Raw genomic sequence first — 230,686 nt, forward strand, 5'->3', positions numbered from 1 at the left:
TATGGCATAAATGATTTTATTTTGCCCTTAGGATATAAAGGGGATATGATTATTCGCTATTTTATGGAATATCAATGGAGAAATTCAGATGTCACTTTAAATTTAAAATCAAATCATATAAAGATTGAAAATAACGATGAAATTGAAGGCTGGAATATTACTTTTGTAGACACTGGAATGGAAAGTAAAACTGCTTTAAGATTACATAAAGTAAAGAAATATCTGGAAGGAGAAGATAATTTTTGTCTCACATACGGAGATGGAGTTGCCAATGTGAATATAAAAAATCTTGTGGACTATCATCTCAAACACAATAAAATTGTTTCAATTACAGGATTGCATCCAAGATCAAAATATGGTCTAATGTTAAAAGATGAAGATAACATCATCACTAAATTTGAGGAAAAACCTATTTTAAAGGAATCTGTTAATGGAGGTTTTATGGTCATAAATAAACGAATTTTCAATTACATTACGGATGAAAATTTAATGTTAGTTGAATCAGTTCTACCAAAACTTGCAAAAGAAAGTGAGATTAAGGTATATAATTTTGATGGATTTTGGCATTGTATGGATACTTATCGAGACTATGAAGATTTGAATCGTATGTGGAATGATAAACCTCTTTGGAAAATATGGTAAGTTTTTTTTTCCGAATCATAAATTTTAATATAAAATATTTTTTTAACAAACCAGAATTCATTTTTCTAATTGAATTAGGTATTGTAGAAATTGAAAACTAAACCTAAATAAATAACCCAGAAAAAATATATTGAGTTATTAACTTCATTGCTAGAAATAAACTAAAAACTACTTTAATTAGGAGATTTATTGAAATGGATCCGATTGAGGAATTTAAAAAAGAACGTGCTAAAGATATGGAATTGATGTCGAAAGACAAAGAATTGAGTCAAAAATCGATAGAGTGGATGATTCATGCGGAAAAATACAAATATACATATAATTATTCATGGTTAGGTCGCCCAATAATAAAATATCCAAATGATATCGTACTGCAACAGGAAATAATCTGGGAATTCAAACCAGATTTGATTATTGAAACAGGAATTGCACATGGAGGTAGTATAATTCTTTCTGCTTCGATGTTAGAATTACTTAGGGGTGATGGGCTAGTTGTAGGTGTGGATATAGATATTCGAAAACATAATCGAGATGAGATAGAAAAACATCCATTATTCAAACGTATTAAATTGATTGAAGGTTCTTCTACTTCAGACCATGTAATGGATCAAATTCGTAAAATTGCTCAAAATAAAAAAAGAATTATGGTCTTTCTTGATTCTCTTCACACTCATGATCATGTCTTAGATGAGATGAAATGTTATTCTCCATTTGTCAGTGTTGGATCGTACCTTGTTGTATCGGACACGTTCATTGAGTTTTTCCCTGAGGGTCATTATTCAAATCGTCCATGGGATCGTGGGGATAATCCATATACTGCAGTTCAAGAATTTTTATCTGAGAATGATGGCTTTGAAATTGATACAAAAAAAGAGAGTAAATTACTGATAACAGAAGGTATTAGTGGTTGGTTAAAAAGAATTAAGTAAAAATTTTATTTTTTTTTATTCGGGAGAATTATGTGCCCGGAATATTTTCCTTCAGCCATAAAATGTGCTATAATTAAGAACGAGATAAAAAAAGTGAAATAATTATTTTTTAAGAAAGAATTCTTTTATAGAATCTATTATATAATTTTGTTCTTCTTCAGAAAAAGTTAAGGAAATCGGTAATGTTAATATTTTCTTGGATATTTTTTCCGTCACTGGCAAATATCCTTCAGAATATTTATATTTCAACTTATAATAACTCTTTAAATGTATTGGGGCGAAATAAATTTTAGTAAAAATGTTTCGTTTCATCAAATAATCTTGAAGTTCTTCTCTTACAAAAGGATCTTTTACTAAAATACTATAAAGTTGGTATACATTCCTAGATCCAAAATATTCTGGTAATATTTCTATTTCCGAAATATCTTTTAGGTTTTTATCATAGTAGTTGCCAATTTTACGCCTTTTTTTGATTAAAAATTCAATTTTTTCGAGTTGAGATATTCCTAAAGCAGCACATATGGTTGGCATTCGATAATTATAACCTACTTGAACATAATCTTCCATATGAATATCGGAGAAATAGTCAATATTCTTTTGTTCTACCCGACCATGTGATCTTATTAATATTAATTTCTCATATAAATCTTGATCATTGGTTATAATTGCTCCTCCTTCTCCAGTAGGTAAAATTTTGTTCTGACAAAAACTTAATATTGCAGAATCTCCAATTGTGCCGGCATAAAAGTTGTCAATTTTTGCTCCAAAGCTTTCTGCATTATCTTCTATCAACAATAAATTGTTCTTTACTGCAATGTCTTTCAATTTATGAATATTTTTGCATACTTTGCCACCGTAGTGTACTGGAATGATTGCCTTAGTTTTTGAAGTAATTTTTCGTTCAACATCAACGGGATCTAAACCCAGGGTTTCATCTTCAATATCAGCAAAAATTGGAGTGGCTCCAGCCAAAATTACCGCATTTGCAGTTGCAATAAAAGTGAAGGATGGTACAATCACTTCTCCACTTGTTATTCCATATGCGAGTAGTAATGAATGGAGTGCAGCTGTGCCATTACAAAATGCAAGAGCATACTTACAATTAAAGAACTCACTTATTTTCTTTTCGAATTCTTTAATTTCTGGACCAACAGCCCAATATGAGCCCCGCTTTATAATATTGGAAACATTTTCAACATCCGATTTATCCCAATATATATCAAATAATGGAAATTTTGTCCTCATTTTCTCTCACTTTAACAAATCTAAATCATTTAACAAAGCACTTATTTCTCCTTTTGTTAATGGAGTTTGATTTTCAGTACTATAAATAAAATCTTCATTCACCTTTACTTTTTGATAATCTGTATTTCTGGGCAATCTTTCATGAACATCAAATCCTAATGAAGGATAGATGATATATAGATCATCAGTATCATAACAACTAACATACTCTATTGGAGATATTAATTCTTCATCATATTTTTCTCCAATTCTAGGACCGGCAATTTTGATCTGTATTGAATCTGGATTTTTTCCGATTTTAGGTGCATACTCTTCAATTATTACTTCAATAAGGTCTCTAATGAAGATAGTATTCATTTTTAAAACAAAAATTTCACTACCTTGTGATTTTGTCATAGCTCTTAAAACTAAATTAACCGCTTGATCAATCGACATGAAAAATCTTTTCATTTTTTCTCCAGTCAAAGTCACTTCATTCCCGGATTTAATATTGTTTTTAATTAATGGTATTATTGATCCTCTTGATCCTAAAACATTACCAAATCTAACACAGGAAATTTTTAATTTATGAGTGCCTTTTGAGCAGCTTTTCGAAATACATATTCGTTCACCTAACATTTTTGTTGCTCCCATCGCGGTTGTAGGAGAAACTGCTTTATCAGTAGAAATGTGAATTAAATTTTTTATTTTCATTTCAACTGCAGCTTCAATGATGTTTTCCAGCCCCAGTACATTAACTGTGATTGCTTCCATTGGATTATATTCACTTATTGGAACATGTTTTATTGCAGCGGCATTGAAAACATAATCCATTTCATCCATTGCTTTTTTTACTCTTTTATAGTCCCTGATATCTCCGAGCAAGAACCTTAATTTTTTTGTGTGACTTTCTAATTTTACCTTCATTTCCCATAATTCATTTTCTGAATTAGAAAGTATACGAATAACTTTAGGATTATATTTTAGCAGTTGGATCACTATTTCAGAACCAATTGTGCCTGTTCCACCCGTGACCAAAATGGATTTATCTTGAAAAAAATTTAGAAGGTCTTTGTATTCCATAATGTATAATATTCGTAGATTGTTTAAAAAATTGATAAATACAAGAATCAAAGAGATATTTTTGTTTGAAGATAAGTCAATTCTCTAATTAAATTTTTAAAGAAATATAAATATCGTTTAATCGTGCAAATATTAAACACAAAATCATCTTGGAATGAGGTATTAAAAAAAAAATTTCCAAAATTTAATGATATTTATTTTTGCTATGAGTATTTCCAAATATACTCTGAAAATTATAATGGTGTACCGGAGGCTATTTATTGGGCAGATTCTAACGTTGAAATTTTTTGGACTCACATTGTTAGAGGGATTGATCATCTTAATTTAAATAAGAATTATGAGTTCTTTGATCTTACCACTCCATACGGATATGGTGGGCCATTATTCAATATTTTGAATGATAAAGGGGTAAAAGAATCGATTTTAATTTTTTTTAAGGAGTACTCAATTTATTGTAAAAAGAACAATTACATAAGTGAATTCATACGTTTTCATCCTTTGCTTAAAAACCATAAACTATTAACTGATATAAGTGAGATTCAGCTTCAATATCTAAATGATGTCGTTGCTATTGATTTAACCAAAGATAAACCTGATATTTTTAGTAATTTTAAAAAGAATAAAAGATATCAGATTAGAAAATCCGAGAAAATGGAATGTAAAGTCATAATTGACGAAAATCCGCAATTATCAGACATTAAAAGTTTTATAGACTTATACTATCAGACTATGGACAAGAACACTGCTTCAAATAAGTATTATTTCTCTGAAAAATTCATTCTAAATCACTTTGAAATGCTTCATGGTAGAATAATTGTAGCTAAAGCAATATTGGCTTCAGAAATTGTTGGCATGAGTTTGTTTATATTTGGTAATGAATATATTCACTATCACTTATCTGGTAGTAAAAAGATCAAAGGCTTATACCCCTCAGACATGATTCTCTGGTATATTGTAAAATGGGCAAAAACACAGAATAATAAATGTTTCAATTGGTTTCATTTGGGAGGTGGCAGAGGTACTAATGATAGTTTATTTAAGTTCAAATCCGGATTTTCCCAACACACATTTCCATTCTATCTTGGTAAAATAATCTTCTGCCCAAAGGAATATGAGAAGTTAAGCAAAAAAAATCCGAATTGTGAAGAAAATGAAACATTTTTTCCACCATACAGAAAAGGATTTGATGAAAATATTATATAATTCAAATATTTTTAAAAATCTCATCCAACTTGCTTAATTTTTCAATATAATCTTTTGGAATATACCTATGATCTATTGGAATCGTAAGAACTCTTTCACTCAACTTTGTTTCTTCTTTACATACATCTTGAATACTAAACGGTAAAATCCAATGAATTGGAGTAAATATTTTTAATTTAATAAATTCCTTCTTGTATTTCTCTCGAATTGTGTTTGATGGGAATTTGAGGAGAAAAAAAGAAGGTAAGGTTAATGGTTTTTTAAAAAAAGTATATTCTTTTTTTGTTTTTTTTAAGAAAAATTGTGCATTTGCTTCTCTTCTATTCTTTGTAATCTTGTAACTGATCTTTTTTAATATATCTAAAGAAATTTCTGGGATCTTCTCAAGGTTATACTTCTCTTTTTTTTTTTCCTTTTCTTCTTCGTATTCGTTATATAATTTTAAAAAATGTTTTTTTAGATTTACTCTTTCTTTTTCTGAATTCGATTGAAAGTAGTATTTCTTTAGAAACATCGCTTCAAGCATTGTTTCATAGTTTGTTGGATTCCTCAATTTTTTTTTTTTTGGATTTTCCTGGAATGAGTAAACGACACCACCATCAGGTATTGGAAATATTTTTCTTAAACTCGCAAACAAATAGATATTTTCATGAACGAGATTGAATCTTGTTGTGTTTAGTATTGAATGTGAGATATCAATTATTACAATACAACCGTTATTAAGTAATTGCTGTATTTCATCTTGAGAAATTTGTTCAATTCCGAAATAATCGATAATCAAAACAATCGAGTTCTTTATATTAAAATTTATTTTTGGGGATAAATCGTCTGATTGTTCATAATGTGCATAATCGAGATCCAATTCTGAAAAAGGTTGGATTATTGATTCACAAAGGTACTTGGGGATCAAAATTTGATTTTTTCTTGCTTCAACTTCATTTTGAATTAAGATCCATTTCAATGCCTGGCGTCCATCTCTAATGAATTCGAAGTTCGGATAATTTTTATCTATTTTCTGAATCAAGTAATTGTAACAAGAATTTTCTTCTTTTATGTCAATCAATTCAGGCATTTCAAAAAATCCACCGATTTCATCATGAATCATGGAAATCCTCCGGTTTCAGCGCTTGGTCTTTTAAAATATCCTTGTTGAATTTTCTACCAATAAATTCGTTCAATCTTGAGGGTACTATGAAACCATTTGCTCGTTTCATACTTACCATATTTTCCTCTAAAATACTTCCTTTTTCAATGAAATTTTTCGCAACTACGCTTTTTCTCACAATTTTAGCATTTTCAAGTTCTATATTTGTTGGTTTTTTCTCCCAACTGCCCATAATTTTTTCTATTTTTCGAATTTCTTCAACCAATTCTTTCAATTCAGTTGGTGATAGGGAACATTTATGATCTGGGCCTTTAGCGCTCTTATCATAAGTGAAATGTTTTTCAATCACGCTTGCTCCCATTGCAACTGCTGTAATTGAAGCTAATATCCCTATTGTGTGATCTGAATATCCAATATCTATTCCAAAATTCTTTCTTAATGTTAACATAGAATTCATATTTACATCATCTAAATCAGTAGGATATTCCGAAGTACAATGCAATAAAATGATTTTGTTATTTCCCATACCAACAATTTCTTCATAAGCTCTTCTAATTTCTATTAAAGTGGCCATTCCAGTTGAAAGTATGATTGGTTTGTTCATGCTTGCTATTTTCTTTAGAAAAGGTATATTTGTAACCTCACCCGATCCTATTTTAAATAATTGAACTCCTAAATTATTTAGAAACTCAGCACTTTTTTCTTCATCTGGGGTTGAGAGAAATATCAGACCTTTTTTTTCAGCATAATTTTTTAAAATTTCAAACTCATTATACGATAATTCTAATTTTTTTAACATTTCAAACTGTGATTCTTCTACACCTGTATTTTTAGTTTGATATTTCGCTTGAATTACATTTTCTGTGAGTAATTCTTCAGTTTTCCAAGTTTGAAATTTCACCGCATCCACATTTGCATTCTTTGCAATATCAATCAATAACTTTGCCTTATCTAATTCCCCATTATGATTTACACCTGCTTCTGCTATTATAAAACAAGGTTCTCCATCACCAATTCTCCGGTCTTGTATTTTAATTTTATTTTTCACCAATTATCAAATCCAATTTAATATGTGTTAATTTTTTGTAAGATATTTTTGCTAAAATCAAAGTTTGTTAATATTTCTAATACTTTTTCACTTGTTTTTCCATTTCCATATGGATTTATACATTTATTCAGCTTTAGTTGGAAGTCCTTATCGTATAACGCTTTATTGGTGCCTTCTAATATTTGTTTTTCAGAATAATCAACATCAATAACATTAATTCCTCGTTCACGATTTTGTTGTCTTGTACCGATATTAACTACTGGAAGTTTGAAAGATGGAGCTTCTGTAATTCCGCTACTGGAATTACCAATTAACACACTTGCATATTTAAGCAAGTTCAGATAATCTTCATGTGATAAATTCTTATAAACTTGAATAAAATCAAGATTAGAGCACAATTTGATTTGTTTTATAATTTCTCTGCCTCCAGAATCAGAATTTGGATAAATAATTATTGTTTGTTCTCTGAGTTTCTTTATCACATTCAGAGTTTTTATAATTTGATTCCTTGCATCCTTGGATTCAATTGTATTTGCATGTTGAATGACAACTATTAGGGGTTTGTTAAGATTTATATTGAATTTTTGGGAAAATTCCTCCTTCGTCATATATTTCAAGTTCAATATTTTATCTAAAGAAGGTTCCCCTACAATGAATACCCTTTTTGGATTTTCTCCCATCTTAATGATTCTATTTGCGCTCTCTTTTGTCGCAGGAAAATGAATATGTGCAAATTTAGTTATTGCATGTCTCACAGATTCATCTATTCCTCCAGTACGATCTCCTCCCGAAAAATGAATGATTGGAATATTCATATATGCTGCGCTTATGCTCATTGCTAATGCTTCAGTACGATCCCCTAGAACAATGACTGCATCAGGAAAAGTTTCTTTCAACACAGTTGCCGCACCAATAATTCCTTTTCCTACACTTTTCGCCATTGAAATATTATCATCTGACCGAGTATCCATCTCAAATTGATGCTGTACTTCAAATCCATCTTTAATTATATTATTAATTGAATTTCCAAATTCTTGTGATAAATGCATACCAGTAACTATTAATTCCAATTCAAATTTTTCACTATTTTTGATTGCTTGCATAATTGGTTTTAAAATTCCATAATCTGCTCGAGTACCTGTTAAAAATGCAATTCTTTTCTTTTTCATTGATAAAACCATTTTGTATTTAATTATTCATGCGATTTTATTAATTTTTAGAAGCTCTTTTCTTAAGATCGCTAGATATAGGTTATGTATAATAATATAAATATATTATTTCAACATAGTGATTATGTATGGAAATTTTCATTGAAATTGCGAATGAAGAAGATTATGAAGGTTTTTATAATTTAAAGATCGATAAAAATAATGTTTTTTGGTCTGGTTTTAAAAAACCACCAAAAAAAAAAAAATTAAATGAATGGTTTTTAAAACAACTATCCAGACAAGATCGCATAATTTTTTTAGTCCGTTTAAACGATAATCCGAAAAAACCTGTTGGATATTTATATTTAGATTTTTTAGAAGATGATATCGATAGCATTTCAGTAAGTTATGGAGTTCATAGCGATTTTATGGGAAAAGGGATTGGAACAAAAATTATTGCTCATGCTTTCGAATATGTACGTGCCAACTATACAACTACGAAGCTATTAGTGGGATGGGTTTCTACTAAAAACATTGCTTCTATGAAAGTTTTCAAAAAAAATAATTTTATTGAAACAAATGAAACTAAAAAAGTACTATTAGTTGATTTTAATGAAGAAATTACCATGATTAAATATATTAAAAACATCAACCATTAATTTCTTCTTTTATTTTTGTACTTATTATGAATTCTGCAAGTAATAAATCCCATTCTTCATCAATATCTACACTTCTATGGGGTGGCATAATAGAAATCTTTGTATTTTCATTGAATTGTGGATTATCACTGAAAAGAATTTCATGTTTGAAAACATTAAATCCATCGTTCATTTCATAAACTTGAGGTGAATCTCTACGATCATTTATTTTCTTTTCAATTTTTTTCACATATTGGATTTTTCCATCCAAAAATTCAACCATGTTGAAATAGGGACTCTTACTTGCGACATTTACACTGAAGACATTAGATGCATCTTCGTCAATTAAGATTTTTATAGAATTTTCCATATCTTCTAAATTCTTTAATGGTGTAGCAACACCTAGATCTATAATAACATCAAATTTTTGGTCCAAATTCTCTTCAACCCATTTTGTTGCATGTTGAATTACATCAATTCGTGAAATTTTGCCTGAAGCTAAAAAATCTGGTCGTTTAAAATGGATATCAAATCCGTGTTTTTTTACAACTTCCATAATCTCTTGGGAATCAGTAGAAATGATATATTCATCAATTAAAGAACTCTCTCTAACCAAATTCAATGAATGGATGATTAATGGTTTATCTCCTAAAATTCTAATATTTTTTCCCTTCACTCCTTGAGATCCTCCTCTAGCACAAATTGTTGCTAAAATCTTCTTATTCTTATACATTCAATTCAACTTCCAAGTAATGATTTATAATTATTTATATCAGCATTTAATGTTATGCATTAAAGTATTGTAGAAATATGATTACTGGTAATAAGATGTTGATTTTCCTTTTAATGGGCGAAAAAAGTTGACTTTTTTATGAAAAGTTAAAATCAAACGAGAAAACTCTAAATTTAAATTACGGCGTTCGCATTTTCAACCTTGAAGATATTTTAGATGTTTCATTCGTTCCTTCCTACAGTAATTCAAAAATTTGAGTACCTTCTTCTAAACTTGTAATATTTTTTTGCTCTTTTATTTCAATAAACTCCTTAATTTCTTCAATATAACATTCATTGAAATTAAATAAATCTGGTTTTTCAATTAATTTGTCTTCAATCCGGAGAATTTTGTTCACAAAATCAACTTCTATCAATTTCTGATTTTCACCTATAATTTCCATTCCTCTTTCGGATTTTCGATAATAATCTAGTTCAACATCGACAATAAACTTGTCATAATGATATATACCTTTAAAAAAATCGCAAGTATCGATATTTAAACTACTGAGTTTTTCTCTCCAAGTGAATAATTTCTTTTTTGGATTACCAAATATCCACAACATATAATTTAATTCATGAGAAAGATCTAAATCAACCCCACCTCCTAAAACTTTCTTAGCGCTGTAGGATTCTTCATAATTTCGATCTGGGCGCCATTCTGGGAGGTATTGCCCTGCAAAAATTTTTACAGATCGAATTTTGTGCTTAAAATATTTAATATACTTCTGAATTTCTGTAAACACACCTAAAAATCTCATATCATATCCAATGGTAATGTTTAGGCCGAATTTTTCTTTAATTTCTAAGATTTTTTTTGAATTTTCTCTAGAACCGTCTACGGGCTTTTCTATTAAGAAATTTTTGCAATCAGTCTTTTCTAAAACATGTTTTAAAGAAATCAAGTGATGGGATGTCGGAGTTGCGATAATAGAATGTGATATGTGGCCATTATTATTTAAGTTATCAACAAAATGGATATCCTTTGATTTATCTGGATATTTTGTTAGTATTATTGGTTTGATTCCAAGAGAAATCAAATTTTTTGCGTGTCTTTTTCCAATCGAACCATATCCTAAAATTAGAATTTTATACTCCATGCTTAGATAGAATTTTTCAAAATTTTAAAAGTATGACAATCTATTTAAAGTGATAATAATGGAAAATAATTTTCTTGAAAACAAAGTAGTAGTGATTGCAGGAGCATTAGGAAGAATAGGGAAAGCATTTGTTGAATTGGTCATTGAAAGTAGTGGTGTTCCAATACTTGCTGATATTGATATTGATAACAGTAAATCTTACTTAAAAAGTCTTGAAGACAGATTTAATAAGCAATTTGATTTTATATCTTTAGATATAACCTCTAAAAAGTCATTAAATTCAATGATCCAAAAAATAAATTCGAATTATGGGCGAATTGATGCATTTGTGAACACAACATATCCTCAAGTTAGTGGTTCAACCGTAGTATTTGAAGATGTTTCATATGAAAATTTTTGTAAGAATTTAAATCTGCATCTGGGAGGATATTTTTTAGCTTCACAACAGTTTGCTATTTTTTTTAAGAAGCAATCTTATGGTAACATTATAAATATCTCTTCTATCCAGGGTGTTGTGGCACCAAAATTTGATACTTATGATGGAATATTAATAAATGGGAATGTTATGGGTTGTGAACCTGAATATCCTGCAATTAAAGCAGGGATTATTATGTTGACTAAATACATGGCAAAATACTTCAAGAATTCAAATATTAGATTCAATTCAATAAGTCCAGGAGGGATACTTGAGTCTCAACCAGAAAAATTTCTAAAAAAATATAATTCTTATTGCTCATCAAAAGGAATGCTTGATTCAGAAGATTTGAAAGGTGCTCTTTTATTTTTATTATCAGATATGTCCAAATATGTAAATGGACAAAACATTGTAGTTGATGATGGTTGGACCCTTTGATAGATATGTTATTTTTTTTTAATATTTCTTAATTTTAATTATACAATTTAACCAAGATTTACCAAATTTGATGGAATATCAATTTACTGAACAAAAAATGAAAAAAAGTAAAAAATTTTTCTCTCTTTTTTTATTTATCCTCTAATTTTTTTTAAAATAGCGATATCTTCAGATTGTTCCTGGATCGTTTTCAATTTTATCCAATCTTTATTCAAGAAGGCACTTGTTTGTAAAAACAGTCCTGGTTTAAATTTCCTATCTAACTCATCATCAATTTCAACCTTTTCAACTTTCACACTTCCTATTTTCTGAATTTTCAATTCTTCTAATGGTTTGAAAATCAATCGATTCTCTCTTGTTAATAATTCAATCCACCATCTACCTGGACTTTCCCAATTTGCATGATAAGAGAATAAAGCTCCTCTTGAAGATACGCCTGCTCCCGTAAAAATTGATCCTTTTTTGAACCATGAGAGATTTCCTGTTTTAAAGCATTTTATGTCCTCCGGATTTCCTCCTAAGAAGAAAGCCATGTCAATGACATGTGTAGAATTGTGTAATAGCCAATTTTCCTTAATGCCGGTTGCTTTTTTTATGTCTTTAATTACGTGACTCCATTCAGTGAATTCAAATAGAAAAGATTTCACACCGCCATCTTTCTTGATAATTTCTTCCGCTTTAATTGTAGATGCAAAGAAACGTCGATTGTAAGCTAAAAGTACATTTGAATTATTTTTAATGGCTAATTCATTTAAGCTCAATATATCTTCATCATCTACACCACCAGGTTTCTCAAGAAGTATATTTTTAATTTTCTTATTAATTAAAATTCTAGTTACTTTTCCCAATTCAGAACCCGTTACTGCCACAATTGCATTTTCTGGAATTGAAATGCAATTGTCGATCCATTTTTTTATTCCCCCTGCTATTGCAACTATTCCGGTCTCTTTTTTGAATTTAGTAACTCCTTCTTCACTCCTCCCAACAACGACAAAAGGAACCTCCAAATTATTCAACACTTTGGAATATTCGATTGCCATATATCCTGATCCTATGAGTAATATTGTATTATTTTTTTTTTGCATTTTTTATCACTGTTTAACTAAATGGTAGGATTTCATATTTTGAATCTGAAAAGTTATTTATATAATCCAGAACTGGTTTAAAAATAGATAAATGAAGCTTTTTTGAGTCTGAATATGATGTTAATTCACACGAATTTGTCTTAATTAAATCTTCAATTAAAATATTTGTTAATTCACTTTGATATGGGAATTTTATTTCCTTTTTTATCCATTTTTCAGATATCTGTGGATTGTATGTGAGAATTTCCAGTTCAGATTCTTTTAATATTATTCTCTTTTCATCTGTATAAATTTCATTGATTAATGGCAGATTTCCTGAAGGTAAACAATGCAAAAATCCCGATGTACCATTTTTGAATTTAATATTTAATTTTCCATTCATCTCATAAAACCCTTGACGTTTACTTTTGGATAGTTTTGGAATTAATTCGCTTGTATCAACAACAAATTCGGTAGAATCAGTTAAAAAAGCAATTATGTCAATGAAATGTATCGCGTTTGACATCAAATTAAATTTACTCCCTGAAATTGAAAATGAAAATTTATTTCCTCCAATAATATCTTTGATTTCTTTATACACAAAAAACATTCTTCGTGGACAATTTACCCAAGCTTCAGATTTATTGGTCTTTAACAAATTTTCAACATAATTATAATCCTCAAGTTTCTGAAACAGCACTTTTTCTAAAACAAATTTCTCCACGTGATTTTTAGCCAGTAGATTTTCAATAACCATTTTACGTACATCGGAATTTGTTGCAATAATCGCTACTTCAAAATCAATATCACTAAAATCTATCTTATTATGATAAGAAATTGTATGTTTCGCTTCACATTCTTCAACGGAATTATATCTTTGTTCAGCAATCTTCAGTGAGTTTTGATTTGGATCGACGACATGGATTTTCAGAGGAAAATTAATTTTCTTTAAAGCTTGTAGGTGTCTACTTCCTAAATTTCCTGTCCCAATAACACATATATTTTTTTTCATAATGTTTTTACTTCCTCGCTAATTTTCTTTTTTTTTTTAAAAATTCTTCTAATTATATTTATTAATGTAGATAATTTTGCTTTGAGGTTTAACTTCAATGCGGCAATATTTTTCTTCAAATTGTTACTTTCTCTGTCTTTTTTTTTTGTTCCTATAATTTGGGTAATTAAAAATTTCAATTCTACCGCCATTTTAAGATAAACCCTCCGTTTATAGTGTCTAATATTATCAAGAATATCTTCCTGCTTAACAATTTTTCTAACATCTAATAGATAACAATTCTTATGAGATTTAATGAATTCATCTAAACAATTATTCATTTCTATGTGTCTATTTAGGCTATTAGTTTCAACTTTATTTGACGAAGGTGGATGAACTTCAGAACCATTAATGAATATTATTGGTTTTCCACCAATTTTGTCTACAATATATTCAAGATTTTTCTTAAATTCAGATACAGAAATTAGCCCTATGTATTCAAAATTTTCTTTAAAGAAATTGTGAAAATTCTTATCCATTCCAGAAATTTTTGCGTTCCGAAATCTCGATTCAAATTCATCCGGATCTTCACTTATAATATTCGTATAGCCTCCGTAAGCGATTTTAATCTCATTTTTCTTTGATTGATACATCTCTTGTGTGTAATCCATCAACACGCTATAAACTAATATATCGTATGAATTAAGATCAAATATATTTGTTTCAAAATTCATTTGATCCAAAAATGGGATATTTGATATCATTGCATTTTTTTGATTTTTAGACAATATCTGGGAATTGATAATAAATGAAGTGTGTTCTCTATGAATTGGATGGTTATTTTCTAAAACAGAATTGAATTCCCTTAGAATCTTCAAATTTCGCTGATACAAATAATGATCCATTTGCTCTAAATCGCATCCTCCTTTTATTAATATCGAGAGTTGCTTTTTACTTAACTCCGTCTTATTATGGAGATTTTTTTTTTTTTTAATTTCTTGCTTAATCCAATAAACATTTTTGCTCTTACTTAATGGAGTTGCTACTTCTTCGATAATCTCAATCTTTGGATAATTTAAAGATTTGTAAATATAGTTTTCAACTCCTAAATTTAAAATTCTACAAGAGAAGATGAAATGTTCCAGATAATTCTCTTCTTTTTTCAAAGAAACAAACCCTGCAATTCCATAGTCTCCGTATTTGTCTGTAACTTTGATTATAAAATTTATATAGCTATTATCTTTTAATAAAACGGATAGTTTTTCCAAAGTTATTCTATTCTTTGTATAATTCAATTGATTCGTTCTATTTATTAATTCATGAATTCGGTTAATATTGTCCAAACAATCATATTGAATCATTATTTTGATTTTAGATTGTTTCAAAAATTCCTCATTGTCGGAATAATTCATTTGAGCTTTATTTTTTTTTTCTAGAATTTTATACTGTTTCAATCTTGTTAGTTCAGAATCGTTTTTTCCGATAAATGCAGGATGAGATTTTATTTTTTGAATAAACTCTGGTCCGACAACATTGACATTTGGATTGTAAAATGCTACTTCTTCCCTATTGAGGTGATTATCATCAATAAACAATACATTTGTCTGTCTAAGTTGTGTATTATTAATTATGTTTTTAATCATTTGACCTTTAGGCTCCCAGCTAATATGCGGGAAGATAAAATATTTCCAAATTCCTATATTTTCTAATTCTTTCTTGGCATTATTAAAATCATTCTTTGAAGCAATTGCATTCATAATTCCTTTTTTGGAAAGATTTTTAATCAGATCTATCCTCTTATCAGTTATTCTAATCGAACCTTCTGAAAGAGTTCCTTTCCAAAGTGTATCATCCAGATCCCAAATAATCAATTTAATATTTTCCACTTCGATTAACTCTCATTGAATTACAATATGATGAAAAAATTTTCATTTCTTAAAAAATGATAGTTCTCTTTATTTGGCATTTGATATTACGTATTTCATGAATTTTTTGGGGTTAATAGTTTCCATAACAAATAAATAATCATTTTTATTTACTAATTTCATAAAAATCAAGACGAGAAAATAACCAATAACTGTGAAAATTGTCAAAATTATTAAAAGTACAATGTTTTCTCCGATTAAATTGTTTATAATTATGGATATTGCTAAAAATGAAAGGTTAATAAATATGAGCTGTGTGGAAATTTTTGAAATGTTTCCAAAATTAAAATCTTTGTTTACATAATAACGACCTACAGGAATTGATACGATATATCCTAGATTGGGACCTATTGATAAACCTATTAGCCCTAAAGTGGGAATTAAAAATAACCAACTAATTATTGTGAAGAATAACCCTACTAAGCCAAAAACCAATACCAATTTATTCCTTCCGGATGCTATTAATATTGTGCCATAAGGATTCCATAATCCCCACGAAAATAAGGTAAAAATGGAAAACAAAAGGAATTTTGTTCCATGAATGTAATAAAATTCCCCAAAGAAAACTTTGATAAATAGTGGTGCAAGGATAAACGCTCCTATCAGCATTAATCCCCAAAATATCATCATATATCTTTCAAATAGTTGTACTTTGAATTTCAACTGTTCATGATTATTTTTAGCTATCAAAGAAGAAAAAGAAGGGAGAAACAGTGAAGATAAAGACTGTTGAATCAAAAACAAAATTCTTAGGATATTCTGAATGACATAATATACTCCCAAAATGGATTCATCGTAATGTTGCAGGAAAATAAAAGGTCCTAAATTTTGAATGCTTATTGATATCAAACTTGGTATTAGTAAAGGAATTGAGATTTTTAAATAATCTTTTAACAAAGATTTAGAGGGTTTTGTTAATTTAATGTCTTTAAGGTAGTATATATAAAATAACAAAGATATAAAATTGGCAATTATAATGCTTAAGCAATATAAGAAGAAACTTTCTGCAATAAAAATAGCATAAGCTTTAAACGTTCCCAAAATAAGGCTATTAATGAAAGTAGGGATTTGCATTTTTACTATTTTTAATTGAGCTTGAAGAGTTGTTGAAAAGACAAAATTTAATGATTGTAAAAAGGAAGAAATGAAATATATTTCTAATATCTGAATTTGTATAGGATTATTTGATATAATTTCATTTTCAATTTGGTAATCTAAAACGAAGTAGATTCCTATTGAAGTAACGATGATTAGTACAAGTTTTAGTATCAAGTAAGTTGAAAAATATATGTTCGTTTCTAATTTCTGCTCTGATGTCTTCTTAAGATGTGCAGTTTGAAAACTTAAATCAGAAAAAAAATTGAAAAATGCAAAAATGGACACTGCAATCGATAAAAAGGCAAATGATTCTGGGGAAAATTTCTTTACTGCAAAAAAAAAAATTCCTACACTTATTATTTGACTGAAATATTTAGAAATTAAGATTAAAATCGAATCTTTTGCAGCCATATTGAATTTATATAGAGTTTTTTAATTTTTGAATTTTTTCATAGGTTCATCGATCGAATTGGAATTCTAACTACTTTTTCTATTTATCTTAAATTGACTTAATGAATTTAATTATGTATCCTTTGGATATAATCGCTTAGCAAATCAAAAATTCTTAGGAAATACCCATAGAATTTATGTTTAAACAAAACTATTATATTTTAAGTAATCTATATAAATTTAATATTGAACTAAATTCATATAAAAATTGGGAAATTGAATGCATTTAACAGTGGATAACGCAGAAAAAATTGGGTTTATATTTTTTAATGAAATTCAATTGCTCAAATTTCGATTTGCAGAAAAATTCAATAATTTTTTTTTATTTAATGATAATTTCGATGAGGTAGAATTTCAATTTCTCAAATCAATAAAAAAGACGATTTTTCAGTTCAAATCGAAGAATATATTGAAAAATTTGAAGAAATCAACTGTTAAATGTGATAATTTTTATGATCACCTAAATTCGAAATCAATCAGAGAAGTAAATTTCAAGTCAATTGAAATATATAATTATATTCTTAAAAATTCTTTAAATCTAAACAATTCAACTTTTAACGATGTTAATCTCATCAAAGTATATAGGATGAGTATTCTCCTGGACTTGATCGATATTTTTTCTCAATTGCGAGGATTAACAAATTTTCTTGAAAAAAAAAACCTAAAATATATTTTAATTGCAAGTTCGACCCGCCAAATAAGTCATATAATTTCAAAAAACATTTCAAAAGAATTTTCAAATTTAAAATGTATAGGAGTAGCAAAAAAAAAGGAGAAACAATTAGTAAATCCGAAGTTGAGGAATTTCTTGTGGAGTATATATTTCATAAAGGAAAAAATTGACTATCTAAAAAAATCTTGGATTAAAACAACAAAAAACTCCTACAACTTGAGTACAAGAAATATCAAGATTAATTTTGATCATCGAAGGTTATTAATTTTGATTGTCTCAGAAAATCAGTTTCAACGTGTAATTATTGTCTTAAACGAGTTAATTAAAGAAAAGGATTTAGATATATATGCATTACTCATGCCTACTGTTGCTACCTTTAAAAATATTGCTTATTTGAATAGTATTAAGATATTTACTTTTGATATATCTAATGATTTATCATTATATAGGAAATCTCGAGAATTATATGATTTTAATTCTTGGATATCAAATTATTTTAAAAAAGAAATCTACAATTTTGACAGAAAATCACCACCAAAATATCCAAATGAGAGGAATTTAATCCATTCCATTTTACTTAAGAATTTCACAAAATTCCCAATTTTAATAAAAATCCAGCAAATAATGCAACAATGTTTTAGAAAAATACAGCCAAGTCTTTCAATTTATTTGAATGAATATATTCCTGAATCGAAGATATTCGAACAATTGAGTAAAAAATATGGTTCAAAGCTTATTTTTATCCCCCATTGTGCCGCAGGAGGATATTTATATGAACCATTAACCATGGATTATGCTTTTTTATCTGGAGCTATGGAAAATATGTATTATAGCTCCCTTCCTGGTAGTACAAAAAGCAAAACCCAAGTTATTATTACTGGAAGTCCTCATTATGACAAATTATTTCAATTGAAAGAAGAAAAGATCAAAAATAAATCCAAAATCATTTTTTCTTTAAAAAAAAAATTAAAATTGACTAAGGAGACAAAAATTATATTATTGGTCACCAACCCAATTAATAAAACTTTGCTGGAGATTATGATAAAATCAGTCGTTCTTTCAGCTAATCAATATGAAGACGTTCACCTAATAATAAAACTTCATCCTAGAGAATTTTCATCAGATTTTCATACGAAAATAGTAAATACCTATGGAAATCCAGATAAAACAACTATTTTGAAACATGGTAACATTGAATTATATGATTTGTTTCTAATTTGTGATATCGTAGTGGGAAGATTGACAAATGCATTAATAGAAGCCGTTCTCTTTGATAAAAATGTAATTGACTTAGATTATGATAATTATGGAGATCTTTATAATTTACATAAATATGATTCTGAAATTAGAATCACAGATCCAAAAAACCTTAATGAATTTGTAAAGAAATTGCTTAATAATGAAGAGATTGTTGCCCAATTAAAGAAAGGAAGAAAGGTTTATGAAAATCTTCTATCCGATGGAAAAAAATTCCAATCCGCAAAAATAATGAAGGAAAAAATCATTGAGATATTAAAATCTGAAAATTAAACTAATCCGATTTAACAAGCCCTTTAGATATAACGAGACCAACACATCTATTATTATTATTATTATTATTGTAAACTACGAGAAATCTTTGGTATTGTATTTAGAAATTTGTATTCTTCTACCATTTTTTTCCTACAAGACCGATACATCTTTCGATTAAACCCGATATAAATTCCGTTATATATTGCTCGGATTTGAGTAAGAATAATTTTGTACTCTGAATTTTTCATTGCTACTCTCAATTGAATTAATGTTTTTTTTATTAATTGTCTGGGTAAAAAAATAAGAATTTTTAATAATGAATAATGTTTGAAATGAAGAATGATCATATTTCGAGTATACAGATACAACTGAAAGAGATTTACTCGTTCATTTTCTTTATTGTTGACAGAATTAATTCTTACTTTATGTAAAACTGTTGTTTTTGGAAAATATTTAATGATATAACCGTTTTGTTTTGCAGTTAGATTCCAATCTGTTTCTTCCCAGTACATGAAAAAAATCTCATCCAAAAACCCGATTTTATTAGTTATTTCTGTTCTAAAAAATAAAGCAGCTCCAACAGAGTAATCTGTATCAATAGTTTTATCAAATTGGCCTGAATCCTTCCTATTTTCTCCAATGTGGTAACTTAGATAGAAATTACTTGGGTTTATTTTTGCTCCAGCATACCAAATAATATTTGGATTGGAAAATATTTTCATCTTGGGGGATAACATTGCTACATTCTTGTGTGCCTCCATATATTCATAAATTTTGCTTAAACAATCGGGATCATCAATTTCAGTATCACAGTTAAGCAAAAATGTGTATTTTGTTTTAACTCTTCTGATTGCGTAATTATTTCCTCCTGCAAAACCTAAATTGAACTTAGGTTTAAAAATACTTATCTCGAAGATATCTTTGAATTTAATTTTCAAGCTTTCTAATTCTAAAATATCAAAATTATTGGGAGAATTATCTACAATGACAATATTAAAATTTAAAAATGATTGAGAAGTGAGAGATTTTAAACAAGCATCAATTAATTTTGAAGTTTTATAATTTACAAAAATTATTGTTATTGAAAATTTCTCAGTGGCCATTAATTCTTTGAATTATTTATTACTTAAAAGAAATTAATATCACATTATTCTATCTCTACATTTTTTTTAACTAATTTAAAGAAAATTAAATTAATTAAAACACTATTAATAAATGTAGTATTAAAATTGAATAAAATAGAAGAAATGATTACTAAAAATGTCTAATACAATCAAAATCGCAATGTGTGGATGTGGGCATATTGCTCCCCGATGGTTGGAAGTTTTTTCAAAAAACTCTGATATAGAATTAATTGCTATCGCTGATCCAAATCCTGATGAATTTAAGAAGTTAAATGATTTTGATCTTCAGAATGTTAAAAAATATTCCAATTTAGATGCTGTTTTTGCAAATCATAAAATCGATGCGGTTTTCATATTAACTCCACCACAATATCACTCTCGCTATATTATTGAAGCTATCGAACACGGAATTCATGTTTTAACTGAAAAACCTTTATGTGTCGATCTCAATCAATTTTTACATATTAAGAAGGCTGCTGAACTGGCGAGAGAAAAGAAAATTATCACGGCTGTTAACCAACAATATCGTTGGAACCCAAGAATTTTATCTATTCATGATTCAATAACTCAGAATCGGATTGGTGATATTTTTTTGGTCAACTCAATTTTTAATCAAAATAATTATCATTTTAAACGTTGGTGGCGTAAACAACATTCTTACATTAGTATTTTTAATTGGTATATTCATATTATTGATTCAATGAGATATTATTTATCTCAAAAGCCAATATCAGTTTCAGCGCGGTTTATTCGACCACCACATTCAAAAATACTTGGATATTCATCATTACTTATGGATGTAAATTTTGAAAGTGGGACTGTTTGGCATCTTACTGCAAATCAAGAGTCGATAGCTGGCCCCACTACTTCCGGTCATTCTCGATTTACCATGTATGGGTCTGAAGGTACTTTAGTTAATACGAAGAACGATCCTCCATACATTTATACGAAAGATGGGGAAAAAATGGAGTTGGGGGAAAATATTGCTGATATTGACAATGAATCCACCTACCCTCCTGGATGGGCAGATACGGTTGAAAAATTTGTTCATTCTATTCGAACTGGGCAAGAACATCCAACTTCTATTTTTGATAATCTTTGGACAATGAGTATATTATTGGCTGCCATTAAATCCCATGAAAACAATAGAGAAGTCAAAATATCTGAAATTTTCGGAGAAAAAAAATAATTATATTGAAAAACCCGCCCCCAACACTTAGCAAAAAAAAAAACAGAAATAATGGTGATTTAAAATAACTTTGGAAACTGGTTTAAAAATTAGTGTGTTGATCCCTAGTTGGAACGGAGGAAAAGGCATTATGAATACTATTGCCAAGTTTAAGAAGCAGGATTATCAAAATTTTAATCTTATACTAATACTTGGGGGAGAAGATACATATATCAAAAAAGCAAAAAAAATACAGTGGGATAAACTTACTATTATCCCCCAAAAAGTCCCGAACAAATTGAGATCTTATAATGATGCATTACAAGACTCATCTAAAATCGGGGATGTTATTGTTTTTTCAGATATCGATTCTGAGATACCAATCGATTTTTTGTCAAAATTTGCACTTAACTATTCAAATCCAAAGAAAAATATTGTAACTGGGAGATGTCTGCCTTTGCAGAAAACTCAAAATCTCGTTGAAGTGGGTTACACCAAGATGTGGAATAAAGAACATTCTCAAAAAGGTGAAATCGTTAATTTTATTTATGGGGCTTGTTATTCAATGAGAAAAGATTTCTTTTATGGGAAATTCCATAAATTTGATGAAACTGTCCAAATCGGAACTGATCCTGCAATAGTAGAACAAATCAATGCGCTGAATGAGCCAATTTACTTTGATAAATCCATCTTGATTTACACGGATATCTTTAGCGAGAATCCTAAAAAGTTTTTGTTACAAAAATCTCGGTGGTATAGAATTTTGTACCTAAAATCTTTACAACGTAATGATAAATCAAAATTTTTGATGGGTTTAAATTTTATATTTAGCTGGAGCATGATTTTGATCATCCCACTGTTATTAATTATTAATTGTCTTTTTGTCCAAAATATCTATTTTTTTATATCTCTTATATCATTTTGGACAATAATTATGGTAAAATCTTGGGTGTCAAGTTTTCTAAGGATGTATTGCGAGAAATCTGACCTGAAATTTCTATTCAAGTCATTTATCTTCATGTTAATTAAAAATTTAATTGTAATTATTGCATCAATAGAGTTAATTTCAAAAAAGCACAGATATCAATGGAGAATTTGAAAACTAAAATTTGAATTCTAAATTTATGTTTTTTCCTGAGATGTCAAATTGATTACGACATTTTTTTGCATTTCATTCTCTTTTTCTTTGCTCTCTTTGGATTAAATCGCACGCCTTAATCCCGAATTAGACTCTTTTTGTGTGAATTTTCCAATATTTTGGATCCAAATTCTGGTTCGGAGTATATTGTTGCACAGAATTGCTCTTGGTGAATTTTAACAAAAATAATGAAGTTTTCGAATTTATTTCCTTCTAAAACACAAATTAAATAAATTTGAAACAAATTTTACTTCCATCTTCAATTTTGAAAAAATCACGGAGATATTGTTCCGAGATAAATTCTAGAATATGGGATTTATGGGAAGTTCTTTGGATCTTTAAAAGTGCCCCGCTTACTTGATTGTGAACATTATTTCTCGGCCACATCTGGACTTTCACACATTTAACTTCACCGTATGTTCTCGATTCACCCACGAATCCGTCGATGATTATAGTGGGATAATTATTAATATAATTTTGAAGTAAATTATCCATTGTGGGGCTAAGCTTTAGATTCAATGTTCCAAAATATGGAAAAAAACCAATTTTTTTATAAAATTGTTCTAAGTATTGAGGGTGTTTAATATAGTGGGCACCTTCCCCCATTCCAGATAACAATGTTCCACAATATGTGGTTTCATTTGAAGCTTTGAGACTGATTATTTTTAATTGCTCATAGATATTATTCAGTTGAGCATATCCTTCAGTTGTGAGTTCTAATTCACCACCACGACCTTCAAAATTGCGAATTATTAATTTTTTTTCTTCTAATTCTAAAATTCTTCTAGAAATTGTTTGTTGACTAATTGGAAGAATTTTGCATAAATCTGGAGTTGAAATCGTCCCATTATTCTGCATTTTGTGGTAGGAAATCCATAAAAGAAAAAACCATTCTTTCTCTCCTACGAAACGTTCGTCTGGTACATAATTACTTGAATTTTCATTTCTATCCGACATCAATACTATCAATATATTTTCATTCCACATAAAATAACTCATTTTTGAGTAAGAATCTATCACATTTTTTTTGTCAATATTCATCATTAATTTGAAAAGAAATGGCATTTTTGTTTAATCAAAGCTAAATATTGGAATGATCATGGCTCGATTAAACTACTTTCGCTTTGCTAAGAATTTTGCTCTCAACAATTTCAGTTTTAATCAAGTCTATAAACCTTTAAATGCACAAATCGAATTAACCTTGCGATGTAATGCCCGATGTGTCTTTTGTTCAATTTGGCAAAGAGATTTTCAAAAAGAAATCCAACAAGAAATGTCGACATCTGAAGTAAAACACATTATTGATGAATTAGAAAAACTCGGGGTTCAAGTTGTAAATTTTACCGGTGGAGAGCCAACTTTACGAAACGATCTCCCTGAATTAATTTCATATGTTAAATCAAAAGGGATGATGCCCACCATTGCCACAAATGGTTTTACATTATATGAGTTGGTGAAATCTGGAAAAATTAACGATATTGAGTGGGTAATGGTATCACTCGATTGGCCAGATGCCGAAAATCATGATAAATACCGCGGAATCAAAATTTTTGATAAAACAGTTAAAGGAATTCGGGCTTTGGTCTTAGAAGGAAAAGCGGCCCAGATTTCTACAGTGATTACCAAAGAAAATTTGAACAAAATGGAAGAGATGTGTAAATTCGCTCATGACTTAGGGGCTATGATTGAGATGCTTCCCTGTGAAAATATCATCCGAGAACAAGATACTGCTCATATTGTGGATGAAATCGAAGGTTTTATACCAAACATCCCCACTTATGCAAATGAAATTCGTCGCTTGAATAAAATATATCCCAATTTAATTACCGATTCAGTCACCGCAAATATCATTGAAGCAGGAGGTTTTGGAAATCAAAAACTATTACACTGTGTCACTGCTCGATCATTCTTAGTTATAAATTATCGTGGTGAGTGGATTGTTCCCTGCAAAATTCATCCCATTTTAAAAGTTGATGTGAAAAAACATTCTCTTTATGAGGCCTATTATTCATATGAAGCCAAAAAAATCATGGATCTCAAAGATGCTTTTCCTTTTTGTAAAGGGTGTCGTTTGGGGTGTGCCATAGCAACCTCAATCCCAACACGCTGGCCAACTTTGTATGAAAAATATATTAAAGCATTTTTCAATGGCAATCTTTTTTAAAAATAGTGTAATCTAAAAAAAGCATAAATTATTCGTCTAAGCGTTTCTTCCAATCTTTTTTGGGTGGTTCCTCGAAATATGAACTTGATGAAGTATACTCTTGTTGGGGTGGATGATTTTGAGGATTTTCTGAAGCATACATAATTTTTGTATCTAGAGCATTAATATGGTCCACAATCACTTCTTGCTTTGCATGTTTTTCAGGATTGAGTTTTCTGGCAATCATTTTTCCTCCTACTAAAACTACAGAGAAGCATAAAGAGACGAAAATGTACAAGGAAAAGAGTTTCCTTCCCATAACAAAGTTGAAAGGTAAATACTCATCATAATCTCCGAAAAATAAGTTTAACAAACCCCATAATCCGAACCAGATCACTGATCTAATAAGCATCGGGATCAATTGTGTTTTATACATTCCTTTCATTAATTCCATCATTTCTTGATTCATTCGCATCATAGCTTCTTGATCTCCGCGAGCTTCCTTCATGCGAGCTTGTAGTTCTTGAGTTCGTCTCTGTGTTTCCATCTGTTGTTCTCGTGATACTGAAAATCGCTTTGAGAACCATTGGGAGAAAAGTGACATGGCTATACATATTCCAGCGATCGTCCAAATAACATTAGGTGGGGCTATTGTGGGGTCAGTTTGTAAAAACATATGTTCTCACATAGTGTAATGAGAAAAAAGATATGAATTTTTAGAATTTCGTGACAACAAATTAATGGTTTTTAGGTTTATTCAAAGATAATATGGAAGAGAGTTTTGATGACCCTCCACCGAAGGATAAATTTCCCGAAATCATAAAACAAGCAATTCTTTACTTTTCTTTTGCGATTGCAATGATTATTCTAAATATATTAGTTCAGAATTTATTTGAGCAAATCATATTCCCCTTTGTGGACCTTAAACTAGGTGATAGAGATTTCTTTAAAAACATCATCCTCTCAACAAACCCCTATAATATTCCAGAATTAATTGGGTCAATTTTCGCTGTTGGAATAACCTATGTGATCAAGTTTGTTTTAGACAAATTATTTGTGTTTAAAAAAACAGACACGACCCTAAAACAGACTAGCAAAGAATTTTCCGTCTATTTACTGCTTGCAGTATTAACAACTCTCGAAAACCTCGGAATCCAATTTATTTTAGGAATTGTTACTATTTGGGCTCTGAATCTGCGAATTGGCATTGCGCTTACGTGTGGCTATATCACAAAATTCTTTCTTGATAAGAGATTTGTGTTTAATGACCAATCATAGGTAGTTATCAGAAATAAAGGATTTATTTGCTTTTTGATTTAAATTTTTAGTGATCCAACTTGAATAATTTCTGTTTTTCCAATTATTTCTCGCTTCTTTCTTCTGAAGGTTAATTGAAATAAAAAATCGATTAAAAACATTAATCAGAGATATTAGGGAGAAGAAAATGTAATGAAATAACTCCTAAGGTTATAATTCATCTCAAGATACACAAAGAAAAATTGTCGGAATTTATGGCAAATTAATTAAGTAAAAGTAGTGCTCTAAAAATAGGCTCACTTGGCTTAATTGTCCCTAATAAATGAAAGTAATATAAAAGAACCTTCATTTCTTAATATATTAAAAATAAGAATATGTGGAATTGTGGAGAGTCATCGATCCAATAACATCATTTTTTTTTGGTTAAATAAGGAAAATATGTCTAAAACTGAGAAAAAATTATAACCTTATAGACTGAATGAAATGAAAAAAAAGAATTTTTTGAAATAACAATGAATTATTTGATTGCCTCAACATATATCGATATTTTTGGATGAGTTTTGTCAAATAATCTCGTTTCTCTTAAAATAGGTGAAAAACTTTGACCCCAAGCAGATAGATAAATTTTTGAAAAACCGGCTTTTTTTAACATTCTGAAAGATTTTTCTTTATTCCACCAATTAATATGAAAACCTGGATATTTTCCTTGGATTTCTTTAGAGCACATTGATGTAATATAATTTAAAGCTTCTTCATAGGATTTTTCCTCAAAAATTTTATTAAATTCTTCATCGGAAATTCTTCTTGGTGATTCAATATCTGCTATTTCAGATAATTGTGAAGCGAATTCAAACAGGAAAATTTGTTCGATTGACGCTTCACTCATCGGTTTGTTCAATCTTACTCTTTCCATTGTTTCCTTTGTACTATAATCACTGATACAATAATAATAATCTCTATCATTATTTTTAACTGCACGATATCCAAGATCTGTATTTGGAGTTGTAAATCTAAATATTCCTCCTTCTTTCAATATTCGATATGATTCATTAAATAAGTTTTGGGCAGCTTCATCTGAAATATGTTCAACAACGTGACTTGAATAGATTACTTCAGCTGAATCATCCTGGATTGGTAATTTTTCTAGAGAAAAAAGGTCATATTCTAAGAATGAATTAGTTTGTTGAGCTTTTGAATACCAATCGCTATGTTTATCGATATTCGTCCAATATGGATGTGAAAACTCTCCTGCTCCTACATTATAAAATCTTTTTTCTTTTAGTGCTTCTTCTTTATATAACCTTTTATAGATTGGCAGATATGAATTATCAACCTTATTTATTCTTTCAATTTTTAATCCAAGTTTGTTAAAGGTTTTCCAAATTAATTTCTTTATACTCATAATTATTTCACAGTTGTAATTAAAATTATTAAAAAAATTAGGATTTTACAACTCGTCCATGTTCCATTTCAACAAGACGGGTACCGTATTTAACTAATCCTTTATCATGGGTCACAATACACATGGTTGTGCCCATTTCTTTGTTCAACGATTTTAATAATTCCATAATTTGTTGAGCTGCTGCAGCATCTAAATTTCCCGTAGGTTCATCAGCAAATAACACACGCGGTTTATGAATTATTGCTCTTGCGATTGCGGTTCGTTGTTTTTCTCCACCGGATAATTCTTTAGGGAGATTATCTTTCCGATCAAGAAGATCCACTTTGCGGAGTGCGTTAATTGCTCGATCTTCAATTTCTTTCGATCGTAAAACTCCGGGCCATAGCACTGCTTCAATATTTTCAATCGCTGTTAAATTTTCAATAAGATTAAAATCTTGGAAAACAAATCCAATTTTACGTCGCCGAATATTGCTTAGGCGTTCTTCAGAAGCCCTATCAATTTTTTCTCCATCTAGGACTATTGATCCATCATCAGGAAGATCTAAACCGCTCATTACATTGAGCATGGTGGTTTTTCCACATCCGGTAGGACCCATAATGATTACAAATTCTCCGGCATTGATTTCAATATTTACATCGGCTAATGCGCGAATAATATTTCCGCGAAGGCGGAATTCTTTCTGAACATTTTCTAATTTTATCATTACTTCTGGCATTTGTGATTCCTCCTTATTTTAATACCCTTAAGGCAACTATTGGCCTTAATTTCAAGATTTTCGAGTACATTACCAATATTCCTAAAACTTGAGAGATTAAGAACATTGCAAAGGATATTACAATTGGTAATAATCGTAAAATTGGTTCTGTTGGATTTCCGGTTGTTAAATTGATAAATGCTGTAAATCCCGTTATATGGATCAATAACTCCGCCACAATAATGAAAGACATTGTGGTAACCCATACTAATTCTCCTACAATCAAAGTTCTAATATTTCCATTTGTATATCCTATACATTTCAACGTAGCAATTTCGCGTTTTCGATAATTTATAACTATCCACGCATACAAGATTGCTAAAACGACAGTTGACCCGATAGAAATTGCTAATAAAAGGACATTTCCCTCCACTTCAGAGGGGAGGGTGAAACTTTGCAAATTCCATGCGTTCCAAAGCATAAGGACGGTATACATTAACGTAAAGATGATGAACCGCATTCTGCTTCGCATTGCCATTTTTATTGATTTTCCAACTAAACGTAGTCCCATTTTTTTTCGACCTATAATTTTCGTATAATCCTAATATTCCCTTCATCCTATATAATTTTGTCCCTCGGTATTCACGATATCAAAATGAAGGATAGATCTCATCTTTTTTGGTAGAAAAATTCTAAAATATTTGGGTTCAAAGCCCATCACAAATCAAAGATGTTTGATTTTCCGTTCTTAGCTTAGAGAAACGAAGATTTATAATATTCGTGGGTCAATCTATATTTATGGATTATGAAGAATTTATTTTTGAATTGCTAGATGCTGAACCCGCAGTACTTGGGGGTGCAGTGATCGACACAACTGGAAATTTGCTTTATCAAACGGAAAATTGGGATCTTCAACAAGAAATTGATGAAATTAATTCCATAATCGCAGAGGCTCAAAAACCAGATGGGAAAAATCCAGGGAAAATTAAAATTATGGAAGTGGGGTATATGATAATTGAATTTACTCCTGAAAGGATTATTGCCACCAATGTTGCCCAAAAAGGACATATTATTGTTGCTATCGGAGACAATGGTTCTATTGTTGCCTATATTGATCCTAGCAAAGGTCCGCGTGATGCGTTGTTCAATGTTCAATCCTTTTCTCGGAAATTGTAATTATTTTCCCATTTTTTATAGTTTTTCAGCTCATTTTTCCATATTTCAAATAGGGAGAAAAGGTTTCATCAAACTAAAAATAATTATCAAAATTACCAAAATTGGGACAACAATGAGCAAGATTTTCATAGATTGTTTCCATCCGAACGAATTGACCGAAGAGAAGCTATTTTCGATAAATTTTTGCTGCTTGTCCATGACTTTATCCCATCTTTTTTGCATATTATCGAGATTCTGATACATTTTATCTCGATTTTGGATTTTTCGATCCTGTATATTTTTTTCCATATTTTGAAAAGTTGACTCTATTTGCTGGTTTTGAGCTTGGAAAAATGCACGGATTTTTTCTCTCTCTTCTTTCTGCCTTTTTTTCCATGCTTCTCTTCGATTTTTCCTCAAATTTCGCCTTTCTTCATTTTTAGCCTTCATCTGATCCATAGATTGTATCCAAGACTCTTCTAAGGCTTTAAAATCCAAATTGCTTTTTGAAATAAATGTTTCCCATTTTTTTTGGATATCCGTTTGAAATTCAGCAGATTTTTCTCCTGTAACTTGTGTTTGTTCATTTAATTCCAACAGTTCTTCTGAACTTCGATTCTCTCTTGTGTCTTTTTCCTTAATTGGTAATTTAAATAATGTATTGAAATCCTTTTGGAATTTTACCAGACTGTTCTTAAAATCATCGCCAAATTTTTCGAGCGTCCTCTTCTTTGGTGGTTCTTTATCCATGTTGCTTTTCTCTCTTTTTAGCAATTATTCTAAAAAATATTTTTTATCTACGTCCCTTGATTTAATAAATCGGTGACATTAATTCCAACATAGTTTAAGATAAACCCTATTCCCACAATTACAATAAGGATCATGAGAATCCATGCCATAAATGTAAAATATCCTTTCCACCAGAGACGATTTTGAAATTTTAAAAACCTTCGTGTTCGTTTTTGCTGCCGTTTTGCAAATTTATCCCAAGATTCTTGACGCATTTCCCGAGATTGAATTTTGTATTCCAGTTTTTGACGTTTTTTTTCAAGTTGCTTCTCTTGTTTTTGTTGAATATTTTGTTCACGAAGATTTTTTCTCAAATCGCGTGCTTGTTGATTTTCTTCCTTTCGTTTTTCTCGTTGGTTAATTCTATTTTCTTTTTGATCTTGAAGTTTTTGCTGCCGATCCAAGTTCTTTTGTTTGATTTTAGCTTGTTCTTCCTTGAATTGGTTTTCCAGTTGCCGAATTTTGTCTTCAAATAATGTTTGTTGCGATTTGAAAAAATTTTCCACTTTTTCATTAATTTTTTGTTTGTTTTCTAACCGCTTTTTTTTTCGGATTTCCTGGCGGGTTTTAGTTTCAGTTTGTTTTTCTTTAATCTTCGCTATATTTGCTTCATGAGCGGTTTTCCAGTCATTTTGCCATTTTCCAAACATTTTTTTTGTGGAATCCACCGCATTTGTCCATTCTTGTTGTATTTTGGGAAGATTTTGTTCGTTTTCTCTTTCAGATATTTCTTCAAGCTGATTAAGTTGCTGATTTAATTTAGAAACATCCTTTGTTATAGTTTGGTTTAATTTGTCGATAGAAGTATCTTCTTTCTCTTCGCTCATATAAAATCCTTCAAATTTATAATTTGGTTATTTTTCCTTGAGGAATATTGGATTTTCAACATTATAACTTTTTGGTGAAGCTAAAATAACCAGAGTAGTTAGTTAAAAAAGATGGGAATAAAAATTAAATGATTAGTTAAAATCTATTAAAGCAAGTTGGATTTTATGGAAACAATCATCGATTTGGTCAATTGGGATGGAACAGAATGCGACACGGATTCCGTTTATCTTTTCTTTTGGGTTTACAATTGGAAAAGTTCCGACTTTGTACTTGACTAGCAAGTGATCTGCAAACTTATCGGCAGGGATTCCTTCAATATTTAGGAATACAAAAAAGCCTCCTCCGGCAGGATCCATGGTCATTTTTGTATGATTATATTTTTCAAAGGATGCTACTGTGCCCTTGTATCGTTCATCTAAAATGTCTATGACTTTCTTTCGGCTTGAAACAATCCCTTCAAAACCATCTTTCATCATATCAACGAGTATTTCTTGACAAAAATGATTTGAATTACTAATTGTAGATCTAACCATTCCCTGAACTTTGTTTATCCATTCCGTATTGAATTGATCGAAATCACCTTCTTCCTTTATCCATGAAGGATGGATTCCCAAAGTTATACCAGCAATTCTTCCTCCATACATTAACATTTCTTTGGAAGTGCCATCTAATTTCAGTGGAATCAGCAATTCATGCTGATTTAGTAACTCATAGAAAATTGAATTCCCTGCCACCTTTTCACTGAATGTATAGCCTTCGTAAGCATCATCACACAAAACAACAATGGTCTTCTGATGGGTTTGGCAAAACTGTGTTAAGGCTTTAACAATTGCCTGAATTTCATCTGGAGTTGGACAGTATCCGGTGGGGTTATTTGGAAAATTAAGGATGAGAACCATTCGATTTTGTATTTTAGATACATTATTTAGTGTATTCATCATGCCTTCTAAATTGAATTGGGCATTCTTGAAAAATTGGAAGGATTCAATTTTAAGTTCATTTTGCATCGTTAAAACGGAATTATAATTCCCCCATCGCTTATTTGGACATATAATACTTTCACCAGGTTCGAGAAACATGCGGCTGGTTATATAAATTGCATTTGTAATGCCATTGCACACAACTGGAGTCGTTATATTGGATGATGCATCAATTGGACCTGAAGGCATATTAGCTTCTTGCTTTCCTTTAAAAATTATCCATTTTTTCCATAATTCTCGAAAAGGTGGAATTCCTGCAATTGGTGCATACGAAGTGAGTCTTTCGGGGTCAATGTTAATAAAATTCTTTAATTCTGGAAGATAATAGGGAAGTGCCTTCTTTCTTCCATTTGGAATAATATCTAATTCTGGTCCTACTGCAGTCCCAATCGTTGCATTGATTTCAGCTTCGTTTTTTGCCCTTCCCGTCCAATAGAATATTCCATTGGGCTGGAAAATCCGTTTTCCCACAGAAGATAGACTCTCAAAAATGGGGGTTTTTTTTAGCATCTCAAATTCCATAATAAAAACCTAAGAAAAATATACTCGCAATGTAGAAAAACCTTTCATTTTCCGAAATTTCCACAACATGTTGTAATTCACATTTCTCCATTCAGTAATAAAACCAAATTTTAACTGGAAAAATTTTTACTCAAGCTGATTTTAGAACATTTTTTCCCTTTGATAATTCTTTTTCTAGAATGAAATTCTTTATTTTTTTGAAAAGTCTTAACAAAACTTTTAAAAACTTCTTAGATGAGTATTTTTACTATCCTTCAATGAAGTGAGAAAAAATATGTCAGAACGAAATAATGAATACTTCCAACAGTTTGTTGGTATGAAAATTGGTCCAGATAAATATCGGATCAAAGGGAAAAAACTCTCTGCTTATGCGGAAGCAATCGGTGATTTGAATCCCAAATATTATGTCGAACCACCAAAAGAAGAAGGTGTGAAAGCCGATTATTCAAAAATCGTAGCTCATCCTGCATTTGCTGCAACCTACACCGTTCCTGGTGTTTTAATGAGTTTACCTGAAGTTGTGGATAAAAACGGGGAAAAATTAATCAAAAATATTGGAAAATTGTTGCACACCGCTCAAATTTATGATTATGATGGGTGTGATCCTTTGACAGCAGCGGATAAGAAAGTGGTTTCTACTGGAGAAATTCGAAAATTGGAAATCAAAGGAGATAAGCTGTGGGTAGAAATGTTGTTTACTACCACCAATCAGGAAAAAACTAAAACTTTCTGCAAAACGACCCTTAAAGGGTTGATGAGAAAGGGGGGATATTAAATGTTTGAAGTCGGACAAATAATTACAAAGGTTGAAGAGCCTATTACACGAGAACAACTCATAAAATATGCTAAAGCCTCAGGCGATTCTAATCCTGTACATACTAATGAAGATTTTGCCATCAAGGTTGGATTAAATGGTGTGATTGCTCATGGTATGTTGAGTTTTGGAATGGTGAACAAATATGTGAGTGATTTAGCTCTGGAGAATAATGGGGAAATCATGACCGTAGGATGTGAAATGCGAGGAATGGTTCGACCAGGTGATTGGTTAATTGCAATCATTGAAGTTGAATCCATTGAAAATAATGTTGTTTCCTTTAAAATCACTCAAAATTCAAAAATGCCCCTAAAATTGGAAAAAGATGGCCAAGTGATTAAAGTATATGAAGGTGAAGAACGCGGTTGGGTAAGTGAAAAGGAAAAAGCGGGAATAAAAACTGAAGAAACATCTGAAGGTACATTAACTTACCGAGAATGGCTTGCAAATAAGGCATGGGCAAAAATTCGGTTATCTTAAATGGAAAATTTCTCCTTTTTTTGTATTTTTTTTGGATTTGGATAATTAGTAGAATAATGGTGCAGATCGATCACAAGATATTCCAAAAACTTTTACCCAGATCCGCAATTCATTAACTCAACCAAGTTTTTTTGAAACTTGAAATAAAAAGAAACGTGAATAAAATGGTAAAACGTGTTGCAATTAATGGTTTTGGCCGAATTGGCCGATTATTCTTCCGCTTAGCGTGGAATAATCCAAATGTTGAAATTGTTGCCATCAATGATTTGACTGCTCCCGAAACGACAGCTCATTTATTGAAATATGATTCAGTTCATGGCAAGTTTAAAGGTACGGTTGAAGCAAAAGAAAACGCAATTATTGTTGATGGTAAAGAAGTTCCTGTTTATGCTATTCGAGATCCTAAAGAAATTCCATGGGAAAAACATAATGTTGAAATTGTTTATGAATCAACTGGATTCTTCCGAAAGCGTGAAGGCTATTCAAAACATTTAACTCATGAAGGTGTGAAGGTTGTATTGGTTAGTGCTCCTGCTGATAAAGATATCGATTGCACTATTGTATATGGCGTTAATAATGATGCTTATAAAAAAGGAGAACATGATGCTGTTAGCGCAGCTTCATGTACAACCAACTGTTTAGCTCCAGTAGTAAGCGTATTGCATAAAAAATGGGGTGTAAAACGTGGTGCAATGACTACAATTCATGCATACACAAATGATCAACGAACCCTTGATTTTCCACACAAAGATTTACGTCGAGCTCGCACCGCGGCTCAAAACATTATTCCTACAACCACTGGTGCTGCTAAAGCTATTGGATTAGTTATTCCTGAATTAGCTGGTAAATTAGATGGGATCTCAGTAAGAGTTCCTGTTCCTGATGGTTCTTTAGTTGATTTAACTGTTGAATTAGAGAAGCCAGCCACAATAGAAGAAATAAATGCTGCCATGAAAGCTGCTTCAGAAGGTGAATTAAAAGGCACCTTGGGATATACTGAAGATCCTATTGTATCTAGCGATATTATCGGCTTAGAAAATGGTTCTTTATTCGATGCTGGAATGACCTCCGTAATTGATGGTAATTTCGTTAAAGTCCTTTCATGGTATGATAACGAAGCATCCTTTACTCATCAAAGTATTCGATTATTAGAAATGCTATAACCTTAGGATCCTATTATCCTATGGATTTTTTTTTATTTATTCCATCGAAAATGAAAATTTAATTTTTAGAGATGTTTTAAAAATGACAGATATTCAATTTAAAAATATTACTGATTTTGATATCAAGGGAAAAAAGATTCTCGTTCGCGTTGATATCAATTCCAGCATTGATCTTGAAAAAAATGAAATTCGAAGTGATCCTCGGATTCAAGCAATCTTACCAACCTTAGAATCCTTAAAAGAAGCTGCGGTTGTGTTAATTGCTCATCAAAGTCGCCTTGGGAAACCCGATTGCATTGATTTGAAATTGCATGCTGATAAACTGAATGGTTATCTTGGAGGGAGGGTTAAATTCGTTGCGGATTTATTTGGGGATACCGCAATTTCTGCAATTAAAGAACTTCAGCCCGGAGAAGTTTTGCTCTTAAACAATGTCCGCAAATGGGAAATAGAAACTCAAGTCAAGAGTATCGAAGAAGCTGAAAAAACCGAATTAATCACAAAATTATCACCTTTATTTGATTATTTTGTAAATGACGCGTTTGGAGCCGCTCATCGGGCTCATGTTTCCTTGATTGGTTGGCCTACTATTTGTGCTGGTCCTACCGTGAAACGCGAATTAGAAATGGTCCAAAAACTCTTTACTCCTAAAAAACCTTCCATCTGGTTAGTTGGAGGTGCAAAGGCTATGGATAAGTTTCAAGCCTTGAAATTCAATTTAGAAGCGGGAAATATTGATATGGCTTTAGTTTGCGGGTTGACTGCCATTTTAATGCTTGAAGCAAAAGGAATGGACATGGGTGAAAAGAACCGCAAGTTCATCGCCGAAGATTTAGAACAAAATCGCAACGAAATTGCTGCGGTTTGTGAAAAATTCAAAGATAAAATCTTTCTTCCTGAAGATATGGCATACGAAGAGAATGGAAAGCGTCTAGAATGCCCTACTTTAGAGGTTTCCAAATTAGATGTCTCTACTGGAGATATTGGGGCAAAAACAATTGCAAATTTTAAAACACTTATTCAGTCTGCCAAAACCATTGTTGCTAATGGACCACCTGGGATCTTTGAAAAAGAAGTTTTCAAGCAATCTTCCTTTGAAATTGTTGATGCTATGGCCGCTGCTGCAAAAAATGATGCCTTTGTGTGTATCGGTGGTGGAGATATGGGTGCTGTGGCTGAAATGGCGGGTTTGGGTGAAAAAATAACCATTTCGACTGGTGGAGGGGCTTTACTTAAAATTCTTAGCGGTAAGGATTTGCCTTTATTGCAAGTTTTGCGAAATAAAATGCCTAAATAAGTTTACAACTTGGTTCATATGAATTCATAACTTTCTAGGTTTTTTTTATTTTTATTTTCCTTTCTCATCAAAGTCTTTCCGTTCGTATACATGCTCCGATAATTTAATTAGCTTGAAATATTTATTAATCTCAATGGGTAATAATTCCGATTTTCCTATAACCATATTCGTTTTCGGCAATAAACTATCCCAAAAACGTTTGAACAATATTCGCTGTTGGTCTTTGGTAAAATAAATGACCACATTTCGGCAGGTTACCAGATGAAACTTGACTGGAAATTTTCCTTTAAAGAGGTCTAGCTGCTTGAAGGTGACTTTTTCTTTAATTATTGGGCTAATGTGATATCCATCTTCTTCTTTCGTAAAATATTCCCGTATAATTCGAGGATCTGCATTCTTTAAAGTTTTTTCCGAATAGATGCCTTCTTGAGCTGTGAGTAATATCCGATCATTAATATCACTGGCTATAATTTGAAACGGTAAAGCTTTTATCCGATTTAAAGACCAAGTCATCGGACGACCGGATTTATAGGTATATTTCTTATATGCTTCTACGAACATTATTGCCAATGAATAGGGCTCTTGGCCGCTTGAACATCCCGCTGACCAAATTCGGTAAGGATTTTGACGTGTAGGTTGCTGTCCTGTCGCCCCTCCTAAAATTTTAAGAAATAACTCATCGCGCAAATAATCCCACAATGATTTATCACGGAAAAACTCTGTAACATGAATCGTAAGAGTGTTCAAAAAATCCAAGTAACCTTCATGACTCTTCTGGATGTGATTATAAATTTCAAATAAATTGGTCGTATTGAGTTTCTTGCTAATCATGGATATCCGGCGGAGAAAATAAGGTAATCTATATTGAAACACATCCAAGCCGTATTTATCTCGTAGCAAGGCTTTTATTTTGGGGAGATACTCCGGATGTTGAAGTGATTCCATTATTTTTTCATTTACGGTCTTCGGTTTTTGAGTAGAAGATTGGGTTTCGTGTGCCATTATCCATGCTTTGGAAATTTTTCTGTCTATAGATACCTTAAGTTTCCCCATTTTTCTCATAAAATTTCTAAAAACTTTTTACTGACAAAATCAATTCGTTTTTTTTCTATAAAGAAAAAATCTTTTTTTTTTGGAAAAATAGGAATATACAAGATATAAATAAAATCTCGTAAAAGATTTGACTATAGATGAGCGATTCAGACTTGAAGAAATTTTTAAATCATCATATTTCTTCCTATTGTCATGGAAATCCGAGAAATATTTCCCCAAAATTGGTTTTCATCCCTATAGATGAAAATTATGACATTAGTCAATTAATTGGTAATATTTTGACTGCAGATCAAGCTAAAGAATGGCTCGTCTTTAATACAACTGGATCTTTTCATCATCAAAACGAAAAATTATTTCCCATATTACAATTGATTAGGGAAATTCTCTTTATTGATGACAATCTCCTTACTATCAATGCTAAACTGTCTGATCATGAGCGTTTGCCTCAAATTGGGAAATATTTGATTCCCGAGTTTCTTCAAAGCATTCCAAATATTGAGCAATTATATAAGTTGATTGCGGAAGTGTCCACTGAAGAAGAAAAAGAGTGGATTTTATCTAATCGCAATGGAACTCAATTGGTGGATGGGCTGAATAATATTCCACTTCGGATTCAAAACTCTTCTAAACTGTATGCAACTATCTTGCATGTCTTTAATCGTGTCATTAAAGAACTTTTTGAAGTCAAAGGAATGATCTTTATTTATAATCACCTTCATAAGAGTGATCTAAACTCTTTAAATTGGTTAGAATATTCTGCCTGTGGTACTTTGACCGAATCGGTTCCATTATTCATCATTGCATGTTATCCAGAAGATTTACATCCTGATTTTTTAGATTCTTGGCCTAAATCTGCAAAATATGTTCAATTTATTCGATCCGAACCTGTTCATTTTATAGATCTTTCTTCTTCAAAAGAGATCTCAAAGGAGAGTATTTCTGATATTGAGGGTAAAGAAGTGAAAAAATACTCCGATGCTGAACTTATAGTGAGAGGTGTCCGTAAAATTTATGAACACTTAATAAAAAATGGGATTATTCCGCAATAATTGCCCTATTTGGGTTGCGGACTTCCTTTGATTTTGCCTTTAATTTTCTCAAATGCTTCTTTAGATTTCTGGCTTTTTTATATTCTCGGGCTTTTTGTTTGCGGTCTTTTAAAAATTCTTTGTACTTCTTTCGATCTCGTGGATCGCAAAGTGCCATCGCATCAATTTGTTCTTGAGTATATGTGGGAACTTTTTCCAGTAATTCTGGATTTTCCGAATACGTTTTAAACGCCTTTAACGCCTTGATATAGTACATTCCTTCCGAAATTCGTTCATCTAAAGTAATGCCGATATCGGTGACTGTTCGTGGCACAATTTCTCCTTTTTCATTCACCACGGGGATTGTACGGATTTTATTTACCACAATAAACCAACTTGCATTTCCCCATTCGAACATATGATGATTTAATTGCCCTTCTAAACCAATACTGCCCAAATTCGCAAAAACAATGCTTGAATATAAAGGATCGGGCTCGATCATGGATTTTGGCATGATACCAAAGAATTCCAATGTTTTAAATAATTTGATAGCGATCATTAAGACAAATCTAGGCAAATGTCCGAAGAAATCTGCTTCAGCTTCTGTTTCATTTCCCTCCGAAGAGCGAGCGCCTCCGATCTCTTCATGAACCAGTTTTCTAACTGATTCAATGGTGGAGTAGGGTGAAAAAGTTACTTTTGCAAAAGTTTCTTTTGCGTGTGTACTCAACTGTTTTTTCACCACAAAGGAGAACTGAATGCGGTTTCGTTGCCAGTATTTTCTTCCACTGATAAACCGGTTTATTTCAGGATATTCGGCAACCGCTCTTGAGGCGGCGCAGAGAATTATATCAAATAGGGAAAGTTTCTGATTTTTTGACAGATTTTTGTTATATTCTTTGATGTAAGGTAAGGTTTTTGTTAGATCAAATTGTGTAGAAAAGTTCACTTTCCCATCTTCCCTTGCTTTCATGACATGTGGTTCAATGACTCGGAAACTTGGAAGATCATATGGTATGGTGGCATCATATCGTCCCATTTTTGCACATCCGTTAATTTATGAATAAATAATTAAAATAATATTTAGATCAAATAACTATTTATATAAATTAAATTTGTTCAATAATAAACTTTTGAATAAATCCTTTGATCTGTATTATCACAGAATTTAGATCGATTCGATATTTTGACTACTTTTGATATATTCTTTCGGGAACTCAAAATTTCCTCATTCTAAGATTATTGCGTGCTAAAGTAAACAGTTATTGCTATTGGCCACATGATTTAGGATCAATTCATGGGAAAAGCACTTGAAATCTTTTATAATATAGGATAGGTAGTAAAAAATAAAAAAGATTAACCCATAGATCGTTTAAACGTTGATAACTTCCTTTACTTCAGGAATCTTTTCTTTTAACAATTGTTCAATTCCATTCTTCAAAGTCATTTGTGAATATGGACATCCACGACAGTGTCCTTGCAATTCCACTTTTATGGTGCCATCGTCCATTATTTCAACTAAACCAACATCTCCACCGTCTGCTTGGAGGGAAGGTCTTATTTGATCCAAAACAACTTGGACATTATCTTTCCAGTTTCCCATTTAATTTCAGCTCGATTAGTATAAACAAGTAACTAATGACATCATCAATTTTGAATTCTTTTCTTATATTGAATAATATCAATTCCATTCTTTCTTTGAAAAAAAAAGAGCTATTCAATAAAAACGGAAGAAATTTGGATCAAAAAAACGATTTTTTCTTAAGTAAAAAAGTAGTTCTTGAATTGGTAACTTAATATTCATCTTGTTTGTATTCAGTAATTAATTTCTGGATATTATTTTTGGCGGCTTCAAATTCACTCGGTTGCATTCCCTCTTGATAATACCATGTTGTGAATGCATCATGATCATACATCAATTCGAATTGTGTGAGTAAGAATTGAAATAGATTGGCTACTCCGGAGTGATTCATCAAGGTTATTCCACTTCGGGCAAGTTTTTCGTCCGTCAGTGTTGTACTATCCGCTTTTATCGCGGTTGGAAAGATCTCACTAAATTTTACCCGATCTCCAAATCCTTTAATGCTATTTTGTAAAATTGAATGGGGGTTCTCGCCTCTTAAGGCTATAACAAAAGCCGTAAATACTCCTTTTTCCACTGTAATCGGTGCCAGGATGTGATCCTGATCAATTAAATCCTGCATTAATTCTTTCGTTTCAATTTTTTGATGGGCTGAAGTCAAGGATGTTTCTAATGGCGACATTGAAGTCATCAAAAAATGATTGCGGGGGAAGGGAACTAAATTTGTACTCATTTCCATCATAGAACGGTTTAAGGGTGAATTGAATCGCAGTGTTGCTGTAATTTCCACTAATGCTTTTGCCAAAACTTGATCAAATATTGATTCCGAGAGTTCATTTTCCTTCCCTTGAGTTGCAACTATTCGATAAATGGAGTCATTATCTATAATCATGCTAATATCGGCACATGAAGTCAGTTTATCTAAGGATAGAATTGCATTATAGGGTAAAATTGTGCTGCAATCCATATTTTGGCTTGGAACAATCGAGTAAGACATCATGACTAGTTTTGGATGTTTTTTTTTAATTGCTTCCATAATGAGGGGGGCTAATCCCGCCCCTGTTCCATCACCAATAGAATGAACAACAATAAAACCTTGTAAATGTTCTGTCTGATCAACTTCTTTTTGGATTTTATCCATTATTTCTTCCATAAAACGAGTTCCATAACTATAATAACCTTTAGCAAAAAGGTTCGCATCTCCAGCTAACCCCATAACACATCGCTTGGGATCAAAGAAATCTTTCATATCTTTCTTTGTTACCTTACGAATTGCATTAGGACCTAAATCTACCAGTATTGTGCGAGGAATCCATTTACCAATTGAAGCTTTTTCGAAGAAATTATCAATTACACCGCGTATTTTTCCTTTTTCTTGTCCTTTATAATCGATATTGTGTTCATCACAGAGATATTTCCAAAAATTGGGGGCTATTTGTATTCCTAATTCGCCCACATGGATTGTTATCACTTCTCGTGCCATTTTTTTTACATTCCACTTTTCATGCTTTCTTATGTAATCTGTCGCTTGAGATCCTATAAAACCTACTTTTCTATTTTTTCTAACTTTTTTTTTGAGAAATTTTCCTTCAACTTCATTCTTTATGTAAGCAATTCGGTAGGAGAAAACAAAATTTCTTCTGATTCAAAAGGAGTTACATTTTATTTGGAGGATCTTTTTTTATTAGTATCAACAATTGTTGGGATATTTATGTATACATTAGCTATATCAAAATCTGCCTTGGCACACATTTTAACGGAAGGAAAAGAAAATTATCAAAATAATTTTGCTCTGGTCCTTGCTGATACTTCTTGTTGTTCTGGAATGATTTCCATTGAAATTGGAAGCGAAGAAGTCATTAGCAAAGATATCAATATGCAACTTCTCTTTCCAAAAGAGACCACAGGTAATTCTTTTCACGTCTATGCCGAAAATCAAGCCATTCGAGAAGATGCGTTTCCGGAGAATATTTTGATTGATTTAAATCCATCCGCAGATAGAAAGGTTCTTGAAATCAAAAATGGTCATTTTGAGACACCTTATGAAGATTCCTAAATTTTTCCCGCTTATTTTATTTTTACTATGTAGGGTTGACAAATATTTTAATAGTAGCATTTCCTATGTAGAATTAACAACTTAATACTTGTGATACTCGTGGAAAACAATATTTTATCATCCCATACTAAAAATTTCGATTCTTCAGTTCCAGAATTGTCCCGAAAATCATTTGTTCGACAGAAAAAAGAACGTTTTTCAAGTTTTTCTCACCTTTTCGGGGCTGTCGCTATAATACTTGGACTTCCATTATTGCTCGTCCTATCCTATCCGTCTGTTGAAAAGATTGTTCTTTCACTCATTTACACTCTTTCAACCGCCTTTCTCTTTTTCTGTTCTAGTTTTTACCATGCTTTCAAAAAAACCGAAAATGAAGTCTCCATTTGGAGAAAATTTGATCATATTGCGATCTTTGTCATGATAGCTGGCACTTATACTCCAATCTGCTATCTATATTTAGATGGGATTTGGCGATGGGGAATACTTGCAGCTCAATGGTTTCTGGTGATATGTGGGTTAATTTTCAAATTATTTGTTATGAATGCTCCTCGTTATATCACAACGGGAATTTATTTATTGCAAGGTTGGATGGCCGTTTTACCCATTTATCAATTAAGCATGAAAATGTCAGTTATTTCATTAATATTAATGGCCTTTGGAGGGATTCTTTATTCGATTGGAGCCATAATTTATAATCGAAAAAAACCAAACCCTATTCCGGATGTTTTTGGCTTTCATGAAATCTTTCATGTCCTTATCTTGATGGGTGCTTTTTCGCATTATTTGGTTATTGTTTTATCTTTAGTCAAATAGGATTTTTTACGACTTAAAATATGAAATTGACCATTTTTTTCGAATTAGTTTCTTCTTTATTATTGAAATTGCTAATAATTTTCAATTCCCCATCGTATAAAACTTTTGATTCTTGACCAACCAGAGAGTCTCACTATGAAAAATGACATGACCATAGCTAATAACTTGTCTTTCTGGGTTGAATCCATTGTAAGCGGTAATCCTATCTACTTGTTTGGCTCTATTAAACACCCAAGATTCTCTTTCACTATACTTAATATCATGTCGATGTGTCTCGGTGGTTTGAAATCGGTTGTTCACTCTGAATTGCACGAAACCATGAATAGACTTCAATAATGTTGTCTTCGCCAACATTACCATGTCTTTTGACTGCTGAGAGTGTGAAATTCTGGTCAAGATGAAAAGTGAATCGACTTGATAACTGTTACCAAGTCACGTTCTTGTAAGCAGAAATTGAGAAAATTTCACTGTAGACTGTTTTTGTAGGCATTAGGTCAATTTTAATTCTCTTGTGAGGTCGTTAGAAACAAATCTAAAAGATTATATGGCATAATATTTTTACAAAAATCAATAAGATGAAGTCTCGCCAGAAAATCCTTCAAAATATTATTTTAATTGCGGTTTTAGTCTTTTTTCAATTCTCTCCGTGTATAGTTGATTTTGCTTCGGCCAATGAAGATTCAATTAAATCGAAAGGGGAGATTGTCTATAACGGTATTTCCGACAATTGGGCAACTTCTGATATTAGAATTAACTTGAATGTCACATTAATTCAATGGACTAACGAATCAGGATGTTTTTATAAGATTGATGTAAAAGCGTCCTTAGAACGCTACGATGAAGTTTCGAGACCAATAGAATGGTTTAGTCTAAGTTTTTCATGGGATTACAACAATCGAATTGTCTGTTATTTCATGGAATACAATATAACTGCAAAGCTGGGAGAGACTGAGAATTTCTTGATAGATTACAATTTCGAAACACCAATTGAAATTAGTAGTTTCCAATGGAATATTGATTTTGGCTCGTTCAGTTTATCTGATTACTATCATAAGGACATCCAAGCCAATACTCAATATTCATTAATATCTTTTGAAAATCTGAATCATTTTGCTTATGATATAGAATTAAGAACTAATGAATCTGTACATTTAATTCAAAATCATGTGTACTGGCCAAATACCTCCTCAAATGTGATATTTGGAGAATGGACTGTAAAAATCATATCAAATTCAACACCCCGTGATTCTTTATTAGAAGGAACAAACCTCCAACTTTGGAATTCAATATATAAAATTTATTCTGAAACTGGCAGTGCAGGTCATACTTCTCCACACAGTATAGGGGATTTAACTAACTGTTCTGATAGCGGAATCTGGATTTTTCCATTCAATGTTAATAATGATGAGATGGAATTGAATAAAGATATTTGGAAAAATGGAGACTTAAAGTTTTTTCTCGACTTTGTATTAGACATTAATAACCAGACATCGAGAATTTTTAGATATGATTTTCAAGAAACACCTCAAAAGGGTTTTCAAGAGGACAATCCAATATTATTTGGAGCATTGATTGGAATTGTTGGTGGTTTTGGAATTGGTGTTATAACTGTCTCTTTGTTTAAAAAGATAAAGAATAGAACAAAACGGTAACAAATATATCGAGTTAATTAGTTGTTGTGCCACTAACAATGGAAACAAAATCATCTTTTTTTTCTCTGTTTAATTTTTCAATTCTTTTAACAAAATCTTTTGAGAAAATTCGATATTCCATCGCTATTTTCAAAAAATACCTGGAATTTATATTATTATAATTTAAATATATTTGAAATTTTTAGAACTATTAATCCAGAGAGAGTAAAATGTTTAATACAGTATCCATCTCAAAAATTGTGGTAACTTAATTACAGTTCAAGATTGTTTTCTCTTTCCTTTTTCAACAAATTTCTCTTCCAGACATTTGGGACAAATGGCATGGCTGTATCTTCCTTGGAATTTGTCTAGTTCATTGATCGATAAGACAATCCAGTGATGGTTGAAATGAATTCGATTGCACCATCCACATCGGGTGAGGTAGGCACGATATGCTATTCCAGGTATTATTTCGTCCTGGATATTTGATGCGAATATTTTGTCAGTAACTACTTCCATGTTTTATTATAAATTTGGCATATTTAAAATACGAAAGTACTCCATGAAATTCAAAAGGGGCTAGATATAACCAAAATCTCTTATTAAATAATCAATTAATTTCAAAAAATCCTTGAACAAAAGAAGATTTAAAGTAAAAAGTAGGGTGGTGGGCCCACCCGGAATTGAACCGGGGATCTCTGCCACGTCAAGGCAGCGTTATAACCACTAAACAATGAGCCCATAACAATAATGGTTAAGTTAAGTTGGAAGTGATTCATTAAAAATTTTTTGAAACAGAAATCTCAATGGATTTTAAAGGTCAAATTCATACCCTTATCGAAAAAAAAAACTAAACTTGTTAATTAACTTCTCTCACTTGTATTTCGATTACAAATGTAGGTGAATTAATCATTCAAATCAAAAAATATCGCACAATTTCATAAAAAAACAATGAAGGCTATACAAACACGTTCAAATCTCGAAATTGAATCCGTGTAAATCTTTTTTTTATTTAAAAGTGCTTTAGGTGTTGAAAAAGAATTTACTGTTTTTCTAACCCATTTTATTTCATCTTTGAGCCAAATAGACCTTCGGACATGGTACCCCGTTAGTACCAGTTGGAGTACCTTATCCAATAATGATTAACCTTCGTATAATAAAAAGTCTTAGAAACTTTCTATGTCCAAAATAGAAGGATTTCTTTAAATAATGTATTTAAATAAATAAGCTCCAATCAATGCTTCTTATGAAGCCGAACGACTTAAAAACCCCGACATCATAGTAAGGATTAAAGTCATAAATTTAATTTATGAGAAAAAAAGTTGGTTGTATGGAACAAAATAATTCATTTATTGTCAAAAAATTACCTGATTTGCCTCATCTCGATGGATTGTACAATGTAAAGATTGATACTGCAAATTACATTGTAGACAAAGAAAACTTATTAAAATTGAGAACTGAAATAGACAAGATTTTAACAAATTTATAGATTTTATTTATTTGGCTTGAATATTTAGGGTTTGGTTTATATTCCCTTTTTTATTTAACTTACAATTTGAAAATATCTTTACATAACAAATACCTTATATACATTTTTGAGAATCGCGTTTATAAGATAATATTTGGAATTAGTAATTGGGATGCGAGAAGCAATAAAAAAAAGAGTAATGGTTTTTTTTGAAAATATTAGAAATCAGGTTTCAAAAAAAGAAAGGTGGGCATTGGCTGGTTCATCCATATTTTTGAGTGTTCTTGTTCTTACACGGTACAATGTAGAACATACTGAAGCTTATATAATTGTTTTACCTCTGTTTTTAATTTTTGGTGGATTATGTATTCTTGGATTAAATACAAAAAATAAAAATCTTAGCAATGAAGTTCAATCAGAGAATCTATATTGGAAAAGTGGAAGAGTCTTGTGGTATGGCGGATTTATCTATTTAGGAATATTAATTCTCCGATTATTCTTGACTGTAAACAACTTTTCATATCTATTCACTTTGAAAGCAAATGAATTCCTTCTATTTATCATAGTTTGTATTTCCGGTTTAGTAGAAGAATTTTTTTTCAGAAAAGGGATTCTCAAATTGGCCCTTCCCATAGAAAATCATCGGAAAACGATTAATGGGCTGATTTTCTTCCAATCTTTAATGTGGACTGCCTTTCATTTTCAATATTATGATCGACCTTTGAGTTTATTGGTTGTTTTTATTATGGGGTTATATTATGGCTTTCTTTATTCATACTCTCAAGATTTTTGGAAGCCTGCATTATTACATGCCTTAACGAATATCATTGGATTAATTTACAATTTTTCCATTTATCTCCAGTAATAAAACGCGGAAACGAATATATTTAAGGTAGATGTCATTACAATTTTCTAACCCATGGATCAAGGTCAAGTTAATATATCTTCCCGTGAATTCTTTAATATTTTGATTGTGGAAGACAATCCCGATGATGCTGAACTTCTTATACGGTTTTTAAAGAAACATGGGTTTCACTTTAATCACTTAGTTGTTGATACATTTCAAAAGTTTCAAAATGAATTGCACCATCAGACTTGGGATCTGATATTATCAGATTATAATCTTCCGACATTTTCAGGTATTGATGCGCTTACGTTTTTACAAAGTACTGCAATTGATATTCCTTTCATCTTGATTTCTGGAAATATTGGAGAAGATGCTGCAGTTGAGGCAATGGTGGCTGGTGCCCAAGACTATATTATGAAAGATAATCTAATTCGACTAATTCCTGCAATAAAACGGGAATTAAAAGAGGCATCCATCCGTAGAAATTTGAAGAATGCTGAGAATGAGATCGTTCATAAAAATGCCATTATTCGGCAGGGTGAAGAAAATTATCGCCTTATTTTTGAAAACTCTCCTGTTGGCATTTGTTATTATGATACCCAAGGTTTAATTCTTGCTTGTAATAGTATGCTGTCAATTATTGTGCAAAAATCCCGAAAAGAAATGCTTGCAATGAATCTAATGGATGCTCCCCTAAATCTAAGCATAAAAGATAAAATACTCACGTCATTAGAAGGGAATTTAGAACAATTTGAGGGACATATTGGGGAAAATAAAAAGAAAAATACACCATTTGTACGAATAGATTTTGTTCCTATGTTTGAGGAAGATTCAACTAAAATTGTTGGAGGTGTTTCAATCTGGCAGAATATTTCGACTCAGCATCAATATGAAATAAAATTGAAGTCTTCTTTGAAAGAGAAAGATGTTTTGCTACGGGAAATTCATCATCGTGTAAAAAATAACTTGCAAATTATATCTAGCTTTATCGTTCTTCAACAGAAATATATTAAAGATGATAAAATGCGACTAATCTATCGTGATTTTCAAAGTCGTATCAATTCTATGGCTCTAATTCATGAACATTTATATAAAATGGATAACTTGGATAGAATTTCCTTTGAGCAATATGTGAAAAAGTTATTAAAGGACTTGCTTCAAACCTATGGAAATAAAACAGTTAAAATCACATCCTCAGTTAAAATTACTGATCTGAACTTGGAATTAAATACCGCTTTCAATTGTGCATTGCTTATTAATGAGATAATCACTAATGCACTCTCCCATGCTTTTACAGATAAACAAACAGGACGGATTTCAATTGAAATGAAAAAGCTCAAGGAGTCTCAAATGTTATTACAGATCAAAGACAATGGGATTGGCATTCCCAAGGATATAAATATAGAGAACCCAATTTCTATGGGCTTGACGTTAATCAATGCTTTTGTAAAACAAATGAATGGGACGATAAAGGTCAAAAATGATCATGGAACTACCATAAAAATTGTCTTTCAAATAAAAAAATCATTTTGAGTGAATTTTTTTCACAATAAGCGCTGCCATTGTCGCAGCACCAAATCCATTGTTGATATTTACGACCGAAATTCCCGGAGAACATGATTGCAGCATGGTTGTAAGTGCACCCTTTCCTTTTTCGCCTAGTCCATACCCTGTCGAGGTCGGGACTCCAATTACTGGGATGTCTACTAAGGATGAAACGACGCCGGGCAAAGTACCTTCCATCCCCGCAAAAACTATCAAAACATCAGTGTGGGCTTTAATCATTTTTTTTAGGGGGGGAAAAATACGATGCATTCCAGCAATTCCCACGTCGTAGGATGGTAATGTTTGATACCCCATGGCTTTTAAAACAACATTTGCTTCTTCTGCAACAGGGATGTCTGATGTTCCCGCAGTAATCAACCCAATTAACCCAGGATTCTCTGGTTTTTTATACTCTTGTTTCGCAATAAAAATTACTTTTCCTTGATAGTTAGGTTGATATTGAATATTGGAATGGGATTTATATTGAGCATCCAAAACCGAGAATTGTTCTTTAGTAACACGGGTTAAAATAGCATAGCCACTTTTCTCCATCATGTGAGCTGTGATCTTTTGCAACATTTCCACAGATTTACTCTCAGCGAAAATAACCTCTGGGATACCAGTACGACTTTTTCGGAATAAGTCAAGTTGGGCCAACTCATCAATTTCGTTCAAATAATTGAGTTTTAAAATTTCCTCAGCTTGATCAACGGTGATTTTATTAGCTTCCAGATCCTTTAAGATATCCCTTAATTCTTTCATAAATTATACCCTAGGGTAAATAGTAATCGGTAATATAATAATCTTAAGAACCTCATGTAAAATCAGTCCTTAGGAGATGTTTTTTTCTGTTGATTAATGCGGGTTTGGATAGATGAATATAATTTTCCTGTTAACTTCAAAGTTTCCAAAGTATTACTTAATATTTTGAGTTGGTTCAATTTTTTCTTGGATTTTATCGGATCTATATCTACTTCTAAGGTTTCAATTAATTCAACTAAAGTTTTGATAGAATGATCATAGTGTGGGAGTAAAATTGGTGGTTTTGGAACATAATTTGGAACTTTTTCTATCGTCTGGATGATGATCTCTTTTCGAGGGTATTTTTCATAACCATATCCTTCCACCCCCAAAAGACGAGTTGCTGCTAGTGTTGTCCCTGTTCCTAAAAATGGATCCAAAATTCGGGTTGCTCCAGGCACACATTTAATACATCGATATGGGAGACCAAGAGGGAATGGGGCATCATGTCCTTTTTTTACCGATGCACCAGTGGTTTTTTCATAACAAATATGCCAAACATTACCTGCATCTCGCATATCTACTTCTCCATAACGTCCTACATTGGACTTATCTGCGTACGGTATCCCAATAGCCTTTGGATTAAGTTTGTAAGCTCTAGCATTTTTTGCGAACATATACACATGCTCCCAAATATTGTTGAATCGACGATTTCCTCCAGAAGGGGTATAATGTCCCTTTCCATAGATCGATTTAATCCATATAATATCTTGAACTCGATGCCAACCGGCATTGACTGCAGATTGTGCCACTTTTTCGGAAATTCCTTGATCTTGAGCTGAATCTCCAATATTAAGAAAAAAAAGTGCTTTTTCCTTTGAAACTCGAAAACATTCTTTCCATACGGCCGTTAGAAAGGATAAATAATCTTCTTCTGGCATATTATCATCATAAAACTGGTTATCATCAGCTGAATAGTTTTTCCCGCGGTTATAGGGGGGAGATGTGATTATCAGATCAATAAAATCATCTGGAATTTCATCCATCTGCTCTGAAGATTTAAAAAAAATTTTTTGGTTATCAATTTCAATTTCTTCCCGTTCAACTGATTGACCGTTATTATTTCTTGTTGGCATCTTCTAGGGTATATTAAATTCCACATGAAATGAATTTATTGGTTTCAGTTTCGAACTAAATTTTCGGGAAAAATGGATATTTATGGTAACATTCTAAAAAAAAATCCAAAAAAAAAGTGAAAGGTGAATTTTAAAAGTGTAACTGGAGGAAATGAACTTGCACATGAGCTATTTTGAAGAGAAAAATATTAGAAATATCGTTAATAAATTTCATGAAGGATTAATCTTCGTGGACCGGGAAGGAAAAGTTCAATTTATTAATCACATTGGGGAGAAAATCACGGGGTGGACGGAAAATTTAGCAAAGGGTAAGGCGATTGTTGATGTATTCCGAATTTTTAATGAAAAAACAAATATCCAATATGTTAATTTGACCAATGATATTTTAAATACAGATATTCCTTACGAAATTACCAATCCAATAATTCTTCGCTCACGAAATCACCAAGAAAAAGATTTAATATGTCGTTTTTCCCTCTTACAAGATAAAAATTCTACCATTACAGGTTATCTAATTTATTTCACTGATATTACTGAAAAGAAAAAATTTGAACGGGAGTTCCAAAATGCGTTACGATTGAATTCTTTAGGAAAATTATCCAGTGGGATTGCTCATGATTTTAACAATGTGCTTACAACCATTTTAGGAAATATTAGTTTAGCTAAATTGGATGTGTCGGAAGAAGAAGAAATTTTCTCACTTCTAACAGAAGCGGAATTGGGGATTGAAAAAGCACGAATTATGACTCAACAGCTTCTTTCATTCTCCAATGATGGTGTTTCTGCTAAAGAAACTATTGATATTGCTCATATTTTACAAGAATTTGTTTCGTTCACCTTATCTGGTAGTAATGTCACTTGTGAATACCTCATTGCTGATGATTTATGGAACATTGAAGTGGATAAAACACAAATCAATCAAGTAATTCATAATGTCGTCATTAATGCGGTTCAAGCAATGCCTATTGGTGGAACGATTAATATTGAAGCCCATAATGTGCAAATTCCTTCCGAGAATTCATTTAATGTTCCTGAAGGAAATTTTATCCGAATTGTTATTCAAGATCATGGAATCGGAATTGATCCTGTTGATCTTCCCCATCTCTTTGATCCATTTTATCAATCAAATTTAACCGGTAAAGGTATGGGGTTGACTGTAGTGCACGACATTATTGTTCAACATGGTGGATTTATTTCTATTGATTCGGAATTAGATGTGGGGACGACAGTTATTTTTTATCTTCCAGCAGTTGAATCTAAAGTTGCTGCTCCTCTAAAAGAACATGCTACTTCGTCACCACACTCTGGAAAAGTGTTAATTATGGATGATGAAGATGTAATCCGAAGAGTTTTAGGGAAAATGCTCAAACAACTAGGTTACCTTCCAACTGCTGTGGCCAATGGGGATGATGCCATCCAAATTTATCAAGAAAATATGGCTAAAGGAACTCCCTTTTCCGCAGTGATTCTCGATCTTACTATACGAGGTGGGATGGGGGGTGAAGAAACTGTGAAACGGTTACTTCAGATCGATCCAAAATTGAAAGCCATTGCATCAAGTGGATATTCAACGGATAAAATAATGACAAATTTCTCCGATTTCGGTTTCTCGGGGACCTTAATCAAACCCTACAAAGTAAAGGAACTTGAAGATACTCTTGCGGATCTATTTGACGCTTTTTCTACATAATAATTTCTAATTTTTAATTTTCTTCTTTTTTCTTCAAAAAAGAAAGAAGAGTTGTTTGATTTGAATCCAATTTTTCTTTGAGGTTCGAAAATCGAAGCCCAATGAGTCGAACATTTTTTGGATGGGTTCGAAATTCCTCCAATAACTCACGAATGATTTGAAATGCCTTTGTTTCATTTCGAGTATAAGATTGAAATGATTTCGCACGAGTATATGTGTCAAATCCTTGAAATCTTATCTTGATCGATATGGTTCGATAATAAATTTCTTTTTCCTTAATGATATCATGGAGTTTATGATTTAAGCTTGAAATTTTCTCAATAATTATGTCATAATTTTGAACATCTGAGGAAAAAGTACGTTCTTTTGAAATTGATTTTCTTTCGCTATAATGATCTTCATCATGCACTTTTCGACCATCCTTTCCATGCGCTGCCTTCCAAGCCCATTCACCTCTCCGTTGTCCAAATATCGCAATCATTTTGTGAATTGGTGTTTGATGAATATCTCCAATGGTGGTAAAACCTCGTTTTTCATAATAAGTCAAAGATTTTTTTCCAATACCTGGAATTCGAGTAATTTTTAATGGACCTAGGATCTCTTTGTAATTTTGGGGGGTTATTACTGTAATTCCATTGGGTTTATTTACATCTGAGCCAATTTTTGCAAGAGTTTTTGAAAAAGATACTCCAATTGAACAAGTAACTCCGGTTTCTCGTTGGACTTTATCCTTAATCTCTTGGGCTAATTGTTTCGCTTCCTGAAAAGAATTACATCGGTCGGTCATGTCAAGATAAGCTTCATCAATGGATACTTGTTCGATTTGATTATATTTGCGAAAAACTGCCATCACTTTGTTGGAGATCTCCTTAATTCTTCCAAATACTGGACGGGTGTAAATACCTGACGGACATCGTTCCCATGCTTGAGAGATGGGCATACCTGAATGAATTCCGAAGGCACGAGCTTCATATGAACATGTTGAAACTACCCCTCTCCCTTTTCCATGGCGTGGGTTCGCTCCAACGATTAAGGGGACTCCAATATATTCTGGATGATCGAGTAAAACTACACTCGCAAAAAAAGAGTCTAGATCAGCTAAAAAAATAAATTTTTGTGGTTCATCAATCATCCTATTTAATTAAAACCAAGAGCATATTTAAAAAATCAGAGCAAGGAAGCATTATAAATTTTTATCTAAGAAATACCATCGGTTTTTGTCTATAATATAGAGTTTCATTTTTGAATTTTATCAACCTTTCAAACTCACCAAACTTATTAAGTAAAAAACTTCAACGAAGAATTAGTGATGAAAAAATGAAATTTTGGATTATGCATGATACCAATTTTGGTAATGGCAAGCTCCTGGCGGAGACCATGAGTGCAGTTTGTTCGGAAAACCACGAAGTAAGAATTGGGGATATTAAAAAAGTATCTGTTGAAGAAATTATAAATGATATGCCCGATGTTCTAATTCTTGGAGCGGCTATACGAATGTTCCAAGGGGGTCCACTTTCAAAGAAATGGTTAAAAAAATTGGACAATGAACTTGAAAAGTCCAATAAATCTATAAGATATGGTGCGGGGTTCATAACTCATGGCCTTCCTTCTAACAAAATTCAAGGGTGGGTCAAACGATATATGAATAAACTTAAAAAGGCTCAGAATGTTCGGGAGATTTATTTCCCTTGTTTTACGGGTCAAGTTGAAGGGCAAGAAGGTCCATTTAAAGATGGGGTATTAGAACAAGCAAAAAAGTTTGTAGAAGAATTTCAAAACTGGATGCAAGAGTCTTAAAAATGCCGGTATTTTTTTTCCTAAATTTTATTCTTCTGTTGTGGGACTTTCTAACAATTTAAATGTCTTTAGATCGCAATCAATTTCAGCTTCAATACCTAAAGGAAGGATAAATTGTGGATCCGTGTGGCCAAAATCCATGTTAGTTATGATTGGGATTTCCGGATGATTAAATTCTTCTGCAATAATTCTTTTTAACATTTTATCGAGCTCTACTTTTTTCTCTGGTGAATAATCTCGAGCTCTCCCAAAGAGAATCCCTGAAATATGGTCAAAAATTCCTTGCATTCCATAATTTCGAATTATATAACCTATTTGTGAGATTGTTGGGACATCTTCTGATGTTTCAAAGAAAAGAATCTTGTTACTCCATGAGTTTTGTGGCCAAAACAAGGTCCCTTTTAGAAATTCAAGCACCTCGATACATCCTCCAAAGAGATTACCTTTGAATTTTCCCTTTCCTTGAACCCAGTGCCATTGATCTACATTTTCTTTCAAAGGGTTTGTTTTTCCAACATTATCCTCTTTTGCCCAATCAAGATATCCTTCGCACCATTGCGAGAACGGAAGGTAATTGTACGTCATTGGATTAGTAAATAAGATTGTCTTAATGTGATTTATAAATTCTTTTGGCAACGATTCTAGCTGGGAGAAACCAGCCATAATTGAAGGCCCATTAAAGGTAACTAAACCCCATTGATTTATCAGAGTTAGAAATGTGGAAGAATCGGAATAACCCATAATAATTTTGGGATTATTAATTATTTTCTCTTTATTCAAATATGGTAAAATACGTACAGAATCTTCTCCGCCAATTGAGATGAAAATGGCCTTAATTTCAGAATTTTCAAAGGCTTTGTTTATATCTTCTGCTCTCAATTTTGGATTCTGATATAATTTATCTGCATTCATACAAGCAGTTGGATATTCAATAGGAATCAACTTGAAATATTTTTCAATATTTTGTAATCCTTTTTTATAGACATGAGGAAAAATACTTGGACCTCCCCAAGATGGGGAAATAATTGCAATTTTATCGTTAGGTTTTAAACGCTTCGGTTTTTTCATGAATATCACTATGTAGGATGCATCAATATATTTCATTGAGCTGGAGAAGTATTTGAGTTTTTAGTTATTTTCAGAAAAAAGAAAATAGTATGTAGTGATACACACTTTTTTTTATAAAAAAAAGGATGTCCTGAAAAAACGTTTAGTTCAATATATATGAATGAATTTAGTTAAAAATTTAAATAAATCGCAAAAATAAGTCAATTCAAAGCAAATTACTCTTTTTACGATTTTTTATCTTAGGACGCCTTTCTACTGGAGGATTGCTGAATAAAACAAAATATTTAATACACACTAAATTTACATACCTTTAAATACTATACACACCTTAATTATATCAGATACTCATAAATTACATTAAAAAATATTACGTGAAAATTATGATAAAAACACATTCAAAATCTGGAAAAATCGAAAATGCTTGGAGCATTGCCTCAAACCGAACCCAATATTATTAATTTTTTTAAACCTACATTAAAAAGAAGAGAAAATAAAACATGCTAAAATATCGCACTCACAAAAAAAAACATCAAAACCATAACAACGTTCTCTATCTCCGACAATATTATTAACCAATTCATAGAACTTTAGTCAGAAAGAAGAATCTTTTTTATATCATAAAAATTACATACAAAATATATACCGTTCACCTACGCAATACTCAAAAACAATTTCAATTCAAAAAACTTACAAACATTTACTGGATGAAAAAAATGGCTCAATATGAACAAGAAGAAATAATTGCAGAATTAGATCGAACTATTGATTTAATTGATCAAGAATTAGACCAAATGGATGAAGAAATCGGTTCGATTCGTGGTTATGCACCTGATGCTGCTGAAAGCGCCGCGGATCGGGTTGAAGCTGCCCGAGAAAAACTCGAAGACGCCAAAGAAAAATTGAACAATACTCGAAATTTGCTAACAGAATTTTTAGAATCTGCCACATTCGCCGCAAATTTATACGATGAAAAAGAGCAAAACCCAGATCCTCAAACAATTTCTGAATATGAAAAATCTTATAGTAAAGCTGAACGTTTGAAAGGAAAACTTTTGAATTGGATAAATAAAAGCACAATTTCTATTGAAAAAGCGCGAATTAATACCGAAAAAGCCCGATCAAAAGTTAAAATTGCGCGCATTAAAGCCAAAGTACGATCTGATAAAGAACAAAATAAGAAAGTTCGCATCAATTTTACGCTTCCTGAAACAATGAAGAATGATTGGAGAAATTTAGCTGATGAACTCTCCATATCTGTAAGTCAAATGGTAAGAAATGCCATGGATGTCTATGAAAGATCTGTAAAGGGCTTAGAAGATTCTGGTGCTTTAGAATCATTACGTAATTTAGAAAAAATGGGTGATAATATCGATGCCGCAGGAGAAAAATTAGATAATTTTCTGGAAAAGAAAATAAATCGTAAATTCGATCCTTATACTGGCAAACCTGTAAATATTGCTGTTTCAGACCCACTTCCAAACAATTCTGAAGAAAAAGATAGGAAGAAAAAGCGAATCAAAGGTTTAATCATGATGCAGAAATGTTTGCCTGTTGAAAAATTAGCACAAACTCTGTCCATCCCTGAAAATGAAGCAGAAAATATAATTTACGAATTAGCTGCCGAAGGAATAGAATGCACCTTTGATGATGGGATCTGTAATTTTGACGCTAGCCAAACTGATAATATTATCAATATTCTTGATGCAGTAATTGACAAAATGTAATACGCATTTTTATTATTCAGGGATTCTGGCTAGATATCCTTTGGGATAATGAATTTTTTTATCTGATTTTAATTCTGGTTCATTTCCTTGTCCAGATATATTAGAAATTTTTTTTTGAATGTGTTTGTTTTCGGATGAATTTTCTTCGCTCATTAGATTATTTAAAAATGCGACCGTATTTATATGCCAGAAAAACCCAACATGAGAAATGAGAAAAAAACATTTCAACATCATAACAAAATTTGGAGAAGACTTTATTCATTCGATAAATTGGGAACTTCAACAATTTCTTCCAAAGAATCTTCAATTTTACTTATTGTTTTCTTTAAATCGTGACCAAACTCTACTTTTCCCAAGTTAATAGAGGTAAGAATTCGATCTGATCCTCCAATATCCACCAAGTTAATATAACCTTTTTCATAAATGCATAAACATTTGGTCAAGCCAAACTCCTTATTAAATTTCTTTGTAATCATTTGACATATTGAAATTAGCGATGCACTCATATAAGAAAGATTTTCAAGTTGAGATTGAAGATTTTCTTTCATAGGTCGAAGTTTTAGTGTTTGTTTCTTTCTCTTCTCAGGATCTTCTTCAGACATTATTGCTTGGATTTGTAAAGCTTCTTCAAGACTTCGACTTCGTGAAATTAATTTTCCAAATTCTTTTCCTCGGGATGAAACATATTTTTCGGGATAATTTTTTAAAGAAATAAAATTGATTTCAGTTTTTAACACACATTTCTCTGATTCAATCGTGAAATAGTAAAGCATCTCTAAATCAGCGCAAGAAATAACAATGCTTTCCGTGGGATTCACTGGAAATAAAATATGTCGTAATTCTCCTAATTCTTTAATTACAGTAAATTGTTCTGCAAATATCCTTGGGCCTTCAATAGCCAGATTCAAAAAAGCGTCTGTCTGACTTGCATAATTCATTTCCTGACCTGCTTTAAATCCAAAAAGTCCACTTTTACCTGTAGGTAATTTTAAGAGCTTGAAATAATCACTCAGCCATTTATTTTCCTCAGATTTAAAATTTGAGAGATATTTTTCAAGTAATTTATAAATTTTTGATAATTCTGCTAAATTAACAAAGAATTTTCGCTCTCTAATTTCAAAAATTCGTGGTTCGCATAAATTAAAATGATTAAATAAGGGTTCTGGCCTTTTTAAGTTGTTTTTTTTCAAGAATTTTTTAACTAGGGTTAAATTTAGATTGATTGGAGTGTCTTGCTGATATAGAGTCTCTTGAATAATATCCGATTTTTTTTTATGAGGACGAGCTTTTTGATTTAATACTTCAACTAGCTGATTCCTTCCTTGTTTTGAGAGATAATCTATGTTTTGAGAAGAATTATCTCCAAAAATTTCCATCCACTCTTGATTATGATCGTTATCGAAAATGGGGACATGCAAATATCGAAAATATGTTGAAAAATCGAGTTTTGCCGATAGAAAGCGAATTAAATTAATTATTGCCTTTCTTCCTGGCTCTGAACGATAGTCAAAAATTCCAAAACTTTGGGGTACATGAAGAGCATTGCTATCCAATAAGTCTTGAATCAATTGTTGATATTCAATACCTTTTGGAGTTAATTTAAGTGAATCCCAATGAGAGTCGAAAGTTAAAAATCTCCAGCGTTTTAGTTCAGAAAGTGCACTAACTAAATCTCCATTCTTCGTTTTGGGTTTTAAATCGGGAAAAATTAACCGGTAATACCTAGGGCTGGAGTAAACAACAAATTCATTAACAGTTAGTGGCATAAATCGTCACTTAAGAGCAATTAAGGATTAAAATTAAGGCTTCTTTTTTTGAAATGGATTTGGTATAATCGGGAAAAATAATGTGAAAAAAAAATATTAGATCAATCGATAAATCCGATATATTCTAAGATTCCATTCAATGCTGTTTTAGAATCTGGATCTTCAGGATTATTTTTCAATTTTTTCTTCAAGAAGACGATTTGTCCTGCTTTTTGTTCAATTTCAATAATTAACGTTTTCCAATTTTCAAAATCATTAATTATGTTAGCAACAACTTCATCTTCCTCAAAACTAATTCTTTTAGATTTATTTTCCTCGTGTCGTCTCTGTTTTGAACCCTTCTGGTTTCTTCTTGGCCTTTGACTGGAAATGTGGCGGTTGAGTCGATGATTTGCATTGTTTATCAACCGTTTTATGAAAGTTTGATTGTTCAAGATTTTGCGTATATTTTCTTCCAAAATTTGTTCATATTCATCAATCGCTGCCGGATTCAGATCTTTTCCCATGAAAATTTCCCGTAAGATGTTGTAAGTACGATCTAGGTCGTTATTTAACGGAGTAACTTCCTTTTTAAACCGATCTCGTTCAGCAATTAAATTTGCTTCTCCTGCTACTTCAGTAGATTGAAAAATTTGCATTTCTGAATCATATACTCCTTTTAATGCTCCTTTCTCAAGCAAAGTTGATAAAATTTTCTCAAAGAGAAGGATATCATCCTCTGATGGAGTAATTTCTTCGATGAAAGACTGCATATCTATATAAGTTTTAGATTCTAGCATTCGATTTTGGATCCCTTTCTCTGTTAAAAAGATTTTATCTTCCTTAATCCAGACACCATCGATATTTTTGTCTTCAATTAACTTTTTAATACTACTTAAAATTATTTTATCTGCACATCTTAGGCGAGATGCGATTTTTTCAATGGATAATTGAGATTTTATCTTTGAATCTCTAAGGATAATGTTTAATATGTTATTTTCTTCTTCTTGAATTTTTTTTGGTGAGAAAATGATTTTATTATTCACAATTAAATACGGTTTTTCAAAATCATTCACAAAAGCAATAAATTCCTTATAATCCATCTGAAGATCTCGAATTACTGGTTTAATCTCAAATTCTTCTTTATTTTGTAATACTTCTTTTAATTTATGTAGTTTTTCATCTACTTTGCGAGCAATCTCTTCTTTTTCAATTTGCAATTCTTCTGCTAAACTTTCAATCAATATATTTCGTTTTTCAGCAATGGGTTCCATCTGAATTTTATTGATTCTCTTCTTAATTGCTTTAGCATAGAAGAATTGGGATTGATCTTTATTCCAGAATCCATTTTTATGTTCGAATTGTTCTTTCGTAAATCTTAGAAGAATTACTTCTGGAATTTTCATTTCTTTCGATCGTTCAATAAGATTAAACTCTCCAATTTGTTCGCAAGTGTGGAGAACTTGTTGGATTCGAGTTTTCCCCAAATTTGTTAGCCAAATATGATCACTTTGATAAGGTGTGAAGAAATTTTTTCGACAGTAATCTTCTAAAAGGTAAAAACTCTCTTGACCATACTTTTTCCGATAGATTTTTAGATCTACTACATTATCTTTGGAAGCAATGCTCTCAATTTCTTTAGTTATTGCATTAAATGTGAAGTATTGGTCTTTATTTGAATTAAAAACCCCTTTAAAGGATGTTTGAGTTGCCAAACTTTCAATTATTTTATGAAAAACATTTTTATCTAAATAAGATTCAAATTGAGAATAATTTAATACTCCCCGTCTTCGTAAATGCTGTGAAAGATCATTTTTCAAGTAATTCCAGCTATAAAAATATTTTTTGCTTAGCACTCCTTCGATAATATGTTTTGCCAATAGATCTCTTAAGAGAACTGCTACAATACTGCTATGGGAGATTCCGACATGCTTAAATGTTGCAATTATTTCTTCGATTTTTAATTTTTCTTGAGCTAAAAAGGATTGAAGTTCTTGTTTTTCAAATTCTAGCATTTTTTTATGATTTTTTTCAGTGTACAGAAAATAGTAAATTTTATTTTCATCAATATTCCCCGTTAAATAATCTTCAACCTTTTCCACATTCAACCTTTCTGCATCCGCGAGTTCATTTAAATCTGTCAATCGAATGAGAGGAATACGTTCTTTTATTATTTTCTCGATCTCTTTTTTATTAAATTTCTTTTTCGAACGGTTTTTCAGTTTTGGAATTTCTAATTCGAGTAATTTTAGGATGGTATCACTTCGTTCAGGGGATTTAGAATCGTGATAAGCTTGAATCAACGTAGATACGTAAGAACATAAGATTGATAAAGACATTTTTGGCTGTAAACGCAAGAGAATTTTCTCAATTGCATTGATCACTTCTATGTGGGTTTCCGTGGAAAGCACTTTTAAGAATAAATCCAATTCCAATAACAATTGGTTATCCATGGTTTCTGGAAATTGTTCTAAGAAAAAACTAATATTTTGCCTGATTTCTCCTTCTGGATCTTCCAATAAGTGCAGAAATGATGCAATTTCCCCAAGATCAATATCCAAATTGTCAGTAATTCTATGTAAAAAATATGATCCCACAATGATTATTGAGTTTAAACGTTCTTTTATAGAAGTATGCTGTAGAAAAGGGAAGATTGCCTTAATGGAAGATGGGTTGAAATCCTCTGGCCTTTCTTCTGCAAGTATGCTCAAAATAAAAAGAAGTATATTTGCTTCTGAAGTATTAATTTCTAATAGAGCGATGATATCTAAAAGATATTTTGGAAATTTCTTAAAATTGCCTCGTTCATAATCTTTATTTATATTTTTCACTAATTTTGTGAGTTTTTTGTCCGTTGTGCTAGGAATCTCGATTAACATTGCATTTCACTGATAGAACGTTTCTTCTTTCTATCAACTAAAGTGTCAAACCAAAAAAAACTGTTGGTATCATTCCCTTGGCGACCTTCAAGAAAATAAATTCGGAAAAATTTTTGCTAAGTGAGTTGGAATTTCAGTAATATCTGAAAAAATAAAGCTAGGTCTCAATTTTTGGATCTCTTCTGGGTCACCATGGCCTTTTGAACAAGCAATTGAAGTGACTTTAGCTTTTTGAGCCGCGATAATGTCAGAGATATTATCTCCCACAAAAGCGACTTTTTTTAAATCAAGTGAATCCCATTTGAATTGATTTTTTAATCGATCCAGTAATCCTAGTATTGGTTTGGGGCTGGGTTTAGTGCCTAACTCTTTTCGATCCTTACGTGTGACCATATTTGTAAAATAGCGCTCCGCATTTTTTTTGTGTAACCATTTCATTATCCGTTTTTTCCCTGAATTGGTCACAATTCCCAAGATGATCCCTTTTTCAATTAATTGGTTGAATGTACTGGCGTAGTTGGGATAGAAATCGCTGTGAATCCATTCGAGCTTTCTGGATAATCTTCCAGTTTGAATGAAAAATAACAAGCGTTTTAACCGTTTAGGAAGAAGCTCTGTGAAATATGAATGTAACGCTTTTATTAAATCTCGATTTTTAGGTTGTGTGGCCTTTTCGAATAGTCGGATTATGTCCATTGGAGTATAGTGTTTCAATATTTCTTTATTCCATTGATATTTATCATCTTTCATAGAAATTTCCATTGCCATTAAAGAACCAGTTGAATTTAGAATTACACCATCGAAATCAAAAAGTATTATTGGTGGATGAGCAGTTTTAGATGACACAATATCACTATATCATATAAGGAAGCACCACTAAAAAGGGAATGGATAGAAAAGAAAAAAAATACAATTATGGGTGTATTGTTTGATTATTGCTTCTTTTTAGGAGGAGCAATACAACAGCCACAGCAAATGACAATTAATCCGGGAATTAGTAAAATCAGCGAAATTTTGTTTATCAAGCTTACTAACGGTCGATTAGGGTTTTCATAGATTTTTATTCGGATGGATGCTGAAGATACATTATTGAACGATAAAACCGTGAAATTATAGACCGGGTCAACATCTGCTGTTCGATCTTGTTCCATTTCGTTCAAATGCATTGTTGAAGAAGTACCGTTGAAATTACTTATAGCTAAATTTCGTGAAAAAGAAAGTTGTGTACACTCACTATATACAGTAATTCTACCATCCCTAACATCTGAATTTGGGCCTACTGCCTCTAAATAAATTCTAATGTCATAATTATTTCCTGCCGTCATATATCCATCCATATCATCAAAGACAAGTGTTGAATTTACTTGAAATGGATAAAATGATTGTTCGGATTCGTATACATTTGATTTCTCATAGATACTATTAGAGAGAACTAATCCTGCGATAGAAGGGATGCACATGATCAATCCAATTATCAATACACATGTACCTATAGTTCTCCGTAACCCCGTTATAGGGTTCCCAAATCCACTAAATTTCTTTATGAAACTCATAGTAATTATTTTTTCTCTAAAACTTATTAATTTATCGTTAATCGTCTTTTTTCTATTAAAAAATCAAATGAAATGTGGTTTTGACTAAAATAGTGTTAATCATCCATATTTGGGAAAAGTTGGTTCAAAATGGATGGAATTTCATTTACATCCTTCAAAAGAAAATCTGGTTTCATGATTGATAATTCTTCAGGATACGCATGGCCGCTTTTCACAGCAATAGATTTTACTCGTGCTCTTTTGGCCGCTAAAATATCCGTAATATTATCACCTACAAAAGCTACGCGATTTAAATCTATTCTTCCCCACTTATAATGGCGTTTCATTTTAACTAATAATCCAAATAGTGGTTTCGGACTTGGTTTTGATCCTAATACTTTTCGATCATCCCGTGATGTATAAAATTGAATTAAATGCGATAGATTGGCAAGTTCTAACCACTTTTTTATCCGATATCCGTAAGAATTTGTAGCTGCTCCTAAAATGATTCCTTTTTTGGCCAATTTGTTCAGGGTTTCTCCAATTCCTGGAAAAAAATGACTATATTCCCATTCAATTTTATTCACAGTTCGATTATATTTAGCTAGAAAAAGAATGCGACTTATTCGACTTGGAATTAACTCAACTAAATTCTGCATCATTGCTTTTATTGTTGCATAATTTCGGGCTCGTGCTCCCGATTCTACTAAGCGTAAAACTTCCAATCCCGTGGTGGTACTCGCCACAAGATGATTCCAACGATTTGTACTATCTGTCAAAGCTTGCATTGCGACCAATAAATGTGCCCGGGAATTTAACAAGACTCCATCTAGATCAAACATAATAATTGGGGGATGTTTCTTCGCCATAGCAAAATTTTCTCCATGTTATCAAGGAGTCGAATCTTAAAAAATTCAACCAAAAAGTAATAGATATCTAAACAGAAAAAACGTTTATGTGGAGTAGATGCCAGTGAAAAATATTTTTGATTCCTTAATATTAATTAATGGGTTTTTTGATCTTGGGAATCAGTTCGTTTTCAAATTTATCCACAATTTTATCGGTATGAAATTCAAGGTCATCTTGCCAATAAGGATCCTTCAATTGTTTTTCTTCAATCCAGACGTTTCGATCACGTAATAATGAAGGCGGTTCTTCTGTGGAATCATCCCACTTCTCTAATAAATCCTTAACCCATGATTTTGGTAAAGGTTCTGAAATTGTTTGTCCAAGCATTTGAGCTAAAAACATTGTCCACGTGCGTGCAACAACGCCGATGTTGTAGCCTCCTCCTCCGACTGCAAATAATTTATCATTGCAATATTTGGGGGTGTTTTCTTGGACAATTTTGAAAATTTTTTCCTGTCCTTCAGTTGATAATCCCATATTTGTGATTGGATCAGCAAAGTGAGTGTCTACTCCCGATTGAAGTAAAAGTAAGTCTGGTCTATATGCATCCATAACTTGAGGCACAATTTTCTCAAATGCTTGTAAGTATACAGAATCAATAGTTCCAGGAAGCATTGGAAAGTTTAAAGAATATCCCTTTCCCGATTCCTTTCCAGTTTCTTCGACATGTCCTGTTCCAGGAAATATTGTTCTACCATCTTGATGGAAAGATAAAGTTAGCACGTTTGGATCATCATAAAAAATCCATTGAACGCCGTCACCATGATGTGCATCAATATCTAGATACATTATACGAATGTTGGGGTATTTATTTTGCAAATATTTAATTGATATTGCAATATCATTGAATATACAAAATCCTGAAGCCATTCCAGGCATGGAATGATGCAAACCTCCAACAATATTAAAGGCTCTTGTTTTTTCATTTTGCATAATATAATCTACCGCTGTTATGGATGCTCCGCTTACAGCTAATGCTGCATCATACATACCAGGAAAAATTGGATTATCCCCAGGCCCCAAACCATATTCAGGTAATGCCATATAGGAAGGTTTTTTTAACATATTCAATTCCTTCAATTTTTCTACATAATCTTTTTGATGAACTCGCAAAATATCTTCTTCTTTTGCAGGTTTGGGAGTTAAAATCTGAATTTGCGGATGTGAAAGTAGATTGTAGGCTTTCATTAAAGAATAAGTTAACTCTATTCTAAGAGGGGTGAGTGGATGTCCTTCACCAAAATTGTATTGGTTGAAATTTTCACTATAAACAAAACCCGTTTCCATAGGTGTAGGTTATTCTTACAAGATAAAATAGTTTCGTTTTGTAAAGAAAAGTCAATAAAATCGTGCAAAAAATTAGCTCCGTATCGATGGTTTCTCGATAATAATTTATATTAAAATCCAAATATCTTTTATTGAAAGAATTTTTTAATCATCATCTTTAAGATACCCACCTAACGACTTCGCATCTTGTCCTTGCTTTTTGATAGTGATTGAAGATCCAATTCCTAAAACTTGTCGCTCAATTTGTTGGATTTCAGTAACAGAAATCACTCCACGTCGGATCATTCCTTGTCGTAAATAACTAATCAAAAGATCGATTTCACTAACTATTTGAGGTGGAAATAGATTTTGGCGGATTAAGTTATAGGTTTGGACACTGTGAGCTTTTATATTGAGAAGATATTGGAGGGCATTTGGGGCGAGTAAAACTTGCATAACTTGATCAATTTTATCCGCTAATGTGGGGATTTTATGTTCGGATTGTTGCTCTGCTTGTTGCTTTTGCTTCAAAATGGCTTGCATTCTTTGCATTCGCAAACGTTTTAATTCATGATCTTCGTCGTTACTCATAAAAACCTAATTAAGTAACTCTAGCAAAATTCATAAATTTTGCCTCATTTACAAAACTCAAAGTATTAATTAGAACAGTGTTTCTTTTTTTTGTATTTTTGAGGTTATAACATGAAATTATCTCCCAATCTCACACCCCTTAACATAGTGTATCCGACAACAAAACAGATACCCAAAAATTTATTAAATACACCAATTGCAGAGCAATTTGTGCCCGAATCAAAATTAATCCCATTTCGAGAACAATTCACAAACGAATCCCACCCCCATACTATCAAGCATATGCACTACCAGTTTGGAAGCATCAATAAACGTAGAGCAGTTAAATTTTATTATAAAAAAAAACCGTATAGGCTTGTATACTCCAGTGCTAAAGATGCTTTTGCAGAAAAGTTAATGAATGCTACCCCTCCTCGTACTAAATTCCCCCCTACGACTGTATCATCCCCTATTGCAAGATCTTTAAGAGAATTTGCACTAAAATGGATTGTGGAAGAATTTTTTTCAAAAATTGGATATATGTCTTTCGATGAACCGATCCTTGATGGAGTTAATCCTGATTGTTTTATCATTCCTTCCAATCAAGCTAATAAAGTATTAGATTTAAATCACAATCCAGTTGTTGATGAGAGAGGACTTACTGATGTAGAATTAAAAGATGCGATCTTTGTAGAGATTAAAGCTTATCATCAATCAAGTTTAATTGGAGAAAAAGAAGTTCTCCAATCTTTCAATTATGCCGTGAAAGGTAGAAAAGCAATGCTAATTACTACTGGGACGTATGGTAAATATGATTCCTTTAACATTCTTAATAATTCTAAGAACATACAGAATCATCAACTTGGTGAAGATTACGATCCTGAAGTGTATGAAGATTTTGTTCAAGCAGTGAAAAATAAGTCCCGAAAGTTAATTAAAAAGATTGATATGGGCCAAGGTCAAGATTCATTTGATACTCGTGGGATATATATCTCTGCAGGGAGTAAATTAAAGAAAACTTACAAATACACCAGCTGTTGGCCTAACAAGATTACGTATGTGAAACTTGAAACACCAGAAGCTATCAAAGCTTTTCTCTCTTCTGATGATAAATTGGGGCTCGTAGAACCAGATGCATTCTGGGAATTATTGAACTCTCAGAAGCAGACCAAATTGGCCGACTTATTTAAACGCATTCAACAATCATATTTGGAAGAAATCATAATTAATCCCACTTTACTTTATCCTAAATAGTCTCTTTTTTTTATACATTCGCGAAGATAGGAAGTAATAATATGGATCTTTCAGAATTTCCAGAATCGAATTTGCCCGGAGATGATTTTTCCGATGTGGATTATCAATACATGCGAGCTGCTGCAGAGCAAAGCGTTTTATTTTCTAAAACAGAGTGGAATGTTATTTTATCGCAACATGCTGAATTTCTAAAGACTGGAGGTGGTGGGGGTAAATGGGAAACAATGAATCTTAATGGAGTAATTTTAGGTTTATATGCGGGCCCATCAGTATCTACCGGTGCTCAAGCTCTATTAAATAATCGGAACTTAACTGGCGTCAATTTATCCAATATTGTTCTTGCTTACGCCAATATGGTCGGGGTGCTTGCCCAAAACCAGAATTTTTCTCATTCCAATTTGAATCATATTTTATTCACCGATAGTTTTCTTGAAGGATCGGATTTTTCAAGAACCAATTTAATGGGGACTGATTTTTCACGCTCTCAATTGAAGGGATGTTCTTTCCGAAATGCCAATCTTAAATATTGTGACTTTGAAAATTGCGATTTAACGGATGTGGATTTTACTGGAGCTAAGTTGGCTCATTCACGATTTCCAGGTGCAATCTTAAAAAATATTCTTAGATAGAAACAAAATAACCAATTTTTCTTAGATTTATTATGATTTTTAGGATACAATCGAATAAAATGAATTGAGATAACAGTATTTTGTCTTTTTGATCCCATATTTGACTAAAAACCTTTATACCAATTTTTCTTATCTGTAATTATAAATAGGAATTAGGGATATTATTGACAACTGATAATCAAGATATAACCAAAATTGTAATTGGAATCGATTTAGGCTCCATAACGGCTAAAATTATTTTTATGGATCAGAATAAGAAGTTAATAGAACATCATTATTTGCGGCATAAAGGTCGCCCTGGAGAAACTTTAGTAAGTGTTTTAGAAGATATGTTTTCACGATATCCGAAAGAAAAAGTATATTCTGTAGGAATAACGGGATCTGGAGGAAAACGGATTGCTCCCTTTATAAATGCAACTTTCATTAATGAAGTTATTTCTGAAACCTTTGCAGTTAGTCAGCTTGTCAAAGATGCACATTCGATTATCAATATTGGGGGACAAGATTCGAAATTAATTGATTTACATACTCGAAATAACGGCAAGGATTTTATTATCGAAAATTTTGCTATGAATACTCTATGCGCAGCTGGAACAGGTGCATTTTTAGATCAACAAGCAACTCGATTAGGGGTCAATATTGAAGGTGAATTTGGGGAATTGGCATTAAAATCGAAAAATCCTCCTCGAATCGCAGGAAGATGCTCCGTTTTTGCAAAAAGTGATATGATTCATTTGCAACAAAAAGGTACTCCTCTCCATGATATCGTATCTGGCTTGTGTTACGCGATGGCGCGCAATTTTAAAGCTACAATCGGTAAAAATTCAGAAATTCAAAAAAATGTTGCTTTTATCGGAGGAGTCGCAAATAATAAAGGTATGGTAAAAGCCTTCCAAGATGTTTTAGAACTGAAGGAAGGAGAATTAATTATTCCGGAGCATAATTCTTTAATTGGAGCCATTGGAGCCGCTTACAATGTGTTTAATTCTCCATCTCAATTACCAGACCTTGAAACAATAAAACATGATCTTCAGAAAATCGTAGATGTGGAAGAAGGCTTAGCTCCATTGCATATTCAAGAACATCATCTTCACCCTGTTAAAAAAACAACCTATTTTTCCCCAGGAGATCAGAAAACAGATGTCTATCTTGGTGTTGATGTTGGATCTATAAGCACCAAAGTTATTTTGATTGACACAGAAAATAATCTACTCGCTGAACGATATTTACGAACTGGTAGCCAACCAATTGATGCCGTAAAAAGAGGTCTTAAAGAAATTGGTGAAGAAATGGCTGAACACGTAAATGTTCTTGGGGCTTGTACGACTGGATCTGCCCGGTACCTGATTGGTGATTTTATTGGAGCTGATCTAGTGAAGGATGAAATAACGGCTCATGCTCGAGGTGCCAAACAAATTAATCCAAATGTGGATACAATATTCGAAATTGGTGGGCAAGATTCAAAATATATCAGCATTGAAAATGGGGCCATTGTGGATTTTGAAATGAATAAAGTGTGTGCCGCTGGGACAGGATCCTTTTTGGAAGAACAATCTGAACGATTAGCTATTGATATAAAAAATGATTTCAGTAAATATGCTCTTAAAGCCCAAGAGCCAAGTCTTTGTGGGGAACGGTGTACCGTTTTTATGGAATCTGATATTATTCATCATCAACAAAAAGGAGTTCCGAAAGAAGATATTGTCGCTGGGCTGGCTTATTCAATTGTTTATAATTATATTAATAAAGTTGTGGAAGGTAGAAAGATCGGGGAGACCATTTTTTTACAAGGTGGCGTAGCATTCAATAAAGGAGTGATTGCTGGATTTGAAACCGTACTGGGAAAACCTGTCATCGTACCTCCTAATCATGAACATATGGGTTCCATTGGTGCAGCATTATTGGTAAAAGATATTCAGAATGGGCAGCCATCTAAATTCAAAGGATGGAATAGTGCTGAGCAAGAGTATAAAATTATGACGTTTGATTGTAAGCATTGTGCCAATAATTGTACAATAAATAAAGTGACAATTGGAAAAGATTCCGTATTTTATTATGGAAGTCGGTGTGATCGATATGACAAGAAAAGTACCGATGAAATTGTGATTGAGGTTCCCGACTACTATGAAATTCGTGATATCCTTCTAAGAACATCTTACTCAAAACATATCTCCGCTGGAAAAGGGCGAGGAAGGATCGGTATTCCATTATCAATGACTATATACGAAGATTATCCTGTATGGAATGCCCTTTTTACTGAATTGGGATATGAAGTTATATTATCCGAACCTACTAATAAAAGTCATATTGAAAGGGGGTTGGAGTCGGTGGTAGAAGAAACTTGCTTCCCAATTAAAGTTCTTCATGGACATGTCCTCGAATTGGTGGATAAGAAAGTTGATTACATATTTCTTCCTTTTATGATGGATATGTGGAGTGATAATCCCCGTTTATCGGAAAGTCTCTTATGTTCATATGTTCAATCTTCACCAGATTTACTAAAATGTGCTTTTAATTGGGGTGATCTTGGCATTCGAGTTCTCTCTCCTGCAATTAAACCTTCAGTTGGTGATAAATTTGTCGTGAATGAACTATATAAAGTACTTGGTCCAGAATTACTCGTATCCAAATCTGATATTGCGCATGCCTTGCAAGTTGGAAAGCAAGCATTGAATCAATTTAGAGAAAATATGGTAAAAGAAGGGGAAAAAGCACTTTCTGAGTTAGGTGAAGATGAATTTGCTATTGCGATAATTAGTCGTCCCTATAATGGACCTGATAGAGGTATTAACTTAGATATTCCGAGAAAATTTAACAACTTAGGTGTTAAAGTTATTCCCATGGATTTCTTACCTCTTGCGACTGTCGATGTTCAAGAAGAATTACCCACAATGTTTTGGTGGTTTGGTCATCGAGTTTTAGGAGCTGCCAAAATCATAAGGGATCATCCGAAACTATATCCCGTTTATATCAATAACTTTGCTTGTGGACCAGATTCTTTTGCCTTACAATATTTCTTATATATGATTGGAAACAAACCAAATCTTATCTTAGAAATTGATGAACATAGTGCTGATGCAGGTGTTATGACTCGAGCCGAAGCCTTCTTAGATAGTATCAAGTACTTAAGAACTCAATCAACCGATTATAAAACAAGAGATCTTATTATGGGCAAATCTGCCGATGTTGTTGGTAAAAACATATTAAAATCAGGGAAAAAGTTATATTTTCCACCAGTAAATCGTGATCATGTTTTTACTTTGGCAGCAGCGTTTAATGCTCATGGATTAAATACTGAAGTACTTCCCGATACGGATGATGAAAGCTTAATTTGGGCACGAAAATACACCAATAATAAGGAATGTTATCCCTACATAATTATTACCGGTGACATCGTGAAAATGACTCAACAACCAGGTTTTGATCCCGATAATTCTGCTTTCTTAATGCCTGCAGGAAATGGAGTTTGTCGTCTCAATCATTATGATTCCATGCAGAGAATTGTGTTCAAAAAACTCGGTATCGAGCAAGTTGAATTATACGCGCCAATTGCAGAAAAAGCAATCACTGACATGGGCAAAGTAAATTTACGATTACCAATCGACTGTTGGAATGCAGTCACTGCTGCTGATTGTTTATTCAAAGCTTATCATCAAACTCGCCCTTATGAAGTTAAGGTTGGACAAACTGATGAAGTTTATGCTAAATTGAAAGAACTTCTTAATTCTACCGTTCTCAATAAAGGCAATGTCATTAATACCATGAAAATTGCGCGGAAAGCCTTTGATGAAATTAAAGTGGACAAATCTATTGCAAAACCCAAAATTGGAATTATCGGAGAATTTTATGTCCGGTGGCACCCCTATAGTAATAGTAATATTCTACAATTGATTGAAAAATTAGGGGGTGAAGTAGTATGCCCTTCGGTAGCAGAAAATATGCTTCACTTTAATCATACGATTCGGGATGATACAAAGCGTAAGAAGAAATATGTTGAATATCTCACTCAGAATCTTTCGGGACGTTGGCAGGTTTTTCAAGAACATCGAATTTATAAACCATTTGCCGATTTTCTAGAAATATATCCTGAACCATCAGTTCAAGAACTAGAAGATTTAGCACAACCCTATGCAAGTGAAATCAATGAGAATGAAATTGTTATTTCACTCGGAAAAGCCCGTTGGTTATTAGAAACTGGGAAAGTTCATGGTATTGTAAATCTCATTCCATTTACTTGTCTATTAGGTACTCCAATTGCTGCGATGTTAAAACGTTTAAAAGAAGATTTTCCTAATGCTGCCATTACTACCTTCAAATTTGATGGAGCTGCAGATGTTAATATCCTCACTCGTTTAGAAGCTTATATGCACCAAGCGCACCAATACGTGCGCACTGAAGATCAACCTCCTCAGAAATTTGATCCGAAAGGTAATCAAATGGATGTTGAATGCAATTAATAATTTAATCTGTCCTTCTTTTTTACTTTATCTTTTATTATTTCATAGATCAAAGAAGCTTTATAAAACCTATTAATTTTTTTACCTTGTAATCTGTTATAATCATTTGTCAAAGAAATCCGATTGGATAGATGACTATGAAAAAAAAAACGAACTATTGATGTGAAGTTGAAAATAAAAATTAAAAAGGAAATTACTTGCCTTCACTACGTGCCACAATTAATTTGGTCAATTCTGTGAATGATTCATCTACATTGGTTCCGTCTTTTGCACTAGTTTCAATGTAAATAGAATCTTCATCTTCTGCATATTCCCGGCATTCATCACGATCAATAACTTCACCAACTTCGGCAATTAGATCCACTTTGTTACCAATTAATACAAACGGAATATCTCCTGCAAATTGTCGTACTTCAGCACGCCAATTCTTAACGCTATCCCATGTTGCGGAACGTGATAAATCGAATACTAATAATACTCCCGAAGCACCTTTATAGAAGGTTGTTCGAATGAATGAGAACCTTTCTTGCCCTCCAATATCCCAAATGCTTAAAGTGGCTATTTGACCAGGAGCATATTCTACTTCTTTGGTCAAAATATCTACACCTACCGTTAGTTTGTAGTCTCTATCGAACTTAGATTTGATAAATCGATGGATCAATGATGTTTTTCCTACTGCTGCAGGTCCACAGAGCAATATCTTTAACTTATAGCTTGACATTTCAATTTTCCCTTATGTTTAGTATGTATATTTTTTTTTTACTATATTAATTATATTGTATGTTTTTCTTAAATAGATTTTTCCTTATGGTATTAGAATGTGCTTTTCTACCTAAAAAGTTAAGGGGTTGTATATAAATAAACTCATAATTTTGTGATAGGAATTTGCTGTTGAACATTATCAAAATTATTCAAATCAAAAAAGAGGCTATATCTTAATTTCCGTAGGATCAATTTTAAATTGTTTCAACTGATTTTGAACCCCTTTCAGAATTAATGCAAATTTCTTGCGACTCTCCGGGCGAATAGGTGCTTGGATATTCTCCGCATAATCTGCTATAAAGGTGGCTGCCAGCTTATCTGCTGTTTCATTTAATATCTGTTCAAATTGATCGTTATATTTGTAGAGTATATTTCGAATTGAATAATCGAACATAATAAGAATACTTGCATCAAAAGCTTCTCCCCGTGCTTCAGGAGCTTGAACTTGAAAGAGAAAAATAACACTCATATATTTATCCGAAATAAAAGGATGAAAGTTCAACGTTCTTGCACTTGCTCCATCTATCTCATTGAGTAATAAGAGTAATGAAGATGTGGAATATTTGAAAACTATATCTTCATCAATATTTTCCCACCAACCTATTGGTTCTGGTCCTGCTTGACGGGAAAGAGAAAAGATTGTGAATTTGGATAATGTTTGTAAATCTAATTCCAATGCAGGAAATTCTTGATCAAGTCTGAGTGCATAGCGTTCACAAAAGACATCAAACATCGTTTGAACAACATTTTGGTGTGCTCGAGATAATAGAATCACTAATACATTTTCTGTAACTCGAAAGAAAATAACTGGTGATTTTAATAAGAGATCTCCGACTTTCAAATCCTTCATTAGCAATTTTTCTAAAACAGGGAAGATTTTGTCAACAGAATCTTTATCAATTGAAGTCTTTAGGATCGAACCATCTTTGAGAATAATCGCATATTTTGAAAAAGCATCTTCAATAAATTCGGAACATTCTTGAATTAACAAAATTTTTTCCTCTACTTACCTAATTACCAAATCCTACTTTTAATATTTTTTTGTTCCATGGGCAAAGCAGAAACGATTTTAACTACAAAAATGCTATTATATAGTAACTATGCCCGTTGATGAAGTATTATTAAATTTGGCTTTCGAACTGACTGAGGAAGGAGAAGGTTATGCACACCAAGGTAACTATTCCGAAGCTATTTTAAAATTGCAACAAGCTTTAGATTTATTTCAAAAAGCCAATCTTCCGGATACAGAGAAGAGCAAAGTTATGAATATGATGGATATACGCCAGAAGGAATACGAGCGGTTAGAACGCGAAACTCGAGAATCTGGGATAGAATCGCCTCCACAAACAACATCTATTGATAATTTAGTTGAAGAAGGGTTACAATTACTTAATGAAGCAGAATTTTTGTTAAATCAGGAAAATTATTCGGCAGCGATTGAAATATTTCATAAATCTGTTGAAAAACTAACTCGGGCGGGCTGGAGTTCTGAACAATTAAAAAGTATCCATGTTATCATAAACAATATCTCCAAGTTATTGGATCAAGAGAGTTCATCTCCTTCGTTATCAATGAATCAAGAATCTCCTGCTGAATCTTCGAATTTTTCTCCCACCTTCTTAAAAACTCAACAGTCCGATTTTATTGACAAAAAAATTAAAGTGACTCCCCAAAATAGTGGAGAAGAACAATATGTGCCCAGTTTTCTTAAACTTCAAAATGTTCAGAAAGATATCAGAACTCATCAATCCTCAGAAAGAGAGATCAATAAAAAGATAGAAGATGAATATTCTCCAAGTTTTCTTAAAACAAACCAACCCAATTATTCCTTACCATCAAAACCTATTGTAGATGCAGATGAAGATCAAAATTATATTCCGTCTTATTCTTTATCAAATCAAACGGATGTAATAGATGAACCCGGAAAAAAGACTGCTTTAGGGGCTTCGGTAATTGATGCTTCTCAACATAATGATGAAGATTATATCCCCAGTTTTGCGAAAAATATTGAAAAGGGGCAAGATTTTGATTCTACTGAAATAGCTCACCTTCTTAAACAAGCCTCTGGAGAAGTTTTAAATTCCATTCCACCTTCTGAACATAAATCTTCTGTTTCGGTATCTGTCGAAGATCAAGATAATATGGCTTCTGAACTTCCTGAAAATGAAATTTTATCTGGAGGGGAAATTCCTTCTTTCAAAATTATTGATCTTAGAAATCAAGTAGAAATGCGTTCTCAATCTCTTTTGGACCAATTTGAAGAAATTCTTGCAGATCATGAAAAAAAATTAGATGAAATTTTCATTTCAATAAATCAAATTCGCAAGTTGGAAGAACAAAATAAATTCAATCTGGCTATTGCCCAGTTAAATATCTGCATTGATAAGTTAAAGAAAATTCCTGGTTGGACAGATCAGGCTACCACATTAATTGCATGGCTTCTAATTCTTCGTGAAAAAAATCGCTTAATTACTCAATCTAACAAAGTTCAAGATCTGGATTTAACTCGAATTAATGCTGAATTCACAAGAATTATGCAGGGAAGTTTGAAAAGTTCTTCTCAAGTGACTATTTCATTTGATTCGCTTTTAAATCAAGAACTATCTGGAGAACAGTTGTTTCAAACGAAGCTAAATCAACAAAAATTATTCCAAGATGCAATTTTTGAGTTATTTGACCAAGGGCATTTGCATATTCTTGGGGAGAAATACAAAAAAGCCATCCAAATTTGGAATGATGCTTTAATAAAAATTAACTCTTTACAATGGAAAGAGTTCGCTAATCAAAATCGAAAATTTCTTTCACATTTGGCTCGTTTAAGTGATCTTTACGATCTCTCCTTATTAAGTGATTCACAGAAGGAAAAAACATCATCCTTCTCACGTGAAAACTATGAGGCAGAAAATAAAAAAAAAACACAAGCGCGACTCTTGCGACTTAATTTGCTCGAAAAACAATCTAATGAATATGATAAAGTTCAATCCGAGGCTTTTTCGCAAATTGATCAAGCTGAAATATGCTTGCAACGAAATGAATTTGAAGATGCAATACACTTGTATGAAGATGCAATTCATAAACTTGTTGAAATTGGATGGGAATCTCAAATTTCTGCTCTTAATACTCGTCTTAGCGTTATCCGGTCAAAAAAAGAACAATTCTTGACAAATTTGCAATCAAAATATTACGAAGAACTTAAACGAAAAGAATCAGAACGGCAAGTTCAAGATGAAATTCAACAAGCAATCACAAGAAAACAGGAAAAAATGCATACCGAAAAGATTCAAAGAGAAAATTTCAAAACAGAAAATCAAATTCTTTTGGAAATTCAAACATCAATCAGATCCAAAATCGAAGAAGTTGGAAATTATTTAGATGTGCATCAATTTCAAGAAGCCTCTGAAACTTTGGATTCTGTATTAACCCTCATCAATACTCACGGTCTTAATGATCAACGCGCCACTATTGAACAGTTGAAAAAAACAATTGTTCAAAAAGAACAAAATTATCGCTTAGAAATACAAAGTCAAAAATTACATGAAAAACAAATGCTTCAAGAAAAACTCGAATTTGAGCGTTATTTAGAAGCCCAATCTAAAGAAATTGCGCTGCAACGAGATCAAAAACAAAAAAAACTCGCCGATTTTCATCAAAAAAAAATGGATCAAAGAAAATTAGAACAACAAGCATTTCAATTGATGGACGATGCTGAAAAGTTTCTGAACATTAATGAATTTACCCAAGCAATTGATTACTATAAGCAAGCAAATTTGATTTTTAAAAGTATTGGATGGAATATCGATGAAAAATCCCATCTTGAGCGAGTGTATCGAATTCAAGCAGAATATGTAAAAACTGTTGATCAAGCGGAAAAGGAACGTCTCCGGCAAGTGGAACAGAAACACCAAGTTGAATTGCAAGAAAAACAACGGAAACAAACAAAACAATCTGCCCTAAATGATATTCATGCTCTTTTAGGTAGTATTGGACAAAAATCTTCAACTCCAATCCCCGCTGATGAAAAAAAATTGAAGGGTGAAGATAAAATGGGTGAAGAAATGAAGCTTATTCTTTCAGCGACTTCAAAACAGATGAAAGAAACTCTAAAAGAACGAAATGCTGTCATTGATAGAACGGTACGGACTATTGGATCCGAAATCAATACTGCTGCAACTACCAGAGAAGAACTTCAGAGGATTGAAGAACAAAAGAAAGCCGCTCTTCTTGCCGCTGCTCAAAAAAAGAAAGAAGATGAAGAAAAACTTAAAGCAAAGCAAGAAATTGATGCTTTTAAGCGTATGATTCAAGCTGCAGTAAAAAAGAAAAACCAAACATAACAACCCTTTTTTTATATCCCTAGTTGTTTAATGAAATGTAAGATTATAAGCTACGATGATTTCTGACATGATTCCTTCCTCGCTTCACCGATCTACCCTCCAAATCACCATTGTTACTGCACAAGATGATATCGCATCTAAGACAATATTTAACGCCTTATTGGCCTCTTATCCTTTTGAAATTGTGTCGAACCATCCTTTAAGGCATCATAATTCTATCCAATCTCTACATTGTTGCAAATTATCTGAAGGTTCAAGTTCAGTTCATTTTCTTCTTATAAATGTTCTCGAAAAAATGACTAATTTAGACGAAATTATTTCCCCTACCGAAATGCCCGGGGATCTTCTTATTTTTGCCAGTCGCCATCAATCCAAAAGTGGTCGACCTTCACTTATGTGTCATACTACTGGGAATTTGAATGAAGATATTGCTGGTGGGGGACAACCATTTCGAATATCTATAGGGACTGGGATTGTTCTCCATTATTTCTTTACTCTTTTATCTCAGTATTCTACGGAAAGATCTTTCGGTGTACCAGTCCATCATGAAGTAGATCACCATGGTCCTACAGAATATTTACAGCCTCTCGTTTATATCGAACAAGGAAGTTCGGAAGATGCTTGGAAAGATCCAATTGGTGCGAAAATAATTGCAGATGTCATTATGAAAACAGGGATTATTCTAACAACTTCCCACTATCATGGAAATCAATGGGATAAAAAAGATTTGAAGATTTGTGTGGGTTTTGGAGGGGGCCATTATATGCCTAGCTTTACTCCTTTAATATCTCTTGGATATTCTTTTGTACACACTGTACCTAAATATAAAATATTGGATTTAACTTCTACCATGATTGAACAAATCCAACAAAGAACTTTGGAACCAATAGATTTTTGGGTTCTTGATTGGAAGGGGTTAAAATCTGCAGATAAACAGCATTTAATTCCTTTACTAGAACAGACAGGAATTCCAATTAAAAAAACTAAGGAACTTCGCAAATTATTTCCAACATTACCTAAGTAGGCAGTATAAGTCAAATTTTTTCCTAAATTTCAGACTTAGTTCGAAAATTCATCTTTTTTCTATATTCTGTCAAAAATGATGGTGGACGGGTATAGCAAAGAATCCTCTCAGAAATTCAGTAATGGAAAATTGAGCAAGGATTTTTTAGTAAAAACACTTTAATAGGCAAAAAGCTCTACTTGTTACAATACAAAAATGTCGAAAAAGTATTCATGTTATGTAATTTTGTTCGTTGCAGTGTGTATTCTAGTGATTCCTTGCCAAGTTTCCTGCCTAGACGATGATTCTTTGGATAGCTATAATTTGAATTCTGGGGATACTTTCGTGTGGCATGTCTATGATGGGTCGGAAATCAACTTTTTATATAAATTTAAGATCAATGGGTTCAATCAGAATGATGGATTACAAGGTGAAATCGAGCAATATTTCATTGATCCAAATCAAACCCAAAGTTATGAACTGTGTTTTCAAGAATTAATTAAAAATCAAACGAGTTTAGAGAAATGTTCTGAACAGACGACATCTAAAACGCGAATTATTGCTCAAAAGAAAGTTGAATGTATGCAAATAAATCAAGAAGAGTCTAAAATTTGGATCGATTTACAAACAGGAGTATTACTTGAGCAATCTGGCTCTCAAATAAATATTAAATTAGTATCCTGGAAAGATAGCGATCTACAGCAAATAGCGCAGAATTTAGAAATTCAATATTATTTGAAGTGTGGAATTACTCTTATGATTGGGATCACAATTACTTCTCTTTTCTATTTAAAATCAGTTTATTTAGACAAAAAAAAGCAAAAGAAATGGATATATCCCCCTAATCCATTGAATTTATATCAACGATAATATTTTTTCCACAAAAAATATATATGTAAAATTATTTCTTCGATCTTGTAATTCGGAAAAAATTATTTCTTTATTAATGGAGTAACTAAATTTTGAGTATTTCCCTTTTTTCCTAGGAATTAAGGAAAAAATTTTTAAAGCTGAAAGACTATGATATAATAGACGGAAGGAGGTACCTTATCTCCTTTTTATTTGCCCGATTTCGGGCCTCCCTCTTGCATCGTGTTGATGCTAATATCTTTGTTTTGTTTGTTGTAAAAATCGGTGTTTCGGTAATTCGGAACATACGGTTTATGGTGGCCGCACTTCCGTCAACTTTTCTTTTTCTAACTCGTCTTAAATCATTAGAATTCTTTGAAAATTAAAAATCGCAAGGTTCTTTTTAAAAATAATTCTAAAAATATATTTAAAATGTTGACCAAAAGGGTTTCAAATGATCTTGTAATTCAGGAATAAGTTGATTCATTGTAAATTCTATTCCTTTTTGCGATTCATCGTAATTATCATCTTCTACAAATATTACGTTATCCTCCGCCAAGGCATTAATGGTATTTGCAATAGAATTTCCAATGGCGACTAAATTATACCCTCCTTCCAGAGTGCATTGGATACGATTTTTTGCAAATTTAGAAGACATTTTTGCGAGTTCCTGAATAATAAAAGAATAAGTTTGATCCATTAATCCCATTGCAGTCAGAGTATCTGCGTGATGAGAATCATAACCGGCGGAAACTAAGATAAATTCGGGTTTGAATTCCTCCATCATCGGATTAATAATCTGATTGAAAAGATTTTGGATGCATTTCTGTCCTGAATAGGGTAATACTGTTAGATTTACTGTTTTACCTCTTTGCTTGCCTTCACCAATTTCATCAACAAAACATGTACCAGGATATAAGGTTGCTGGGTGTTGATGGATCGAAAAGAAAAGTATTTCACCCTCAGCATTCCGATTATTGAGTATTTCTTCGGATCCATTTCCTGCATGGGCATCAAAATCTATAATTGCAACCTTTTTTAGCCCCCATTTGTGAATAAGGTATTCAGCAGCCAAAATGATATTATTGAAAAAACAAAATCCTCGTGCTTCTGTATTGTTGGCATGATGTCCAGGAGGACGGCATAAAACAAAGGATCGATCAATTTTCTGACTCATAATATCGTCTATCGCTTGAAAATTGCCTCCGATTGCATAACGTGCAGCTGTAAAAGAAGATCCCGAAATAATTGTATCTCCATATGTCCCATCGGTAAATAGCAATTCATCCCATTTCTGCGCTCGTGTTGATAATTGTTGAATTTTTTCAATTAATTGGGGGGAATGGCACCATTGAATTTCAGTTAGTTCTGCTAATCTCGGTATTATTGTGTGAAAATGTGATTTGTGTCCATCCCCAAAAAGATCCAGTTCTTCTAACTGGTTTTTCGTATGAATAACGCGCTCTGCTCGTTCGGGGTGATAACCCGTGTCATGTTTTTCATAAAATTCATGATAAGCCACACCAACATTTTTCATATAAATCTAGTTTATTTATACATCTTTAAAAAGGTAAGGCAATCCCCATTATATAGGAAAAATATTTACAATAAATTTTACAAAAAGTTGGTTAAAACCGAAAGTTAATACTACTTTGCGTTTATTTTATTCAATTATTAAAAATGAAGTGTGAGGTCGAAAAGCGATGACACAAATTTTCAAGTTAAAATTATGCATTATTGGGGAGCATGCATGCGGAAAAACATCATTAATTAAAAATTTTGTAGAAGGAGCGTATTCCAAAGATTATCGTCCAACAATAGGCTCCAATCTCTTTATTAAAAAGTTAGCTTTTCGGGCTAATGATGGGGAAGATTATCAATTTACTATTACTGCATGGGATATTGCTGGCCAGGAGCGTTGGCAAAGTATGCGACATACATATTATCGTGGGGCCCAAGGTGTGTTTATTGTGGGTGATCTAACCCGAAAAAATACTTTCCATCAAATCGATAAATTTTGGATAGATGATTTTCGCAAGAATATGGATACTCCAATACCAATCATCTTACTCGCTAACAAAAAAGATCTAGACGGAGAAATTTCTGAAGAACATGTTCGGGAAATGGCAGAACGACAAAAGATCGATAAAGTTTTGTTTACTTCGGCTAAAACAGGCTATCATGTTAATGAGGCCTTTATAGCGATGATAAAAAGCTGTATTGGAATCGACTCCATTATTCCTATTCCGTTGTAATTTCTTTTTCATCTTTAAGGACTATTTATGGGGTCAGAAAAAACGATCCAAGGAATTTTTTTTTAGTTTTCTCTCTTTAGTATCTTGGTTTATATCTTTTGGAGGTATGTGTTTTTCTTCTTTATCATTAGCATCTTGAGATTGGAATTCAAGGGTTGTTTTATCCAATAAGAGTTTTTCAGATTTATCTGGATGCTTACGATCAATTTTTTTTTTAACGGGTCTATTTAATAATTGATTTTGGATATTGCGAGCGATTGTCATGCCAATTAAAGGAACTTTTGCGATATCTTCAATATTAGAATTTAAAATATCGTTAGTTGTCTTAAAACCCGCTTGAAACAATTTTCGTGCTCTTACTCGTCCTATTCCCTTCAATTTAACAAGGGGGATCAAGGATTCTTTAATACCGTGGGTTATTCGATAGTTCAATTTTTGGAGATCGGAAGAAAAGTGAAGTTCTTTATCTAATCGTGCAATTTGTTGCATTGTGCGAAGCAACCACTGAGCATTATCTATGGTGTTATGGATGTCACCAACACCTATATTATATCTTTCGGTAATGTTTTTCTCATGGACTTCGGAGATCCAATCTTGCATAATCATTGTGAGTTTTAATTCTTGGGCAAATTCTAAAAACTGAGGATCTGTTTTTTCCCACACTTCTTCCATAATGAAATTATCGGAATGGTGTTCAATAAAAGTGAAAATGGGATTATAATCTTGTTTCCGAAGATAGAATTTCCGAAAAGCAGAAAGTTTCGAAAGCAGGTAGAGCCAACTGGTATTTGTTAGTTCTATTTCGCCATAATCTTCCAAAACTTTGGCATAGAGCAAATCTTCTTTGATGATGATCCCATCTTGAGGTGGAATATAACTTTGCGAACATATTTTACCAAAAGGGGTTGCTTCAAAAACTTCAACTGCAATGGGATGGGGTGCTTCGATTTGGGTTATAAGTTCATTTTCTTGAAAATAATTAATGATTTGTTGAATTTTTGTTTGTAGGGACCTTTCAATTTTAATTTCAATATTATCAGATAACTCAGTTTTTTTAGGTTTTGTGGATTGAAGTAAGTTTTCTTTTTCCCAATAATCGCTTGCTGTAGTAAAAAATGATCCTGGGTCTGCTGCTAATCCTAATGGATCATTGCCTCGGCCGGAAGTGGGGCGTAATTGAGTCCGTGTTTTTTGGAGAGAAGACTTTCTTTTTGTATATCTTTTGTTTTTATTGTTTAGAGCTTCTTCTACATCTGAAAGAGTTCCAGTTTGAAGTTGATGATAATAAAACGTATTTTTTAAAAATTTGAGAATTTGCTCCATGGAGTCGGCAAATTTGGAGACGATTAAACTCAGAATATGAGATTGCAATTTATTTTCATCACCTACTTTGCTAAAAATTTTTTCTGGATCGCCATTAATATATCCAACTGCATCATTTACGAGTTTTTCTGGATTACTCCCTAAAATAATCACTTCTCCATATGGATCAAAGCGAGGGCGTCCGGCTCTTCCAGCCATTTGCTTATATTCTATAACTGGGATCAATACATTCCCTTTTTCTGCATTATAGCGGTACAGTGTTTTAATTATCACTCTTCGTGCAGGGGTATTTACTCCTGCAGCAAGGGTTGGGGTACAGCAGATCACTTTGATCTTCCGTTGATTGAATTGCTTCACAATGAAACTCAATATTTTTCTTGGAAGACCTGCATGATGGAATGCTACCCCGCCTTTAAGATATTTATGTAATTTTTTTGCCGTTTCCGTTTCAAGAGAATCAATCTTAGCAATCTCTTCTTGAATTTGATCGAATTCTTCTTTCTCTTTATTATCTGTAATCATTCTTATTGGAATGTGGAGTTCATCTGCCAGTTTGATAGTATTCTTACGAGAATTTGTAAATACTAATACTTGCCCTCCTTCCTTAATCATATCGATAGCGAGTGTGGTTACTTCTGAGTGTCCTGGAATTTTTGGGATAGTTCTCACTGCCCCGTCTTGAAAATGAATTTCATCCCGTAAATAAAAACCTTCTTTCAGTGCCACAGGTCTCCATTCGCTCGTTATTAATTGAGCTTGTAACCAAGAAGCTAGTTCCTCTGCATTTTGAATTGTTGCAGATAATCCTACGATTTGAGCTGACGGATTTGCGGTTTTAATGCGGGTGAGTAAAAATTCTAATGTTATTCCTCGGTGGTCATCATTAATCAAATGTATCTCATCACAGATAACCATACTTATTGCCGCAATTCGTTTTGGGTCTAAGCGCAATAAAGCATCCGCTTTTTCATTTGTTAATATGATTAAATCATTGTTAAAAACTTTATAGTCTATTTGGTCAATATCACTTGTTGAAATTCCAACTCGAAAGCCTAAGCTATCCCAGTCTGCCTTAAATTCTTCATATTTTTCAGTTGCCAAGGCTTTTAGTGGACATAAATACAAAACTTTACCGCGTTTTTTACTCGCTTTACCTTTATCGCCGTTAGAATCTAACAAAAGCTTTTGAAGTGCTAAGATTTCTGCTATTAAGGTTTTTCCAGAAGCCGTGGGGATGGACACAACTAAATTTCTTCCTGTGATGCCCGCGTCAATCGCTTCGAGTTGAGGTGGATATAATTCAATAATTTTTTTGCGAAATAAATAGGAAAGTATATTGGGATGTACTAAATCTTCAAGGTGAGGTGAATTACTGGACATATGACTCAGTTCGTTTCATTCAAAAAAAAAAATTAGAATTTTCCTTGCTTTGGCTTAGTGGATAATCTATAATGATCATTCTTCGGACAATAAAGTGTTCCATCTTTATGCCATTCTTCTAATGCACTTTTTATAAACTGTTCTGTGACACCTTCCACCGTTGCTAAGGGTTCATAGATATCCTCCCAAGTGAGATCCTCAGAGGGATCTTCCAACTGTAATTCCCGAATTTTTTCCAAAATTAAGTTTAATTTGTTCCGTTTATTACTGGATGTTCCTGTGAGCATTACATCCATATCTACTTTTCCTGTTTCTTTATCATATCCAATCTCATGCAGCGATCGATCCAATAACGATATCATTGCTTCTGTATCTTCTAATAACACCACGTCACGTAATGCCATTTTTGCATATGCTTCGCTCATTCTTACCATTCCATCTAGCGTTCGCGCTACGATGGAAACAGCGGTGGGATTATCGGGATTTGAGGTTCGCATTTTAACATAATAATCTTGAATTTTCCGTGCCGATTCCCGTGTTAATTTTGGATGACAATTATTTTTACAATACTGAATATATTTTTTTAAAAGATCCATCGGAATGAAATCATCTTCGGTTGGAATATTTTTCTTCTTCTCTTCCTCATCGACAAATGTTTCATCATGCCCCTCCATGTGATTTCGAAGGATATATTGAGCGATGCGGTCATCACTATTTTTTTCCGGTACATCTCTCACAATGAATATAAGATCGAACCGAGATAATATCGGAGGACTCAAATTGATATTGGCTGCGGGTGTTTCAAAATCATTCCAACGGCCTTGTTTAGGATTTGCAGCTGCAATGATAGCCGTTTGTGCTTGAAGTGTTGCCACAATACCTGCCTTGGCTATGCTAATCGTCTGTTGTTCCATCGCCTCATGGATTGCCGAGCGATCTTGTTTACGCATTTTATCAAATTCGTCGATGCAGTTATGCATAATGATATTGTTTCCAACAAAATTATTTGTTCCTTCCATGGTAAAATCGTACACATATTCGCTTCTGATTTCTTCAATATCGATAATTTTATCCCATAGAATATCACTTTCAATAAAATTGTGTAAAAATTTTTCCTTAACAACTTGATTAATTCTTTTCAGATGATATTTTGAAGGAGCTACTTGAGGTTTGCAATAATTCCACACATATCTATAGATATCTGACCCCAATTTTCCCTTGTTTTTTAATTTTAAACGTTCAAAATATTCTTGAAAATTAGGTAGGATATCAATTCGATCCTTGATTTGATTAATTTTCAATTTTTTAAATTTTGCTTTTTTTACAGGATGCAACGTTCCTATCTGATTATAAAAGGCAATACAATCGAGTGTCCCCGTAATTTCACAGTGCCAATCTGTAGATTTTTTAACTACTGTGGAAATGATTCCAAATCTCAATAGTAAATTTTGAAAAAGAACTGCATTTTCATGCATACCAGTAGAAAAAATAACGCTATTTGGATTTGATCTTAAACAACCATCCCCGTCAAAAACACCTCTCAAAAATAAGGAAATGGTTTGTTTTGAATAGGTGAATATTTTTTTTGATAAGGCAAATTTAGTTGATTTATTTCCTTTAGGTACTCCAAATTCGATTAAATCTTGAGCAAATTTTTTAGTTGAATTGTAAATTTGGTAATTGTTTTTGGTGGATTTATATTGCTTATTACTTTCTCTCTGTTGAGGTTTCCTTACGTATGTATTATGAGATATATTCAAACGATCTAGGGTTGATTTAAATATTTCCACCATATCTGTATTAGAATTATAAAATTCTCCTCTTCCTTTTGTATCAGATAATGCGATGTGCCCATCGGAAGCAATTAATCCGCAGATATAGGCGAAATCGGGTTGGAAATGATCTGAGTGATTAAATGAGATCAATTTTGGAACTGCTATATAATCTCCTGTCTTTATATTGTGTGTTTCTGTCCAAAGAAACTTTGAGTTATTGCTTGTGAAAATTTCATTATCTTCTGTTAGGTTTAAAGATCTTCCGGTCGCGGTCGTTAATTTATATATTTTTTTCTGATTGCGAATTTTAAAAGCTCTTTTGATTTTGAAAGGCTCAATTTTCAGATTTTCTTGATTTAATCCAAAAACTTTGAAATCAGGAAAAATTTCCCCTTCCTCATCACCAAATGAGTGAAATAATTCTTTGAAAGATATTCTCTTTCCATCTTCCCTTATAAACTTGGTATCTTCTGTAGTACAGGCAATGCCCCCGGATGCTAAAACCAGTGCACCTGCTTCTAATTGCATGCCCGTATTGTCGCTTTCTTTGACTACAGCTGCTGTCAAACCTGCAGCGGAAGAGCCTTTTCCTGATGTATAAACCGATCTTTGTGCGATTTTGGCACAATTTTGTAATATCTGCGATTTTCCGGTTCCTGGGTCTCCCATAAAGAGAACGTGGATATCGCCCCGTAATTTACTCCCATCTTTTTTAAGTTTTTGATTTCCTGAAAATAGTGACAGAGCTGCCGCCATTTTAAGTTGATCATGACCTAAAATTCCCCGGGCGATGGATCGGGCAATTTTATTTTGAATCATGGGTTCTAATGACAAAGCATGGATTTCATCAATATCCTCTTGCGTGAGATCCTGTTCCTCATCTGTTTCTTTAATTCCTTCAATGTGATTGACCATAAGCTGGGTCATAAAGACTGTGGTGAGACGTCCTCGACGATCTTCTTTAGGGATTGATTGTAATACGCCCATAATTTTAACACGTTCTCCTGGACGGGCAGAATCGACTAAATGGTTATGGAGAACGGCTTGTAACGTTTGGGGAATATCCCCCGATCGGAGATCTTCTGGGGCTTCTTGGATCGTGATGCTTTGGTGATTAATGAATTCTGATTGGCGTGTATCGACCTTAAATTCCTTAGTATTCTTGCAAGCCGGATTAGTACATTCTCTTGGTGGGGTTAATTTTGATGTCGGTTGTTCTTCTTGCATGATATTGCCACAAATCGGACATTCAAAAGTGGCATTTGTTATTTTTGGTCGAACGACCGAAGATCGAATTATAATCCCCTTTAGAAAAATTAACCGATCAATATGTTTGGCCCGAATCATTCGTAAAGGGACTTCATTGGAATTATTATGAGTTGCAATCTGGACAAAGAAATCTTCATCGGGATTAAAATAGCCCCCTGCATCGATACGGATGATATTTTTAAAAGATTCCACCGCTTCTTGTAAAGCTTGTTCGGGATTCGTTTTCAGATAATTCGCTAAGGGAGGATCGTAATTGAGGATATCTTCAAATAAAACGGTAATATGGTGTTCCGATCGGGCGTATGCCTCACTGATTTTTTGTCGATATTTAAATTCATTTGGGGTTTCTTCAAAATTCTTAAGAAAATCCTCAAAATCTCCCACAGGATTGGATGGGGGGGCATCAGTTTCTATTACCATTAATGTATCTCCGATTTTTGTAATAATTATTTTCCGATCGTCAAAGTTATTGTTTTGTCGGAAACTATAATAAATCACTTATTGTTGCATTATTAGGAGTGTATTTTTTCCTTAAATGCAAGCTATGATTAAGTTTAAAAAGAATTGTTAGAGCGGTTGTTTAGTAAAATAGTCAAAGTGAAAATAAATTAAGAATCTTATGATTTTTGAGAGATGATCTTCAAATGATCATATCTACATCGATGACCTAGGTAAGAATTGTTTGGCAAATGTAACTAATTCTTTTTTTAGAATTTTGCATTTTAAAAGTATATTGTATCAAGAGCCTTAATGAAGTTGCGTGGTAGAGATGTCATCGGAAAATAAATCAAATATAAAATCAGAAAAAGAATCCTCACAAGAATCCCCTAAAGCTAGCCCCCTAGATCAAGAAATAGCGAAACTGAAATCCCACGATTTTCGTGTAAAAAACAATGCGATTAAAACTTTGGGAAAGATGAAAGATGCTAAAGCGCGGGAAAAATTGTTTGAAATTGCCAAATCCGAACATTTTGATGGAAGATTGCGAGTGTCGGCTATAGATTCATTAGGAAGAGGATCAAAAGGAAATGAGTTGTTCCGTTTACTCCAAGCGCTTGCGGGAGATCCAAAACAAAGTCGAGAAGTTCGTCGAACTTGTATTACTCAACTTACTCGATTCAAAGATCCAAAATCTATACGTATCTTTGTCTCTGCCCTTGATGATGAATATAGATTCATCCGGTTCTGGGCAGTTCGAGGTTTAATAAAAATTCAAGATATTAAAGCTACAGTTGGTTTGGTGAAAGCTTTAGGTGATGAAGATGAAGAAATTCGGAAAGAAGTAAGTGCTCATTTAGAACGTATTGGAGAAGAAGCGGTTCCTGCTCTTATCAAAGCCTTTAACAACCCTGAAGCGAACAAATTCCTAAAGTATGGAGTGATGGGATTGCTGAAACGGATTCCGTCACAAAAATCTTTTGAAGCCCTTGTAAAAGCCCTTGAAGATGAAAATGATCGTGTTGTGACTATTGCCATCCGTGGATTGGGAAAATCGAATAATCCCGATGCAATTCGTCCTTTAATTCATTTATATAAAACAAATGAGCGCAAAAGAAGATTGATTGAAGATGCTTTATTTAGGATCGGTCAAGAAAATCCCAAGATATTGGTGATTATGTTGGCTGCCCTTTTATTGGAAGAAGATCAAAGCCTTCCTGCTATGGCGATGTCATTATTTGCTAAAATTCCTCAAAGTTATATTCAGTTGGGAGATATTGCGAGTGATAAAGAATTAAATGAAGACTTTCGTGCAAAGATCAAGAAAGTTATGGAACAATTATAATCATTGCCCATTTTTTTTTGAAAGTCTTCTATCTTTTTCCTCATTTATTCCTGTCTAAAATTTGGTATTAATTTTCATATTTCATACATTTCCTTAGCCTTTACAAATATTAATTTAACAATCTAAAATTTTTATTTATATGAAATCCTAGTAAGTGTAGAGTGCCAAACAAAAAAATTATTCGTCGTGTTCCCCATCTTACCACTACCGAAGAAAAAGAACTTGCTAAATTATTAGATATTGAAACATCCGACGAAATTATTGAAGAACCGATTCCTGAAATCAATGAAGAAGATATAATTACTACTCTTCATCTCTCTCCTGCAGGTTATCCAATAAAACCTTTAGATGCTCCAGAGCGCTCTGAAGTTACGGTAAACAAAGATCTAAGATTATTTCAAGCCTATGCTTCTGAACAATGGGCGGGATTAACGGTTAAACTTGATGATTTTATATTTGATCAACTCCTTATTCCGGATTTTGCCTTTAAAATTCAAAAAATTATTCCCGCTCATGCTAATAAAATAACTTCCGAAACCAATTTTGTTATCCTTAAAAAAGATCGCCCTCAGTTACGATTTCAGAAAATTGCCTTCAACGAAATTATTGGAAATGACCAAGCAAAAAACAAGGCTGACATTATCGTTGAATATCTTAAAAATCCGGATAAGTTTGGGGAATGGGCGCCCAAAAATATCTTGTTTCATGGTCCTCCGGGCACGGGAAAAACGTTAACTGCAAAAGCCATTGCATCGGCAGCCGATTGCGCTTTTATTGCTAAAAAGGGTACAACTTTAATTGGTTTACATGTGGGAGACGGTGCCTCAAAAATTCATGGTTTATTCGAAGAAGCTCGAAATCTTAAACCATCAATCATATTTATTGATGAACTTGATTCAATTGGACTCAATCGGAGCTATCAAAGCGTTCGGGGAGATGTGATTGAAGTTGCCACTGCATTGCTGGCTGAACTTGATGGTTTAGATCCTAGTGATGGGGTGATCACTATCGCGGCCACCAATGGGATCGAATTGTTAGATATTGGACTTCGTAATCGCTTTGAAGAAGAAATAGAATTTCCCCTTCCTAAGGAAGAAGAACGTATTGAAATGTTGGAATTGTTCTGTCAAAAATTACCCCAAAAATATGAAATTGATTTTGCTCAAATCGCCCGATTAACCGAAGGGTGGAGTGGTCGTGCTTTACATGAAAAATTAGTTAAAATTGTCGTTCATCAAGCCTTCCGTGAAAAAAAGAAGATCGTTACAACTGCGATGTTGAAATCTATCATCGAGTCTGTAAACAAACAAAGTTCAAGAAAAAATGCACCTTCCGAATTTTTTGCTTAATTTTTCTCTTTTTGTAAAAAAAACTTTAATAATGTCTTTCTTTAACCGTACCCATGAAATTTGCCATTGTGCTATATGATGATTGGAGTGATTTTGAAGTCACTATTTTAACTTTGCTTTTTCGGAAATATGCTGATATGATAACCATTGGTTTTGGCCCTAAACAGTATGTTAGTGAAGGACAATTCAAAATTTTAGTTGATAAAAAAATTTCTGAAGTGGATCCAAACGATCTGGACTTTATTGTGATTCCTGGAGGAGATCCTGTCAAATATTTGAGTGACCATCCTGAAACTCAACCCGAATTTGAGGCCCTAAATTCTTTATTACACACCTTAAATGATCAAAAAAAGTTGATTGCGGCAATCTGCGGGGGTCCTGTATTTGTATATAAGTGTGGGCTCTTGAAAAATAAAACTTGGACTAGTGGGATAGGGAAGGAGGATCAAGAAGACTATCCCGATGGTAATAACACTGATGGGGTGATAGAAGTCGATGGGAATCTGATCACTTCTAAAGGGAATGCTTATGTGGAATTTGCGGTTGAAGTGGCTAAATGGATGAAGTTATTCAAATCTGAGGGAGAAATCATACAGGATATGAAATGGCTAAAAAATCAGCAATAGTTTTTTATTGTTTTCTTTTCTGTTCATAATCATGGTTCATGAAAAGTCAATCTTAAGTGGTATTCGGCGGAAATATCTTCTGGCCTATATTCAATCGCTCTGTGAAAACTCTAAGGATGATACTTTTTTTTTTGGACCTGGATGGGAAATTGAAGTACAAGAAGAACAAGCTAAATCTACGGGCATTGTTAACTTAACGAAAACTTTAGTAATTTTTCGGGGAGATTCAACCATCATTGATCCAATTATGTATCGATTTCGAATGGAATTTCTTTCAGCCGGAGGTTAACACTTCAATTTTTACTTAATCGGCCAAACCAAGATGAATCAAATGTAAAATGATAATTCCAAGAAAAATAATGATATTAACATGCGATTTGTAGAGATTTTTCCATAGTTTTTTATGCTTTTTCATAAATGGAAAATTAATTTTAGTTAGGATTCCAGAAAGGAAATAAAATAGATACAGCACAGTTGTAACTATCCCCAGAATGACAGTACTGAAATCTTGTCTTAAAAAAAGGATTCCGTGGATAATTATCGTTCCTAATCCCAATAATCCCGCAGAATAGTGAGTTATCAGTAGAGGTTTTCTGAATTTTGTTAGAAAAAATTTGATACCTGTTTTGATTTGATTGACTAATTTATTTTCAAATTCTCGCTTTCGTAACAGTTTTTGGAGCTGGAATAGTAAAATATAGATGGAGGCAATGATGAAACTCACTCCAGAAATTGTGCCCAAAGTTTCTGCAAGATCATTTTCATCTCCCTCTCTGTCGTCATCCAAAGCCAGTGTTGTATTCAAGGCGCCAAAAAAAAGCAGTAGGGTGACACAACCTACTAATAGAGGTTGGTTAATGAAGGGTTTTTGATAAGTCATCATACAGTAAATTACCTTTGTCTCCTATTGCTATTAGAATATTTCTGTTTTTGGTGAAATTTATGCTAATTTCATGAATTAAACAATGAATTTTGCTTCAAGGCAAAAAAAAAATCTTCTTTCATTCGGATAATCATATTGATGAAATTAAACATTTATAATTTCTTGGCTTGCACATTGACACTGATAATGGATTCTTTAATCCCATCGAGGTCTTCAAACGATAAATTATGCTCAATTTCTTTCCCTCCAACAACGATTTTTGGTTTATTATCCTTTTTCTTATCAGCGTGTTTAGTCAATGATCCTGTAGTCCTTTCTGAAATGATTTCTACATCTGAAAATCCCGCTTCTTTAATACTACCAAGATAATCTTCTTTCAACATAGCTCCTGCCACACATCCGACATAACTTGCAATGGAATCTTTCACTCTTTCTGGAAGTTCTTTAGTTAAAATGATATCCGAAATCATCATGCGTCCTCCTAATTTAAGCACTCTATATGCTTCCCGAAAAACTTGATCTTTATTTGTTGATAAATTTATGACACAATTTGAGATGATTAAATCCACGGAATTATCGGCAATAGGAAGGTGTTCAATTTCTCCTAATCGAAATTCAACATTTTTGAAGGTCGAATCTATAAGACCGCTCCGTGCTCGTTCTAGCATTTGAGGTGTCATATCCACACCGATTACATGACCGGTTGGACCGACCTTTTTAGCCGCTAAAAAACAGTCAATTCCCCCTCCCGATCCGAGATCAACCACTACTTCCCCCTCTTGGATAGAGGCAAGAGCGGTTGGATTACCACATCCTAATCCTAAATTTGCGAGATCTGGAATACTACTGAGTTCATCTTCCGAATATCCTAATATTTTAGCTTGTTCTACCATAGTAATTACGTGTTGATTTCCAGAACATCCGCAACCTTGATTTAGTTGTTCCGCCACTGATCCATATCCATCCCGAATTGATTTTTTAATCATTATATCATTGGATAGATCAAGCTTATCGGATAATTTTGGGGTATCTTGGGATTTCTGTCCTCCACAACAGGGACTATTTGTATCATTTCTGTTTGACATGTTAATTTTCCTCTATTTTTTAAAGAATATTCAAAAACTATATTCCTTATGAATATTCTATATGGGGAATATTTATAAATATTTTCTATGGAATATTCTATGTGAATACAAATTCGCGAAATTTAATTTTGCTGTGAAAACTATGTTCGGTAAAAACTTAGAAATTACACCTACGGAAGCCATTTTTCTCCTTGTTTTAAAGAAACAGGATTCAATTTCTGGTTCTGAAATTGTCGAGTCAATTTCTTCTAATTTAGGGTCAGATTGGGTACCTACACCTGGTGCAACTTATAAAATCATTCGTTCATTGGAAAATAAAGGTTTTATTGAAGAGACAACGGGCTCTGAAGGTCGGAAAGATCAACGCATTCGAACATATTCCCTTTCTTCTGCTGGAAAATCAATAGTTCCTAAAGTTTCAGAACGATTTCGTAAAGTGGTCTTATTCATGGATTCTTGTTGTCCAGGCTGTTGTGATGGAATAATTGTTATTCGGAGAAAAAAAACATAAAATGCTTTCTTCTGAATATGTTCGACATGTTTTCCACTTCTGGGTTGTGTGAATTTGAAAAAATTTATTTCCCATGTGAATTTTACCTACATAGATATCAAGCCTAATTTTTCAAACGTGGGAAAGTGGTCTAGCTTGGTATGATACTCGGCTGGGGGCCGAGTGGTCGTGCGTTCGAATCGTGCCTTTCCCACCATTTTTGTCCTCCCATTTGTGCGGACATTTCGAATTTGAAAATAAAGTAATTTCAGTAGGGAAAAAACTGGTCAAATAAAATCAATTTTTCATTCCAGGAACGAAATTTTTTAAGATAGTGGAAGGAATTAACTGATCCTGGTTTTTGATTTAGGAGAATTGCTCTATTTGATTCTAACATATTTAAATCAAACCATCGAGTATTTATCGCAGTCAAGAAAGTCTATTATAAAGAAGATAATAAATTTACATTACGGGCTAAAGATTTCGAGATTAAACATGTTGGAATCAAGAAATCAGAAGTTATTTTTGCTTTTGTGTAAATATCCTTGAACATCGAATGATATAACTCTAAGTTCCTTACGTTTCGCATTTGATTTGCTTTTTTCCCTTTGTTTTAGGTCAGCAAGTAGTTTTCATGAATGCGACTATATTATATTAATAATATAGGGGTTGTTCGAATGTCCAACCACGGGAAGAAAAAGGGGCTCACATTGACTTGAAATACCAAGGGAGATGTACATTAAATCAATTGATTGTATTAATGTCCTTATAAATGAAATCTGCAAAAATTTTCAAGTTTTCGAAATTTTTGGAAAATTTTTAAGATAGAAAAATGAATAATTAAGCAAATGATGAACTCATCTTTCTTTGAAACCTTCTCACTTTACAAAAAATTGGCTTTGGGAACAGATTTCGACCCAAAATCTAAGAATTTAGATCAATTTACTCTTACTATGGATTGCAAAAATTGTAATTCTAAACAAACTTTCACTCAAATAACTTGTGAAAGATTATATGATGGTGAAATAACAAGTGTTCGGGTTGGTTCTTCACAATTTACGGGATTACACAATGAAATTCGACTTATTAAATTTCGATGTGCGAAATGCAATAATTTCCATCGCTTTTTTATAATATATTTTGATGATAGTTTGGATTATGTGATGAAAATCGGACAATATCCTCCTTGGGATATCAGTATAAGTAAAGAAATGAAAGAAGTTTTAGAAAAAACAGATTTGAAATATTTCAAAAATGGATTAATTTGCGAATCGCAAGGATATGGAATAGGAGCATTTGCATATTATCGCAGAATTGTTGAAAATTCAATTGAAAAATTACTCAAACTTATCCCAAATCTAATGACAGGTGATGAGAAAGCCAAATTTGAAAATGCCTTGGTTCAAGTTGAAAAAACTAGAGTTACTGAACAAAAAATTGAACTGGTAAAAGATTTATTGCCTCCAACTCTAAGACCAAATTCTTATAATCCATTAAAAATATTACATAGCCAATTAAGCATTGGATTGCATAGTTCTTCAGAAGAAGAATGCTTGGAAATTGCTTTACAAATACGTAGCGTTTTAGAATTCTTTATAAAACGTTTACTACAAACTAGAAAAGAAAACCAAGAATTCACGGAAAATATGAAGAAATTACTAAAGAAAAGAATTAGTTGATATTATTTTGTTTATTCTATACGTTAAGAAATTAAAAAAACCATGTGGACACATTTTGTTATTTTTTTTTCCTCTGTTAAAAATCCTAACTACTGTATAGGAAGTTCGGATTTTTGAAAATTTAACTCGGTTTCATAACTGAATTTCTGATGGTAGGAAGTGTGAAAAGTTATGATTTCTGAAAGTGATAACTACCAGGGCAATTTGATCCAAAGTATATATAGTGCAAATCCAGATTTAGAAAAGACCTATAAAATCAAAAAAATCAAATTTGCTATGAATGAAGCCCAAAGAGAAGAATTGTTAAAGATTGCTTATGAACGAAACTTCAAGCATGGTTTAATGATTAAAACTCAATTGGAACTCGGACTTCGAGTGAATGAACTGGTAAATATGGGAATTGAACAAATCAATTTTAACCAAAGATTAATTATTATCAACTCCCGAGAAGGTTCAAAATATCTCAAAGCATTCAAAACTAAGACAAAATCAAGTAATAGAATAATACCTTTAGGATACAAATTAGCGAAGGAACTTAAAGCCTATATTGGAAATCGGAAAACAGGATATGTTTTTGTTTCGAATAAAGGAGGTGGGTTTATAAAAAATAGTGTAATTGATTTTATCAATAAATACTCAAACCTTTGTGTTTCCTTGCCAGTAAATCAAAAGGGTAATAAAAACATAGGCTCCCATATTCTAAGACGAACTTTTGCCTCCTATATTATCAATAATGGAATTACAATTGATAAACTTTCTAAAGTATTAGGACACGCCTCAATTAGAACAACTATGCTTTATCTATTTGATATTACCACTCTTGATTTTGATGATATGACTAAAGTTATAGATAAGATGAATAAAAATTCGCAAAAATACAAACCAAAAATGCGAATTCAAGAAAATAAAACTCGTGGAATTGTTAATAAAAAAGCAATCAACGAATTTGTTGATGAATGGGGGAATAAATTATGAGTTATCAAGATGAATATACCCAATTATCCGATGAAATGAACGCTATTGACAACGCTCAAGATACTCTCGTTATTCTACAAGAATTAGGAAAAATTTGCAAATTTGCTTCTGAATTCGAATTTTCTACAGGTAAATGGTCGAAAGCATGGTTCAAAATAAAATTCAAACGAAAGGAGATTGAGCAGAAATCATGAGTTTCATCCTTAAATCTCTTGAACAACTTCAAGAAAATTCATTTTGTCGAAAAGCCTTTAGAAAACCCTTTGCAGAAATTAACACTATTCTACTGGAAAGGATACTTGTTCATCAATTGCAATTCTATTGTGATTTTGATGAACGATGTTTCTTCAATCGAGCCCGAGAAGCCAAAATTCCAGATTTTCAAATCGAAAAAATGCTCCAAAGATGGCGATATAATGGGGTTTTAATAGAGAAAAATGGGCTTTATAATTTTAATGAAGGAAAGGAATATCAAACAATTCAAAAGAATATGAAATTGAACAGAGCCCAAATAATAGACTCTTATTTTATTTAATGGAGTGAAAAAACAATGGGAATAGAAATAAGTGAAAAAACCAATACCGGGACAATTGATAATCTGGAAGAAATAACTGAGAAAAGTTGTGAAATTTGCGAAAATAAAGATCTTAAATGCCATCTTTGCGATGAATTCTCGGAATTCTACAATTTTTCAATCATAACAGAAGGAATTGAGAAAATATGAGTAAGAAATGTAAAAATTGTGGGAATGAATTCTTTTTTCCTCATGAAAAAAAATAGGTGTATGTGATGAGTGCAAAGAAGCCGAATTAGACTATAAAAAATGTTGGGAGAAATTATCTAATTTTTTAAGTTTAGCGTTTTTATCAACTGATTCTGTAGAATTGATGGAAATAATGATTGAAATTGAAAAAAAGGTCTTAGAATCATGAACTCAGAAAATGAAAAAGATATCACCCTCTTAAACGAGATTATTGGATTTCTTAACTACGCATTGGATAGAATAATTCTAATTCCAAGAGGTTTAACTAAAGCAATCAGCAAATCTACGGAATTACTAAATAGATTTAGAGAAAGAAATGAGTTAGAGAAACCAAATTTTGTTTCATTCACATTTGTAAAATATATTGGATGTATTGATTTAACTCCAAAATCATTCTATCCAAGTGAGAATAATCTAAATAAAGCAAAATGGTTGAATATTTATTAACAAAATAATTTTAATTCTTTTTTCAAGTCTATCAATTTTATAAACACTAAATAAAAAAAAATTGAAGAATTAAATATTGTAATTATGTATCCTCATCCAAATAAAACCCATATTTCTTTCTACTTTCATTAAGTATTTTTTGCATTTCTGGATCTCCAAGTGATTCTCGATATATCTTGAATTCCGAATCATCCATAAAAATACAATCATCAAATGCCAATCTTGTAAAATAATTTTTTATTTTATCCTTTAAAACTACATTTGCATGGTCAATTATTCTCGCTTTCCAGAAAATATCCAAATTATTTTTAACTAACTCGGTAGGAATTAGGAAAATTGTTTTAAATTTTAAATGAAATGGTCCCAACTTCGTTCCATTAGGGAAATTTATCTTAGGAAAAAAGTGGTCATTAGGTTTGTTTCTAATAAAATCTCTTATCTGGTGATTGATTGCTTTAATACATCTTTCTTTTTGTTTATTAGAGGTCAGTTTTTTAAAATCTTCATAAGAAGTATAGTCTATGTCTATTTTCTTCAATTCCCCAATTACTAGGAAATCTCCTTTTTTTGCATTTTCAATATTACATGTTTGTGTTAATATTACTCCCATCGTTGGCTCAGGCAAAACTGAGAATTTTACAGTAGGTCGTTTGTCCGTTTTTAAACAATCAACATAGAAATTCCATTCATCATCAATACCAACAGTATATAAGCTTTCTGGAAGAATTTTCGGAATATCAAATAAGATATCGCCTTGTTCGATTCTGTCATTATGCTTAAATTTATAATACATCTAAAATCTCCTTTATGAGTTTTTTATTTTCAATAATTTGTATAGTATCCACGCTTGCTCCAAATATTCTTTCTTCACATTTTTTGAAAGAGAATCAAAATATTCTTTGGAAAAGGAAACTGAGATTTTATCTTTTTGTAGTCTATTCCATTGCAATTCCCCACTTATCCTATCTAAAGACTTAATTGATATATGCTTTAATCCTGAATTTCTAAATTGCAAGAAAACATCTTCAAATTTCAATTCTGGTAAGGATTGGTTTTTTATTGCCAATTCGAGCCAAGTATCCACAAATATATCAAAAAGAAGAGATAAAATAGATTCAGAGTGTTTAGACTTAAAATAATTTAAGATATGTCGAAAGTCAATATGTAAGACTTCGTTCTTATATTTCGCTTCCATTGTCGATGAATTAGATGTTTGTTCAAGAATCTGCCTATTATTTCGATACTCAGAAGATTTTGCATTTTTAATTTCATCAATTTTACTATTTATCCAAGAAGAAAAATCTTCTAAAGAATATTCAAAATTAGCATCATCTTCATTGAAATGTGTTTCTGGATAATTAAGAGTCATCGAATAAACCTACCATAGATTTTGTTTTTTCTGTTAAAAAGTCCTTAAATAATAAAATTAATTTCTGATGAGCAATATCAAGATTTTTCTTTATAGATTCAAATTCTTCTGGGTATTTTAAATTTTCATTGATATTGAAGTGTGTTTCAAGTCGAATAGTGTATTCATCCTCATTTTTCGGTGTTACACCCCTTAATCTTAGAATTGAAGTTGCCCCCTCAATATCTGTCTTGAAATTAAGTCCAATAATAAAATCTTCAAATCCAATCATGTAATCATTTGGATGTTTCAATTTCATTTCAAAATTTTCATTTAATCTGAAATTTTCTCTATCAAAGGTAAAAATATCTATATAATCAAGAGAAATTCTAATGATATCTTTAATTTTTAAATCATTGAAAATCATTTGACTAATTTGTAAAATTTTTGGAAAAATCTCATGCCAAGATGTATATTTGTCGTTATATTCGAACAATATTGAGTCAGAATAAATAAGAATTGCATTATCCTTACTTTCAGATTTGAAGGTTAATGGTGAAAATGAAATCTGTTGTTCCATTACTCTTGAAGAAATTAATCTTATTGTGGTAGGTTCTGGATAACCTAAATCGCCCAATTTCTCAGATATTTTTGTTACCTTTTGAATCGTGGGTTCTTCAATTTTATTGTAGGAAATTCGAAGTACAAATTTATCTAATCGTGGATATTTTAACTTCGTCATTACTATTACTAAGGAAAATATTCATTTAAATATTGCATGGATTTACTTTCAAAAAAATATTAACCATTTGATAACAAATTGGAAACAATTCAATAATTACACCTCTTTTAACATTTAATTTATTGAACAAAATTATTCAATTTTCCACTAACACTCTTTAATAACCCAGAATTGAAATTAGAAAGGAATTTATAAATTCTAACAAGCGCTATTTGCGCTTAAACTACTTTTTAACCAGAAATCTCTCAAAAAATTATCCAAAATCAAAGGGTTATGAATCTATTTTGTAAAACAAAAGAGAAAAAAAAGTGATTAAAATGAGAATAATTGGCGGGTAAGGACTTGGCAAGACCGTTCAATAACCCCGCAGATTATATAGTGATTACACCCGAAGGTATCGCATACGAACTATAATCAAATTCAGTGTATGCCACTTACCCTTATTGGCTATTTTACTGAGTAATGTTGCTCCTTACCCTTGGTTTTTGGTACTAGCAAAGAAGGGATTCGAACCCAATTCAGCCTAAAACACCATTACTAATTGAGAAATAGCTCATTCAAGAATTTAAGCCTTAGACATTGATGATTTTATAGATCATTATACAAAATTATGGTTCAAGATAGGAATAATCATTTACTTTACAGATTTGCTCAAATTTGATGTTATTTTTAGATTGAAACCAAAATTCAAATTGGATCTTCACAGGATCATTATTTTTTACTGATAAAAATTGAACTATTTTCATATATAATCCATGTTTCTTTAACCATTTTTTCAATAGTATCTTTTCCCAATTACATAACCAAATATCCCTTAATTCCTCTGATTTTTTTTTCATAATTTCCTCACATTCGTTTTAAAAACAGTATTTGAAGTAAGAAATTATAGGAAACTTACCCTTTTAAAGATTAGGTTAGTTAGAATTACATTCCAACTAATTAGGTTTTCAGAGTTTGAGCCACAGAAATTTAAACGACACTTATTAATTCGCTTAAATATCTCTAACTAAAATGGCAAAAATCCACCCCTATACGACCTATAATCCTGGTTCAAGATCGGAAAAATCAATTATCTTACAGATTCGCTTCAATTTGATGTCTTTTTTTGAGTGAAACCATAATTCAAATTGAATCTTCCCAGGTATTTTATTTTTTGATGATAAAAATTGAAAAATTTCTTGTAATAATCTGTTTTTCTTCAACCAAATTATGAATAATATCTTATCCAATCCACCTAAACGTATTTCCCCTAAATTCACTGATTTTCTATGCATTAATCCCACCATAATCTTTCGCAAAAACAATATTTGAAGTAAGAACATCTAAGAATTATATATTTTTAAGTTTTGGGTTAATAGATTTCTCATGTTCCGCATTTGGTCGAAAAAATTAGATTTACTAAATTCTAATGGTGTTCTTATGAAGTATAGATACTTGAAGTCAAAAATCTCAAAAAAATACCCATTATTTCTAATTAATTAGATTAACTGAATTTCATGTATTTCTTCACAATTATTTTAGACTTAAGGTTAAAAATAGAACTAAAAAATCTTTAAAACCCGGATTTCACATATCTTTTTTTGGTTCTCGTTTTGGTTCTCGAAACATTTTTTGGTTCTATCTCAATTCTGTTTTCGATTCTTTTCTAGATACTTTCATATCACAAGAACCAAACACAATTTGGAGCCTTTTTGATTTCGAGAGATGAGATGGTGATTCTTTTCTTTCCCCCACTAAAGAATTATTTTTAATTATTGTGAACTCTATTTCAATTAAATTTTTGAAGAATTAGAAGGTTTAGAAAAATATGTCAAATGATAGTTTTAATGACAATCTAAGGTGTTTTTTTGGGTATAGTTTTGGTATAATTCGATAACAAAAAGAAATATATAAGAGTTAAGAAGATTATAACATAATTGATTATTCCTATCATTTCTAAGATTGAAACGATGAGTAATCGATTGCTAAACATATAAATTATCCAAAGGGATCATTATGAAATTAGATATAACAGAAGATAGAATATTGGTTGAAATAGAAGAGGGATCTTTTCGAAGATTTGAAAGAAATCAGTTAAAATTGGTAAAATTAATTAAAGGAAATCATGTTAGTAATCCAGAAACTGAATTCTTTCGAATCCCTTTAGAAGAAAGAACCAAAACATTGATTGAATTCGGTTTTATTGAATTAATAGAAGCAAAAATCCGTGATGGTGGCTTAGTTATTAAAGCGAGGACAAGATAGTACAATCAAAATCCATTTTTTTATTGAATTAATAGACTCAAAATATTAGATTTTACTAACACTTGAATATACAAAAGGAGTGCTCTCCCCCGAATGCACCACGGCTTAAGTTTATTGTTTTACAAGTGTAATTTTTTTTGTCCGTTCATTTGTGCGGACATTTCGTTTGGGATGTGCCTTTCCCACCAATTTATTTTCAAGCGATTGGAAATCTTTGTAAGAAACACAATTTGCAATATTCAAATAATATTAAAACAATTACATTGATATGGATTCCCGAAAATTTTCTTATAATTGTGAAAATTGTGGTACTGAGGTTAACGCCTATATACCTAAGTCTTGTATTTCATGTGGCATTAAACTATGTAGGGATTGTCAAATCAACCAACTGTGCAAACCTCATTTCTTAGGAATGAATTCAGTTGATCAAACACAAGTTAGGAGTCAAAGCAAAAATATTCAAGTTTTATGGTTGGTTTTAAAGGTATACTTCGCCGCCTTCGTAGTTATTACTCTTTTTATCCGAGCAAGAAAGTTTTTCGATTTGGGTGATGAAAATGCGTATTTTATAGGAAATATTATTCAATACTCCATGTTTTTTGTATTTATTGCCTTATTTGCAGGGATTTATAAATTTACAAATAAGAAAAGAAGGGTAATTAGAAATATATGTTCCAATTCCTTTGGAAACGATGAAAAATCGTTCAAAAATGTTGATTAGACTCTTTGGGATATAATTCAGATTAAATTTGGTTTTACGCTTCCTTTTTTCTCTATAAATATGAATTTTTTACAGTTTTAGGCCATTTCCATTGAAATAAACAAAAAAGAACTGCGATGATATTTCTTCAACCTTAAGATAAAGCAAAAAAAAAAGATTTAAAATAGTGAGTTAAATCAATCCAAATTTCTGCCCACAATATTCGCAAAATCGATTTTGAGAATTATCTCTTCTTTCCCCACATTTTGGACAAAATTTTTCACTGGAATTTGATTGAACTGTATGTTTTTGTGTTTCATCTCCACCATTATATCCATTGGTATGAATTCGGAAAGATGATTGAATTGGTTTTAAATGAGACAAACAGGATGCTAAGATAATCCAGCAAACGGAAGCAATTATTATTCCTAACCAAAGCCAATTTAAATGGTCACGATTTCCAAAAAGATAATATCTCAAGATAAGTGAAATACTTACTGTTATTAAAAGTCCAATAGTCGAAAAGACGGTTATTTTTTTGTGATACAGTCTCTTTTTCCAGATTTGAATATAATACCCATGCCAAACGATTGCATTTCCCCATGATAAGATGGTAATTAAAGACCAAGGATTTTCCATTATACCTCCATTTATTGCATTTAAAATGACTAAGAAACTATTAACTAATAAATAGATGATTAGGTGGTTCCAGAAAGCAATTCTATGCCAAACATGCCTGAAAGCTAATGGTTTGGATGTTGTTACTGTAGTGGGGATTTGATTAATTACTTTATTTTGCATCTTCGTGAAAAGTGAAATGTTTTTGTTGAATCGTGGAGTAATTATAGAGTATATGATATAATGATTAATCCATGCTAGTCCAAGGGGGATGGCCGCAAACCAGATCCAATTTAAGTGGTGGTCTCCCTTTAAATCGATCCAGAATAAGAAAAGGGCAATGAGACCTAAAACCGTTCCATTTATTACAAGTCCGCGAACAGAATATTGTTGAATGTGTTCGATTGAATAAATTACTGATGTGTGAATTCCAAAGGCGATAGTCCACGCTAAAAGCGGCCACAAAAACCATAAATTACTTGGACCAGTAAATAGGTTTATGAAGAAGAGTGTTAAATTAACCCAAATATACACACCTACATGAATCGCTAAACCTATCTTTGTTCCTTCTGAAAATTTTCTATTTGATAATATAACTGAACCATGGATTCCCCATGGTAATCCTAAACCTATCAAGGCCCATAAGTGCCAAGGATATGAATAACCTGCTAAGAGGTTCATTCCAAAAACGGCCAGATTTATTGAAATCACCGCTGAAGCATGGATTGCTAATCCTCTGGATCCAGAATCCCCGAATTGAGTGATTGCAAGATGTGTTCCAGCATGACAACCTAAGAAAATCCCCCACCCAAGAACTGACCATAAATGCCAAGGATATTGGTATCCTACTGCTAAATTTATGATAAGTAGAATCAAATTAACAGAAATATATGTTAATAAGTGTATTTTAAGTCCTTTCCCACGTGTTTTATGAGAAATTTCATTGTAAACTTCATTTTCCATTTTTTTTCACCGTTTTATATTACTATGTAGTTTTAACAATTCTGATTTATTGAAATTTGATGACACCAATAATTAGCAAAATTGAAAATGCACATTTTTTTTTAGAATCATAGAGAGAGAATTTCAATATTAGAAGGACATTTTAAAAATTTACAGATGAAAAACTGAAGTTTTGGGAAAAACCAATTAAAGAAAACTTAGGATTATTTCATCAAAATTTAAGATTTTTTACTTGGTGTTAACTTGGACCAAGAGGGGATAAAATAGATTTATACTATTTTTGGACAAATAATTCAAACTCAAATGGTTTTTATAGCAAAAAAAACTAACTGAAGTATGCAGATCCCTCGTTATTTTGAAGAATCGTTAATAAATATTTGTAATTAACACAAAAAACGGGGAATTTTGATCGTTTCTGGATGAAACGATTAAAAAATTACCAATTATCAAAAAAAAGGGATATTAAGTGAGTCATTTTAACATAGGAATTGATATCGGATCTACAACAGCCAAAACTGTGATCATGGACCAAGATAAGAACATTATTTTCTCAAAATATGAACGTCATAATGCAGAAATAATTCCATCACTTTTAGTGCAATTGCAAGCCGCGCGCCAAGAGTTGGGGGATATTCAAATCTCATCAACTGTGACTGGGTCGGCAGGAATGGGTGTTTCAGAAAAAACAGGCATGAATTTTGTGCAAGAAGTGGTAGCTTCCGCCGAAGTTATTCGGAAATTATTTCCCGATGTGAAAACCTTAATCGATCTCGGGGGAGAAGATGCAAAAATCATATTTTTTAACGAAGACATGAAACCGGATATCCGTATGAATGGTAATTGTGCAGGCGGAACTGGAGCGTTTATCGATCAGATGGCTTCGTTACTGAACGTTCCGATAACTGAAATAAATAGCTTAGCGGAAAAAGCCCAACATGTGTATCCTGTGGCTTCTCGGTGTGGAGTCTTTGCAAAAACGGATGTGCAAAATCTCATTAGTCGGGATGTTCCGGCAGCGGATATTGCTGCTTCTATTTACCGCGCGGTTGCTTTTCAATCCATTAATTCCCTATCACGTGGTTTTGATGTCCATCCAAAAGTTATTTTTACTGGGGGTCCTTTGACCTTCCAACCCGAATTACGAAAAGCATTCATGGAAATTCTTAAAATTTCCGATGAAGATGTGCAACATTTTGATTCTCCAGAATTATTTCCGGCTATTGGGGCGTGTATTCATTGCAAAGATGAAAATGTTAAATCTCTTGATGAGTTAATCGCTTTGATTCAACCTAATAAAAATGAAAAAATTGTTTTAGACACTCGCTTAGAAAGGCTCTTTGAATCTGAAGAAGAATTTGAAACTTGGCTAGAGCGTAAGAATCAACATTCTGTTAAAAAAGTTGAACTTAGTGCATTGAGTGGTCAAGATGTGTATTTAGGGATCGATTCTGGCTCCACAACAACTAAAATTGTGTTAGTAAACGAACTTGGGCAAATTGGGGCTCAATTTTATCGAAATAACAATGGAAATCCTATACAAGCTGTCGTTGATGGACTAACTGAAATTGGAAACCAGATTAACGAACAAAATTTAGATATTCAAATTCGGAGTTCTGCAGTGACAGGATATGGGGAAGATTTAATTCACTTTGCCCTTAATTTAGATGCTGGTATTGTTGAAACAATTGCACATTTTAAAGCGGCTTCCTTTTTCGATGAAGAAGTATCATTCATCATGGATATTGGAGGGCAAGATATGAAAGCAATCTTCTGTGAGGGAAAAATTATTAACAATTTAGAACTCAACGAATCTTGCTCATCGGGGTGCGGCTCGTTTATTGAAACTTTTGCTAATGGATTAGGTGAAACAGTTGCTGATTTTGCACGTGCAGCCTGCTATAGTGAAGCACCTTGTGACCTCGGTACCCGATGCACGGTGTTCATGAATTCCAAAGTCAAACAATCTTTACGGGAAGGTGCAACTAAAGGAGATATATCTGCCGGAATTGCCATTTCGGTTATTAAAAACTGTTTTAATAAAGTATTGAAGCTTACCGATCTTTCGATTCTAGGGGACCACATTGTTGTGCAAGGTGGTACCTTTAAGAATCCTGCTGTGTTACGTGCTCTTGAAAACTACCTTGGAAAGGAAGTTGTTCGACCTAACATTGCAGAACATATGGGTGCTTATGGGGCTGCATTAGTTGCTAAAACTAACTATCAGAAATCTCACCAACCTTCAACTTTTATTGGTTTTGATAAATTAGAATCCGCTCTTCAATATACTCGTAAATCTCACCAATGTAAAGGTTGTGAGAATACATGTACTATTACAAAATTAACTTATCCCAATGGAAAAGCATTTTATACTGGAAATAAATGTGAATCCATTTATTCTAATAAACTCAAAGGCTCTTACAAAGGAGAAAATCTCCATAAATTCAAAAAGCAAATTATTTTTGATAGACCGATGGAACCTCAAACTCCTCCCTTACTCACAATAGGAATTCCACGGGCATTGAATATGTGGGAAGATTTTCCATTCTGGTGTACTCTCTTTGTGGAATGTGGAATCAAAGTTGTGATTTCTGATCATTCTACCATGAAGTTGGCAGAAAAAGGATATGGGACGGTGATGTCGGAAAATATTTGTTTTCCAGCCAAGATTACTAATGGCCATATTATGGATTTGATTGAAAAGAAAGTTGATCGCATCTTTTATCCGATGGTTCGGTTTAACCGCACAGAATTGGATACTTCCGTAAACAATTATAATTGTCCAATTGTTACAGGATATCCCGAAGTTATCAAATCTTCGATAAATCCTGCTAAAAATTATGGAATTCCATTTGATGCTATACCTTTTACTTTCAATTTGGAATCAATGGCCAGAAAAATCGCCGAAGAATATTTAATTTCCTTAGGTGTTTCGGAAGATGTTATTGGAGAGGCATTTCATAAAGCCCAACAAGAATGGAGAAATGTAAAAGATGAAGTTGCTGCAAAAGGGCGAGAAATTGTCCAAGATGCTCAAGAAAATGATCATTTGTCCATTCTCTTATTAGGAAGACCCTATCATGTTGATTCCTTAGTCAATCATAAAATTCCTGAATTAATCACAGCTCTGGGTGTTAATGTAATTACGGAAGACGCGGTTCCCTATGATGAACGGTCCGATATCTCAAAAGTACAGGTATTATCTCAATGGACATTCCCTAATCGTTTATTTGACGCATCAATATGGGTGGGGGAAAATAAAAATGTTGAATTGGTCTATTTGAATTCCTTTGGCTGTGGACCCGATGCTGTTGCAGTGGACGAAGTTAAACCTATTTTAAATTCTTTCGGGAAAAACCCTACAGTTCTTCGTATTGATGAAATCAGCAGTCCCGGTTCCGTGAAATTGCGAATACGCAGTTTAATTGAATCCATTAAAATGCGTGGATCTGATTATGTCCAAAAGAAAATTCCCCGAGTAGATACACCTACATTTGAAGTTGAAGATAAATATCGCACTATTTTGGCTCCTGAATTTTCTCCCTTCTATACTCGATTTATCACTGCGGGATTTGAACTCAAGGGTTATAAAATTATCAACTTACCTGAACCAGATCGTCAAAGTATAGATATTGGTCTTAAATATACAAACAATGATATTTGTTATCCCGCCTCAATCGTGATAGGAGATCATATTAAAGCTCTACAAACAGGGAAATATGATGTGAATGAAGTTGCCTGTGGAATTACTCAGACGGGGGGACAATGTCGGGCTTCAAGTTATGCGGCCTTATTAAAAAAAGCCTTGGTAAATGCTGGTTTCGCTCAAGTTCCTGTTGTTGCCGTGGCAGCCTCTACTAATAAACCTCTGAATATTCAACCTGGTTTTCAGTTAAGTGGGGTTCAATTTAATTATACGGCCTTCTTTGGCATAGTTTTTGCTGATGCTCTTGCCAAATTATATTATCGATCTGCTGTGCGAGAGAAAAATAAAGGTGAATCTTGGGCGTTAGTTGAAAAATATATTGAAAAAGCTTTTAATCATTTGAAAATCAGTCATCATGGTAAGGTTTATCGCATTTTGAAAGATGCTGTGAAAGAATTCAACCAAATTGAGATGGATCCAACACCTCTTCCACGTGTTGGTATTGTTGGGGAAATTTATGTTAAATTTAATCCCTTCTCCAATGGATATATTACCGATTGGTTAATGGAACGGAAGGTGGAAGTTGAAGTCACCCCGCTCATCACCTTCTTCCTTAAATTCTTGGTCAATAAACCATTTAATCATGAATATAATATTCTTCCCAAGTCCAATAAATATTTACGGGCTATGGCGGCAGGCGAAAAGGTTGCTTGGCATTATATAAATAAAGCTAATAAAATCATCAAGAAATTCAAATTGGGCATTTCCCCTATCCATCCGGTAAGACAAGTAGGTGAAGAAGCTGCAAAAATTATGAGTGTAAACCATCAATATGGGGAAGCTTGGTTAGTTTCCGGTGAAATTGGAACTTATGTAAATGATGGAATTCAAGATGTGGTCTGTTTACAACCCTTCGGCTGTATTGCCAATCACATTGTCGCTAAAGGGGTCGAAAAACGCCTTCGAGAATTATATCCTAGTTTAAATTTGCTCTTTTTGGATATGGATGCGGGGGCAAGCGAAGTGAATACCGCCAATCGTCTTGAATTTTTGATCCGAGGGGCTCGGGAATCACTTGAAAAACAACTTAAAGATGAGTTTGTGAAAGCTACAGTATGATTTTTCAAATTTCGTTTTTTCCCATATTCTTAATACCCTACACAACCTATTCATAATACGTAGTGAATACTATGGAATTAGGAGCTATCATTGGAATAAGTGCCGGTGTTTTTCTTCTCGGTCTTGCCATTTATTTTATTTTATGGCAGAAAAAAATGTTCAACCCTCTTCCAACGGGTCAAATTTCCGTTGAGGATCCTCAATTGCAATTTTATGCAATTAAAGAGCAATCAGTCAATTTTTTTATTATAACCGATGGCTTAGAATATATTATGATCGACTGTGGATATGGCAAATCTTCTCTGATAAGTGATATGGAGAAATTGAAGTTAGATCCGAAAAAAATATCTCATATTTTTATCACTCATGCTGATCTTGATCATATTGGAGGTCGATCTTTCTTTCCAAATGCAATTTTTCATCTGCATGAAAAGGATATGCAAATTATTGATGGGACTACCCATCGTTTTAAAAATGTCTATAAATATCCCAAGGTAAAACATCCGTTTGAGTTGTTTTCTGATGGTGAAAATTTTGAAGTTGGACAAATGCATGTAAAGACAATTGCAACTCCTGGTCACACTCCTGGAAGTTCTAGTTTCTTGCTGAATAATTGTTATTTATTCACAGGAGATACATTAACCCTTCATAATGGAGAAGTTCATACATTCTATAAATTCATTACTATGGATATGGGCTCTCAAAAAGCCTCCATCCGTAAATTAGCCCATTTGGAAAATATTCTGTTCTTATTCAGTGCTCATACACAATTTACGGCTGATTTCGGTCGCGCAATGGAAAAGTGGAAGAAATCCTCTATGTAATGGTGTGATGCAGCTCTTTTTTAAAAAATGTACTATGATGAATGCATCAATTCCACTTCTTTGATTTTTCTCTGTTCATATTATGGGTTAATCTGATAATGAAATGAAACCCTTCTTCTGTCATGAAAGTTATTAAAGAATAACAATAACTAATATTATGGTTGTTTCTACCCCGCATATTATAATGCTTGCAATTGTTACTGGATATATATTCTTTCAATACTATTTCACAATCAAATTGACACTTTTCTTGAATCTAGATCAGAAAGCCAAATCAGATAAAATGGTGATACTTGGAATTTTTTCCCTCATTTTTGGGGATACGATTCATATTATCTATCTGTATATTAACTACATTACCGATGATATTTGGTTGAACGGGTTTGGAGTAGTTGCTTTGATAATTACTTCGATTTTCATGAGTGCCTATTATTTAGGTCTTTTATTTTTCACCATCTATGAATATGGAAGTAGGAAAATCGAATTAAAACATGTGATAATTTTACTATTTTTCGTTGTCCGCGTTATTCTTTCTCTTCTACCACAAAATAATTATGCAGTGGAATCATCTTCACCGACTGCAGTGCGGAACACCTCCAATGTATTCTTTTCCATTTTTGGAATTCTAACTCTCCTTTTATTTTTGAGTGAATCTCAAAAAAGAAACTTAAAGGCAGATATAATCTTTAAAAACGTGGTGATTGCTGGCATAATATCGTTTGCATGTTATATCGGGCATTTGATCCTGTATCCGATTAACCCTATCTTTGGAATGCTGATGTTACCAAAATCCATAGCGTATAATTTCGAAGTTTATTTCATCATGAAAGGTATCATGTCTCTTAGAGAAAAAAAAGCAACCTCGGCAAAAAATTAAAGAAAGTTGCTAGTCTTTCTTTAGTTAGTCTATTACCGAAATTATGGGTTTTGTTAAAATGAGTGATGATGAAGCAACAAAAATTTTAATGTTGATGGGCCATCGTGGGTTCATCTGGGGGCCTTCCCCCGAAATTTATAATCCTGTCAAAGGTGCTTATGAAATTGGACCTTTGGGAAAAGAAATGAAAAATAATCTCGAACGTTACATGCGCAAAAAGTTCCGGAAAAATAATTTTTGGGAAGTTCAATGTCCCCTTATCAGTCCTGAAATTGTCTGGAAAGCTTCAGGTCATGTTGAACGATTTTTCGATTATATCACCCAATGCTCTAATCCAAAATGTGACAACGTGCATCGAGTCGATACCATGTTAGAACGAATGGGATTTGAACTCACCGATGTATCCCAAGAAGGTCTACAGAAGCTAGTCAACGATAATAAGATCGTATGTCCAGATTGTGAGGGTGAACTCGGACCTGTGGCTACTCAGAATTTGATGGTCACTTCCAAATTAGGTTTTCCTGCTTCAGAATTTATCTTACGGCCTGAAACGGCCACTACCACCTATCTTACTTTCCCCCGCTTGCATAATTACTTCCGTACCAGCATGCCTATTTATGCATTCCAGATGGGATATGCGTTCCGGAATGAAATTTCCCCTCGCAACATGCTCTTACGTACTCGGGAATTTGAACAATGTGAAGGTCAAATTTTTATTACTCCCGATCAAGAAATCGATTTTCCCCTCTTTGAAGATAATAAGGATCAACATGTCGTGTTATGGCCGGCGGCTTTGCAAGAAAAAAATGATAAAACCCTTCTGGATCTTTCCATTCAAGAAGCAGTGGATCAAAAAATCTTGCAAAAGCCTGCCTATGCTTGGTTAGTTTATCTTGCTTATGATATGGTGAAAGGCTTAGGAATTCCTGCTGAAAACATTCGATTGCGACAACATAAACAAGATGAAATGGCTCACTACGCACATGATGCATGGGATCTTGAAATTAAATCGAAAATCTATGGGTGGACCGAAGTGTGTGGAGTTCACGATCGAGGAGATTATGATCTCTCCAATCATCACAAAATGTCTAAGAAAAAACAGTTGCTCGTTTCGGGAGCAAAAAAAGGTGAAAAAGTAGTCCCTCACATCTTAGAAATTGCTTTTGGACTTGGTCGATTATTTTTCTTCGCATTAGAACAAGCTTTTAAATTTGAAGAAGAACGCAACGTCTTGGATCTTCCTATTGAATTAACTCCTGTACCTTTTGCCGTATTTCCATTAATGAAAAAGCCTAAAGAATTACAAGTGGTTGCAAAAGAGATCTTTGATGATTTAATCGAAAACGATTTTGGAGCAATTATGGATATGGCAGGTTCGATTGGAAAACGATACCGGCGTACGGAAGAAATTGGGGTTCGGTATGCGTTTACCATTGACCATACTACCTTAGAAGATGATACTTTAACTATCCGTAGCATAGAAGATATGAGTCAAAAGCGTATTAAAAAAGCAGACCTCATCGATATTGCTGCTAAACTCATGCATCGGAAGATAACCTATGCCGAGATTGAAGATTTAACTGTTTCAGAATAATTTATAACTTTTTTTATATGTTTTACATGCTTTTCATTTGGGTTTGCTTATATTTTTGCTCAAAAAGTAACCTCTTCTATTTAAAGGAAAAATTTGTCGGTGAATACTTTCGATTTTGGATGATTTAGTGTATATATCTTGCAGATTAGTAATTATTTGATTTGCATGTCCCACAAAATATTTCATTATATTAATAAATGTTATAATTGAAAGAATGTAGTTAATTACTCTCAAAAAATCGATGAAAAAAAATTTTTGTAGTTCATATTTTTAGGGAAAGATTCCTCTTAATGACTCTGCTTCATAAATACGTTTTACAGCAATACGATAAGCAGCATCTCTCAAAGAAATTTCTTCTCGAATTTGAAGATCATATACTTGATGAAAAACTGCCACAATAATCTTCCTTAGTTGCATTTTTACATCATCCATTGACCAAAGAATTTGCTGGAATCCTTGCACCCATTCAAAATAACTTACGATTACACCGCCTGCATTGGCTAAAATATCGGGAATGACCATGATATTTCGATCCCATAAGATTTTCTCTGCTGCCGAGGTAATTGCGGCATTTGCACCTTCTATAATTCGACGGCACCTTAATTGATTAACATTATGTTTAGTGATTTGGCTATGAGTTGCGCATGGAATTAAAACATCGCATTCCAGTTCAAATAAGGATGTATTTGTTATCATCCTTGCATTTGGATAATTAATTAAACTTCCTGTTTCTGCTTTAAAATCAATTACTTCTATTATATTAAGTCCATCGGGGTTGTAAATTCCTGTTGAACTGTCCGAAATTGCAATTATTTTTGCCCCCATATCTTGAGCTGCAATCGCGAAATTTCGTCCAACATTCCCAATTCCTTGTATCACAACTGTTTGTCCTGAGATCTCTTGAAACTCTTTTCTATATAATTCATGTAATAAATATCCTAATCCCCATCCTACCGCTTCCTCACGGCCGATAATGCCTCCTATATCTACTGGCTTACCTGTACAAATCCGATGGGTCGTTTCCCCGACTCCCATGGAATAAGTGTCCATGATATAGCCCATAATTTTTTTATCGGTATTTAAATCAGGACCTGGAATATCGATTTCAGGACCAATAACGTTGATTATTGAAGCTGTAAATCTTCGGACCATTCGTTCTAATTCTTTATTGGAGTATTTAGTTGGATCTGCTACAATTGCCCCATTTGATCCTCCTAGAGGAACACCAATTAAGGCACATTTCCATGTCATTAACATTGCCAAGGCGCGAGTCTCATCTAAAGTTGCATACTGGGAGATAATTTGCCCTCCTTTTGCAGGACCTAAAGCATTGGAATGTCGCACACGGAAACCTTGCAACATTTCTAATTTTCCCGAATCTTTTATTACTGGAAAATTTACGATTACATTTTGTTCTGGAGTGGCTAAAAATTTACTATAGCCTTCATCTATCCCCAAATTTGCGCAAGTTTTTTGCAATTTTCTTATTGTGTCTTCTAATAATGAACCCATTTTTTATCCTCAAATGTTGAAAATGCTTGTTTTGATCGATATGATCTTAATTCACATAATTTGAACGTTTCTTGCTTAGATTTATACTTCGTTAGATTAAAAATATGTGATTCTTGATCCCACATCAAGCCCACCACATCCCCACAAAATTCCCACGTTTAGTTTTAATTATTAAGTATCTTAATCAAAATTCCAGTAATGTATCCATTCACTAAAAATAACCAAGGTAGGATCAATTTGTCATAATTAAAACTATCGTTTCCATTTGGTTAATTAAAACATTGGTAAAAATCAAAGATCAATAAAACAGAGACAAAAAAAAAGATAGTAGGAAGCTGTTCTTAACTTTTAGTCGCCATAACAGAACTTTGTGTTGATTTCTGGATGATCATCCTTTAAGAGCTTCATTTTTTCTAATATATTTAATCCTTCTTGAGTATCACTAGTCTTTAACCAGCGTTGGCGTAAATTATTGTACTCATCTTGAACGAATTTGTTTTTTTCCATTTTTTATAACCTCGTAATAATCAATTCGGGTAGCGAGTATATCCCTATATTAAATTCTTCTCACTAATATAAAAAAGCTGACATTTTTGTATCAACGAATCACATCATAAATCATAGAAACGCGACATGTAACTAAAATTCAGACTAAATGTCGAAACAAGATCATATAATTTGAAAATTTTGTGAAAAAACTAAAAAAATGAATAAATAATATATTTTTTAGAATAATTTGATTATGGATAGATCCCACGCATTTCAATTGCTTTAGCAACTCTTTGCACTGCAATGAAGTAAGCGGCTAATCTGTATGAACATTTTTTTTCTTGTGCCAATTCGTGGACTCCATCAAATGCTCGGAGCATAATTTTATCCAATTCTTTATTGACTTGATCTAAATCCCAGAATAAGGCCATTCTGTCTTGTACCCATTCAAAATAGGAACATGTTACTCCACCAGCATTAGCTAAAATGTCTGGAACGACATCAATACCTCTGCTTTCTAAGATTTCATCGGCTTTTGGTGTGACTGGTCCATTTGCTCCTTCTACCAAACATTTAGCTTTGATACGGGGTGCATTTTCTTCGGTTACTTGATTTTCCAATGCACATGGGTTCATGAAAGTACATTCCAACTCTAATAATTCAGAATTTGAAATCTTTTGAGCTTTTGTATAACCTTCTAAAGTGCGATGTGCAGGATCAGAAATATATGCAAACATTTCATCAATATCTAAACCTTCTGGGTTATAATATGCTCCAGAAATATCGGAAGTGGCAATGATTTTATATCCAAAATCTTTCGCGGTTAAACAAGTATATTGACCAACGTTTCCGAACCCTTGAACTACAACAGTGCATTCTTCAGGTTTCATGTTATGTCGTTTTGCATATTCGTGCATACAAAATGCGACTCCGTGTCCAGTTGCTTGAGTTCGACCTAAAGAACCACCAATTTCGACTGGTTTTCCGGTGCACACTCCGTGAACTACGTGACCTTTTTGCATAGAATAGGTATCCATCATCCAGCCCATTTCTCGTCCTCCAGTATTCATATCTGGGGCAGGAATATCTGTTTCTGGACCAATTACGTTAATAATATTTGCGGTAAAGCGTCGTGTCAAGCGCTCTAATTCACCAACAGACAATTTACGTGGATCCACTGTAACTCCTCCTTTGGCTCCTCCGTAAGGGATTCCAACACAAGCACACTTCCATGTCATCCATGTGGCTAATGCTTTCACTTCATCCATGTTGACTTCGGCAGCATATCGAATACCACCTTTTCCAGGTCCTCGTGCAGAGTTATGCAATACTCGAAATCCTTCAAAGATTTCTAAATGGCCGTCATCCATCTTGACAGGGATAGATACTTGAACAATGCGCTGTGGATGAGATAAATAGTTGTAGATATCTTCGTTGATACCCATTGCGTCACACGCTATACGTAATTGCTTCAAAGCGTTTTTAAACGGATTAGTTTCACCAGTCATGGTTTTGTCATTCCTCAAAATGATCGGTCCTAAAAAAGTCAGACTATCGATCGAAATTCATCAATTATACGATCGAAATCACACAAATCTAAGATCGAGTTCAAGTGTAGAAATCTTAGAGGGTATTTAAATGACATGAAAATGAATAATAGAAGAAACGAAAAATGCTCTATATTAGGAAAATGGGTAATAAATCCCTTCCTTTTGGAACATCTTGGAAGTATTTTTTGTCCGTGAAGAGAAATGTTTGAAATGGGAAGGAAGGAATTTTTTCAAAGGGAAGATAACAAAAAGTGATCATCATTTTAATTCAAATGAAAAAAAACGATCAAAAAATGAAAAGGTAAAAAATAGTAGATATGTGTTAAAACTATTAAAATGAATACGGATTTTAGATTTAAGATAAATTTTATCAGGATTAATGATAACCTTTTACCCATATTAGATTTTCCAATTTTCTTATATATTTAGAAGGGATAGTATTTGAACGCAAATGCAGAGCAGTAGTTATTTGAGAAAAGTAATCAAAATTATACTTATGAATCCAAAAAAAGTATCTAAATGATCAAATTTCAGGTCTTTTTTTTTGAAGAGGTTATCATTTTTTTTCATTGAAATCTATTAGATCCATACTAAAATCGACATTATTGGTTATGGCGCAAATCAATCATACATGAGTCTATTTTTTCGAATATTGGCAATTCTTTTTTTGACAATATTCATTATTGCCTAAAAAATGATCTAATGGTTACATTTTCACCCACTTTTTGCCCATTTCAACGAAAAGATTTATAAATTTTTGGGTTTAAGATAAGATCAATCTTGTTTTTTTTCCAGTCAAAAAAACAAGCTATCCTCAAAATGTAAAGTTGGTTTATTAATGTCTGAATACATAGAGAAAGTATATCACAACGTGGTTAAAAAAAATATAGGACAGTTAGAATTTCACCAAGCAGTGAAAGAAGTCCTTGGAAGCTTAGCACCAGTCTTTGAAAAGAGTGCCAGTTTTGAAAAACAGAAAATATTGGAACGGTTAGTAGAACCTGAACGCCAATTGATGTTCCGAGTTCCTTGGGTTGATGATAATGGAGAAATTCAAGTCAATCGTGGATTTCGAATTCAATTCAATTCTGCCATTGGTCCGTACAAAGGAGGCCTTCGATTCCACCCCAGTGTTTACATTGGGATAATTAAATTCCTTGGATTTGAACAAATCTTTAAAAATTCTTTAACTGGCCTGCCTATGGGTGGTGGAAAAGGTGGTTCTGACTTCGATCCAAAAGGAAAATCGGATAATGAAGTTATGCGATTTTGTCAATCCTTCATGACCGAATTATATCGACATATTGGTGCTCGAGTAGACGTTCCTGCTGGAGATATTGGTGTTGGAGGTCGTGAAATTGGGTATTTGTATGGTCAATATAAGAAAATTACCCAAGATTTCTCTGGTGTGTTAACAGGAAAAGGTTTGGAATATGGAGGATCTTTGATTCGACCTGAAGCGACCGGTTATGGAGCAGTTTATTTTGCTGAAGAAATGTTGAAAGTGAAAAACACCGATTTCAAAGGAAAAGTCGTATCGGTTTCTGGATCTGGTAATGTCGCTCAATATGCTGTAGAAAAAGTAAACCAATTAGGTGGAAAAGTTGTCACACTCTCTGATTCGAGTGGATATATTCATGATCCTGAAGGTATTACTGGAGAAAAATACCAATTCTTCTTGGACTTAAAACAAGTTCGACGAGGGCGAATTAGTGAATACGCTGAAGAATTCAATGTGGAATATTATGCTAATAAGCGCCCATGGGAAATTAAGGCTGATATTGCGTTACCATGTGCAACTCAGAATGAAATTGACGCCTCTGATGCTCAAAAATTAATTGATAATGGCGTTATTGCAGTTTCTGAAGGAGCAAACATGCCAACTACTCTTGAAGCAACCAACCTATTCTTGAAAGCAGGTGTTGCGTTTGGTCCAGGTAAAGCAGCCAATGCTGGTGGTGTTGCAACTTCTGGATTGGAAATGGCACAAAATAACATGATGATTGGCTGGTCAAGGGAAGAAGTGGACCGCAAATTACATGATATTATGATTGGTATCCATAGCAAATCCTATGCTGCTTCTAAAGAATATGGTGAGCCTGGAAATTATGTTTTAGGTGCCAATATTGCTGGTTTCATGAAAGTTGCAAATGCAATGATCGCTCAAGGCCACTGGTAATATTCTGAACTTGATTTAAAATAGTTCAAATTTTTTTCTTTTCCTTAATAATATGATATCCTTTGAAAAATCAAAGTAATTTTAGATCATTGTTGGTTTTTAACTGAGCAACTCTAAAATTTAAACATTAATTGATATTGAATCAAGAAAAAATGGAAATTATTATTCTTTCACTTTGCCTTTCAAATAGCAAACACCTTTTTGAGTCAAAGAATCCAAGGTAAGATGAATTTTTTGTCCTGTTTCCATCTTATCTGCATCTATCACTTTAAGGGCATAGGACCAGTTCTCGTAATCAGGAAACAGTTGTTTCAAAATATTGGGGACTGTATGGAAAAAGGTGCGATTTAGTTTGAAATCGCCCTTATCTGGATTCATGGCAAAGTAAATAATATTGTCTTCTACGATATTATTGAAGAAATGAGTTCCTAACGAAATATCGGGAACAAGGCCGTCATGCATTTCGGCAATTTCTCCCATCACAGTGACATTACTTATTTCTGAATAATTTACAGGAATTCCTAAACTTGGCGTGGTTGTTCCCCATCTACCAGGTCCTAGCAATAAAATTTTATGTCCCTTAGAATTTGACAACTCATTCAATTTTCCGATTAATCTTGCAATGGAGTACTTTTCACGGGTAGTCAATTTTCCATAAATATTTGGGACTACGTAAATAACTCGATCTATTAAAATTGCCCGACTCGTTCCAATTATTGGCCCATTGGTTTCAAAGATTAATTTTTTTGCTTGGATATTTTCTGGCATTTTTATTTTGTGGATTTCTTTATGAACTTGAAAAGGACGACATTGGAGTAAATTTATGCGAAAATCCGATGGATTCATGAAATTGGCTGTGTACTCTATATCGACGGGGTTGACATAGACTTCTTGCAAACATTCCATTAAACGTTTCATTGTACTGATAAAATTTGTGTTTGAAATCACAGGATCAAAAGTGAGAATTCCGGTGAACACATCTTTTCTTCCTGCATTTTCCATCCTTTGTTCTAAACCCCTATCCGTGGTTGTGAAAAGTTCCAACGGTAATTCTTCAATTTTCGGAGCCACTTTGTAGATGTGATTGTTGGAAAATTGGTTTTGTTTTAAGTCAATATAATCAAATTTATTTTGGGAATATTTTCGTATTTGTTCGACATTCGAGGAGGTTCGTAAATCAGGGATATTTAAAGCGATTAATCTCGTATAATCATCATCCGTTCTATCTACTGCGCGGGTACCAAGTCCAAAAACCATTCGGAGAAATCCCGATTTGGGATCGATTTTCTTATTCCACACAAATGGATTGTATGAAAACCCCACCCCAGCGAGATGCGGGAAAAATATATCCTCATATTTCACACCTGAAACCCTCATGATTAAAAGAGCCATTTCTTCATCTTTGTCCAACAAACCTCGAGAACGACGATACTGCAAAGCATCACGATTAATGGTGCTAGCATAGATTTCTTTTACTGCTTTGACAAAATTTCGTAATCTTTCTTCTGGTGGTCCCTGATTTGGGCAAAAAATAGTCATATATTTTCCAGAAAAGGAGTTACCAAAGGCATCTTCTTGAAGACTACTTGAACGTACAACAATAGGTGACTGGCCAAAATAATGTAACATTTCAGAAAATTGGCGCAAGATATATCTTGGAAAAGTACCATTGATTATTTTTGCTCTAGCTTCATCTATACCTTGCAAAAAAGTGTTAGGATTGGATAGTCGTTTACGATCCCACCAAATATCATTCGTAACCAAATAACTATAGAATAAGTGAGATCCTATATAAAAAGAATCGTGTTTTTCTAATTTGCGCGCAATTTCGGGTTCATTTTTCCGTAAAATGGCTCGGGCTAATATCAATCCAACTGTTTTTCCTCCCACAAGCCCCGTTCCAATCATTCGTCTGCCGATTATCAGTAGATCTTCCAAAGTAATAAATTGGACTGCTAAAACGCGCATTCGATCATCTTGAACAAACATTCGTCGCATAATTTTATTTTTCAAAAGTTCTGGGTTGATCTCAGGTTTTTGTCCTTTTTTTATGCTTTTTAGAACATCATCGGCTTGTTTAAAGAGTAAAAACCAAGAATCCATTCTTCGAATAGTGAAATCTAGCTCTGAAATTGGCGTGTTTGATAAGGTTTTTGCAACAATTCCGCTTTGATTAACCGGGATAAAATCTCCTGTAGGATCAGTCGGATCTATCCATTGATGTAGCATGTAAATCGTGGATGAATGTCGATTTAACACTTTTAAGGGGTGAATAAACACTCCATCATCGTTTTTATGTACATTTATCACGATTGAAGCTGCATTGTGAATTTCTTTTATAGAATGGGATGCGTTACTATCTCTTTTAATTATAAAATATCCGATACTATCATTTTTTTTTAAAAAGGGTGCAATTAATACAAAGAAATTTGCAATCATTACGTCGCTGAACCATTCGACGGCTAAATTGGTTAAATGATCAAAAATATAATAAATTCCTTTCCCCTTTCCACTCATTTCCCTAATAATATTTGATAAGCAATGTTCAAATCCTTCGCTTGGATTAATATAAATTATTGTTCCTGCACTATCATTTGGGATAAAAGAAAAATGTTCTGCAAATCGGAAGTAGACAAAACTTTTTTTCTCTTTATTTGCATTCCGTGCATAATTATAAACAAACGGTTTTATATTCTGAAGATCTTCCACTTGCCATACTAAAGTATCTCCTGGAACTATACCTTTAAGGATATTGTCTAACCCAAATATTCCTGTGCTGAATTTCTCGTTTTTTGACGTACTATTTTCTTCTCTATTCATATTAGAACTAATCCTATTTTTTTTTTATATAGGTTAAAAAAATGGAGGTTTTTGTCCATTAAATTATTTATAACAATAACCAATTTGAGTAATTGAGTTCATGTTTAGTTTGACTTCTCTTTCTTTATTGATCAGGGGGGGATCAATAACTTTGATTGCGTGTTCCCACTGCTGACCATTTGGTATAATCTCCAAAAGTTGGTTCTTTTCTGAGACGAAATAATCCCGATTTAAGTAATTATCTTTTCCTTCAGGGTTCAATGCTATATAGAGCATATCAAGTTCAACTATATTGTTGAAAAAATGGGTTCCCAAGCTAATATCGGGGATTAACCCTGAATGCATTTCTGCAATTTCACAAATTATTGACACTTGATTAATTTCCGCAAATATTACTGGAATTCCTAAACTCGGAGATGAAGTTCCCCATCTACCTGGACCTAATAACATGATCTTCTTTTTCTTTGAAGAAGGGTGATGATTAATTTTTCCAATTAAACGCGCAATTTCATGACGATCTCGCATGCCCATTTGACCGTAAATTTTAGGAACGATGTATATTATACGATCTAGAGTTGTGGCAATACTTGTTCCAATTATCGGTCCTGAAGTTTTAATAATAATCTCTTTTGACTCAATTTCTGAAGGGGAATCAATTATTTTTATTTGAGATTTGATTTGGAATGGTCTACACTGTAATAAATTAATCTTATATTTTTGATCTTTGAAAAAATTCACGGAAAACTCAACATCAACTGGAGTTTGATAGGCATGTTGTAATGTTTTTAAAATATTACCAAAATCTTTGATGAAATTTGTTTCTCTTAATAGACGATCAAAAGTTAGAACTAATGAAAAAGGAATTGGACGATTTGATTCTTCTGCTCTTTTTTCAAGTTCTGCATCTCTTTCAGCATACAATTCAATAGGAATATTTGGATTTTCCTTCATTACAGCTCGAAAGCGGTGCGTTGTTAAATGATTTTCCTTAAGATCAAGAACATCTACCTTTTTCTGAGAAACAGGCAATATATCAGAAAATGATTTTTCTAAACGTAAAGTGGGGCAATTGACAGCAACTAATCGAGTGTAATCATCGTCGGTTCGGTCTACTGCCCGTGTTCCCAATCCAAAAACCAATCGAATAAAACCTGCTTTAGGATCTATTCTTTGATCCCATACATAGGGATTGAAAGAAAATCCCACCCCTGCTGCTTGAGGATAAAAATAATTTCCATATATTGATCCGGAGACACGTTGGACAAGTAGCGCCATTTGTTCGTCCATATCTATCAATCCTCGCATTTTACGATATGTTAAAGCATCTTTTCCTACTGTACTAGCGTACACAGTTTTTACTGCTTGAAGAAATTTTTCCATTCTTTCTTCAGGTGGTCCTTGATTCGCCAAAAAAACACTTTCATATTTTCCTGAAAATGAATTTCCATAGGCATCTTCTTGCAAACTACTTGATCTGACGATTATTGGTGCTTGACCGTAATAATCGAGCATGTTTTCAAATTGTTCCATTATATGAGGGGGAAATACTCCAGCCATTATTTTTTGGTTCGTTTCTTCTAAATTCGTTAAAAAGGTCTCTTCTGCACATAATTTTCTTCTTTCCCACCAGCAATCATTTTCTACCAAGAAGGAATAATATACTTCGGATCCAATAAAAAAAGAATCTTGAATTTCAAGAATATCTTCCCACTTTGGATCATCCTTTTTTAAAATTGCTTGTGCGATAAGCATTCCGACCGATTTTCCACCGATTAGTCCCGTACCTATAAGACGTTTTCCAATGGCTAGTAAATCTTCTAATTCAAAATAATTCACCGCTAAAATGAATAGTAAATCGTCTCGGACAATTGCCATCTTTAATAAACGATTTTTAAAAATATTCGCTTGTACGGGTGATATTTCTCCCAATAAGATGCCTTCTAAAGTTTCTTGCGCTTGTTTAAATGTGATATGCCATAGATCCTGCTTTTTCCCACGAAAATCAAGCCAAGGTTGCAATTTTCGCGCTAATATTTTGGCAATTGTTGCACTTTCTTTAACAGGATAAATGACATCTTCTGAATTTTCTTTTTTATCCCATTTATGAAGCATATAAAGGGTTGGGGAATACCTTTTTTCTACTTTAATGGGTTGTATATATATCTCTTCTTCATTTTCATAAATTTCGAGAACAACTTGGGCCGTTTTTTGAATATTAGTTATTGTATTTATTTCATGGCGATTTCGCATGAGAGCAAAATAGGCAATAGTATCAAATTTGTAAAGATAAGGGCAAGTTAACATAAAAAAATTTCCAACCATGACATCACTATACCAATCAACCGCCAAATTACTTAGAGAATCGAATACATAACATGTTCCGATACCGAATTTTTCAATCGTGGAAATTATTTGAGAAACAAAGTTTTCAAATCCTTTTTCTGGTTCTAAATGATAGATATGATATTCCACATCTTCAGGGACTAATCGTTCATGGAGTGCAAATCGAAAGTAAATGATTTCTTTTCCTTCAGCATATGCTTGACGAGTGAAGCGGTGAACAAATGGGATAAAAAGTTTTATTGATTCTAATCGTAAAACAACATTATCGCCTGGTTTCAATCCGTGAAGCATTGAGTCTAATGGAAGAATCCCCGTACTAAAATTCAAATCGACATTTTTCATATCTACTAGTAAATATGATTTTTAACGTAATAATTCTGCACTTTTTATATCGAGATATTTCTCAGAATCCCTATTCAAAACAAAAAAAAAACTAAAAAAATATGAAAAAAAAAAGAAATTAAGTTCAATATTAAAATGGATTACAATAATTGAAGAATAACATTGAATTGTTTTATCTCATTCTCTTCCTTTTTCTTCCCAAAAGCAGTCAATGTTATTTCATCCAAATTTTTCAATTCAAATTCTTCCAGCTTTTGTGGACCTGTTCGTCCTTTTTCAAAGAGGGGGTTATAGACAAATTGTTTCGTCAAGGGATTGGTAATCATCCAACCGTCAAGAGTGATGGAAGAATTCACTTCATTCATTGCCTTGAATAAATCGGATACAGTGCTTTCTTTTGGAAGTGCAACGGTTAAGTTTTCCTGTCCTTTTCCAGATCCACAAACCACGCATGAGTCAATTCTCGAAATATCGACTTGATCAAATATTCCGTATACTCCATTGTAATTGATGTAGGGAGGATCCATAATCGGTCCAACATTTTTTCCTGCTTTTAAGAAAACTAATTTAATTGCTTCCTGAGATTGAATCGAAGAAATAATTGAGCTAACACTTTGGATCGCTGGAATTTTATTTCCTAAGATATTTTCCATATCTTCTAATTCAAAATTATTTCCAAAAGTGTGCAAAATATTTTTTTTTATTTGGCTTACTTCTTCAGAAGAAATCTGAGTTTTATATTCGGGGGGAATACTCTCATCTAACACTCTTGCACGCAACTCTTCTAATTCTTGTTGAGCGAATGCTAATGTTTCAGTCATTTCTATTTTATTGTTATAATCGGGTTTCCTCTCAAATTTCTTTGAAAATAATACTTCCCCTCGAATAGCACAATGTTCGCGAGTCCGTGGAATTCCTTTTAATGTGCAAGCTGCGACTTGATTTCTAAGCGGTGGGGGGATTGGGACAACGCATCGATAGCAAGGTGTAAAATTACACAATTCGTCTCGTTTTTCTAAAAATTCAACTTTTGCCTCTTTCTTTAAATCTTCTAGAACTGGAGTAATTTTTTCCTTCTTAATTTGGGCAATTTTATCTTCAAGCTGTTCTATTTCTGTCATTCCTAAGAAATATTGCGGATGATTTTCTTCTTCTAATGCCCAAAGTTTCTCTTGAAATATGCTATCTATCTTTTTTGTTTCATTTCCAAAAGGAATTGGTTCTCCGAATTTGTCCATTGTTTTTTCAGGCAGAATCACCTGGACATGTCCTTCAAAACCCACGGTCCCACCTTCAATTAGTGGGATTTTCAACTTTTGGCAAAATTTATTTAGATCCATGCGTGCTTGAACATTATCCAAAGCTGCGATGACTACTTGACATTCTAAATATTTTTCCATTGATATTTTCTGAAGGGGAATTGTATATACTTCCGTTTCCATAAAAGGATTCATAAGTTTTAGTCGCTCAGCGGCGACTTCTGCTTTGTATCTGCCTTCATCTCCCTTGTAAAATAACATCTGGCGTGATAAATTGCTGGTTTCAATTGTGTCCAAATCACATAGGATCAATTTTCCTATACCTGCAAGGGCAAGATCCTTCGCAATTTCACAGCCTAAAGCCCCAACACCTGCGATAAAAACGGTGGAGTTTTTAACGATATTCTGATCCCATCCCTCAATTAGTTTTTGCCGTTTTGTGCGTTCTCGTTCTTCCTGAGAAAGACTCCTTTTTTTAACTTCAACAGATTTATTTGGCATTGTCAAAAATTACTAGGCTTTTGATCTTTAAAGAAATTTCGTGCAAAATAAATATCCTTAGATGAAAATGAAAATGAAAAAAATGATTTTAACTATATAAAAATTATATTTTAATTGGCTTGCCAGTAAAAGGATTGAACATGGACGTCACATTCATTCCAAATAAATCTCGCACTCTTAATCGAAAAACGTAGGTGAGAATATTTTGAAGAATGATTAATACAAGTAATATCCCGTTTAAGACCACGATCATTCCAAACCAAATTAAATTTGCTTTTCCAATTACCATAACTACAATGCAAAATGTCTTAATCACTGTTCCTCCGACAAAAGACCAAAGTTTATGCATAATCGAGAACGTTTGTTTGTAGATCTTTTGATATTCTGTCTTGATTTTTAATTTTTCATCAGATGGAAGCTGAGCAGGAATATTTAATTTTGGGATTGGGGAGATTGCTTGGTAAAAATTTGTAATGAATTTGACAATTATTTTAAAGGGGTGGAGATCTTTCTTTCGCTGTTTTCGGGCTTCTTGTTCTTCAGGGAAACAAAACATCTCGAACTTATTATTCTGATAAGTATCTAATTCTTGGACATATCTTGCACGAAAATTATCATAGGCTAGCACTTGTAACCCTAAGGAAAGCCCTAACACTATTCCATACACAAAAACATACATTCCTCGAGTATCAAATTCTGCTATCATCAAACCAATAACCACAAACATAAAACCTAAGACATCACAAACTGCATCAAAGTAAGCCCCGATTTTGCTAAATTTTTTCAAATTTCTTGCCAGTGATCCATCTACATTATCGAGAACATGACCAACTAACAACATCATTCCTCCCCAAAAGAAGTGTCCTGTGGCAATAAATACTCCGGACAAGATTGTTATTATAAAGCCAATTACGGAGATTTGATTGGGCGTCATATTCAATTTTTTAGCAACCATTACTAAAGGAAAAGCCATTGGACGGTATATCAACTCATTTAAGAATTCACCGTTTTGCTTGGCACCTTTGTTATATTCTTCTACTATTTTTTCAGTACTTGTAATCATGTTGTGCACATTCTGCAAATATTTCATTAAAAAAAATTATCTCCAGTCAAAGTAAAAGGTGTTTAATTTTTCTGGAAGAGGTAAAGTTGAATGATTTTCTTGATAAAATGCATCAATATAAATTTTTTTTGGGAATAGGATGAATTTTGCTTTTTTAAACGGTATTGCATTAAAATATTTGATATAGGGCATCTGAATCCCTGCCCATCCCATTTCTTTTGATTGAATTGCCAAAAATTTGGCTAAATCTGTTGCATCGGTTTGTTTTAACCTGTAAGTGTGGACTAAATCTAACCATCCAAATGGAACCGATTCCCCATATCCTGCGAATAAAAATTCCCACGCTAAAAGAAATCCGTCCACATCTCCATGTGTATTTTCATGAACTACACAATTTACTCCCGGTTGATTTAAATACCATAAAAAATCTTTTTCCTCATGAACGATTGCCATTTCATTTTGTTCTACATGGTCACTCATTAGTTCAAATAAAATTGGGCCATCTTCTGGCTCATATCTTCTAATTTGTGAATTAGGTTTATATTTGATTTTTGGAGGGGATAATATTTTGAGACCCCATCGTTCATACCGTTTTAATTTGAAAACTTTTTTTACTTTCTGGATATCAAAGATACGGATTAAAAAATGGTTAATATTAGCTAATCTCTTTAATGGGATTAAATCTGTTTCCCGTGAAACTGCTGCACTCAAGTCTTTTCCATGTTGTTCAGGTTCATGGAAGGAAAAAGCAATATTATAGCCTTTCTCTATCAACATTTTCCTTACTTCTTTCCCCATTTCAACTGAAATTCCTTTTCGTTGGTGCTTCCAATGGACTGCTGCCCAAGCTGGAATTGCACATTCGAATAATGAATTTTGATAGTGAACCGTTCGTGGTATGCATCCAATAAATCCAATTACTTCATTGGTTGGAATATGAATTGCTCTAACAAAAAGATCTTTAGGCAAGTAAGGTGAACCAAAAATTCTCCGAAAAGTTTCTTCATTGAATATCAAGACTCCTCCCTCTTTTTTAGCCATTTCATCATTTAGAAAAGCGGTGGTAATAAGGTCAGAAATCTCTTTATAATCGGAATCGTGAAGAGTAAACTGTTCAATTTTATATTCTTGCCCTTGATTACCTTCAATTTCACCAGGGGTGTCCATAATTTCTTGATTTTCTACAATACTCTTCATTTTTTTTCACATTTATTTAGGCATTAAAATTTAATTCATGAAATGTCTATTTATATAAATAACTATTTGATTTTTAACTTTTGCTACCATTTCCATCAATAATTGACAATTGGCAACAAATCACTTAAAACTAGAAGAGGCCAGTTTTTGGAAAAAATGTGTTTTTACAATGAGAACCAACACATAATTCGGCCCAGTATTTTACTTATTAGCTAATTTCTTCATATTAAATTTGTAGGATTCGTTCAAAATTTCATTAGTGAGAATGTGAATATCTTTGCCTGTTTTTGAACTGATTGTGTAAAATTTATCTAAATTCAATTGACGGGCAATATCTATCATTGTATCCATTGCCACTTCTTTTTCTTCGTCAGAATTCAATAAATCCGCTTTTGTCCCAACTAAAATGATCGGGGCGTCTGCAGGGGCATTCTCTTTCCAAATTTCAAACCATTCTTGAATATACTTTGTGGTGCTAAATCGGGTTAAATCAAAACAAATTAATCCTCCCACCGCTCCTTTACAGTAACGTGGTAGCATAAATCTAAATCGTTCTTCTCCCGCAAAATCCCAAATTTGAGCTGCAATCTCAATGGAATCAAAATCATCAGCATCTTCAGGAGCAAAAGGATCCATGATTGCTGTTTTGTATAAATGGAAATCTACTCCGATGGTCATTTTAGTTTTACTATCAAAAATACCTGTAATCATCCGTTTTGTGAGTGTTGTTTTGCCAACCCCGCCTTCTCCCAAAATACATATTTTAAGGACATTACTTGGGGGTTTGTAGTTTGATTTTGATGCTGTCATAACTGAAATTCTTATCCTAGGATTCCTAAACGTTTCTATGATCAATTAGGTTGTAATAGCTATTAAGATTTTTCTGGATGAAAGGTTTTTTTTTTATCTGCCTTCTTTGAACGTATCTTTAATTAAGAAATCTTAAGAATTTTTGGCCATAATTCAATATGGGAAATATATATCTATGATGTTTAATCAATATTTAAGAAAATTGACAATGGAAAAAAAGGTCATAAAAGAGATAGCTAAGAAGACTCCCTTAGAACTGTCCTTTTATTGATTAGAAGAAGGAAAAATTCGTTTAGCAGAAGCATTAAGGAAACAAGATATAAAAAAGAAAAAACTAATACTTTATGAAGAGAATCACAATTAAAATTATCCTTACAATAAAATAAATTAGGGCCAAAACAATTGCGATTTTATAAATAGAACTCGCAGTGGTGTTTTCTTTAGCTCGCTGATAAAATTGATTCTCTAATTTATTCCATACCATACCGATTGAAAAAGTAATTAAAAGATTCAACGGATAGAACCATAGATAATTTAGGGGTGATCCATCAAACATGTCAGGAGTGGGATCGATAGGATCAAACATTGTTAAGAAAAATTGGTAAACAATCGAAAAATAAAATATCTGAGTGAGAAGGATATGGTAAGTTGATTTACTTATACGCCGGATAATATCACTAAGCTTACCTTTTGGATTCATTGGAAAAAAATTCATTCCAATTAAAAAAAGAAAACCAGAATAGGGAAAAAATCCGAGATTATAATCACCAGTCAAAAAATACCAATTTCCGTACTCTTGATACATGATGATGTAGATCAAGGATAATAGACCTATGGGCCATATAAAAAAATTCCTAGGTGATAACAAATCGTGATCAGTGGAAAACCAAAGTCCCATTCCTACTGCACTAAATAGTGCAAATACATGACATGAAAAATAAGACGTCATGACTCTTGCTGGATTATCCCAAGCAAAATATCCGTATAAACCTGCCTTGATGAAGTACCATGATATTTCAATTACAAATGTTCCAAAAATGGTAAGTACTGAGTTCCTTTTATAGCACCAGTAGAGTAATGGGAAGATCAGAATTGTTGACATGAGCACGGGGAGAAACCACATTCCCGGTCCATAGAAGGGAGTATATCCAATAAAAATATTCTGAAAATTTTCATAATATACAACATCATTGGTCTCGAAGAAATCTGCAGATTCAAATATAAAAAGAACTGTGTGGGCGAGATACAAAATCAAAAAGGGGACCACATATCTTTTCATTTTGTTTTCGATGTAGGAAAAGCTATACATCTCTTTAAGAGTCCGTAATCCTTGTTTATCAAATGATTTTCCCATATTAAAGCCCATAACAATCATTAGAATTGGGATTGATATCCGTTCCCAATATGATGATCCATAATCGTGTAAAAATGTATGGGTAAAGGTGTGATCCATTATAACAAGAGCGATCATCAGAGTCTTCCAAGCATCTACTTGAAAGTACCGCTTGGATTTGACAATTGATCGTGAGTCATTTGGTAATTTTTCATTGGATTCCTCGATCAGTGGGTCATTAAGAATTGTATCATTCATTCGCGGGTTAATAAATATTGCTCCAATGATCGAAATTGTCATAAAAATAAATAGAATCAGGGTTAAGATGAGTGATTCTAACCCCATAGTAAAGATCAAAGCGTAAAAAGACAATAAAAGGATTGTTATGAAAACTGCATCTGAATTTTTCATTATACTTCATTTTTTTTTATGTTCTGTGCGTTAAATTCCTTTTTCATTAGTTTCAAATTTTATTATACTTATAAATCATTTGAGAATAAAATTATCAACTGTAATTACAAAAAGGTTATTTCATGAAGGAAAACAAATTAGTCCCCTCAGAGTTATCAAAAAATTATTCAGGAACATCTGCTTTTTTTACTCCTGACTGGATGGTCACGTGCATCCTTCAAGGTACGGAGTATTTTCTCACTCAATTTTTTAATAAACCATTGGGATTGAGTGATCCTTCCCTGGTGTATTTAGAACCTTCGGCTGGTGAACTGATTTTTCCGCTAACATTATTCGATCATATATATGAAAAAAATTCAAAAGAGAAGTTCAAAGAAATTATTCGCTCGTTGATTAAAGATCGATTGTTTTGTTATGAAATTAATCTTGACATCTATAAAAGTGGTAAACAAAATTTAAAGCGTTATATTCAAACAAAGAGGGGATTGGGTGATTTAAATTCATCTTTTAAGCATTTTTTTTTGGAGAACACTGTAGAAGATAATAATAATACTGAGGCCTTAAACAATAGAGATCAAATACCCCATTCATCAGAAGATTGTCTAATTATTTTTGGTAATCCTCCTTATTCTGTGAGTAATACTACAAATCGTCCGTGGATAAAGTCTTTGGTGGAAGACTATAAAATTCACCTAAATCGACCCGGAAGAAAAAAAATCGTAGGATTGAAAGGGATTCAAGATGATTATGTGAAATTCATCCGTTTAGCTCAATGGAAGTTAGCTGATCAAAACCACCCGGGCATTTTTGCTTTCGTGGTCAATAATTATTTCATTGATGGAGATATTTTTCGAGGAATGCGCTCCTCCCTTCTCTCTGCTTTTGATTATCTCTATATCATCAATCTTTTTGGAGATCCTAAAAAATCAAAATCCAATTTCTCATCAAATCAAGAAAAACAAATAAAAACCTATGATGAAAATCCGTTTGATATTCAAACAGGAATTTGTCTCATATTCGCCATCCTCCAAAAGCCTGATTGTAAAGGAAAAGAAAAGCGTGAAAAATGTAAAGTCTTTTATGCAGAAAAAAGAGGTTCCAAAACTCAAAAAAAACAGTTTCTTCTTCAAAAATTTGAAAAAATTTCTTTTACTGAGGTAGATCCTCGGATCGATCTTGAGTTTGTTCCCATCAGCCAGAAATTATTGAAAAAGGAAGTGAAATATAACTCCCTCCCATATCTTCCAGAAATTTTTCAATATAATATTATCGGGATTCAATCTTTGCATGATACATTGATTACCCATCCAGATAAATCCAGACTCGTTGATATACTATCAAATTTTTATAATGGATTTTTTTCAAGCAAAGAAATAACCGACACAAAAAATCAGAAATGGGTGAAATTTGATGGAGTTTCATATCATGACGCACGAGATTGGAAAATTACCGATGGCTTAGCGGGTTTTTTGATTAAAGCTAAAAAAAATATCATTAAATGGCAATGGCGAGGGTTTGATCAATGGTGGGTTGCCTATGATGAAAATTTGATGACAAAGGGTTCTAGTAGTTATAGTCTAATGCAATATTTTCTTCCTCCAAATTCGAATCTCGCAATTGGCGTGTCTAAAGTTTCTCGAAAAGCAGATGGGACATCGAGTGTATTCATTACGGACCAAATATCTGAATCTCATTTTATTGAAGGTGGATCTGGGATCGGTGATTATATATTTCCATTAAAAGTTGGCAAAAACAAAAAAAAAAAAAACGATTGGAATCTTCCTGATTCTGCTTGTGAATATAATTTATCTTCCATGATTCTTCACCATTTAAACAAGCTATATTCAGTTCAACATATTGATCCAGAAGATATTTTTTTCTATATTTGTGCAATTTTGAATTGCTCGAGGTATTCTACAAAATATCAATTTTTCTTGAAAAAGGATTTTCCCCATATTCCTTTTCCCAAAAAAATGGCTGAATTTATTCAGTTCAGTAAGATTGGAAGAAAATTTGCTCAATTATATACTTTTAACATTGATTCATCTTCAGTAAGCCAATTTTCTCTTAGTAAAGCACAGAATATGCAAATTATTTCCCCTTATTATGACCCTCTTCAGAAAAAAATCTTTTTTCAAAAAAATTCAAAACATCCAGCAATAAATTCTTCTAATAATAGATTTTGGATTGGAAATATTGATGAATCTATGTGGAACTTTGAAATTGGTGGAATTCGTCAATTGGAATTATGGTTAAAACACCGAAAATACGTTTCTCTCACTAATTCGGGAAATGTATCAAAAAAATTTGGATTTACTCGGAGTATTTCTGACGATGAGTTAAACCATTTCTTAAAAATATGCGTTGTAATTAAATCAATTTTAGAATTGAAACAAAAAGTAGATTACCTATATTCACAGATTTTTTGAAGATTTTATAAAGATGAGAAAAAAATTTATTTTTAATTGCGTTTTTGTGTGGCTCGTGCGTGTTTCTGGGCCGCGATTGAATTGGCTTGACCACCATATTTGTTCAAGATGACTCGTTTAACATACAATTTTCGATTTCGAACGCGAGGGATCTTTTTTGATCTGGAATTAATGCCAGTTCGGGGAACTTTGGGGGTAATATTTCGAACTTTTCCTGCTTTTGTAAGACTTCCGTGTGAACCTGGAATAATGAACAACTCCGAATAATAATTTATGAACTTAAAGAAAGAAATGGTAGCCTCTCCAAGATTCGAACTTGGGTCAACGGGGTCAAGGCCCGTGATGCTTGGCCACTACACTAAGAGGCTCCCATTGATTTTTTTTAAGAACTCAAGATAGGAAAAGCTTCCACGAATAAAAAAGTTTTCGAATTTGGCTTTGACCTAGGCTGTAAAGTTCTTTCTTGTGTTGTTCTTTTGTCGATACTTTATAAATTTTTAGAAATTTTTCTTTGAATATTGAAAAGCGACTCCAATTTTTATAACAAGGGATCACGAAGGCAGATTAATTTCAAGGAGAAAAAAGGTATCTTCTTTTTCAGTATTCTGAGCGATTACAGATACGGTTTAGATAATGTATTAATTTCAATCTTTATTGAGTAAGATATTAAAACAACAAAATCGCATAGTTGTTTATGAAAAAACAAAAAATTGTAAAGCAACTCCTTTTTGCTTTGGTTTTATTTTTGTGTATTTTTAATAATTATTCTCTGTCATATCAAAATCTAATTAAAGCAGATATTGAGCCATGTTCCTCTTCCTTGGAAATCGGAGATTATTGGAAATCAGTCGTAATTACCAAAGCTGAAGGATACAATTTTAGCTCAACCTACAATTATAAAATCGTAAATTTCACTTCAATAGAGGATTTATGGGGAAATACGCATGAATGCTATGTAAAAGTGAGTAATTTCTCATCGAATTTTTCATATGATGAATTTGATGTGATTATAGAAGGTTATTCTAAGGAATTTTTTAATATTTCGAACAATCTAATGGTTAGAAATGCTTATTTTAGCAATCAAACGATATTTAATAATGAAACTCATGCAATTCATTCATTCCTTATCCAAAATGTGACACACAACTTCAAACGGAATATTAGTTTCAATCCGTTCCAATTGTTGTCACCAGGAAGGTCGTTGGTGGTGAATGAAACATATATTAGTAACGGAACTATTGCAATGAATGGCCCTGCAAATGAAGTAAGTTCTTTACCCATTTCTATTCTTAGAAATTATACAATGGTTGGCTATGATGAATTTATAATAGGAAACAGTCCTTTAAACGTGAGTGTTTTTCAGATAGAACAAACAATGGCTGATTTAATGTCGTTCAATGTAACCGTGTTTTACTCTCATCAATTAGGTATTGAATTAAAATCCGTCCTCAAACAGGTAGAAATAGATGGAACCTATAATGTTGAGACTGAGAATATTGTAATTGATATAAATACTCGCTCGTTCGCTGATTTATTAACCGATAATTCAACTTCAAGTACCGCTACTGGAACAGAAACAACTACTTCAGGAACAAGTACAGAAACTAGCATTGAAACGAGTAATGAAACTCAAACTGGCTCTGAATCATCGAATAGCGAAGGTTTTTCAATTAATGGGTATTCTTCGATTTTGATTTATGGGCTTGGTTTGATGGTAGCAGTTCAATTTAGTAGGATTGTAAAAAAGAAAAAAGCGAGAGTGGTTAATCCAGCATTTTGAAGTTCAGCAATTTTTGAATTTGGATTCGCTTTATTTTTAAAAAACAGATGAAGTTTGAAGAATATTAAAATGTCTTAAATTGAGATTTTATGAGACCACTTTTCCAAGAATTGTTGATCAAGTTCGGGATCTCGCACATTATCCGGAAGCATCTGAGGGATATTTTCGAAAACAGGAAACCAACGTTTGCATTCATGACATTGAATGACTGCATCTTCAATTTCGAATTCGTATTTAAAAATGTTCAGAAATTCCAACTGGGTTAATATAGATTGAAAAATTTTATCTGGATCTGCTGGTTCACCCGCAGTTAGAGAATTCAAAGCCGCATTTAGTTTCGTTTTGATTTCTGTCTTCACTAATTCTAGAGCTTGAAGTGTCGCCCAACTTGATTTATCTTGCACATTGGAAAGTTCCTCAATCCCAGTGAGTAATTGTTCTAAGTAATGATCAAAGCGGGTAGGCTTTAAAACTAAAAGATCATTTACAAACAATTCTCCATTTTCCCGAACTTCTTTCTTAACAGGAGTTGCCTCATTCAATTTAAGAACATTTTTTTCCTGATATCCTTTAATAAGTATTTCAAGCGGATTTGGAGAAAGTTCTTCAGATTTCCATTTTAAAATTGTTAAGCTTAAGGGATAGGCTTTATCAATCGGACAAGCAAGAATTTCCAATAACCATAATTTCATAAAAACCAATGTAAGTAGTGGTGGCTTTGATAATAAATTTCTCCTTAAAATATTTCAAGAAAAAAAATTCAAATTCTAATATAAAAGAAATGAAAAAAATTAAAAATGAGCGAAATTAAACTGTAAAGGCTCGTAATTCGTTAATATAACGATCGATTTTCTTTTGTGAAGAAGATGTGCGTTTCAGCATTTCTTCTGAAAGTTTTTCGTAGGCTGCTTTGGAAGGGAGCTTTCCAAGTTTGTATTTTTCTTGGAGGGAATTGATACTATCCTTCACGGACATTTTTTCTGCTTCCAAATAGTCCAATTTTTGAATGATAAATTTAACATCAACATTGGATTGTAATAGAATGCGTTTAAATGGGGCGATTTCCTCGTTTAATTCTTTCAATTTGCTGGTCAAAACTTTCATTGTTTTTGAGTAAGCTTTCTTCTGAATTTTCCGACGAATTAGGGCAGAATCTGCTTTTTCTATATCGATTAATAATGCATTCTTTTCTTCATATAGGGTGACAAATTGGGTTAATTCGCTGATAGGAATCGTTTCAGATTGTTTTTCGATTTCTCCTTCAATTGGGTTTCTTGAACGAGTGACCGCATAAATGCTAAATATAGCTGCAAATAATAGGATAAAAATGATCGCACGATACATTTTTAATAGTAAATTCACCGAATAGGTCACATCGATAATATTTTCTTGGAAACGCGAAACACCGGTTGAACTTGTTTCATAAACAATTGATGTTGCGGTTTTATGAATATTTTCAGTATTCAAATTAGAATTTTTGAGTTTGGAAACACCCATAAGTTCTACAGTTGAACTCAATTCATCAATAACATAATCACTTTTTGTAGTAAGAATATCAAATTTCAACGATTGCTTCCCATATTCTGAAGAGATATAATCATCCACAGGTAATTCATATTCCAATGAGAATAAAATATAATTTCCTTGTCGCATTGGTGCTCGATTGTAATAAAGTAATAACGACACATCAATGGTTCCATCATCGTTTTTACTTGTGCCCATTTTGACGGCATCTGGTTGTGGATCATCCTCATTATCTCCATTTCCCAATTCTCCAATATCATCAAAAATTCTTACATGTTCTGCTTGCTGTGGAATTTGAAAATCAAGCGTATAAATGGGTGTTTTTCCCCATGAAACAATTCTATATTGTTCCACTACTCGAATATATCCCCATGAATTAATTGTAATGTGTCGAGATAATGAATTAATTCGAATCGGACCTGCATTTTCGTTTGAATATGAAAAATTATTGATGACCTCGTCAAATGGAGCAGAATTCTCTCCATAATATTCTTGAAAAGTTCCATCATAATCAGTGGGTTCTCCTACGAGATAATATTCTGGTTCCCCATATAAGCTCGCACTACCATCAGGAACCAAGAAAAAGGCATGAAATTCTATAACCTCATATGGACAAACGGGGTGGAGATATGCCTCATAACCATAATAAGAATTTGCCAAAGATACAGATAACGCATCTTTAAACACCATATTTAAAGTAAAAGACACGGATGAATAGGGGAGAAGGGGTTCAGATAATAGTATTTCTAAAACATTATATCCTTGAAGTTTTTCTTCTAATAATTGAGATTTCATGGGTCCAGAAGTTAAATCGGAAGCTTCATGGAATATTAAATTCTCAACATTCGTATCAGAAAGGCAAATATCAATAGTCATAATGCTATTAGAATTATTATTTCGAATTTTGTAGGAATCTTCAATTAAAACAGTTCCAAAACTATCAACTTTAATTTCCCGTGAAACGTTTTGAATATAGATTTCATTATAGGAAGCTGAAGATGATTTTGGAAATCCACTACTACTTGCTGGAGTAGTTTGTGGAGCGGCGCCAACAGTTATGAAAAGGGGTACTACCATTAAAATAAACAGAATCCCCAAAGCGCCCGAAATTAACAACTTTTTTTGTCGAAACATGCTCAATAGACCTTTAACATTGCGGTAATTTATTCTGTTAAATATAATGTGGTGTGTTAATTAAAAAGCATGGTTCGGTTTTTTTTTCAATAAGTTGATCATGGACTCATTGACTCATAACCGAGAAATAATTGGTGATAATATTGAACGGTGTAGAAGTATTTGAAATGTTCTTTAAAGGAATAGATCAAAACTTTTTTTATTTACAGAATGTTTTATGTTTTAAATATGTCTCAAAAAAATAAATCGAAGCGACAAAAACGTCGATCAGCCGATGGACCAATGCCCTCAGGAGGCGCTGGATTAATTCGCTTTTATCAAGACGCTTCAAACGGAATTAAAATATCTCCAATTACTGCCATTGTTCTTTCCGTCTTGCTTATAGCAATTGTTATCGTGGGACAAGTGACATCAATATTTGATTGGATTGGCGGTTAATTATTTTTTTTTTATTTATTTCTTCTCTTCAATCTGTTTTTGAGCATGGATCTTTACTTACTACTTAGAATTACCTAGAAAATTTCATCGCAATGTTACTGATCCATTTTTAGAAGTTCAGTTTATATTATTAGAATCGTTATGGTGTAATATGGAAATCTCAAAATTTCAATCTTTAATGAAAGATTTATATTACGCTAATGATAACCGACGTGGAATTTATCGTACTACTTTATGGCTATTTGAAGAAATGGGAGAACTTTCACACGAGTTAAAAAAAAATTCTATGGAGATGGATAAAAAAGCAATCGCCGAAGAGATGGCTGACATTTATGCTTGGGTTGCTTCTCTAGCAAATTTATTAGATATTGATTTAGATGCTGCAGTTCAGCAAAAATATCCAAACAAATGTTTGAAATGCAATAAAAATCCATGCAAATGTAATAAAGATTTGGATTAGTTTAATTTATTTTTTGCACTTTTTTTTTAAAAACCATTTTGGTAGAAGAATTTTTAGGATTTCGTGCGTTTAAAAAACTGAAGGTATTAAATAGGGCCAGAAAATATCATGGATGATTATATATTACAATTACGAAAAGCTAACTTAATTGAAAGTAGAAATTATTTGCAAACTTTAGAAATTCTTGAACAAATAATCTCTATGTTTCAAAATGATACTACAAATGAAATGAGAGTAACAAGAGATTCAAAAATTTTGATGTCTCGAATCGCTTATTTAAAAAATTTGAAAAAATCTCCATCTTCTCGTTTATCAGAAAAACCCGCACGAAATCAAATCAAAGTTGAAGAACAATTCAAAGAGGAAGTTATATCAATTGAATTGGATCACATCATATCTCCGATTATTGATGATGTGTACACCATGTTAATGAATAACGAGTCCATTGAGTACAAAGATTATCTTTCATTCTACAAATCGGTTCATACTTATTTGGTGGAGGACTCGAAACCAATTGTTTATGAAAGCTCTGAAATTGCGTATTTTGTTGGAGATACTCATGGATCGTATTCTGAAACAATTTTAATGATTACTTATTTTGAAAAAATACTTCAGAAATTTCCAGAAGCAAAAATTATATTCTTGGGTGATTATGTAGATCGGAATCCTTTTGATTTGGAAAATCTCACTTTAATTATCGCCTTCTGGATCAAGTTCAAGAAAAATGTTACGTTAATACGAGGAAACCATGAAGATCCAAAGATCAACGATGCCTATGGTTTTATTGATAACTTGAAGGAAAATTTTGTTATTGAACAATGGGTTGATGATTTATATGGCGAAATATTGAAAATATTCGTGAATTTACCTATAATACATATTTTGAACGTTACATCCAACCATGGTACCTCCGTTCGAAAAATATTTTCTGTTCATGGAGGAATTCCAGTAAATAATGATCATCCTGAAGAAGCAATTTTGCTAAGTGATCTTGAAAAAAACCTTCATATTCCGGTGAATTCGTATGAAAATTTCTCTGAATATTTAAATTGGTTGTTATGGGCAGATCCCAAAGAAAACTTAGATGGCTATTTACTTGATCCTAACACCGGTCGAAATCAGTTTGGACCAGATATTTTTAACCAATTTGTCAAAGCTAATGACATTGATATTGTCGTTAGGGCTCATGAAGTGTTAAAAAATGGATTTAAAACCTTTTTCAATGACCATCTGATCAGTCTGTTCTCGACCTCTTATTATAAAAATCGGAAGATTGGAGATGGGGCTTTCTTACGGATTTTTGAAGATAAGCCCTTTACCCCGCTCCCGATTGATCCAACCTTTTTAGAACAGGATTTAACTCAATTTTAGTTTATTATTTGTGCCTTTTGGTATTTTTTTCCTTTTTGTTTCCCCGAAAATATTTAACAACAAAAAACTAACTAAATATCGTTGAAATTATGAGTTGGAGTAAGCAAAAAGAAGATTTATTGGAAATTCTTGAGAGCGTAAGTAAAATTGATCCTTATTCTCCAGAAACTAAAAATCTTGAACTTTATTTAGTCAAGTGGATGAAGATCCGAAAACTCGCAACAAATCTCATAAATCGAGAAGATCTTTCTAACGAAGATAAACAAGTTCCCCAGTCTTTACTCCAGAAATTCAAACATCAAGTTTATCCTATCTTGTTGGAATTCTCAAAATCTGTAAAAAAAATACCGATTAAAGAACTCCTTTCTAAATTTCGGGCTGAACTACAAAGGTATTATGCTCTGGCAGATGAGAATATTAAGATTGTACCCATGCTCTCTTTTTCAATATATGAAGATGCCCAATTTTTTGTGAATTTATATCAATTTGTATTGGAAAAATCTCTGATAAATGTCGTTAAAAATGAAATCAATTATCGAATGCGGGTATTGAAGCAATCCTTCGAAATTGAAAGCGGAACTCAAAATATTGAAGCAGATCTCATTCAATCTACTTCATCAAATGTACCTCCAGATCTACAGAATCAATCTGAAATATTAATATCAGAAGTAAAAATGCCTGAAGAAGAACTATTGGATGCTTTATCAGGGGAAAGTTACTCTGAGCTAAAATCCGAAATAGACATCAATTCTTCTCCTCAGATACAATTACAAGGAAATTCCGTATCTTCCAACACTGATGATGAAATTGGAATTGATTCAAATCTTGCTTCGAGCACTATTGAAGATGGGCTTCCTATTTATCAACGATTTCAACCCACCCGTTCATATGCTTACAGAAAGTGGTTTCCAGAAAATACGTGGAATCATTTTGCGAATATTCGTTATTGTAAATTTTGTGGGAAAAAATTCTTAGAAGCCCAACGAATTTGTTCTGGGTGCCACCAGCAATATATTTTTTAGTTTTTTTTTGGCCTCGAAAATACTTATATATTAAAAATAGCTCGTTATATCATAAAGTAGGTGACGAACATGGACTTGACGATGGTTGAATTTAATGCTCAATTTAAGAAATATATGAATGATGTAAAAATACTGGAGAAGACTCATCCCCGGGAATCAATAGGATTGTGGGTTCAGATTTGTCAATTTATTGTGAATTTTGCAAAGTCACCTCAATGTCCGAGGACATTACGTCCTAAACTTGTAAATCAAGCGGATTCTATTATTGTGAAAGTAAAACATATGCAACAAGGTCACATTAATTCTGTTTTTAGTAAAGATGCTCAAGTCCCCCAAAAACATATTTCTTCCAGTGTGGCTCAACACACCAATTCGTTCTCTTCTGAAGAAAATTTAGATGACTCGGATTCAAACTCTGAAGATCACTTATTATCACAATTAAATTCATTACCCGAAATTCCTTCTGATGAAATTGCTGATCAAAGCACCAAGAACAATATAGCTAATGTTGAAAACCCCCAAGATCCTAATCAAGATTTAAATGAACAAACTCCACCACCATCAAATGCAACACCTATGGGCCCTACAAATCAATCGGAAGCCATCCCTCCAAAATTTGATTCTTCCCCCCTTTATGATTTGAAGAAATTGGAAGAAGAATTAAAACAAATGCCGTCTAACATGACAGAAATCTCTCCCAGTCCTTTTGCAAACCAAAGTATTATTCCGGATGTGGATAAAGTTAAGAAAAACCTGGATTTGGATTCTTATAAAAAAGAAACAACCTTTCTTGATGTGACCAATACGGTACACCAAGGTGACAGCGATCAAAGTGAAGTAAATGATCAGTCTAAAAATGCTCGCAATGATATTATGCGCGTTGCTGGTTTTTCAAAAGACCCTCTCGATCGAGATAAGTCTAAGCCCGAAATTATTAATGATCCCTTTAGTTCTGTAGATCCCGACGAAAATTTGCTTGATCAAACCGAACAGCGTACTTGTTTTGCTTGTGGGGGGTCTTTAGGTGACAACGAATTAAAATGTCCGTTATGTGGCACAGAAAATCCCCTAAATTAAACTCCACTTTTCACTTTTTCAACTCATTTGTATTTAGGAAACTTTTTCAAAATTGATGCTTTTCAAAGCTCGATTACTATGAAAATGTTAGTTACCGGTGGAGCGGGTTTTATCGGATCTCATCTTGTGGATTATTTGATTGCGAAAAATCATGAGGTCATCGTGGTTGATAGTTTGATTGATGGTTATCTTGAAAATATTCAAGGTCATATAGACACAAAAAAGTGTGTGTTTGTTCAAGGGGATATTCGCGATAAAGATCTAATTTTAAATCAGCTTCCAGTGGTCGATATGATTTACCATTTAGCAGCGGATCCTGATGTGCGAGCCAGTGTCCCAAATCCTATGACTTCCTATGATCACAATATGAATGGAACCATGAATTTGTTGGAGTATATGAGATTAAAAGGAGTGAAGAAGATGGTATTTACGTCTTCTGGAGGAACAGTTTATGGAGATGTTGATACTTTTCCGATGACTGAAGAACTAGTCCTTAAACCAATAAGTCCCTATGGTGCTTCGAAGGCTGCTGCTGAAATGTATTTATCTGCTTATGCAAATGCCTACAATATCAAAATTGGTGTTGCTCGGTATGCCAATATCTTTGGGGAACGTTCTCGTCATGGAGTCGGTTTTGACTTTTATCATCATTTAACAGACAATCCAAAGGAATTGACTATTTTAGGTGATGGTCTTCAACAGAAATCTTATTTACATGTTTCGGATGCTATTAAGGCCACGTATTTAATTGGAGAATCGCTTGATTCTCAAGAAAAATGGTATGATTATTATAATGTCGGATCGGAAGAATGGAATACCGTTAAAGAAATTGCGTCACTTTTTGAAAAGGAACTCGGATTGACAGATGTTCACCATAAATTTACCGGTGGAGTTAAAGGATGGGTGGGTGATGTAGCAAAAATGCTATTATCTGTCAAAAAAATCGAGACACTTGGGTTTTCGGCCCAGGTATCTTTTGAAGAAGGTGTTCATCTGTATTGTGAATGGTTGAAAAAAACATACCCAAAAGAAAACTGAGTTTTGAATTATTTGAAGAGATTCATTACGATAAATATTGTACCTTTTTTATTTTCTTCTTCTCCATTTTGAGTTGTTTATTCTTTTCTAAGTAAATTTGGGGCTAAATTGGATTTAAGTCGGCGAGGATTAATTTTGATGTATTGGAATTATTCCAACGTATTTTCCAAAAAAAAAGGTTTCACCAGCTATAAATAACAAAATCATTCTCGATAACTAAGTTCAATACTTCCAGTCTCTGTTCAAACGCGAATAATTTCGATGTCAGGTAATTATCGATGAGTAATTAAAAATCGGGTCTGGAAACACGGACGGTCTTAAAACATGGTGGCAAACATGATAGAAAACAAATATGTTTCGTATAAACGAAAAAAGCGCTCAAAGTTGCGACGGGCAAGCGAGGGTATGACTGCGGCTATTATTTTAATTGCGTTCATTATCACCGCGGCAGGGATTGCATTTGTGATTTTAACAATGGGATCCGAAATGCAGCTCGAGTTAGGAAATGTAGGACAAGAAGGGAAAGATGCTGCTTCATCTGCACTTCAAGTCGAAGGTGGAATTGTTACTGGTTATTCTACCGCTGGTACAACTGTTACTGGATTTGCATTTAATGTCAAACTAGTTCTTCCGACAGGTCAAGTTGATTTGTCTTCGGATGCAATAACTGTTTGGTTGAAAATTGGTTCGGATGAAGAAGTCGAATGTACTTATGAAGGTGCTGCTTTTTCTACCTTAGCCGCTGCAGGAGCAAATAATGACGATGAATATTACATAGGTTGGCCATCTGGTTCTGGAGATGTAATTACTTCCAGTGAAATGGCAAGATTTTATGTTAGTGCAACAACTGCAAACGGTGCCATCGAATCTGAAGATGTAGTCATCATACTAAATACAGGTGTTGCTACTTTGAAAATAACTAAAACAATCCCAATTGGATTAGTCACTGGAGTAAACTTACTATAGGACAAGGTGAAAAAAATGCAAAACAAATATGTAGAATACAAACGTAAAAAACGCTCAAAAGTCAGAAAAGCGAGTGAAGGAATGACTGCTGCAATTATTTTAATTGCTTTCATCATAACAGCTGCGGGAATTGCTTTTGTCATCTTAACAATGGGTTCTGAAATGCAACTCGAGTTAGGAAAAGTTGGAAGTGAAGGTAAAGACGCTTCTTCATCTGCAATGCAGGTAGAAGGTGGTATTATTACAGGTTATACTGCTGCATCAGCAGTTCAAGCATATGGTTTCAACATCAAGCTGGTGTTATCCACAGGACAAGTAGATTTATCTTCAGATTCTATTAGTGTATGGTTATCTGTTAACCATGGTGAAGAAACAGATTTAGCTTATGATGCAAATCTCGAAACACTTGCTAATGCAAGTGCTGAAGCAAGTAATGAATATGATATAAATTGGTATGATGGAACTGGAGATGTATTAACTGGAAATGAAATGGCTCGATTCCTTATCAGTTCAACCACTGGTGCAACTGAATCTCAAGAAGTTTTAATTGTGATCAACTCTGGTGTAGCTACTTTAAAAATTGAATTGAGTATTCCAATTGGTCTCGTTGCAGCCGGATCAAATATCTTGCAATAATCTTTTTTAAATAACTTTTTTAATCCATTTGACTTCCTGATTTTTTTAGTTCTCTTTTTGCAATTTTCAAATTTTATTTGTAAAATCAATTAGAATATTTTTAAATTTTTAACTATAAATAGTAATCTTTTTCGATGTACGTAACTCTTATTTCATGATCCTGTTGGGTGGCTCCCTAATAAATGGTTCAAGAAATAAAATAGATCAAATATATTGGTGGCTAATATGAGAAATTTTGGAAAAATACTTTCATTTAGAGATGATATGAAGAAAAAAGCATCTCAGGGAATGACAGCAGCGATTATTTTAATTGCATTTATTATAACCGCTTCAGGTATTGCATTTGTTATTTTAAGTCTAGGTACAGAAATGAGTTTGGAGCTAGATAAAATTGGTGAAGAAGGTAAAAATTCTGCTTCTAGTTCATTTAAAGTCGAAGGAAATATTGTGGTAGGATATGTTGAGGATCCTCAAGGTTCTACTAAAAATATCACAACTTATGTTTTCAATCTCGCATTGATTCTAGATTCAGGAAAAATTAATATGAAATCAAATGCCATTACCATGTGGATAAAAGTGGGAAGTGCAGAAGAAACAGAACTCTCGGAAGCTGATTGGAGTGGTGGATATTTAACAGGAGCTCGTGCTTCAATATTAAATCAATATGATATGGAATTTATTAATTCCAATTCGGATGAAATTGCAGAATCGGGTGAACTTGTTCGCATGTATGTTTCATCTACTGTTGCCCTAGGGGCAGAACCTGGAACTCGAGTGTATATAATTTTAAATTCAGAAACATGCACATTGAAAATTAATAAAGTAATCCCAGATGGATTAAATATTGGAAGTAATATGCTCTAGTGCTCTTTTTAAAAAACTAAATTTCCGATTGAATAAAATCCATTTCGAACAATAACTTTTTTTTAGCTATAATAATGGAAGTTTTCTGATTTGAATCTATAATTGATCTAATTTAATCAATTGAAATGTAAATATTTTGATTGAAAATAAAAAAATTACGTTAATTGTTCGATACCATCTTCAGTAACTAAGAATGTATGTTCCCATTGAGCTACATAAATGCCTTTTTCTTCCTTTAAGACCATGTGTTGACCAATTTTACCAACTGTTGTGAGTTCACGGATAGCAAATTTACCAGTGCGAAATTCCTTCAATAATTCGCGCATGCTGAAAGGTAAGGTTTTTTTATTATGTGCAATCCATCCCACAACTTTGCGGGTAATTTTGCCACGTAAGGGAACACGATCGGATTTTAGATCATACTCGTAGATATAACAATTTGACCCACGATGGATATTTCCAGCTCCGGTGCTGGCAAAACATTCTAGCGCGAATACTTCGCCCTCTTCAAACACATCTCCCGTAGGCAAGGCAACGTTTGGGATTTCTTTAAATCCATGCACTTGGAATTTTTCTAAAGAGTGTCCACTTAATTCCTTAATCGGGTTATATCCGAACCCTTTGATAATTTTGGAGGTCGCCTTTCCAATTTCGTTGGCTTTCACACCTGGTTTAATTAATGACATGCCCTTTAGAACGGCAGTTTGAACGGCCAAGATGAGATTTTGAGTACTTGGATCGGTGTTAAAAGACACGGTAAACGCTCCATCGGCCACATAGCCTTCGACCGATACACCAATGTCTATTTTTACTATATCTTCTTCCTTGATTATGGATTCATCATCAGGTGGGCTTGAATAATGGGCGGCGACTTCATTCACACAGATATTGGTGGGAAATCCAATTTCACCACCTAACTCAATTATCTTGGCTTCAGTTTTTTCACAAATATCCAAATATTTGGCTCCCACAATAACTAAGGGTTTGATATATTCAACTACTTGCTTATGAATTTCTCCCGCTTTTCGAAAAGATTCCAACCGTAATTTCTGTTCTTTTTCTTCTTCTTCCTTAGCGAGTTTTTCTTCTTCGGTTAATTCTTTCTCAACATTTTCCTCAGCCGCGGCTTCGGTTGGAGTCGTTTCAATTTTTTTTTCTTCTTCACTCATGGTTTTCACTGTGCGATAGTAGGTAAAGTATATAAAGTAAAGGAAGGATTACCCTTTAAATTTACCATCAAAAATTTTAAGAAGAAAGAAAAAAACTATAGTAAAATTCCTTTGGTTTTAAGTAAATGGTTTATTTTCTTCAATACTATGGCGAATATTTGATCTGGGGATTGATCGGCATCAATTATGAGATATTTTTCTTTGGGATTGTGTGCAACGATTTCTTTAAAGCCTTTCCGGATTTCATACTGAAAGTTAATTTCTTCAAATTTATCCATTTCTTCTTGGTTTTCAGTATTATGGGTAATTCTACGCTTAAGAGCGATTTTAGGATCTATATCAAAGATGATCGTAAAATCTGGGGTCAAACTAAATTTATTAATTGATTCTATCCACGCCCGATTTATGCCATCATTTTTTCCTTGTATTGATTGATAAATATAGGAAGAATCTCGATATCTATCGGAAATGACTAATTTACCGTCATTTAAAGCAGGTAAGATTTCATCATGGCAGTGTTCTATTCTGTCTGCAGCAAAGAGAAGGGCGTCCAGTTGGGGTGGATTTTGATCCTTTTTCAAATATTTCCGTAAAATTTGCCCTAAATCTCCCTGTGATGGTTCTGTGGTGATGTGTACTTTTTGATTCATTTTTCTAAAATGGTGATATAGGTTTTTAGCTTGGGTGGATTTACCACATCCATCAATTCCATCAAGAACCAGAAAGAATCCCGCCCAACTTTGTCTAGTCATATTAAAGTGGAAAGAAACACCTTTCTTAAACTTACTGCAATATTTGTTCAAGAAAAAATTTTCATATTTGGGCCAATGCTAATTCTACCCTTTAAACGATATTTGATGGACTCCCATTTTCCGTTTCATTGGGATTGCTTATTTAAATGATATTTTCTTTGCAAGGAAAATGTTTAAAGGATCGGGGAAAGCATCTAGAATTATGTCTAAGAAAGGTAAGGCAGTATTGAATGTGGTGAAGTTTGGAGCGATCGTTGCTGTTATATTAGTGGGATATTCATTTAGTTCCGTAATATCGGAGCGGATCTTTAATAGATCTCCAAATCGTCTTGATCGATCTACCCAAGGGGAAGATCTGACTGCAATATCGCCTACCGACCTTATCAGGGAAGAATTGACTTTAGATTTTTCTTCCATTATGGAAAATTTACTTGATTCAAGTTTGCTCGATTCGATGACTGACGAAGAAAAAACTCAGTTTTTTGAGGATTTATTCGGTGATGGTATCGAAGAATTCATGGATGATGAAGATTTGACTCCCGATGAATTTTTACAACAATATGGTGATGATTTGCAAGATTTAATGGAATCCATTGGGGGACAAGAATTTAGTGCCGATGCCTTGGATCAATTTCCTCCAGAACTTGCACTAATTTTACTGGCCAAGGATGTATTTTATGCATATGAATCAAATCCGAGTTCCAATTCATGGGATGATCCTGAAGACACTCTATTCAAAACTGGAGCGTATGATGAATATAACTTGGATAGTTTCTCTTGGAAAATTTCCGATCTTTTAGATAACAGAGCGGATATCTTGGATATCGATGAAGTTAATGATTACAAATGGAAAATTAAATATCCTATAACAACATTGGAGAGTACCACCCCTGCAATGCCCACCATATCTCCTTCTCCCCGAATCCAGCTTGATTCGTGGGAATCGACTCCAATCATTCCTTCGAATGATCCTGCCCCTATGAAAATGCAATCCAATATGGGTTCGGCTTATATGGAACTCGAATATTCTCTTACCGATTTAAACAAACAAACAAATATAACTTATGATCTTCTGTACAATGGCGGCGATTATCATTCTCCGAGTTATTATGATAACGACATTAGTATGTCACAATACGTTGGGACCTCTATTACTGTAGCAGCATGTTCCACAAGTCCTAAACAAGGTGAAACAAGTATTACGTGGACAGATTATCGTAATACTCACCCGAATTTTGATCAAGTTGTAAGCGATTTGGCATCTTATGCGGAATTTACTGCCGCTTCCAATATATATGAAAAAATGGAAGCCATTGTCAATTTTGTTGGAGCCAATTTTGTTTATGATCCCGCCAGTGGGTTTCGTCCCGATGAAAATGAAGATCCTTTAGAATGGTTTTGTGAAGGAAAGCAATCGGCAATGTCATTTGAATTTACTTACTTGACGGTGTCGTTAGCTCGATTAAATAATATTGCAGCAAAGTATGTGTCTGGCTATAAATATAACCCTCTTTTTGAGTTTCAATACGGAGGGGCTTATTCTGATCCTTCTGAAGGGGGGGACGTCGCCTACCCTTATCGAGTTGGAAATTTATATTCATGGGTTGAAGCTTTTATTCCTACCTCTACTACCACTGGTGATTGGGTCTCCTTTGACAATCGATTTGATGCTGAACCCATAATCCCTACTCCTGATGGAGTAAGGTTAAACCTTGATTTTGGAGGGGCAGCTACTTCAGATTTGGCTGGTGTCCCTCGATTTATTTCTGATTTTCCTCTTGTCGGAAATGTTATCCCTGTTGAATTGACCTATACAATGCAAGGGTCAGCAATCCAAAATCAGAAAATAACTGTCAGTGATACCACATATGGCGAAGTTATTGGCGATTTTTATACCGGTCAAGGTGGAATTGGAACTTATGAGATTGAACTTGAAAATCTGGTCCCTGGTACCCATGTATTGAATTTCACAACTACTTATTTGGGATTATCCTTTGGAAATGTTTCGGTTATTAATGTCTTGGATGACGTCGAAGTTTATTCCACTTTGAGTGACGAATATATCGTGGCTCCCTCAAATCAAGATCAAAATATTGATATTGATGGTTATGTCTGGGATCCTGTCTTAGGAAAACCAATCAAAAGTGCTCAAGTATCCTTCACCGGGTTAATGCAACCTACTGAGTCTCAACCTACTGAAGAAGTTTTTAATCTTTCACCCAATATTACGACAACGGTAGAAAATGGTAATGATTACAATTTTACTCTTGCGGCATTGATTCCAGGATTTCCTGTTGAAGATTATGGAAGGGAATACAAAATTGTGACTAACTTTGATGGAAAATTCGATCTTTCGGCTGAAATACTTCAATACGCTCTCCCTTATCAGCTCATTTTTGCCGATATTTTTGGAGGGGGAGAACAAATCTGTACCTTCGATCCCAATGCCAATTTGTCCTTAACAGTAAATAATACGGTTGAGATTTATGATGACGAATACCATCGTTATACTTTTTACATTAATAACTCATATTCTGTTAATAACACAGTAGGTACTTATCCTACAGGGCCAACAATTGGAGAACGTGATGGATCCTTTAGTTTATATATCAACGCGACAACCGTTTTGGGAACTGGAGGTGAACCCGGTCAAACTATCAATATTTATGATGAAACCGAATCAGATCGTCTAGTTACCTCATTTATTACTGATGGAACGGGATTTGGTGAAATTTCGCATGATATCGCTGCTGAAGCTGTAATTAACCCTGAATTTTGGACTGCTGGCCCTCATCTTCTTCGCATAGAATGGGATGAACGTGCTCTCACATGTTACTCAAAAATATGGATCATGGTTCAAGCTCCGATTTTCATAAATCAAACCACGGAATATTTTGTTGATGGGCAAGGGGGTATTTCCAATAATCGCTATCTTATCGATTCGGGATCTCCAGCTGATGCTGACGATCTTATTTTACAAGGAACGATTCAAGATAATATTACAGGCGAATTTATTCATGGGGCCCAGATATATTACCAGTTATTTGATAAATCCTGGAATTTATTACCTTCCACATCGCTAACCACCGGTAATACGGAGGAAATAGTTGGTGCTGCCGAAGATTTTTATTCCGAATCGTTCTATTTCTCGGGATTGCTTGATACTAATTTGGCTCCCATCAGAACAAACATCAATTTTTCAGGTGAATGGGCTGGTTTGGGAGATAATTGGAATATTTTGTGGAATTCTTTATGGGGATCCTATTTTGGTGGATTTAATCTTAATAATGATACGAGTGATGGAATCATCCTTCTTGCTGATCCAACTGATTATGGAATATCTGGTTTTGTAAATTCTACTAATTTTAATGATTATGATGATGGACAAGTCAATAAGTATTCTACAGTTGTAATCTTAGGGGACACTCTCAATATTTCAAGTCGCATTTTGACTGATGGAATCCCATTACCCGATGCCGTTGTAACCTTGACAGATAATTCAACTTTTCCATTACAAACTCTTACGACTGGATCAGATGGTTGGGCCAACTTTTCTCTTCTTATATTCAATAATTCAATCGATCCTGGTGATCATGAATTCACGTTGACGATTACCTTTACAAATGGATCCTTCACTTATGTAAACACCTCTATACTCGTAGTTGAGTTTAATCCTTTAATTGGGTTTAATTTTGCTGAACTTCTAAATGGTGCGGATTTCACCAGTTATCCTGGACAGATTTATCCTCAAGTGGTATCCATTGGTGACAACATTAATTTCACCGGAAATGTAACTTATACCAAAAATAGTATAATACAACAAATTGCTAATGCTAATATATCAATTTATGATAATGGTGTTCTTCTTTACAGTATAATTTCTGATGGTACGGGAGTTTACAATAAGCAAATTATTTTCAACAATACATTCACTGAAGGAACTCATATATTTAATTTATCTGTTGAATATAATGGTGGAAGTTTTATCTTTTATGATTCTGCTTTAATGAATGTCACATTTGATCCAGCTTTAAATTACGGAACAAATTTCTTAGTAGAAGGAATTAATATTGAATCTCTTTCTGCAAATAATTATCCGGTTATCCAATTATTGGGTGATTATTTAGATCTTTCAACCTACTTCTTCTATAATGATCCGAGTTCACCTTTAAGTGGAGCTTCCATTACAATTACCGATTCAGTTGCAGGAGTTATAGATACTGGTAGTACTGATGCTTCTGGTTATTACAATTTCTCTGTATTTTATGACAGTTCTGTTGCAATAGATCTTCATACGTATACCATTAGCTTGTCTTTTAGTAATGTTTCGTTTTCAATTGCTAATATCTCAATGGTAATTGTTGATTATCAACCCGCTAATGGATATGTATTCATTCCTCGTATTAATGAAGTTCCCTTTGATAGCTGGAATAGATATGATCCCCTAAATATTCAAGGACCACAAGATATCTTGAAAGTTTCTTGTGCTTTGTACTATAATTATTCAGGAACTTTGGTTGGTGTTTCTGGGGTATCTGTGTCTTTAACTCAAGCGGGTGCTAACGGAACAACAATTATTCCTGGCGCAACCGATGGAAACGGATATTTTAATTTTTCCCTCCAATTTTTAAAACCTGATGCAGCAAATGGATCATATTCCTTTGAATTTGATATTAGCATTACAAATGGAACTTACAGTACCTCCTTTAATAATTTAAGTTATGTTGAATATGATGAATCTTTACTACATCTGTTCTTAGTTTATTTCAATGATGTTCCTCTCGCTGATATTGGAGGTACTTATGGAGATATTCAACATGCTGGTGATGTTGTTAATATTTCGGTACAATTTCTCTACGATGAAGGGTCAGGATTAGTCGGTCAAGATGGAGTGACAGTCACCTTTAACATTCCGACTAATGGATCCTTTATACCTCAAAATTATATCACCGATAGTAATGGGTGGGTGAATTTCTCCGTATTATTTGACGGGTCGTTTGCAGTCGCCTCCCACAATTTTAAACTTAGTATGGATAATTCTTCAGCAGAGTATGCATATCAAATTGTTGAAGAAGGAATATGTACTTTCGTTCTAAATCCCGAAGATGATTATACCTTCGCGCCATTAATAGAAGCAAATCCCTTCGCTAATTATGCACCTTTATACAATTTTGATGCTGTACAAGCCATTGGAGACACCGTTACAATTTCTGGAACACTTGTTAACTCCAGTACGAATATTCAAGGCGCAACTGTAACTCTTTCAAATTCTTCTGGTCCTATGTTTAGCACTAATACAGATTTAAGCGGTGCTTTTAGCTTTACAGTAGAATTTAATAATTCAATGGCTATTGGGTTGCAAACTTTTACCGTTGCCATAACCTATATTGATTATTATGGCTTTACTATTGATTTTTCCTCAAATATTAGAATCGATTTCGATCCTGAACTTGGTTATACATTAGTCGGAAAGGTTGAAGGTAGTGCCATTGCTGATGGAAACCCGTATGTTACTCCGCAAGAAGTTTCAGACCAATTAACCATAACGGCAGAATATCATTTCTTTGGCTCTGGCGTTGCAAATGTATTGGTGACACTTTCAAATAGTTCTGGTCCTATGTATACTTCTTTGACAAATGGAGCTGGCGTGGCAACATTTACAATTGAATTTAATAATACAATAAATCCGGGCATACAGACATATACATTAAGTTTGACTATTTTAAATGGAACTTGTAGTGTATCAAATACCACCTCCTTTACTATTAATTATGATCCTCTCCTGAGTTATGATCTCGTAGCTCGAATTGATGGTGCTCCTTATAGTAATCCTGTTCCGAGTAAAAATATAAACGATACCGTAATATTTTCTTATCAACTAATGTTCGACATCGGAGTACCTACCGGTGTTAATACGGCAACTGTAAGGTTGTATGTCGATGGAGGACTTTTCGGAACTAATAATACTGGTGTAGGAGGTATTTATACCATTCCCTATACTTTTGTGGATACAACTACGACTGGGACTCAGACCTTCCGATTAGAATTAAGTTTTACAAATGGAACCATTATAATTGATGATTTTGAAGCAAATACCATTTATTTTGACCCCTTAGGTGGTATGACCTATTCTCCCTTAGTTGATGGTGGAAATGATTTTTCAACAACCATTACTAAAACAACTGGTCAATCTGTTATTTTTACCTATCAAATTCAAAATAATGGCGTTGCTGTGAGTGGCGTCACCGTTTCGCTTGATGGAGGTCCTTCTGGGAGCACTTTAACTGCCGATACAAATGGTGCGGGAATTGCCACCTTTACTATTGCTTTTACGACTGCGATTAACCCCGGACCTTATTATTTCACAATCAGCTTTTCTCACACTTTCGGGATACATCCTGCTGTGGGAACTACAGAAAGTGTGTGGGTTGTATATGAAGATGCGTTAACTATTACGTATACTAATCCGGGTACAATTGAATTTACTACTGCTAATGATGCATCAGGATTTTCACTTAATGGATTAATGGAAGCTTCAAGTAACCGCCCCTTAGTGAATGGAGGTCTTTTAATTGTGACGATAAATAATCCTTCTGCCACGGATGTAACGGATCAATTCACGATTATTGGATTGGATTCTTATAATCCACTTGATGGATCATTCTCCATATCTGTTGATCAACTAGTTTCTGCAACCTTGGATGTTGGAAATTATAGTCTAATTATTTCTTATTCTGGTGATTTAACGACTGGGCCAGGTGGTTATAGTTATTCTTCAAATCCTTCCAGTTCCGCTTTTGTTTTTGGAGTTTTTGATAATCCAGTTATATCGTCCTCTTGGACTCATAATTTGGATCTTCCATACTTTTTACCTAATGTTGCTGGAACTTGGAGCCAAATAAATATTACTGGAGAGCTGAATTATTCAAATTCTTCTAATGTGAATATTGATGGACTTGCTATTGAAATATCTATTTACAGTAATAATGGTTTAGTTGAGACGATTACTGTTTATACAGATGTTTTTGGTAATTTTGAACTCCTTGATTATGGGGTCACTGAAAACTATTTATATTATACAATTGATTTTGCAGGAAGCACAGATGATTTTCTCTACCCTGTAGAGGAAACAACGAACTTTACATTTGTATAAAGAGGTGAATATGATAGATGAACTTAAAGAAACATAAAAACAACGATAAATTGAAATCTATAAGTGTATTAGCTACAATGATTCTAATAGGATGTTCTCTTGTTTTTCAAAATGCTATTCAGTTGTCAGCTATTGAAAAGCTAGACGACACTGAGGATTTTTATACAAATATTGACTTGTCAGTCACCCCCAAATCTGCAGATTCTTCCACTATAAGAGTATATCTATTATCTATTAATCAAACCCATACAAATCGCGGTAAAAATCTCACGTTTACAGGGTATGTAGAAAAAGTTTCGGGAATTGTTCAAATTGATCCTCTCATTCTCTCCTATAGTAATGAAAGTGGAATTGATGTTTTTCCAATAATAGATGGTCATGCTTGTGATGGAAGCGATGGAAATACTATCTTATATCCAAATTTAACTACAAAAACTTCCAATATAAATGGGGATGATGGACAATTTAGTTTTTCTTATCAAGTGGATTCTTCTTATGATATTGATCAAAACATGATAATAAATGCGAACTGTACAACAGTAGAAGCTGATAATACGTATTTTGGACCTGATTCAATAATGAATAGTTCTTTCGTACACGATATCACTGTTGAAACTTTCATTGATATAGATACAAATATTCTTAGTCCTCTTTATGATGGTAATATCTTTTATGTCAATTATTCTATTATAGATAATTTGGGAACTTCTCTCGATTTTATTTCTGAGAACATAACAATTTATCGAAACAATTCTTTGGGGGATGAACTATTGAATATCACAGAATACAATGTCGACTATCTTACACAGAACGTGAGCATCTCCTATACGCGAGGAACAACGGATATTGGTGTTCATTTTAATGGAATTAACGAAACACTTACTAATGGGGAGACTTATTATCAGTATGGTGAATGTAATGCTTCCACGGTTGTGGAATACCTAACTGCACGTGTATTTTTACTTTCTATGAATCAAACCCACACGCTTAGGGGTAATTCCTTCACTTATTCTGGATATACTCAACAATTAATTAATAACCAGTTTGTCAATATGACGGGTATTGAAGTTTATCCCATCATTGATGGTAACCATCTTCCGGGGAATTCTATCATTTCTGGGTCTGATGGGTTATTTTCATTTACCGTAAATGTTGCAGCCGATTATGATAACACTGTGGATATGACTTTAAATGCAAATATTACTGAAAATATTGGAGATAATGTGATTGTTGGGGTAAGCTCTATCGCTAATTCATCTCTTATCCAAGATATAACTTCACGAACGAATTTGTCGATTCTCATTGACAATTCCATTCCAAAATTGATCGGCGATGAATTCGATTTAGAAATTACTCTCACCGATGAATTGGGTGGCATTTTCACTATTCCAACAAATCGCTTTGAACTTTATCGAAATAGGAATCTTACTTCCACTCTTAGTCAAACAGGAATTAATATTGAAGCTTTGGATAGCACGGTGTTAATTCAAAACATTGTCCAAGAGAATGGGATGGAACATATAGGAGTTCACTTTCTAGGGGTGCCAACAACTAAACCTGGACAATCATATTTAGAGTATCAAGCCTTCAATGCTTCCACATTTATACGAAGGGTTCAAGCAATTAATGGTTCGTTTAGTTTTGCAAACGCGGTACGAAACACGACTCTTCCCTATGTGTTTACTCAAGGTGATGTTTTCCTAAATGGGACTATTTCTATGGATGAAAATTATACTGTTGTGTCTCAAACTGTGGATTTCTACTTAAATGGGCAGTTTATCGGATACACAGAAACCAATGCCGAAGGATACTTTGAATTTACCTTCAACCTTGCAGAAGAAGGATTTGCTGTAAATACTTCTATCGATGCTTGTGTAATTACCCTTAATTTACGGAACATGGATTCTGAATATTTGGGGTCAAATACTTCCACCTCAATCAATACTATTACCCTAACAATTGAGGATGGGGTGCCGTATGTGGCGCCAACTAACACATCTTTGATAGCGGGGGATGTTCCCTTAAAATGGATGAATATTGTCTACGTGGGATTGGGGGTGGTAGCCCTTGTTGTGGGTTTAGTCATCTTCCAACGTCAACGGATGGATCGATCTTCTAAAAGGGATCGTAAGTTGCGAAAGGTGGATTATTCCCGATTTGAAAATGTGAATGTCTTATATAATCAAGGGCGGAGACGGGAAGCAATTGCCTATACCTACAAAATCTTCGCTGATTTGATTAATGAAAAATATGGGTTGGTTAGAGAAGAACATGAAACGATTCGAGTGTTTGCGATTACTTGTGTCACGAAATATGGGCTCGATCCTATGCGAACGTATCCGTATTTAGCGCTCGTTGAAAATATTGTTTATGGGTTTTACGATTTAAATCTTGAAGCGTTTAAAAAATCAATGCTGGTGTTTGGAAGAGTTTTCCAAGAAATCACGGGAACAATGTTAGAATTTACGTTAATTGAGAGTTCAGACGGTGGATTAGAATCTGAACAAACTTTAAAAATTGGAGCGGTGAGTGAATAAATCCCCCCCATAAAAATAATCTCCAAGTGAGCTAAAACATTTAAGTGAAAAAATAAAAGAGAATCATAGGTGTAAATTATGGCAAGAAAGAAAAAAGGTGGCGGTTTTGATCTCGGTCAAAAATTGAATAACATCAAGACTTTGAACGAAACAAAACGCCCAAAAGAAGCAATTGCTTATGAATACATGTTATTTGTAATGCTTTGCACTGCAAAATACAAAGAACGGAAATTACCTTCTCAAAGCGTAAGAGATTATGCAATGAAAATGGTGAAAGAACATGATATGGATCCAACCATTGTTTATCCTTTCATTCAAGCAGTGGAAGAAGTGATCTATGGTGGAAAACCTTCCAATCCTGAAGTATTCCAAAAATCGTTGGTAGAATTTGGAAAAGTATTTGAATTCCTTGTTGGAAAACCTCTTCCTCCTATGTAAAATTTTTTAAAAAAAATTACCACAAAAAGTGAACAAGAAATGAAAAATCCTGGCTGGTTAATTACGATTTTAAGTCTACCTTTGATTGCTGTCGGTGTCGTTTTCCTAACAATTAATTTTGGTACAACTGGAATAATTATTGGGAGTGTCCTGGCTGGATTGGGGGCATTGACATTTATTGGAGGGTTTTCCCGGTTAATTCAAGGTAAAAATCGTAAAATTATGGGTCAACTTATACGTCCTAAAGCTGCTGCCCGTGGATCGGCCGTATGGGCTTTTTTTTGTATAAATATCACCCCATTATTGCTCGGTAATAATGCATTATTGGAATATCTTCAGGCTCCACCGCTTCCTTTAGTATTATTGCTCGGGCCAAAAAATATTGTACTCCTCGCATATATGTGGCTACCCGCTGTAATGATTATTCTTTTAATTTTTTGGGTGATAGGGATGATTTTTTCGGCTAAAATTCCTAAGATATATAATATTTATAATAATTTTATCATTACTATCTGTTTTACTTTTTGGTTGAACTTTGGCTCTCAATTTTTCCTTTGGGCGGTTACGCTTAATAAAGATTTAATTTTACTGATGGATCCTTGGAAGACTGCCACCACTATTCAAGAGGTTATCGTTCCCTTAGCAATCGGGGGAGCAGTTGTACTGGTTTCTCTTATTTTCACCCTTCGTTCCTTAAATAAACTTCAACAGTCCTTTTTAAATTTGAATATTTCAGGTAAAACAAAAATTATTATGATTGTTGCTCTCGTGGTAGTATATTCTGCTACCCTCTTTCCATTGTATTTTAGCGTTAAAGCTTGCATTACTACTACTGCTTTATTAGTTTCTTATCTAAATTATATTCCTCTTATCTTTATGGCAATTGTTGCCTTCAGTGCTATTTCTTCTCTTTCGAGCGCAACAAAAAATATTTCCACAGAAAGAATTGCTTCCGGAGAATCTGGGTCAAAATCGAGTTTTGGGATAAAAACCGCTTTGATGGTCATGGTTCTTATCTTGATGTGGCTTCCTATCGTATATCCAGTAGTTGATGGTGGTGAAAATAAAAAAACGAATTCCATATACAATCCTCTTTGGAATGGGTGGTCTAATTTTCGGGAAGCCTTAGAAGCGGATACTGAGGATGGTGGATATACTGTGATGTCTGTCCAATCCTCTTTAAGTACTATTTCTCAGCTGGATAAAACGAAACAAGTTATTTTGGTCATACCCGGTCCCAATGTGTTCTACAATCCTGCAGCGGAAGTTCCCTACCTCTTAGAAGCTTTTAGTTCGAATTTTTCGATGTTCATTTGCGATGATCATGGAACCACAGAAACTTTAATGACTGAAATGTTTGCAGCTTCTATAGGTGTTTTGGGATTCGAACACGCTACACCCTTAACATTCTTTCCCAAAGGTATTTTGTATGAAAACAATACCTACAGTAATGGAGATCCTATGTACTGGAAAAATCCTACCTTTCCGATCATTTCTGATTTTCCCGCACATGAAATAAATCAAGGTATTGATCAAGTCGTTTTGGGGCAAGCAACTGCTTTCTTAGGGGGAAGTATGTTAAATATGTTAGGTTGGAACTTCATTGGTCAGACATCTGGATCTTATTCTTATATTGATACATCTGGCGATGGGATGTATGATCCTTTAGAAGATGTATACACTCTCGGAGGAAATATAGGGGATGTTTTAACTAGTGTATCTTCCGATAATGCGGAAATGGGAATTGCAACAACGATGCTTAAAGGTGGTTTTCCATTAGGTGGTTATGAACAAGCTGTATTTAGCACCAAAGATATGGGTGTAAATGTTGCCGCTATTAACGGGGTGCATTCAAATCGTGTGTTTTGCGCCACTGATGCAAGTTGGCTTAATAATGAATTAACGAGTATTGACGAGTTTGATAATTTACAAATGGGCTTAAATGCAATGGATTGGTTAACTTGTGGAAGGGCTCATTCTGATGTAATTGTGGTGTTTGACGAAGCACATATTACTCTTGATGAACAAGAATCTCTTTTTGGTGTAAACCTTGCGGGGCGTACGGAAATAAATTCGGCAGCATCATTTGGAGCGGTTCAAGGATATGTAAATTGGTTATCGACAAACCCCATTTTAGGGTTGGTCTATCCACTTTTTGCTTTACAAACTTTACGTAAATGGATTCCAAAAGAAGGAAATAAGAAAAAAATCCAATTAAAAGATTTGGAAGCTGCTGAGCGGGAAAAATCAATTCTAAAATTCAGGACTTCCTCATTTTTCGCTCAAAAAATCAATTGGTATCGTCAACATAAAAAATATAATCAAGCTTTATTACAACTATATCGTCGAATGGAGCGCAAATTGAATCGGTTATTAGGAAATTCTGGTGATCGGAGCATTGATGCGATTCTACGAGCGATTAGAGTTGAACGAGGAAAATATTTGTCCAAAGATCATTTTAATCGGATCAAAAGGTTCCTTGAAATGATGTTTGATATCAAGCGAAATAAAACCGTAATAAAAGAAGAACGAGAATTTGAGACACTCTTTATGGAAATGTCTTGGGTAAACGATCATATTTAATTTTTTTAAAACTAGGAAGGTAAAAAAAAATGGCAGAAGTATATGAAGAAGCAGATATCGGCATTGTGCGAGAGATTGCGCAGGATGTCATGAGTGAAGTGGGCCGCGTTGTCGTTGGACTCGGTGAAGTGCTCCAATACCTATTTATTGGGCTCCTCACCAACGGGCACATTTTGTTAGAAGGAGTGCCGGGACTTGCAAAGACCGTCACCGCCAAAACGTTCGCCGAAGCCCTCGGTATCACGTTTAATCGAATTCAATTTACTCCGGATTTACTCCCCAGTGATTGTACCGGTTCCATGGTGTTTGACCAATCCAAGGGTGATTTTGTAATCCGTAAAGGTCCACTCTTTTCGAATATTGTGTTGGCAGACGAAATCAACCGGACTGCACCGAAAACACAAGCGGCATTGCTTGAAGCGATGGGAGAAAAACAAGTCACAATTGAGGGGAAGACCTATAATTTAGAAAAACCGTTTCAAGTGGTTGCCACCCAAAACCCTGTGGAGCAAGAAGGGACCTACCCACTGCCCGAAGCACAATTAGATCGATTCTTATTTAAATTGTGGTTAGATTATCCGCCAGAAGAGGAAGAAATCGAAATTATGGCGCGCCAACTGAGTGGGAACAATATAGTGATTGATCCAGTGACGAACGCCGAAGAAATCGTGGAATTACAACGCTTGGTGAATACGGTGTATATGGATCACATAATTTTGGAATATATTAAAGATATTGTGTTCAAGACCCGAAACGATCCACAGATCGCCATTGGAGCAGGTCCGCGGGCCAGTTTAACCTTAATGAAATGTGCCAAGGCAAGAGCGTCAATCTTAGGGCGAGATTATGTCACACCAGATGATGTGAAGGAATTATGTGTGCCCGTATTAAATCACCGCCTCGGATTGAAGGCAGAAGCGGAATTAGAAGGCTTAACAACCACAGCAGTCATTAATCGAATTTTAAATGAAGTGGTTGTGCCGATTTAAAGAATCAAAACCTTCCTATTTTTTTACATAAATCATAAAATAAGATATAAACGAGAGAAATAACATGCTGGGCGGAAAAGGACGTTCGTTGGTAGTATTAGGGACATTTTTATTGACTGCGGGATTCAGTTTTAAAAACTATTATTTAATTATTTGCGGCGTGTTCTTTCTGTTTGCGACATTCATTTCATTGCCTGCTTTTGAAAGTTCAATGAATATCGATGAATTGCATGTCACACGTGAAATCGACAATACACGTGTATTCCGCGATGACTTTATGCATATAAAGGTCATCATCAAAAACACTGGGGGAAATAAATTCGATTTCTTAGATATATTTGATCAATTTCCAGCAAAAGCATTTCGGTTAGTTACGGGCGAAAACTATATCAGTACCCGAATTGATCCACATAAAACAATCAAATTTTCCTACGTACTCGCACCTCGAGTGCGTGGAGAATTTGAATTTGGTCCATTAGAAGTAACCGTCCGAGATCGGCTAGGTTTTAATGCGGAAAAGCGAATTGTCCCCAAATCATTAACTGACATTATAATTTATCCTCCTTACGAACAAATTCGTGCCTTGGAATTGATGGGGGCACAACGTGCTATGGCAATGTCCTTCGGTATTCACCAAACGAAGAAAAAAGGGACGGGGACGGATTTACGAAATTTACGCCAATATGTCGCAGGAGATCAATTCCGGTTAATTGACTGGAAAGCGAGTATGCGATTACAAAAATTAATTGTTCGTGAGTTTGAAAGTGAAAGGAATGTATCAACAATCATATTAATCGATTCAAGTGAATCAATGGCTGGTGGGGCCGTAGATGCGACGAAATTTGAATATTCAATTAAATCTGCTATGTTACTCGCAAAAATTGCGATGGAACAGAAAGATCAAGTTGGAATCGCAACCTTTTCGGATAGAAGTAATTTTCGATGGCTGGCTCCCACTACTAAACGCAGTCATTTTTATGATATTATTAATTTTCTGGGAGAAATTACTCCTCAAGGTAAGAAAGAAATCTATTGGTCCATAGAAGAGTTTTCCCGCTCTTGGGATAAACGGAGTTTGGTCTTTTTAATCACCGATTTAGAGATTGCACAGTTAGATGTACTTGCAGCCTTTCGGAAATTGAAATCTTATGGTCATGCAGTATGTGTTATCTCACCATTTTCACCGTGGTTTGAAATCCATGAATTAGAATTAACATCGACAGATAAAGCCCTTGCAGAAGCTATCTCCGAAGAAATGATGTTACACATTGTGAATATTAAAAAGGATTCTCAAAAATTAGGTGTTCCTGTTATTTCTGTCGCTCCTGATGATATGTTTGAAGTGATTATGGCAGAATATCAAGAATCCAAACGGGTAGGAAAAGCAGAATAAAAGTTTTTTTTTATTATTACATATTGAAATGTAGGAAAATCATAGAAGGAAGAAAAGGGTATGGCAAAAAATTACTTATTGATAGGGTTACGAATTACCTCCATTGCTTTATTAGTTTTGTTAATAATTCAGCTAGGATTGATCTATAATCCAGAGATTTTTAATTTCTGGAATATTATGAGTATTATTGGGGATTTACGTGATATTTTTGCCTATGTTATGTATATCGCATTGTATGGGATCTTTACAGGGATTTCCTTTGGGTTTTCTGCCGTTTTTAGTGTATTGGGTGCTGTTTTTAGTGCGGATTATTTCATTAATTTTGTAAATTCCGTTTTCTCAAATATGGTGGGAAATTGGTTTTACTTACCTAACTATAATCCAGATACAATGGTGGCTACTCCTGCTTTACTCGCCCCAACTCTTGCAGAATCATTATCTGGGTTACAATTTCTCTTTGCGGAGATAACTGAAGATCTTTACATGGTTCTTCTTCAAATTTGTATTGTTATTATGTTCTATCATGCATTACGTGGAACAATTACTAGTGACCCCGGTCAAAGCATTAAAGTTATTGTTTATATTAATCTTATCATTATCGTTCCCCTATTTTTCAGACAAATCGACATTGTTCTAAACATGTTTTCCTCGTTCTTTGCAGAAATGCCTGAATGGTACACAAATCTGATAGAAAAAGATTTATTGCAACCTGAGATTTTTGTTGATATTAAAGACTTGACTTTTGGTGGATTTTTAACCTCGAGTATTTTCTTAGTTGCAACTACAATGTTTGTCTATTTAGAATTTGTGTTCCAATTGGCTTATGTGGATAGTGTGACGACACCTTCAGTCGAACGGGAATTACGTTTGAATCGCCAAATTGATGTGATGCATACCGAAGCAGAAAAAGCCATTTCACGGATCAAGGCTATTGAAGAAATGAAACGAGAAAAAAAAGCGCAAAAGCGTCTTAACATAACCGATGAGGATCGTCAGGCTCAAAAGGAAGAAGAAGAACGCTTATCGTTGAGCGCATTGATGTCAGATAAGGCTGAATCGGTGGGTTTTTCCTTTATTGCTGAATTAATTGCCAAGAAAAAGGCGGAAAAAAATGAACAAGTGATAATGGATGCTATGAAAGATACTCGACGTGTGGCGCACTATCTTGAAAAATTATTTAAACAAGATAAAGAAGCGCGAAATACATTGACTGCTAAAGCAGCATCACCAAAGGCATCTCGTTTAATTGCATCCACGCTGATTAACATGTTGACACGCATTGTTCTTATTACTGCAATCATGTGGGTTGTAGTACATCCCTATAACTTTTTTGCTTTTCTTCGATCACCCGATGCAATTCTGAAAAGCGTGGAGTTGCAAACGGTGGAATCGACGTTATCCGTGTTATTGCCGTTTCTCCTTATTATTCCGATGATTTCCAGTGTTATTCGAGTAACCAAACATAATAAACTAAAAGAAATGTTGAGATTGGAGGAATTACAAAGAGCAGGTTTAACAGAAGAAGAATTGTTGGCATTGGAGTCTTCACGGGGTGTAGTTGATGAGAGTGGGGTACAGATGGCTCAAGATGCTGATGCTTCGGCCAGTCGGGCTTAATCTTTTTTCTTTCATTTAATCTAAAAAGGATTTTCATTTTTTTAACACCTTCGAGTCTCTTATATTGAAAATATTTTTGAAAAACATTCCTTTAATTCTTCTAAAAAGATGAAGTGTGAATTTATTAAAGATTTTGAAGGAAAATATACATTAGAATTTAAAAAAAAGAGTTGAAATTGTGCTGGAAATCACCTATACTTTTTATACGTTTTCTTCAAGTTCCACTTTTGCACTTGGTTCTTTTTTCATGGAAAACGCATGGACTCTCATTTCTTCCTTCACTGGAAATTTAAATTTTTGATATTGCTTATTTCTTTTTGTTAAGTCAGTTAATGAAATCCACCATTTCGACTTGGAAAGATCTTCTTTTGTTGGAATCCATTCTTGCCATGGTTCAGGAAGCCATTTCTGTTCGTAGTAAAGCATAAGTTGGGTGAGAAATGTGATTTTTTCTTCATCATCGATCCATTGATTTAATGGATCCTTTAGCATGGCTTGAACTGCAAGATCCATCTTATTTCCCAAAGCAGCATCAACAGTATACTGTTGAGAATCACTATAGGGTGTAAGAATCTCAGTAATTTCATTTGGTAGATCCATATGGGATGCTGGTTGGAGTTTTTTACTTGTAAATATTATGGGGTATTCTACAATTGATTCTTCAGGAAGACTTTGGATCATCGATGATTCAAAATGATGATTTTGAATAATTCCTGAAAATTTAGTTGAGTTTTCGTGCATAAAATCTATTGCTATGTCAAGGGCACCGGGTATCTTATTGTATGTACGAAAACTGTAGAGAATTGGATGAGGGATTAATTTTTTAACGCTATTTTTTAGAAAAGAGACTATTTTGTTTCGTTCTTTAATCTCTTTAAGTGGAAATTTCCAAATTGGGGATGAATTTAGGTGATTGAAATAATTCAAGTAATCTGGAAAATAATTTGCTAAATTTTTTGGTTTTGTATAACTGTATGCGCCCAAAGTGTTGTATAGATGAAGGTTAAATGAATATTGTTTAAATTTTTTTAATTTACTTGATTCCACAAGTTCATGTAACGAATTCGTGTAATCTTGATTTCCATAGGTAATTTTTGTTAACCAACTGCAATGGGGAATCCCTGCATATTGATACATATACTCGAACTCTGAATTTTTCTCAAAATCGGGATGAGATTGAATAATTTTTTGAATTGGAATGGTACCCTCGTAAAGATCTGATGAAATCCCAAAAGATAATATTGATGGGGTTGTTTGTTGTGCTGCTAAGATATTCGAAGCTTTCGGATCTGTTAATATCATGAAAGGTGCGTTTGGGCATATTTTGTGGATTTTTTGTGATGTTTCGGAAGTAAGAACATTCGTCCGGAAACTTCGAAATATGCCTGCGGGACCAACTTGACTTCCATCAGCTTGAACAATCCCAAATTTCAACGGAAGATAATAATCGTAAAGCATGGTTTGCATATTATTTGTGGAAATGGCTTGAATAACAAAGTCGGAATTGGCTAATGCTTCTTCTTCTTTGGTATAGGTCGAAATAAGCACATTGGTAAGTTTTTTCTTATTGGTTCTTTTGATCGCATTATAGAGATATTGACTTAGCAAACGTAATTTTCGCTCATCGGAATGACACAATGCGATTTCAATTGGATCTGGTTTATTTTGCAGAATTTTCTTAATATTCTTGAAAAGCATTGCAGAATAGCTGTAGGGGCAAGCGCCTAAATAAGTAATTTTAAATCTGTCTACCATCGCGATTTCAACTTTTAGTTTTATATCTATACATTATTTGATTTACTAACCTTAAAAATCAATCATTTCTAGGAAGACCAATGTAAGATTGAAGTTTTTTATAAATGTGCAGAATATCGGTAACTTCGTTATGGCAACGGGTTTCGATCTGTTCATATTCTCCCTCATCATAATATTTCCAAACCGATTTTCCACTTGGTTTCCATTTTGTGTGAGGGAATAATCGCTTACTCACCTCATAAGCCGTTTTTGGATATAAGGTTGTTTCATTGGGGAATAGAAAAGCGCTCACATTACATAGATCAATGACTTTGGATTTTAAGAAAATTTCAAAAAGATTGGGCGTTGGGGCAATATGATGGTATTGGCTCCGAATATATAATGCTGGAAGATCTATTCTTGCAATTGCAAATCCACAAGTAACTACATCTTTAACTCGTTTTTCTAAAATTTGAGTGTTTTGCCCTTGTTGAAAACTAAATTCCTCTTCAAAAAAATTCTTAATCGCTCCTAATAATGTTTCCTCAGATGAATAATTCCAAATCCAAAATGATGTATCATGTCGAAAGGAAGCTTGATCTTCCGATTTGATGCTTGATATGGGTAATGAAATAAAATAGCCTCCCAATATAATATGATTGGAGTTTCCCGGATTGAAAACTAAAGTACCTCTCGAATTTGGGTGGTTTCGTTCCTCTGGCGGAACATAGAACTCTAGATCAAAAAAAATCATTTATTATGATCAAAATGTTTAGGTTGCTATAAATTCTCGGAAAGAATGTGGTTTACAGAAATTCAGAACCATATTTTAAATTGATAATCTGAAGAACATCCTTGGAAGCAATATTATCTAACTGGATCGATTTAGGTGAATATTCAAGCTTTTTCTCGGGAATACGTTCAAATTTCCGCAGTTTTTCGTAAAAAAGGAACAGAATTTCTTGTAAATGAAGGGCATCCTCAGCATTATAGGCAAGCAAAGTGGATAAAAATTGTGGATCTTGTGTGGCTTGGTATTCGTTCCAAAGGAATATTGCCATTAGACCATTCATTTCCTCGGGTAAATTTCGTTGGATTCCCAATATTCGTTCAATTTGTTTTAATCCGCCTGATAACCTTACTAAACGACTGAGTGAAAAGAGATCAAAGTGAATTTTATCGAAGTGAATTTCAAATTCTTTTTCAAGAAACGGGATATCTGTCCGTATTCCATCAAAAGTTGCAATCGCTGTAAATTTTTCCAATAAACGGGGAAATTCATCTAGATTTTTGTTTCTTACAAAATAATGGAGTTTAATTCCATCAAACGCAACAATTGTGGTGATTTTATCGTTTTGAATATCCAAACCTGTCATTTCTACATCAAAATATAAAATTTGATCAACAAAATTAGGAAAAAACCGCCAATGAATTTCTTCGGGAAAATGCTGTAAAAAATAGTTAATATTTCCTTGGTCCCAAGCCTGTTGACACTCAATACATTCCTTTTTTAAAGCTTGCCACATTTTTCGGGTAAAATGGGGGTGTTTTTCTGATGTATTGATTAATTTTTGCCATGTGGTGATCCCTGAATTCCATAGACGAATTTCTCCTTTCCTTAAAATATTCGGAATGTGTTGAAATGTTGATTCTATCATGATGGTTGATCCGAGGTAGCTTATTATATTATTTTTTCTCAATATCCATAGTGTCGAGATCAAAATAATATTTACCTATAAGCCAGACAAATGTAAGAAGAAAGGAAATTGAAAAAATATCTGAGGTTTAATGACGAAAATTTATAATTGAGATAATCAATAAAAATTATTAAGGATTAAAGATGACAGAAAAATCATCCGTTTTATTGTATGTGGATGCGATGTTTGGTAAACTGGGTCGTTTTTTACGGATTTTAGGATTCGATACTGAGATTGCAGACCCTAAATTAAAAGATCCGGAAATTTTAGAACATATCTTAAAGGTGAATCGGATTTTAATAACTCGGGACCACCTTTTTTATGAGATCACGCAGAAACGATTAAAAAAAGAAAATTTACCAGAAGAAATGGTACTTTTTCTAAATGAAGAAGAACTCCATCAACAACTCCATAAAATTTTTCAACATATTGGCTTTAAACCAGAAAAACTACTTTGGAATGATCTCCATGATTTAAAATTTCAACCACGATGCTCGTTGTGCAATTCTGAGCTTGATGTTGTTGAAAAAAAACAAATTCTCGAGAAACTTTCAATGGGAACTGCTACCACTTTCAATCATTTTTGGCAGTGTTCTAATCTGAATTGCAACCAAATTTATTGGAGAGGGCGACACTGGCAAGATATCGAAATAATATTAAAAAAAGTAATTTCAGCTGATGATTTATCCTAAAATCAAAAAAATTTTTTTTGATCCATTCTTTTTCAACTATTATATGTCGGGTTCCAAAAAATCAACATCCTCTCTTTCGGAAGAAGAACATCAAATTTTGCGACGAGTAAAGCAAGAGTTAAAAAATCAAGATATTCCAAGAGATCAGTGGCCTGCTTTAATTCAATCTGAAATTTCATCACACAGATTATCGCTGAAGAAGAAACAAAAGGCATTGAAAAAGAACCCTGTGATATCTGCCCTTAAACGTATTGGTAAAACAATTCAAACTCGTATAATGAAGATGCTTTTAAAACGCCAGGGGCAATATAGTGAGGAAGAAATTGAAAAGATGATGAAGGCTATGGCGGGAGAAATCCCGCCCGAAATGGCGATGCCCAATGTTATACCCGATACTCGGATTGAAGATGCGGGAAAACATGGGACCTTTCTAACTACCGATCAAGATCACACTCGGAAAAAAATGGAAGTCTTTTTTGATGATGACGATGACGAGGATTAATAAAGAACCATTTTCAACTTATTCATCTTCATAATGTGAAATATCCCCGTAGAGTTCAATTTTTTTGGTTTGATTATCAGTTCTGATTATACTTAAACTGGTTGGGTGTATATATGGTAAAACCCATAAATTCTTCAAGGGTTCATTTTCAACAAATGCTAATATTGTTTTTACTACTACGGTATGAGCCACAATTAATAGGCGTTCCTTCCTATGTTTTTGTATTAAACCCTCGAAAGTCTTTATGACACGTTCTTTTACATCAAAAAATGTTTCTCCTGCGGAAGAAACGTATAAATGAGGTAAATTCCAAAAATTATGATATTGTGTCGGATTCAATTGTTCAAATTCTTGAAGAGATTTTCCTTCCCATTCACCAAGATTAATTTCTCTCAATGAGGCAAGTTTGATAATTGTTTTGGGCTGATTTTGGGTGATAATTTGAGCTGTATGATATGCGCGGTCACTATCACTCGAATAAACAGCATCAAAAGCAATAGGTCTAAGTTTTTTTCCTAATTGTTTCGCTTGAGCCTTTCCCAAATCTGTTAATGGGGCATTTTGCCATCCTTGCATGATGTGGGCTTTGTTCCATTCGGTTTGACCATGACGTGTTAGATAAATGATTGTCATCTAGAAAATATCCTTCCTTAAGATCCTTTGGATTTTTTACTGAGGACTTGTTTAATGGACAATTGAATTCGATTCCGCGATAAATCAATTCCGATAATCATAAAATCCTTTACATCCCCAACGGCCAGAAAGTCATAGGGACTTTTCACAAACTGGTTGGCGATTTGACTTTTATGGACTAAACCATTATATTTCACACCAATATCCACAAAGGCTCCAAAATCGAGAACATTACGAACGGTGCCTTTTAGGATCATCCCTTCTTTCAAATCTTCAATAGATAATACATCCTGGCGTAATATTACCGGATCTAATTTTTCTCGAGGATCTAAGTTTGGTTTTCGTAATTGCTCTGCTAAATACCGTATTCGGTTTGGATCAACATCCATTTTCTTGGCAAAAGATTTCGGGCGAATAGAAAGCAATTTTTCTTGCACCAATTCTATTTTTTGGGGATCAGTTAGAAAGTCAATGGGAATCTCTAATTCTGCAAGAATTTTTTCCGTTAATTCGTAGGATTCCGGATGCACAAAAGTGCGATCTAAAGGATTAGTTGCCTCCATAATCTTTAAAAATCCTGCACATTGTTCAAACGCTTTTGGACCTAACCCTTTAATTTCATATAGTTGATTTCGGGAATAAAAATTTCCATTTTCAGATCGATATTTCACAATTTCTTTACTGACCCTTTTGTTTAATCCGGAAACGTGTTCTAACAATTTACTTGAAGCTGTATTTAAATCGACACCTACTCCATTGACACAATCTTCAATAACTGCATCCAATTCTGTTTTTAATTCGGCTTGATTCACGTCATGTTGATACATACCAACTCCAATACTTTTCGGATCAATTTTTATCAATTCTGCTAAAGGATCTTGTAATCGTCGGGCAATACTTATTGCCCCTCTAACGGTTAGATCTAAATCTGGAAATTCTTCTATCGCTACTTCGGATGCAGAATAAATCGATGCTCCCGCTTCACTCACTATCGCAAATTCTAAAGGTAAATTTTTTGATCGATGTTCTGAAATGAGATCTGCCATCATTTGTTCGGTTTCTCTGGAAGCGGTTCCATTTCCCACTGCAAATGTATACGCATGATATTTTTTAGCCAAATTTAAAACTATTTTTTTAGCTTCTGCCAATTGATTCTTAGGAGGATGAGGGTAAATTACACTATCTGCTAAATAATTGCCATTTTGATCGATTACCGCGACTTTACATCCTGTTCGATAACCCGGATCTAATCCAATGATTGCTTTTTCTTTAATAGGAGGTGTCATTAATAGATTTTTTAAATTAGTTGCGAATACGGTGATGGCATGAGCCTCTGCAGTATTACATAAAGATTTCCATAGTTCGCGCTTGATGGCCCTGATGATATATCTTTTAAATCCCGCTTCAATGGCTTTTATGTAATAATCATAAAGTACATGAGTTTCAGGTGAATGATTATGAAGTATCTGTTTTTTTAATTCATGCACAATTTCAGCTTCAGGAGTTTCAAAGGATACATCTAGCACTTCTAAATCCTCTGCACGATTGATTGCTAAAATTTGATGATTTTGTAACTGAATGGCTTCTAATGAGAAATCGAAATAATCTTCAAAGGTTCGGGGATCAATTGCTTTTCCAGAAGCAGAGTTTATTTTTTTTTCATTTTTCAATACTAATTCATCGACTTCAGTTTTCACGATTGCTCGTTTAAAAACAATTTCACGAGTGAATTGTCGATACTCAGGATGATTACCAATTTCTTCGGCAACGATGTCCACTGCTCCCGAGAGTGCTTCTTTGGATGAGGTGATTCCTTTTTCTTTATTCATAAAGGGGAGACAAATACTATCAATAGTTCCTGTAGAAACACCTTCTTTAATAAGAATGGCAAGAGGTTCCAAGCCTTTTTCACGCGCCTTCGCTCCTAAAGTCTTATGCTTGATTTTGAAGGGAAGGTATAAATCCTCTACTTCTTGGGGGGTTGATGCTTCAAGAATCTTATCGCGAAGGGGAAGCGTTAATTTATTTTGTTTATTAATTAAATTGAGAACTGATATTTTTCGTTCTTCAATACCTACACTTAAATTGTATTCTTTTTGAATGGACCTCAACTTGATTTCATCTAAAGCTCCCGTCGCTTCTTTTCGATAACGAGCAATAAAAGGAACAGTATTCCCATCAAGCAAAAGTTCGATGGATTTTTGAATAGATTGGAGTGATATTGATAAGTTTGCTGCAATTTGCTTCTGAATTTTGGCTGTATCAATTTCTTGCGGAATTGCAATAGATTGAGTTGAGGTTTCACCCATACCATGATTAAATTTTACATTTTAAAAAAATTCTCTTATTCAATTCGATTAGGAAATTAGAAATTCGTTTAAAGGATAAAAGGGAAGGAAGAAGTCATATATCTTTAATTAAATTGTATCAAAATATCATTTTACAAAAATTTGTTTATTAATTGTTAAAGGATAGGAGTAATAAGTGATAAAGAAGAAAAAAAAGACACAAAACTATACTATCTACGTATGTTTGCGTTTTTGCTGCAAAATTATGCCAATAGCTACAAAAGTCCCTGAGATTATTAGAAATGTTACTGAATATCCGGGAATCCAAGAGAAAATATCTCCAAAGGGATTATTTGGTGTAGTAGTTGCTGTTTCTGTTGTATCTGTTGTTTCTGTTGCAGTTCCTTGTCCATCTCCTGGAAAACTATTTGCATCCAGAGGATTTTTTCCCATTTTGACTTCATATCCATCATAAAATCCATCATCGTCAGAATCATCATCTAAAGGATTTGTGCCCAATTTTACCTCAAAATTATCATTGAGATTATCATTATCCGTATCAATTTTTAAGGGGTCGGTAAAATAGGTATTTATTTCACTTCCATCTTCTAAACCATCAAAATCCGTATCTTTCGATGTCGGATTGGTGGAATAAGTATAAACCTCCATTCCATCTAATATTCCATCTCCATCGGTGTCTGGTATATGGACGTTAGTGTTATAATTGACCATTTCTTCAAAATCCGTGAGAAAATCTAAATCTTGATCTTGAGGTGTGTCCATTGGATCCAAGGGGTCACTGAAATCTCCCAAACCTGCCGTTTCTTGCCCATCGGTGTAACCATCACCATCTGTATCTGGATTATATGGGTTTGTGCCAATATCAAATTCATCATCATCTGTAATACCATCTCCATCGCTATCCATGCCAGGATAACTATTAGGATCATATGGATTGGTTCCTTCGGCAATCTCTACCACATTTGGGAATCCATCCCCATCACTATCAAGTCCAGGATAATCATTAGGATTTAAAGGATCTGATCCATAATTAACTTCAACGCCGTCATCATAACCATCTCCGTCGGTATCTGGATTATTTGGATCTGTACCTAATAAAATTTCTTCTCCATTCCAGAGTCCATCATTATCATCATCGGGGTGTGGAATTCCTGTCCAAATCATACTATAAAAATCTAAAAGGCCCATAGGATTGCGATGGGGGTTTGATAATTCGACGGTATAGACTGAACGTGCATTACTGGTGTATAAATAAATCCAAACACCTTGCTCAATAACACGTCTCTGAATATCATGATAAATGAGCTCGCGTATTGTTAAATTTGTTTCAACTAATCCAGCGGTCATTAAATCATTCAATCCAACCATTGGTTCTGAATCGTTTACGTGTGCATGGTTAGAGGTTGAGGTTGGGGATAATAATGGGTTGATAAAGTTGCTAGGATCATTATAGTCTGGACCCCATCCCAACATAAAGATTTGGCATGATCCATCATCTAATGAGTCTAAGAATTCACCCCAGGTTAAACCAACAACGGTAAGATGGATTCCTATTTTAGCAAAGTTTGCTTTTGCTAATTCTCCGACTCCTTCACGCATAGCGTTTCCAGAGTTGTAGGTGTAAGTGTAAGAAACAACGGTGGCTGCTTCCCACTCCATATCTGTAGAACTTGCAGTCAATCCTGTGGATTGAGAAAGTGCAAATACTCCTTCTCCTTCTCCTGCTGCGATAGCGGCTAGCATCTTTTCACGGGCTAAGGTTAGATTTTGAATGGGTGCTGGGATAGAGGCATCATGGAACATGATTCCCTTGGGTACGATAGAGGTCATTTGAGCGAGATCCCCTTGACCCAATTCATTGATAACATAATTATAATCAAAAGCCGCTTGCATTGCATTTCTTGTATTTTTCTCGATTCTATTGAAATCGAATCCCATGTAAATAATCACGGTGCCTTGCATACGATCCCCTACAACATGATTTGGGCTTGCCTCATATTCATCCATAAAATCCGAACTGATTGCTTCAGTAAAATCGATATCTCCTGCGAGATAGGCTTGATTCAATGTTGTTGCATCATCATATAATACCCAATGCATTTCTTTTATCGATGGGGCGGGACGGTAATAATCTTCAAAATATTTAAATACGGTCAATCGTTCGCTGTTTGATTCTTGATAATAAGGTCCCGTTCCGATCAAAGTATCCGTAGCAGTTATATAATAATCATTTGTAGGAGTGCTTCCTGGTTGATCCGATAAAATAACAGAACCTGAAAAACATAAAAGGGATATAAAGGCAACATATTCATAATTTAATAAAAACTTTACATGGGTTGCATTTAATGCGGTTGTGCTATAAATTAATAAAGGTGAACTCGGATACAATGAAGCTAAAGGTTCATATAACTCTGAGATTTGAGTACTTGGTTCGCTTGAACAGAAGTTGTTTAATCGATCGAATGTAAAAACAACATCATCAGCAGTGAAATCTGAACCATCATGGAATTTCACTCCCGTTCGCAATTCAACTGTATAACTGAATTTAATCCCGTCCATTGTACTTTCAGTTCCCCATACTCCAAAGCTAGTTGCTAATCTCGGAATTATTGCCAAATTAGGATCTCCTAAATCATACGCAAATAATCCTTCACATACTTGTGTGATATGATCAACTGAAGCGCTATCCCATGCGAATTGAGGATCTAAATCCACAACTAAACTTGTAGTCCCATAAATTAAAGGACGTAAATCATCTGCAGAACTGTATGGTGTTCCTGCATTTGCTGGAATATTCCCATTGAGATTTGGAATTATCATAAATAACACCAAACCTAATAATAGTATTTGATTAATTTTCTTCATAACTTTTAATGCCTCTTTTCAACTCATCTAAAAAAAAATGAATGTAACAAAACACTTCGTTTAAGGCTTTAAAAAAATTTCTATTGGTCAAAATATTAAAAGAAAAGAAAGAATTAATGAAGGAAATGGAAGAAAAAAAATTTTTGAAACCTACATCGCATCTTCATCATAAAGCGAATTGATGGAGCCTTGATATTTTTGAAGGACTGCCCTTCGTTTAAGTTTCATGGTTTGGGTCAGCATTCCATTCTCAAGGGAAAAATCTTCGGTTAAAAAGACAAATTTCCGGGGAATTTCATACCCTCCAAATTTACCCTTCAAATGGGCTCGAATTTCTTTGCCTATTAATTCTTGAATTTCTGGTTTTTGAATTAATAATTCCGGTGAAGTGGACAATTTCATGGTTTCAGCATATCGTTGGGCAACAGCCATATCGGGAACCACAAGAGCTACATTATAGGGTTTTCCATCCCCATAGATCATAATATTTGCCACCCAGGGAAGGAGTTTGATGTATTGTTCTATTGCTGCTGGATGAACATATTTTCCATTTTGCAATTTGAATTCATTTTTGATTCGACCGGTAATATATAAAAATCCGTCTTTATCAAGATGGCCTAAGTCTCCTGTTCGGACTCCTTTTATTCCGTTTTCATCTTCCACCATTACGGCAGCGGTTTGTTCTGGTTTATTATGATATCCTTGCATAATGTTTGGACCATATGCAATGATTTCTCCATCTTCAGAACCTTCCCCTACCATACTTGTATCAATTACTACCTTTACTTTTTCTATTGGTACTCCCACACTTCCCAAACGGTGAACAACTGGGAGATTTAATGTAATTGCTGGAGCAGTTTCGGTCATCCCATAACAATCGTATATTGGTAATCCAATATCATAGAAGAAATTTGCAATTTCAAGTTCTGTTTTTGCACTTGCGGTTAAAGATTCGAGTAATCGTGTTCCAAATCGTGCCCGCACCTTGCTAAAGACGAGCTTATCAAGTACCTTTAATTTCAAACTTGACTTACCTGTTTCTCGTTTTTTCTTTGCTGCTGCTTTTGCAGCATAGAATAGTTTTTTCTTTATGCCTCCTTCTTTATCCATTAAGACATGGATTCCATCGTAAATTTTATTGAAAAGTCGGGGAACGCATATCAATGTGGTGGGATTTGCTTTAGTTAAATCTTCACTCATTGATTCAACTGATGTTATTCCTATACTTGCACCTAAGAGTGTAAAAGTATTCAATTCTGCAGTAAAGGCATAACTGTGTGCCCAAGGTAGAATGCTAAGTGCTCTCGCCGTCTCGTTTAAATGAGGAACTCCATTTCTTCCTGCTTGACAATTGCTAGTGAAATTTCCATGAGTGAGAATTACTCCTTTAGGATCACCAGTGGTGCCAGAAGTATAAATCAGAGCTGCCACATCTGAATGGGAAGGTTTTTTCGATTGAATTATTTGAGTTTCTCCTTTTTTCTCTAAAGCAGCCATCGAATTTTCATCGTTACCATCAATTACAAAAATCTTCTCCAGAGTTGAGATTTCATCTTGAAAAGTTTTAACTTGTTCATAAATTTCCTTATTGGAGACAAAAAGGATCTTGATTTCCGCATCCTTAATGATATACTTCCATATTTGAGGTAATTCTTTCTCATACATGGGAATCCATTTGCAATTCAATCCATAGGTTGCATTCGCACAGATTGCCCACTCTTTACAATTGCTACGGATGATCCCAATCGCATCTCCTTCGTTAATTATCCCTAAACTGGCGATTCCACTGCGCAAATTGTCTATTCGATTCGCCGTCTGATGATATGTAATCCACTGATATTCTCCATTTGCATCTTTTTCTCCAATGTATTTTCGGTTCGGAAATTTTTTTGCGGATTGTTCGAATACATCGACTAAATTAACGGGTTCATCATACCGCATAATGGCGATATTTTTATTAAATTCTTCTAAGGTCATTTTTTATTTTCAATTCCTTTGTAATGTTTTGATCATAATATTTGCCATTTTTACTAAAAATGAACTCCCTCTTAATTGGAGTTATTATTTTCAACAATTAATGCATATCTTATTTGAATAAAGTTACTTATAAGCCTTTATTTGGAATTAACTCGTGATAGTAAATGAAAAGAAAAGAAGAATTCAAAATCAAAAAAAAGTTGAAAATTTAGTATGCGTCTGTATCATACATAGTATTAATCATGCTTTGATATTTTTGCAGAACGTTTTTCCGTTTCAATTTCATTGTCTGGGTTAACATCCCATTTTCAAGAGTGAAATCTTCCGCAAGAAATTGGAACTTTTTGGGAATCTCATAACCCCCAAATTTGCCTTTCATGTGAGTTTTTATTTCTTCTTTGACCATTTCTCGAATTTTCGGGCTATTCATAAGAGTGTCAACATCTTCTGGGAGATTTTCTTGCTTTTTATAATGGGCGAGGTATTCTCGGTCTAAAACAATCAAGCAGACATTATAGGCTCGACCATCTCCATATAGCATAACATTGGCTACCCAAGGAAGTAACTTGATATATTGTTCGATAGATGCCGGATGCACATATTTACCATTCAAAAGCTTATATTCATTTTTAATTCTCCCTGTAATAAACAGGAAACCATCTTCGTCAATTCTCCCTCGATCTCCTGTCCGAACTCCTTTATTTCCATTTTCATCTTCAACCATGATGGCTGCGGTTTGTTCTGGTTTATTGTGATATCCATGCATGATATTTGGGCCGTATACCAAAATTTCTCCATCTTTTGCCCCTTCTTCCACAACCGATTTATCAATAACTATTTTTACTTTTTCAATCGGTTTCCCAACACTTCCCAATTTGTGTGCAGATTTAGTATTCATGGTAATTGCTGGGCTTGTTTCTGTCATACCATAGCAATCGTAGATGGGTAATCCAATATCATAGAAGAAATTTGCAATTTCTCTCTCCGTTTTTGCACTCGCTGTCAGAGATTCAATCATTCTGGTTCCAAATCTTGCTCTTACTTTACTAAAGACTAGTTTATCTAAAACTTTGAATTTCAAGCTCGATTTTCCAGTTTCTCGTTTCTTTTGAGCTGCCATTTTTGCGGCATCAAATAATTTCTTCTTTATGCCGCCTTCTTCTTCCATAACTTTATGAATACCATCATAAATCTTATTGAATAGTCTTGGAACACACATTAGATGGGTTGGATTTGCTTTTTGTAAATCTGCGCTCATTGTGTCAACGCTGGTAATCCCAATGCTTCCCCCAAATTGAAAGAAATTATATAGTTCTGCTGTTTGTGCATAGGAATGTGCCCAAGGTAGAATGCTTAATGCTCGTGCCGTTACAGTTAAGTTCGGATAAATTCTATAACCTGCTTGAGCATTGCTTGTAAAATTACCATGGCTAAGTAATACACCTTTTGGATCTCCAGTTGTCCCTGAAGTATAAATTAAACCTGCAATGTCATGTACATCGGGTTTTTTTGATTCAACAGGTGCCTTTTTACCTATTTTTTCTAAATTGGCCATGCTATTATCTCCTGTTCCATCAATCACGAAAATTTGTTCTAAAGTTGGGATTTCATCTATAAATACCCTTACTTGGTTATAAATATCCTGTTTAGACACAAATAATACTTTTATCGAACTATCTTCAATAATATACTTCCATGTTTGCAATAATTCTTTCTCATACATTGGAATCCATCGACAATTTAATCCATAAGTTGCAAAAGCACATATTGCCCATTCTGCTCGATTATCTGCAATAATACCGATAGAATCATCTTTCTTCAGAATTTCTAAATTGGCAAGTCCACCTCGCAAATTATCAACTCGTGAAGCTAACTCTTCATATGTGACCCACTGAAAATCTCCATTCTCATCTTTTTCGCCAATACATAAATTTTTTGGATATTTTTTTACTGTATTTTCGAATAAATCTACCAAATTTGTAGGATCGTCATATCTTATGATTAATTTATTAGTACCGTATTCTTCCCTCGTCATTTTTTTCACTTTAGATTATTAATTGACTAATTTTGAATTATTCAAAATTTTAAATCTACATAGTATTTTTTTCATGGCATTTTTAATAGTTTCCTTATGATTCTTTCCGAAAAAAGGAGGGAAAAATTTTCGTTGAATTTACATCCAATCAAATATGAAGTTAAAAATTTTTTTTTTTCAAGAAAAATATATGCCATCTTAAGTGAAAAAAAGAATTATGCCATAAAATGTTGCGGAAAATAAAGCCGCAATAGGGAAAGTAACTATCCAGCTATTAACCATCCTTTTAAAAGACCTCTTGTCTGGATGTTCACCTTTCATTCTTGCTGATCCGATTAATGCAAAAATAAGGATATGTCCTCCAGAAACTGGGAGACCTAAAAGTGTTGCAGCTAGAATAATAATTGCCGTTGCAGCTTCAACTGCTAAAGCTTCACTGGGTCTTAATTGCCCTGCTGTCGTTCCAACATTTTTTATCAGGTTTCTTCCTATTAACATTAACCCTAGTGCAAAAGCGCAACCCGCAACTATAATAAGAATATTCATTTGGGAAACATCAATTTTACTTGATCTCACAAGTCCATAGAAAATACCTATGGCATTACCGGAATCATTTCCTCCGCGACTAAATTGATTAATACAAGCAAATAATATGATTAAATAACGAAAAATCGTTTCGTTTTTTTCAACTTGAAGCAAACTATCATTTCGATTTTTCATTATTCTATTAATTATAAATTGTCCCATCATTGCTCCTAAAAAACCTAATAATGGAGAAAGTACCCATCCTATGGTTATTTTCCCCATATTTATCCAATTTATACTACTGAAGTAGTTTTTTTTTTCAGCAATTGCCCAAATAAAGCTTATTCCGAAAACCGAACCCACGACTGAGTGAGTTGTTGAAATTGGAACACTTGTTTTGGAAGCAATGAGTAACCAAAAAGATGTTCCTGCTAAAATTGCAAAAATCATATTGGAATTGTAATCGACATCTTCCCCCAATAAATCCGCTCCAATCGTTTCCCCGACCTTTGAAGAAAGAAAAATTACTCCTAAAAATGATAAAATTCCCCCCAAAATAATTGCAAATTTTAAGGTTAATGAACCACTACCATACACTGTCGCCATACTCTCATCTTGCGCGCCTATTCCGAAGGTAAGAATAATTGCGAAGATAATTAAACAATATGTTAACCAATCCACTTCTTTTTATCTCCTACAATTTTTCAAAGTTGATATTTGACAATAAGTCGATGGATTCCATCTGCAAAAGTATTGGCTGTATCAATAGTTTTCATAATATTATGAATCAAACGATCGAAATACATAAAATTTCGAGTCCCTAAATTTAAATCATACAAAATTTTTAACACATATAGATCATCGCGTTTTGCTTCTCTACGATTTTTTTCGATCAAATTTAGATAATTCGAAGCTTCATTAAAGTCAGTAAAAACGGCTTTGATGGCTTTTTTTAATAAAGTGCCAATTATTTTTCCCTTTTCACATATAGAAATTAATCGGGGGATTAATTTCGGAGGAACTAACGTTGGAAAATAGATTGTACCTCTTCGGACAACATCTTCTGCTTTATCAACAACTTCATCCATTTGGCTAATTAAAAATAATCTATCTTCTCTCGAAAATACTAAGGATTCGCGTGAAAAAAGGCGATCAATAATTTGATCATGAATTTGATCCGACTTTTTTTCTGCTAAGATAGTATCTTGTGCATAAGATTCCATTTGTGACGCGTTTCCCTCACATAATGCCACGATTGTCTTATACATTGATTCTAATGCAAATTCTATTTTATCTGCACCATCATAATATAAATCTTGTAATTTCTTCTTTTTCGCTTTTACCATTAACTATTGATCAAAAAAAAAATATTACTTAAATAAATTTGTGAAAGTATAGTAGTGGTTTTTACATGAAAAATGAAGAAATATGTAATCATGTTTTATGGTTCAATTTTTTTTTGGGAAGCTTGGCTGGGTTTTTTAAATTTCCGCGAATATCGAAAGCCTCTGCGTATGGTTCAAATTCTTCACTAATGGCACAACATGCTCCGAAATAAGTGATTAGAAATTCTTCGGATCTGGCCCATTTTAATGTGGCTTGACTTGGAATCTCCATTCTTGATGCTCCGGCTTGAATCGCCCATCGCTCTAATTCTTTACTCCATTTGCCCTTTGGTCGCATACAGCCTAACGAAAATGAACTCTGGGGCAAAAAAATCTTAGCAATAAAAATAATTCGTGAAATTTCACTTGGGGTTAATAAATGAAATCGTGAGTCCATAATCCCCTCTTTCCTTGGAGGAATCATGGCGATAAATACGAGTAATTTTGGATTATTTGCCGCGAGTAATTTCAAAACATCTAATTCTCTTGCAATCTTGCCAAATCGGGCACCTATTAAAATATGGGGCGTAACTCGAAGATTGGCGGTTAATAAAGCATTATAACTCGAAATATAATCTTCCACAGTATTTTGTAAATGAAAAAGTTCAGAAATCGATTTTTGATCTAAAATCATATCAAAAGAAACATTGTCAATTCCACATTCCTTCAAAGCAAAGGCTTCTGGTTGAGACACTAATCCCACATGAGAATTAAGATAGAATGGATTATTTTCTTTAAAATCCTTAAGAAGTGAATCATATTTTAATATTGGCACTTTACCCGTTGAAGTGCATCCTCCTGAGATTAAAGCTCCAATGGCACCTTTTTCAACCTTTGAATTTAAATTCACAATTAAATCTGATTCTGTACCTGCTTGTATCATACTTCCTAAATATTTTTTATCGCAATGCTCGCAATTTAGCTCACAATCTGTCCCTGTTACTGAAATTGCTGGAAAGTTTTTTCCTGGAGTATACGCCTTTAGAATTTTTTTCTCTTTTAGCTGGTTAAATCGATAGTTTCCAATCTTATTAAAAAATCCATCCCAGTCTAAATCCGAAGGTTCCTTTAATAATTTTCGCGCATCTGCCCAAGTGAATGTTTGGTTAATATATTTTGAATAATATTGTTCGAGTATTCCTAATTCAGCCATTTTGTTAATCCTCATTGTTTATTTTATTGTTCATATTTCACAGATATTTTTCTAACCATTTTTTAGATGCGTACTTATTTTTTGCTAAATTTTCTGCTTCCAGGTTTTCTTTCTTAGTAAGGGGTTCTGTTTGAAATTCGATTCCAAAAATGTGTTGAAATCCCGCTTTAAGTTTATCAACAATTTCACGTTCGCTAAGATTATTTATATCGGTATTATTCTCATTATTTTGACAGATTCCAATGACTTTGGATCTTACTGATTGAACCATTTTCGTATAAGTTACTCCCACGGGAGCCTTCAATATTTGATACATAAATTCTGGTTCTACGGATAATAAAATTGTGCCATGTTGTAATAATGTTCCATTACGGATCGTTTGAGCATTCCCTGAGATCTTTTTTCCTTGAGTTAATAATGCTGGACAATGTATCTTTCCAACATCAATACTAACACCCATTTCTTCTAATCCTGATGCTAATGATTCTAAAATCACTTGATACCGTAAAGGAATTGATGAATCATATTCTCGGGGTGAATTTTTTAATTCTGGGATATCTTTAAGTTTACAAATTACAGAATAAGTGATTTCTCCGGTTGAATCATGTAAAACTGCGCCTCCACCAGTTATTCTTCGAACAATATCCACATTATTCTGTTTTGCAGAATTTAAATTAATTTCTGCATTCAAAGATTGGTGCAAACCGATAGTAGCGGTGGAAGGATTCCACTTATAAAAGCGCAATAAATTTGGAGATTCTCCTTTAATAACACGTTCTAATAGCATTTCATCTATTGCCATGTTTTTTGGACCGTTATTTGTTTCGAAAGGAATATATCGCCATTTCTTCATTTCAATCATCTCAAATATCCAATAGGGAATCCAATTCATTATAAATGAGTAAACATTCTTGGGTTGTTAAATCTCTCGGGTACCCATCTTGTTCTTCTCCTGGTCTGGATGTATAATATGGTCGATTACAATCAGGACATCCTGCTGTTTTAAAAGCTGTATTTAGTTGAATGATGTGAGTTAATTCATCTTTGGTTAGGGACTTAATTTTTGAGAGTCTTCCATCATTTGAAAATCTAAATCGGTCATAATTATCTATATTGTTTAAAAGAAGATATCTGCATAATTGAATATGCCTGAAATGAGTCATTAAGGGTCGAGGGGCATTTTCCATGGGTGTTCCTTTGACGGGTGTAAATAGAAAAATACCAGGTAAAATGTCTTTTTCTACAACATTCTTAATACTTTGGATCATATCTTGCTCCGTTTCTCCTAAACCCACAATAAAATGAGTCGTTGCATTTCCAAGACCAAAGATTTTCAAAGAACTGCTTAAAGCTTCCCAGTGTTTCTTCCATGAATAGGGTCCATGTATGTTTTTTCCTTTAATATCATCAAAAAGTTCTTCATAACATGCATCCAATGCAATTCCGATCCTTTCAAGGCCCGAATCTTTAAGTTCTTTTAACTTTATCGGAGGAACTGGGGGGATTGCTGCAGAAATGGCTAAAGTGGGAAAGTGCATATGGATTATTTTTACGATAGATCGTACATCATCATAAAATCCTTTATAATTTAACACTTGAATGCAAATCCTTCTAAATTTGTTATCGCTTTCATGACTTTGATTAACTTTCAATTGTTGGATAAAATCCTCCCAATTAAAATCTGGCCATTGAATGCGTGATAATTGTTCAGTACTTTGTAATGTGGGAGTGTGACCTTGAGGACAAAAACTACATTTACCGATACAATATTCTTCAGTATATGTCATCAAGTAGCAGGTTGTCGGTGGTGTGTCCATTTTTAGCCTTTTTAATCCTAAAACTGCGGCACTTCCAGTAGAAACTCGTATTTTTTCTGGTTGTTTGGAATTTAGCATTTAAAAATCTCGAATATGGATGAATAAATTTATATCTTTCTTAATGCAAAATATTATATCAAAGAATTGGGTTTTGAATTATAAGCTATAATAGGAGATAAATATGGAAAAATTAACACTTTCGAATGGAGCCAAACTAAAATTAGATCCCAACAATCATGAACAAGCTTACAATGATTTTATTGATCTCTTCTTTAAACCGGGTTATATAAAGTCAAATGATATCACAAAAACAATTAGTGCGAGTATTAAAGAAGTTGAACGCATTTCATCCATATTTAACTTGTCCAAAGGAGAAGTTATAACCTCTTTATTGCAAACCATTGAGCGGAGACTTCCCAAAGATATTGCTGAATTGACAGGGGAAGTTGATAAAATCGAAATTTTGTTCGAAAATATGGATGATTATCAGATGCAAATTCTTGATTTAATAAAAGAGAATAATTCACCAGAGAAAATCCGATTGGAAGTATCTCAATTAGTTGAAAATCTGAACCTTTTTGAAATTTCAGAATTGCTTATTCATTTAGCAAAAAAAATAAAATAGATTATCCAAATCTAATTAATTTGCTATATCATTTTCTTTTTCTTTTCTTCTGAACTTAAATCTAATTCTGCCAAAGCTTGTAGCATTGCATCTTCTTCAATATTAAGATCTGAATCATCATACTCGCTTGAAATTTCATTAAAATCAGGGCTTCCATCATCTTTGATTTTAAGTTCAGTAGTAAATGCATCAAATGTGGCGGGTTCAGATTTTTGGATTATTTTTTGTTCCGTAACATAAATCTCATTTGCTTCACTGTCAAATTCTTCGGTTTTCGGGGCAAGAGAGCCTATTTCAAAAGAAACATAATCTTCAAGAGCTACTGGTGGAACTTCTCCCTCATAAATCACAATTCCGTAAGGTAAATCTTTTTTCTTTTCTTTTGATTTCGCTGAAGTGCTCGGAGTTGCAACCATGTCTGCGATATCATCTAAGGCTGCTAAAATATCGTCCGGTAAACCTTCATTACTCTCCTCAACAGGTTTTATACTTTTTTCTTCTGTAGCGATTTCTGAGCTTTCAGGTTGTATAGTTGAAGTTGGATCCGAAGATAAGGAACTCTCGGATATCCCGTCTAGCGCTGCAAGAATATCGTCCAAGTTTTCTTCTTCTGTATAGCCTAATTTCGCAGAATCGGGTTTAGGGGGTTGCATATCTGAAGCCATTTTTGCAATATCACCCAATATATCATCTTCCGATTCTGAAAATTGGTTTTCAAGCATATTATTGTCATTAACTGTTTGAGCTTGTGATATTTGATCTTTGGTAATTGGAGTTGGTGCAAGATCATCCATATCAAACATCATATCTTGATCAATTCCAACGATATTATTTTCATTTGGACTCACTGCGACATCTTCATCGCTCCAATCCTTAAGGAAATCTAAAACTCCTTCCATAGCGGCCATATCTTGGTTTGTGCTTTTGTCCATTTCAAAATTTTCAGATAAGTTTGCTTTTGCTTCTTGTTGAATTCTTTGATCTCGGTCCCTATTTGCTTCAATTTCTTTTTTAAGGGCATCGGTTACTTGATTTCCCGCTAAAATGAAGGCAAATTTATGGGCTGCATTTCGTAAATATTCCATATAAAAGCCAACACGTAATGGGTTTTCAATTCCTCCAAAAAGCATATATTCATTATTCACAAATTGTAATATAACAAAACCTGAATCGGATTTAACTAATATTTCACGCAAACTTCCGTTGTCGACTGAAGTGCACAATCTTTCTGCAAGATCAATCAATGCGGAGCTGCTGGCCGTTTCTGCATCAGCATCCATTTCATCACTCGTTGCTGTAGCGATTTTCATACCAATTCGACTTATAACTGCAACTCGTTTAAGATCCGTCCCACTTTCAATTCTTTGGATTTCATTCATTAGTGCTTTTGCCGTTTCAGGTTCAACCATGGACATTGTGAATTCAACTCAGTAAATCTGATTCTATATATAAATAAGTTCTTGTTCTATCTATAAAACTTTACCTTGGCAAACAAGAAAAAATTTTGTTTACTTTCGGATTCCTCTCATTCTCGTCATTTAAATATAATCTTACAAAAGAAAATCGAGAACAATGTTTAGAGAGAATAACTCATCTTATTTTGAAAAACGAAATGCCATTCCAAAAACATCCGACAAAATTAATTATGTTGGCAGTCGTGCGTTATTTGATCCCAATTTTGTACCAGATGTTTTTGTTGCTAGAGAGAATAAAACTCAGTTGTTAAAGGGAACGCTTTTGGATGCAGTTGAAGATAATTATGCAACAAATGTAAACATGTATGGTTTGAAAGGAACAGGTAAAAATCTTTTTGTGAATCAGTTTTTCAAAAGTCTGATTAAAAATCAATTCAATCGTAGAAATAGGAATATAGCTTGGATTGAACCATCTAAGAAATCTCCAAATTTTCTTATAATCAAAATAGATTGTGAGAAAAAGGAATTGGAACAAGTTTTCTTTGCGATTTTAGAGCAACTCGCTCGTGAAATACAATATTCTTTGAAAATTGATGAAATCATTCGTCTAAGTCCTGGAAAATTATGGAACTTAATCAAAATATTGATCAATAAATTTTCCCTTCCCATTCTTTTATATCTGCAACAAATTGAGTATATAGACTCCCAAATTATTTCAAAATTCTTTGCTTTTGCTAAAAGCACTAAAAATTTGCAAATTATTACTTCCATTAATACTGGAATTCAAAAATATTCTTTCAAACAATATGAGGGATTACAACACCGTATACAAATGGACGATTACAACACTTCGGAATTAAAAAAAATAACCCAAGATCGAAGTACTATGGCATTTCATAATTCTCTCGAAGTGGAGTCTATAAATATGATTGTTGATTATGTTTCTGATTTTGATCTGCAAGTTCCAGGATCCTGCATTAATTATTTGAAAGAAATTCATCCTTACATGCAAGGAAGGGGCCAAATTTTTTCAGATGATTTGCGAGGGATAAGTCAATATCATTTTGATAGTTTTCATTTAGATTCTTTGTCCTTGGCAGATTATATTGTTGATACTGGAATTGAAGAACGTCTATTTTTGGAGTATATTGTAAATTATTTTCAGAAGAAAGATCAATATTACATTCCATTTTCTGAAATCAAAAATGCATACAAAATGACAAGTGAAGAATTAGGTTTTAAATCAGAATCAGATGAATTTTATTCCTATCTGCAAGGGATTACGAATATGCAAATCTTACGTCCAAGTCATGATCAAAAAATTCAATCTCCACAAAGATACAAGGGTATATACCCAATAGCACACTATCTCACAGTTCCACTTGAAGAAATCAATGATGTTTTGAGTTTTTCGTTCGGAATTATGGACTAAATTATGTTATCATTAATGATTAGTCACACCAATTGGTCAATTTAGATTGATTGATTGGTATATTGACTTTTTTTTTCAATTGTAGGCCTGATTTTTGTTCAATTATCTTAAATATTTCACCTACAACGTCTTGAGGGGTTTTATTTTCTGTCCAGATACGAAAGAATTTATTACTTTTCTGAAGTTTGAATTCTTTAAAGATTTCTTCATATTTCTTTAAAACTCTGAGTAAATATTGATAATCATCTTCATTCCATTTTTGCCGTTCTTTATCTAAGGATCCACGTTTATAAATTCTGCTCATAACTGTTTTCGGTTCAGCTTCTAAGTAGATAACACATTCATCTAACCAAGAAACGGATCTATAAGTATCATCAATTAAATCATAATCAATTTTTGGCAATGAAAGTGCTCTGGCATAAATTAACGTGGAGAGTGGACTTCGATCGAGAATAGCAATATTTTCCCGATGGTTTTTGATGAATTTCGAAACTAATCTATTCCGCTCAATCATTTGTTGATTATAGTGAATTTCTGCCCGAAAAGCGGTTTGTTTATTTTTTGATCCAAAAGGAACCGGTGGAACTGCTCGAAGACGTTCAGGATATAATTTGATATTTGTAAAATCTTTGAATGTTTTACTTAAAATGTTATATATTGTTGTTTTACCCACACCGTGAACGCCTGCAATAGAAAAAATGAAACCATCTTTTTTGGTTCGCGATGTTTTTTTGTGAGATCTACGCGCTGATTTTTTTCTAGTTCTTTTCTGGTAATCGCGATATTTATCTAATGTGGTCATGAATATCCCTTCTGAGATTTTTGTTTCTGGTAGCGCTTAAATCTGACTTCTACAATTGTTTCTGTGTATTGAGGTCTATTAATCTTGGTATTAATTTCCCAATATGAATCAACTGTCACTAACTTAAGTTTTTTTAGATCCTATAAAAAATCGAATGGTTTACAAAATTATTAGATTAGGAAACCAATTCGGGATAAAACTAATAAGGGAGAAAAATACTTTAAAAAGTGATAGATGTGAGGTTTGAAGATCGGGAAAATATTATTCAGAATATGCAAGAAATTGTTAATTCTATACCTTCAAAATATTACAGCGATATCCTTTTTGACACTACATCTTCTTTAACTGTTTCAAAATCTCGTTCTGGAGAAAAAGTTAATGCTAATTTGAAAACAAGAGGATTTGTCTTTAGAATTTATAATGGTGAACGCTATTATGAACTTTCCACTGCCGCAACTGGTATTTCAAAATTAAAGGAAAATGTAGCAAAATTGTTAAGTAATATTGAGAAGAAATCAACAATTGAACTTGTTTCTTATCCAAAGCATGAAATTGATAGAGATGTCCCGATGAATATTGATTTCACTCAGATGGCTCTTTCTGATAAATTATCTAAAATCAATAATGTTTATGATACTCTAAAGAAGATTGATGATCGCGTTCAAAATTCGGTTATCCGGTATCAAGATTCGATTCAAGAGAGAATTTTTGTGAATACAGAAGGAAGTATTTTACGCCAAAAAATTCCTCGAATTTCCACCTATCTTGCTCCTCTTGTAAAAGTAGATGGAAGGAGTGATTCTGATTATCATTTTGTCAGTGGTCAAGGTGGATTTGAAGTTCTAAATGCAATCAATCATGCTCTTCTCTCTGATTTGGTTAAATCTTCGATCGAATTGGCTCAAGCTCCGTTACCTCCAACGGGAAAAATGCCCGTTGTGCTAGATCCAAGTGTTTCTGGATTTCTCTCTCATGCTGTTTTTGGTCATGGTGTCCAGGGAGATGCTATTTATGAAGAACGCAGTGTTTGGAAAAATCATTATCAAAAACAAGTGGCTTCAGAAATTTTGAGTATCACCGATAAACCAATAGATGGAATCTATGGTAATTATTTCTTTGATGATGAGGGTGTGTTGTGTCAAAAAACACCACTAATAGAAAAAGGTATATTAAAAAATTTTCTTCATTCTCGGATGACTGCGAGTCTATTAGGGATGGAAGGTGATCTTCATGGAAATGGACGAAGACAAAGTTTCATGCATCCGATTTTTCCCCGGAATTCAAATACCTTTATCGAACCTGGAGATTATGATATTGATGAAATCATTTCCGAAATGGAGTATGGGTTGTTATTAGTTAAAGCGAGTCACGGCTTGGAAGATTTTGATGGTTCAATTCATTGTAATTCAAAATCTGGTTATGTTATTGAAAATGGTGAAATTAAAGATCGAGTCAAGGGTATATCATTATCGGGCGATGCGATAAACATGCTCATGGCTGTAGATGCTGTCTCAAAAGGACCCGTTGATTTTATTGGGATGAATAGTCGAAAAGGGTTGAATGAAATGGTGCCTATATCTTTTGGTGGAGTCTATATACGATCCACCAATGGATTTGTAAGTCCAGGATAAAGGAGGGTACTGTGATGTCACAAAATGAAATGGATTCAAAATATAACTCAATTGAAACTGTTGCAAATTTGGTTAAGTCAGAAATTAGCAAAGCAGGGATTCCAAAATATGATATATATTTACTTGATGAACGGGTAAATGGGATCTATTTTCGGAAAACTACAATTGCTGAGCAAACTAATTACCATAATATATCTTATTTTATTCGAGTTTTCGAAGATAAAGGTCCTGAAAACATGGGTATAGGGGTGGTTCAATTAAATTCCATCCGATCTGAAGATATTCAAAAAGCCATTGAATATGCTCAAACCATCGCAAAAATGAATAATGGTCCAAAATATGACTTAGTGGCACCAGGTAAAAACTATCCAAACCCTGTTACCTTCGATAAAAATGTTTGGTACCATCCAGAAGAATTCTTAAATGAAAAATCACTGGAATTACGCCAAGGATTAACCGAGCTTATTCCAGCAGTCCCAAATTTTGGAACTCTTCGAACATATAGAAAACAAAAAATGTTGGTAAATTCCGCGGGACTTCATAAATTAAAGCGAAGTACCAATTTTGGATATGAATTTTCTTTCAAAGCTATGAAAGCTGGAAGAATGGCAGAATATTGGCCAAGTGGGTATATCAAATCGGCTCAAGATTTAAAGTTTTTAGAACGCATCCCTGAATGGGCTTCAAGAGCTCGTGATGCTCTGAGAGCCACACCTCCTCCCTATGAACCTTCAATTGATGTAATATTTGCTCCGTCAATTGTACGATCCGCTTTGCTTGCGACAGTTGGATATTCTGCTTCAGCCCAAGCCTTGTTTGAACGTTATTCCCGCTTCAAAAAAGATAAAATCGTTGCCTCAGAAAATTTCACATTAGTCGACGACGGTTTGATTGAAGGTGGACTCGGAACTTCGGCATGGGATTCCGAAGGAAATCCAAAGCAAAGAACTCCAATTATTGAGAATGGGGTTATGACAAATTTCCTCTTTGATCAAAAATTTGCTACCTTATTAAACGAATATTCAACTGGTAATGCTCAACGTAAACCTTCAAAAGGTGGAGATATGACTATCGAGTTTAATAATCTTGTTGTAAACCCTGGCGATCAATCCTTAAAAGAAATTGTTGCTAATTCAAAGAAAGCTCTCCTTCTAATTAAATTTCCTTGGATTCATCCGAATTCAATTACGGGTGATTTTGGTGCTTCCATTGATAATGCTTATATGATTGAAAATGGGAAGATGACTCGTCCTATTCGTGGAGGGAGTGTTTCTGGCAATATTTATGAAATGCTTAAAAATATTGATGCAATTTCAAAAGAAACTCGCACTGTCATGAATTCTAAGGTTCCTTATATCAAATTTAAAAATTTGCACCTATCATCCAAATGATTTTTTTCTTTTCCAGAGGATCAATCTAATGAAATTAAAGACTCCAATGAAAATTTTGTCCATTTTTGGAATTATACTCTTTGCAGGTCTTACTCCTTCGAGTTCTTATATCACAATCATTGATTCTTTATCAACATCTAAAGGTTCCCTTATTCTCCCTAATATGGAAGAAATACCTGGTGGCGAAGATACTCAAATACAGTATGGGCCGACCGGCAATCTTCATGTCATATATTATGAGAGATTTCTTGGAACAAATTCCTTGAAATATTCTGTAAAACATAATGATCAATGGAGTATTCCACACACAATCTTAGAAAATACAAATCATCAATTGACCTTTGATTTTTCAGTTGATTTGAATGACAAAATCCATCTTTCCTATGGTGATTCTTTCGGGAATATTACTTACCTCACAAATTCTAAAGGATTCTGGGAAGACCAAGCCCTCATATCAAAAAATAATAAAACTTTATCATCTGAAATCAATCTTGGGGCTGATTCCTTTTTCAATCTTGCAACCTCCACGGAATTTAGTCCTCAAAATAAATCTTTAACGTTTATCTACCAATATCCTACCTTAAATCACACTGTAATAAATCAAACAGTTTATATTAATTCCTCCCAATCTGGTGAACCCAGCATTTCTAATATAAATCTTGTTAATAAATCAATCTGCGTTAACGTATCTAAATTCGATTCTACATTGATTGAAACATCTCCTTCCATGGTTTCTGATTCGAATGGAACAATTCATATTGTTTATGAAGGATTATGGAACAATCCTCAATACCCAGATGAGCCGATTTGGGATGTGTTTTACACCACATTTACAAAGAATTATACTTCATACAAATTTAGCTCACTTACAAATGAAACTACAATTATCAATTCTACCACCAATGAAACTCAATCCATCCTTACCAACACTACCACTTACATTTCTAATCGTACAGGATGGTTTTCGAATCCAATCCAATTATCAAATTCTACGCCATCCCTTCAATATTTATCTCCAATAATTGCGAAGGGAAATAATAATCAACTACATGTGAGCTGGATTCAATCCATTAATAATACGGAATATATGTTAGAATTAGGGAGTTTGAACAAAAATCACACTGTTTGGAATTCCAAAATTCTACCTTTTGCTGTGCCCCTTTCTGAAATAAAATATTCCATGGTGATTGATTCTTTAAATACTTGTCATTTGATCTTCAAAAAACTTGAATTAATTTCCAATTTAACTCGTTTCTCTAATTTGACTTATTTTAGTAACCATACTGGCTATTGGAAATACTCCCAATTGATAGAACCATTTTATTCTCTTTCTGATTTTGATATTAAATTAGATCCCATTAATAATCGCCCTTTTGTTATGGTTTCTGGAAAAATCACGGAAAATTCAAATTTGCAATCTTTTATGCTGAAATTTGTGGAAGGGGCTTTTGGAAATGAGTTGGGGTATTTGTCTTCCATAAATGGGAAGCAAATCACACTCCAAACAAAGAAAGATGATTTTATAACTCCTGTCGATATAAATTTACCCGCCTTTGATTCATCATCTCAATATATCCAAGCCTTCTCTAAACGTCTGGTTTCTTTATCCTTAACCCTCGAAAATTTGCAGTCGTATGATCAATCCCTTTCTTTAAACATCGTTTTAAGAAATGTTTCTATTATTCAATTGGCAGAGAGTAATTATTTCACCCAAAATCTGAGTTCTTTAGCAGCTCATTCATATGAAGAATTCTTGTGGGAATTTGAATTTATTTATGCAGGTTCCAGAATAATTGCCTTAAATATTGAACGAGATGGCTCTATTTTGTATTGTATTCAGTTTATTGTCATTATAAAAGAGAGTTTTTCAATGACTCCTAATTTCCTCATCTTTTCTGGGTTGATTACTGTGTTTAGTGTAGGATATTGGTATTTAAGAAAAAAATCTTGATTGGTTAATAATGCTCAGAAATTCTTAATTTATATTTAAATAGAAAAAAAAAGGTATGTCTTAATAAGATTTACTTTTTCTTTTTTTTTAATATTATTAGAACAACTACCGAGGATAAAACAATTACCCCTGAAGCACCACCAATAATAAAATATGTTAAGTTATTACTATTATCTTCATTTTCTAATATAGTTATTATAATTGATTTTTCATTTGATTTACCATAACCATCTTCAATTACAATTTTGACTTCATAGGTTCCTGATTCCCAATTGTCTACATTCAATATGATAGAATCTCCAGATTCCCATGAACCAGTACTATATTCTGTTCCATTAACATAAATGGTAAATTTTGTGTCCAAATCAAATTCTGGATCTGTAATACTCCATGTAATATTAGAAATAATATTAGTTGAAATCATATCATACATAGGATCTGATATTTGGGGTATGTTATTTTGTTGTATCGTAATAAAAACAGAATTATATTGTTCTCCACCTGCACCATCAGATAAATACAGTGTATAATTATTTTCCCCTTCAATTATCCCAGATAATGAAATATTTATCGAATTTTGTCCTTCATTCCAAGATCCTGTCAAAATAATTATATCGTTTTCAAATATGATGAATGTGCCTGAAGGGCAGTAACTATCTGAAATAATCCAAGAAATTTTAAAATTAGACAAAAATGCATAGCTTGCATTATTTGGAGTAAATACTGTTGGAGCGAGATTAATTACATTGACCATCAAAGTATCATTTATTTCTTCACCTAAACCATCAAATACTTTTATTGTAATGTTATGCAATCCTATAGATAATGATTCAAGAGAAAGTGATATTGGCAAAATATTTGTCCAATAGTCTGGATTGTTAATTATATCATTATTTACTGATGAATTATCTATGAAAAGTTCATACGATTGATTCAAAGTTGAATTATCTTGAACATACCAAGTTAAAATTCGGTCAGTATTATTGAATTCTATTATTATATCCTCATAACTATTTAAAATTGGCTTTTCATTTACAATAGTTTTGTTAATTTTGAAAAATATTGAATAATTTTCATCCATATCTTCAATTTCGTTAAAATTATTACCATATAATTTATTTCCATAATTCAGTCCAATTATATATTCTTCATTTGATATATTTATTGATCTATAATTAAAACAAATATCTCCATTTTCCCATATAATGGCTTGAAAATCACCAATCATCATATTAGAGGATTCAAGAGTAAAATTCATCCATGAAATTACAATATAAGAATCTTGACTATTTACAAATACCTTACTGTCTTCACTTATTTCAACATTAGATAAATATGGAGCAATTACATAGCTTGTATTTTCAGAAGTTGATGGAAATGAAGATATGGAATCATTAATTTTTGATTCAAAAGCACGAATATATCCACGTAAAGAAATATAGAGTGATGAAACTTCTCGGTTAAATAAGGTGAAATTAAAATGAAGAATCTCTAAATATTCTCCCCCATCTTCAAAGGTAATTTCTTTTTGGTTTAAAGGTTCAATCCATTGAAATCCTGTATTATTATATGCCGTATATTCATACATTGGATATATAATACAATTTACACTTTGATTTTCAGATATTGTGCTATTTCCATAAGAATTTTCTGCTACAATTGCATAATAATATGTCTGGTTTTCAAAAACAATATCATGATATTCATTTATTGTTCCACCTATAGTGATTAAAGGTGTTAATCCTGAGATATCATCTATTTCTGAAATTTCTCTGAAAATATGATAGTAATTAATATCAATTTGATCATTCCAAAATAGTGAGATAAGCCCATCATAATTAGGATTTGGATTTATCTCATTTACAATTGGTGCTGAAGGTATATCATAAATTACCTCTACTTGCTCACAATTTGAAATGCTACTGTTTCCATTAATATTCTCTGCACATATTACATAATAGTATTCATCTTCACTAGGTACTATATCGATAAAAACATTTTCATCATCATCCACTGTTGCAATAGGAAGTGAACTTGATACATCTGTAATGATTGAAGTGTCTCGAAAAATATGATAATTAGAAACTTCTGGCATAATCTGCCAAGTTAGGTAAATATCCCCATCATTATCTGGATTAGGGGATATTGTAGATAACGTTGTCGGATTAGGCACAGAAAGAGTTACTTCTACTTGTTCACAATCAGATATTGATGAGTTTACAGTGCTATTAGTTGAAATTACTACGTAATAATATGTATCATCTACAGATACTATATCATGATAAAAATTATATGATGTTGTTCCTATTGGAGATAAATTTGATATAGAATCGATAATTGATGTATTTCTGAATATAATGTACTCAATCTCACCTTCCCCAGTTATAAGGTCCCAAACTAAAGTAATATCCCCATCTAAATCAGGATTTGGATCAATTTCATATAAATTTGGTCTGTTTAATAATATTTGTTGTATTGTTATATTTTTACAATTTGAAATAGTTGAATTAATAAGTCCATTTCCTGCTACAATAACATAATAATAAGTTCCATCTGGTACTTTATCGATATATTGTGTTTTAAACCAATCATCTGTAAAGCCTATTGGTAATAATCCGGTGATAGAAGTTATTTCAGATTGAGAACGGTAGATATAATAAATACTAGCTTCTTCTATTGAAGACCATGTAATTATTACATCTCCATTATCATTATAACGTTTTGAAACGGATTGCAAAACTGGTGTATCTATTTGATCGCCATCAACCACTGGATACATATCATATCTTGATTTACCTTCCGAAGAAAATATATGAATATAATAAGTTCCTGTAGTTGGAATTGATTTTAATTCAATAATATGAGAGTATTGATAAATATCATCTATAAGAAAAGGTGTAGAATTAAGAATTGTTACTCCATCACCATCTAAAATCTCAATTTGCAAATTTGCATATTCATAAGAATTTAAGCAATAAAATGTTAAATTCCAGTTTTCAAGAAGCTCAATTTTATAATAATCATCATCTAAACAATATAAATCTGTATAGTATGTATCAAAAATAATTGATTTTGCATTTAAATAATCACTATTACTCTCAAATTCATCATCTTTATAATCATCTATGTATAAATGGTAATAATCTTCTGTTCCCCCAAGAAATTCTACCAATATATAATAAGTTTCTGTCGCAGGAATATTTTCTATATAAATATGTGCAGAAAAATCACCTATTTCTCTTATTCCTACTTCAGTAGTTCCATCTTCTCGATATAAATGAATATCATATAGACAAATTTCTTCTTCAACATAGAAAATAATACTTACATTTTGATTCAATATTAGATCAATAGACCACCAATCATCATTATCAAGATATCCATAATCATTTGTATATTTAGAAATTGATGTGGCATCACCTAAATTATCGTTAGGTTCAGTTTCAAATGAAGATTTTACCGTGAGATTCAACAAGTTTTGATTCACATATTGCATACCTGAAAACACAGTTACAAAACTCATAAAAAAGAAAATTGAAAAAAATATCAATCCAAAATTTCTTTTTTTATCTTTTTTATACATGGTTTCAATTACTTCATTTAACTTTTTAAATTTTAATTTTTTTTTTTAAATCCATTTTTTCATAAAATTAATTACCCCATTGTATAAAACTTTTGATTCTTGACCAACCAGAGTGTCTAATTGTGAAAAATGGCATGATCTTAGCAAATAACTCGTCTTTCTGGTTTGGAAAAACTCTAAGCGGTTATCCTGTCTTCTTACTCGACACTATTTGGCGTCCATGATTCACTTTTCATGATACATATATCATGTCGATATGTCTCTGTGGTCTGAAATCGGTCATTCACTCCTAATTGCCCGAGAACATGTCTAAAATTCTATAATATTGTCTTCACCCGCATTATCCTATCTTTTGGCTCCTGAAAGTGAAAAAAATCTGGTTATGGTGTTTAGTGAATTGACTTGGTGACACATTTTGCTTTCATAATTTTGAATAGTTGTTCGAAATTCGTAAATCAGGTAAAAATTTCTATTGTTATTTGAAATGTGATTACAAAATTGAAGGAAAAAAAAATGGGAGACGTATTTTTGTCGGGCACTTTTAACCATATACATTTTTATATAAAAAACTGTAAATTAAAACCATAGATTATAAGGACAGAATTTTATGGTTCTAATAAAAAAACAACTAATGAAAAGAAAGATAATGGCTTTCTTTATTTTAAATTTATTTACGGTATCAACGGCTTTTGATATATTGGCCTCAGGATGTCCTTTTCCAGAGAATATGGAAATTGATTTAAATTTGGGTTATGGGGTTGAAGATAATTTAACCGGATGGATTGATGGAAAGTTTAAAATTAGAATATATGACGATTTGATTATAAATTGGACTGATAATAAATCTGGATATCGTAAAATAACGATATGGAATGATGAAGGTAGAAGTATTTTTAGTGATTTTTATTTTTCTCGGGGAGGAGATCAACAATATGTTATTCATCTCGATCCAAATAATAATAATTATAATAATTTTCAACCAGGTGAAAATTATTCTTTACAAATCTGCAATTTAATTCACTATTTCTCACCAATTGTTAAATCTTGTTCTGATCTTATTAATTTTGAAATTATTAAAGCAAAATCACAACTACAATTTATTGAAAATTTAGATTTTGATTCAAATAATCTTGATATGGGGGTTTATATTATTGATAAATCAGGATTTCCTGTTGATCCCCATTTTCTCTACAAATATGAAATTGTACTAGCAAATTATTACGAACCACAAAAAAAATTAGCTTTTGAACCAATAAATCTTGATTATATAAATCCTAATACGAACAACTATGAAGCAATTACATTTGGAGTTACTGATATAAATGGATTGTTTGAATATGAAGAAAATAAAAACAATATTCCTCAAAATTACATTGTAAGATGGAATTATTGTGGAAGTGATTTATATGAAAGTGCATCAATTGTAGATTCTCTTGATTTTGAACATATTTTTTCTCCATTTGACTATACAGGACCTGATCCTATTGGTGATGATCCTTCTGATGGCAATATTAATTCTTTATCCAATTCTTCTTATTCCTATACCGGGTTAAGAAAATATTATTCTTGGATAAATGTAACTGAATCCGAATTACAAGGATTTAATTTAGATGATGTCTCAACGTGTTATTATCAATTTGGAGTGTCTGAAGATAGAGATTCATTATATGTTGGAACAATTTCAAATTTTGATTTTAAGGGAAAATTAATCTCCCCAACTGTTTATTATTATGGAGATGAAGTAAATTATGCAAGTTTATCCGTAAATTTTGAAGCCTTTAGAGAAGTCAATAAAGATAAAGATCATGTTCCTCATTCAGAGATTTTCAATATTGATGTATTATTATTAGATGAATATGGATCAATACTCGAAAGACAAGACTTATTCAATGGAAATAATACAGATTTTATAACTAAAAAAATATCCTTCAATGAAATTCATTTCAATGAACCCAAAAAATTCAGAATTGGTTTTGATATATCAATAAATGTTTTTAATAAACACACATGTTGGGATTATTCTGATGAATTTTATTTTTGCATTAGAGAAATAGATATTGACATTATGAATAAAAATGCTCAATGGGCACAAAGTTCAAATTTAGATGACTGGTATGGATATACTTTTTCTGAAAATACAAAAAAAATTAAGTATTCTGAATTAAATAATGGAGAATATGAATATTTAGCAAATTATCCAGCAGAAAATTGTTTTAATAATACTGAAAATTTGTGGGAAATGCCATTAAATAGTTTGCTTGATTCTTCAGTTCCTTATACTACAGGAATCCAAAATTATAAATTTGATGAAGATCCTTTTACAAATTCAATTAACACATGGGGTTTAAGTTCAAATAATGATGGATTTGATTTTGCTGGAGGATATGTATCTGATATTGGATCTTATTATGACTATTTTTCAAATGGAAACTTAAATACGGAAGGAATTGAATTTAATTACCTTGATTTCATAAGATCAGGTCGTAAAACTTATCATAATTTACCATCGTTTAGTTTTGAAAATGTTAAATATCGTAATAAATGGGCAGGTATGTCAATCCCATTTTCATTATCTGATTTAGGAGATCTATATTCATATAAAGAACTTTTTATTCAATATGACGTTGGTTCTAACCCTGTAACTTGTACTGGATTAAATTATGAAATAAAAACATTATTAGTCAAACCAGATAATTCGATAATAGAATTGCATAGTCAAAACCATAATCATTTTTATTTTAAATCATTTCAGCATTCTTTAGAATCATTAGAACCTGGAAATTATCAACTAGTTTTCATAGCTGAGACAGCAAACTGGCATTCCGAAAAAAACATAGATATCTTCTTTGATAATATTAAACTAAAATCAACTTTAGAAATTAAAAAAAATGCCTATTCATTTATCGCTAATTCTGGAACTGTAATACCAGAAAATAATGGACCATTATATCTTGATGGAGAATTTACAATTAGAAACCAGATTAATTTTACTGAAAATTCAATAAATCAATCTAATTTAGATTTGAAAATTGTGTATGAAAATAAAAAAATAATTAATTCATTAGATGATGGAGACGCTGATTTTGCTATTTTTTTTATTCCTATAGAAAATCACACTATTGAACTGGATTCTTATATGATTACAAGCGAGTTTTTTGATAGTAATTATATAAAGCAGGATGCTATTGTAGATTTAAATAGTTTAAAGGGTAAAAATATCACCCACTTCAAGATTAGGATAAAAATGCATATCCCCTCATCGACAAGAGGATATTTGAATTCAGCAGATATGTTTTTATTAACATTTTCTAATTTAACTATAATTTCAAATGACACTATAAATGAGTTCAATTATGTTAGTGATTTTGATTTATGCTCATTTAAGCAAATTACTCTTGATGTATATGCAAAAAAAGATGCTTCATGTAAAAAATATAATAAAAATAGCGCCATATTAGCCACTTCAATGCAATATTCTTATAAAGATAGTTATGCCATCGCTTCAGTAATGTCTGAAAGAACAAAATCTTTTGGCTTATCAAATACATATTTTAAAGGAGACTTAAATTTAACCATTAAAAAATATATTCAATATCCAACATATTATGATAATCCAATTAATTCAAAATTATACTTCGATCTATATTTGGAAAATTCTAATGGAAATCTAGTAAAAATTTTTACAGAACTTATTTGGGAATCTGATATTTCATCAATAGATTATTTTGATAATCCAAATATTAATTTGTCATTAAATCTCGATAATGTTTTTGAAGAATTTTATAATCTAGGCGAGGAGTATTCTGATGTTTATGTGATATCTTATCGAACAGTATTGTCATCACTTAATGATGGATTTATTCCTAAACTTGGAGTTGAAATTCTCAAGAGTTCATTAGTTTTAACCGATCAACCTCCGATAGGGAACTGGATTAATTTAAATTCAGGTGATATAATTACTGGAAATAAAATGCTTCAAGTTCAAACATTAACTCACGATTGTAATGGAGTTCGGTTCTTAGGTAGTTCAGATGGTGGATTAACATTCAAAACTATTGGAGAAACATATGTTCATGATGAAAATTGGATTTTTGGATACGATTTTAATACTGAAGAGAGTATGATTTTCCCAAAAAATGATGAAGATTTCATTGTCATTGCACAATTTATGGATGATTATGAAATTGTCAATATTACATCAATTGAAATAATAATTGATAATTCTCCACCTGTTATTTCTTTTGGAAATTCGCTGATTAATGATGATATTTTAGTAGAACCAAGAAATATAAAAATTGATACTAATTCAACAGACATTCAATATATTGAACTATATGCTGAAAAATATGATGAGGAAGGGCAAAAGTTAGAGAAAATTTTAATAATGACTGATGATGATGGAAACGATGGCTGGGAATTTGACTTTAGTCCGTTATTATTAGAACCTTCTATTTACAATTTTAATGCGATCGCGTATGATAGAGCATACTTAGAAGGATTTTGTGAGGCTACAAATTTACTTGTAAATTGGATTGATCCGCATTTTTATTATCCAACTCCAGAAAATAATAGTTTTGTTAAAGGAACTATTGATTTTTATTTCAGTATTGGAACACCTTGGATTGATAATATTGTCATTTCTACCGCTTCTATATCTACGTTTAATATTGAAGATGCTGCTTTTCAAGAATACGTTGTTTTAAATAAAAATTCTACTGAAGATATATATCATTTTGATATAAATTCTAAGGATGTGTTTGGAGAATTCTCAAATGGCTATTATTATATTGAATTTGAATTTAACGTCAATAGCTATTCGCAGAAACATTATTATTGGCTCTATTTTGATAACCAACCTATAGTATGTGATATTTCAATAAGTGATACTGTTAAAATCAATGAACATACAATAGATTTTTCATTATATCAACCATTTTCAGGAAATGAATTTAGCAATAAAGTCAATGTCCTTGGTGAAGATAATTGGATTGCGGATAGTTTTCCTTTAAATTTGGAAATTATTCCAGCTTATTATGAAGATTTAGTTTATATCCAATATTATTTAGAGATTTATAAAAATAATGATATGGAATCTTTAGGAATCTCAGAAAATCTTAATTATTCATATATAACACAAGATATTTATAAATATCATAAAAATGACATATTAGCTCGCCAATTGGAAGAATTTTCAAATTATTATCCTTCCCAAATAACTGATGGATATTCATTTTTATTAGATGTTAGTAATGGAATATTACATACATTAGGAGAAATAATAGTAGAAGATAATTTAATTGGAAATAATATTTTATATGATTTTAATCAATATCCATATCTTGCCTATATTATTGAATTTTCATCAAATGGATTTCCTATTGAATATGTTAATAATCAAAATGAAATGATGGCCTCATCATTAACTAACTTATTTGATGAAGCCTTTAACGATATCTTAAATGACAATTTTCAAGGAGCTTATGATATAGTTTTGAAAAAAATCAAACCTATATTAACTGGATTAACTACAAATGAAAAAGAAATTCCTTGGACTACTCCAGAACGAATATTGATATCTGAATTTAATAATAAAGAAGACATTCAACCTAATCCGAGAATCGATCTATCACATTATCCAGATTGTTATTTTTCATTTGCAATTGATACGGAAGATAAAGTAGGGAATAAAGCAATTTATTCTACAGAATTATATTTGTTGGATAAAGGAAATCCAAAATCATTAATTGTTTACCCAGAGTTTAACGAACAAGTAATTCTTCCTGTAAATTTGAATACTAACGAGGAAATTTCCTTGAATTTCTCGATTTATACAAATGATATGGATATTGCTGAACTCTCATTTAAATCTGCAATAGCATATACAGAATTTTTGGAAAAAAATTTAGATTTATCATTAACACAAATAATGCCGAACCATCTTTCAGAATTTCAAGTTGTGCTAGATTACGATACTGCATATAGTCTGCTTAATGATTTTACAGATAATCCAACAATTTTTTTTGAAATTGAAATAATCGATCAATTGGGAAAAACTAGTATTTTAGAATCTGAGTTTTCATGTGTTGAGCAATATGATTACAACTCTCCAAATATCACCATTATTCAAGCACCTAATAATGAAATAACATATACAGGGGGATTTGATTTAATCTTGGATATTGATGATGTTGATGAAAATGGAAACGAAGGTTCAGGTGTTAAATATATTGAATTATGGGTTAATGAAATAAATAATAATTTTGGTCCTGGGGAAATTAATTTTCCGATAATGCGATGGCATTCAATATTAGAACAAAATAAAAAAATATATCCTGAAATTTTTAATAATTTCTTAGGTTTAGTTTTAGAACCTGAAAATGATGGATATTATCACATTAATCCATGGAATATGTCAGGAAGATATATGGATTTATCAAATTATTCTAATGGTGATTTTGAGTTCTATATTAAAGTATATGATAATAATTGGAATTATGAAATTATAGAAATAAATGCCAATATAATTATGCCTCAATTTAATATTAAACCGAATTACCCAATTCATACAGATGGTACTTCAAACTCATTAAACTTTAAACTCATAGATTTTGGTAATTCCATTTTGGATATTGAATATATTCTTCATAATGATGATATGAGTATAAATGCGATCTCTTCTGATGGAATATTTACTGGTTTAAATAATCAAACTACATATTATTTTGATTTCAAAATATCACAATTAGATGGTTCTATTATTTCAAATAATCATACATTTGAATATCCAGAAAAAATATCTAAAGAAATCTATGGGATTTCTTCAAATACTATTCAAAATTATTATCTTCCTTATTCCATTCCAATCGATAATAGTGTCCCTTATGAATTTTCATTCACAATACAAAATGATGATGTTATTCAAGATTATTATGTATTAGAAGCTAATTGGCTTGGAGAAGGAATTGTAGAAGAGAAAATTTTGTATGTCGATGGCAAAATAGCCGATTCTGTTGAAGAATTATCTGCCATTTCGATTAACAATAATGCAAAATATTTAATCAATACTTATGAACTGAAAGATGGAAATCATAATTTCAGTTTAGAAGTTTTATTTAATAATCAAAACTCTGAAAACAGTTCCATAGTTAATTTTATTGTAGATAATTCTCTTCCCTTATGGATTTCGAGTGGATTTTGGATAAATAATATTTCTCAATATTCCATTCCATCAAATTATAATGAAAATCCTATAGTATATACAAATAATCAAGTTGAAATTCAAGTTAATGCATATGACCCCCAATCAAAATTGAAGAATCTCGAAATATGGATTCAAAATGATGAAGGATTAAGTGAAATCTATAAGGATATTCCTCTTGAAACATCTATTGTAGATTATTCTACATTTTTAACTATAGAAGATTTAAATAATCTATTTATATTTAAAGATGGAAATTATATAGTTTGGGTTAAGTTGATTGGAGAATCAGGATTGATTGAATCTCAAATAATAGAATTATCTCTCATGACTGAATTACCAACAGGAAATTTTATAAATCCTTATCTACCGACGAATTATGAAAATCAAATCATCAATTTAGATTTTAAAACCGTTATGAATATTGAGTTAATAAAATCTGTGGAGTTTTTTATCCAAACTCAAGGTAACTTAAATGATTTTGAGCTGAATATAGACTTATTAAAATGGTTAGGTTATGGTTCAATTGAAATGGATTCTTCAGATGAATTTTATTATTCATTTGATTATATTAATGATGAATATCATGATACAAATGCAACTTTTTGGGTTAAAATTATTGATAGAGCAGGAAATGTCAACTATATTAGAACAAGTGATAATCATTATATCATCCTGTATAAAATTGAACTTGATAATTTTAATGGAATATTATATTTAGATGATAATGAAAATATAAATGGTAACTTAATTAACTATGAAAATTCAAGTGCAACTGCTGAATTAAGTATTTTTAATGGGATTTCTTATATACCCCTTGAAGGAACTGAAACTTTAATTGGAGATGGTGGATCTTTTACAATAAATTGGGTTGATAATAATCAGAATATTCCAACTGAGTTAACTGAAGGTTTTATTCCAATAAATTGCATAGAATTTTCAGATTATGGAAATTACCAACTCTATAGTCAAAATTTTGTCCAATCAGGTAAATTTAATAATAGTGACAACTATCAGATCGCTTTAATAACAGGTAATTCAAATCCATTTTTGTATATATTTGATCATTCCCTCTCGAGTATTTATGAATGGGATGTAAAATCTGTTGAAATTGGTAATATTGGTTCAAATGTAATTCAGGTCAATAATTGGGATGTTGATAACGATGGGTTTAATGAGTTAGTTATTTTATCCGATATGTGTCTGACCGTTATAGATTGGAACACAGAATATGCTATTTGGCAAATTAATACATATCCATTTTCAAATAACAACCATATTAACGATTTATCAATAACTGAACAGTATCCAATTAATATGGATTATAATTCAACCCATATAATAATAGGATTTAAAAACACAATATATTCCTTTTCAATTGATGCTAATTTAGCGATGGAATTACACGAATTATGGGAAATCCCTTCAGGTGAAGAATTAATTCAATTTACTTACAATGAAATTATTGGTTTTGCAACTTTATTAATTATTACAAAACAATCAATATATTATTTGAAAGATAAATCTTGGAATTTGATATTTAGTACATCATATAATTTATTATCTTCTGTTTTTGTTGAAAATTTAGATTTAGATCCGGAAAACGAAATAATATTTGGAGTATTAAGCAATTTTGGAACTGATATTGTTCAAGCCAAATACAATTATGAATTTAATGGATGGGAATTTGTCTCTACAGTTCTTTTTTCAAATTTAAATAAAATATATGATATAAAAATGGGGCATTTATCAAATACAAATTTAGGAAATATCGTAATTGCTTCCAATGAAGGATTATCTATTGTAAATCCTCCATATCTTGAAAAAAAGCAGGAATATGGCCTTGATCCAACTAATATTGTCACTACGAATGAATCTCATAATGGAATTTATGAAGATTATTATTCTGATATAAATCAATATAAATATTCTGCAGAAAAAGGCTATATGAGTGCAGAATTTCCAACAAGTATTACAAAAACAGAGAATTTATTGTCGATATCTGCACCCCAAGCATCGGAACAAAAATATGTATCACCTAAACATTTCTTGTCAACAGCGACAACATCAAATTCGAGATTATCAAGTAAGATTGACACAGGTATTAATTCAAATAACTATTTTGCATCATCGATCATTAATTCTTTTTCCGGTGGCTCTACATCTGAATTCAATGGTTTAACTCAAGATGAATTAGATTCCTATCCCTGGAATACAAAATATTTTGGATATTCGTTCGTCAACCATGATTATATTAAAAATAGTTATTTTAATACTGAATCAAGTAACACAGTAATAACAACGAGTGAAGGTGCGCAAGGATATTTTGAAGATTACAATAATCTTAAAGGATCAATCAAATTTAGTTGTGATTTCAATGAAGAAAGTTCAATTGATTTAGAAAGTGAAGAAAATTATGATCTATTTCCAAGAACATGGGTTCCTAAAACATATAATGGTAGAGATATCCTTGAAGCAAATGGCTGGGATCATATAATGGCTTTTGATGATCTTGATATTAGAACTGATGGTGTTGCACAGAACGTTTCGGATATTGAATTTCATATAGAAGTTGCAAAATCAGATTGGAGAGATGTTGATGATTTAATATATAAAATCATCCCAATGGATGGAATAATACAAGAATTAGGTGATTGGCATGATATTTCTGAAACACAAACATTTGACATTCCTTTGGATGTAGAATCTTTAACCGTAGAAGAATTCAATGATTTGTACATATATATCGCCGATAATCTTATTGGTCGATTATCATTCTATACTGATACGGTTTCCTTAGATTATACATTAAATAATTTCAAACCTGATGATGTTATCTATAATGGCATAGAATTAAAATTGACTTATGGTGATGACAAAACTGTCACTGTTGATTTACCTTCGAATTCCTACGTGGAATATAGTATTGATGATGATGATGTAATATTTAATTATAATATTCCAAAATCTCTTATTAATAGCTATGAAAAAGTTAAGAAAATCGAATTTATTTTGGATAAACCTTCATACTACGATGTTACTGTCGATTACAATCGATTAATTGGCGATTATGATAATTCCAATACGGATTATTGGGATAATGTGGTTAATGCTGATACTCTTAATCATTTAAAGTATGAACAAGAATTTACTTATACCTTTGGCGATGAATTTATAGATTTCAGTTTCAATCCCAATGTAAATATCAATTTTAAAGGTTTTTCATTAGCATCTACCAACTTTGGTAGTGAAAAAACATTAGATTCAATCACTGATGAGTTTTCCAATATGAAATTTCTTTCAACTATATACATTAAAGATACTTCAAACATAGTCCGTACTTATGGTGATCCGCAGTTTTCTACAATAAATAATGGCAAACAATGTACTATGGATGAATTTACCTTTTATTATGATAGTTTACTTGCAAATAATTTACTCGTATCTGATCAAGGAAATTATAATTTAAAATTCATTATTATTACTGAAATTATTTTAGAAGATCCTTCAAACGATTATATATTTAATCACGATAATTGGGCATTAAAACCAATTATTAACATTCCAGTAAATTGTCTAAATACTGCTAAAATAAGATTGGATAAGAATTCATATATTGATTCTCAAAATTCATTTACAGAAAAGACATATCAAATCTTTAAACAAAATCAATTAGACCTTATCAAGTTATCAGACACTGGTTTGCGTGTTGATTTTAATAGTGTAATAAATTACAATATGACAGCATTTCAAAATAATAATGAAGTTAGCATCTCTGAGTATATTCATGATGGTTTTCTATCAAATTTCCCATTAAAGATTAGTGTCTCATCAAATAATGCATTGATCAGTTCATCATTATCAATTAAAATCTCAGATAATTTGAATGTTGGATCTATTTCTGGCTCAAATTCAATTCAGGTAATATATACAAAAGATCTATATCTTTATCCTGATGAAATTACTCTTGATATTTCAGGATCTATATATGATTTTGATAGTTTAGATTCTGATATTTATCTTTATTTGAAATTTGAAATATTCAATGAAGGAGTCAATGGGAAGTGGATGAATTCGATTGATTCTTTAACTAGTACAAGATTTGATTTTGATATTTCTGAATCAAATGAAAATTATATCTATCCAGATACATTAGAATCACTAACTCATTTCGATTATTACTACAATGAGGAATCAAAATCAAATCCAAGAGCAAAAACCATTCCCCTTAATCTCTTAATTGAAGATAAGATAATTAACAAATTGAGCGGTGAGGACTTTGAACAGAAGGTTCAAGAAATTAGAAAAATTGAACTTTCACTTGAAGGTAGTATTGCTCATTATTTATGGAATAATCCTGAAAGTGGTGGAATTTCTTCTTCTTCAAGCTTTATAAATCAGAATCTATTTAATCCAGAATTTCATGATCCAATGGAAGGCAGTAATTGGATAAGTGATAATGCTGGAAAAAGTACTATATGTATTCAAAACGAATTAACAACTATTAATTTACTTCCATCACCTAATATTCATTCAAACCAGTTTATCTTTAATTATAGCATATCACCATATTCTGAAAGTAATTATGAGCTTATTGATTCAATATATAAAGAAGATGGAAATTATTACCTGAGATATCTTTTAATCATTGATCAAAACAATTACATATTAGAGAACCATAGTAATTTTGACAGTTCACTTATAAAAATTGATATTTCCAAAATTCATTTAACGTATAGTGTAATAAATGGTAATGAATCTATTAGAGAAAGCAATTATGAAGAAATCCAAGAATTTCGACTGGATATTGACGATTCGAATGATCTTGATACTTTAGATATCTCATCTTTATTCAGTATTAATATTAGTTCAACATTACCAAATACTGAAACATTATTTGCTACTGACGAGGATTTAATATGGGGTAATAATCCAATATCATATTTAGCACTAAAAAACAAATATACTGCACAATATGATATTTTATTGGAAAATAGTGTTGAAATGGTGATATCTGATAATTTAAGAATACTTTCATCGAATAACTTGAAACTATATTTATATGAAAATTTTGAGCAATATTTACAATATGATAGTACTCTTGGACTATACTTTATTGAGGGAAGAAATGGAATTCTATGGTCCTTACGGAACGAAAGATTTGAAACCTTGAAAATGAATTGTGAAGTTATTGATAGTGAGGTTCAAATTGAATTAGAATCTTGGAATTCAGATGTAGAATTACTTAATAATGGTAAAACTAAAACTGTTTCAATCGCTGATGCTGATGGAGATAATGATCAAGATATAATACTAGATACTTCAACTGTAATCTATCAGCAAAAAAATGAAGCAACTTATGCCATGAAAATATCTACCTTTGATAATGATGATGAATTGATTTGTGATATGAATTTCTTAGCAATTCAAGATAGAGGGGCACCTCATCCAGAATTTTTTGGTCATCTATCAGAAATTGTGGAATTTGGTCGAAATTTTAGCCTAAATGTTGTTGATTATTCCACTGATTTAACTGATATTTATTTATTTTATTCATATAATGAAACTGGACCATTTATTGAATTAGATCATCAATCTATTACAGAGACCCAGAATTATTTCAGATATGAAATTGATAGTGAAAATTCTTCAGCATATTTAAACGAAGGTAAAATATTTTTCAATTTTACCTGTACTGATGATTCAGGTTTAAATGGTTCAACAATATTATCATGTATAATTGATAGATCTCCTATTGATCCACTATTTTCTGTAATTGATTTTGAGAAGACAATATTGGATGAAAATGACGATGAGATGAATTGTATATCAGTTCAAAGTAATATTGAAATTGATATTCCTTATGAAGCAGAAACTGAAAGTGATTTAGATTATATCAAATTGTTCTTAATTTGTAATGATGAAATCATATGGAAGAATACATACTTCCCCTCTGATTTAGTAAGAAGTGAAAATGGATATGAACTTCAATTCAATATATATGAAAATGTCATCAAATACATTATGAACTATAATATTAGCGATACTCTAAGGTTTGAATGGCAGACTGTAGATAAAGCTTGTAATATTCATGAATTTAAAAAAAATTATACCTTCAATCTTGATTCCGATTTTGAAATTTTCCTATGCAATGATGATGGACTCATGCTTAATCAAAATGAAATAGATTTCTATTATTATAATGAATATATTAATGGAAAAGTTGTTGATTCATTTGGACAACCATTACCCAAGGATTTTGAGTTTGATTTGTGCTTAGATGGTCTTATTCTCAATAAAACAAAGATTACTAATAATTATGGTAGTTTCAACGCTAAAATTGTTTCTTGTGAGTTGTATTCTAATGATTTAAGATATAATCAAGATGTAATAATTAATGGAATTGATGGGAAATTTGAACAAGATAAGTCTATTCAAATGGGTGCGGGACTATCCTCAAGGTATTCACAAATTGATGCAGTAAATCGCTTATTTTTGGAAAGTGACAAGGGAAATATAGTCTTGAAATATGAAAATATGGATTACTCTGAATATAATATACTTGATGGATTTGAAGGATTTCATTTTGACTTGTTTATTCCGGCTGCAGTAAGCTATTTGTCTGGATCTACATTTAGTGAAATTCAATTGCAATTCTCCAATGCTTCTTCATCGCAATCAAACGAAAACGATACCATCTTTACATATACTCTCAATTCTCGTGAAATTCTTGATTTGTTAGATAAAGATCCTAATGTTTATACTTATTATGATATGCATGTTAAACATTTATCGATAGATGTTCCATTCTATGAACTTGATTCATCTAACTTTTATAATGAATTTGATTTATCTAAAATTACAGCAGTTAGGATCGTAGGACAAGATAATTTAATCCATCCTGGTATCAATTTTCAAGATGCAACTTTTTATCGGCAAAGTTTAATGTGTGGAGGACTATTCCTAATTGATTTAGTCAATAATGCAACTATGTATTATTCAGAAAATGCTCGTGGGTTGGATACTCCAAGAGAATATCAGATTTCTGCTCAAATTCAAAATTCAAATATTATGGATATATATGCATCATCTGATTTTTCCATTCAAATTGGTCGCATTAATACAGATTTCCTTAATATAGTTGACATTTTTGATGATATTCATTATTCTGATATAATTAGCATTAACGGAATTGGATTTGATAATGATTATGTGATTTTTACAAATGATATGGTAAATAGTTATCTTTGTTTAAAATCTCATCCAAATTATACAAGTGATGAATATATTAATATAGGTGTTTCCTTCCCAATTGGAATTAAAACTAAAACTGACTTCATGATTATAGCTCAACCAAATCATTATTATAATCTTGACTTGATTTATTCAGGATCTTCATTTTTTGAAAGTTCTGTTATTCCTATTATAGAAGGAGATTATGAAATTCAAAAAAAAAATCTTTCTGTTGATTTATTTAGATATGATTTAGATGAACAATTTGAAATATCCATCGATAGAAATCAAACATCAATAATAAGAGGACAATTAATTGATAATGATGGAAAGCCTATGTTTGAATTTGATACAACGTCTTCAGAAAATTTAAGTTTTTATATGTATAATGACTATATCTTAGAATTTAAAGAAGATAGAGAAATATTTTCGAATAATAATGTATTATTAGGTATTTATGATCGCAATTTTGATTATTGGATTGAAAATTCTCAAATAAAGGGAGGCTTTTTCAATTTCACTTTAAATAATACAAATAATGGAAATATTCCATTAAATCCAGGACGATATATATTTAATATCAATTTTACGGGAAATAATTATTACAATTCAATAAATAGAACAATAATTATTGATGTTGAAGCAAGTGATGTACTATTTGAAATGAAAGATCCTGAAACAGATAGATGGGTTGATTTAAATTTTGAATTAGATCCATCAATTACTTTTTCGGATTCCAAATCATATACATTTAGGCTAAATGATGCATATACTAATAAACCAATTTCGAATGTGCCAATATGGTTACAAATTAGTTTGGTTCCTTATGCTTATGATTCTTCTAAACTAGAAAATTTCTTATCTGATTGCTATGGTGATTATTTAATTAGACACGATAATGTCCCTGAAGAGTTAAGAATCAAGAAATATATTCAAGATAAAACAAGTAAGCCAATCGCATATCCATATTTCGATGAAAAATGTGAAGAAATTAGAACTTTTGGACCTTTGTATTATCAAATGGTAGAATCCAACAGTGAAGGTATTGTAGTTTTTAATATTGAAGGGGATGTATTTCAAAATGTAATGGACTATTGGTATGAAAAGCTTAAATTCACACCTATCTCTGTTGAGGATATTAATTTGTATATTAGAGCTTTTTATTCTTCTTCATTTGATGTTGAATTTATGCAAATTCAAGAAACAACCTATTATGAAAAATCACTACCTATTGATTTATTTAACAATAATGAATGGATATATGATTATTCTGATGAAGAATATAATTTAATAAGTGATTATTTATCTGGAACGCTATATACTGATCCATATCACAAATCGGGTTATGTTGATGGGATTATCACTATTGAAAAAGAAGATACCATGCTTATGAGTGCATATCAGGAAGTGGTAGGTGCAGGAAATTTCACTTTATGCACTCAAGTCATTGAAGCAGATGTTGTAAATGGGCAATATATTCCTGAAAAACACGATGATTCTAACTTTATAGAAAAATATGGTTTATCAAGTTTGGACAAATTCGCAATAACCATGGAGATTTATGATCACACTAATTTGAATAAATACATTTCCGGACAACATATTGGTTTTGGTAAATATGTGAACTATAATAATGATGCTGATGATTTAGGCGTTGTAGAATATAATAATTCAGAAGCTATTTATGGGGTTGAATGGACGAATTTAGTTCCAAATTATTATAATATTCATTATTCAGTTGCTCAACCAGATAATGAACCATATACTGATGAAATATCTTATTCTAAAACATATAAAATGCCAATTAATACAAGTGTTCCTTTGTTATTGAAATCACAATCAACATTTAGTATTGATAATCCATCTCATGTCTATTCCATTCCACAATTTATAGAATCACTTGAGAACATTGATGTGTCCTATTTATCTGAGAATTCTGAATATATTGATTCATTTTACGATGGGAATTATCCAATTATTAAAACTGATATTTCTATTTCTGCAGATTCTTTATCAGGTGAAAATTATAATAATACGGATGAAGTTGTGGTAAATATTTTAGCGGATAATGTAGTTTTAGGTCAATATAAAGTAAGCAATTTTAGTGAAGAGTTAATTCATACAAAGCACTTTGAATTACCATTAAAAATACTTGAAGGTAGAATCCCAGATATTTCATTTAGGGTAGATTTTGTACCCTTACCGGAAAAAAATATTGATTGGGATGAAGAAAGAGAAGAATTCGCATCCAATGATGCTGCTGATATTAATTGGGTTGATTATAGAGATTCCTTAATTCACAATGCATGGGTAGATTATCAAATTAGAACAAATTATGACATTAAAATTGATAATTTTGTTATCTCAGACTCTAATATTCTTGATAATGCTCAAAATTGGAATATCTATGATGATGTTAATGATGAATGGATTTATTCAAATGACACAACCAAACAATCTGATTCAATAGTACGAATTTCAGAAATGGGCAAAGATTCATCAACAATAAGTTCAACAAATGAATTTACGAAAGATTTAATCTCAACAATTAATAAAGTTAATATACTTCAATATCGAATTAATCAAGACTGTGCTGATTGGTCATCTGATATTATGCAAATATCTGATTCAATGACATTTAATGTATCCGAAATCTTCAAAGATGTATTTTATGTTGAGAGAATTAATAGAAATTGTTCAATTTCCTATGCAGATCCCGTTAGTGAAGAAAATGTTGAGGATGTTTATCAAACATTTAATGGATTTATGCTTTCAGATTTAAGTAATTGTGAAAATTCAATTAGAACTGCAAATTTTTATAATTCTTCAGAACTTGATTTTGCTTCTCAAAGTGCTATTTATGCTGGATTAAATCAAGGAGATGTTGTTAAAATTTCTATAAAAGATATTTATATGCCTTATCAATCACAAATAAATTGGTCTTTAATCGCACCAAAATTTGATTCAGTTGATATTTCAAATATAGATATTCAATTAGATTTCAAAATTAAGGGAACGACGGAGGAGTATTTCTCAAATGGTGAAATTTATTACCATTATTTGAACGCTGCTTCATATAATGAAGATATTACAAAATATTTTGTAGATATGTCTCAAGTAATTCCTGAAGATTTTTGGAGTAAATTTGTAGATATTGAAATCATAATTCATGCCATTACTACAGATGATTTAGTTCAGTTATATTTACTTGATTCTCTTATTACAGGTAATGAAAATATAATAAAAATGAGTAATGTTTATCCTACTGCATTACGGGCAAGAATGTTTAGCACTAATTTAATGTATTTTTATACCAGTAATGCTTTTGATATTGGTGCCACAGTAACAGAGAATATTAACATAAATGATCAAAATGATATTCTCTATCGTTTAGAAGAAGATGATGATCCATATACAAATAATCTTATTGATATTCTTAATGTTTGGGATTGGAATGTATATGTTAATCCTCCTGAAGATGATATAAGAAGATATATTGATCTCTATAAATGGCATTATAATGAGGAAACAAAAACTTATGAAGAACTTAATGAGTTGACAGATTACAATCAAAATCTGCAGACATATTTTGATTTTGCTGATGACGATAATGATGGTTTATCCATGGTTAAAATGAAATTTAAGGAAGCCTATATGGAAGATTTAACAGAACCGAAGAGATTCTCCGGATTATTAAGACTCTATAACAATGACTATGATAATCCTGAAGATCCTGAAAATTCAGGTTCTATTTTATCAGAAATGACCTCTCGTAAAATCACTGTTTTATTAAATCCAGAAACTTGGGAACAACAAGCTGAGATGATTACACTTAAAACTAGTAGTACTTCAACATCAGACACTTATCGAACTGATTTAGGCAATAAGAATATAGACCTTGAAATAAAAAATGAATTTGAAAAGCAATCTTCTTTAACATATTTCTTAGAAGCTGGTATTAATGATGTTAATATTACAGATTGGTCAGAAGAAGTTAAGATCAAAAATGCTCCAACCACTACTGCGGGAAATCTGAAATATGACCTTGAAAATTATCAATCATATTATGATATTATTACTGGATTACCTGCTTCTGCTGAATTGGACTCGTCATATCTTTTCATTGAGTTGGAAAAACAATCTAATTTAATTTATGAATTCGATATGAATATTGATGGAATTTATGGTATAAATAGTCATTTAGATAAAGGAGAATATGAATTTTTAGACCTTCCTTTCTATATTGATAATTGCACATACATTGAAAATATTCAATTCTCTCTTTATGATTCCTCAACACTTAGATATACAGAATTAACAGAGATATCTGATCTCACTGATTATTATTCACGAAATAAAGTAATAGATATATCAGGCATTGATTTTGATACGATTAATTTTAAAATTCAATTTAAAGATATTGTAACAGCATACGGTAAAAATCCGAATATTACTATCGGAGGATTAGGATTATTTGATGAGAAATCTGTAGGATATTTAAATATTAATTTAAGAGAAACCGAATCTAGCCAGAGTGATACTTATACTACTTATTCACATCCCTTAACTCCTACAATATTTAATCCAATAGTTGCTCCTAATGCTAAGAAAATGGATTTAATATTAAATGATGAAATGGATGCTATTTTTATAAAAGAATTGTCCATTAAAACTCCTGAAAGGGCTAATGCGGAGTTAAATATTTTTGAATTAGCAATAAACGATAAATTATCGTCCGATATTGAAGAATCTGTGATGGATAATTACAAAATATACTATTCCTATAAATTTGATGAATATCAAAATGAAATGATGAAAGAAATATATAGTGTTTATTCTGAAGATTTTGGGATGCCAGATTGGATATCTACAAACGGTCTAAAGGTATCGGAGTTAATGAAATGGAGTAATCAATATTCTATTGATACAAATGGTGATGGAGATTTTGATATAACCATACAGATTTTTGACGGCGAAGGTAAAGGATCTGATATCTACGAAACTTTGCCGGATGGAACAGAAATCACTTATTTCAATAATGGTATTCAGGATACTATGTTATATGATATTGGTAATGATGGTATATGGAATATTCTAGAAAAGAGTGATACTATTATCTCATCTTTCAATGTGACTGATCCAGCAGACAATGAAAATGGTTATTATTATGTTTCTGAATATAAATTTGAATATGAAGAAATTTGGGAAGATTTAACAGGAGATGGGATATTTAATATCAAAACTCAGGAATATAGGACTTCTGATTTAAAATCTCCAATACCTAATTATCGAGAATTTTCTACAATAAATTCCAATGGTGATGTTGAGAGTTATTTTGAGGTACATATTTCAGATGATGATTGGTCCGATTATACTTATGGGAAACTAACAGAGTTCGATTTTAATGGTGATGGGGTCTTTGAATATTCTGAAAAAAGAGAAGATCTATTTCCAAATACTAAAACGGTATTAGAATCCAATGATGAAAATCTTATATATGAAACTTACACCAAAACTTACATAGATTCTTCGGGAAATAAAACTATTGAGGAAGGTATTGAATTTCTTCAGAATTTAACATTTATTTGTTTAGGTCCAGACCCTGTAGATGAATGGAATGGGGGTGAAGGAACCTACGAAAGAGTATTAGCAGGAGAATTTGTAATTCTTGAAGATATTCCAGTTAACTTTGATCCTAGAAGCTTTAGTGATATTCCAAATAGTATTCGACTAGATGAACATGGAACCATTGCTTGGTATGATTCTGATAATAATGGGCATTATGAAATAGCTTTTATTTTTACTCAAGAATCATGGCAAGAACAAATTGCTGTAGCTGCATATCAAAGTAGTACTGGAAAATATGTTGTTCACACACAATATGGTGAATTTGAAAATTCTAACGATACAATTACAGCATTTCATTGGTTATCTGATTATTATGACTTTACTGATATAATGGATGTGGGTTGGGATGCTGCTTATGATGATCATAATAGAAAAATGGGATCTGCAGATTTTTGGATAACTCAAATAATGGATACATTGTTATCATGCTTAACTATGTTTATTGTTGGTGCATTAGCACCCGCAACTTTCGGTGCTTCTTTATTACTAACAACTGTAATAAATTCACTCTTTCAAAAATTACTTAGACCTCTTTTAGTCGATTTAATGGAAGAATTTGGGGTTCTAACTAGAGATCGAAGTCATATTTTAGGGGGTAAGGACGAATCTGGCTTGAAACATGATCCTATTGAATTTCTTGAAGAAGTAGGGCAAAGTTTTGTAGATGATTGGGCAATTTTTGGAAAATCAGAAGGCATTCCATATTATACTGAGCGAGCTTACTTTACAGATGTTGATCCTTTCACAATTGATCAAAATAAAGAGCAATTTAGTTCAGATCCAAATGTAGATCCCATGACTCAACATGAAAATAAGAGTGTTTGGGTTGAATATAAAGTTCCTCAACTATGGTGTCCTACTGGACGAGGGGATTATAATATTCTCTCAACTCTTGATATTAAAAAACATATAGACAATTCAGGGATATTTTCAGAAGATGTCGATCCTGAACTAGCATATTTGGGAATTCGAAAAGGTGTTCCTAATAGTTTTGGATATGCCTTAAAATGGTATCTAGAACAAATACATGCTGGTGTTGAATTTGATGATCCCGCTGAAGTTGTCATAAAAAGGAAAATGGATGAAGATAGTACTCGACATCGAAGAATTATGCACCAATTTTTCTATCGAGATGCTCCTTGGGACACTGAAGAATTATGGGATTCCGAAATAGGAGAAGAAAATGGTTTTACAACAAAAAATTATATTAATGGCACTGAAAACACCTTAATCGAGAATTCTTTAGCAGATAATAGGAAATTGATTTATAAAACAAATGAATTTGGGCAACCTACCCTCACTGCAGCACCTAATACTACTTTGAATTACTCTGATTCAATAATTTACGAATTAGATTATTTACAGATGTGTATGATTTCAAAATATCGAACAGCATATGAAGCAGGAGAAAAATACAATGCAGCAATTTTCTTTAGCACTTTAACAATCCAAATAGTTCAGACAGGATTAGCAATACTTGCAGGATATGCAGGAGGGGCCTTGCACAATAAAATAAAATGGCAAAATACATTGAGTAAAGCTTTAGGAGAAGAAGTAAAATTACAATTTTCAGAAGTATTCAATACTATTTGGAAAGCAGAACGTGGAATTAGAGGATTCATAGGAGAAATATTTGAAGAAATGGTACTTGAAGAAGCAGTTTCTTCAACTTTTATTTATCTTGGCTTTTCTGAAGGATTATCAAACTTATTAGGAGAATCCATTTCATTTTCAACAATAAGCTCAGGTTTTAGCAAATTAACTTCTTTAGGAAAGAGTCAAACATCTGCTACTCCAAAGAAAACTAATTCGGAAATTGTAAAAAGTATCCAAACTGTAAATCAATTTGTTTTTGGATCTCAAACATCTAGTCCTAGCCAAGCAGGATCTAATTCCGAATTAATTCGAAGTAAGTTAGACTCCAAGAAATCATCCAAAACCGCTAAATATATGAGTATGAGTAATTTCATGATTCTTCATCAAGCAGCTCATACTCTAGATATGACTTCTATCACAAAATTGCAAGGTTATATCGACAACAACGCAGTTAATGATAAGATGGGAGGTTCATTGAATTTAGCAAGAAATTTAAAACTATTATCATCAGTTCTTAGAATTCCTGCACTAGAGTATACTGGAATAAAGAGTAAAAAAGCTTTAGCAAAATTTGAGATTACTATGAAAAACGAAATTTTCCAAGAAATTCTTGAAGAGGGTGGTGGAGATCCAAGTAAAATTATCGCGAATAAGCTTTTGTGGGAAATGGGTAAACTTGGGCTTGGAAAAGATGGAAAATATCGATATCAAAAGATGCAAAGTATTCAATATGTTGGAAATCAAAAAATGCTAACTGAAATTGTTCCAATTATCGAAAATGGGGAAATTTCTTCCATTATGGTTCAATTACAAGTTGATAATGATATAGTTGGAACTTTAACTCTCGATGAATATTTAGCATTAGAAACAACTCCAAATAGCTTATCTGAGCTCATTTTGCAATCAGATGAATTTAATATGGTTGATCCAGAAAGTATAGGTTCAACTCAATCAGGTGAATTCATAAAATCACTTCCAAAACAAGCAGCAAAATTATTGGAATATCTAAATTTTCCCATCGAAGACTTAATTAGGGGTGATGGAAAAGCTATAAAGAAGTTTGTAAATTCTTTAGGTCTTGGAAAATCCGCTAGAGAATTTGTTGAATCTGTTTATCCTGCAATATTAACAAAATATAATAATAACCCTGCCGTTTTTATAAAACTATTTGAGACTATGCTATTTTCCAAGAGGACATTTCTTGAAATCGGTGGTATGACTATCAAAGATCGATTTATGAATGGACAAGATTCAACCATAATCAATAAAATGAAAGAATTATGTAAAGCTTTAGGGTGGGAATTTGATAGTAGTAGAAACGTTGCGTTTCTTGAATTTGATTTAAAGCATTTAGATCAAGAAAATAACATTGAAGGATATATTGCATCTAAAAGTCAACCTGAGTCTATGAATTGGCAACCGACATTTGATAATGAGATAGCAGACATATTTGAAGCAATTGATAATAATGATGGATTAGGAATAAGATATACTGATACAGAAAGAAAAATGTTAATGGATCTTTTCTTTATTTTAAATATTGTAAATCAAAATAAATATATTGAAGGATCATCTGTAATATTATATACTCGTAATCCTCCTTGTCGATCATGTCAAAAAATAATAAAAAGAGTGGGAGAAATTCTCAAAACACAAGGTATACATCTTACCGTAATGTGGGGAAGCGATATTCTTATACCTTTCAATTGGCAACAGGTGAATTTAGATGATTGATATATTTACAAATTTTTTAAATGAGCAATATAAGAATGGTAGATTACAACAAAATGATAATATTGGTTGTAATAAGGAACAAATAAAAGAAATTGAAGAAAAATATCAGATTAAATTCCCTAAAATTTACATTTCTTTTTTGGAAAATTTTGGACTTAAATCTGGACAGATATTTCCTTCAAAACATTTTTTTTCTTATCCATATTTGTTAAAAATGAAAAAATTAGTTAAAGAGCATTTAGATTACTTACCAGAATTTTATCTATCTGAAAATTGTTTCATTTTTTATCTAATAGAAGACTTTGATACAAATGGAGCATTTTTGTTTTTTAAACTTATTGAGGGTATTGATGATCCTCCAATTTATATTTATAGTGAAGATTTTAATTTTCCAATTTTATTTTTTGAATCATTTTCTAAATGGCTTTTTTCAAATCATTATCTACCATTTAGAGATAAAATTTTTGTGATTTCTAATGATATCAATGAAGATGAATTTGATATAATATCAAAAATAAAAAATGAAGTTGGTTCTGCAGATATTAGAATAAAAACAAAAAATAAGAAAATTTGTGAATTATTTATCAATAATTCATCAATTAGTGAAATCCCAGAAGAAATTGGAAGAATTTCTGAATTGGAGCATTTAGATTTATCCAATAATTTTATAGCAAATATACCTAATCATCTTGAAAAATTGCACAAATTAAAAAAGTTGAATCTATTTAATAATAAAATTCTTTCTATCTCTGATGAATTTAAAGATCTACAATCATTGGAAGTTCTTTCTTTATCAAAAAATGAAATTGGCATTTTCCCAAATGAAATATCAGAGCTAAAAAAATTGAGAGTATTAGCACTATCTAATAATTATATTTCAAATATTCCAGATTCAATTAACAATTTAAAAAGGTTAGAGGAAATTTATTTAAATTCTTGCGATATTGATAAAATTTCACCACTATTGTTTAAATTGTCAAATTTAAGAGTTATTGAATTATATGATAACAATATTAATGGTATATCCGAAAATACAATAAAAAATGAAAATTTAAAAATTTTAGATTTTTCAAAAAATAATTTTTCTACTATACCTTCATTTATTTATTGTTTTAATAAATTGAATGAGTTAAAGTTTGATGATAATAACTTAACGACTATTACTGAATCTATCAACCAACTGCTCAATCTAAGATTCTTATCATTGAAGAATAATAAAATTAATCAATTGTCAGACAATTTTGGTGATTTATCAAATTTAGAAGAAATATATTTTGATAATAATATATTGCAAAACATTCCTTTTTCTATTTGCAATTTGCAGAATTTAAAGATTTTAAGTCTTAGAGGTAATAAGATTGAAGAATTACCTGAAGAAATGCAGAATTTGACAAATCTAGAATATTTAGATATTTCTAAGAATCTACTAAAAATTTTACCAGAATGGATATTAAAATATAAACATATAAAAAATATTGATTTTTATTTAAATCCTTTAAAAAATTCAAGTATCTTAAAAAAAATAGAACTGCAAAAAAAAAAACGAGATCATTAAGTGAGTGAATTTTAAAAACTTAAAATTTACCGTTTTTTCGTTTTTTTCTTAATTCTGCTTCCCACTTCCGACGTTTATCCCAAAATGCTTTTTGTCGTGGATTTAAAGCAATCTCTTGAAGTTGACAAAAACCTGAATCTCGTGCTAGTTTAATCCACATAGAGTTTGTTTTAAACTCCCTTCCAGTTGAAAATGCACTTAATTTCGTCAATAAGTCAGTTCTACCTAATTTATATGCTGTAATTGCTCGCATTAAATCCAGTATATATGTTAAGGTACGATGAAGGTGGGCCATATTCAATCCACGAGTATTTAATCGTTTTTGATTATAAAATGTAGGGTTTGCAGATTGACCTGCTTCAACTAAAGGTCGTTGAGCATACATTAATAATATGTCTTGCTCTGTCCATCCAGGTGGAAAATAATCGGAATTAAACCAAAATCCTTTTTTTAATTCCCGAGTTGGATGAGTTTTAAGGTGTTTTGGTGCACGAAGCAAAGGAAAAATGCCCCGATCTTGATAAAATTCCAGACTTTTCTTACAATACGTACCTGTATCACCCATCACCATCTTCCACTCTCCAATTTTAAGATTATTAAAAGCGGTAAAGGTTTTGCGGGATGCTGGTTTATCGTTCATATTGCCTGGAAAAGTCTCAAAATGTATTGGAAGTGCCCGTTTCCAGCTCCCACAATACGCATAAAGTGTCCAATGAACAAATCCAACACCAAGCTTCTTCCCTGAATGACGATAATATCCAGCATCACTATCATTATACTTTGTTGTTTTTGAATTTTTATTGTTGTTACAGTTCGTTCTGACAAATTGACCATCAAAAATCATGATTCTAGGAATGATTATCCTAAGATCAATAAGCTTCACGAACTAAGTTATGAAAATAATCCATGACTCGGGAAAGAGGGATACGATTCATAATATAACTGATATCATCCGCGGAGGGAAAGTAGTAAGAATCATGTAAAATCCCCTTCAAAGGATTATCACCAATAAAATATGACATTTTTTCTAAACCTGAATAATCTTTGAATCCAAGCTGGCGACGAAGTAGTTCAAATGCGATAATATCATGAAGGAACATTCCTTTGAAATGAACTCCCTGTATCTCCAATTCATCTTGAATTTTATCAAAGTAACTAAGATCATTCATTTCAAAGATATGATTGAAATATCCTGAAAATTTTGGTAGCGTGTGGAGCATATCCCACTCTGACTGCGGAAGTATGCCTTTTGCATAATCATCATAAGTTGTTTGCCCAAGATTGCGAAATCGCATGAAGTACTTCCGTTTGGGAAGAATATGTGCAATATTTCCGTATATATAATGCTCTAATCGTGTTTGGGATTTAGAAACTATCAATGAAGGGGCTTTCCGGGCGTGACGCTTGAATGGAAACCATTTAAATTTTTTATATACATAGCGATATGTCTTTGGAATCCACATTTCAAGTATTTGAGTTGATTTCAGACCGATATAATCATGTAACTGCATTTGATATATTGAAGGCCGTCGTCGATATTTGAATATTAGAATAGCTGATGCACCCCAGATATTGAATATATTAGTGTAAGGAAAACAAGAATAAAATTGTTTTGGTTTTTATATTATCTAAAATCTTGAAATTGGGCATGATTTTATGCTCATCATCAGATCATTTAAGATCCACTAATTTGGCCTAGCAAACGGGAAATTTTGTGAATGCTAAAAAACGTGTCCACTTTTGCTCGACAAAATTAAATGTGGTATAAAATGGGGGATTCAAAGCCAATGGGTGATAAATTACTAAAAAAAGTGAAAATTACAAAAAGTACGATTCACTCAAGTAAATTTTCCTTTTTTTTTAACAAATCAAATGATTTCTTTCGTGACATTTTTTTTTTACTCTCTCTATTTTCAATAATTTTGACTTATTTTGATCTAAAATAACGACAATTTCTCTATTTGTTGCTTTATTTCTCAATTAGAGCCTTTAAGTCAAGTTGTTTAGAAAAATTGACCTTCTTCCATCATTCCAAATTCTAACTCTACGCTATAGGATGCCAATCCCATTATCTTTAATGTATCAACTCAAATCACATAATATTTATATAATCCACTGACAAAATCTATTTTATGGTGTCTAATTAAACTTTATTCCCCCGAATCTGATTGGAGAACAATAATTTTTTTTTGTGCTCTGATTAGTTCAGTACATTGAAAAAAAGTTTGTCATTCTGCGGTGCGACGTGAAAGCTATATAATTGAATGCAAATACAATTTGAAATTTGCCCTACTGATGACGTAGTGAAGCTATCCAAACATGCGTACTTGGTAACAAGTGGGTGTGAAGCTCTGGAGACAATGTACTTCTTTTTGTGAACACACAGAAAAAGAAGGCTAGCTTGGGTTCCTATGGTAAACGAAAGTGAACTGGTATTTAAACCTCGTAAGACAAACGATGGCGAAATGTGTTGATACGCCAAGCTAAAATAGCACTATTGTTGGTAAAGTATACTCGCGGGTTATACTTTTGTCATCCCTTTAGCAATCGGGGAAGAGCCAGTACCTAAGGGAGCTGTTAAAAGTCAATTATCTGGAACACGGTAAGTCTAATGATCCCCATTGACATGGTAGCGTAAGGTCAAAATGACCGCCACTCATCGAGACTGGCTATGCTATACAGAATGGTAACCTAAAGGTAACTGAAGGTGATGGATCAGTAGATAGAGGATGTCGGAGAAAGCTAAAGCATGACTGTAATCGTTGTGATAAATGCAAATGCATTAACGTGAAAACGTGCCCACTTCCGACTGGTAAACAATGTAGAAGAGATTCGAGAAAACTCAAAGAAAAGTAGTGATTACACATTGAAGAAAATCAATGAATCAAACAAAGAACGGCATGAAGTTCAAGTCTGTTGGTCCAAAATTGATTGGATCTCAGTCTGCTCATACGTCGAGCGATTACAGGATCGAATCTACATAGCAACTGAAAAGAAAGAATTTCGAACGGTAAAAAATCTTCAAAAATTAGCAATTCGTTCGCATTATGTAAAATTGTATGCAATACGAAATGTTACACAACTTAATTCTGGTCGGAAAACACCTGGAATTGACGGAATCACATGTCTTAATAATAAAGAAAGAGAATCACTCTACGAGATAGTTAAAACTTTCTCTTACAGTTCAATTAAGTCGTATCATCCAAAACCAGTCAAGAGAATTGAAATTCCCAAGGCAAATGGAAAGCTACGACCTATTGGTATTCCTACTGTGTTTGACAGAGTAATCCAAATGCTTGTCAAAATCGCTTTAGAACCTGAATTTGAACAAAAATTTCACCAAAACTCTTTCGGATTTCGTCCTGGACGATGTTGTCAAGATGCTGTTGAGGTTATTAACTACACAATTAGATATGGTAAAGGTGAATATATCTTAAATGCAGATATAACTGGTTGTTTTGACAACATTGCTCATTCAACCCTTTTATCCGAGTTGCACGTCTTCAAACCTCTTGTTAAGAAATGGTTAAAGGCAGGAGTTTTGATTAATAATCGCAAATACGGAACAGAGAAAGGCACACCCCAAGGAGGAATTATTTCTCCTCTTCTTACTAATATTGCTCTCAATCGTTTGGATTATCTATTTAATCGCAAAATTTCTTATCGTGGCAAAGAATATCAGACTACTCTTGTTAGATACGCTGATGACATAGTCATTTTAAGCACTAGTAAAAATTTTCTTGTTAGGATCAAAGATGTACTTGCGAAAACACTTTTGAGACAGGGGTTAACTTTAAATACCAATAAAACTGTCTTGATTCATAAATCGGAAGGTTTCAAATTCCTTGGATTCCATTTTATTCAACATCCCTATAAAACTCTTTGGATACAACCTGAAAAAGCATCCGTTCAACGTATGCTACACAAACTCAAAGTTCTTTTAGATTCGCACAAGCAGATAAAAAGTGACGCTCTAATTTATGCGTTGAACAAGCGAATCTTGGGTTGGGCACGCTATTATCAATACTGTAGGATAAATGGTATTTTTAATCGGATGGATTCAATTGTATTTAGATGGATCTGGAAGTGGTGTACCAGAAGGCATCCTCGAAAACCAAGAAAATGGTTAAGGCAAAGGTATTTTAAAGCAGTCAATTCTTTGAACTGGGTTTTCTCAGGTGATATATGGAGTCTTTCTTATTTTGTAGATGTTAAGCGCAAGAAATATCGATGGCGAGTAGGAAAGGAGAGTTATTTAAATCCTCGAGAAAGAAAGTTGTGGAAACAAAATAATATATGCAATTCTATCTATAATAATGCAAATTCAGTCTTTTCTTAAATTCTTCTGTCATAGAAAAAGTAATTGGAAGTCGCAAAAGAGCTGTTGATACCGCATTTAGGGATATTCAACCAGATTACTGTGACCTGAACGAATTTGAGTTGTGGTGACGCATCAGTTCTATTTGCTTGAGCCACTTACTTTGAAAGAAATATGGGTGGTTCTGAGGGGGGAACGGGTTAGTAATAACCTTGCCCTACCCGACCGTGGGGAACCCTTCCATCCATTGGGTGGAAGAGGTTCTCAGGGTCAAGCTACCTTTCAGAGATATTGGCACACTTGTCGTTGGTACCATCCATTCCAGTGATGAATGCTAGGATGTCTTCCCATTGATGAGTCCCATGCCACGAAATTTCGTCCGTCCCCAAAGCTACCGATGCAATTCTTCGGGGTTTTTCTTTCCACACAAGGGGAACCGAGACTACAGCCAGACTTTCATGGTTCACAGGGAGAAAAGAAGAATCCATATGGTTTAAGAATTTCAAGTTCAAATTTGAAATGAAAAATTGGCAGAGTTTTAGCGCACTCTACCAAAGTGCGAATTCAGAAAGCGCTGAATTCGGTGAATAATATGACAACTTTATTGAAGAAAAAACTTTCGATCAGTGATAGTTCTCCTCTATTGATCCCCATAAATGACGATTCCCACTCAGAACTTGAGACATTTTCAGAATATGGGATAGGTATGAATGTTCATAAAGACAGTATTGCTTTATGTGTCAGTGGTAGGCTTCCTACCAACGATTATGTACAAATTCAAGAACACAATTTCAAGAATACTTATGTAGGAGTCAATGAATTATGCCAATTCTTAAAAAGATTCAGCAAAGCTACAACTTTTTTGATGGAGTGCACAGGTGTGTATCACGTAGCCCTATATCGGGCACTTCAAGAGAAATTTCCTCACCAAATAGACATCATCATAGCCATGAATCCCCTTCTTGTTCATAATCGGATTGAGGATTTGGGATCCAAGACAGATCGTGCTGATGCCCGCACTTTGTCATCCTTAGCACTCTACCATTCAATTCTCAGACCAAGATATGTGGGAAGTGTTGTTTTTTTTGCAATCAGAGATCTTATGCGCTCCTACCATCGAAACACAACGCAAGTGACAAGGTTAATAAATCGAATTCATCGACAACTTCATTTGGCGAATCAAAAGTTCAAGTTTGATCTGAATGCCGAGTGGGGACTTCATTTGCTGGATCAATATATCAATCAATCGTGGTCTTTGGGAGCTTGTTATAATCATTTGTTCTCAGATTTGAAAACTAAAGGTAAATACAGAGTTTTAGAAAAGAAGCAAGAAGAAATTGTACCTCATGCGGAGGTGATTTTAGCAGATACACAACGATTTATCCTTCAAATGGATTTATTATGCTTAATGAGCAGTCAACAATCCAGTGCAAACTTTCTTCATGAAACAGAACGACAAGTTCTGCTCACTCCAAGCTTAGCCAAACATTATCAGCATATGCGCATCATTCCAGGCTTTAGTTCTGCAACCATTCTAACTGTGTTGACGAAGATTGGTGATTATTCACGCTTTCGGAATGCCAATATCTTTTGCAAATTTTGCGGAGTCGTTCCGAACATTCAGCAAAGCGGCAATTACTCTGCCAAAGGACATGTGAATCGCTTTACCAACAAACACTTACGATCGGCACTATCCCAAGCCGCAGCAGCTGTCATTGGACGGTCTAATAAAGACACGGATATCGATGCATTTGCCTATAAGCAACGTTTTCTGCGACATATGCCCTTTAAAAAAGCAATGTTGAAAGTAGCTCAGAAATATGCTCGGATTCTGTATGGAATGTTCAATGAGATTCGACAATATGATCCCCACTTTGAAATTAATCGGAAAAAGGCAAAACGATTGAAAGTGCGCTTAGAAAAGCAGAATAATTTGATAGAGAGTGTCCAAACCCGAGCTTTGAAACGCAATATATCAAATTTTTTAGTAGCAAATTCAGAATTATTGAACAGTACAAGCCGCTATCATTTATTTACTGGCTTTCACCGTTTAATTCAGAAATCTCGATACAGGGAGAAGGAGGATCACACCAAATAAAAAAAATGGAAACTTTATCACTAAGGATGACCACTAGGTCATCTGGCTAAAGTTTTTTTTTTTCTTTTTCTCTCCTTTTCACCTCATTACATCTGTGATATAAAAAATTTGCAATTTATAGTATGTCATACTAATGTAATTGTAATTTCTTTAGAAAATTTAGCCAATTAAGAATAGATGCAAAAATCTATTTATAGTCATTTAACCCATGTAATTATATCATGACCCAATCTGGAGTGAAGGGAAATTCTACAGCAAGTCCCACACAGTTAATCTCAGAATTATTCCATCCCGAAGGGAACTATACTTTCTTGGTGGGGGCAGGAATATCGATGAATGCCCCAGCGAATATTCCTAGCGCGGTCCAATTCGTCAAGAGCATTTTGGAACTTTGTGCCCCCCAAGAAGAAATAGACTCCATTCTCTCTTTACAATATCTACGGTATGAATTACTCATCGAGAAATTCAAAATCTATCTGGATACCAATCTACATTTCTTAGATTACTTAGAATTCGCAACCCAACCTAATCTACTTCACTTATTTTTAGCGAGTGCTTTACTGCATAAACAGTATTTAGTAACCACCAATTTTGACTTCATGCTGGAGCGTGCCCTTCAAGCCATTTTATTACCCACCGAAGAATATAAAATTGTGCCAGTGATAACAAAAGCGGATTTTGGACGAGATTTTCGCCCATATGATTTAGTAGAACAAGGATTGTGTCCGATCTACAAAATTCATGGTTCCAAGAAAAATATTATAACGGGTGAAGATACCGCAGGGTCTCTGATCACCACTATGGGGTCATTAGGAAGAGATAGGGCGATCGGGGAGACTTTTACGTTAGAGGAATATAAACAACAGCCTTTCTACAATTTAGTTAAAGGCCGTACCTTAATTGTCATGGGCTATTCGGGGAGTGATGACTTTGATATCGGTCCGATGTTAATGAATCTCCCGACCATTGAAAATTTGGTATGGATAGATCATTCTTCTGATAAGCATTGGAAAATTAATTGTATCGCCCCAGTTTCAACGTCGAATTCTTTCAAGAATCCTTCTTCAAAGACCTCCCAATTATTGCACAATATCGCATCGAACATCAATATTTCAGTATATCATGTATTAGCCGATACTCATGACTTCGTGAAAACCGTTTTATGGCCAAAAATGATGCCTAATTTTCCCTTAGTATCGGAAGAAATTCTACAAAACACCACCAAACTTCCCGATTTTAATCAATGGATTCAACAAGAATTCCAAAATGATTTACCAACGATGGTGAAAAAATGGCAATTTGCATGTTCTTTATATGCGGATTTTAATCAATGGAAGGCGCTAGGGCGTTGTGCAAAGAATGGGTTAGAAGAAAGTCAAAAGATTAATGATCCTCTCTCTCAAACCCTTTTTTTGAATTACTTAGGTAAAGCTCAAGCAAAACAGCTGAAGTTGTATTCTGCTATGCAACATTTTCAAGAAGGTTTAGATATTGCAGAAAAAACAGATCAGTTCGAATACATGGCCACTTTTATCAATAATGTCGGGGTGATCAGCAGTTATCTTCAATATGTGATGGATTCTTCCCAAAAAGAAGCCACTCTCGAAATGTTTGAAAATGCTCTCACGGTATTTGAACAACATCAAAATCAATGGGGAAAAATCGCCACTTTAACCAACATTGCCGGAATTGAATTTTTTCAAGGCAATTATTTGGAATCTAATAAGAATTTGATGGAGTCTTATACTCAAACTCAACATTTGGGCAACTTGGCATTCAAAAGTGTTATTTGTTATGATTTAGCTATAATATGTGAATTTCTGATGTCTGAAAAAGACGTCCTAAACAATTATCATGAAGGGATTTCCATTAATCACCAGATGGGGGATGTTATAGGAGAATTAAATGGTCATTTTCAACTCCTTCAATATTGGTTCATAAAAGGAGATTATAAACAGGCAAAATCGGCCTTTTTACAAGCTCTCTCGCTTGGTTCTAAATGTAAAAATGAATCTTTGATTGCTGATCTCTATTCATGGAAAGCGTGGGTTGATTATAAAACCAATAATCTCGGCTCAGCCATTCAAAATATGCAAAAAACGTTTCAAATGTATGAGTCTTTGCAAAAAATAGATTTAGTGCGTTTATGGCAAGCTCAATCTTTAAGTGACCTTGGATATTTCGAATTTGGGCAAAACCAACCTGAAAAAGCTTTAACTCATTGGAAACAAGCGCTCGCTCTAATTGAAGAAAAAAATCTCCATTCGCCTTACATTGAAATTATATCCAAACAACTCAACGGGAATATTAAAATTGCGCAAGATGAAATAAGGGTTCTTCCCTCACTCGATAATATCCTTCCTTACATTTCTGACCTTACTCATCATTTAAACTCGCTAGACGACAAAATTAAATTTTTGGAAAAGGCAATTGCTTCAGAATTCAAGTCTATTGATCTTCCTCCCTTTGAAGATCCTTTTCAAGGGAAAGTATACGCTAAAATTGATGCTCTCTTTGATCTTGGCTATTTATTCCTTACTAATCGAGATTCTATCAGAAGTACAGAAAAATTTGAACTTGCAATCGATCTTATTTCTCGCTTAGAACAATATTCCATGCTTGAAAGACATTTTGAAAATTTTGCTCATCTAGGTATTATTTGGAAGAATATTAGGGCGTATCGAACCCAATATTTCTTCCTAACTCAAGATGATTTTGATTTGACACAAGAAAACCTTAGTTGGATGGCTAGTTGGCACTCGCGGTCAAAATCAAAGGATGCCTTTAAATTTATGCATCAAGCCCAGGATTGCTTCAACGATGAAAAATATACGGAGGCGATCGAATTATTTTCAAAAGCGAAAGACATCTTTGAAAAACTTGGGGAAACACGACAAGTGCAAGAAATCCAAGAAACCATAGATACGGTTCTAGTATTGAATGCGGTTGAAAATAAAAATTTGAAAGAAGAGATGACAAAAGATCCTGAATCCACCTTAAAAGTCTTGCAAACTCTACAGAAAATGAAGCTTCGTGGAAAATCAAATTCAACAGAAGAAGAAGATTCAGAATCTATTAAAATTGCTGAAGATAATCAAGATGATTCTTTTTCTAGTTTAAACGGGGTGTTCAACCGCGATTTGGTTTCTTCTACTCAATTTTTAATCACTTTGGAAGACAAAGGGCGTAACATCGATTTTGTCCAAGACCATGATGATGAATTTTTCAATACATTGAGTAAACTTGATATGGCCTTAAAAATGTCTGAATCCATGGATGCAAATCAACCTTTGGAAAAGGTTGATTTGCTCGTTTTTATGGGTCAATATCTCGCGCAAAATAAAGAATTTACCATGGCTCAAGAACGGTTAGAGGAAGCCTATCACATTTCGAAAGTCTATGGGCGGGAAGCAAAGTCATATCTCGCAGATATTTGCAAAGGATTTGGGAATTTATATTATCACCAAGAAAAATGGGATGAAAGCTTACGGTATTTTGAGCAGAGTGTGAGGTTATATGAAACACTTCACAAATTAAAAGATGCGGCGATCTGTTTAAACATGCTCGGAGTTGTAAATCTTAAAATTCAAGATAATCAAAGGGCATTATTTTATTTTGAGCAAGTCCAAAAATTCCCTATAAATGAAGAAAATGCTGAAAAAGTGGCAGAAAATTTAGTTAGGGCTGCTGAACAACATGAATTTTTTGGTCATTTTCAGCAGTCCCTTTCCTTTTTGCTGCAAAGTCAACAAATTTATGAAAGCTACCAGATCGAATCCAATATACTCGCTCCAACATATTTGAAAATTGCTCAACTCTATTTTTTAGTTGGTCATTTTGATAAAGCGCTACCTTATTATGAAAACGCTCTGAAACAATATCAACTGAGTGGTGACACTCATTATATCACGGTCTTACCCAAAAAAATTGAGGAATTGCAAAATAAACAACCTGATCAAGAAGTGCGATTAAAGGCTTTCTTTCATAAGGCGGAGGCCATGTGGGGTTCTGATGAACCCTTGAGTGACCTCTTGAAAGCTTATCAGAAAGTACTATTTATTGAGAGTTTTATTCCAAATATTGAGATTAAAGCAAAAACTTATTATAATCTCGGAGTTATTTACTCGATTTTAGGCGATCCCTATCATACACGAACTAATTTAGAAAAATTCTTTCAATTACTGGATTCAATTCCTTCAGATCCTCCTCTTGAAGAATTGAAATCGGATGCAACCACAAAACTTAACTTGGTTAAAGCCATTCCCGATTCCATTGAATTCTATGAAAACCAATTGGAAGATTTGCTCACAGAAGAGAATTATATCCAGGTTGGGAAGGTATATCGTCATCTTCTTCGTTTTTTTAATTTAAATCGGGATTATGGGAAATTAAGTCTAGCTTTATATAATTTTGCTCAAATTACCTTTACCAATTTGAATAATTTTAATGAAGCTATG

The 230,686-nt window shown here is 32.7% G+C and carries 166 protein-coding genes and 3 tRNA genes (2 of these 169 only partly in view); 81 read left to right on the top strand and 88 right to left on the bottom strand.

All coding sequences use genetic code 11. The features are described from left to right. Together NEF87_RS21710 and NEF87_RS21715 are read left to right on the top strand one after the other, a co-directional pair. Nucleotides 1-642, top strand: the 3' portion of a protein-coding gene (locus NEF87_RS21710; RefSeq protein WP_457917484.1) for a sugar phosphate nucleotidyltransferase. The gene continues 129 nt to the left of window position 1, outside the view; the window shows 642 of its 771 coding nt (coding positions 130-771); the start codon falls outside the window, past its left edge; its stop codon occupies nt 640-642. Between the two features lie 194 nt (nt 643-836). Beyond that, nucleotides 837-1,571, top strand: coding sequence for a cephalosporin hydroxylase family protein (locus tag NEF87_RS21715; RefSeq protein WP_457917485.1), 735 nt, complete (start codon nt 837-839; stop codon nt 1,569-1,571). Between the two features lie 102 nt (nt 1,572-1,673). Here NEF87_RS21715 and NEF87_RS21720 read toward each other — a convergent pair whose 3' ends face one another. Then, nucleotides 1,674-2,816: a DegT/DnrJ/EryC1/StrS family aminotransferase gene (locus tag NEF87_RS21720; RefSeq protein ID WP_371803625.1), complete on the bottom strand. Its 1,143-nt coding sequence runs from the start codon at nt 2,814-2,816 to the stop codon at nt 1,674-1,676. A gap of 6 nt (nt 2,817-2,822) precedes the next feature. Beyond that, nucleotides 2,823-3,878, bottom strand: coding sequence for an SDR family NAD(P)-dependent oxidoreductase (locus tag NEF87_RS21725; protein ID WP_371803626.1), 1,056 nt, complete (start codon nt 3,876-3,878; stop codon nt 2,823-2,825). Nucleotides 3,879-4,001: 123 nt separating this feature from the next. Here NEF87_RS21725 and NEF87_RS21730 point away from each other — a divergent pair, with 123 nt between their 5' ends. Next, entirely contained in the window at nt 4,002-5,081 is a 1,080-nt protein-coding gene (locus NEF87_RS21730; protein ID WP_457917486.1) for a GNAT family N-acetyltransferase, read from the top strand. Nucleotide 5,082: 1 nt separating this feature from the next. Here the strand turns inward: NEF87_RS21730 and NEF87_RS21735 are convergent, their stop codons facing one another. From NEF87_RS21735 to neuC, 3 genes are read right to left on the bottom strand one after another with little or no spacing between them, the layout of a single operon-like run. Next, on the bottom strand, nt 5,083-6,186 hold the full coding sequence (locus NEF87_RS21735; RefSeq protein ID WP_371803628.1) for a hypothetical protein: 1,104 nt from the start codon (nt 6,184-6,186) through the stop codon (nt 5,083-5,085). Next, nucleotides 6,176-7,234, bottom strand: a complete 1,059-nt coding sequence (gene neuB, locus NEF87_RS21740) for an N-acetylneuraminate synthase (RefSeq protein ID WP_457920144.1) — start codon at nt 7,232-7,234, stop codon at nt 6,176-6,178. Before neuB ends, NEF87_RS21735 begins: the two co-directional genes overlap by 11 nt. 17 nt (nt 7,235-7,251) lie before the next feature. Further along, the gene (neuC, locus tag NEF87_RS21745) at nt 7,252-8,403 is read right to left on the bottom strand and encodes a UDP-N-acetylglucosamine 2-epimerase (protein WP_371803630.1); all 1,152 of its coding nucleotides are present in this window, start codon (nt 8,401-8,403) and stop codon (nt 7,252-7,254) included. A 128-nt stretch (nt 8,404-8,531) separates the two neighbouring features. Here neuC and NEF87_RS21750 point away from each other — a divergent pair, with 128 nt between their 5' ends. Continuing rightward, nucleotides 8,532-9,041: a GNAT family N-acetyltransferase gene (locus NEF87_RS21750; protein WP_371803631.1), complete on the top strand. Its 510-nt coding sequence runs from the start codon at nt 8,532-8,534 to the stop codon at nt 9,039-9,041. On the opposite strand, the gene NEF87_RS21755 is transcribed toward NEF87_RS21750, so the two are convergent. Both NEF87_RS21755 and NEF87_RS21760 read right to left on the bottom strand, forming a co-directional pair. Beyond that, nucleotides 9,031-9,753 (bottom strand): acylneuraminate cytidylyltransferase family protein, encoded by a 723-nt coding sequence (locus NEF87_RS21755; protein ID WP_371803632.1) that lies wholly within the window; start codon nt 9,751-9,753, stop codon nt 9,031-9,033. The two genes, NEF87_RS21750 and NEF87_RS21755, sit on opposite strands and share 11 nt — an antisense overlap. 235 nt (nt 9,754-9,988) lie before the next feature. Continuing rightward, complete coding sequence (locus NEF87_RS21760; protein ID WP_371803633.1) at nt 9,989-10,891, bottom strand: Gfo/Idh/MocA family protein; 903 nt, start codon at nt 10,889-10,891, stop codon at nt 9,989-9,991. 58 nt (nt 10,892-10,949) lie between these two features. On the opposite strand from NEF87_RS21760, the gene NEF87_RS21765 reads away from it, so the two are divergent. Further along, nucleotides 10,950-11,744, top strand: coding sequence for an oxidoreductase (locus tag NEF87_RS21765; protein ID WP_371803634.1), 795 nt, complete (start codon nt 10,950-10,952; stop codon nt 11,742-11,744). Nucleotides 11,745-11,878: 134 nt separating this feature from the next. On the opposite strand, the gene NEF87_RS21770 is transcribed toward NEF87_RS21765, so the two are convergent. The 4 genes from NEF87_RS21770 to NEF87_RS21785 form a co-directional block, all read right to left on the bottom strand. Then, nucleotides 11,879-12,829, bottom strand: coding sequence for a Gfo/Idh/MocA family oxidoreductase (locus tag NEF87_RS21770; protein WP_371803636.1), 951 nt, complete (start codon nt 12,827-12,829; stop codon nt 11,879-11,881). A 13-nt stretch (nt 12,830-12,842) separates the two neighbouring features. Then, entirely contained in the window at nt 12,843-13,820 is a 978-nt protein-coding gene (locus NEF87_RS21775; protein ID WP_371803637.1) for a Gfo/Idh/MocA family oxidoreductase, read from the bottom strand. Further along, on the bottom strand, nt 13,817-15,685 hold the full coding sequence (locus NEF87_RS21780) for an HAD-IIIC family phosphatase (RefSeq protein WP_457917487.1): 1,869 nt from the start codon (nt 15,683-15,685) through the stop codon (nt 13,817-13,819). The genes NEF87_RS21775 and NEF87_RS21780 overlap by 4 nt, the downstream gene beginning before the upstream one ends. 69 nt (nt 15,686-15,754) lie before the next feature. Then, complete coding sequence (locus NEF87_RS21785) at nt 15,755-17,233, bottom strand: oligosaccharide flippase family protein (protein ID WP_371803639.1); 1,479 nt, start codon at nt 17,231-17,233, stop codon at nt 15,755-15,757. Nucleotides 17,234-17,858: 625 nt separating this feature from the next. Between NEF87_RS21785 and NEF87_RS21790 the strand changes: the two genes are divergently transcribed. Beyond that, complete coding sequence (locus tag NEF87_RS21790; protein WP_457917488.1) at nt 17,859-19,475, top strand: hypothetical protein; 1,617 nt, start codon at nt 17,859-17,861, stop codon at nt 19,473-19,475. Between the two features lie 65 nt (nt 19,476-19,540). Here the strand turns inward: NEF87_RS21790 and NEF87_RS21795 are convergent, their stop codons facing one another. After that, nucleotides 19,541-20,560, bottom strand: coding sequence for a glycosyltransferase family 2 protein (locus tag NEF87_RS21795; protein ID WP_371803641.1), 1,020 nt, complete (start codon nt 20,558-20,560; stop codon nt 19,541-19,543). Nucleotides 20,561-20,717: 157 nt separating this feature from the next. Here NEF87_RS21795 and NEF87_RS21800 point away from each other — a divergent pair, with 157 nt between their 5' ends. Then, the gene (locus NEF87_RS21800; protein WP_371803642.1) at nt 20,718-21,770 is read left to right on the top strand and encodes a Gfo/Idh/MocA family protein; all 1,053 of its coding nucleotides are present in this window, start codon (nt 20,718-20,720) and stop codon (nt 21,768-21,770) included. Between the two features lie 70 nt (nt 21,771-21,840). After that, nucleotides 21,841-22,848, top strand: a complete 1,008-nt coding sequence (locus NEF87_RS21805; protein WP_457917489.1) for a glycosyltransferase — start codon at nt 21,841-21,843, stop codon at nt 22,846-22,848. Between the two features lie 264 nt (nt 22,849-23,112). Here NEF87_RS21805 and NEF87_RS21810 read toward each other — a convergent pair whose 3' ends face one another. Next, on the bottom strand, nt 23,113-23,844 hold the full coding sequence (locus tag NEF87_RS21810; RefSeq protein WP_457917490.1) for a DUF120 domain-containing protein: 732 nt from the start codon (nt 23,842-23,844) through the stop codon (nt 23,113-23,115). Between the two features lie 142 nt (nt 23,845-23,986). Here NEF87_RS21810 and NEF87_RS21815 point away from each other — a divergent pair, with 142 nt between their 5' ends. After that, complete coding sequence (locus NEF87_RS21815) at nt 23,987-25,051, top strand: radical SAM protein (RefSeq protein WP_371803645.1); 1,065 nt, start codon at nt 23,987-23,989, stop codon at nt 25,049-25,051. Between the two features lie 28 nt (nt 25,052-25,079). Here NEF87_RS21815 and NEF87_RS21820 read toward each other — a convergent pair whose 3' ends face one another. Next, nucleotides 25,080-25,706, bottom strand: a complete 627-nt coding sequence (locus NEF87_RS21820) for an EMC3/TMCO1 family protein (RefSeq protein ID WP_457917491.1) — start codon at nt 25,704-25,706, stop codon at nt 25,080-25,082. 92 nt (nt 25,707-25,798) lie between these two features. Between NEF87_RS21820 and NEF87_RS21825 the strand changes: the two genes are divergently transcribed. Continuing rightward, nucleotides 25,799-26,308, top strand: a complete 510-nt coding sequence (locus tag NEF87_RS21825; protein WP_371803647.1) for a GtrA family protein — start codon at nt 25,799-25,801, stop codon at nt 26,306-26,308. A 496-nt stretch (nt 26,309-26,804) separates the two neighbouring features. Here the strand turns inward: NEF87_RS21825 and NEF87_RS21830 are convergent, their stop codons facing one another. From NEF87_RS21830 to NEF87_RS21840, 3 genes are read right to left on the bottom strand one after another with little or no spacing between them, the layout of a single operon-like run. Then, nucleotides 26,805-27,689 (bottom strand): class I SAM-dependent methyltransferase, encoded by an 885-nt coding sequence (locus NEF87_RS21830; protein ID WP_371803648.1) that lies wholly within the window; start codon nt 27,687-27,689, stop codon nt 26,805-26,807. Nucleotides 27,690-27,726: 37 nt separating this feature from the next. Then, entirely contained in the window at nt 27,727-28,407 is a 681-nt protein-coding gene (locus NEF87_RS21835) for an ABC transporter ATP-binding protein (RefSeq protein WP_371803649.1), read from the bottom strand. 13 nt (nt 28,408-28,420) lie between these two features. Next, nucleotides 28,421-28,957, bottom strand: a complete 537-nt coding sequence (locus NEF87_RS21840; protein WP_371803650.1) for an FtsX-like permease family protein — start codon at nt 28,955-28,957, stop codon at nt 28,421-28,423. A gap of 227 nt (nt 28,958-29,184) precedes the next feature. On the opposite strand from NEF87_RS21840, the gene NEF87_RS21845 reads away from it, so the two are divergent. Further along, the gene (locus tag NEF87_RS21845; protein ID WP_371803651.1) at nt 29,185-29,562 is read left to right on the top strand and encodes a hypothetical protein; all 378 of its coding nucleotides are present in this window, start codon (nt 29,185-29,187) and stop codon (nt 29,560-29,562) included. Between the two features lie 45 nt (nt 29,563-29,607). On the opposite strand, the gene NEF87_RS21850 is transcribed toward NEF87_RS21845, so the two are convergent. From NEF87_RS21850 to NEF87_RS21860, 3 genes are all read right to left on the bottom strand, one after another. Further along, nucleotides 29,608-30,291, bottom strand: coding sequence for a hypothetical protein (locus NEF87_RS21850; protein WP_457917492.1), 684 nt, complete (start codon nt 30,289-30,291; stop codon nt 29,608-29,610). Nucleotides 30,292-30,338: 47 nt separating this feature from the next. Continuing rightward, complete coding sequence (locus NEF87_RS21855; protein ID WP_457917493.1) at nt 30,339-31,157, bottom strand: hypothetical protein; 819 nt, start codon at nt 31,155-31,157, stop codon at nt 30,339-30,341. A gap of 132 nt (nt 31,158-31,289) precedes the next feature. Further along, entirely contained in the window at nt 31,290-32,648 is a 1,359-nt protein-coding gene (locus NEF87_RS21860; protein WP_457917494.1) for an aminotransferase class I/II-fold pyridoxal phosphate-dependent enzyme, read from the bottom strand. A 286-nt stretch (nt 32,649-32,934) separates the two neighbouring features. Between NEF87_RS21860 and NEF87_RS21865 the strand changes: the two genes are divergently transcribed. The 4 genes from NEF87_RS21865 (at nt 32,935) to NEF87_RS21880 (ending at nt 36,414) form a co-directional block, all read left to right on the top strand. Next, complete coding sequence (locus NEF87_RS21865) at nt 32,935-33,435, top strand: FAS1-like dehydratase domain-containing protein (RefSeq protein ID WP_371803655.1); 501 nt, start codon at nt 32,935-32,937, stop codon at nt 33,433-33,435. Next, nucleotides 33,436-33,954, top strand: a complete 519-nt coding sequence (locus tag NEF87_RS21870) for a MaoC/PaaZ C-terminal domain-containing protein (RefSeq protein ID WP_457917495.1) — start codon at nt 33,436-33,438, stop codon at nt 33,952-33,954. 164 nt (nt 33,955-34,118) lie between these two features. Then, complete coding sequence (gene gap, locus NEF87_RS21875) at nt 34,119-35,117, top strand: type I glyceraldehyde-3-phosphate dehydrogenase (RefSeq protein WP_371803657.1); 999 nt, start codon at nt 34,119-34,121, stop codon at nt 35,115-35,117. Nucleotides 35,118-35,199: 82 nt separating this feature from the next. Then, a complete protein-coding gene (locus NEF87_RS21880) occupies nt 35,200-36,414 on the top strand; it encodes a phosphoglycerate kinase (protein ID WP_371803658.1) in 1,215 nt (404 codons plus the stop codon). A 51-nt stretch (nt 36,415-36,465) separates the two neighbouring features. Here NEF87_RS21880 and NEF87_RS21885 read toward each other — a convergent pair whose 3' ends face one another. Continuing rightward, the gene (locus NEF87_RS21885; protein WP_457917496.1) at nt 36,466-37,416 is read right to left on the bottom strand and encodes a CheR family methyltransferase; all 951 of its coding nucleotides are present in this window, start codon (nt 37,414-37,416) and stop codon (nt 36,466-36,468) included. Nucleotides 37,417-37,604: 188 nt separating this feature from the next. On the opposite strand from NEF87_RS21885, the gene NEF87_RS21890 reads away from it, so the two are divergent. After that, nucleotides 37,605-38,516, top strand: coding sequence for a hypothetical protein (locus tag NEF87_RS21890; protein WP_457917497.1), 912 nt, complete (start codon nt 37,605-37,607; stop codon nt 38,514-38,516). On the opposite strand, the gene NEF87_RS21895 is transcribed toward NEF87_RS21890, so the two are convergent. The 3 genes from NEF87_RS21895 to NEF87_RS21905 all read right to left on the bottom strand — a co-directional run bounded on the left by NEF87_RS21895 (nt 38,503) and on the right by NEF87_RS21905 (nt 41,560). Next, nucleotides 38,503-39,534 (bottom strand): 2-oxo acid dehydrogenase subunit E2, encoded by a 1,032-nt coding sequence (locus NEF87_RS21895; RefSeq protein ID WP_371803661.1) that lies wholly within the window; start codon nt 39,532-39,534, stop codon nt 38,503-38,505. The two genes, NEF87_RS21890 and NEF87_RS21895, sit on opposite strands and share 14 nt — an antisense overlap. Before the next feature lie 333 nt (nt 39,535-39,867). Next, a complete protein-coding gene (locus tag NEF87_RS21900) occupies nt 39,868-40,098 on the bottom strand; it encodes a NifU family protein (RefSeq protein WP_371803662.1) in 231 nt (76 codons plus the stop codon). 190 nt (nt 40,099-40,288) lie between these two features. Beyond that, nucleotides 40,289-41,560 (bottom strand): hypothetical protein, encoded by a 1,272-nt coding sequence (locus tag NEF87_RS21905; RefSeq protein WP_457917498.1) that lies wholly within the window; start codon nt 41,558-41,560, stop codon nt 40,289-40,291. A 228-nt stretch (nt 41,561-41,788) separates the two neighbouring features. Here NEF87_RS21905 and NEF87_RS21910 point away from each other — a divergent pair, with 228 nt between their 5' ends. Continuing rightward, a complete protein-coding gene (locus NEF87_RS21910; RefSeq protein WP_457917499.1) occupies nt 41,789-42,133 on the top strand; it encodes a hypothetical protein in 345 nt (114 codons plus the stop codon). A gap of 99 nt (nt 42,134-42,232) precedes the next feature. Continuing rightward, entirely contained in the window at nt 42,233-42,946 is a 714-nt protein-coding gene (trhA, locus tag NEF87_RS21915) for a PAQR family membrane homeostasis protein TrhA (RefSeq protein ID WP_371803665.1), read from the top strand. A gap of 81 nt (nt 42,947-43,027) precedes the next feature. Here the strand turns inward: trhA and NEF87_RS21920 are convergent, their stop codons facing one another. After that, nucleotides 43,028-43,246 (bottom strand): hypothetical protein, encoded by a 219-nt coding sequence (locus NEF87_RS21920; protein ID WP_457917500.1) that lies wholly within the window; start codon nt 43,244-43,246, stop codon nt 43,028-43,030. A gap of 275 nt (nt 43,247-43,521) precedes the next feature. Here NEF87_RS21920 and NEF87_RS21925 point away from each other — a divergent pair, with 275 nt between their 5' ends. Continuing rightward, complete coding sequence (locus tag NEF87_RS21925) at nt 43,522-44,598, top strand: hypothetical protein (RefSeq protein WP_457917501.1); 1,077 nt, start codon at nt 43,522-43,524, stop codon at nt 44,596-44,598. 258 nt (nt 44,599-44,856) lie between these two features. Here the strand turns inward: NEF87_RS21925 and NEF87_RS21930 are convergent, their stop codons facing one another. Both NEF87_RS21930 and NEF87_RS21935 read right to left on the bottom strand, forming a co-directional pair. Then, a complete protein-coding gene (locus NEF87_RS21930) occupies nt 44,857-45,096 on the bottom strand; it encodes a hypothetical protein (RefSeq protein ID WP_457917502.1) in 240 nt (79 codons plus the stop codon). Between the two features lie 146 nt (nt 45,097-45,242). After that, nucleotides 45,243-45,318, bottom strand: a tRNA-Val gene (locus tag NEF87_RS21935). A gap of 589 nt (nt 45,319-45,907) precedes the next feature. Here NEF87_RS21935 and NEF87_RS21940 point away from each other — a divergent pair. From NEF87_RS21940 to NEF87_RS21950, 3 genes are all read left to right on the top strand, one after another. After that, a complete protein-coding gene (locus NEF87_RS21940) occupies nt 45,908-46,066 on the top strand; it encodes a hypothetical protein (protein ID WP_371803670.1) in 159 nt (52 codons plus the stop codon). A gap of 133 nt (nt 46,067-46,199) precedes the next feature. After that, nucleotides 46,200-46,910, top strand: a complete 711-nt coding sequence (locus NEF87_RS21945; RefSeq protein ID WP_457917503.1) for a CPBP family intramembrane glutamic endopeptidase — start codon at nt 46,200-46,202, stop codon at nt 46,908-46,910. Nucleotides 46,911-46,964: 54 nt separating this feature from the next. Further along, nucleotides 46,965-48,425, top strand: a complete 1,461-nt coding sequence (locus tag NEF87_RS21950) for a histidine kinase dimerization/phosphoacceptor domain -containing protein (RefSeq protein WP_457917504.1) — start codon at nt 46,965-46,967, stop codon at nt 48,423-48,425. Here NEF87_RS21950 and larB read toward each other — a convergent pair. Together larB and NEF87_RS21960 are read right to left on the bottom strand one after the other, a co-directional pair. Then, on the bottom strand, nt 48,417-49,199 hold the full coding sequence (larB, locus tag NEF87_RS21955) for a nickel pincer cofactor biosynthesis protein LarB (protein ID WP_371803673.1): 783 nt from the start codon (nt 49,197-49,199) through the stop codon (nt 48,417-48,419). The genes NEF87_RS21950 and larB overlap by 9 nt on opposite strands. A gap of 62 nt (nt 49,200-49,261) precedes the next feature. Further along, nucleotides 49,262-50,314 carry a DNA-methyltransferase gene (locus tag NEF87_RS21960; protein WP_457917505.1) on the bottom strand — a complete coding sequence of 351 codons (1,053 nt, stop codon included), beginning with the start codon at nt 50,312-50,314 and terminating at the stop codon, nt 49,262-49,264. Between the two features lie 163 nt (nt 50,315-50,477). Between NEF87_RS21960 and NEF87_RS21965 the strand changes: the two genes are divergently transcribed. After that, nucleotides 50,478-52,004, top strand: coding sequence for a hybrid sensor histidine kinase/response regulator (locus NEF87_RS21965; protein WP_457917506.1), 1,527 nt, complete (start codon nt 50,478-50,480; stop codon nt 52,002-52,004). A 13-nt stretch (nt 52,005-52,017) separates the two neighbouring features. Here the strand turns inward: NEF87_RS21965 and dinB are convergent, their stop codons facing one another. Continuing rightward, nucleotides 52,018-53,136, bottom strand: a complete 1,119-nt coding sequence (gene dinB, locus NEF87_RS21970) for a DNA polymerase IV (protein ID WP_457917507.1) — start codon at nt 53,134-53,136, stop codon at nt 52,018-52,020. 185 nt (nt 53,137-53,321) lie between these two features. On the opposite strand from dinB, the gene NEF87_RS21975 reads away from it, so the two are divergent. Beyond that, the gene (locus NEF87_RS21975; RefSeq protein ID WP_457917508.1) at nt 53,322-53,801 is read left to right on the top strand and encodes a hypothetical protein; all 480 of its coding nucleotides are present in this window, start codon (nt 53,322-53,324) and stop codon (nt 53,799-53,801) included. 27 nt (nt 53,802-53,828) lie between these two features. Here NEF87_RS21975 and NEF87_RS21980 read toward each other — a convergent pair whose 3' ends face one another. Then, the gene (locus NEF87_RS21980; RefSeq protein ID WP_457917509.1) at nt 53,829-54,869 is read right to left on the bottom strand and encodes a S66 family peptidase; all 1,041 of its coding nucleotides are present in this window, start codon (nt 54,867-54,869) and stop codon (nt 53,829-53,831) included. 713 nt (nt 54,870-55,582) lie between these two features. Between NEF87_RS21980 and NEF87_RS21985 the strand changes: the two genes are divergently transcribed. Beyond that, the gene (locus NEF87_RS21985; RefSeq protein WP_457917510.1) at nt 55,583-56,593 is read left to right on the top strand and encodes a hypothetical protein; all 1,011 of its coding nucleotides are present in this window, start codon (nt 55,583-55,585) and stop codon (nt 56,591-56,593) included. Nucleotides 56,594-56,605: 12 nt separating this feature from the next. Here NEF87_RS21985 and NEF87_RS21990 read toward each other — a convergent pair whose 3' ends face one another. The 8 genes from NEF87_RS21990 to NEF87_RS22025 form a co-directional block, all read right to left on the bottom strand. Next, a complete protein-coding gene (locus NEF87_RS21990; protein WP_457917511.1) occupies nt 56,606-56,746 on the bottom strand; it encodes a hypothetical protein in 141 nt (46 codons plus the stop codon). A gap of 101 nt (nt 56,747-56,847) precedes the next feature. Next, complete coding sequence (locus tag NEF87_RS21995) at nt 56,848-58,359, bottom strand: hypothetical protein (protein WP_457917512.1); 1,512 nt, start codon at nt 58,357-58,359, stop codon at nt 56,848-56,850. A 101-nt stretch (nt 58,360-58,460) separates the two neighbouring features. Continuing rightward, nucleotides 58,461-61,217 (bottom strand): hypothetical protein, encoded by a 2,757-nt coding sequence (locus NEF87_RS22000; RefSeq protein WP_457917513.1) that lies wholly within the window; start codon nt 61,215-61,217, stop codon nt 58,461-58,463. 87 nt (nt 61,218-61,304) lie between these two features. Then, nucleotides 61,305-62,063 (bottom strand): HAD family hydrolase, encoded by a 759-nt coding sequence (locus tag NEF87_RS22005; RefSeq protein ID WP_457917514.1) that lies wholly within the window; start codon nt 62,061-62,063, stop codon nt 61,305-61,307. Between the two features lie 86 nt (nt 62,064-62,149). Then, on the bottom strand, nt 62,150-62,770 hold the full coding sequence (locus NEF87_RS22010) for a hypothetical protein (RefSeq protein ID WP_457917515.1): 621 nt from the start codon (nt 62,768-62,770) through the stop codon (nt 62,150-62,152). 95 nt (nt 62,771-62,865) lie between these two features. Beyond that, nucleotides 62,866-63,618: an HAD family hydrolase gene (locus NEF87_RS22015; RefSeq protein ID WP_457917516.1), complete on the bottom strand. Its 753-nt coding sequence runs from the start codon at nt 63,616-63,618 to the stop codon at nt 62,866-62,868. Between the two features lie 130 nt (nt 63,619-63,748). After that, the gene (locus tag NEF87_RS22020) at nt 63,749-64,945 is read right to left on the bottom strand and encodes an acetoin utilization protein AcuC (RefSeq protein ID WP_457917517.1); all 1,197 of its coding nucleotides are present in this window, start codon (nt 64,943-64,945) and stop codon (nt 63,749-63,751) included. A gap of 144 nt (nt 64,946-65,089) precedes the next feature. Beyond that, a complete protein-coding gene (locus NEF87_RS22025) occupies nt 65,090-65,515 on the bottom strand; it encodes a hypothetical protein (protein WP_371803687.1) in 426 nt (141 codons plus the stop codon). Between the two features lie 111 nt (nt 65,516-65,626). Between NEF87_RS22025 and NEF87_RS22030 the strand changes: the two genes are divergently transcribed. From NEF87_RS22030 to NEF87_RS22040, 3 genes are all read left to right on the top strand, one after another. Beyond that, complete coding sequence (locus tag NEF87_RS22030; protein WP_457917518.1) at nt 65,627-66,748, top strand: hypothetical protein; 1,122 nt, start codon at nt 65,627-65,629, stop codon at nt 66,746-66,748. Nucleotides 66,749-66,789: 41 nt separating this feature from the next. Then, complete coding sequence (locus NEF87_RS22035; protein WP_371803689.1) at nt 66,790-67,377, top strand: pentapeptide repeat-containing protein; 588 nt, start codon at nt 66,790-66,792, stop codon at nt 67,375-67,377. A 164-nt stretch (nt 67,378-67,541) separates the two neighbouring features. Further along, the gene (locus NEF87_RS22040) at nt 67,542-71,834 is read left to right on the top strand and encodes an acyl-CoA dehydratase activase (protein WP_457917519.1); all 4,293 of its coding nucleotides are present in this window, start codon (nt 67,542-67,544) and stop codon (nt 71,832-71,834) included. 193 nt (nt 71,835-72,027) lie between these two features. Here NEF87_RS22040 and NEF87_RS22045 read toward each other — a convergent pair whose 3' ends face one another. Both NEF87_RS22045 and NEF87_RS22050 read right to left on the bottom strand, forming a co-directional pair. Next, on the bottom strand, nt 72,028-72,555 hold the full coding sequence (locus NEF87_RS22045) for a Rab family GTPase (protein ID WP_371803691.1): 528 nt from the start codon (nt 72,553-72,555) through the stop codon (nt 72,028-72,030). 207 nt (nt 72,556-72,762) lie between these two features. Then, nucleotides 72,763-73,587 carry a hypothetical protein gene (locus NEF87_RS22050; RefSeq protein WP_457917520.1) on the bottom strand — a complete coding sequence of 275 codons (825 nt, stop codon included), beginning with the start codon at nt 73,585-73,587 and terminating at the stop codon, nt 72,763-72,765. 109 nt (nt 73,588-73,696) lie between these two features. Here NEF87_RS22050 and NEF87_RS22055 point away from each other — a divergent pair, with 109 nt between their 5' ends. The 3 genes from NEF87_RS22055 to NEF87_RS22065 all read left to right on the top strand — a co-directional run bounded on the left by NEF87_RS22055 (nt 73,697) and on the right by NEF87_RS22065 (nt 78,803). Continuing rightward, nucleotides 73,697-76,930 carry a hypothetical protein gene (locus tag NEF87_RS22055; protein WP_457917521.1) on the top strand — a complete coding sequence of 1,078 codons (3,234 nt, stop codon included), beginning with the start codon at nt 73,697-73,699 and terminating at the stop codon, nt 76,928-76,930. Between the two features lie 67 nt (nt 76,931-76,997). Next, complete coding sequence (locus NEF87_RS22060; protein ID WP_457917522.1) at nt 76,998-77,954, top strand: D-aminoacyl-tRNA deacylase; 957 nt, start codon at nt 76,998-77,000, stop codon at nt 77,952-77,954. Between the two features lie 195 nt (nt 77,955-78,149). After that, nucleotides 78,150-78,803 (top strand): hypothetical protein, encoded by a 654-nt coding sequence (locus tag NEF87_RS22065; RefSeq protein ID WP_457917523.1) that lies wholly within the window; start codon nt 78,150-78,152, stop codon nt 78,801-78,803. A gap of 406 nt (nt 78,804-79,209) precedes the next feature. Here NEF87_RS22065 and NEF87_RS22070 read toward each other — a convergent pair whose 3' ends face one another. Then, nucleotides 79,210-80,319, bottom strand: a complete 1,110-nt coding sequence (locus tag NEF87_RS22070) for a histone deacetylase family protein (RefSeq protein WP_457917524.1) — start codon at nt 80,317-80,319, stop codon at nt 79,210-79,212. A 166-nt stretch (nt 80,320-80,485) separates the two neighbouring features. Between NEF87_RS22070 and NEF87_RS22075 the strand changes: the two genes are divergently transcribed. Further along, a complete protein-coding gene (locus NEF87_RS22075) occupies nt 80,486-81,037 on the top strand; it encodes a Rab family GTPase (RefSeq protein WP_457917525.1) in 552 nt (183 codons plus the stop codon). Nucleotides 81,038-81,070: 33 nt separating this feature from the next. Here the strand turns inward: NEF87_RS22075 and NEF87_RS22080 are convergent, their stop codons facing one another. Both NEF87_RS22080 and NEF87_RS22085 read right to left on the bottom strand, forming a co-directional pair. Then, nucleotides 81,071-83,740 (bottom strand): DEAD/DEAH box helicase, encoded by a 2,670-nt coding sequence (locus NEF87_RS22080; protein ID WP_457917526.1) that lies wholly within the window; start codon nt 83,738-83,740, stop codon nt 81,071-81,073. A gap of 32 nt (nt 83,741-83,772) precedes the next feature. Next, nucleotides 83,773-87,204: an LAGLIDADG family homing endonuclease gene (locus NEF87_RS22085; RefSeq protein WP_371803699.1), complete on the bottom strand. Its 3,432-nt coding sequence runs from the start codon at nt 87,202-87,204 to the stop codon at nt 83,773-83,775. Between the two features lie 349 nt (nt 87,205-87,553). Between NEF87_RS22085 and NEF87_RS22090 the strand changes: the two genes are divergently transcribed. The 4 genes from NEF87_RS22090 to NEF87_RS22105 all read left to right on the top strand — a co-directional run bounded on the left by NEF87_RS22090 (nt 87,554) and on the right by NEF87_RS22105 (nt 90,831). Beyond that, on the top strand, nt 87,554-88,567 hold the full coding sequence (locus NEF87_RS22090) for a HEAT repeat domain-containing protein (RefSeq protein WP_371803700.1): 1,014 nt from the start codon (nt 87,554-87,556) through the stop codon (nt 88,565-88,567). Nucleotides 88,568-88,728: 161 nt separating this feature from the next. Then, nucleotides 88,729-89,916 (top strand): AAA family ATPase, encoded by a 1,188-nt coding sequence (locus NEF87_RS22095; RefSeq protein WP_457917527.1) that lies wholly within the window; start codon nt 88,729-88,731, stop codon nt 89,914-89,916. Between the two features lie 53 nt (nt 89,917-89,969). After that, the gene (locus NEF87_RS22100; protein ID WP_457917528.1) at nt 89,970-90,542 is read left to right on the top strand and encodes a DJ-1/PfpI family protein; all 573 of its coding nucleotides are present in this window, start codon (nt 89,970-89,972) and stop codon (nt 90,540-90,542) included. A gap of 31 nt (nt 90,543-90,573) precedes the next feature. Continuing rightward, nucleotides 90,574-90,831: a hypothetical protein gene (locus tag NEF87_RS22105; RefSeq protein WP_371803703.1), complete on the top strand. Its 258-nt coding sequence runs from the start codon at nt 90,574-90,576 to the stop codon at nt 90,829-90,831. Between the two features lie 15 nt (nt 90,832-90,846). Here NEF87_RS22105 and NEF87_RS22110 read toward each other — a convergent pair whose 3' ends face one another. Beyond that, nucleotides 90,847-91,425 (bottom strand): hypothetical protein, encoded by a 579-nt coding sequence (locus NEF87_RS22110; RefSeq protein WP_457917529.1) that lies wholly within the window; start codon nt 91,423-91,425, stop codon nt 90,847-90,849. A 152-nt stretch (nt 91,426-91,577) separates the two neighbouring features. After that, nucleotides 91,578-92,510, bottom strand: a complete 933-nt coding sequence (arsM, locus tag NEF87_RS22115; RefSeq protein WP_457917530.1) for an arsenite methyltransferase — start codon at nt 92,508-92,510, stop codon at nt 91,578-91,580. Nucleotides 92,511-92,652: 142 nt separating this feature from the next. On the opposite strand from arsM, the gene NEF87_RS22120 reads away from it, so the two are divergent. The 8 genes from NEF87_RS22120 to NEF87_RS22155 all read left to right on the top strand — a co-directional run bounded on the left by NEF87_RS22120 (nt 92,653) and on the right by NEF87_RS22155 (nt 96,864). After that, nucleotides 92,653-93,021, top strand: coding sequence for a PadR family transcriptional regulator (locus tag NEF87_RS22120; RefSeq protein WP_371803706.1), 369 nt, complete (start codon nt 92,653-92,655; stop codon nt 93,019-93,021). Nucleotides 93,022-93,140: 119 nt separating this feature from the next. Next, nucleotides 93,141-93,217 (top strand) — tRNA-Pro (locus NEF87_RS22125). 631 nt (nt 93,218-93,848) lie between these two features. Next, entirely contained in the window at nt 93,849-94,679 is an 831-nt protein-coding gene (locus NEF87_RS22130; protein ID WP_457917531.1) for a hypothetical protein, read from the top strand. Nucleotides 94,680-94,850: 171 nt separating this feature from the next. Then, nucleotides 94,851-95,654 (top strand): tyrosine-type recombinase/integrase, encoded by an 804-nt coding sequence (locus NEF87_RS22135; protein WP_457917532.1) that lies wholly within the window; start codon nt 94,851-94,853, stop codon nt 95,652-95,654. After that, nucleotides 95,651-95,848 (top strand): hypothetical protein, encoded by a 198-nt coding sequence (locus NEF87_RS22140; protein ID WP_457917533.1) that lies wholly within the window; start codon nt 95,651-95,653, stop codon nt 95,846-95,848. Before NEF87_RS22135 ends, NEF87_RS22140 begins: the two co-directional genes overlap by 4 nt. Beyond that, nucleotides 95,845-96,189: a hypothetical protein gene (locus tag NEF87_RS22145; RefSeq protein WP_457917534.1), complete on the top strand. Its 345-nt coding sequence runs from the start codon at nt 95,845-95,847 to the stop codon at nt 96,187-96,189. Before NEF87_RS22140 ends, NEF87_RS22145 begins: the two co-directional genes overlap by 4 nt. Before the next feature lie 15 nt (nt 96,190-96,204). Further along, a complete protein-coding gene (locus tag NEF87_RS22150) occupies nt 96,205-96,378 on the top strand; it encodes a hypothetical protein (RefSeq protein WP_457917535.1) in 174 nt (57 codons plus the stop codon). A 204-nt stretch (nt 96,379-96,582) separates the two neighbouring features. Continuing rightward, nucleotides 96,583-96,864 (top strand): hypothetical protein, encoded by a 282-nt coding sequence (locus NEF87_RS22155; protein ID WP_457917536.1) that lies wholly within the window; start codon nt 96,583-96,585, stop codon nt 96,862-96,864. Between the two features lie 82 nt (nt 96,865-96,946). Here NEF87_RS22155 and NEF87_RS22160 read toward each other — a convergent pair whose 3' ends face one another. The 5 genes from NEF87_RS22160 to NEF87_RS22180 form a co-directional block, all read right to left on the bottom strand. Continuing rightward, nucleotides 96,947-97,657, bottom strand: a complete 711-nt coding sequence (locus NEF87_RS22160) for a hypothetical protein (protein ID WP_457917537.1) — start codon at nt 97,655-97,657, stop codon at nt 96,947-96,949. 12 nt (nt 97,658-97,669) lie between these two features. After that, a complete protein-coding gene (locus NEF87_RS22165) occupies nt 97,670-98,233 on the bottom strand; it encodes a hypothetical protein (protein ID WP_457917538.1) in 564 nt (187 codons plus the stop codon). Then, on the bottom strand, nt 98,223-98,954 hold the full coding sequence (locus NEF87_RS22170) for a TIGR04255 family protein (RefSeq protein ID WP_457917539.1): 732 nt from the start codon (nt 98,952-98,954) through the stop codon (nt 98,223-98,225). The genes NEF87_RS22165 and NEF87_RS22170 overlap by 11 nt, the downstream gene beginning before the upstream one ends. A gap of 608 nt (nt 98,955-99,562) precedes the next feature. Beyond that, the gene (locus NEF87_RS22175) at nt 99,563-99,793 is read right to left on the bottom strand and encodes a hypothetical protein (RefSeq protein ID WP_457917540.1); all 231 of its coding nucleotides are present in this window, start codon (nt 99,791-99,793) and stop codon (nt 99,563-99,565) included. A 198-nt stretch (nt 99,794-99,991) separates the two neighbouring features. Continuing rightward, nucleotides 99,992-100,228, bottom strand: a complete 237-nt coding sequence (locus tag NEF87_RS22180; RefSeq protein WP_457917541.1) for a hypothetical protein — start codon at nt 100,226-100,228, stop codon at nt 99,992-99,994. Nucleotides 100,229-100,949: 721 nt separating this feature from the next. Here NEF87_RS22180 and NEF87_RS22185 point away from each other — a divergent pair. After that, nucleotides 100,950-101,198 (top strand): hypothetical protein, encoded by a 249-nt coding sequence (locus tag NEF87_RS22185; RefSeq protein ID WP_457917542.1) that lies wholly within the window; start codon nt 100,950-100,952, stop codon nt 101,196-101,198. A 268-nt stretch (nt 101,199-101,466) separates the two neighbouring features. Further along, nucleotides 101,467-101,919, top strand: a complete 453-nt coding sequence (locus tag NEF87_RS22190; RefSeq protein WP_457917543.1) for a hypothetical protein — start codon at nt 101,467-101,469, stop codon at nt 101,917-101,919. A 171-nt stretch (nt 101,920-102,090) separates the two neighbouring features. Here NEF87_RS22190 and NEF87_RS22195 read toward each other — a convergent pair whose 3' ends face one another. Continuing rightward, entirely contained in the window at nt 102,091-103,479 is a 1,389-nt protein-coding gene (locus NEF87_RS22195) for a 2TM domain-containing protein (RefSeq protein ID WP_457917544.1), read from the bottom strand. Nucleotides 103,480-103,945: 466 nt separating this feature from the next. On the opposite strand from NEF87_RS22195, the gene NEF87_RS22200 reads away from it, so the two are divergent. The 4 genes from NEF87_RS22200 to glyS all read left to right on the top strand — a co-directional run bounded on the left by NEF87_RS22200 (nt 103,946) and on the right by glyS (nt 111,536). Next, entirely contained in the window at nt 103,946-108,241 is a 4,296-nt protein-coding gene (locus NEF87_RS22200) for an acyl-CoA dehydratase activase (protein ID WP_457917545.1), read from the top strand. 71 nt (nt 108,242-108,312) lie between these two features. Next, entirely contained in the window at nt 108,313-109,065 is a 753-nt protein-coding gene (locus NEF87_RS22205; RefSeq protein WP_457917546.1) for an MBL fold metallo-hydrolase, read from the top strand. A gap of 157 nt (nt 109,066-109,222) precedes the next feature. Beyond that, a complete protein-coding gene (locus tag NEF87_RS22210) occupies nt 109,223-109,942 on the top strand; it encodes a hypothetical protein (RefSeq protein WP_457917547.1) in 720 nt (239 codons plus the stop codon). 58 nt (nt 109,943-110,000) lie between these two features. Next, a complete protein-coding gene (glyS, locus tag NEF87_RS22215) occupies nt 110,001-111,536 on the top strand; it encodes a glycine--tRNA ligase (protein ID WP_457917548.1) in 1,536 nt (511 codons plus the stop codon). Between the two features lie 270 nt (nt 111,537-111,806). Here glyS and NEF87_RS22220 read toward each other — a convergent pair whose 3' ends face one another. The 3 genes from NEF87_RS22220 to NEF87_RS22230 all read right to left on the bottom strand — a co-directional run bounded on the left by NEF87_RS22220 (nt 111,807) and on the right by NEF87_RS22230 (nt 115,045). Then, nucleotides 111,807-113,048, bottom strand: coding sequence for a Glu/Leu/Phe/Val family dehydrogenase (locus NEF87_RS22220; RefSeq protein WP_457917549.1), 1,242 nt, complete (start codon nt 113,046-113,048; stop codon nt 111,807-111,809). A 348-nt stretch (nt 113,049-113,396) separates the two neighbouring features. Next, nucleotides 113,397-113,555, bottom strand: coding sequence for a hypothetical protein (locus NEF87_RS22225; RefSeq protein ID WP_457917550.1), 159 nt, complete (start codon nt 113,553-113,555; stop codon nt 113,397-113,399). A 233-nt stretch (nt 113,556-113,788) separates the two neighbouring features. Further along, nucleotides 113,789-115,045, bottom strand: coding sequence for a Glu/Leu/Phe/Val family dehydrogenase (locus NEF87_RS22230; RefSeq protein WP_371803715.1), 1,257 nt, complete (start codon nt 115,043-115,045; stop codon nt 113,789-113,791). 880 nt (nt 115,046-115,925) lie between these two features. Between NEF87_RS22230 and gdhA the strand changes: the two genes are divergently transcribed. Then, the gene (gene gdhA / locus NEF87_RS22235; protein WP_457917551.1) at nt 115,926-117,266 is read left to right on the top strand and encodes an NADP-specific glutamate dehydrogenase; all 1,341 of its coding nucleotides are present in this window, start codon (nt 115,926-115,928) and stop codon (nt 117,264-117,266) included. Between the two features lie 162 nt (nt 117,267-117,428). Here the strand turns inward: gdhA and NEF87_RS22240 are convergent, their stop codons facing one another. The 7 genes from NEF87_RS22240 to NEF87_RS22270 form a co-directional block, all read right to left on the bottom strand. Next, the gene (locus tag NEF87_RS22240) at nt 117,429-120,086 is read right to left on the bottom strand and encodes a PEP/pyruvate-binding domain-containing protein (protein WP_457917552.1); all 2,658 of its coding nucleotides are present in this window, start codon (nt 120,084-120,086) and stop codon (nt 117,429-117,431) included. Nucleotides 120,087-120,149: 63 nt separating this feature from the next. Beyond that, complete coding sequence (locus tag NEF87_RS22245) at nt 120,150-122,771, bottom strand: PEP/pyruvate-binding domain-containing protein (RefSeq protein ID WP_457917553.1); 2,622 nt, start codon at nt 122,769-122,771, stop codon at nt 120,150-120,152. Nucleotides 122,772-122,911: 140 nt separating this feature from the next. Further along, a complete protein-coding gene (locus tag NEF87_RS22250; protein WP_457917554.1) occupies nt 122,912-124,531 on the bottom strand; it encodes a ThiF family adenylyltransferase in 1,620 nt (539 codons plus the stop codon). A gap of 103 nt (nt 124,532-124,634) precedes the next feature. Further along, the gene (locus tag NEF87_RS22255; RefSeq protein WP_457917555.1) at nt 124,635-125,621 is read right to left on the bottom strand and encodes a CDP-alcohol phosphatidyltransferase family protein; all 987 of its coding nucleotides are present in this window, start codon (nt 125,619-125,621) and stop codon (nt 124,635-124,637) included. 9 nt (nt 125,622-125,630) lie between these two features. Further along, nucleotides 125,631-126,791 carry a hypothetical protein gene (locus NEF87_RS22260; RefSeq protein ID WP_457917556.1) on the bottom strand — a complete coding sequence of 387 codons (1,161 nt, stop codon included), beginning with the start codon at nt 126,789-126,791 and terminating at the stop codon, nt 125,631-125,633. A 201-nt stretch (nt 126,792-126,992) separates the two neighbouring features. After that, a complete protein-coding gene (locus tag NEF87_RS22265; RefSeq protein WP_457917557.1) occupies nt 126,993-127,601 on the bottom strand; it encodes a Rab family GTPase in 609 nt (202 codons plus the stop codon). 334 nt (nt 127,602-127,935) lie between these two features. Then, on the bottom strand, nt 127,936-129,345 hold the full coding sequence (locus NEF87_RS22270) for an acyltransferase family protein (RefSeq protein WP_457917558.1): 1,410 nt from the start codon (nt 129,343-129,345) through the stop codon (nt 127,936-127,938). A gap of 122 nt (nt 129,346-129,467) precedes the next feature. Between NEF87_RS22270 and NEF87_RS22275 the strand changes: the two genes are divergently transcribed. Continuing rightward, nucleotides 129,468-131,774, top strand: coding sequence for a type ISP restriction/modification enzyme (locus NEF87_RS22275; protein ID WP_457917559.1), 2,307 nt, complete (start codon nt 129,468-129,470; stop codon nt 131,772-131,774). Between the two features lie 32 nt (nt 131,775-131,806). Here NEF87_RS22275 and NEF87_RS22280 read toward each other — a convergent pair whose 3' ends face one another. Together NEF87_RS22280 and NEF87_RS22285 are read right to left on the bottom strand one after the other, a co-directional pair. Then, nucleotides 131,807-132,022 carry a 30S ribosomal protein S30e gene (locus NEF87_RS22280; RefSeq protein WP_371806872.1) on the bottom strand — a complete coding sequence of 72 codons (216 nt, stop codon included), beginning with the start codon at nt 132,020-132,022 and terminating at the stop codon, nt 131,807-131,809. 44 nt (nt 132,023-132,066) lie between these two features. Beyond that, nucleotides 132,067-132,142 (bottom strand) — tRNA-Gln (locus NEF87_RS22285). A gap of 326 nt (nt 132,143-132,468) precedes the next feature. Between NEF87_RS22285 and NEF87_RS22290 the strand changes: the two genes are divergently transcribed. Beyond that, nucleotides 132,469-133,554, top strand: coding sequence for a hypothetical protein (locus NEF87_RS22290; RefSeq protein WP_457917560.1), 1,086 nt, complete (start codon nt 132,469-132,471; stop codon nt 133,552-133,554). Nucleotides 133,555-133,628: 74 nt separating this feature from the next. Here the strand turns inward: NEF87_RS22290 and NEF87_RS22295 are convergent, their stop codons facing one another. After that, complete coding sequence (locus NEF87_RS22295; RefSeq protein ID WP_457917561.1) at nt 133,629-134,246, bottom strand: Trm112 family protein; 618 nt, start codon at nt 134,244-134,246, stop codon at nt 133,629-133,631. Nucleotides 134,247-134,361: 115 nt separating this feature from the next. Then, nucleotides 134,362-136,155 (bottom strand): hypothetical protein, encoded by a 1,794-nt coding sequence (locus NEF87_RS22300; RefSeq protein ID WP_457917562.1) that lies wholly within the window; start codon nt 136,153-136,155, stop codon nt 134,362-134,364. 285 nt (nt 136,156-136,440) lie between these two features. Between NEF87_RS22300 and NEF87_RS22305 the strand changes: the two genes are divergently transcribed. The 9 genes from NEF87_RS22305 (at nt 136,441) to NEF87_RS22345 (ending at nt 144,084) form a co-directional block, all read left to right on the top strand. Further along, on the top strand, nt 136,441-136,650 hold the full coding sequence (locus tag NEF87_RS22305; protein ID WP_371803728.1) for a preprotein translocase subunit Sec61beta: 210 nt from the start codon (nt 136,441-136,443) through the stop codon (nt 136,648-136,650). 151 nt (nt 136,651-136,801) lie between these two features. Continuing rightward, nucleotides 136,802-137,110 (top strand): MazG nucleotide pyrophosphohydrolase domain-containing protein, encoded by a 309-nt coding sequence (locus NEF87_RS22310; RefSeq protein ID WP_457917563.1) that lies wholly within the window; start codon nt 136,802-136,804, stop codon nt 137,108-137,110. Between the two features lie 108 nt (nt 137,111-137,218). Then, nucleotides 137,219-138,481, top strand: coding sequence for a metallophosphoesterase (locus NEF87_RS22315; RefSeq protein ID WP_457917564.1), 1,263 nt, complete (start codon nt 137,219-137,221; stop codon nt 138,479-138,481). 89 nt (nt 138,482-138,570) lie between these two features. Continuing rightward, nucleotides 138,571-139,503, top strand: coding sequence for a hypothetical protein (locus NEF87_RS22320; RefSeq protein ID WP_457917565.1), 933 nt, complete (start codon nt 138,571-138,573; stop codon nt 139,501-139,503). Between the two features lie 69 nt (nt 139,504-139,572). Further along, a complete protein-coding gene (locus NEF87_RS22325) occupies nt 139,573-140,580 on the top strand; it encodes a hypothetical protein (RefSeq protein WP_457917566.1) in 1,008 nt (335 codons plus the stop codon). 78 nt (nt 140,581-140,658) lie between these two features. Then, nucleotides 140,659-141,618: an NAD-dependent epimerase/dehydratase family protein gene (locus tag NEF87_RS22330; RefSeq protein WP_457917567.1), complete on the top strand. Its 960-nt coding sequence runs from the start codon at nt 140,659-140,661 to the stop codon at nt 141,616-141,618. Between the two features lie 336 nt (nt 141,619-141,954). After that, entirely contained in the window at nt 141,955-142,584 is a 630-nt protein-coding gene (locus tag NEF87_RS22335; RefSeq protein WP_457917568.1) for a hypothetical protein, read from the top strand. Between the two features lie 15 nt (nt 142,585-142,599). Continuing rightward, nucleotides 142,600-143,220 carry a hypothetical protein gene (locus tag NEF87_RS22340; RefSeq protein ID WP_457917569.1) on the top strand — a complete coding sequence of 207 codons (621 nt, stop codon included), beginning with the start codon at nt 142,600-142,602 and terminating at the stop codon, nt 143,218-143,220. Nucleotides 143,221-143,445: 225 nt separating this feature from the next. Then, a complete protein-coding gene (locus NEF87_RS22345; protein ID WP_457917570.1) occupies nt 143,446-144,084 on the top strand; it encodes a hypothetical protein in 639 nt (212 codons plus the stop codon). A gap of 155 nt (nt 144,085-144,239) precedes the next feature. On the opposite strand, the gene map is transcribed toward NEF87_RS22345, so the two are convergent. Together map and tmk are read right to left on the bottom strand one after the other, a co-directional pair. Beyond that, nucleotides 144,240-145,253 carry a type II methionyl aminopeptidase gene (map, locus tag NEF87_RS22350; protein WP_457917571.1) on the bottom strand — a complete coding sequence of 338 codons (1,014 nt, stop codon included), beginning with the start codon at nt 145,251-145,253 and terminating at the stop codon, nt 144,240-144,242. A 95-nt stretch (nt 145,254-145,348) separates the two neighbouring features. Continuing rightward, the gene (gene tmk / locus NEF87_RS22355; RefSeq protein ID WP_457917572.1) at nt 145,349-146,005 is read right to left on the bottom strand and encodes a dTMP kinase; all 657 of its coding nucleotides are present in this window, start codon (nt 146,003-146,005) and stop codon (nt 145,349-145,351) included. A gap of 202 nt (nt 146,006-146,207) precedes the next feature. On the opposite strand from tmk, the gene NEF87_RS22360 reads away from it, so the two are divergent. The 7 genes from NEF87_RS22360 to NEF87_RS22390 all read left to right on the top strand — a co-directional run bounded on the left by NEF87_RS22360 (nt 146,208) and on the right by NEF87_RS22390 (nt 162,715). Then, nucleotides 146,208-153,158 carry a transglutaminase domain-containing protein gene (locus NEF87_RS22360; protein WP_457917573.1) on the top strand — a complete coding sequence of 2,317 codons (6,951 nt, stop codon included), beginning with the start codon at nt 146,208-146,210 and terminating at the stop codon, nt 153,156-153,158. Between the two features lie 17 nt (nt 153,159-153,175). Then, on the top strand, nt 153,176-155,695 hold the full coding sequence (locus NEF87_RS22365; protein WP_457917574.1) for a hypothetical protein: 2,520 nt from the start codon (nt 153,176-153,178) through the stop codon (nt 155,693-155,695). A gap of 78 nt (nt 155,696-155,773) precedes the next feature. Further along, nucleotides 155,774-156,133 (top strand): hypothetical protein, encoded by a 360-nt coding sequence (locus NEF87_RS22370; protein ID WP_457917575.1) that lies wholly within the window; start codon nt 155,774-155,776, stop codon nt 156,131-156,133. A 39-nt stretch (nt 156,134-156,172) separates the two neighbouring features. Further along, nucleotides 156,173-158,716: a hypothetical protein gene (locus NEF87_RS22375; RefSeq protein ID WP_457917576.1), complete on the top strand. Its 2,544-nt coding sequence runs from the start codon at nt 156,173-156,175 to the stop codon at nt 158,714-158,716. Between the two features lie 29 nt (nt 158,717-158,745). Beyond that, nucleotides 158,746-159,705, top strand: a complete 960-nt coding sequence (locus NEF87_RS22380) for an AAA family ATPase (RefSeq protein WP_371803744.1) — start codon at nt 158,746-158,748, stop codon at nt 159,703-159,705. A gap of 64 nt (nt 159,706-159,769) precedes the next feature. Beyond that, nucleotides 159,770-161,098 carry a DUF58 domain-containing protein gene (locus NEF87_RS22385; protein ID WP_457917577.1) on the top strand — a complete coding sequence of 443 codons (1,329 nt, stop codon included), beginning with the start codon at nt 159,770-159,772 and terminating at the stop codon, nt 161,096-161,098. A gap of 60 nt (nt 161,099-161,158) precedes the next feature. Next, on the top strand, nt 161,159-162,715 hold the full coding sequence (locus NEF87_RS22390; protein WP_457917578.1) for a hypothetical protein: 1,557 nt from the start codon (nt 161,159-161,161) through the stop codon (nt 162,713-162,715). A gap of 201 nt (nt 162,716-162,916) precedes the next feature. Here NEF87_RS22390 and NEF87_RS22395 read toward each other — a convergent pair whose 3' ends face one another. Genes NEF87_RS22395 through NEF87_RS22405 form a run of 3 tightly spaced genes read right to left on the bottom strand, consistent with a single transcriptional unit; the run spans nt 162,917 to nt 166,107 of the window. Next, on the bottom strand, nt 162,917-164,470 hold the full coding sequence (locus NEF87_RS22395; protein ID WP_457917579.1) for a family 4 glycosyl hydrolase: 1,554 nt from the start codon (nt 164,468-164,470) through the stop codon (nt 162,917-162,919). A 58-nt stretch (nt 164,471-164,528) separates the two neighbouring features. Further along, a complete protein-coding gene (locus NEF87_RS22400; RefSeq protein ID WP_457917580.1) occupies nt 164,529-165,203 on the bottom strand; it encodes a hypothetical protein in 675 nt (224 codons plus the stop codon). A gap of 52 nt (nt 165,204-165,255) precedes the next feature. Beyond that, on the bottom strand, nt 165,256-166,107 hold the full coding sequence (locus tag NEF87_RS22405; RefSeq protein WP_457917581.1) for a ribonuclease H-like domain-containing protein: 852 nt from the start codon (nt 166,105-166,107) through the stop codon (nt 165,256-165,258). A 182-nt stretch (nt 166,108-166,289) separates the two neighbouring features. Between NEF87_RS22405 and NEF87_RS22410 the strand changes: the two genes are divergently transcribed. Both NEF87_RS22410 and NEF87_RS22415 read left to right on the top strand, forming a co-directional pair. Then, nucleotides 166,290-166,838, top strand: a complete 549-nt coding sequence (locus tag NEF87_RS22410) for a Mut7-C RNAse domain-containing protein (RefSeq protein WP_457917582.1) — start codon at nt 166,290-166,292, stop codon at nt 166,836-166,838. Nucleotides 166,839-166,881: 43 nt separating this feature from the next. Beyond that, nucleotides 166,882-167,340, top strand: a complete 459-nt coding sequence (locus tag NEF87_RS22415) for a hypothetical protein (RefSeq protein ID WP_457917583.1) — start codon at nt 166,882-166,884, stop codon at nt 167,338-167,340. Nucleotides 167,341-167,358: 18 nt separating this feature from the next. On the opposite strand, the gene NEF87_RS22420 is transcribed toward NEF87_RS22415, so the two are convergent. The 10 genes from NEF87_RS22420 to NEF87_RS22465 form a co-directional block, all read right to left on the bottom strand. After that, nucleotides 167,359-167,973: a histidine phosphatase family protein gene (locus tag NEF87_RS22420; RefSeq protein ID WP_371803752.1), complete on the bottom strand. Its 615-nt coding sequence runs from the start codon at nt 167,971-167,973 to the stop codon at nt 167,359-167,361. A gap of 17 nt (nt 167,974-167,990) precedes the next feature. Further along, nucleotides 167,991-170,282: a helix-hairpin-helix domain-containing protein gene (locus NEF87_RS22425; protein ID WP_457917584.1), complete on the bottom strand. Its 2,292-nt coding sequence runs from the start codon at nt 170,280-170,282 to the stop codon at nt 167,991-167,993. A 213-nt stretch (nt 170,283-170,495) separates the two neighbouring features. Next, the gene (locus NEF87_RS22430; protein WP_457917585.1) at nt 170,496-173,147 is read right to left on the bottom strand and encodes an ABC transporter substrate-binding protein; all 2,652 of its coding nucleotides are present in this window, start codon (nt 173,145-173,147) and stop codon (nt 170,496-170,498) included. 150 nt (nt 173,148-173,297) lie between these two features. Then, nucleotides 173,298-175,124 (bottom strand): AMP-dependent synthetase/ligase, encoded by a 1,827-nt coding sequence (locus NEF87_RS22435; protein ID WP_457917586.1) that lies wholly within the window; start codon nt 175,122-175,124, stop codon nt 173,298-173,300. A 208-nt stretch (nt 175,125-175,332) separates the two neighbouring features. Then, nucleotides 175,333-177,159: an AMP-dependent synthetase/ligase gene (locus tag NEF87_RS22440; protein ID WP_457917587.1), complete on the bottom strand. Its 1,827-nt coding sequence runs from the start codon at nt 177,157-177,159 to the stop codon at nt 175,333-175,335. Nucleotides 177,160-177,357: 198 nt separating this feature from the next. Further along, the gene (locus tag NEF87_RS22445) at nt 177,358-178,365 is read right to left on the bottom strand and encodes an inorganic phosphate transporter (protein ID WP_457917588.1); all 1,008 of its coding nucleotides are present in this window, start codon (nt 178,363-178,365) and stop codon (nt 177,358-177,360) included. Between the two features lie 23 nt (nt 178,366-178,388). Beyond that, entirely contained in the window at nt 178,389-179,030 is a 642-nt protein-coding gene (locus NEF87_RS22450) for a DUF47 domain-containing protein (protein WP_371803758.1), read from the bottom strand. Between the two features lie 88 nt (nt 179,031-179,118). After that, complete coding sequence (locus tag NEF87_RS22455; protein WP_457917589.1) at nt 179,119-180,222, bottom strand: hypothetical protein; 1,104 nt, start codon at nt 180,220-180,222, stop codon at nt 179,119-179,121. A 37-nt stretch (nt 180,223-180,259) separates the two neighbouring features. After that, nucleotides 180,260-181,114 (bottom strand): lipoate--protein ligase family protein, encoded by an 855-nt coding sequence (locus NEF87_RS22460; RefSeq protein WP_457917590.1) that lies wholly within the window; start codon nt 181,112-181,114, stop codon nt 180,260-180,262. Further along, nucleotides 181,086-182,117 (bottom strand): radical SAM protein, encoded by a 1,032-nt coding sequence (locus NEF87_RS22465; protein WP_457917591.1) that lies wholly within the window; start codon nt 182,115-182,117, stop codon nt 181,086-181,088. Before NEF87_RS22465 ends, NEF87_RS22460 begins: the two co-directional genes overlap by 29 nt. 103 nt (nt 182,118-182,220) lie before the next feature. Between NEF87_RS22465 and NEF87_RS22470 the strand changes: the two genes are divergently transcribed. Then, nucleotides 182,221-182,664 (top strand): hypothetical protein, encoded by a 444-nt coding sequence (locus tag NEF87_RS22470; protein WP_371803762.1) that lies wholly within the window; start codon nt 182,221-182,223, stop codon nt 182,662-182,664. 23 nt (nt 182,665-182,687) lie between these two features. Here NEF87_RS22470 and NEF87_RS22475 read toward each other — a convergent pair whose 3' ends face one another. Next, nucleotides 182,688-184,079 carry a roadblock/LC7 domain-containing protein gene (locus tag NEF87_RS22475; RefSeq protein WP_457917592.1) on the bottom strand — a complete coding sequence of 464 codons (1,392 nt, stop codon included), beginning with the start codon at nt 184,077-184,079 and terminating at the stop codon, nt 182,688-182,690. A gap of 157 nt (nt 184,080-184,236) precedes the next feature. Between NEF87_RS22475 and NEF87_RS22480 the strand changes: the two genes are divergently transcribed. After that, a complete protein-coding gene (locus NEF87_RS22480; protein WP_457917593.1) occupies nt 184,237-185,511 on the top strand; it encodes a hypothetical protein in 1,275 nt (424 codons plus the stop codon). 19 nt (nt 185,512-185,530) lie between these two features. Here the strand turns inward: NEF87_RS22480 and NEF87_RS22485 are convergent, their stop codons facing one another. Beyond that, nucleotides 185,531-186,313, bottom strand: coding sequence for a deoxynucleoside kinase (locus NEF87_RS22485; RefSeq protein WP_457917594.1), 783 nt, complete (start codon nt 186,311-186,313; stop codon nt 185,531-185,533). Continuing rightward, nucleotides 186,310-186,432 carry a hypothetical protein gene (locus NEF87_RS22490; protein ID WP_371803766.1) on the bottom strand — a complete coding sequence of 41 codons (123 nt, stop codon included), beginning with the start codon at nt 186,430-186,432 and terminating at the stop codon, nt 186,310-186,312. Before NEF87_RS22490 ends, NEF87_RS22485 begins: the two co-directional genes overlap by 4 nt. Nucleotides 186,433-186,549: 117 nt before the next feature. On the opposite strand from NEF87_RS22490, the gene NEF87_RS22495 reads away from it, so the two are divergent. Genes NEF87_RS22495 through NEF87_RS22505 form a run of 3 tightly spaced genes read left to right on the top strand, consistent with a single transcriptional unit; the run spans nt 186,550 to nt 191,286 of the window. Then, on the top strand, nt 186,550-187,944 hold the full coding sequence (locus tag NEF87_RS22495; RefSeq protein ID WP_457917595.1) for a TldD/PmbA family protein: 1,395 nt from the start codon (nt 186,550-186,552) through the stop codon (nt 187,942-187,944). Nucleotides 187,945-187,958: 14 nt separating this feature from the next. Further along, nucleotides 187,959-189,335: a TldD/PmbA family protein gene (locus NEF87_RS22500; protein WP_457917596.1), complete on the top strand. Its 1,377-nt coding sequence runs from the start codon at nt 187,959-187,961 to the stop codon at nt 189,333-189,335. A 28-nt stretch (nt 189,336-189,363) separates the two neighbouring features. Then, on the top strand, nt 189,364-191,286 hold the full coding sequence (locus NEF87_RS22505; protein WP_457917597.1) for a hypothetical protein: 1,923 nt from the start codon (nt 189,364-189,366) through the stop codon (nt 191,284-191,286). Between the two features lie 70 nt (nt 191,287-191,356). On the opposite strand, the gene NEF87_RS22510 is transcribed toward NEF87_RS22505, so the two are convergent. Continuing rightward, nucleotides 191,357-194,809, bottom strand: a complete 3,453-nt coding sequence (locus tag NEF87_RS22510; RefSeq protein ID WP_457917598.1) for a hypothetical protein — start codon at nt 194,807-194,809, stop codon at nt 191,357-191,359. 691 nt (nt 194,810-195,500) lie between these two features. Between NEF87_RS22510 and NEF87_RS22515 the strand changes: the two genes are divergently transcribed. Together NEF87_RS22515 and NEF87_RS22520 are read left to right on the top strand one after the other, a co-directional pair. Then, on the top strand, nt 195,501-218,258 hold the full coding sequence (locus NEF87_RS22515; RefSeq protein WP_457917599.1) for a hypothetical protein: 22,758 nt from the start codon (nt 195,501-195,503) through the stop codon (nt 218,256-218,258). After that, the gene (locus NEF87_RS22520; RefSeq protein WP_457917600.1) at nt 218,251-219,813 is read left to right on the top strand and encodes a leucine-rich repeat domain-containing protein; all 1,563 of its coding nucleotides are present in this window, start codon (nt 218,251-218,253) and stop codon (nt 219,811-219,813) included. The genes NEF87_RS22515 and NEF87_RS22520 overlap by 8 nt, the downstream gene beginning before the upstream one ends. A gap of 19 nt (nt 219,814-219,832) precedes the next feature. On the opposite strand, the gene NEF87_RS22525 is transcribed toward NEF87_RS22520, so the two are convergent. Together NEF87_RS22525 and NEF87_RS22530 are read right to left on the bottom strand one after the other, a co-directional pair. Beyond that, a complete protein-coding gene (locus tag NEF87_RS22525; RefSeq protein WP_457917601.1) occupies nt 219,833-220,657 on the bottom strand; it encodes a hypothetical protein in 825 nt (274 codons plus the stop codon). A 25-nt stretch (nt 220,658-220,682) separates the two neighbouring features. Then, nucleotides 220,683-221,324, bottom strand: coding sequence for a hypothetical protein (locus NEF87_RS22530; RefSeq protein ID WP_457917602.1), 642 nt, complete (start codon nt 221,322-221,324; stop codon nt 220,683-220,685). Between the two features lie 1,355 nt (nt 221,325-222,679). On the opposite strand from NEF87_RS22530, the gene ltrA reads away from it, so the two are divergent. Then, entirely contained in the window at nt 222,680-224,152 is a 1,473-nt protein-coding gene (ltrA, locus tag NEF87_RS22535; RefSeq protein WP_457917603.1) for a group II intron reverse transcriptase/maturase, read from the top strand. Nucleotides 224,153-224,406: 254 nt separating this feature from the next. Here ltrA and NEF87_RS22540 read toward each other — a convergent pair whose 3' ends face one another. Next, nucleotides 224,407-224,619 (bottom strand): hypothetical protein, encoded by a 213-nt coding sequence (locus tag NEF87_RS22540; RefSeq protein ID WP_457917604.1) that lies wholly within the window; start codon nt 224,617-224,619, stop codon nt 224,407-224,409. Between the two features lie 104 nt (nt 224,620-224,723). Between NEF87_RS22540 and NEF87_RS22545 the strand changes: the two genes are divergently transcribed. After that, nucleotides 224,724-226,229, top strand: coding sequence for an IS110 family RNA-guided transposase (locus NEF87_RS22545; protein ID WP_457917605.1), 1,506 nt, complete (start codon nt 224,724-224,726; stop codon nt 226,227-226,229). Between the two features lie 221 nt (nt 226,230-226,450). Further along, on the top strand, nt 226,451-230,686 hold the 5' portion of the coding sequence (locus NEF87_RS22550) for a tetratricopeptide repeat protein (RefSeq protein WP_457917606.1). 1,047 nt of this gene lie beyond the right edge of the window; only the first 4,236 of its 5,283 coding nucleotides appear in the window; the start codon lies at nt 226,451-226,453; its stop codon lies beyond the right edge, outside the window.

This window comes from Candidatus Lokiarchaeum ossiferum, assembly GCA_025839675.1.
Classification (GTDB): domain Archaea; phylum Asgardarchaeota; class Lokiarchaeia; order Sigyniarchaeales; family Promethearchaeaceae; genus Lokiarchaeum; species Lokiarchaeum ossiferum.

What these genes read in the sequence shown, in the direction of transcription:
- NEF87_RS21715 (WP_457917485.1), top strand. Translation starts at nt 837, where the DNA reads ATGGATCCGATTGAGGAATTTAAAAAAGAACGTGCTAAAGATATGGAA.
- NEF87_RS21720 (WP_371803625.1), bottom strand. Translation starts at nt 2,816, where the DNA reads ATGAGGACAAAATTTCCATTATTTGATATATATTGGGATAAATCGGAT.
- NEF87_RS21725 (WP_371803626.1), bottom strand. Translation starts at nt 3,878, where the DNA reads ATGGAATACAAAGACCTTCTAAATTTTTTTCAAGATAAATCCATTTTG.
- NEF87_RS21735 (WP_371803628.1), bottom strand. Translation starts at nt 6,186, where the DNA reads ATGATTCATGATGAAATCGGTGGATTTTTTGAAATGCCTGAATTGATT.
- neuC (WP_371803630.1), bottom strand. Translation starts at nt 8,403, where the DNA reads ATGAAAAAGAAAAGAATTGCATTTTTAACAGGTACTCGAGCAGATTAT.
- NEF87_RS21750 (WP_371803631.1), top strand. Translation starts at nt 8,532, where the DNA reads ATGGAAATTTTCATTGAAATTGCGAATGAAGAAGATTATGAAGGTTTT.
- NEF87_RS21755 (WP_371803632.1), bottom strand. Translation starts at nt 9,753, where the DNA reads ATGTATAAGAATAAGAAGATTTTAGCAACAATTTGTGCTAGAGGAGGA.
- NEF87_RS21760 (WP_371803633.1), bottom strand. Translation starts at nt 10,891, where the DNA reads ATGGAGTATAAAATTCTAATTTTAGGATATGGTTCGATTGGAAAAAGA.
- NEF87_RS21765 (WP_371803634.1), top strand. Translation starts at nt 10,950, where the DNA reads ATGGAAAATAATTTTCTTGAAAACAAAGTAGTAGTGATTGCAGGAGCA.
- NEF87_RS21770 (WP_371803636.1), bottom strand. Translation starts at nt 12,829, where the DNA reads ATGCAAAAAAAAAATAATACAATATTACTCATAGGATCAGGATATATG.
- NEF87_RS21775 (WP_371803637.1), bottom strand. Translation starts at nt 13,820, where the DNA reads ATGAAAAAAAATATATGTGTTATTGGGACAGGAAATTTAGGAAGTAGA.
- NEF87_RS21785 (WP_371803639.1), bottom strand. Translation starts at nt 17,233, where the DNA reads ATGGCTGCAAAAGATTCGATTTTAATCTTAATTTCTAAATATTTCAGT.
- NEF87_RS21790 (WP_457917488.1), top strand. Translation starts at nt 17,859, where the DNA reads ATGAGTATTCTCCTGGACTTGATCGATATTTTTTCTCAATTGCGAGGA.
- NEF87_RS21795 (WP_371803641.1), bottom strand. Translation starts at nt 20,560, where the DNA reads ATGGCCACTGAGAAATTTTCAATAACAATAATTTTTGTAAATTATAAA.
- NEF87_RS21800 (WP_371803642.1), top strand. Translation starts at nt 20,718, where the DNA reads ATGTCTAATACAATCAAAATCGCAATGTGTGGATGTGGGCATATTGCT.
- NEF87_RS21810 (WP_457917490.1), bottom strand. Translation starts at nt 23,844, where the DNA reads ATGTCGGATAGAAATGAAAATTCAAGTAATTATGTACCAGACGAACGT.
- NEF87_RS21815 (WP_371803645.1), top strand. Translation starts at nt 23,987, where the DNA reads ATGGCTCGATTAAACTACTTTCGCTTTGCTAAGAATTTTGCTCTCAAC.
- NEF87_RS21820 (WP_457917491.1), bottom strand. Translation starts at nt 25,706, where the DNA reads ATGTTTTTACAAACTGACCCCACAATAGCCCCACCTAATGTTATTTGG.
- NEF87_RS21825 (WP_371803647.1), top strand. Translation starts at nt 25,799, where the DNA reads ATGGAAGAGAGTTTTGATGACCCTCCACCGAAGGATAAATTTCCCGAA.
- NEF87_RS21830 (WP_371803648.1), bottom strand. Translation starts at nt 27,689, where the DNA reads ATGAGTATAAAGAAATTAATTTGGAAAACCTTTAACAAACTTGGATTA.
- NEF87_RS21835 (WP_371803649.1), bottom strand. Translation starts at nt 28,407, where the DNA reads ATGCCAGAAGTAATGATAAAATTAGAAAATGTTCAGAAAGAATTCCGC.
- NEF87_RS21840 (WP_371803650.1), bottom strand. Translation starts at nt 28,957, where the DNA reads ATGGGACTACGTTTAGTTGGAAAATCAATAAAAATGGCAATGCGAAGC.
- NEF87_RS21845 (WP_371803651.1), top strand. Translation starts at nt 29,185, where the DNA reads ATGGATTATGAAGAATTTATTTTTGAATTGCTAGATGCTGAACCCGCA.
- NEF87_RS21850 (WP_457917492.1), bottom strand. Translation starts at nt 30,291, where the DNA reads ATGGATAAAGAACCACCAAAGAAGAGGACGCTCGAAAAATTTGGCGAT.
- NEF87_RS21855 (WP_457917493.1), bottom strand. Translation starts at nt 31,157, where the DNA reads ATGAGCGAAGAGAAAGAAGATACTTCTATCGACAAATTAAACCAAACT.
- NEF87_RS21860 (WP_457917494.1), bottom strand. Translation starts at nt 32,648, where the DNA reads ATGCTAAAAAAAACCCCCATTTTTGAGAGTCTATCTTCTGTGGGAAAA.
- NEF87_RS21865 (WP_371803655.1), top strand. Translation starts at nt 32,935, where the DNA reads ATGTCAGAACGAAATAATGAATACTTCCAACAGTTTGTTGGTATGAAA.
- NEF87_RS21870 (WP_457917495.1), top strand. Translation starts at nt 33,436, where the DNA reads ATGTTTGAAGTCGGACAAATAATTACAAAGGTTGAAGAGCCTATTACA.
- gap (WP_371803657.1), top strand. Translation starts at nt 34,119, where the DNA reads ATGGTAAAACGTGTTGCAATTAATGGTTTTGGCCGAATTGGCCGATTA.
- NEF87_RS21880 (WP_371803658.1), top strand. Translation starts at nt 35,200, where the DNA reads ATGACAGATATTCAATTTAAAAATATTACTGATTTTGATATCAAGGGA.
- NEF87_RS21885 (WP_457917496.1), bottom strand. Translation starts at nt 37,416, where the DNA reads ATGGCACACGAAACCCAATCTTCTACTCAAAAACCGAAGACCGTAAAT.
- NEF87_RS21890 (WP_457917497.1), top strand. Translation starts at nt 37,605, where the DNA reads ATGAGCGATTCAGACTTGAAGAAATTTTTAAATCATCATATTTCTTCC.
- NEF87_RS21895 (WP_371803661.1), bottom strand. Translation starts at nt 39,534, where the DNA reads ATGGGACGATATGATGCCACCATACCATATGATCTTCCAAGTTTCCGA.
- NEF87_RS21900 (WP_371803662.1), bottom strand. Translation starts at nt 40,098, where the DNA reads ATGGGAAACTGGAAAGATAATGTCCAAGTTGTTTTGGATCAAATAAGA.
- NEF87_RS21905 (WP_457917498.1), bottom strand. Translation starts at nt 41,560, where the DNA reads ATGGCACGAGAAGTGATAACAATCCATGTGGGCGAATTAGGAATACAA.
- NEF87_RS21910 (WP_457917499.1), top strand. Translation starts at nt 41,789, where the DNA reads ATGTATACATTAGCTATATCAAAATCTGCCTTGGCACACATTTTAACG.
- NEF87_RS21925 (WP_457917501.1), top strand. Translation starts at nt 43,522, where the DNA reads ATGAAGTCTCGCCAGAAAATCCTTCAAAATATTATTTTAATTGCGGTT.
- NEF87_RS21930 (WP_457917502.1), bottom strand. Translation starts at nt 45,096, where the DNA reads ATGGAAGTAGTTACTGACAAAATATTCGCATCAAATATCCAGGACGAA.
- NEF87_RS21940 (WP_371803670.1), top strand. Translation starts at nt 45,908, where the DNA reads ATGGAACAAAATAATTCATTTATTGTCAAAAAATTACCTGATTTGCCT.
- NEF87_RS21950 (WP_457917504.1), top strand. Translation starts at nt 46,965, where the DNA reads ATGGATCAAGGTCAAGTTAATATATCTTCCCGTGAATTCTTTAATATT.
- larB (WP_371803673.1), bottom strand. Translation starts at nt 49,199, where the DNA reads ATGAAAGAATTAAGGGATATCTTAAAGGATCTGGAAGCTAATAAAATC.
- NEF87_RS21960 (WP_457917505.1), bottom strand. Translation starts at nt 50,314, where the DNA reads ATGCCAACAAGAAATAATAACGGTCAATCAGTTGAACGGGAAGAAATT.
- NEF87_RS21965 (WP_457917506.1), top strand. Translation starts at nt 50,478, where the DNA reads ATGAGCTATTTTGAAGAGAAAAATATTAGAAATATCGTTAATAAATTT.
- dinB (WP_457917507.1), bottom strand. Translation starts at nt 53,136, where the DNA reads ATGATTGATGAACCACAAAAATTTATTTTTTTAGCTGATCTAGACTCT.
- NEF87_RS21975 (WP_457917508.1), top strand. Translation starts at nt 53,322, where the DNA reads ATGAAATTTTGGATTATGCATGATACCAATTTTGGTAATGGCAAGCTC.
- NEF87_RS21980 (WP_457917509.1), bottom strand. Translation starts at nt 54,869, where the DNA reads ATGAAAAAACCGAAGCGTTTAAAACCTAACGATAAAATTGCAATTATT.
- NEF87_RS21985 (WP_457917510.1), top strand. Translation starts at nt 55,583, where the DNA reads ATGGCTCAATATGAACAAGAAGAAATAATTGCAGAATTAGATCGAACT.
- NEF87_RS21990 (WP_457917511.1), bottom strand. Translation starts at nt 56,746, where the DNA reads ATGAGCGAAGAAAATTCATCCGAAAACAAACACATTCAAAAAAAAATT.
- NEF87_RS21995 (WP_457917512.1), bottom strand. Translation starts at nt 58,359, where the DNA reads ATGCCACTAACTGTTAATGAATTTGTTGTTTACTCCAGCCCTAGGTAT.
- NEF87_RS22000 (WP_457917513.1), bottom strand. Translation starts at nt 61,217, where the DNA reads ATGTTAATCGAGATTCCTAGCACAACGGACAAAAAACTCACAAAATTA.
- NEF87_RS22010 (WP_457917515.1), bottom strand. Translation starts at nt 62,770, where the DNA reads ATGAGTTTCATAAAGAAATTTAGTGGATTTGGGAACCCTATAACGGGG.
- NEF87_RS22015 (WP_457917516.1), bottom strand. Translation starts at nt 63,618, where the DNA reads ATGGCGAAGAAACATCCCCCAATTATTATGTTTGATCTAGATGGAGTC.
- NEF87_RS22020 (WP_457917517.1), bottom strand. Translation starts at nt 64,945, where the DNA reads ATGGAAACGGGTTTTGTTTATAGTGAAAATTTCAACCAATACAATTTT.
- NEF87_RS22025 (WP_371803687.1), bottom strand. Translation starts at nt 65,515, where the DNA reads ATGAGTAACGACGAAGATCATGAATTAAAACGTTTGCGAATGCAAAGA.
- NEF87_RS22030 (WP_457917518.1), top strand. Translation starts at nt 65,627, where the DNA reads ATGAAATTATCTCCCAATCTCACACCCCTTAACATAGTGTATCCGACA.
- NEF87_RS22035 (WP_371803689.1), top strand. Translation starts at nt 66,790, where the DNA reads ATGGATCTTTCAGAATTTCCAGAATCGAATTTGCCCGGAGATGATTTT.
- NEF87_RS22045 (WP_371803691.1), bottom strand. Translation starts at nt 72,555, where the DNA reads ATGTCAAGCTATAAGTTAAAGATATTGCTCTGTGGACCTGCAGCAGTA.
- NEF87_RS22055 (WP_457917521.1), top strand. Translation starts at nt 73,697, where the DNA reads ATGCCCGTTGATGAAGTATTATTAAATTTGGCTTTCGAACTGACTGAG.
- NEF87_RS22060 (WP_457917522.1), top strand. Translation starts at nt 76,998, where the DNA reads ATGATTCCTTCCTCGCTTCACCGATCTACCCTCCAAATCACCATTGTT.
- NEF87_RS22065 (WP_457917523.1), top strand. Translation starts at nt 78,150, where the DNA reads ATGTCGAAAAAGTATTCATGTTATGTAATTTTGTTCGTTGCAGTGTGT.
- NEF87_RS22070 (WP_457917524.1), bottom strand. Translation starts at nt 80,319, where the DNA reads ATGAAAAATGTTGGTGTGGCTTATCATGAATTTTATGAAAAACATGAC.
- NEF87_RS22075 (WP_457917525.1), top strand. Translation starts at nt 80,486, where the DNA reads ATGACACAAATTTTCAAGTTAAAATTATGCATTATTGGGGAGCATGCA.
- NEF87_RS22080 (WP_457917526.1), bottom strand. Translation starts at nt 83,740, where the DNA reads ATGTCCAGTAATTCACCTCACCTTGAAGATTTAGTACATCCCAATATA.
- NEF87_RS22085 (WP_371803699.1), bottom strand. Translation starts at nt 87,204, where the DNA reads ATGGTAATAGAAACTGATGCCCCCCCATCCAATCCTGTGGGAGATTTT.
- NEF87_RS22090 (WP_371803700.1), top strand. Translation starts at nt 87,554, where the DNA reads ATGTCATCGGAAAATAAATCAAATATAAAATCAGAAAAAGAATCCTCA.
- NEF87_RS22100 (WP_457917528.1), top strand. Translation starts at nt 89,970, where the DNA reads ATGAAATTTGCCATTGTGCTATATGATGATTGGAGTGATTTTGAAGTC.
- NEF87_RS22105 (WP_371803703.1), top strand. Translation starts at nt 90,574, where the DNA reads ATGGTTCATGAAAAGTCAATCTTAAGTGGTATTCGGCGGAAATATCTT.
- NEF87_RS22110 (WP_457917529.1), bottom strand. Translation starts at nt 91,425, where the DNA reads ATGATGACTTATCAAAAACCCTTCATTAACCAACCTCTATTAGTAGGT.
- arsM (WP_457917530.1), bottom strand. Translation starts at nt 92,510, where the DNA reads ATGTCAAACAGAAATGATACAAATAGTCCCTGTTGTGGAGGACAGAAA.
- NEF87_RS22120 (WP_371803706.1), top strand. Translation starts at nt 92,653, where the DNA reads ATGTTCGGTAAAAACTTAGAAATTACACCTACGGAAGCCATTTTTCTC.
- NEF87_RS22130 (WP_457917531.1), top strand. Translation starts at nt 93,849, where the DNA reads ATGATGAACTCATCTTTCTTTGAAACCTTCTCACTTTACAAAAAATTG.
- NEF87_RS22135 (WP_457917532.1), top strand. Translation starts at nt 94,851, where the DNA reads ATGATTTCTGAAAGTGATAACTACCAGGGCAATTTGATCCAAAGTATA.
- NEF87_RS22140 (WP_457917533.1), top strand. Translation starts at nt 95,651, where the DNA reads ATGAGTTATCAAGATGAATATACCCAATTATCCGATGAAATGAACGCT.
- NEF87_RS22145 (WP_457917534.1), top strand. Translation starts at nt 95,845, where the DNA reads ATGAGTTTCATCCTTAAATCTCTTGAACAACTTCAAGAAAATTCATTT.
- NEF87_RS22150 (WP_457917535.1), top strand. Translation starts at nt 96,205, where the DNA reads ATGGGAATAGAAATAAGTGAAAAAACCAATACCGGGACAATTGATAAT.
- NEF87_RS22155 (WP_457917536.1), top strand. Translation starts at nt 96,583, where the DNA reads ATGAACTCAGAAAATGAAAAAGATATCACCCTCTTAAACGAGATTATT.
- NEF87_RS22160 (WP_457917537.1), bottom strand. Translation starts at nt 97,657, where the DNA reads ATGTATTATAAATTTAAGCATAATGACAGAATCGAACAAGGCGATATC.
- NEF87_RS22165 (WP_457917538.1), bottom strand. Translation starts at nt 98,233, where the DNA reads ATGACTCTTAATTATCCAGAAACACATTTCAATGAAGATGATGCTAAT.
- NEF87_RS22170 (WP_457917539.1), bottom strand. Translation starts at nt 98,954, where the DNA reads ATGACGAAGTTAAAATATCCACGATTAGATAAATTTGTACTTCGAATT.
- NEF87_RS22175 (WP_457917540.1), bottom strand. Translation starts at nt 99,793, where the DNA reads ATGAAAAAAAAATCAGAGGAATTAAGGGATATTTGGTTATGTAATTGG.
- NEF87_RS22180 (WP_457917541.1), bottom strand. Translation starts at nt 100,228, where the DNA reads ATGCATAGAAAATCAGTGAATTTAGGGGAAATACGTTTAGGTGGATTG.
- NEF87_RS22185 (WP_457917542.1), top strand. Translation starts at nt 100,950, where the DNA reads ATGAAATTAGATATAACAGAAGATAGAATATTGGTTGAAATAGAAGAG.
- NEF87_RS22190 (WP_457917543.1), top strand. Translation starts at nt 101,467, where the DNA reads ATGGATTCCCGAAAATTTTCTTATAATTGTGAAAATTGTGGTACTGAG.
- NEF87_RS22195 (WP_457917544.1), bottom strand. Translation starts at nt 103,479, where the DNA reads ATGGAAAATGAAGTTTACAATGAAATTTCTCATAAAACACGTGGGAAA.
- NEF87_RS22205 (WP_457917546.1), top strand. Translation starts at nt 108,313, where the DNA reads ATGGAATTAGGAGCTATCATTGGAATAAGTGCCGGTGTTTTTCTTCTC.
- NEF87_RS22210 (WP_457917547.1), top strand. Translation starts at nt 109,223, where the DNA reads ATGGTTGTTTCTACCCCGCATATTATAATGCTTGCAATTGTTACTGGA.
- glyS (WP_457917548.1), top strand. Translation starts at nt 110,001, where the DNA reads ATGAGTGATGATGAAGCAACAAAAATTTTAATGTTGATGGGCCATCGT.
- NEF87_RS22220 (WP_457917549.1), bottom strand. Translation starts at nt 113,048, where the DNA reads ATGGGTTCATTATTAGAAGACACAATAAGAAAATTGCAAAAAACTTGC.
- NEF87_RS22225 (WP_457917550.1), bottom strand. Translation starts at nt 113,555, where the DNA reads ATGGAAAAAAACAAATTCGTTCAAGATGAGTACAATAATTTACGCCAA.
- NEF87_RS22230 (WP_371803715.1), bottom strand. Translation starts at nt 115,045, where the DNA reads ATGACTGGTGAAACTAATCCGTTTAAAAACGCTTTGAAGCAATTACGT.
- gdhA (WP_457917551.1), top strand. Translation starts at nt 115,926, where the DNA reads ATGTCTGAATACATAGAGAAAGTATATCACAACGTGGTTAAAAAAAAT.
- NEF87_RS22240 (WP_457917552.1), bottom strand. Translation starts at nt 120,086, where the DNA reads ATGAATAGAGAAGAAAATAGTACGTCAAAAAACGAGAAATTCAGCACA.
- NEF87_RS22245 (WP_457917553.1), bottom strand. Translation starts at nt 122,771, where the DNA reads ATGAAAAATGTCGATTTGAATTTTAGTACGGGGATTCTTCCATTAGAC.
- NEF87_RS22250 (WP_457917554.1), bottom strand. Translation starts at nt 124,531, where the DNA reads ATGCCAAATAAATCTGTTGAAGTTAAAAAAAGGAGTCTTTCTCAGGAA.
- NEF87_RS22255 (WP_457917555.1), bottom strand. Translation starts at nt 125,621, where the DNA reads ATGAAATATTTGCAGAATGTGCACAACATGATTACAAGTACTGAAAAA.
- NEF87_RS22260 (WP_457917556.1), bottom strand. Translation starts at nt 126,791, where the DNA reads ATGAAGAGTATTGTAGAAAATCAAGAAATTATGGACACCCCTGGTGAA.
- NEF87_RS22265 (WP_457917557.1), bottom strand. Translation starts at nt 127,601, where the DNA reads ATGACAGCATCAAAATCAAACTACAAACCCCCAAGTAATGTCCTTAAA.
- NEF87_RS22270 (WP_457917558.1), bottom strand. Translation starts at nt 129,345, where the DNA reads ATGAAAAATTCAGATGCAGTTTTCATAACAATCCTTTTATTGTCTTTT.
- NEF87_RS22275 (WP_457917559.1), top strand. Translation starts at nt 129,468, where the DNA reads ATGAAGGAAAACAAATTAGTCCCCTCAGAGTTATCAAAAAATTATTCA.
- NEF87_RS22290 (WP_457917560.1), top strand. Translation starts at nt 132,469, where the DNA reads ATGAAAAAACAAAAAATTGTAAAGCAACTCCTTTTTGCTTTGGTTTTA.
- NEF87_RS22295 (WP_457917561.1), bottom strand. Translation starts at nt 134,246, where the DNA reads ATGAAATTATGGTTATTGGAAATTCTTGCTTGTCCGATTGATAAAGCC.
- NEF87_RS22300 (WP_457917562.1), bottom strand. Translation starts at nt 136,155, where the DNA reads ATGGTAGTACCCCTTTTCATAACTGTTGGCGCCGCTCCACAAACTACT.
- NEF87_RS22305 (WP_371803728.1), top strand. Translation starts at nt 136,441, where the DNA reads ATGTCTCAAAAAAATAAATCGAAGCGACAAAAACGTCGATCAGCCGAT.
- NEF87_RS22310 (WP_457917563.1), top strand. Translation starts at nt 136,802, where the DNA reads ATGGAAATCTCAAAATTTCAATCTTTAATGAAAGATTTATATTACGCT.
- NEF87_RS22315 (WP_457917564.1), top strand. Translation starts at nt 137,219, where the DNA reads ATGGATGATTATATATTACAATTACGAAAAGCTAACTTAATTGAAAGT.
- NEF87_RS22320 (WP_457917565.1), top strand. Translation starts at nt 138,571, where the DNA reads ATGAGTTGGAGTAAGCAAAAAGAAGATTTATTGGAAATTCTTGAGAGC.
- NEF87_RS22325 (WP_457917566.1), top strand. Translation starts at nt 139,573, where the DNA reads ATGGACTTGACGATGGTTGAATTTAATGCTCAATTTAAGAAATATATG.
- NEF87_RS22330 (WP_457917567.1), top strand. Translation starts at nt 140,659, where the DNA reads ATGAAAATGTTAGTTACCGGTGGAGCGGGTTTTATCGGATCTCATCTT.
- NEF87_RS22335 (WP_457917568.1), top strand. Translation starts at nt 141,955, where the DNA reads ATGATAGAAAACAAATATGTTTCGTATAAACGAAAAAAGCGCTCAAAG.
- NEF87_RS22340 (WP_457917569.1), top strand. Translation starts at nt 142,600, where the DNA reads ATGCAAAACAAATATGTAGAATACAAACGTAAAAAACGCTCAAAAGTC.
- NEF87_RS22345 (WP_457917570.1), top strand. Translation starts at nt 143,446, where the DNA reads ATGAGAAATTTTGGAAAAATACTTTCATTTAGAGATGATATGAAGAAA.
- map (WP_457917571.1), bottom strand. Translation starts at nt 145,253, where the DNA reads ATGAGTGAAGAAGAAAAAAAAATTGAAACGACTCCAACCGAAGCCGCG.
- tmk (WP_457917572.1), bottom strand. Translation starts at nt 146,005, where the DNA reads ATGACTAGACAAAGTTGGGCGGGATTCTTTCTGGTTCTTGATGGAATT.
- NEF87_RS22360 (WP_457917573.1), top strand. Translation starts at nt 146,208, where the DNA reads ATGTCTAAGAAAGGTAAGGCAGTATTGAATGTGGTGAAGTTTGGAGCG.
- NEF87_RS22365 (WP_457917574.1), top strand. Translation starts at nt 153,176, where the DNA reads ATGAACTTAAAGAAACATAAAAACAACGATAAATTGAAATCTATAAGT.
- NEF87_RS22370 (WP_457917575.1), top strand. Translation starts at nt 155,774, where the DNA reads ATGGCAAGAAAGAAAAAAGGTGGCGGTTTTGATCTCGGTCAAAAATTG.
- NEF87_RS22375 (WP_457917576.1), top strand. Translation starts at nt 156,173, where the DNA reads ATGAAAAATCCTGGCTGGTTAATTACGATTTTAAGTCTACCTTTGATT.
- NEF87_RS22380 (WP_371803744.1), top strand. Translation starts at nt 158,746, where the DNA reads ATGGCAGAAGTATATGAAGAAGCAGATATCGGCATTGTGCGAGAGATT.
- NEF87_RS22385 (WP_457917577.1), top strand. Translation starts at nt 159,770, where the DNA reads ATGCTGGGCGGAAAAGGACGTTCGTTGGTAGTATTAGGGACATTTTTA.
- NEF87_RS22390 (WP_457917578.1), top strand. Translation starts at nt 161,159, where the DNA reads ATGGCAAAAAATTACTTATTGATAGGGTTACGAATTACCTCCATTGCT.
- NEF87_RS22395 (WP_457917579.1), bottom strand. Translation starts at nt 164,470, where the DNA reads ATGGTAGACAGATTTAAAATTACTTATTTAGGCGCTTGCCCCTACAGC.
- NEF87_RS22400 (WP_457917580.1), bottom strand. Translation starts at nt 165,203, where the DNA reads ATGATTTTTTTTGATCTAGAGTTCTATGTTCCGCCAGAGGAACGAAAC.
- NEF87_RS22405 (WP_457917581.1), bottom strand. Translation starts at nt 166,107, where the DNA reads ATGATAGAATCAACATTTCAACACATTCCGAATATTTTAAGGAAAGGA.
- NEF87_RS22410 (WP_457917582.1), top strand. Translation starts at nt 166,290, where the DNA reads ATGACAGAAAAATCATCCGTTTTATTGTATGTGGATGCGATGTTTGGT.
- NEF87_RS22415 (WP_457917583.1), top strand. Translation starts at nt 166,882, where the DNA reads ATGTCGGGTTCCAAAAAATCAACATCCTCTCTTTCGGAAGAAGAACAT.
- NEF87_RS22420 (WP_371803752.1), bottom strand. Translation starts at nt 167,973, where the DNA reads ATGACAATCATTTATCTAACACGTCATGGTCAAACCGAATGGAACAAA.
- NEF87_RS22425 (WP_457917584.1), bottom strand. Translation starts at nt 170,282, where the DNA reads ATGGGTGAAACCTCAACTCAATCTATTGCAATTCCGCAAGAAATTGAT.
- NEF87_RS22430 (WP_457917585.1), bottom strand. Translation starts at nt 173,147, where the DNA reads ATGAAGAAAATTAATCAAATACTATTATTAGGTTTGGTGTTATTTATG.
- NEF87_RS22435 (WP_457917586.1), bottom strand. Translation starts at nt 175,124, where the DNA reads ATGACCTTAGAAGAATTTAATAAAAATATCGCCATTATGCGGTATGAT.
- NEF87_RS22440 (WP_457917587.1), bottom strand. Translation starts at nt 177,159, where the DNA reads ATGACGAGGGAAGAATACGGTACTAATAAATTAATCATAAGATATGAC.
- NEF87_RS22450 (WP_371803758.1), bottom strand. Translation starts at nt 179,030, where the DNA reads ATGGTAAAAGCGAAAAAGAAGAAATTACAAGATTTATATTATGATGGT.
- NEF87_RS22455 (WP_457917589.1), bottom strand. Translation starts at nt 180,222, where the DNA reads ATGGCTGAATTAGGAATACTCGAACAATATTATTCAAAATATATTAAC.
- NEF87_RS22460 (WP_457917590.1), bottom strand. Translation starts at nt 181,114, where the DNA reads ATGAATTGGATTCCCTATTGGATATTTGAGATGATTGAAATGAAGAAA.
- NEF87_RS22465 (WP_457917591.1), bottom strand. Translation starts at nt 182,117, where the DNA reads ATGCTAAATTCCAAACAACCAGAAAAAATACGAGTTTCTACTGGAAGT.
- NEF87_RS22470 (WP_371803762.1), top strand. Translation starts at nt 182,221, where the DNA reads ATGGAAAAATTAACACTTTCGAATGGAGCCAAACTAAAATTAGATCCC.
- NEF87_RS22475 (WP_457917592.1), bottom strand. Translation starts at nt 184,079, where the DNA reads ATGTCCATGGTTGAACCTGAAACGGCAAAAGCACTAATGAATGAAATC.
- NEF87_RS22480 (WP_457917593.1), top strand. Translation starts at nt 184,237, where the DNA reads ATGTTTAGAGAGAATAACTCATCTTATTTTGAAAAACGAAATGCCATT.
- NEF87_RS22485 (WP_457917594.1), bottom strand. Translation starts at nt 186,313, where the DNA reads ATGACCACATTAGATAAATATCGCGATTACCAGAAAAGAACTAGAAAA.
- NEF87_RS22500 (WP_457917596.1), top strand. Translation starts at nt 187,959, where the DNA reads ATGTCACAAAATGAAATGGATTCAAAATATAACTCAATTGAAACTGTT.
- NEF87_RS22505 (WP_457917597.1), top strand. Translation starts at nt 189,364, where the DNA reads ATGAAATTAAAGACTCCAATGAAAATTTTGTCCATTTTTGGAATTATA.
- NEF87_RS22510 (WP_457917598.1), bottom strand. Translation starts at nt 194,809, where the DNA reads ATGAGTTTTGTAACTGTGTTTTCAGGTATGCAATATGTGAATCAAAAC.
- NEF87_RS22515 (WP_457917599.1), top strand. Translation starts at nt 195,501, where the DNA reads ATGAAAAGAAAGATAATGGCTTTCTTTATTTTAAATTTATTTACGGTA.
- NEF87_RS22520 (WP_457917600.1), top strand. Translation starts at nt 218,251, where the DNA reads ATGATTGATATATTTACAAATTTTTTAAATGAGCAATATAAGAATGGT.
- NEF87_RS22525 (WP_457917601.1), bottom strand. Translation starts at nt 220,657, where the DNA reads ATGATTTTTGATGGTCAATTTGTCAGAACGAACTGTAACAACAATAAA.
- NEF87_RS22530 (WP_457917602.1), bottom strand. Translation starts at nt 221,324, where the DNA reads ATGCAGTTACATGATTATATCGGTCTGAAATCAACTCAAATACTTGAA.
- NEF87_RS22540 (WP_457917604.1), bottom strand. Translation starts at nt 224,619, where the DNA reads ATGGATTCTTCTTTTCTCCCTGTGAACCATGAAAGTCTGGCTGTAGTC.
- NEF87_RS22545 (WP_457917605.1), top strand. Translation starts at nt 224,724, where the DNA reads ATGACAACTTTATTGAAGAAAAAACTTTCGATCAGTGATAGTTCTCCT.